The 230,686-nt window shown below is 59.8% G+C and carries 206 protein-coding genes, 5 pseudogenes and 2 riboswitches (2 of these 213 only partly in view); of the genes and pseudogenes, 98 read left to right on the top strand and 113 right to left on the bottom strand.

Annotation, left to right across the window (positions count from 1 at the left end):
• A protein-coding gene (locus tag FHT92_RS16750) for an SAM-dependent methyltransferase (protein ID WP_183827222.1) crosses the window boundary here: on the top strand, positions 1–399 show its final stretch. Its footprint begins 624 nt before the window's first position; 399 of the gene's 1,023 nt are visible here — the last part of the coding sequence; its start codon lies beyond the left edge, outside the window; its stop codon occupies positions 397–399.
• Between the two features lie 140 nt (positions 400–539).
• Here FHT92_RS16750 and FHT92_RS16745 read toward each other — a convergent pair whose 3' ends face one another.
• From FHT92_RS16745 to FHT92_RS16730, 4 genes are all read right to left on the bottom strand, one after another.
• Complete coding sequence (locus FHT92_RS16745) at positions 540–1,295, bottom strand: SDR family oxidoreductase (protein WP_409527158.1); 756 nt, start codon at positions 1,293–1,295, stop codon at positions 540–542.
• Entirely contained in the window at positions 1,292–2,614 is a 1,323-nt protein-coding gene (locus FHT92_RS16740; RefSeq protein WP_183827220.1) for an FAD-binding oxidoreductase, read from the bottom strand. Before FHT92_RS16740 ends, FHT92_RS16745 begins: the two co-directional genes overlap by 4 nt.
• A 3-nt stretch (positions 2,615–2,617) precedes the next feature.
• Positions 2,618–3,028 carry a GtrA family protein gene (locus tag FHT92_RS16735; protein ID WP_183827218.1) on the bottom strand — a complete coding sequence of 137 codons (411 nt, stop codon included), beginning with the start codon at positions 3,026–3,028 and terminating at the stop codon, positions 2,618–2,620.
• 192 nt (positions 3,029–3,220) lie between these two features.
• Positions 3,221–4,645, bottom strand: coding sequence for a UbiA family prenyltransferase (locus FHT92_RS16730; protein ID WP_183827216.1), 1,425 nt, complete (start codon positions 4,643–4,645; stop codon positions 3,221–3,223).
• A 427-nt stretch (positions 4,646–5,072) separates the two neighbouring features.
• On the opposite strand from FHT92_RS16730, the gene FHT92_RS16725 reads away from it, so the two are divergent.
• The gene (locus FHT92_RS16725) at positions 5,073–7,217 is read left to right on the top strand and encodes a nitrous oxide reductase family maturation protein NosD (protein WP_183827488.1); all 2,145 of its coding nucleotides are present in this window, start codon (positions 5,073–5,075) and stop codon (positions 7,215–7,217) included.
• 111 nt (positions 7,218–7,328) lie between these two features.
• Here FHT92_RS16725 and FHT92_RS16720 read toward each other — a convergent pair.
• From FHT92_RS16720 to FHT92_RS16705, 4 genes and pseudogenes are all read right to left on the bottom strand, one after another.
• Positions 7,329–7,516 (bottom strand): annotated as a pseudogene (locus FHT92_RS16720) (IS256 family transposase); the annotation flags it as partial.
• 205 nt (positions 7,517–7,721) lie between these two features.
• Complete coding sequence (locus FHT92_RS16715; protein ID WP_183827214.1) at positions 7,722–8,981, bottom strand: hypothetical protein; 1,260 nt, start codon at positions 8,979–8,981, stop codon at positions 7,722–7,724.
• Entirely contained in the window at positions 8,978–9,736 is a 759-nt protein-coding gene (locus tag FHT92_RS16710; RefSeq protein ID WP_210278498.1) for a formylglycine-generating enzyme family protein, read from the bottom strand. Before FHT92_RS16710 ends, FHT92_RS16715 begins: the two co-directional genes overlap by 4 nt.
• 400 nt (positions 9,737–10,136) lie before the next feature.
• Positions 10,137–11,204, bottom strand: coding sequence for a cyclic nucleotide-gated ion channel (locus FHT92_RS16705; RefSeq protein WP_183827485.1), 1,068 nt, complete (start codon positions 11,202–11,204; stop codon positions 10,137–10,139).
• Positions 11,205–11,302: 98 nt separating this feature from the next.
• On the opposite strand from FHT92_RS16705, the pseudogene FHT92_RS29310 reads away from it, so the two are divergent.
• Positions 11,303–11,501: pseudogene (locus tag FHT92_RS29310) on the top strand (transcriptional regulator); the annotation flags it as partial.
• Here the strand turns inward: FHT92_RS29310 and FHT92_RS16700 are convergent.
• Positions 11,498–12,067, bottom strand: a complete 570-nt coding sequence (locus tag FHT92_RS16700) for a nucleoside 2-deoxyribosyltransferase (RefSeq protein WP_183827200.1) — start codon at positions 12,065–12,067, stop codon at positions 11,498–11,500. The pseudogene FHT92_RS29310 and the gene FHT92_RS16700 sit on opposite strands and share 4 nt — an antisense overlap.
• Before the next feature lie 510 nt (positions 12,068–12,577).
• Between FHT92_RS16700 and FHT92_RS16695 the strand changes: the two genes are divergently transcribed.
• Positions 12,578–14,539: an elongation factor G gene (locus FHT92_RS16695; protein WP_183827197.1), complete on the top strand. Its 1,962-nt coding sequence runs from the start codon at positions 12,578–12,580 to the stop codon at positions 14,537–14,539.
• A 243-nt stretch (positions 14,540–14,782) separates the two neighbouring features.
• On the opposite strand, the gene FHT92_RS16690 is transcribed toward FHT92_RS16695, so the two are convergent.
• Positions 14,783–15,721 carry a sugar-binding transcriptional regulator gene (locus FHT92_RS16690; RefSeq protein WP_183827194.1) on the bottom strand — a complete coding sequence of 313 codons (939 nt, stop codon included), beginning with the start codon at positions 15,719–15,721 and terminating at the stop codon, positions 14,783–14,785.
• 72 nt (positions 15,722–15,793) lie between these two features.
• On the opposite strand from FHT92_RS16690, the gene FHT92_RS16685 reads away from it, so the two are divergent.
• The 16 genes from FHT92_RS16685 (at position 15,794) to FHT92_RS16610 (ending at position 33,594) form a co-directional block, all read left to right on the top strand.
• Positions 15,794–16,492, top strand: coding sequence for an HAD family hydrolase (locus FHT92_RS16685; protein WP_183827191.1), 699 nt, complete (start codon positions 15,794–15,796; stop codon positions 16,490–16,492).
• A 166-nt stretch (positions 16,493–16,658) separates the two neighbouring features.
• The gene (locus tag FHT92_RS16680) at positions 16,659–18,293 is read left to right on the top strand and encodes an ABC transporter substrate-binding protein (RefSeq protein WP_183827188.1); all 1,635 of its coding nucleotides are present in this window, start codon (positions 16,659–16,661) and stop codon (positions 18,291–18,293) included.
• A gap of 82 nt (positions 18,294–18,375) precedes the next feature.
• Positions 18,376–19,392: an ABC transporter ATP-binding protein gene (locus FHT92_RS16675; RefSeq protein ID WP_183827185.1), complete on the top strand. Its 1,017-nt coding sequence runs from the start codon at positions 18,376–18,378 to the stop codon at positions 19,390–19,392.
• Positions 19,389–20,372 (top strand): ABC transporter ATP-binding protein, encoded by a 984-nt coding sequence (locus FHT92_RS16670; RefSeq protein WP_183827182.1) that lies wholly within the window; start codon positions 19,389–19,391, stop codon positions 20,370–20,372. Before FHT92_RS16675 ends, FHT92_RS16670 begins: the two co-directional genes overlap by 4 nt.
• Positions 20,373–20,381: 9 nt before the next feature.
• Positions 20,382–21,311: an ABC transporter permease gene (locus tag FHT92_RS16665; protein WP_183827180.1), complete on the top strand. Its 930-nt coding sequence runs from the start codon at positions 20,382–20,384 to the stop codon at positions 21,309–21,311.
• A gap of 11 nt (positions 21,312–21,322) precedes the next feature.
• Positions 21,323–22,201 (top strand): ABC transporter permease, encoded by an 879-nt coding sequence (locus FHT92_RS16660; RefSeq protein ID WP_183827176.1) that lies wholly within the window; start codon positions 21,323–21,325, stop codon positions 22,199–22,201.
• A gap of 30 nt (positions 22,202–22,231) precedes the next feature.
• Positions 22,232–22,972 carry a glycerophosphodiester phosphodiesterase family protein gene (locus FHT92_RS16655; protein WP_183827173.1) on the top strand — a complete coding sequence of 247 codons (741 nt, stop codon included), beginning with the start codon at positions 22,232–22,234 and terminating at the stop codon, positions 22,970–22,972.
• Between the two features lie 607 nt (positions 22,973–23,579).
• Positions 23,580–24,002, top strand: coding sequence for a ParB N-terminal domain-containing protein (locus tag FHT92_RS16650; protein ID WP_183827169.1), 423 nt, complete (start codon positions 23,580–23,582; stop codon positions 24,000–24,002).
• Entirely contained in the window at positions 23,999–25,360 is a 1,362-nt protein-coding gene (locus FHT92_RS16645; RefSeq protein ID WP_183827166.1) for a Y4yA family PLP-dependent enzyme, read from the top strand. Before FHT92_RS16650 ends, FHT92_RS16645 begins: the two co-directional genes overlap by 4 nt.
• Positions 25,361–25,371: 11 nt before the next feature.
• Complete coding sequence (locus tag FHT92_RS16640) at positions 25,372–26,382, top strand: cysteine synthase family protein (protein ID WP_183827163.1); 1,011 nt, start codon at positions 25,372–25,374, stop codon at positions 26,380–26,382.
• Positions 26,379–27,521, top strand: coding sequence for an NAD/NADP octopine/nopaline dehydrogenase family protein (locus FHT92_RS16635; RefSeq protein WP_183827482.1), 1,143 nt, complete (start codon positions 26,379–26,381; stop codon positions 27,519–27,521). Before FHT92_RS16640 ends, FHT92_RS16635 begins: the two co-directional genes overlap by 4 nt.
• A complete protein-coding gene (locus FHT92_RS16630) occupies positions 27,518–29,398 on the top strand; it encodes an IucA/IucC family protein (protein WP_183827160.1) in 1,881 nt (626 codons plus the stop codon). The genes FHT92_RS16635 and FHT92_RS16630 overlap by 4 nt, the downstream gene beginning before the upstream one ends.
• On the top strand, positions 29,395–30,627 hold the full coding sequence (locus tag FHT92_RS16625) for an MFS transporter (protein ID WP_183827157.1): 1,233 nt from the start codon (positions 29,395–29,397) through the stop codon (positions 30,625–30,627). Before FHT92_RS16630 ends, FHT92_RS16625 begins: the two co-directional genes overlap by 4 nt.
• The gene (locus tag FHT92_RS16620; protein ID WP_183827154.1) at positions 30,624–31,784 is read left to right on the top strand and encodes an ABC transporter substrate-binding protein; all 1,161 of its coding nucleotides are present in this window, start codon (positions 30,624–30,626) and stop codon (positions 31,782–31,784) included. The genes FHT92_RS16625 and FHT92_RS16620 overlap by 4 nt, the downstream gene beginning before the upstream one ends.
• On the top strand, positions 31,781–32,848 hold the full coding sequence (locus tag FHT92_RS16615; RefSeq protein ID WP_210278497.1) for an iron ABC transporter permease: 1,068 nt from the start codon (positions 31,781–31,783) through the stop codon (positions 32,846–32,848). Before FHT92_RS16620 ends, FHT92_RS16615 begins: the two co-directional genes overlap by 4 nt.
• Positions 32,842–33,594 carry an ABC transporter ATP-binding protein gene (locus FHT92_RS16610; RefSeq protein ID WP_183827151.1) on the top strand — a complete coding sequence of 251 codons (753 nt, stop codon included), beginning with the start codon at positions 32,842–32,844 and terminating at the stop codon, positions 33,592–33,594. Before FHT92_RS16615 ends, FHT92_RS16610 begins: the two co-directional genes overlap by 7 nt.
• 27 nt (positions 33,595–33,621) lie before the next feature.
• On the opposite strand, the gene FHT92_RS16605 is transcribed toward FHT92_RS16610, so the two are convergent.
• The 7 genes from FHT92_RS16605 to FHT92_RS16575 all read right to left on the bottom strand — a co-directional run bounded on the left by FHT92_RS16605 (position 33,622) and on the right by FHT92_RS16575 (position 42,447).
• Positions 33,622–35,766, bottom strand: a complete 2,145-nt coding sequence (locus tag FHT92_RS16605; protein ID WP_183827148.1) for a TonB-dependent receptor — start codon at positions 35,764–35,766, stop codon at positions 33,622–33,624.
• Between the two features lie 204 nt (positions 35,767–35,970).
• Positions 35,971–37,251, bottom strand: coding sequence for an MGH1-like glycoside hydrolase domain-containing protein (locus tag FHT92_RS16600; RefSeq protein WP_183827145.1), 1,281 nt, complete (start codon positions 37,249–37,251; stop codon positions 35,971–35,973).
• Positions 37,252–37,270: 19 nt separating this feature from the next.
• Complete coding sequence (locus FHT92_RS16595; protein WP_183827141.1) at positions 37,271–38,329, bottom strand: ABC transporter ATP-binding protein; 1,059 nt, start codon at positions 38,327–38,329, stop codon at positions 37,271–37,273.
• A 13-nt stretch (positions 38,330–38,342) separates the two neighbouring features.
• Entirely contained in the window at positions 38,343–39,200 is an 858-nt protein-coding gene (locus FHT92_RS16590) for a carbohydrate ABC transporter permease (RefSeq protein ID WP_183827137.1), read from the bottom strand.
• A complete protein-coding gene (locus FHT92_RS16585) occupies positions 39,197–40,048 on the bottom strand; it encodes a carbohydrate ABC transporter permease (protein WP_183827134.1) in 852 nt (283 codons plus the stop codon). The genes FHT92_RS16590 and FHT92_RS16585 overlap by 4 nt, the downstream gene beginning before the upstream one ends.
• A 71-nt stretch (positions 40,049–40,119) precedes the next feature.
• Positions 40,120–41,394: an ABC transporter substrate-binding protein gene (locus tag FHT92_RS16580; protein WP_183827131.1), complete on the bottom strand. Its 1,275-nt coding sequence runs from the start codon at positions 41,392–41,394 to the stop codon at positions 40,120–40,122.
• 42 nt (positions 41,395–41,436) lie between these two features.
• Positions 41,437–42,447, bottom strand: coding sequence for a LacI family DNA-binding transcriptional regulator (locus tag FHT92_RS16575; protein WP_183827128.1), 1,011 nt, complete (start codon positions 42,445–42,447; stop codon positions 41,437–41,439).
• Positions 42,448–43,010: 563 nt separating this feature from the next.
• Between FHT92_RS16575 and FHT92_RS16570 the strand changes: the two genes are divergently transcribed.
• Both FHT92_RS16570 and FHT92_RS29305 read left to right on the top strand, forming a co-directional pair.
• Positions 43,011–43,433, top strand: a complete 423-nt coding sequence (locus tag FHT92_RS16570) for an HD domain-containing protein (protein WP_183827125.1) — start codon at positions 43,011–43,013, stop codon at positions 43,431–43,433.
• Between the two features lie 415 nt (positions 43,434–43,848).
• Positions 43,849–44,196, top strand: coding sequence for a hypothetical protein (locus FHT92_RS29305; protein WP_312858769.1), 348 nt, complete (start codon positions 43,849–43,851; stop codon positions 44,194–44,196).
• A gap of 295 nt (positions 44,197–44,491) precedes the next feature.
• Here the strand turns inward: FHT92_RS29305 and FHT92_RS16560 are convergent, their stop codons facing one another.
• The 9 genes from FHT92_RS16560 to FHT92_RS16520 form a co-directional block, all read right to left on the bottom strand.
• The gene (locus FHT92_RS16560; protein WP_183827119.1) at positions 44,492–44,905 is read right to left on the bottom strand and encodes a curlin; all 414 of its coding nucleotides are present in this window, start codon (positions 44,903–44,905) and stop codon (positions 44,492–44,494) included.
• A gap of 167 nt (positions 44,906–45,072) precedes the next feature.
• Positions 45,073–45,471, bottom strand: coding sequence for a curli-like amyloid fiber formation chaperone CsgH (gene csgH / locus FHT92_RS16555; protein ID WP_183827116.1), 399 nt, complete (start codon positions 45,469–45,471; stop codon positions 45,073–45,075).
• A 61-nt stretch (positions 45,472–45,532) separates the two neighbouring features.
• Complete coding sequence (locus tag FHT92_RS16550; RefSeq protein ID WP_183827113.1) at positions 45,533–45,970, bottom strand: curlin; 438 nt, start codon at positions 45,968–45,970, stop codon at positions 45,533–45,535.
• Between the two features lie 471 nt (positions 45,971–46,441).
• Positions 46,442–47,188, bottom strand: coding sequence for a ribonuclease activity regulator RraA (locus tag FHT92_RS16545; protein ID WP_183827110.1), 747 nt, complete (start codon positions 47,186–47,188; stop codon positions 46,442–46,444).
• A 21-nt stretch (positions 47,189–47,209) separates the two neighbouring features.
• On the bottom strand, positions 47,210–48,373 hold the full coding sequence (locus tag FHT92_RS16540; RefSeq protein WP_183827107.1) for a mandelate racemase/muconate lactonizing enzyme family protein: 1,164 nt from the start codon (positions 48,371–48,373) through the stop codon (positions 47,210–47,212).
• Between the two features lie 33 nt (positions 48,374–48,406).
• The gene (locus tag FHT92_RS16535) at positions 48,407–49,504 is read right to left on the bottom strand and encodes an ABC transporter ATP-binding protein (RefSeq protein ID WP_183827104.1); all 1,098 of its coding nucleotides are present in this window, start codon (positions 49,502–49,504) and stop codon (positions 48,407–48,409) included.
• Positions 49,505–49,515: 11 nt separating this feature from the next.
• A complete protein-coding gene (locus tag FHT92_RS16530; RefSeq protein WP_183742266.1) occupies positions 49,516–50,406 on the bottom strand; it encodes a carbohydrate ABC transporter permease in 891 nt (296 codons plus the stop codon).
• Positions 50,403–51,362, bottom strand: a complete 960-nt coding sequence (locus FHT92_RS16525; RefSeq protein WP_183742269.1) for a carbohydrate ABC transporter permease — start codon at positions 51,360–51,362, stop codon at positions 50,403–50,405. Before FHT92_RS16525 ends, FHT92_RS16530 begins: the two co-directional genes overlap by 4 nt.
• Positions 51,363–51,437: 75 nt before the next feature.
• Positions 51,438–52,916, bottom strand: a complete 1,479-nt coding sequence (locus tag FHT92_RS16520) for an ABC transporter substrate-binding protein (RefSeq protein ID WP_183742271.1) — start codon at positions 52,914–52,916, stop codon at positions 51,438–51,440.
• 201 nt (positions 52,917–53,117) lie between these two features.
• Between FHT92_RS16520 and FHT92_RS16515 the strand changes: the two genes are divergently transcribed.
• The 4 genes from FHT92_RS16515 to FHT92_RS16500 are packed head-to-tail and all read left to right on the top strand — an operon-like array spanning position 53,118 to position 57,681.
• Positions 53,118–53,828 carry a GntR family transcriptional regulator gene (locus FHT92_RS16515; RefSeq protein ID WP_183827476.1) on the top strand — a complete coding sequence of 237 codons (711 nt, stop codon included), beginning with the start codon at positions 53,118–53,120 and terminating at the stop codon, positions 53,826–53,828.
• Between the two features lie 54 nt (positions 53,829–53,882).
• Entirely contained in the window at positions 53,883–55,049 is a 1,167-nt protein-coding gene (locus tag FHT92_RS16510) for a mandelate racemase/muconate lactonizing enzyme family protein (RefSeq protein ID WP_183827102.1), read from the top strand.
• 53 nt (positions 55,050–55,102) lie between these two features.
• Positions 55,103–56,464 (top strand): mandelate racemase/muconate lactonizing enzyme family protein, encoded by a 1,362-nt coding sequence (locus tag FHT92_RS16505; RefSeq protein WP_183827099.1) that lies wholly within the window; start codon positions 55,103–55,105, stop codon positions 56,462–56,464.
• A gap of 17 nt (positions 56,465–56,481) precedes the next feature.
• A complete protein-coding gene (locus FHT92_RS16500) occupies positions 56,482–57,681 on the top strand; it encodes a mandelate racemase/muconate lactonizing enzyme family protein (RefSeq protein ID WP_183827097.1) in 1,200 nt (399 codons plus the stop codon).
• Positions 57,682–57,849: 168 nt separating this feature from the next.
• Here the strand turns inward: FHT92_RS16500 and FHT92_RS16495 are convergent, their stop codons facing one another.
• Entirely contained in the window at positions 57,850–58,308 is a 459-nt protein-coding gene (locus FHT92_RS16495; RefSeq protein WP_183827095.1) for a DUF305 domain-containing protein, read from the bottom strand.
• A gap of 542 nt (positions 58,309–58,850) precedes the next feature.
• Between FHT92_RS16495 and FHT92_RS16490 the strand changes: the two genes are divergently transcribed.
• Positions 58,851–59,261: a hypothetical protein gene (locus tag FHT92_RS16490; protein WP_183742283.1), complete on the top strand. Its 411-nt coding sequence runs from the start codon at positions 58,851–58,853 to the stop codon at positions 59,259–59,261.
• Positions 59,262–59,328: 67 nt separating this feature from the next.
• Here FHT92_RS16490 and FHT92_RS16485 read toward each other — a convergent pair whose 3' ends face one another.
• Together FHT92_RS16485 and FHT92_RS16480 are read right to left on the bottom strand one after the other, a co-directional pair.
• The gene (locus tag FHT92_RS16485; RefSeq protein WP_183827092.1) at positions 59,329–59,964 is read right to left on the bottom strand and encodes a pyridoxamine 5'-phosphate oxidase family protein; all 636 of its coding nucleotides are present in this window, start codon (positions 59,962–59,964) and stop codon (positions 59,329–59,331) included.
• A gap of 58 nt (positions 59,965–60,022) precedes the next feature.
• A complete protein-coding gene (locus FHT92_RS16480) occupies positions 60,023–60,568 on the bottom strand; it encodes a carboxymuconolactone decarboxylase family protein (protein ID WP_183827089.1) in 546 nt (181 codons plus the stop codon).
• A gap of 123 nt (positions 60,569–60,691) precedes the next feature.
• Here FHT92_RS16480 and FHT92_RS16475 point away from each other — a divergent pair, with 123 nt between their 5' ends.
• Positions 60,692–61,609 carry a LysR family transcriptional regulator gene (locus FHT92_RS16475; protein WP_183827087.1) on the top strand — a complete coding sequence of 306 codons (918 nt, stop codon included), beginning with the start codon at positions 60,692–60,694 and terminating at the stop codon, positions 61,607–61,609.
• Between the two features lie 115 nt (positions 61,610–61,724).
• Complete coding sequence (locus tag FHT92_RS16470) at positions 61,725–61,895, top strand: hypothetical protein (RefSeq protein WP_183827084.1); 171 nt, start codon at positions 61,725–61,727, stop codon at positions 61,893–61,895.
• Between the two features lie 135 nt (positions 61,896–62,030).
• Here the strand turns inward: FHT92_RS16470 and FHT92_RS16465 are convergent, their stop codons facing one another.
• From FHT92_RS16465 to FHT92_RS16435, 7 genes are all read right to left on the bottom strand, one after another.
• Positions 62,031–63,803, bottom strand: a complete 1,773-nt coding sequence (locus FHT92_RS16465; RefSeq protein ID WP_183827081.1) for an SLC13 family permease — start codon at positions 63,801–63,803, stop codon at positions 62,031–62,033.
• Positions 63,804–64,063: 260 nt separating this feature from the next.
• Complete coding sequence (locus tag FHT92_RS16460) at positions 64,064–65,359, bottom strand: amidohydrolase family protein (RefSeq protein WP_183827078.1); 1,296 nt, start codon at positions 65,357–65,359, stop codon at positions 64,064–64,066.
• Positions 65,360–65,395: 36 nt separating this feature from the next.
• Positions 65,396–66,340, bottom strand: coding sequence for an ABC transporter permease (locus FHT92_RS16455; RefSeq protein ID WP_183827075.1), 945 nt, complete (start codon positions 66,338–66,340; stop codon positions 65,396–65,398).
• A complete protein-coding gene (locus FHT92_RS16450) occupies positions 66,337–67,386 on the bottom strand; it encodes an ABC transporter permease (protein ID WP_183827072.1) in 1,050 nt (349 codons plus the stop codon). The genes FHT92_RS16455 and FHT92_RS16450 overlap by 4 nt, the downstream gene beginning before the upstream one ends.
• On the bottom strand, positions 67,376–68,902 hold the full coding sequence (locus FHT92_RS16445) for an ABC transporter ATP-binding protein (RefSeq protein WP_183827473.1): 1,527 nt from the start codon (positions 68,900–68,902) through the stop codon (positions 67,376–67,378). Before FHT92_RS16445 ends, FHT92_RS16450 begins: the two co-directional genes overlap by 11 nt.
• Positions 68,902–70,350 carry an amidase gene (locus FHT92_RS16440; protein ID WP_183742299.1) on the bottom strand — a complete coding sequence of 483 codons (1,449 nt, stop codon included), beginning with the start codon at positions 70,348–70,350 and terminating at the stop codon, positions 68,902–68,904. The genes FHT92_RS16445 and FHT92_RS16440 overlap by 1 nt, the downstream gene beginning before the upstream one ends.
• 12 nt (positions 70,351–70,362) lie before the next feature.
• Positions 70,363–71,349 (bottom strand): BMP family protein, encoded by a 987-nt coding sequence (locus FHT92_RS16435; protein WP_183827070.1) that lies wholly within the window; start codon positions 71,347–71,349, stop codon positions 70,363–70,365.
• Positions 71,350–71,653: 304 nt separating this feature from the next.
• On the opposite strand from FHT92_RS16435, the gene FHT92_RS16430 reads away from it, so the two are divergent.
• The 12 genes from FHT92_RS16430 (at position 71,654) to FHT92_RS16375 (ending at position 84,223) form a co-directional block, all read left to right on the top strand.
• Entirely contained in the window at positions 71,654–72,358 is a 705-nt protein-coding gene (locus FHT92_RS16430; RefSeq protein WP_183827067.1) for a GntR family transcriptional regulator, read from the top strand.
• A 155-nt stretch (positions 72,359–72,513) separates the two neighbouring features.
• A complete protein-coding gene (locus FHT92_RS16425) occupies positions 72,514–73,455 on the top strand; it encodes a dihydrodipicolinate synthase family protein (RefSeq protein WP_183827065.1) in 942 nt (313 codons plus the stop codon).
• Positions 73,456–74,054: 599 nt separating this feature from the next.
• Positions 74,055–74,771 (top strand): GntR family transcriptional regulator, encoded by a 717-nt coding sequence (locus FHT92_RS16420; protein WP_183742317.1) that lies wholly within the window; start codon positions 74,055–74,057, stop codon positions 74,769–74,771.
• Positions 74,768–75,682: a dihydrodipicolinate synthase family protein gene (locus FHT92_RS16415; protein ID WP_183827062.1), complete on the top strand. Its 915-nt coding sequence runs from the start codon at positions 74,768–74,770 to the stop codon at positions 75,680–75,682. The genes FHT92_RS16420 and FHT92_RS16415 overlap by 4 nt, the downstream gene beginning before the upstream one ends.
• Positions 75,675–77,192, top strand: a complete 1,518-nt coding sequence (locus FHT92_RS16410; protein WP_183742321.1) for an aldehyde dehydrogenase — start codon at positions 75,675–75,677, stop codon at positions 77,190–77,192. The genes FHT92_RS16415 and FHT92_RS16410 overlap by 8 nt, the downstream gene beginning before the upstream one ends.
• Positions 77,189–78,535: an FAD-binding oxidoreductase gene (locus FHT92_RS16405; protein ID WP_183827059.1), complete on the top strand. Its 1,347-nt coding sequence runs from the start codon at positions 77,189–77,191 to the stop codon at positions 78,533–78,535. The genes FHT92_RS16410 and FHT92_RS16405 overlap by 4 nt, the downstream gene beginning before the upstream one ends.
• A 78-nt stretch (positions 78,536–78,613) precedes the next feature.
• On the top strand, positions 78,614–79,465 hold the full coding sequence (locus tag FHT92_RS16400; protein ID WP_183827056.1) for a glycine betaine ABC transporter substrate-binding protein: 852 nt from the start codon (positions 78,614–78,616) through the stop codon (positions 79,463–79,465).
• A gap of 85 nt (positions 79,466–79,550) precedes the next feature.
• The gene (locus tag FHT92_RS16395) at positions 79,551–80,642 is read left to right on the top strand and encodes a glycine betaine/L-proline ABC transporter ATP-binding protein (RefSeq protein ID WP_183827053.1); all 1,092 of its coding nucleotides are present in this window, start codon (positions 79,551–79,553) and stop codon (positions 80,640–80,642) included.
• Positions 80,643–80,664: 22 nt separating this feature from the next.
• Positions 80,665–81,513 (top strand): ABC transporter permease, encoded by an 849-nt coding sequence (locus FHT92_RS16390; RefSeq protein WP_183827051.1) that lies wholly within the window; start codon positions 80,665–80,667, stop codon positions 81,511–81,513.
• Positions 81,510–82,361 carry an ABC transporter permease gene (locus tag FHT92_RS16385; RefSeq protein ID WP_183742331.1) on the top strand — a complete coding sequence of 284 codons (852 nt, stop codon included), beginning with the start codon at positions 81,510–81,512 and terminating at the stop codon, positions 82,359–82,361. The genes FHT92_RS16390 and FHT92_RS16385 overlap by 4 nt, the downstream gene beginning before the upstream one ends.
• A gap of 108 nt (positions 82,362–82,469) precedes the next feature.
• A complete protein-coding gene (locus FHT92_RS16380; RefSeq protein WP_183827048.1) occupies positions 82,470–83,480 on the top strand; it encodes a GlxA family transcriptional regulator in 1,011 nt (336 codons plus the stop codon).
• A gap of 2 nt (positions 83,481–83,482) precedes the next feature.
• Positions 83,483–84,223, top strand: a complete 741-nt coding sequence (locus FHT92_RS16375) for an MOSC domain-containing protein (protein ID WP_183827045.1) — start codon at positions 83,483–83,485, stop codon at positions 84,221–84,223.
• A gap of 308 nt (positions 84,224–84,531) precedes the next feature.
• On the opposite strand, the gene FHT92_RS16370 is transcribed toward FHT92_RS16375, so the two are convergent.
• A complete protein-coding gene (locus FHT92_RS16370; protein ID WP_312858768.1) occupies positions 84,532–84,969 on the bottom strand; it encodes a helix-turn-helix transcriptional regulator in 438 nt (145 codons plus the stop codon).
• Positions 84,944–85,123 carry a hypothetical protein gene (locus tag FHT92_RS16365; protein WP_246735495.1) on the bottom strand — a complete coding sequence of 60 codons (180 nt, stop codon included), beginning with the start codon at positions 85,121–85,123 and terminating at the stop codon, positions 84,944–84,946. The genes FHT92_RS16370 and FHT92_RS16365 overlap by 26 nt, the downstream gene beginning before the upstream one ends.
• 107 nt (positions 85,124–85,230) lie before the next feature.
• On the opposite strand from FHT92_RS16365, the gene FHT92_RS16360 reads away from it, so the two are divergent.
• Both FHT92_RS16360 and FHT92_RS16355 read left to right on the top strand, forming a co-directional pair.
• On the top strand, positions 85,231–85,782 hold the full coding sequence (locus FHT92_RS16360; protein ID WP_183827039.1) for a hypothetical protein: 552 nt from the start codon (positions 85,231–85,233) through the stop codon (positions 85,780–85,782).
• Between the two features lie 29 nt (positions 85,783–85,811).
• The gene (locus FHT92_RS16355) at positions 85,812–86,003 is read left to right on the top strand and encodes a hypothetical protein (protein ID WP_246715191.1); all 192 of its coding nucleotides are present in this window, start codon (positions 85,812–85,814) and stop codon (positions 86,001–86,003) included.
• On the opposite strand, the gene FHT92_RS16350 is transcribed toward FHT92_RS16355, so the two are convergent.
• Positions 85,972–87,027 carry a LysR family transcriptional regulator gene (locus tag FHT92_RS16350; RefSeq protein WP_183742345.1) on the bottom strand — a complete coding sequence of 352 codons (1,056 nt, stop codon included), beginning with the start codon at positions 87,025–87,027 and terminating at the stop codon, positions 85,972–85,974. The genes FHT92_RS16355 and FHT92_RS16350 overlap by 32 nt on opposite strands.
• Before the next feature lie 353 nt (positions 87,028–87,380).
• Here FHT92_RS16350 and FHT92_RS16345 point away from each other — a divergent pair, with 353 nt between their 5' ends.
• Positions 87,381–87,653: a hypothetical protein gene (locus FHT92_RS16345; protein WP_246735494.1), complete on the top strand. Its 273-nt coding sequence runs from the start codon at positions 87,381–87,383 to the stop codon at positions 87,651–87,653.
• 34 nt (positions 87,654–87,687) lie between these two features.
• On the opposite strand, the gene solA is transcribed toward FHT92_RS16345, so the two are convergent.
• The 6 genes from solA to FHT92_RS16315 all read right to left on the bottom strand — a co-directional run bounded on the left by solA (position 87,688) and on the right by FHT92_RS16315 (position 93,509).
• Complete coding sequence (gene solA, locus FHT92_RS16340) at positions 87,688–88,818, bottom strand: N-methyl-L-tryptophan oxidase (protein ID WP_183827036.1); 1,131 nt, start codon at positions 88,816–88,818, stop codon at positions 87,688–87,690.
• 10 nt (positions 88,819–88,828) lie between these two features.
• Complete coding sequence (hutH, locus tag FHT92_RS16335; RefSeq protein WP_183827033.1) at positions 88,829–90,322, bottom strand: histidine ammonia-lyase; 1,494 nt, start codon at positions 90,320–90,322, stop codon at positions 88,829–88,831.
• Positions 90,319–91,095 (bottom strand): ABC transporter ATP-binding protein, encoded by a 777-nt coding sequence (locus FHT92_RS16330; protein WP_183827030.1) that lies wholly within the window; start codon positions 91,093–91,095, stop codon positions 90,319–90,321. Before FHT92_RS16330 ends, hutH (FHT92_RS16335) begins: the two co-directional genes overlap by 4 nt.
• Before the next feature lie 27 nt (positions 91,096–91,122).
• Complete coding sequence (locus tag FHT92_RS16325; RefSeq protein WP_183742355.1) at positions 91,123–91,827, bottom strand: ABC transporter permease; 705 nt, start codon at positions 91,825–91,827, stop codon at positions 91,123–91,125.
• A gap of 9 nt (positions 91,828–91,836) precedes the next feature.
• The gene (locus FHT92_RS16320) at positions 91,837–92,562 is read right to left on the bottom strand and encodes an ABC transporter permease (RefSeq protein WP_183827028.1); all 726 of its coding nucleotides are present in this window, start codon (positions 92,560–92,562) and stop codon (positions 91,837–91,839) included.
• 104 nt (positions 92,563–92,666) lie between these two features.
• Entirely contained in the window at positions 92,667–93,509 is an 843-nt protein-coding gene (locus FHT92_RS16315; protein ID WP_183827025.1) for a transporter substrate-binding domain-containing protein, read from the bottom strand.
• Between the two features lie 190 nt (positions 93,510–93,699).
• Here FHT92_RS16315 and hutC (FHT92_RS16310) point away from each other — a divergent pair, with 190 nt between their 5' ends.
• Entirely contained in the window at positions 93,700–94,455 is a 756-nt protein-coding gene (gene hutC, locus FHT92_RS16310; protein WP_183827022.1) for a histidine utilization repressor, read from the top strand.
• A 25-nt stretch (positions 94,456–94,480) separates the two neighbouring features.
• Here the strand turns inward: hutC (FHT92_RS16310) and FHT92_RS16305 are convergent, their stop codons facing one another.
• The 8 genes from FHT92_RS16305 to hutI all read right to left on the bottom strand — a co-directional run bounded on the left by FHT92_RS16305 (position 94,481) and on the right by hutI (position 103,042).
• Entirely contained in the window at positions 94,481–95,266 is a 786-nt protein-coding gene (locus FHT92_RS16305) for an ABC transporter ATP-binding protein (protein WP_183827019.1), read from the bottom strand.
• The gene (locus FHT92_RS16300) at positions 95,263–96,036 is read right to left on the bottom strand and encodes an ABC transporter permease (RefSeq protein WP_183827016.1); all 774 of its coding nucleotides are present in this window, start codon (positions 96,034–96,036) and stop codon (positions 95,263–95,265) included. The genes FHT92_RS16305 and FHT92_RS16300 overlap by 4 nt, the downstream gene beginning before the upstream one ends.
• A gap of 59 nt (positions 96,037–96,095) precedes the next feature.
• A complete protein-coding gene (locus FHT92_RS16295; protein ID WP_183827013.1) occupies positions 96,096–97,043 on the bottom strand; it encodes an ABC transporter substrate-binding protein in 948 nt (315 codons plus the stop codon).
• A 122-nt stretch (positions 97,044–97,165) separates the two neighbouring features.
• Positions 97,166–97,741 carry a HutD family protein gene (locus FHT92_RS16290; protein WP_183827010.1) on the bottom strand — a complete coding sequence of 192 codons (576 nt, stop codon included), beginning with the start codon at positions 97,739–97,741 and terminating at the stop codon, positions 97,166–97,168.
• Between the two features lie 3 nt (positions 97,742–97,744).
• Complete coding sequence (gene hutU / locus FHT92_RS16285; protein WP_183742371.1) at positions 97,745–99,433, bottom strand: urocanate hydratase; 1,689 nt, start codon at positions 99,431–99,433, stop codon at positions 97,745–97,747.
• A gap of 15 nt (positions 99,434–99,448) precedes the next feature.
• Positions 99,449–100,249: an N-formylglutamate deformylase gene (gene hutG, locus FHT92_RS16280; protein WP_183742373.1), complete on the bottom strand. Its 801-nt coding sequence runs from the start codon at positions 100,247–100,249 to the stop codon at positions 99,449–99,451.
• A gap of 1 nt (position 100,250) precedes the next feature.
• On the bottom strand, positions 100,251–101,786 hold the full coding sequence (gene hutH / locus FHT92_RS16275) for a histidine ammonia-lyase (protein ID WP_183827007.1): 1,536 nt from the start codon (positions 101,784–101,786) through the stop codon (positions 100,251–100,253).
• Entirely contained in the window at positions 101,783–103,042 is a 1,260-nt protein-coding gene (gene hutI, locus FHT92_RS16270; protein WP_183827004.1) for an imidazolonepropionase, read from the bottom strand. Before hutI ends, hutH (FHT92_RS16275) begins: the two co-directional genes overlap by 4 nt.
• A gap of 124 nt (positions 103,043–103,166) precedes the next feature.
• Here hutI and FHT92_RS16265 point away from each other — a divergent pair, with 124 nt between their 5' ends.
• Together FHT92_RS16265 and hutC (FHT92_RS16260) are read left to right on the top strand one after the other, a co-directional pair.
• Entirely contained in the window at positions 103,167–104,513 is a 1,347-nt protein-coding gene (locus FHT92_RS16265) for a formimidoylglutamate deiminase (protein ID WP_183827001.1), read from the top strand.
• 57 nt (positions 104,514–104,570) lie between these two features.
• Positions 104,571–105,296: a histidine utilization repressor gene (gene hutC, locus FHT92_RS16260; protein ID WP_183743436.1), complete on the top strand. Its 726-nt coding sequence runs from the start codon at positions 104,571–104,573 to the stop codon at positions 105,294–105,296.
• A 289-nt stretch (positions 105,297–105,585) separates the two neighbouring features.
• Here the strand turns inward: hutC (FHT92_RS16260) and FHT92_RS16255 are convergent, their stop codons facing one another.
• Positions 105,586–106,611, bottom strand: coding sequence for a substrate-binding domain-containing protein (locus FHT92_RS16255; protein WP_183742381.1), 1,026 nt, complete (start codon positions 106,609–106,611; stop codon positions 105,586–105,588).
• Positions 106,612–106,881: 270 nt separating this feature from the next.
• On the opposite strand from FHT92_RS16255, the gene FHT92_RS16250 reads away from it, so the two are divergent.
• The 5 genes from FHT92_RS16250 to FHT92_RS16230 all read left to right on the top strand — a co-directional run bounded on the left by FHT92_RS16250 (position 106,882) and on the right by FHT92_RS16230 (position 112,525).
• The gene (locus FHT92_RS16250) at positions 106,882–107,928 is read left to right on the top strand and encodes a sugar ABC transporter substrate-binding protein (protein ID WP_183826998.1); all 1,047 of its coding nucleotides are present in this window, start codon (positions 106,882–106,884) and stop codon (positions 107,926–107,928) included.
• A gap of 68 nt (positions 107,929–107,996) precedes the next feature.
• Complete coding sequence (locus FHT92_RS16245) at positions 107,997–108,818, top strand: ATP-binding cassette domain-containing protein (RefSeq protein ID WP_210278494.1); 822 nt, start codon at positions 107,997–107,999, stop codon at positions 108,816–108,818.
• Positions 108,815–110,074, top strand: coding sequence for a sugar ABC transporter permease (locus FHT92_RS16240; protein WP_183742385.1), 1,260 nt, complete (start codon positions 108,815–108,817; stop codon positions 110,072–110,074). Before FHT92_RS16245 ends, FHT92_RS16240 begins: the two co-directional genes overlap by 4 nt.
• Positions 110,075–110,098: 24 nt before the next feature.
• Entirely contained in the window at positions 110,099–110,827 is a 729-nt protein-coding gene (locus FHT92_RS16235; protein WP_183826994.1) for an SDR family oxidoreductase, read from the top strand.
• Between the two features lie 63 nt (positions 110,828–110,890).
• Positions 110,891–112,525: an FGGY-family carbohydrate kinase gene (locus FHT92_RS16230; RefSeq protein ID WP_183826991.1), complete on the top strand. Its 1,635-nt coding sequence runs from the start codon at positions 110,891–110,893 to the stop codon at positions 112,523–112,525.
• 90 nt (positions 112,526–112,615) lie between these two features.
• Here FHT92_RS16230 and FHT92_RS16225 read toward each other — a convergent pair.
• From FHT92_RS16225 to FHT92_RS16215, 3 genes and pseudogenes are all read right to left on the bottom strand, one after another.
• Positions 112,616–112,816 (bottom strand): annotated as a pseudogene (locus tag FHT92_RS16225) (helix-turn-helix domain-containing protein); the annotation flags it as partial.
• Between the two features lie 94 nt (positions 112,817–112,910).
• Positions 112,911–113,147, bottom strand: a complete 237-nt coding sequence (locus FHT92_RS16220; protein ID WP_183742390.1) for a hypothetical protein — start codon at positions 113,145–113,147, stop codon at positions 112,911–112,913.
• Positions 113,148–113,211: 64 nt separating this feature from the next.
• On the bottom strand, positions 113,212–113,454 hold the full coding sequence (locus tag FHT92_RS16215; RefSeq protein ID WP_183742392.1) for a DUF982 domain-containing protein: 243 nt from the start codon (positions 113,452–113,454) through the stop codon (positions 113,212–113,214).
• Between the two features lie 257 nt (positions 113,455–113,711).
• Here FHT92_RS16215 and FHT92_RS16210 point away from each other — a divergent pair, with 257 nt between their 5' ends.
• From FHT92_RS16210 to FHT92_RS16170, 9 genes are all read left to right on the top strand, one after another.
• A complete protein-coding gene (locus tag FHT92_RS16210; protein WP_183826989.1) occupies positions 113,712–115,232 on the top strand; it encodes an alpha-N-arabinofuranosidase in 1,521 nt (506 codons plus the stop codon).
• 61 nt (positions 115,233–115,293) lie between these two features.
• Complete coding sequence (locus tag FHT92_RS16205; RefSeq protein ID WP_183826986.1) at positions 115,294–116,379, top strand: ABC transporter ATP-binding protein; 1,086 nt, start codon at positions 115,294–115,296, stop codon at positions 116,377–116,379.
• A 131-nt stretch (positions 116,380–116,510) separates the two neighbouring features.
• Complete coding sequence (locus FHT92_RS16200; protein ID WP_183742398.1) at positions 116,511–117,779, top strand: ABC transporter substrate-binding protein; 1,269 nt, start codon at positions 116,511–116,513, stop codon at positions 117,777–117,779.
• A 100-nt stretch (positions 117,780–117,879) separates the two neighbouring features.
• Entirely contained in the window at positions 117,880–118,713 is an 834-nt protein-coding gene (locus FHT92_RS16195) for a carbohydrate ABC transporter permease (RefSeq protein WP_183743440.1), read from the top strand.
• A 1-nt stretch (position 118,714) separates the two neighbouring features.
• Positions 118,715–119,539, top strand: coding sequence for a carbohydrate ABC transporter permease (locus tag FHT92_RS16190; protein WP_183742400.1), 825 nt, complete (start codon positions 118,715–118,717; stop codon positions 119,537–119,539).
• A gap of 165 nt (positions 119,540–119,704) precedes the next feature.
• Positions 119,705–120,628, top strand: a complete 924-nt coding sequence (locus FHT92_RS16185; RefSeq protein ID WP_183826983.1) for a transcriptional regulator — start codon at positions 119,705–119,707, stop codon at positions 120,626–120,628.
• 263 nt (positions 120,629–120,891) lie between these two features.
• Positions 120,892–121,656: a GNAT family N-acetyltransferase gene (locus FHT92_RS16180; RefSeq protein ID WP_312858767.1), complete on the top strand. Its 765-nt coding sequence runs from the start codon at positions 120,892–120,894 to the stop codon at positions 121,654–121,656.
• 94 nt (positions 121,657–121,750) lie between these two features.
• Positions 121,751–122,218, top strand: a complete 468-nt coding sequence (locus FHT92_RS16175; RefSeq protein ID WP_183826978.1) for an MEKHLA domain-containing protein — start codon at positions 121,751–121,753, stop codon at positions 122,216–122,218.
• Between the two features lie 78 nt (positions 122,219–122,296).
• Positions 122,297–123,211, top strand: coding sequence for a phosphotriesterase (locus FHT92_RS16170; RefSeq protein WP_183826975.1), 915 nt, complete (start codon positions 122,297–122,299; stop codon positions 123,209–123,211).
• A gap of 95 nt (positions 123,212–123,306) precedes the next feature.
• Here the strand turns inward: FHT92_RS16170 and FHT92_RS16165 are convergent, their stop codons facing one another.
• The 11 genes and pseudogenes from FHT92_RS16165 to FHT92_RS16115 all read right to left on the bottom strand — a co-directional run bounded on the left by FHT92_RS16165 (position 123,307) and on the right by FHT92_RS16115 (position 134,439).
• On the bottom strand, positions 123,307–124,200 hold the full coding sequence (locus FHT92_RS16165) for a Hint domain-containing protein (RefSeq protein WP_183742410.1): 894 nt from the start codon (positions 124,198–124,200) through the stop codon (positions 123,307–123,309).
• 578 nt (positions 124,201–124,778) lie between these two features.
• Positions 124,779–125,126, bottom strand: coding sequence for a YciI family protein (locus tag FHT92_RS16160; protein WP_183743442.1), 348 nt, complete (start codon positions 125,124–125,126; stop codon positions 124,779–124,781).
• A gap of 346 nt (positions 125,127–125,472) precedes the next feature.
• On the bottom strand, positions 125,473–125,766 hold the full coding sequence (locus tag FHT92_RS29855; RefSeq protein ID WP_183826972.1) for a DUF1127 domain-containing protein: 294 nt from the start codon (positions 125,764–125,766) through the stop codon (positions 125,473–125,475).
• 467 nt (positions 125,767–126,233) lie between these two features.
• Positions 126,234–126,383, bottom strand: a pseudogene (locus FHT92_RS16150) (IS110 family transposase); the annotation flags it as partial.
• Positions 126,384–126,732: 349 nt separating this feature from the next.
• On the bottom strand, positions 126,733–127,071 hold the full coding sequence (locus FHT92_RS16145) for a slr1659 superfamily regulator (RefSeq protein WP_183826969.1): 339 nt from the start codon (positions 127,069–127,071) through the stop codon (positions 126,733–126,735).
• A 7-nt stretch (positions 127,072–127,078) separates the two neighbouring features.
• Positions 127,079–127,639, bottom strand: coding sequence for a slr1658 superfamily regulator (locus FHT92_RS16140; protein ID WP_183826966.1), 561 nt, complete (start codon positions 127,637–127,639; stop codon positions 127,079–127,081).
• A 3-nt stretch (positions 127,640–127,642) separates the two neighbouring features.
• Entirely contained in the window at positions 127,643–130,000 is a 2,358-nt protein-coding gene (locus FHT92_RS16135) for a SpoIIE family protein phosphatase (protein WP_183826962.1), read from the bottom strand.
• On the bottom strand, positions 130,000–131,172 hold the full coding sequence (locus tag FHT92_RS16130; protein ID WP_183826959.1) for a class I SAM-dependent methyltransferase: 1,173 nt from the start codon (positions 131,170–131,172) through the stop codon (positions 130,000–130,002). The genes FHT92_RS16135 and FHT92_RS16130 overlap by 1 nt, the downstream gene beginning before the upstream one ends.
• A complete protein-coding gene (locus FHT92_RS16125; RefSeq protein WP_183827465.1) occupies positions 131,169–131,669 on the bottom strand; it encodes a hypothetical protein in 501 nt (166 codons plus the stop codon). Before FHT92_RS16125 ends, FHT92_RS16130 begins: the two co-directional genes overlap by 4 nt.
• Before the next feature lie 79 nt (positions 131,670–131,748).
• On the bottom strand, positions 131,749–133,401 hold the full coding sequence (locus tag FHT92_RS16120; protein WP_183743446.1) for a bifunctional diguanylate cyclase/phosphodiesterase: 1,653 nt from the start codon (positions 133,399–133,401) through the stop codon (positions 131,749–131,751).
• 162 nt (positions 133,402–133,563) lie between these two features.
• A complete protein-coding gene (locus tag FHT92_RS16115; protein ID WP_183742422.1) occupies positions 133,564–134,439 on the bottom strand; it encodes an AraC family transcriptional regulator in 876 nt (291 codons plus the stop codon).
• Between the two features lie 214 nt (positions 134,440–134,653).
• On the opposite strand from FHT92_RS16115, the gene FHT92_RS16110 reads away from it, so the two are divergent.
• The 6 genes from FHT92_RS16110 (at position 134,654) to FHT92_RS16085 (ending at position 143,659) form a co-directional block, all read left to right on the top strand.
• Positions 134,654–136,120 (top strand): alpha-glucosidase/alpha-galactosidase, encoded by a 1,467-nt coding sequence (locus FHT92_RS16110; protein ID WP_183742424.1) that lies wholly within the window; start codon positions 134,654–134,656, stop codon positions 136,118–136,120.
• A gap of 125 nt (positions 136,121–136,245) precedes the next feature.
• Complete coding sequence (locus FHT92_RS16105; protein WP_183742426.1) at positions 136,246–138,333, top strand: ABC transporter substrate-binding protein; 2,088 nt, start codon at positions 136,246–136,248, stop codon at positions 138,331–138,333.
• A 118-nt stretch (positions 138,334–138,451) separates the two neighbouring features.
• Complete coding sequence (locus tag FHT92_RS16100) at positions 138,452–139,459, top strand: ABC transporter permease (protein WP_183742428.1); 1,008 nt, start codon at positions 138,452–138,454, stop codon at positions 139,457–139,459.
• Position 139,460: 1 nt separating this feature from the next.
• On the top strand, positions 139,461–140,594 hold the full coding sequence (locus FHT92_RS16095; RefSeq protein WP_183742430.1) for an ABC transporter permease: 1,134 nt from the start codon (positions 139,461–139,463) through the stop codon (positions 140,592–140,594).
• Between the two features lie 10 nt (positions 140,595–140,604).
• A complete protein-coding gene (locus tag FHT92_RS16090; RefSeq protein WP_183826956.1) occupies positions 140,605–142,272 on the top strand; it encodes an ABC transporter ATP-binding protein in 1,668 nt (555 codons plus the stop codon).
• Between the two features lie 22 nt (positions 142,273–142,294).
• Complete coding sequence (locus FHT92_RS16085) at positions 142,295–143,659, top strand: alpha-glucosidase/alpha-galactosidase (RefSeq protein ID WP_183826953.1); 1,365 nt, start codon at positions 142,295–142,297, stop codon at positions 143,657–143,659.
• Between the two features lie 54 nt (positions 143,660–143,713).
• Here FHT92_RS16085 and FHT92_RS16080 read toward each other — a convergent pair whose 3' ends face one another.
• The 8 genes from FHT92_RS16080 to FHT92_RS16045 all read right to left on the bottom strand — a co-directional run bounded on the left by FHT92_RS16080 (position 143,714) and on the right by FHT92_RS16045 (position 151,091).
• Positions 143,714–144,208, bottom strand: coding sequence for an RES family NAD+ phosphorylase (locus FHT92_RS16080; RefSeq protein ID WP_183826950.1), 495 nt, complete (start codon positions 144,206–144,208; stop codon positions 143,714–143,716).
• Between the two features lie 8 nt (positions 144,209–144,216).
• Entirely contained in the window at positions 144,217–144,567 is a 351-nt protein-coding gene (locus tag FHT92_RS16075) for an MbcA/ParS/Xre antitoxin family protein (RefSeq protein WP_183742438.1), read from the bottom strand.
• A gap of 156 nt (positions 144,568–144,723) precedes the next feature.
• Positions 144,724–145,875 carry an alpha-hydroxy acid oxidase gene (locus FHT92_RS16070; protein WP_183826947.1) on the bottom strand — a complete coding sequence of 384 codons (1,152 nt, stop codon included), beginning with the start codon at positions 145,873–145,875 and terminating at the stop codon, positions 144,724–144,726.
• A gap of 210 nt (positions 145,876–146,085) precedes the next feature.
• Entirely contained in the window at positions 146,086–146,766 is a 681-nt protein-coding gene (locus FHT92_RS16065) for a spermidine synthase (RefSeq protein WP_183826945.1), read from the bottom strand.
• Between the two features lie 254 nt (positions 146,767–147,020).
• Positions 147,021–147,833: a bifunctional hydroxymethylpyrimidine kinase/phosphomethylpyrimidine kinase gene (gene thiD / locus FHT92_RS16060; protein ID WP_183826942.1), complete on the bottom strand. Its 813-nt coding sequence runs from the start codon at positions 147,831–147,833 to the stop codon at positions 147,021–147,023.
• Positions 147,830–148,465, bottom strand: coding sequence for a thiamine phosphate synthase (thiE, locus tag FHT92_RS16055; RefSeq protein ID WP_183826939.1), 636 nt, complete (start codon positions 148,463–148,465; stop codon positions 147,830–147,832). The genes thiD and thiE overlap by 4 nt, the downstream gene beginning before the upstream one ends.
• Entirely contained in the window at positions 148,462–149,262 is an 801-nt protein-coding gene (thiM, locus tag FHT92_RS16050) for a hydroxyethylthiazole kinase (RefSeq protein ID WP_183826936.1), read from the bottom strand. Before thiM ends, thiE begins: the two co-directional genes overlap by 4 nt.
• Before the next feature lie 51 nt (positions 149,263–149,313).
• Positions 149,314–149,412, bottom strand: a riboswitch (TPP riboswitch).
• Between the two features lie 155 nt (positions 149,413–149,567).
• Entirely contained in the window at positions 149,568–151,091 is a 1,524-nt protein-coding gene (locus FHT92_RS16045) for an aldehyde dehydrogenase (NADP(+)) (RefSeq protein ID WP_183826933.1), read from the bottom strand.
• 225 nt (positions 151,092–151,316) lie between these two features.
• Between FHT92_RS16045 and FHT92_RS16040 the strand changes: the two genes are divergently transcribed.
• Positions 151,317–153,194 carry a DUF4139 domain-containing protein gene (locus tag FHT92_RS16040; protein ID WP_183826931.1) on the top strand — a complete coding sequence of 626 codons (1,878 nt, stop codon included), beginning with the start codon at positions 151,317–151,319 and terminating at the stop codon, positions 153,192–153,194.
• 81 nt (positions 153,195–153,275) lie between these two features.
• On the opposite strand, the gene FHT92_RS16035 is transcribed toward FHT92_RS16040, so the two are convergent.
• The 13 genes from FHT92_RS16035 to FHT92_RS15975 form a co-directional block, all read right to left on the bottom strand.
• On the bottom strand, positions 153,276–153,710 hold the full coding sequence (locus FHT92_RS16035; RefSeq protein ID WP_183826929.1) for a pyridoxamine 5'-phosphate oxidase family protein: 435 nt from the start codon (positions 153,708–153,710) through the stop codon (positions 153,276–153,278).
• Positions 153,711–153,966: 256 nt separating this feature from the next.
• Positions 153,967–154,419, bottom strand: a complete 453-nt coding sequence (locus FHT92_RS16030) for a hypothetical protein (protein WP_246715193.1) — start codon at positions 154,417–154,419, stop codon at positions 153,967–153,969.
• 448 nt (positions 154,420–154,867) lie between these two features.
• Complete coding sequence (locus FHT92_RS16025) at positions 154,868–155,905, bottom strand: endonuclease/exonuclease/phosphatase family protein (protein WP_183826925.1); 1,038 nt, start codon at positions 155,903–155,905, stop codon at positions 154,868–154,870.
• A gap of 11 nt (positions 155,906–155,916) precedes the next feature.
• Complete coding sequence (gene ugpC, locus FHT92_RS16020) at positions 155,917–157,026, bottom strand: sn-glycerol-3-phosphate ABC transporter ATP-binding protein UgpC (protein WP_183826922.1); 1,110 nt, start codon at positions 157,024–157,026, stop codon at positions 155,917–155,919.
• A 13-nt stretch (positions 157,027–157,039) separates the two neighbouring features.
• Positions 157,040–157,954: an ABC transporter permease subunit gene (locus tag FHT92_RS16015; RefSeq protein WP_183742460.1), complete on the bottom strand. Its 915-nt coding sequence runs from the start codon at positions 157,952–157,954 to the stop codon at positions 157,040–157,042.
• 10 nt (positions 157,955–157,964) lie between these two features.
• Positions 157,965–158,849 (bottom strand): carbohydrate ABC transporter permease, encoded by an 885-nt coding sequence (locus FHT92_RS16010; protein ID WP_183742462.1) that lies wholly within the window; start codon positions 158,847–158,849, stop codon positions 157,965–157,967.
• A 127-nt stretch (positions 158,850–158,976) separates the two neighbouring features.
• A complete protein-coding gene (locus FHT92_RS16005; RefSeq protein ID WP_183826919.1) occupies positions 158,977–160,335 on the bottom strand; it encodes an extracellular solute-binding protein in 1,359 nt (452 codons plus the stop codon).
• Positions 160,336–160,858: 523 nt separating this feature from the next.
• Entirely contained in the window at positions 160,859–161,707 is an 849-nt protein-coding gene (locus FHT92_RS16000; protein ID WP_183826916.1) for an HpcH/HpaI aldolase/citrate lyase family protein, read from the bottom strand.
• On the bottom strand, positions 161,704–162,156 hold the full coding sequence (locus FHT92_RS15995; protein WP_183826913.1) for a MaoC family dehydratase: 453 nt from the start codon (positions 162,154–162,156) through the stop codon (positions 161,704–161,706). The genes FHT92_RS16000 and FHT92_RS15995 overlap by 4 nt, the downstream gene beginning before the upstream one ends.
• Positions 162,156–164,021, bottom strand: coding sequence for a biotin carboxylase N-terminal domain-containing protein (locus FHT92_RS15990; RefSeq protein WP_183826910.1), 1,866 nt, complete (start codon positions 164,019–164,021; stop codon positions 162,156–162,158). Before FHT92_RS15990 ends, FHT92_RS15995 begins: the two co-directional genes overlap by 1 nt.
• 9 nt (positions 164,022–164,030) lie before the next feature.
• Positions 164,031–165,641 carry a carboxyl transferase domain-containing protein gene (locus FHT92_RS15985; protein ID WP_183826907.1) on the bottom strand — a complete coding sequence of 537 codons (1,611 nt, stop codon included), beginning with the start codon at positions 165,639–165,641 and terminating at the stop codon, positions 164,031–164,033.
• Positions 165,638–166,783, bottom strand: a complete 1,146-nt coding sequence (locus FHT92_RS15980; RefSeq protein WP_183826905.1) for an isovaleryl-CoA dehydrogenase — start codon at positions 166,781–166,783, stop codon at positions 165,638–165,640. The genes FHT92_RS15985 and FHT92_RS15980 overlap by 4 nt, the downstream gene beginning before the upstream one ends.
• Before the next feature lie 66 nt (positions 166,784–166,849).
• The gene (locus FHT92_RS15975) at positions 166,850–167,926 is read right to left on the bottom strand and encodes an AraC family transcriptional regulator (protein ID WP_183742475.1); all 1,077 of its coding nucleotides are present in this window, start codon (positions 167,924–167,926) and stop codon (positions 166,850–166,852) included.
• Positions 167,927–168,008: 82 nt separating this feature from the next.
• On the opposite strand from FHT92_RS15975, the gene FHT92_RS15970 reads away from it, so the two are divergent.
• Genes FHT92_RS15970 through lpdA form a run of 7 tightly spaced genes read left to right on the top strand, consistent with a single transcriptional unit; the run spans position 168,009 to position 176,070 of the window.
• Entirely contained in the window at positions 168,009–168,776 is a 768-nt protein-coding gene (locus tag FHT92_RS15970; protein WP_183826902.1) for a 3-hydroxyacyl-CoA dehydrogenase, read from the top strand.
• Between the two features lie 23 nt (positions 168,777–168,799).
• Positions 168,800–169,987: an acetyl-CoA C-acyltransferase gene (locus tag FHT92_RS15965; protein ID WP_183742479.1), complete on the top strand. Its 1,188-nt coding sequence runs from the start codon at positions 168,800–168,802 to the stop codon at positions 169,985–169,987.
• A gap of 13 nt (positions 169,988–170,000) precedes the next feature.
• Complete coding sequence (locus FHT92_RS15960) at positions 170,001–171,128, top strand: acyl-CoA dehydrogenase family protein (protein ID WP_183826900.1); 1,128 nt, start codon at positions 170,001–170,003, stop codon at positions 171,126–171,128.
• 60 nt (positions 171,129–171,188) lie between these two features.
• Positions 171,189–172,421 (top strand): thiamine pyrophosphate-dependent enzyme, encoded by a 1,233-nt coding sequence (locus FHT92_RS15955; protein ID WP_183742483.1) that lies wholly within the window; start codon positions 171,189–171,191, stop codon positions 172,419–172,421.
• A 1-nt stretch (position 172,422) separates the two neighbouring features.
• Positions 172,423–173,436 carry an alpha-ketoacid dehydrogenase subunit beta gene (locus FHT92_RS15950; RefSeq protein WP_183826897.1) on the top strand — a complete coding sequence of 338 codons (1,014 nt, stop codon included), beginning with the start codon at positions 172,423–172,425 and terminating at the stop codon, positions 173,434–173,436.
• A 3-nt stretch (positions 173,437–173,439) separates the two neighbouring features.
• The gene (locus FHT92_RS15945) at positions 173,440–174,669 is read left to right on the top strand and encodes a dihydrolipoamide acetyltransferase family protein (RefSeq protein ID WP_183742487.1); all 1,230 of its coding nucleotides are present in this window, start codon (positions 173,440–173,442) and stop codon (positions 174,667–174,669) included.
• Positions 174,670–174,672: 3 nt separating this feature from the next.
• The gene (lpdA, locus tag FHT92_RS15940; RefSeq protein WP_183826894.1) at positions 174,673–176,070 is read left to right on the top strand and encodes a dihydrolipoyl dehydrogenase; all 1,398 of its coding nucleotides are present in this window, start codon (positions 174,673–174,675) and stop codon (positions 176,068–176,070) included.
• A gap of 26 nt (positions 176,071–176,096) precedes the next feature.
• On the opposite strand, the gene FHT92_RS15935 is transcribed toward lpdA, so the two are convergent.
• From FHT92_RS15935 to FHT92_RS15920, 4 genes are all read right to left on the bottom strand, one after another.
• A complete protein-coding gene (locus tag FHT92_RS15935) occupies positions 176,097–176,555 on the bottom strand; it encodes a helix-turn-helix domain-containing protein (protein WP_183826891.1) in 459 nt (152 codons plus the stop codon).
• Between the two features lie 226 nt (positions 176,556–176,781).
• The gene (locus FHT92_RS15930; RefSeq protein WP_246735493.1) at positions 176,782–177,921 is read right to left on the bottom strand and encodes a glycosyltransferase; all 1,140 of its coding nucleotides are present in this window, start codon (positions 177,919–177,921) and stop codon (positions 176,782–176,784) included.
• 742 nt (positions 177,922–178,663) lie between these two features.
• The gene (locus FHT92_RS15925) at positions 178,664–180,001 is read right to left on the bottom strand and encodes an ATP-binding protein (protein WP_183826888.1); all 1,338 of its coding nucleotides are present in this window, start codon (positions 179,999–180,001) and stop codon (positions 178,664–178,666) included.
• A gap of 266 nt (positions 180,002–180,267) precedes the next feature.
• On the bottom strand, positions 180,268–180,651 hold the full coding sequence (locus tag FHT92_RS15920; RefSeq protein WP_183826885.1) for a hypothetical protein: 384 nt from the start codon (positions 180,649–180,651) through the stop codon (positions 180,268–180,270).
• 880 nt (positions 180,652–181,531) lie between these two features.
• Between FHT92_RS15920 and FHT92_RS15915 the strand changes: the two genes are divergently transcribed.
• The 6 genes from FHT92_RS15915 (at position 181,532) to FHT92_RS15890 (ending at position 189,465) form a co-directional block, all read left to right on the top strand.
• Positions 181,532–182,278: a response regulator gene (locus tag FHT92_RS15915; RefSeq protein ID WP_183742497.1), complete on the top strand. Its 747-nt coding sequence runs from the start codon at positions 181,532–181,534 to the stop codon at positions 182,276–182,278.
• A 472-nt stretch (positions 182,279–182,750) separates the two neighbouring features.
• Complete coding sequence (locus FHT92_RS15910) at positions 182,751–184,538, top strand: PAS domain-containing methyl-accepting chemotaxis protein (RefSeq protein WP_183826882.1); 1,788 nt, start codon at positions 182,751–182,753, stop codon at positions 184,536–184,538.
• A gap of 174 nt (positions 184,539–184,712) precedes the next feature.
• Complete coding sequence (locus FHT92_RS15905; RefSeq protein ID WP_183826880.1) at positions 184,713–186,932, top strand: EAL domain-containing protein; 2,220 nt, start codon at positions 184,713–184,715, stop codon at positions 186,930–186,932.
• A 251-nt stretch (positions 186,933–187,183) separates the two neighbouring features.
• Positions 187,184–187,384: a hypothetical protein gene (locus FHT92_RS15900; protein WP_183826877.1), complete on the top strand. Its 201-nt coding sequence runs from the start codon at positions 187,184–187,186 to the stop codon at positions 187,382–187,384.
• On the top strand, positions 187,381–188,541 hold the full coding sequence (locus FHT92_RS15895) for a patatin-like phospholipase family protein (protein ID WP_312858766.1): 1,161 nt from the start codon (positions 187,381–187,383) through the stop codon (positions 188,539–188,541). Before FHT92_RS15900 ends, FHT92_RS15895 begins: the two co-directional genes overlap by 4 nt.
• 42 nt (positions 188,542–188,583) lie before the next feature.
• A complete protein-coding gene (locus FHT92_RS15890; RefSeq protein ID WP_183826874.1) occupies positions 188,584–189,465 on the top strand; it encodes a DUF3313 domain-containing protein in 882 nt (293 codons plus the stop codon).
• Positions 189,466–189,614: 149 nt separating this feature from the next.
• Here FHT92_RS15890 and FHT92_RS15885 read toward each other — a convergent pair whose 3' ends face one another.
• The 4 genes from FHT92_RS15885 to FHT92_RS15870 all read right to left on the bottom strand — a co-directional run bounded on the left by FHT92_RS15885 (position 189,615) and on the right by FHT92_RS15870 (position 193,892).
• Positions 189,615–190,574, bottom strand: a complete 960-nt coding sequence (locus tag FHT92_RS15885) for a sugar-binding transcriptional regulator (RefSeq protein ID WP_183826871.1) — start codon at positions 190,572–190,574, stop codon at positions 189,615–189,617.
• 21 nt (positions 190,575–190,595) lie between these two features.
• Positions 190,596–192,062, bottom strand: a complete 1,467-nt coding sequence (locus FHT92_RS15880; RefSeq protein WP_183826868.1) for an FGGY family carbohydrate kinase — start codon at positions 192,060–192,062, stop codon at positions 190,596–190,598.
• A 64-nt stretch (positions 192,063–192,126) separates the two neighbouring features.
• Entirely contained in the window at positions 192,127–193,083 is a 957-nt protein-coding gene (locus FHT92_RS15875; RefSeq protein WP_183826865.1) for a transketolase family protein, read from the bottom strand.
• A complete protein-coding gene (locus tag FHT92_RS15870; protein WP_183826862.1) occupies positions 193,083–193,892 on the bottom strand; it encodes a transketolase in 810 nt (269 codons plus the stop codon). Before FHT92_RS15870 ends, FHT92_RS15875 begins: the two co-directional genes overlap by 1 nt.
• Positions 193,893–194,104: 212 nt before the next feature.
• On the opposite strand from FHT92_RS15870, the gene FHT92_RS15865 reads away from it, so the two are divergent.
• From FHT92_RS15865 to ribB, 7 genes are all read left to right on the top strand, one after another.
• Positions 194,105–195,088 (top strand): ABC transporter permease, encoded by a 984-nt coding sequence (locus tag FHT92_RS15865; protein WP_183826859.1) that lies wholly within the window; start codon positions 194,105–194,107, stop codon positions 195,086–195,088.
• 114 nt (positions 195,089–195,202) lie between these two features.
• Positions 195,203–196,132 (top strand): sugar ABC transporter substrate-binding protein, encoded by a 930-nt coding sequence (locus FHT92_RS15860; protein WP_183826856.1) that lies wholly within the window; start codon positions 195,203–195,205, stop codon positions 196,130–196,132.
• Positions 196,133–196,159: 27 nt separating this feature from the next.
• Positions 196,160–197,638: a sugar ABC transporter ATP-binding protein gene (locus tag FHT92_RS15855; protein WP_183826853.1), complete on the top strand. Its 1,479-nt coding sequence runs from the start codon at positions 196,160–196,162 to the stop codon at positions 197,636–197,638.
• A 22-nt stretch (positions 197,639–197,660) separates the two neighbouring features.
• Positions 197,661–198,449 carry an SDR family oxidoreductase gene (locus FHT92_RS15850; RefSeq protein WP_183826850.1) on the top strand — a complete coding sequence of 263 codons (789 nt, stop codon included), beginning with the start codon at positions 197,661–197,663 and terminating at the stop codon, positions 198,447–198,449.
• A gap of 4 nt (positions 198,450–198,453) precedes the next feature.
• Positions 198,454–199,191, top strand: coding sequence for a triose-phosphate isomerase (gene tpiA, locus FHT92_RS15845; RefSeq protein WP_183826847.1), 738 nt, complete (start codon positions 198,454–198,456; stop codon positions 199,189–199,191).
• A 76-nt stretch (positions 199,192–199,267) separates the two neighbouring features.
• Positions 199,268–200,050, top strand: coding sequence for a glucose 1-dehydrogenase (locus FHT92_RS15840; RefSeq protein ID WP_183826844.1), 783 nt, complete (start codon positions 199,268–199,270; stop codon positions 200,048–200,050).
• Between the two features lie 106 nt (positions 200,051–200,156).
• Positions 200,157–200,301, top strand: a riboswitch (FMN riboswitch).
• Between the two features lie 117 nt (positions 200,302–200,418).
• Positions 200,419–201,045: a 3,4-dihydroxy-2-butanone-4-phosphate synthase gene (ribB, locus tag FHT92_RS15835; protein ID WP_183826841.1), complete on the top strand. Its 627-nt coding sequence runs from the start codon at positions 200,419–200,421 to the stop codon at positions 201,043–201,045.
• 116 nt (positions 201,046–201,161) lie between these two features.
• Here the strand turns inward: ribB and FHT92_RS15830 are convergent, their stop codons facing one another.
• The 6 genes from FHT92_RS15830 to FHT92_RS15805 form a co-directional block, all read right to left on the bottom strand.
• Complete coding sequence (locus tag FHT92_RS15830) at positions 201,162–202,292, bottom strand: Gfo/Idh/MocA family protein (protein WP_183826838.1); 1,131 nt, start codon at positions 202,290–202,292, stop codon at positions 201,162–201,164.
• Between the two features lie 11 nt (positions 202,293–202,303).
• Positions 202,304–203,089 carry a ThuA domain-containing protein gene (locus FHT92_RS15825; RefSeq protein WP_183826835.1) on the bottom strand — a complete coding sequence of 262 codons (786 nt, stop codon included), beginning with the start codon at positions 203,087–203,089 and terminating at the stop codon, positions 202,304–202,306.
• Positions 203,090–203,165: 76 nt separating this feature from the next.
• A complete protein-coding gene (locus tag FHT92_RS15820) occupies positions 203,166–204,194 on the bottom strand; it encodes an ABC transporter ATP-binding protein (protein WP_183826832.1) in 1,029 nt (342 codons plus the stop codon).
• A 12-nt stretch (positions 204,195–204,206) separates the two neighbouring features.
• Positions 204,207–205,037 (bottom strand): carbohydrate ABC transporter permease, encoded by an 831-nt coding sequence (locus tag FHT92_RS15815; RefSeq protein WP_183826829.1) that lies wholly within the window; start codon positions 205,035–205,037, stop codon positions 204,207–204,209.
• Entirely contained in the window at positions 205,037–206,023 is a 987-nt protein-coding gene (locus FHT92_RS15810) for a carbohydrate ABC transporter permease (RefSeq protein WP_183826826.1), read from the bottom strand. Before FHT92_RS15810 ends, FHT92_RS15815 begins: the two co-directional genes overlap by 1 nt.
• Positions 206,024–206,107: 84 nt before the next feature.
• Positions 206,108–207,376, bottom strand: coding sequence for an ABC transporter substrate-binding protein (locus FHT92_RS15805; RefSeq protein WP_183826822.1), 1,269 nt, complete (start codon positions 207,374–207,376; stop codon positions 206,108–206,110).
• A 300-nt stretch (positions 207,377–207,676) separates the two neighbouring features.
• On the opposite strand from FHT92_RS15805, the gene FHT92_RS15800 reads away from it, so the two are divergent.
• Positions 207,677–208,702, top strand: a complete 1,026-nt coding sequence (locus FHT92_RS15800; RefSeq protein ID WP_183742536.1) for a substrate-binding domain-containing protein — start codon at positions 207,677–207,679, stop codon at positions 208,700–208,702.
• Positions 208,703–208,807: 105 nt separating this feature from the next.
• Here FHT92_RS15800 and FHT92_RS15795 read toward each other — a convergent pair whose 3' ends face one another.
• On the bottom strand, positions 208,808–209,599 hold the full coding sequence (locus tag FHT92_RS15795; RefSeq protein WP_183826819.1) for a phenylalanine 4-monooxygenase: 792 nt from the start codon (positions 209,597–209,599) through the stop codon (positions 208,808–208,810).
• A gap of 119 nt (positions 209,600–209,718) precedes the next feature.
• Here FHT92_RS15795 and FHT92_RS15790 point away from each other — a divergent pair, with 119 nt between their 5' ends.
• Entirely contained in the window at positions 209,719–210,180 is a 462-nt protein-coding gene (locus FHT92_RS15790; RefSeq protein WP_183742541.1) for an Lrp/AsnC family transcriptional regulator, read from the top strand.
• A 14-nt stretch (positions 210,181–210,194) separates the two neighbouring features.
• On the opposite strand, the gene FHT92_RS15785 is transcribed toward FHT92_RS15790, so the two are convergent.
• Complete coding sequence (locus tag FHT92_RS15785) at positions 210,195–210,695, bottom strand: Lrp/AsnC family transcriptional regulator (RefSeq protein ID WP_183733751.1); 501 nt, start codon at positions 210,693–210,695, stop codon at positions 210,195–210,197.
• A gap of 128 nt (positions 210,696–210,823) precedes the next feature.
• Here FHT92_RS15785 and hppD point away from each other — a divergent pair, with 128 nt between their 5' ends.
• The 4 genes from hppD (at position 210,824) to maiA (ending at position 215,071) form a co-directional block, all read left to right on the top strand.
• The gene (hppD, locus tag FHT92_RS15780; RefSeq protein WP_183826816.1) at positions 210,824–211,933 is read left to right on the top strand and encodes a 4-hydroxyphenylpyruvate dioxygenase; all 1,110 of its coding nucleotides are present in this window, start codon (positions 210,824–210,826) and stop codon (positions 211,931–211,933) included.
• Between the two features lie 72 nt (positions 211,934–212,005).
• Entirely contained in the window at positions 212,006–213,367 is a 1,362-nt protein-coding gene (hmgA, locus tag FHT92_RS15775; protein ID WP_183826814.1) for a homogentisate 1,2-dioxygenase, read from the top strand.
• A gap of 49 nt (positions 213,368–213,416) precedes the next feature.
• A complete protein-coding gene (locus FHT92_RS15770; RefSeq protein ID WP_183742547.1) occupies positions 213,417–214,442 on the top strand; it encodes a fumarylacetoacetate hydrolase family protein in 1,026 nt (341 codons plus the stop codon).
• Positions 214,439–215,071 carry a maleylacetoacetate isomerase gene (gene maiA / locus FHT92_RS15765; RefSeq protein WP_183826812.1) on the top strand — a complete coding sequence of 211 codons (633 nt, stop codon included), beginning with the start codon at positions 214,439–214,441 and terminating at the stop codon, positions 215,069–215,071. Before FHT92_RS15770 ends, maiA begins: the two co-directional genes overlap by 4 nt.
• A 79-nt stretch (positions 215,072–215,150) precedes the next feature.
• Here maiA and FHT92_RS15760 read toward each other — a convergent pair whose 3' ends face one another.
• Entirely contained in the window at positions 215,151–218,174 is a 3,024-nt protein-coding gene (locus tag FHT92_RS15760) for a CHAT domain-containing protein (protein ID WP_183826810.1), read from the bottom strand.
• Between the two features lie 332 nt (positions 218,175–218,506).
• On the opposite strand from FHT92_RS15760, the gene gfa reads away from it, so the two are divergent.
• Positions 218,507–219,079 (top strand): S-(hydroxymethyl)glutathione synthase, encoded by a 573-nt coding sequence (gene gfa / locus FHT92_RS15755; protein ID WP_183742554.1) that lies wholly within the window; start codon positions 218,507–218,509, stop codon positions 219,077–219,079.
• A 169-nt stretch (positions 219,080–219,248) separates the two neighbouring features.
• On the opposite strand, the gene FHT92_RS15750 is transcribed toward gfa, so the two are convergent.
• Positions 219,249–219,896, bottom strand: coding sequence for a TetR/AcrR family transcriptional regulator (locus FHT92_RS15750; protein ID WP_183826807.1), 648 nt, complete (start codon positions 219,894–219,896; stop codon positions 219,249–219,251).
• 137 nt (positions 219,897–220,033) lie between these two features.
• On the opposite strand from FHT92_RS15750, the gene FHT92_RS15745 reads away from it, so the two are divergent.
• Both FHT92_RS15745 and FHT92_RS15740 read left to right on the top strand, forming a co-directional pair.
• Complete coding sequence (locus FHT92_RS15745) at positions 220,034–221,245, top strand: HlyD family secretion protein (RefSeq protein WP_183826804.1); 1,212 nt, start codon at positions 220,034–220,036, stop codon at positions 221,243–221,245.
• A 23-nt stretch (positions 221,246–221,268) separates the two neighbouring features.
• Positions 221,269–222,864: a DHA2 family efflux MFS transporter permease subunit gene (locus FHT92_RS15740; protein WP_183826801.1), complete on the top strand. Its 1,596-nt coding sequence runs from the start codon at positions 221,269–221,271 to the stop codon at positions 222,862–222,864.
• 143 nt (positions 222,865–223,007) lie between these two features.
• On the opposite strand, the pseudogene FHT92_RS15735 reads toward FHT92_RS15740, so the two are convergent.
• The 5 genes and pseudogenes from FHT92_RS15735 to FHT92_RS15715 form a co-directional block, all read right to left on the bottom strand.
• Positions 223,008–224,072 (bottom strand): annotated as a pseudogene (locus FHT92_RS15735) (LLM class flavin-dependent oxidoreductase); the annotation flags it as partial.
• A gap of 90 nt (positions 224,073–224,162) precedes the next feature.
• Complete coding sequence (locus tag FHT92_RS15730; RefSeq protein ID WP_183826798.1) at positions 224,163–225,539, bottom strand: LLM class flavin-dependent oxidoreductase; 1,377 nt, start codon at positions 225,537–225,539, stop codon at positions 224,163–224,165.
• 20 nt (positions 225,540–225,559) lie between these two features.
• On the bottom strand, positions 225,560–226,300 hold the full coding sequence (locus tag FHT92_RS15725) for an ABC transporter ATP-binding protein (RefSeq protein WP_183826795.1): 741 nt from the start codon (positions 226,298–226,300) through the stop codon (positions 225,560–225,562).
• On the bottom strand, positions 226,276–227,154 hold the full coding sequence (locus FHT92_RS15720) for an ABC transporter permease (protein ID WP_183826792.1): 879 nt from the start codon (positions 227,152–227,154) through the stop codon (positions 226,276–226,278). The genes FHT92_RS15725 and FHT92_RS15720 overlap by 25 nt, the downstream gene beginning before the upstream one ends.
• A 39-nt stretch (positions 227,155–227,193) precedes the next feature.
• The gene (locus tag FHT92_RS15715; protein ID WP_183742568.1) at positions 227,194–228,219 is read right to left on the bottom strand and encodes an ABC transporter substrate-binding protein; all 1,026 of its coding nucleotides are present in this window, start codon (positions 228,217–228,219) and stop codon (positions 227,194–227,196) included.
• Positions 228,220–228,642: 423 nt separating this feature from the next.
• On the opposite strand from FHT92_RS15715, the gene FHT92_RS15710 reads away from it, so the two are divergent.
• The gene (locus FHT92_RS15710; RefSeq protein WP_246735492.1) at positions 228,643–230,211 is read left to right on the top strand and encodes a diguanylate cyclase domain-containing protein; all 1,569 of its coding nucleotides are present in this window, start codon (positions 228,643–228,645) and stop codon (positions 230,209–230,211) included.
• A gap of 7 nt (positions 230,212–230,218) precedes the next feature.
• Here the strand turns inward: FHT92_RS15710 and FHT92_RS15705 are convergent, their stop codons facing one another.
• A protein-coding gene (locus FHT92_RS15705; RefSeq protein WP_183826789.1) for a LysR substrate-binding domain-containing protein crosses the window boundary here: on the bottom strand, positions 230,219–230,686 show its 3' portion. The gene runs 402 nt beyond the window's last position; 468 of the gene's 870 nt are visible here — the last part of the coding sequence; the start codon falls outside the window, past its right edge — the gene reads right to left on this strand; the stop codon is at positions 230,219–230,221.

Here is a 230,686-nt window from a genome sequence, read left to right as displayed (position 1 = left end):
TTGTCACGTCAGAATGCGGAAAAGGCCGGCGTGGCTGATCGGTACCGGACGATTGCGGGCAGCGCCTTCGATGTGAACTGGGACACAGGGTATGATCTCGTCCTGCTCCCGAATTTTCTGCACCATTTCGATTTGCCGACATGTGCCCAATTGTTACGAAAGATCATTGCGAGCCTTGCGAAGGATGGTCGCGTCGTCGCCGTCGATTTCGTGCCGAACGAAGACGGCATCTCGCCGCCTTTTCCGGCGGCCTTCTCCTGGGAGATGCTCGCCGGTACGCCGGCAGGCCAAGCTTATACGCAAAGTGAGTTGTCTGAGATGGCAAGACTTGCAGGTCTTAAGAGCGTCAAGGTCAAACCAATGCCGCCAACGCCAGCAAGCCTTATTCTCTTTGAATAGCCGCTTGACCGTCGCCCGTGTCGCTTGGCCGACAAATGCTTAGTCGCTCCAATCCATGCCATGATCGTTGATGCGCAACCAAAATGGCTCCGCAATCTGTCGCTGGCCGATTCCCCCACGACTGCCTCGGGACAGAAGCGCTACAGACGAAGCTTTTTGAACAAGCCTTCCGGGATCGACCTGATGATCATCATAACCAGCCACCAAGCCGGCCGCACGTAGATGACATTTCTGCGCTTTTCCACGGCGGCGTAGATTGCTAAGGCGAGTTCTCGCGGCTCGGCGGTCAGAGCAGCCGGAAGCGCCATGCCCGCCGTCATTTTAGTCCTCACGAAGCCCGGTTTGACCGTCAAAACATGAACGCCCCTTGCGGCCAACCGGTTGCGCAGCCCGGAAAGAAAGGCGCTCAAACCAGCTTTGGCAGCGCCATAGACATAGTTGGAGGCGCGCCCGCGATCGCCCGCCACCGACGAGATACCGATGATCGTGCCCGAGCCGCGATCCTGAAATCGCGACGCCATCAATCCCAGCAGAAGACAAGGTCCTTCGAAGTTCGAGCGCATAACGAGCGTGGCATGATCGATGTGACGCTCCGCCAATGCTTGGTCACCCAGCAAACCGACCGCTAACAAGACGGCGTCTGGCAGCACAGGCAGACTATCGAGAAAAGGCGCAAAGCTTGCGGTGTCGAGAATGTCCAGCGCGACAGCGGTGATAACGCTACCCGGCACGCGTAACTCGAGATTGGCTGCTTCCGCTCGGGCAACAGGCAACTCTCTTCCGCTGATCGTAACGTTCCAACCCTTTTCAGCGAAAGTAAGCGCCGTCGCTTTAGCAATGTCGGACGTGCCGCCGACTACCAGCAGGGACTTTCTTTCAGGCAGCGCAAGGTTCAAAGTGATAGCCTTTGGGATTGAAGCGAAGAGAAGCTGGTTGCGGCACCCGAGCTGCGGCGCATTTCCCGAAAGGCGGCAAGACGCGGGTCGGCCGCCTCCAGCGTGGCACTGCTCATGCGTGCGTCCTTCGCGAGATAAAAACGGCCACCATAAGCGACAGTGATCGCGTCAAGCTGTTCCATCAGTGCAAGACTTGCCGCACTGACGGGGAAGTCGAGCGCCAGCGTGTATCCTTCCATCGGGAATGAAAAGCGGCTCTCCTGCGCGCCCATGCGCTTCAGCACGGCGAGAAATGATCCCTGGCCGGCGGCGGAAATCGCTCTCAGCAGTTCTGCGGTCCCTTCGCTGGCGGCCGAAAGCGGCAGCACGCATTGAAATTGTGCAAAGCCGCGCCGTCCGTAAATCCGGTTCCATCCGAGAATGGCATCCAGCGGGTAGAAATAACTGTCCCAGTCGGTCACGCTGTCGCCGGCGCTGCGCCGGCCTTTTGCGTAATAGACCGCATTGAAGGCGCGCACCGAAAAGCGGTTAAGGGTCAACTGGGGAGCGTCGAATGATATATGTCGTTGGCGCTTGATCTTCACCTGATAAGGATTAAGCCTCTGCCGATCGCTGAGCTCGTCGCGCCTGGCATGTTCGCCCAGGACAATGCACGAGCGGCCAAGCATATTCTTTGGTGCGAAGCAGTCGATCCAGGCCACGGAATAAGTCCAATCGGCAGACCGCTCGAATATATCGATCGCTTCGTCAAGGCAACGGGCGGGGATTGTGCGCTGTCTTATCCAGCCGCTTTCCACCGAGGTCAGCCGGATGGCCGCGCGCAGTATGACGCCTGTCAGACCCATACCGCCGATCGTGAAGGCAAAGAGATCGGGATTTTCAGTTCGCGAGCAACGCAGGACGCTGCCGTCAGCAACCATGAGGTCTATCCACTCAACGAAAGTCCCGAACGAGCCGTGCTTGTGGTGGTTCTTGCCGTGAACGTCGGCGGCAATCATGCCCCCTATCGTTACAAACTTCGTGCCAGGTGTCACCGATGGAAACCATCCGCGCGGCAGGAAGGCCAGGATGATATCGCCGAGAACAACGCCGGCCTCAACTGTCAGTACCCCGGTTGCAGGGTCGAACGCGATCATGCGGTTGAAGCCGGTCAGGTCGATTGTGTGCGCCTGATTGAGAGCGCTGTCGCCATATGCGCGCCCATTGCCGCGAGCGATACTCGGCCCGGAAAGAACGAGATTTCGCAACGACGGCTCATCGCGCGGAAAGCTGATACGGCAATCAGCCTTTGGAAAACGTCCCCAGCCAGAGATTTCCATCGATCACGCCTCCATACTGCGCGAGGCGAACACAAACTTGCGATCGAGATTGTACTTGATGCAATAACCTATTACGAGGCCGAGGACGGCGCCAAGTTCACGCGCCTCGGCGGTGCTCCATGTGAGCCAGAACGTGGTTTCGGTTGCCCAAAAGATTAGCGTAGTGGCGACACCTGTAAGTGTGTAGAGGCCGAATTTACGGCTTCCGTTCGCGACACCCGCCGTGTTGTCGAAGAAGATCCATCTCTTGTCCAAAACGTACTTGATGATCAGGCCCGTTGCGGTGCCGGCAAATATTGCCAGTGCGAAACCCAAGCCATCGCTCAAAACGGCAAGGACCGCGCGCTGCATCAATAGATTAGCCAGCGTGGCGGTAACGGCAAACAAAACGTAGCGGACGATCAGTTGGAACATCGGCCTAGGTCATCCAGAAAAGAGATCGTATTTTCGCCGACGGCGAATAGCTCGGTCCCGCGCATGGTGTTTTGGCCAGAGTTTCGGTCAACAATCAATCGCAACACCCTCGAACCTTTCAGCACGCCTTCTTTTTGAGGGACATTCTCCAGGACAACAGGGAAAAACTGGGCAGAGGTTTCAAGCATCGATCTACATAATGCCAGCAATAATCACGATCAGGATGAGTACGCCGCAATAGCGACTGACCCGATCCCTGACCGCAAAAACGATTGGATCGTCGTCCATAATACCGCGATGGGCCATCATGACCATGCGGCTGACCCAATAAAGCAGGATGAGGCAGATGCCCCAAAGACGGATCGGATGAGTGTAAAGCTCTCGGACCTCGGGGGAGTCCAAGTAAAGCGCCATAACCAATGCGGCGATATATCCGGAACTGAGAGCCATCATCGACACGATGAGCTGGTCATCGCCTTGGTAGCCTCGGCCGTTGGCCTTGCCTCGCCCGGAATTGACGACATCGACCAGTTCGCCCTGACGTTTGACCGCAGCGAGCGAAAAAAAGAGGAAGATCGAGAATGCCAGCAGCCATTCCGAGATCGGCAACCCGGTGGCAGCACTCCCAGCGAAAATGCGCAGCGAATAGAGGCCAGCCAACGCGCAGATATCCACGATCAGTTTGCGCTTCAGGTAAATCGAATAGAGCATGGTGGTGGCGTAGTATAGCGCCATGACCAACAAGAATTCCGCCCTCTGAACCAGTAGGCCGAACAGCAACCCAGACAACAGCAAACCGGGCACCATAAATGTTCCGTGCTGCAATGGGATCATGCCTGAGGCGAAGGGCCGGTTCCGCTTTCGCGGATGAAGCCGGTCAGAGGCAAGATCCAGCAGATCGTTCAGCACATAGACGCTGGACGCAACCAGGCTGAAGCAGATAAATGCAAAAAACGCATCCAGCCAACTATCGATTGATGCCTCATGGGCTGCAATCAGCGGCAGAAAGACCAGTATGTTCTTCGACCATTGATGCGGTCGAATGGCCTTGAGGTAGGCTCGGCTGCTGTGCTCTTGATCACAAAGATGCATGACCTCGCCGCTAAGCGAATGGACCCGGCCTCTTTCCTTCTGTGAGAGCCCTACAGTGATAGCTCGCCGCGCCGAATTCCATACCGGTATGTCGGCATGCGCATCGCCGATATAGTCGTAGTTGCCGGCACCATAGCGCTCCACGAGAAAGCCCGCCTTCGTGCTGCCTTTCAGATTGCGCATGCCGTCTGAGCCATAGACTTCATCGAAAAGCCCCAGATGATCGGCCGTTGCATTGGCGATGGACTGATCCGTGGCAGTCACAAGGACTGCCTTTCCACCTTGCTGACGCCAGTTTCTTATGTAGTCGACAACGTTGTCGTTATAGGCGAGCGCAGCCGGATCAATAGCGTTGTTTCGCGCCAAGCTTGCTTTGAATTGCGCTTTGCCGGCTGCGAGAGATCCGAGCACATGCAAGAGCTTCCAAAGATCCTTTGATGCGCAATCCCAGAAGGATTCGTAGAGAAGATCGCTTCTTATCAGGGTTTTGTCGAGATCTACGGCAAGTACAGGTAGATCATCCATTGTTGCGCTCTCCCCTGCGGAGCTGATCCCGAATAGTATCTTCGGGCATTCCGAAGAGATTCCGAGGCCAGTGTCTTGTGTTCAGCTTAGGGAGCCGCAGATTTAAGGGTAGATCGTTTATGGTTGGTGGCCCTAATCCCTTCGGCGAAGGGCGAACGGAAAGGGTTGAGCAAGACGACACGAATTTACGCTGCCGACGCGTGCGGCACGTTCGCAATGCTCCATTTGGATTACTTGCAATCCGGATGTCCCCGGATGAATCTCATTGAACCGTCAAGCACAACCAAAGATAGGGTTTCCCGGCGACTACCCTGCCTGTTTTTTTTGGTCAAGAACGTCGACGGAATTATTCAAAGAACAGCGAGCGGGTTGGCCAACAGTTGGCGAGCCAACGAATGATGAGCACGAGGACGGAGCTGCTAATCTCATGAAGCTGGGCGTTGCGCTGATCTCAGGTATTTTTATTGTTACCTTCTTTCCGCAATCGGGCAATACGAGCTCCGTATGGCCGGACGCCGATGCGCCTGACCGGTTGCAACAGACGATCAGAGAGGCGACTTGCGCGGAAGCTTCTGCGGCGACCATGTCGGCCAAACTGGACGGGACCTCCTTGAGCGGCCTCTTGACCAGCCCATCCGCACCTCGAACAACATTCCACGTATCTCCGGATGGCAACGACAATTGGAGCGGCCTCCTTCCCGCAGCTAACACACAGCGCAACGACGGTCCTTTCGCCAGCATCGAGCACGCTCGTGATGCAGCGCGTGAGAAGGGCGGCCCAAGCGTAATTGCAATGAGCAGTGGCGACTATTATCTCGCTCAACCAGTCGTCTTCGACGCTCGCGATGCGGGCTTGATCATAACGGCGAGATGCAACGGGACTCCGGTTTTACATGGCGGTCCGCTTGTGCAGAACTGGGCGTCACAAGCCAACGGGCGCTGGACGGCACCTCTGAAGTTGCCTTCAGGAGATGGAGTTGGAGACCTTTTCGTCGACGGCGCCCGCCAGACGAGTGCCCGCTTTCCCAACGTTCCCGTTGACGGAGATCCGCGCAAGGGATGGTTGTTCGCCGCCGAATGCGATCCGCCTATCGGCCCCTGGGCAGGCAACACACGCTTTTGCTTCCATCCGGGGGATCTTCCGGCTTTGGGAGATGTGACATCGCTGACCGTCGATATTGTCGGAGGATTTCAGCCCGGAAGCCAATGGGGGAACGATACGCTTCCGGTGGTCTCAATCGACGCCGAGAAGAGGACCATTGATACCAAGGGCACCAGTTATTTCTTTACCGCAGAAGGCAGCCGCTATTTCTTGAGCGGCACGGAAGCCTTGCTCGATGCCCCCGGGGAATGGTTGTACGATCCCACTATGGGTCAGCTCCGCTATATTACAGCGGATCGATCTTTCCCTGGCGCGGTCGTCGTTGCAGGTATCTTGCCGACTTTCTTCCGGCTTGCGGGAGCCGACGGGATGACTATCTCGGGGCTGGAGTTTCGTGATGGAGCTCCGCAGGGAAGCGGCAAACTGGGCACAGACACCAGAGGCTTTGGTGCCATCCGGCTCGAGGGAGCTAACCGTGTCAGGCTGCTAGGCAACGTCATCGAAAATATCGGCGTTGGTATTCACGTATCAGAAAGTCAGGATGTTTTGATTGCCGGCAATGCGATCGGCAATGTGGCCGGCAATGGAATTTACGTTGGCACGACCTATGGGAGTTTCGGCAAATCAAACGGTGCCAGAATCCTGTCGAACCATATCCATGATGTCGGGCAGGTATATTATGATACAGCCGGGGTATCTTTCCAAGCCACAGACAACATCCGGATCGCTAACAATCTGATCGAAAACGTTGCGCAGTTCGGGATCGGCGGTGGCTCTACCTGGGGTCCACAAGATGCCGTTCATGACGCGGTCATCGAACATAACGTCGTCCGCAATGCCAATCAGCGTACGTCAGATGGTGGTGCCATCAAGCTGATGGGCGAGCAGGGCGACCCACTGAATAGCATCATCCGCGAGAATCTTGTGACCGGAACAGGGCATCTGATGAACCGGGCCGACGGAACGTTTTGGCCGGCCGGATACGACAATATCGATGAATGGCCTACTCCTATCAGCTGGGCGATCTATACCGACGGTAAGGCCAGTGGGGTGCGCATCGAAGGAAATACTCTTTCAGGCAACGTATCAGCGATCGGGATCAATGGCGGCTGGAGCAATCTGGTGACAGGAAATGTCATCTCACATGGATCAGGCGTAGTTTTTCGTGTTGATGATGCGACGGGCCGAGGGTGGCACCCGCAATGGGCGCGCCCTAACCGCATCGAGGAGAATGTTGTATCGGTTGACAGTGACAGCGGCATCGTAGCAAGCGTCAACGCTCCCGATCATGGGCTTGGGTTTGTGCACTTCGCACGCAATCGTTACAGCGGCAACTTGAACGACAAGAGTTTCCGATTGAATTGGCGAATGACGCTGTGGGGGAATTCTGGCAACCTGAGCGATTTCCAGAACGCTGGGGTCGACACAGACAGCGTCGTCGTTCCCGCCGACAAGAAAGAGGACGAATGACGCCTCCGGCTGGCGTGTCGCCGTGATGGTTTTGAGCGCCAGTTCTGAACAAGCTCCCGTGGTGTAACTGGCCGCCGATTGTCGTGCTTGCCGGCATCGGCCGGAGGGATATCAGCGTGCCAGAGCGGGCAGGCTGATTTGAGGATCATCTTTCATTCGCGCCATGGTCTCAAGCGTCATGTACCTTGCGCGTTGAACTGGCCACTCGCCACTGTGTTCGAGCAGCAGTGCGCCAACGAGACGACCGATCGCTTCGTCGTTCACAGGATGCCGACAACCTCGGTGCGGCGCTTGATTTCGCGATACCGCGGCCTTGATGCCTTCATGAGCATCGAAGCGCCGCTTGAGCCGCAAAGTATCAGACAAATAAGCAGAGTTTCGAGCTAAGCCGGAATCCCTCTCCCCGTCTACGCAGCCAATAGGAAACATGCCCAGGGTCAGAAGCGCGGGCAACTGGTTGGCGGTTGCCGCAAGTGTTTCGCCGCCTGGCTTTTGAATGCCCCCCTACACAAACTCCGTCATATGCCTGACGGTCAGCGCGAAATAGCCCATGAAGACTATGAGCATAAGAGCATCGTGACGGAGGCTTTTTTGCTGCGTTCGCGCCATTCCGAGGCACAAGAAAAGCAAAACGGCAACCTCCGAGTAACGTTGCCAACTGAACCTTTGCGCCGCTTGACCTGCAAAATAGCAGGCAAACAAGGATAGTTCCGGGCTGAGCCGGAATCCATCTCTCCGTCCACGCCGCCAATAGGCAAATGCAACGACCATACCCAAGGTCAGGAGCGGAAGGGTCAAAAGGGGGCGACCATAGATCGTCGGCAGGTGCGCTGCCACGGTCCACACGACCGAATACGGCCTGGAGCCACCATCTTCCGGGATAAGGAGCCACAGCGCGAGAGAAATCACTGCGATGGCAATGATCTCACGTGTCCGGGCGGGCACGTCGCCGGCGAGGTCCTCTTTGCGCAGAAAAAGCCAGCCGAAGACGCCGAGAAGCGCCAACCCATGCAAGAGCGGTCCAAACGAGAATCCGGTGTGCATCTCTCGCCACTCCGGAGGCGTCGGTCCACCCCAATGTATCACAAGGCTCGCGGCAACCAGCAAGGACGGCGCCAGCGTCAGTATAGCTAAACCAACCATCCGCCATGTGACGATGCGAGGCCATTGTTCGGCGACAGCCATGAGTCCGAAGGCACCGGCTGCACTGAGGAAGTTTTGCCGTGCGATTGTGGATATTGCGCCCGCGATGCCAAACGCAATTGGCCGGCGCGGGTAAAGGGCGAGCGAATAAGCCATTGCGAAGAAACCAGCCATCGAAAGGCTTTCACTTACGGGATGCAGGGCGGGCGTCCAGAAATAGCTCGACGAAACGAGCGGGAAGCCGATCACTAAGGCCCGAAGCGGAGAAGCACCACTGGATCGCAATGCCGCATAGAAGAAGAGAAGTGAGATTGTCGTCAAGATGGCGGGCCCGAATGTGGACTGCCAGCTGGTCTGATCAAGTGCTTCTGCCCCGGTTAGCCATGCAAGGATAGCCATGAGCCAATGAAATCCAGGACCGGTCGCCGACCACGCGGGGTAAGTCCACTGGATGCCCCATTCTATGAACCAATTGATCTGCGGTAAATGATATAGTTCGGCATCGAGCGCACCCCAATGTGTCGGATCGAGATCTGAAGAAAACGCGGCGACAGCTATCGCATAGGCGAAGAGAAGAGTTGGAACGACATATCTGTCACGGTTCAGGCCGAGGGTTCTCATGGCGTATCCGGATCTAGCGCTACACGGAAGCCGACATCAGGCCTGCGGGCGCCGGGGGTCAGCTTGTAACGTGCGCTCGCTCGGGCAAAACCTGAAGGAAGCAAATAAGAGCCACCTCGCACCACGCGCACCCTGCAATCCGCCGGGTCTTGCGCCGAGCCGTCCCGCGGCGCGCGATCATAGGCGCCATAGCAATCCTGCACCCACTCCCATACATTGCCGTAGAGGTCGTAAAAGCCTTCCGGTGTTGGTTTGAACCTGCTCACTGGCGCGGCGGATTCGAAAGTATCTGCGCCCCCGACCGCCGGGCGGCAGCAGGACTCGTCGCCGAAGTTGCCGAAAGCCGGATCGGCATCATCGCCCCACCAGAAACGTGATTGTGTACCTGCGCGGGCGATCAGTTCCCACTCTGCTTCGGACATGAGACGATAGCGGTCGCCGGTCTGCGCGCTCAACCACGCGGTATAGGACTGCGCATCGCGCCAGGACACACCAGTTACCGGATAGTCGTCGCCTTGCGCTTTGAAAAGCGGTGCCCGACAGACCCCGGCGCGAACACATGCGTCATACTGTCGGGACGTGATCTCGCTTTGCGAGGCCGAGAAGGCTCTGATGTCAACGACGCGGTTGCCGTGCTCGTCGGGGGCCGACCAATTATCGTGATCGCCGCCCATCTCGAATTTGCCGGCCGGCACGAGCACCATATCCGGTGCCGGCTCGAACGAACCAGCCGACGAACTGCCGGATGCAAGCATCGAAAGCGCTAAAACAAGCCAACCCACTGAGCGCAAAACTATACCACCGCCAGCCAAACCAACGTTACGCTGCAAAATTGTAGAACATTCCGCTTTTGTTAGGCGAGGGCCATATGTTGGGATCCGGGTTCGCCTCTTATGACGAGGGGCTAATTCTAAAGGACGGTTTGACACAAGCGAATTGAGCGACGTTTTGAAGGCGCGTGCTTTTCCGAGGGCTGCGTAAAGCGTCGAGCCTGATTGGAAGGCCAGGACCGCCGATGGATGCGAAGATGTGCAGCCATTCCAAGCTGACCCGGCAAGGCTCGGCCGACCGCGACTATCTCCCAGCACGACGACCGCGGCGGGCGCAGTTATCCTGCGCTATGAGCCGGTCAAGGAGTACCCTCGCCGGCTAGGATTATTCCTTCGGCGGCCCGCCCCGCCGCTCCAGCGCCGTCTTGCGGATGGTCTCGGCGATCTCCGGACTACTGCTCGACAACATCTGGAAATCCACGGCGTAGAGCGACAGCAGCGATACCTCGGTTGCTGCGCTGACCGTCGCTGAGCGCGGTTCGCCGCTGATCAGCGCCATCTCGCCGAAGAAGTTTCCGGCACCGAGTTCCACTGGATGATCGGGTGTCGCCACGGTGACCCGTCCCTCGACGATGAAGAACATCTGATCGCCAGCATCACCCTTGCGGCAGATCACGCCACCTGCGGGAACAATGCGCGGTCGCAACGCCCGTACGATCTCGACCAGTGCAGCGGAACCAAGCTTCTGGAACAGAGGTACGGCAGCGACCAATTGCCAGTTGCGAACGAAGTCTCGGCGGCGAACCTCTTCGTAGAAGCCGGTGGCGAGGATGCCGGCCCAAAGTGCAAAAATACCGATCCCGCTCATCATCACCAATCCGGCTAGAACTCGGCCTGCAAGGCTCTGCGGAATCTCGTCACCGTAGCCGGTCGTCGACAGCGTCACGACCGCCCACCACATCGCCTGCGGAATGCTGCCGAACTTATCGGGCTGGACGTCTCGCTCGAGGATATAACCGGCCAACGCAGCGCCAAAAAGAACGATGCCGAACACCGATGTCACCCCAAGCAGATTGCGCGATTCATTCGCGACCACCCTTGCCAGCAGCCTGAAAAAGGTCGAGTCGCGCAACGGCTTGAGAAGCCAAATGGCGCAATAGAGGTTTCGATCACGGGAGCCAACGAACAAGAACGCAGCAGCCGGAACCAGAACCGCCAGCAAATCAATCACGAGGGCCGGCATCCCGCCCGACAAGCCATGTCGCCGTGAAAGCAATGTGCCCGTCAATTGGAGGACATAGGCCAGCCAAATTGCCGCAAGGAGCAGCTCAAAGACAAGCCTCTCCTGTCCAGTAAGGCCCTCGGTCGTCAGCGCGGCAACGACCAAGAGACCAATTGTAACCAATAGCGCGTTGAGCGGCGTCGAAATCTTTGAGAAAGGCACTGCCGACATTACAGACTCCCAACCGCCTGGCATTCGTCGACAATAGATACCTTCGGGCCACACGCAAGGGAACGGGAACTGACGCAATGTGTCTTCGCGTCAAAGATTTGGGCTTTGCGCCAAAATGGGTCGAGGGGTCCGCCGAACCGGCCCTCGAGCTAAAGGCGGTGCGGGGCATCGATTTCCGGATCGGGCTTGGGCGTTGCCTGGAAAAAGAAAGACCCGATCGCCCCGCGTGATGACGTCGTCGACATTTGCCTTATCCCTCGCATGATCGGGAGGGTGAGGGACGCGGTACCTCCCTAGCGCAGCTTCTCAACGGCGACCGCAAGACACGTCTTGAACGCGGCAAGGTCCGTATAGAGCGCATCCCGCGGCGCGTCTCCGATGATGAGGACGCCACCGCGCCGCTCAATCCCGGCGTGCAGCATGAGATTGTCAGCAAGGCCAAAATCCTCGACCGCAATTCCGTTCGGGTCTCGCAGTCGACCTTCAGCATCATACGCGACAGTCCCGCCATAGAGATCGCTCACTCGCCCGCTGTGATCGCGGGCCACATTCGTGTAGGCGAATACAGGCTTACCACTTGCGCACATAAAACCGAGTTCGAAGGCCGTCCCCGTATCGGCGGCAATGCCGCGAAACGGCGTCAGATTGGCGATGATCGCATCAGCCTCGATCATCATCTTCTCGTCCACTGCGTTTATCGCCGCGGCCCGCTCGCGCTTCGAGTTTGTATGCGGGATTTCCAGATCGCCGGGCGAAAGCGGGAAAAGTCCCGCCTCACGGGCAAGCGCTGCTTTCTGGTCGAGGATCTCACGGGCGTTCGGAAGGAAGACCTCGGGACCGGCCAGATAAACTTTTTTTGTCATAAATTGCACCTGAAACGAATGGGTTCGACAACCAAAATACCTTCCTCGCTGTACAGCGAAGAGGGATCACAATCCAGTGGGCGAAAGCCGCCCACCCAGCGCGGCCACCTATTAGCGCAACGCCGCGCGGCTGGCCATCATGTGGCGTAGGCAGCGCAGTCGTGACGTTAAGCTTGCGCTGCTTCCGGATGCCGATCCTTCTCCTCCTGCTTAGCGGCGACCGGGAGGTTCGTTGTTATCAGCCGTCTCTTGCGTGGTATCGATAAACGCAACGCGCTTGCCGTCAAGCTGGCGCGGCAGCGCGCAAGTTCACGCCTAATTACCTGTGGAAGTAGCTTCAGAGTCTCTGGATGGATCGTTTTGGATGCGTCTGCAGCCCTGCTGGCAATTCGAGAAGAGCTCCTGTCGCAGTCAAAGCGTTGTGAAACCGAACACCTCTGGCGCCTTGCAGCGGTTCAGGGCATCCTATGATGGCTGAAAATTGTGTTTATGGCAGTTGGAGGAATGCCGATGCGCTGCTTTACCGTGCTTGGACCCTCGCAGACCGGAAAATCGACAGTCGTCGAAAAGCTCGGCTCCCTGGAGGGGGCGCCGAGAAAATCCATGTCCCCTTATGGATTGACCCTCACAGAATTCACCTTTGGAAACGAGGCGTGGTGTGCGCTGGATGCGCCAGGACCCAACGAAGCATTGGTGCATGCACAGCACGCGCTTCTTGCCAGCGACGCCTGTATCCTGTGCGTTTCATCGGCACCCGACGAGGCTGTGCTCGCCGCGCCCTATCTGCGAATAGTCGAAGCCTCCGGGACGCCGTGCATCCTCTTCGTCAACCGAATGGACGAACCGGGAGGGCGGCTGAGGGACGTGATCGCCGCGCTTCAAGACTACGCCAACCATACGCTTTTGCTTCGCCAGATCCCGATCCGCGAGGGAGAAAGGATCATAGGCAGTTGCGATCTGATTTCGGAACGGGCGTGGCGCTACCGGGAAGGCCAGACTTCGGCGCTGATCGCAATCCCCGAAAACACCGCCGAGCGCGAGCACGAAGCGCGCAACGAACTCCTGGAACACCTGTCCGAATTCGATGATTGGCTTCTCGAGGAACTGGTCGAAGATCGCGAGCCCCCCAGCGACGCGCTCTATGCCATTTCATCGCGGGTTCTCAGGGAAAACAGGATTGTTCCGGTTCTGATCGGTGCCGCAAGTCACGGCAACGGCATGATGAGGCTGATGAAGGCGCTGCGCCACGAGGCGCCGGCGGTAGGCTTTCTTCGACAGCGCCTGGCTCGTGCGGGCAACGTCGATGAAAACAAGCTGACCGCCGTGGCCTTCCATGCCTATCATCGTCAGAATATCGGCAAGACGGTGTTGGTGCGTGCGTTTGGTGAGGGACTGCGGCAAGGCGCATTACTGGGCGGCTCCAACCTCGGCGCCGTCCAGGATCCCGCAAACGGACGGCCGAACTCGGCGATCGTGCCTGCACCGGGGGATGTCTTAGCAACGGTCAAGTCCGACCACTTGCCCGTCCCGGCGCTATTGACATCAAACGCGACGGTCGCCCCGCCCGAATGGACCGAGCCACCTACGCCGATGCTTGAAAGGATCCTGGTCCCGGGCAGCGAACGCGATGAAAACAAGCTCTCCGAAACGCTGGCAAAACTTGCCGAGACGGATCGCGGTCTTGTCGTCTCGCAGGAGGAAGGCACTGGCGCCCAGCTCGTCCGCGCCCAGGGTCCGGTACATCTGCGCGATCTCTGCCGAACCCTGTCCGACGTCTTCCACATCGACGTAACCGATCGAACGCCCAGCCCGATCTACCGCGAGACAATCGCGAAGCCCTCCGAGGTTCACTATCGGCATCGCAAACAGACCGGCGGTGCCGGACAATTCGCGGATGTGAAGCTGAGCATTCGCCCCAACGAGCGCGGCCGGGGCTTTACCTTCAACGAAACCGTCAAGGGTGGCGTCGTCCCGCGCAACTACATCCCTGCCGTCGAAGCAGGCGCGCGCGAAGCGATGGAGAAAGGGCCGCTCGGCTTCCAGGTCATCGATGTCGGCGTAACTCTGTTCGATGGTCAGCACCATGCCGTCGACAGTTCGGAACACGCCTTCAGGACTGCGTCGAAAATGGGAGTGCGACAGGCGCTTTCCGAAGGGTCGGCCGTTTTGATGCAGCCGGTCTTCCGCAGCGAAATTCACATTCCGTCGATCTATTCCGGCAGCCTCGTCCAGATCGTCTCCGCTCTCAAGGGTCAGGTTCTCGGCTTCGACCGGGATGAAACCGCTAAGGGATGGGACATCTTCCGGGCACTTGTTCCCGGCAGCGCACTTGACGATCTGGCGCGGGCGCTACGCTCGGCGACGCAGGGCATTGGTTACTTCTCCAAGACCTTCGATCACTTCGAGGAGCTGTACGGCAAGGAAGCGGACGCCGTCGTGAGGGCACACGGGGAACCAGCCGTCGCACACTGAAACGTTCGCGCCACGTCATGCTGGTTCGCAGAATGGGGCTCATGTCGTTTGGCAGTTGACCGAGTTCTTCCTCACTTTGTGGGGCGGTGGTAACATTCGTGGCCTCAGCAGTCCCGCACCTGCCCGACCATATATTGCGCGCTTGAGGGTCTTGAGGCGGGTGATCTGGCATTCGGCCTATCGAGCCGCTATTTGTCTGCCACCCCCAAGCCAGTTGCTATCCTCCTGCGGGCGCACCTCGCGTCATCCGCCCGCCAGCAACACCCTGGCGCTCTCCTCATCCGTCACCAGCGCGGTCGCTAGGCCGGCCCGCATGGTCGCGCTGAGGATGGCGTGTTTGTGGGGGCCGCCGGAGGCGATGATGCGGCAGGGGATCTTGCGGTAGTCGGTAAGATCGGGGGCCAGCACCTGGGCGTTCAGCGGATGGGCGACGGGGCGGCCCTCGGCGTCGATATAGCGGCCGAGCAGGTCGCCGACGGCGCCGACGGCGATGAGATCGCTGACATTGGTTCCGGCCGGCAGGCCGTAGCGTACCTGCAGGGATTGCCGTGTCACGTCGCCGACGCTCAGGAAGGAAATATCCACCTCGCAGGTCTGCCGGAAGATCCGCTCGAAAACCGATTGCGAGATGATGGCCTCGCGCGAATGCGGGCTCTCGGCATAGATCGGTGCCGCGAAGTAATGGCATTGCGCCTTCAGGACTTGCGCGAAGGCGCGCACGATCTCGAATGTGTTGATCTCCGAACCGCGCGTCAGCCCGCCCATCATCGAGCGCACCTCGATGTCAGGCTCGCTTGCCGGCGTCATGTGGGTGACGGTTTCCTTCAGCGTCGCGCCCCAGCCGACGCCGATCGAGCGGGGCCTGCGGGCCTGGATCAGCCGGTCCAGATAGGCGGCCGCACCACGGCCGAGCGCCTGATGCAGCAGGTGCGGATCGGCAGGGGTCGGAACGACGATCGCCGCTTCCAGGCCGAAACGCTCCTGCAGGCGCGATTCGAGTTCCATGCCGCCGGCAAGCGGCGAGGCGAAGCTCACCCTGACGATGCCTTCCTCCAGGGCGGCGGCCAGAAATTCGTTCACCCTGCGACGGGTCAGGTGCATGCGCTCGGCGATCTGCGCCTGGGTCAATCCCTCCACGTGGTAGAGCCAGGCCGCCCGGATTTTCAGTTCATGTGATTCCATAAATCCCCGTCAAAATATGTTGGCGTTACAAATTTCACATTGGTGTAACATATGTAACGTAATGCGCTTGGCATGACGATAGAACTTCTGATCTTCGATTGCGATGGCGTATTGATCGACAGCGAGCCGGCCGCCAGCGGCACGCTGGCGCAGGCCCTGCAGCGCGCCGGTATTCCCTTGAGCGATGCCGAAGTTCACCGCCGCTTCACCGGTCTTTCGGGGGAGGCGGGCCGTCGCCTCTGCAGGGAGGAACTCGGCCTTGCCGATCCGGAGCCGATCTTTGCCGATGCCAAAAGTGCGCTCTACGAGGAGTTTTCCCGTTCGCTGCAGCCGATGGCCGGCATGGAAAAGCTGGTACGGGATCTCAAGCAGCGCAAATGCGTCGCCTCCAACAGCGACATGGAGAGGCTGCGCCGCAGCCTCGGTCTTTTCGACCTCTGGGCGGAATTTTCCCCGCATATCTACAGCGCCGAGATGGTGGCGAGGCCGAAGCCCGCGCCGGATCTCTTCCTGCTCTGCGCCGAAAATCTCGATGTGGCGCCGCACCGTTGCCTGGTGATCGATGACAGCGCGCTCGGGATCGCGGGTGCGGTTGCGGCCGGCATGGCGGTGATCGGCTTCGTCGATCCGGCCGATCCGCGCAGCGGACGGCACGAGGCGCTGAAGGCGGCCGGGGCTCTCCAAACAGTCGAGGGGGCAGGGGAACTAGCGAAAGCGCTCGAAACTTTGCTGACGCCTGCAAGGAATCCGGCGGTGGAGATCGCTGGCTAATCTCGCGCGGGGGATGCCTTCGCGCGCTGGAATGGCTCTTCGCGGCACCCGCGAAGGGCGGCTGTAACTGAAACTTCATGAAGCCGTCAATCGGGCGACATGGAGATGATCCTAAGAACCAGGGCCGCGAGCCGGGGGCCGTCGGCCAAGACACAAGGAGTTTCCGATGCTTTCGATCAATCGACGCGACGCGCTCGGCCTTCTCGGCGCCACCGCCGGCACGCTCATTCTGCCGCGCATGGCCTTCAGCCAGGCCAAGCGTCCGTCCATCACCATCGCGGTGCAGAAGATCACCAACAACAATTCGCTCGATGTCTATCACGAGCAGTCCAACGTCGGCGAGCGCATCTTCTATCCCAACCTCTGGGAAGGTCTGATCCTGCGCGACTGGATGGGCAACCAGGGCCCGGTTCCGGGTCTTGCGACCGAATGGAAGCGCATCGACGACAAGACGCTCGAACTGAAGCTGCGCCAGGGCGTCAAGTTCCACAACGGCGATGAAATGACTGCCGAAGATGTCGCTTTCTCCTTCTCCAAGGAGCGCGTGTTCGGCAACACGGAGCCTGCCGGCGGCAAGACCATCTTCGAATCCGATCACAAGCCTGCCACCGCCAAGGAACTGCCGGCGACCGTGCCCGGCGTCGGCCGCCGCCTGTGGCCGGCGCTCGCCGGTATCGAAATCGTCGACAAGTACACCGTGCGTCTGCACAACACGACGCCTGACGTGACGCTGGAAGGCCGCCTCTATTCCGGCGGCAGCCAGATCACCAACCGCCGCGCCTGGGACGAGGCCGCAAGCTTCACCGAATGGTCGCGCAAGCCGATCACGACCGGCCCCTATATGGTCGGCGAATACAAGCCGGACGTTTCGCTGACGCTCGTCGCCTTCGACGAATATTGGGGCGGCCGCCCGCCGCTCGAGCAGATCCGCTTCGTGGAAGTTCCTGAGGTCGCCTCGCGCGTCAACGGCCTCTTGTCCGGCGAATACGACTTCGCCTGCGACCTGCCGCCGGATCAGATCGCCGCCGTCCAGGCCGCTCCCGGCTATGAAGTCCAGAACTCGACGATCTGGAACCACCGCGTCTCGGTCTTCAACACGCAGAACCCGATCCTTGCCAACCCGCTCGTGCGCCGCGCCATGACGCATGCCATCGACCGCCAGGCGATCGTCGATGCGCTGTGGGCCGGCAAGACGGTCATCCCGGCCGGCCTGCAATTCGAATCCTTCCGCAACAGCGACATGTTCATCGATGGCTGGGCGCCCCCGGCCTTCGACCAGAAGCTCGCCAAGGATCTTCTGAAGCAGGCCAATTACAAGGGCGATGCGATCCCCTACCGCCTGCTCAACAATTACTACACGAACCAGACGGCCAACGGCCAGATCATGGTCGAGATGTGGAAGCAGGTCGGCCTCAATGTCAAGATCGAGATGAAGGAGAACTGGGCGCAGATCCACGATCCCCAGGGCATCAAGGGCGTGCGCGACTGGTCGGCTGGCAACTCGATCAACGACCCGATCACGCCGATGGTCGTGCAGTTCGGTCCGAACGGCGAAGTGCAGCAGAAGAAGGACTGGACGAACGCGGAGATGAACAAGCTCGCCGTCGTCATGGAAACCTCCACCGACCGGGCGCAGCGCAAGAAGGCCATCGCCCGCATGCTGGAAATCGCCGAGCGCGAAGACCCGGTCTATCAGGTCCTGCACCAGAACGCCGTCTTCACCGGCATGAAGTCGTCGCTGAAGTGGAAGGCCGCGCCGGCTTTTGCCATGGACTTCCGCGCCACCAACTGGTCGATCTGATCGGCCCGTCACTCCGGTCTCCGGCGGCTGAAGGCCTGCCGGAGATCCTCTTTTTAGTGCAAGCAAAGAGCGGGGATGAAAGATGGGCGCGACCGACTCCAATCTCGTGGAACTGCGTAACCTCAAGGTCGCCTTCGACGGCGTGCAGGTTCTCCACGGCATCGATCTCGACGTCGCCAGAGGCGAGGCGCTCGGCCTCGTCGGCGAATCCGGCTGCGGCAAGTCGGTCACCTGGCTTGCGGCGCTCGGCCTGCTGCCGGGCAAGGCCAGCGTTACCGGCTCGGTGCGGCTGGAAGGCAACGAGCTCGTCGGCGGATCGCGCACAGCGCTCGAAAGCGTGCGCGGCAGCCGCATCGCCATGATCTTTCAGGATCCGTCCAGCTCGCTCAATCCGGTGCTGCGCATCGGCCGGCAGATATCCGAGGCGCTGTCGGTCCACCGCGGCCTGCGCGGCGAGGCGGCAAAGGCCGAGGCGCTACGGCTGATCGACATGGTCGGCATTCCCGATGCGCGCCGCCGCTTCGATCTCTACCCGCATGAGTTTTCCGGCGGCCAGTGCCAGCGCCTGATGATTGCCATGGCGCTTGCCGGCCAGCCCGATCTGCTGATTGCCGACGAACCGACCACCGCGCTCGATGCGACGATCCAGGCGCAGATCCTCGATCTCTTGATCCGCCTGCGCGCCGAAACCGGCATGGCGACCGTCTTCATCAGCCACGATCTCGGCGCCGTCAGCCAGGTCTGCGAGCGCGTCTGCGTCATGTATGCCGGGCGCATCGTCGAGGAGGGCAGTGTCGAACAGCTCTTCTCCGAGCCGCGCCACCCCTATACGCGCGGCCTGTTCGACGCCATTCCGCGCCTTGACGGCGGTCGCGAACGGCTGATCCCCATTCCCGGCACCGTTCCCAATCCGAAGGATCTGCTGGAGGGCTGTTCGTTTTCGCCGCGCTGTTCGCGCGCGGTGGAAGCCTGCCGCAACGAGCGCCCGCCGCTCGTTTCCCTCGATGGCGGCCGCAAGCTCGCCTGCACGCGGCCGGTACCGGTCGCTGCCGCCGCCGAGACCCTGACGTCCCGTATTGCCGAAGGCCTGCTGCAATGACGCCGCTCATCGAAGCCCGTGATCTTGTCCGCATCTATCAGATCCGTCGCGGCCTCTTCGGCCGCCCGACACCGGTGCGCGCCGTCAACGGCGTTTCGCTCCAGGTCATGCCGGGCGAAACGCTTGGCATCGTCGGCGAATCCGGTTCCGGCAAATCGACGCTCGGGCGCATGCTGCTCGGCATCGACGACGCGCAGGAAGGCAGCATCCGCTTCCAGGGGCAGCCGATGCCGGCGCGCCATACCGCGGAATGGCGGGCATTGCGCGCCAGGATGCAGCTCGTCTTCCAGGACCCGCTCGCAGCGCTCGACCGCCGCGTGACGATTGGAAACCAGATCGCCGAACCGCTGGATATTCACAGGCTCATCCCGAGAGAGCACCAGGGCGCGCGCGTCACGGAGCTGATGAGGGCCGTCGGCCTGCGCCCCGACCAAGCTGATCGTTATCCTCACGAGCTTTCGGGCGGCCAGCGCCAGCGTGTGGTGATCGCCCGGGCGCTTGCGTCCCGGCCGAAGCTTATCGTCTGCGACGAGCCGGTTTCGGCGCTCGATGTCTCCATCCAGGCGCAGGTCGTCAACATGATGCGCGACCTGCAGGAGCAAAATGGCATCGCCATGGTCTTCATCAGCCATGACCTGAAGGTGGTGCGCAACATCGCCGACCGCGTCGCGGTCATGTATCTCGGCCGCATCGTCGAGGAGGCCTCCTCCGACGCGATCTTCCGCGCGCCGCAACATCCCTACTCGAAAGCGCTGGTGTCCAGCGTGCCGGTTCCCGGCAAGCCGCTCGAAGGCCGCGTCATCCTGCAGGGCGAGCCGCCGAACCCGGCGAGCCGCCCCTCCGGCTGCGCCTTCCACCCGCGCTGTCCGTTGGCGCGGAACGTCTGCCGTTCCGTCGTGCCGGATCTCCTCGATATCGGCGAGGGCCGCACCGCCGCCTGCCATGTCGTGGCGGGCGAAACCACGCCGGTCGCGGCATAGGAGGCTTCCATGATCCGTTTCGTACTCGTGCGCCTGTTCCGTGCTGTCCTGACCATCATGGCGGTGGTCACCTTCGCCTTCGTCGTGCTGCGCATGTCGGGCGATCCTGCGATGGTGATGCTCGGGCCCGATGTGCCGCAGGAGGCGGTCGATGCCTTCCGCAAGGCATGGGGCCTCGACCAGCCGCTCTGGATTCAATATCTCGCCTATCTCAAGTCGATCTTCACGGGCGATTTCGGCGTCTCGATGCGCGATAAGGCGTCCGCACTCAACCTGGTGCTGGAACGCGTGCCGGCGACGCTGCAATTGACCATCCCGGCGCTCATACTCAAGCTCATCTTCGGCATTCCCTCCGGCGTCTATGCGGCGCTGCACCGGCAGAGTTTCTCCGACCGCGGCGTCATCCTGCTTGCCGTCCTCGGCTTCACCATTCCCTCCTTCGTCATGGGTCTGCTGCTCGTGCTGATCTTCTCGGTCATCCTTGGCTGGCTGCCCTCGGGTGGGCAGGATACCTGGATGCACGGCATATTGCCGACGCTGACCATGAGCATCGGCGGCATCGGCATCCTCGCCCGTTTCTCGCGCAGCGCCATGATCGAGGTGATGGGCCAGCCCTATATCCGCACCGCCTCGGCCAAGGGGCTGGCATGGCGCGACGTGGTCTGGAATCATGCATTGCCCAATGCGGCGGTGCCGATCGTCACCATCGTCGGCTTCATGGTCGGCTCGCTGATAGCAGGCGCCGTCGTGGTCGAATCGATCTTTTCCTGGCCCGGCATTGGCCGCCTGCTGGTGGTCTCTGTCACCAATCGCGACCTCGCGGTCGTGCAATGCATCCTGTTGATCATCGCCGTCGCCATGGTCGTGTCGAACTTCGTGGTCGACCTGCTCTACGGCTGGCTCGATCCGCGCCTTCGCTCGCATGCGGCCGGACATTGAGGAGAAAGCCGATGGCAACTGTCGATCTCGCTGGTACGCCGGCTTCCGGAAAGCCGAACCGCCTCGTCTCCTTCCTGCGCCGCAATGTACCGCTGTCGGTGGCGTTCGGCCTGCTGTGGCTTGCGGTCATGGTGCTGACCGCGGTTTTTGCCGATTACCTCCGCCCGTTCAACATCACCGCCATGGACTTAAGCAGCCGGCTTTCGGTGCCGGGCGGGCTCAAGCATCTGCTCGGCACCGACGAACTCGGCCGCGACGTGCTTTCGCGCCTCATCCAGTCGATCCGCGTGTCGCTCGTCATCGCCTTCGGTGCGACGATCCTCTCGGCCGTCTTCGGCACGCTGCTCGGGTTCCTGGCGGCGCGGTTCCGCGGCTTCGTGGAGCATCTGGTGCTAATGCTTGCCGATTTCCAGGCCGCACTTCCCTTCCTCATCATGTCGCTGGCGGTGCTGGCCTTCTTCGGTTCCTCCATGCTGCTGCTCGTCTGCCTCATGGGTTTCTACGGCTGGGAACGTTATGCGCGCATTGCCCGCGGCCTTGCGATTTCCGCCGGCGCCCAGGGCTATGCGGCGGCGGTGGTGCAGCTCGGTGCGACACCTTCGCGCGTCTACCTGCATCATATCTTGCCGAACGTCGCCTCGACGCTGATCGTTTCCATGACCCTCACTTTCCCCGAAATCATCCTGATGGAAAGCGGGCTCTCCTTCCTTGGTCTCGGCGTGCAGCCGCCGGAAACCAGCCTCGGCAACATGGTGGGCTTCGGGCGCGAATATCTGACGCGCGCGCCCTGGATCATGCTGGCGCCCGCCGCCGTCATCATGCTGACGACGCTTTCGATCTCGCTTGTCGGCGATTGGCTGCGCGACAAGCTCGACCCGACGATCCGCTAATACCGTGAAGCAATTGTTGAAGGATATTTCATGACGCTTATCACCGGCCACCGCGGCGCCCGCAACCTTTGGCCCGAAAACTCGCTCACCGGCTTCCGCAACGCCATCACCCTCGACCTCGACGCCATCGAATTCGACGTCCACCTGACGCGCTCGGGCGAACTCGTCGTCATCCACGACGCGACGCTGGAACGCACCGCCGAGGGCTCTGGCCCGGTACAGGACCTGTCGGCCGAAGCTCGCAAGGGGATCCTGCTGAAAGGCACGGACGAGGTCATTCCGACGCTTGGCGAAGTGCTCGAAGTTCTCGCCCCGAGGGGCATCGACCTCCATGTCGAGATCAAGATCGACGAGACCGGCAAGCCCTATCCCGACATCGCCGCGCGCGTCGCAGCAGAGCTTTCCCGCTTTGGTGTCGGGGAACGCTCCTATCTGACCTCCTTCGATACATCGGTGCTGGAGGAGTGCCGCCGTCATGTGCCCGAGGTTTCGCGCCTCGTCTCCGTCAATGCCGCCTGGGCCGAGAAACAGGGCGGGCTTGCCGCCTTCCTCGACCGCGTGGATGGACTGGTGGAGATCGTCGCCATCCATCACGAGCTGATGGAGGCGGAATGGGACCTGATCCGCAGCCGGCTGCCGATGGAGCGGCTCTGCGTCTGGACCCTCAACGACGAGCTCGGCATCCGCCACTGGCTGGAGCGCGGCATCGGCAGCCTGACTTCGGACAGTCCGGATCTCGCCCTGAAACTGCGCGCCGGCCTCGCCGCCTGAGCTGTCGCCTTGCCAGGCGTCGGCAGGATCATCCAGATCGACGATCAGCGCAGTGAAGTCTCCGATCCGCTGCGCCAGCGGGAAGTGATATCGCTGAATTTTGCGAGAGGCTGGTCGCCACAGAGGAGAGCTGCAGCGACATCGACTGCGTTGGCAAAGTAAATAACAGGGGCGGCGGTTCGTATCCCTTCAACTGCAAAGGGACGAGGGACGAGTCCCACGCCATACTCCGTCCTGCCATGGATCCTCGAGCGGTCTGCTTGTTGCGCGAGCAGCGTTCCTGGCGAAGGCGGCCTGATGAGCGCTCTCCGGACACCGTGGGATCAAGCCATCGGCTCAGGCGCTGTTCCAGGATGACGACCTAAGGTCGTGACATGGCGCGGTGTCCCGCACTGGCTTCCATCGTAAGGCAACCGAAAAAGCCGGTGCAGTCCGCGCGTTGATGCCTCGTAGGGCTCCGCTCTCAGAAGAAATTGGCAGGCAAAATAAAAACCCCTCGTTGACAGGTTTGTCACGATCGCGTTAAGGGTGCGATATAACATGAGTACAAACATCAAGTTTTCGACACAATTTTGGTCAAATGAGACAACGAAAGGTGGCTGAAAGCATGAAAATCCGTTTTCTATCCCCGCATAAGTTGATTCCAACCGAGGAGACCGACGCACGGAGGGTCGATGAACTTCATGGCCTCATTTCCGCGGCCGGTTGCTGGACAGTGCCGATCACGGTGGAGAAGGACGCGCTTTTCGTGATGGACGGACATCACCGTTTGGAGGTGGCGTTCCGGCTTGGACTGCATGCTGTTCCAACCGTTCTCCTCGACTATAGGAGCGTACGCGTCGAAGCCTGGAGGGCCGGTGAGACGATCACGCCAGCCGACATTTACGACATGGCCCGCAACCGACAAAAATTTCCGATCAAAACCACCCGCCACATTTTTCTGGATGATCTCCCGGCGTGCGATGTGAAGCTTGACGATCTTCGACAGTGGTACGAGCCACTCGATAATCCGGAGAGGCTCGCTGGATGACCTCCCACATCATCCCGGTCACGGGGACGGAACTGTCTCCAATTCTCTCTCCTCTTGCTGCCGACATTCTGACCGCGAGCGTGTCTCTGCTCCGATGGGTCGAAGAATACGGGTCTCCGCTTCACCTCGTGCTTCCGCCGGAGCTCAACGCGAATGTCGAAGCTCTGCGCCGCGTTCTCGACGATCGGGAAGTTGCACACGCGATCTACTATGGTTCGAAAGTCAACAAATCCTCAGGCCTGATGCAGGCCGCACTCGGGGCAGGCGCAGGCATCGACGTGTCGAGTGTTTACGAGCTTCGTGATGCCGTAAAACTCGGGGCTCAGGGCAGCGACATTGTGGCGACCGGTCCCGCGAAGACGGCGCAGTTTCACGACGAACTCGTCCGCATCGGGGCTCTGATCTGCGTGGACAGTCCGGAGGAACTGACCGACATATCGATGCGCCTACCAAACGATGGGGTCAAGCAGCCTGTCCTTTTGCGACTGCAGCCGAAAGGGCATGAGAAAAGCCGTTTTGGCATGGCAGCCGACAAGGTGCGAGCGTGCCTGTCGCGCGTCGCCGCCGATGATCGTTTTCGATTCGACGGCATACATTTCCATTTGAGCGGATACCGCTGGCAAGATCGGGCGGTTGCGTTTGAGGAGGCTGTCAAGCTGGTGGAGGAAGCACGCGCGATCGGACTTTCTCCCAAAATGATCGATATCGGCGGCGGCCTGCCGGTTCAATATGTGTCTGAGGCGGCATGGGAAGAACATCTGCAGCGACAAAGCGCCGATGATTTCCGGACGGGCAATGTTCCGGCTTCCTTCTATCCCTACGGCGGTCCGCAATCTGCGGCGGCGTGGCTTGCCTGCTTTTTGGGCGCGCCGCTGTCGTCGGGCCAGACGATCGATGACTATCTCAGGCGGCACGAACTGACGCTCGCGATGGAGCCGGGACGGTCCCTCGTCGACCAGGCGGCGATTTCAGCTTTCCGTATCACGCGCGTGAAGGATCTCGGCAACGGAAATGGTGTGATTTTCGTCGAAGGCAGCAGTTTCAGCGCCTGCGAGACCTGGTTTGCTTCCGAATTCATGGTGGATCCGATCCTGCTGCGCCAGAACGACCGGGCGCGCGCGGGCGAGCCCTTCCGGGCCTACATAGCGGGACATAGCTGCCTCGATGAAGACGTCCTGAGCAATCGCTGGCTTGGCTTTCCCCAGGTTCCCGAGGCCGGAGACCTTCTCGTCTGGGCCAATACCGGCGGCTATCAGATGGATCTCCTCGAAAACGAGTTTCATCGCCACCCGATGCCCAAGCGGTTGTGCGTAACAAAGAGCGCAGCCGGTGACCTGTCGATCTATCCCGATAACTAGGAGAGGACATCATGCTTCCTACGAATGTGACCCAGTTGATTGGGCGCACCCCCGTCATGTCCATCGAGATCCCCAGCCGAGATTCCATGCTGGTGTTGAAAATAGAAAAGAATAACCCGGGCGGTTCCATGAAGGATCGCATGGCGCGCAGCATGGTCGTGGCCGCCTTGCAGGACGGCCGGCTTGCCCCGGGAGGCACGATTGTCGAATCGTCCTCGGGAAACACCGGTATCGGCCTGGCATTGGCGGCGATTGAGTTCGGGTTGAATTTCATTGCCGTCGTCGACCATCATGCCGCGCCCGACAAGATCCGCATGATGCGCGCGATCGGCGCTGAAATCCGCTACGTCGAAGGGGACTTCAGGGAAGATGAAGTTGCCGTCGTCGCCCGGCAGAGACTGGCAGCGCAGCTCGGCGCGCAACTGCCAGGCGCCATGTTCATGAACCAGTCCGACAATCCTGCCAATCCGGAAGGTTATGCTGACTATGTTGACGAACTGATGGAGCAGCTTCCCGATGGCATCGATGCATTCGTGGGATGCGTCGGTACCGGCGGATCGATGACGGGCATTTCGCAGCGGCTCAAGCAGCGCTTGCCGGCGATCCGCACCATCGCCGTGGAACCCGAGGGCTCCATCGTGTTCGGACAACCGGGACGTCCCTATTATCAGTCTGGAACCGGCACGCCGGCCGGCGACGAAGTCGGGAAGGTCCTGGACTATAGCTGCATTGACGAAGGCGTACAGGTTACTGATCAGCAGGCATTCGAAACGGCACGCTATATTGCGCGTCGCAAGGCATTGCTCGTTGGCGGATCGACAGGTGGGGCGATCTATAAGGCCCTCGAATTCATCGCTTCCGGCAAATTGCAGGGGACTGTCGTAACGACCGTCGCCGATGGAGGGGAGAAATATCTCGGTTCGGTCTTCGACGACGAATGGATGGCAAAGCGCGGCCTGTTCGACCCGTCGATCGCCGCTGAGCTCGATGCGTGGCTTTCCGGACAGGCACGCGCGGCATGAAGGTCACGATCTGCGGGGCCGGGCGAACCGGCCATCTGAACGCCGTCCTGTTCAAACAACGCGACGGCGTAGACGTATCTGTTCTGACATCGTCGGCCGAGCTTGCCGACAAATGGTCCAGCGGAGAACAGGTCTGGCGGGCGAATTTGCCCGAAGGCGGTGTTCTGGAGGGACGGATCGACCATGTTGGTACCGATCCGCAGACGGCACTTGCCGATGCGGATCTGGTCGTCGTGACGCAACCTGCCCAGGCGCGCCCCGCGCTCCTGAAGCAGATTGCGCCCCGTCTGCCTGACAACAAAAGGGTCTTCGTCGGAGCCATTCCGGGATTTTGCGGATTCGACTGGCTCGCCGAGGCCGCATTCGGCGATCGCGAGAATATCGTGATCTGGGGGATGAAGGACGTTCCCCATACCGCCTACAATCTCGTTGCGGGCAGCGAGGTGCGCATGGGTGGCGCAAAGGCTCAGCTCTATGCCGCGCTTCATCGTCGCGAGGCTGCAGCTGCGAAGAAGGAGTTGTCGGATCTGCTCGGCCGGCTCTACGAAGCGCCGGTCGCCATCCTCGACGATTATCTCGAGATTACGCTGACGCCAGGCAATGCATTGATGCATCCGGCTGTCCTCTATGCGCTGGTCGGCCCTGGTGCTCCCTGGGAGGAACAGCCCTTCGATGAGCCGATCTGCTGGTGGAGCGACTGCCCGCGCGCCGGCGCGGAAATGCTGGAAGCCTGCGATGCCGAAAATCAGGCGCTCAAACATGCCACCGAAAAGCGGCTCAAAGTCGATCTGGCAAGCGTAAAGCCGCTTCGGCAAGAGTTGATCGAGGCCTATGGCGATCAGATCGGCGATGACAGCACCATGTATTCGCTGCTGAGAACCAACAGCGCCTATGCCGGAATCCGTGCACCGCTCGTTTCCAACCCGGACGGACCGGGATTTGTCATCGATCGGGAAAGCCGCGCCTTTCATGAAGATATTGCTTTCGGTCAGGCGCTCCTCCTGGAAATGGCCAAGCGCCTCTATGTGCCGGTACCCGCTATCGAAACGACCTACCGTTGGGCGCGGGCCTATCACGGCAATCTGCCGCAGCCGCCTCTGAATTTTGTTCCCGTGAGATGGGCGGAGGCAATCGGATGAATGAAACTATCGTCACATCTCATGCGGGGGCGAGAGGTGCGATCGACCCGCAATTCTACCAGCAGGCATCGCACAACGCCTTGACGCGCCTTGTGCGATGCCTGCTCGCCGAACGCATCCTCAATCCCGACGCCCTGCTGTGGTCCGAAGACGGGACACAGGCATGGCTTCCACTATGGGCTGCGAGAAAGGTTCTCCATTTCGAAGACCTACGACGGCTGCCGGCGAATACGATGCTCAACCGGGGCGCGATCGAAATCATCGATGACGGGGGCAGGCGACGGCGACTGGAGGGACCAGCCGATCTCGTCGCCGAAATCTCATCGGATTGGGCGATTGAACCGGCTGCAGACGGGATTGCGCGCCTGCTCGCCGATATCGACAGCAGCATCGAGAACGACGCGCTGATCCGTCGTCACCGCCGCGACTGGATAGCATCGCTGAGCCGGGAAATAGCGGCCGATGGCGACACTGGCCTCATTGCCCATCTTCGCCATACGCGTCCGGTGCATCAGGCAGCCATGATGCTCGACCAGTGGGGTTCCCTCGAGGGACATCCCTTCTATCCGACCTGGAAGTCGAAGCCCGGTCTCTCGGCGCAGGAGGTCGAGGCCCTGTCGCCGGAGTTCGGTGCGCGCGTCAATCTGCGGATCGCTGCGTTGCGGCAGGATTGGGCCTATGTGGAAATGATGCCCCATGTCGGCAGCTATAACGGCTGGTTCCGCCAAAACTATCCGGAGCTGTGGGACGCCTGGGTGAAGGCTTTGACGGAAAAGGGGCGCACGCCTTCGGACTGGCTGCCTCTGCCAATCCATGCCTGGCATCTTGATCACTTTGTCCGCCGGGAATTTGCTGATGAGATCGCTTCCGGCGCGCTTGTGGTCGACGGACCGGACATTGCGACAATCCCCTCCATGTCCTTTCGCACGATGCTGCCCGACCTGGAAGAAGCAAGGCCGTTTGTCAAATTGCCGGTCGCGATCTGGATGACGAGCGAGATGCGGACCCTGCAGGCGAAGTCCATCCATATGGGCCCGAGGCTCAGTACCTTGATGTCCGACATTCTCGCTGCCGATGAAGCCATTGGAGGCGAACTGGAATTCTTCCGCGAAGAGCTGGGCGCGATCCTTCATCATCCCGAAACGGGCGACGAACATCCGGGCCGCTTCCTCTCCGTTGTCTATCGCGAGGCTGGCGGGATCGAACGAAAAGACGGTCTGATGCCCGTCACCGTGGCCGCGCTGCTCGCCGCAAGTCCCGTCGATGGTCGGCCGCTGATCTGCGAATTGATCGCGCGCATAGGCAATGATCGGCCATCGGCCGCAGAGTTCTTTCGCAATTATGCCGAGATCGTTCTCAGGCCAACGATCGCCATGTACCTTTTGTATGGTATCGCCTTTGAAGCTCACCAGCAGAATAGTACCGTACTCTTCGATCCGTCTGGGCGCCCGCAACGGCTGCTCATTCGCGACTTCGGTGACGGCCGCAGCTTCGCCCCGCTGTTCGAGGCGAGGGGATATCAGCTGAAGCCATTCAGCCGCCCCGGCATCCTGCCGACCACCTTCAACGACGATATCTCCCTTGTTCGCTCGTTCGTCATCGATGCCTGCTTCGTCTGCCATCTTCATGAAGTGGCGCTTTGCCTGAACGAACACTTCGGGCTCAGCGAAGCATGGTCGATCCTGAGGCAGAAGACGCAAGAAGCGTTTGACCGGGTACGACCGCGCATGCTGTCCGACGAATTTTGGCTGGAGGAGCGGGATGCGTTTCTCAATCACCCTTGGCCGACCCGTTCCGTCTTGCGTATGCATCTCGAGCGATATCGCGACTATCGTCTGGAACATCAACTGCCAAACCCGCTGACAGAGACGCTATGACGGGGATGGTTGCGGTTATCCGAGGCTTCGGGCCGGTCTTTGCTATTCTCTTCGGCCTGCAGTTCATCTCCATGGGAGCCATGGAGATGAGCGGTCCATTCTGGCCGCTGCGCATCGAGGAATTGTCGTCGTCAGGCGGAATCTTCGCATTGGCTGGAATCGGCGTCTATGTGTGCCCCATGGTCGGTGTCTCTCTGACCAGCGCCATGTGGGGACGGATGGGGGACCGGTACGGCAACCGCCTGATGATGGTCAGAGCGCTTACCGGGCTCGCGGTCACCCAAATCCTCGTTTCCTTCGCTCAGGATGTGTGGCTGATCCTGCTCCTGCGGTTTCTGCAGGGATGTTGCGCTGGCTATATCGCGCCGGCCCAGGCCTATGGCATCCAGATTACTGGCGGCCGCAACCGAGGCGTGCTTCTGACCTGGCTTCAGGTCGCGACCAATGTCGGTTCGCTCGGTGGCGCCTTCCTCGGCGGTCTCATCCTCGACGCATCCTCCTTCACGACGATCAACCTGACGGCGGGTCTCATCTGCGGCGTCTGCGCCGTCGCTGCCTGGGTGGTCTTACCTCGGCCTGCGGCAGCAACGAGCGGAGCCGGTCGAGGCCAGGCTCGTCAAAATCAAGCATTCACAGGGCAGGCTACGGCACCTGTCTGGGGCCTAATGGCGCTGACGGGAATGATGCTTGCCAGCCGAATGGTTTTGCAGGTGCCTTTCGCGTTGTACACGGCTGAGGTGTTTCACGCGCCCCACTGGGTCACCGGCTTCAGCTACGGCCTTCTGGCGCTCGGCTTTGTCGTGGCAGCACCGCTCTGGGCGCAATTTTTCAACAACCGTCCGGCAAGCTTCGTCCTTGGTTGGATGGTCCTGATTGCCGGTGGATGTGCTTTGCTTACCAGTCTTGCCGGCCTGACCCGCTCTGTTGAATATTTTGCCGTGATCTATCTGTTCTGGGGCGGCCTGCTGGGCGGAACGACGCCCATCCTCGTGGCCCTCATGTCCGCAGCTACGGCCGACGGTCGTCAGGGCTCGGTGCTCGGCACCGCCCAGTCCTGGCAGCAGATCGCATCCGTGGCGGGGATAGCCATCGGCGCCGGCGCCACCCAGATATTCGGGCTTTTAAGCGTTTACCCTCTCGTGTCGCTGCTTTACGCGGCATCCCTCTTTACTGCCCTCGGCCTTTGGTTTTCCGCCCGCCCGCGCCTACCTGTTGGAGATCCCCAGTGACCCGCCTTCGCCTCTACGCGTTTACGATCATCCTGTTTTTGACGTCGCTTGCTGCTCTATCTGCCCGCGCCGAAACTGACGCGGTCCCGCAAACCACTGTTACCGTCAAGGATATCGCCGGGCGAGACGTGCAGGTTAAGGTGCCAGTCTCTCGGATGCTCCTTGGGGAAGGCAGACAACTCTATCTGGTCGCATCGCTCGACCGAGAGAATCCGCTGGAGCGCATCGTCGCGTGGCGTAACGATCTGATCGAAGCCGATCCTGCGACCTACAGGCAATATCTCGACAAATTCCCCGAGCTTGCGAAATTGCCGACCTTCAAGGGAAATGAAGGGAGTCTGATCGATATCGAATCGGCGATCGTGAAGAAACCCGACGTGGTTCTCCTCAACCTCGAAGCCAAACAGGCAAACGAAGACGCTCAGTATATCGAGAAGCTCGCATCGCTCGACATACCGGTCCTCTATATCGATTTCAGGCACTATCCGCTTCAGAATACCGACCCGACAATCCGGCTGCTCGGCAAGATCATGGGACGCGAGGCGCGGGCAGAAGACGTGATCGCGTTCCGCAAACAGGCGATGGCTCGGGTCGAGGATGTGCTTGCCAGGACGAAGCCGGAGCGCCCGAAGGTTTTTATCGAGCGCATTGGCGGATATACGGAGGACTGCTGCCTGTCATTCGGCGCCGAGAATTTCGGCAAATATGTCGATCTGGCCGGCGGACACAATATCGGCAGCGATTTTCTGCCCTCGACATTCGGACAGCTGAGCCCCGAACAGGTGGTTGTCTCCAATCCCGATCATGTCATTGTTACCAGCGCCGACTGGCAGGCCTACGTGCCCGGCGGCCGCTGGATTCCGGTCGGTCCGAATGCAGACCCGGATGCCTCGAGGAAGAAATTGGAATGGTTCACGATGCGGGACGCCTATGCCGGGACCACGGCGCAGACGAAGCGTAATTTCCACGCCATCTGGCATCAGTTCTACAACAGCCCCTACGAATTTATTGCGGTCCAATGGATTGCAAAGTGGCTCCACCCGGATCTCTTCGCCGATCTCGACCCGGATAAGACGTTTGCTGAATATCACAAGCGCTTTCTGCCGATCGCCTATCAACCCGGCTACGCCGTCAGCCTCAATACTCAAGCACCATGACCGAAACCATGATAACCATCGGCCACGGTAATACGGTCGGCCGCTATCGCCTCGCAAATCTCAGAAAACACGTTGTGCTTTGTCTGCTGCTTGCAGCCGTCGTTCTTGTGTTTCTCGCCGATATCGCGACCGGGCCCGCCTGGTACGGACTGGATGATGTGCTGAAAACCGTGCTGATGCCTGCGGATGCGCAGCCCCAGATGCGCGTCGTGATCTGGTCCATCCGGATGCCGTCAGCCCTCATGGCTATCGTCGTCGGAATGGCGTTGGCAACCGCCGGCGTTCAGATGCAGACGGTGCTCAACAATCCGCTCGCGAGCCCGTTCACTCTTGGGATTTCGTCGGCAGCAAGCTTCGGTGCGGCGCTCGCTCTCGCCTTCGGTCTGTCCTTCATTCCGGTCGCCGGCGACTATATCGTTGCGGTCAATGCTTTTATCATGGCGCTTGGATCCGCCCTCATCATCCATTCCGTGGGATTGCGGCGGGGAAGCTCGGTCCAAACGATCGTGTTGCTTGGCATCGCGCTTGTGTTCAGCTTCAATACCGCGTTGGCTATGGTCCAGTATTTTGCAAACGATCAGGCTGTTGCTGCCATCGTGTTCTGGACGATGGGCAGCTTGACCAAGGCAACCTGGCCGAAGCTTGCCGTGACTGTCGCTGTCCTGGTCCTCACCATCCCCATTTTCGTCTATCGACGCTGGCAGTTGACAGCACTTCGGCTCGGAGAAGCTCGCGCAGCATCCTTCGGAATACCGGTTCGTCGCCTTCGGCTTGAAACGCTCGTGCTGATATCGCTCCTGTCCTCCATCCCGGTAGCATTTGTCGGAACGATCGGCTTTGTCGGGCTTGTCGCGCCACACATCGCGCGGATGCTTGTCGGTGAGGATCAGCGGCACTTGCTTCCTGCCAGTGCCATGATCGGAGCCCTGATCATGTCATCCAGTTCCACGGTGGCGAAAGTTCTCGTGCCGGGCGCGGTTTTACCGATCGGCGTTATCACCGCCGTCATCGGCCTGCCGGTCTTCTTTTATCTTATCCTTAGGGGAGGGCGGGAAACTTGGTAGTCCTCAGCACTAAAGCGCTTGGAGCGGTCTACGGCGCGCGACCCGTCCTCAGCGACGTATCATTGCCTCCGTGCCATGGAGGGGAAATCATCGCGCTGATCGGAGCCAATGCAGCCGGCAAGTCAACGCTTCTGCGCCGTATAGCCGGCATCCTTCCGGGTGTTGGAGAATGTCGCCTGGCGGGTGTTGACGATCGCGAAACTGCGATCGCCTACATGCCGCAGGATCAGGTGAGCGGAGCGGCGCTGACCGTCTTCGAAGCAGTGCTTTTAGCGCGCAAGCAGACCAGCGGCTGGAAGCTTGTCGACGCCGATCTCCAGGAGGTCGAGCAGGCATTGGCCGCCCTGCAAATCGCCGATCTTGGCTCCGAATATGTTTCGGAACTGAGCGGTGGTCAGCGCCAGCTCGTTGCGCTTGCACAATGCGTCGTCCGCGCTCCAACGGTGCTGCTTCTCGACGAGCCGACGAGTGCCCTTGATCTCCATCGTCAGTTCGACGTCATGAGGCATGTCAGGTCGCTGGCAAAGGAGAAAGGACTGCTCGTCGTCATCGCGGTCCATGACCTGAATCTGGCGATGAAATTCGCCGACAAGATCGCTATTCTTGCGCATGGAACGCTGCATGCGTTCGGCTCGGTTGCCGAAGTGCTGACACCCGGAAATCTCGAGACGGCATTTCGTGTGAAAAGCCGTCTCGAGACATGTTCTCAAGGCAAGCTTCACCTGATCGTCGATGACGCAGTGTGAGGCCTGCCTTGACTACTTTCAACCGCCTCAGAAGTCTGTGGTCATCGACACCTTGAAGGTCCGCGGCGCACCTTGGGCGATGGTGCTGAAGCTTGCGACTCCAGACCAGTAATCCTTATCGAAGACGTTTTCGACGGAGGCCCGGAAGGTGACGGGCCTTTTTTCGATCTCCGTCTTGTAACGCGCGCCCAGGTCAAACCGTGTCCAGGAAGGGATCTTCAGCGTGTTCGTCGTGTTGATGTACTGTTCGCCGGTGTGAATGACATTGGCCGTCAGCGTCAGGCCTTCCAGGAAAGACGCGTCCCATTCGGCCCCGATATTGGCCTGGATCTTGGGTACGCCGATCGGGCGCTTGCCACGGGTCGAAGCGCTCGACGTATTCGTCAGTTCGCCATCCATCAGCACCAAGCCGCCAAGCAGGCGCAGATCATCCGTCACCTCGCCAAACACGTTGAATTCAACGCCGCGGTTGCGCTGCTCCCCGCCAGCGGTGAAGATCTGGCCGATGCCGCTTGGCTCCAATTGGCCGAAGGGCTTCTCGATCTGGAAGGCACTGACGGTCATGGCAATCTGCCCGAGGTCGATCTTCGTACCGATCTCGTATTGGGTCGTCTTGTACGGAGCGAGCGTTTCGCCCGCATTGATGGCAGTGGTGGGAGCCGTATCGCCTATGCTTAGCCCCTGCGCGTAATTGGCATAGAAGGAAACCTCGTCCCAGGGGCGGACAACAAGGCCAACGAGCGGCGTGACGGCGTCTTCGTCCGAAGACGACGAGATAGCACCTGTTGCTGCGTTGAAGTTCTTCGAATCGATCTGCTGGAAGCGCCCGCCAAGCGTCAATTGCACGCGCTCGTCCAGCATCGACAAAGTATCCGAAAGGCCGATGCCGGACAGGCTGGCTTCCGAAACCTTCGGCACTGAGCTGGGATCAGCGACGAACTGCTCGATACGACGGACAGGGTCGTACATATTGCTGAGTTGGGCAGTGCCTGAAATGATCGCACGATCGAGGCTCTGGTGGAGATAACTCGCCTGGAGGGTCATTGTGTGGGAGATCGGCCCGGTGTCAAACTTGGCACGGATACCCGTTTCTGCCGTCAGTCTGTCGACGTCGAACACCGCATTCTGTGGCGTGATGGTGACGTCGCCGGCCGAATTCAGGATGGTGGGCAGGCCAAAAAGGCGATGCACGTGAGAGTTTCCGCCACCTACAGCGCCAAACCAGGTGATATCTTCACTCAGGTCGTATTCGACCCTGCCTAGGACCGAGCGGTCCGCGCTCTTCGACCACTCCCACGGCTCCTGAACATTGAGCGATCCGTCAGGTGCATCCGGCACGATCAGGCCGGAGGTTTGAAGGAAAGGACGCTGAGGCGCGTCGAACGTCTCGCGCTGTCCGATCACGTCGAATGTGGCCCGGAGATTTTCCCCTTGATAATCAAGAGCCAGGGCTCCGACGTAAAAGTCGCGCGTCTGATCGTCTATCGGTGTGTCACCACCGTGGACACTGCCGTTCAAGCGAATGCCAAATTGCCGTTCATCACCAAACCGGCGCGACATGTCGACGTGCACCCCGCCCTGGAAGTCGGAAGCGTAATCTGTCGTTAGCCGCGTCAGATCCTCCTCGAGTGCTCGCTTCGGAACGATGTTGATCGTGCCGCCGACGGCGCTGTTGGGAGAGATGCCGTAAAGGAAAGCTGTCGGACCCTTTAGCACCTCGACCCGCTCGGCATAGTCGGTGAAGACCCGGTAGGTGGGAGCGATCCCATAAATCCCATCGAAGGCGATTTCGCCGGCGTTCCCTTCGCCGACCGGAAAGCCTCTGATGTAGAAGGAATCCAACATACCTCCGGACGAGTGGGTGTTTCTGACCGAAGGATCGTTGTCCATCACCTCACCTACGGTCTGCGCACCCTGGTTTTCGATTGTCTGGGATGTATACCCGGTCACATTAAAGGGGGTCTCCATAAAACCCCGATTCGCCAAAGCTCCCAGGCGTGCGCCCTTGGCGACCTGTCCGCCTGCATAGTCTTCCGGCAAGGTTCCGATTGTCGAAGTGGCGTCTTTCTTCGTGCTGATCACTATCGGTGCCAACTCGCTGACACTTTGCCCGTACGCGGAACCGCTTGCCACAGCGGTCATAACTACTGTGCACCCCAATATGAATTTCATGCAAAAATCCCCTAACCAATCGTCGCCTGACCTCGCGAGCCGAGACCGTCAGCACAAAACCGCTAAATAACATGATAATACAAGTCAAGATTTATAAGGCGTATATGTGTTTGAAGCGACAAGGCAATCGCTCCAGAGATCCAGCAGGTCGCTGGCAGGCGCATGCACTTCGATATGAATCTGTTTCTGCGTTTATCGCCATGTTCAAGAAAGCACTCGGCGCATCGCCGCCGGTCGCTCAAGCCACAGATACGCGGCCGCCGTCCAGGAAAATCCGAGGCCGCCGCAGCCTTCGCCGGTGACGGGGTCGAAATATTCGGCGAAACCTTCCGCTTCGATCGCCGCAATCGTCGATTTCCGCAGCACTTCGGCAGTATCCGCGTAGCCATTGCGCTCCAGTCCGTCGATCAGCAGCCAGTTGATGATCGCCCAGGCGGGACCGCGCCAGTAGCGTTTCGGCTCCCAGCTCGGGATCCCCGGCTTGGTGGTCGGGAAGGCGACCTTGAGGTTCTTGGACCATGCCTTCATCTCATCGACCAATGCATCCGCGACTGGTTTTTCGAGGTCGACCGAGAGGAGCGGTATGAAGCCGGCCTGAGTTGCTGCCTCGATATCTTGGCCAGAAAGGAGATCGCGCGAAACAAACTGTGACAGGGCAGGACGCCACTGGGCGAGAATCCCGTTCCGGGTCAACATATTCAACGCTGCGATCTCGGCCACGTCATCCATCCGGCCAAACGCGCGGGCAAGGACTTCCAAGTCTTCGCCGGCCTTGAGGAGGATCGCGCTCGTCTGGATTTCGGCGACCTTGAATGGCGCTTTTTCCCATTGCCTTGCCGGATCCCAGCCGCAGGCGGCATAGGTATCGACGAGATGGATGAAACGGCGATAATCCTCGTCGCGCGGGCGCATGTCAGCATCCACATGGCTGGTATCCTTACGCTCGACAGGCGTATCGGTAGTGGTCGGTACCCGGGCGAGTGCGATGTCCCAGGCGGGAGAATTGTCGCTGCCGCTTTCCCACGGATGCAGTAGCGCGACGAGACCGGTGCCCTCGGGATCGCGGGCGGAATACCACCAGCGATGCCATTTCAGCGCCGCATCGTAGAGGCGAAGGGTGCGTGAATCGGCATCCTTGCCTGCGGCTTCATGCAGCCTGCGCAGTGCGATCGCGAAGACCGGGGGCTGGGTTATGCCGGAGGTCGGGATCCGGTGCTTCGTGCGCCAGATATTCGGCCCCGGGAAATAGGTATCGCTTGGCGCGTGGAAGACGATATGCGGAATCATCCCGTCCGCCCACTGGCCTTCGACCAGCCGCTCGAGCTCAAGATAGGCGCGGTCCACATCGTAGAGCGCGAACCCCATGGCGACGAAGGCCGAATCCCAGTTCCACTGGAAGGGGTAGAGCCGGTCGGTCGGCACGGTATAGCCGCCGCGATCGTTCGCGGCGAGGATACGCTTCGCCTGGTCGATATGCACGTTCATTTCTGATACTCCGGTATTCTCATGTCAAAACGGCGGGGAAGGACTTGCCGCTTTCGGGCGAAAGCCAGGTAATGCGCTTTTGGTCGAGCTTCAGACCGATCGAGTCGCCGCTCTTTACGGTTTCAGACGCCGGCAGAATGACGCGCACCGGCTGGTCGTGGATCGAGCCGGTCAAGAGCAGGTGCGATCCCATCGGCTCGGCAACGCGCACTCTCATTTCCAGGCCCTGTGGCAGCGGCGCGAGTTCGACGGCCTCGCCGCGAAGGCCAAGGATGATTTGATCGCTGGCTTCCTGTGGCGCGGCAAGCTGTTCGGCGCCTGCCGCAACCTGACCGTTCGAAACCGGGACCTTGATGAAGTTCATCGGCGGGTTGCCGATGAAGCCGCCGACAAAACGTGTTGCCGGGTGATTGTAGATATCGACCGGATGGCCGACCTGCTCGACGACGCCACCATGCATGACGGCGATGCGGTCCGAAAGGCCCATGGCTTCCGTCTGGTCGTGGGTGACATAGATCGTTGTGGTCCCCGCCGCGTGCAGTACGGTCTTGAGTTCGGTGCGCATTTCGAGGCGGAGCAGCGCGTCGAGGTTCGAAAGCGGCTCGTCCATCAACAGAACCTTTGGTTCAACGGCAAGGGCACGGGCGACCGCGACGCGTTGGCGCTGGCCGCCTGAAAGCCTGTTGGGGTAGCGGTCGAGATATTGCTCGATATGCAACAGGCCTGCGGCCTTCTCGACTTGCGCCTTCACGCGTGCGTCGTCGGCCTTCTGCATCCGCAGCCCGAAGGCGACATTCTCATAGACCGTCATATGCGGAAAGACCGCATAGTTCTGGAAGACCATCGCAAGGCCGCGATCCTTGGGTGGCAAGCCGATCACCGACCTATCGCCGATACGGACATCTCCCGATGTTGCGGTCTCAAGGCCGGCGATGATGCGCAGCAGCGTGGTCTTGCCGCAGCCGGACGGACCGAGCAGCGACACGAATTCGCCGTCGTTGATCGTCAGCGAGACCTCTTTCAGCGCCTGGAAGGCTCCGAAGCTCTTGCGGATGCGGTCGATGACAATATTGGCCATATCTCTGGTCCCGTTATTTGGAGGAAATGCCCCAGATCGCGAAGAGGTAGCGTCTGACCGCGAAGATGAAGACAACCGAGGGAAGGATGAGCATCAGTCCCCCGGCAAAGCGATAGTGCATCGGGCTCTCCGACAGCACCGTTAGCAGGTAGGCGGTCAGCGTGCGGTTGCGCACAGTCAGCACCGAGGCGGCAAAGACCTCGTTCCACGAGATGACAAAGGCAAAGACTGCGGTTGCGACGATGCCGGGAAGCGCTAAGGGTGCCACCACCTTGAAGAAGGCCTGGATGCGGGTGCAGCCGAACACCCAGGCGGCTTCCTCCAACTCCTTCGGCACGCCGAGGAAAATGCCTTGCGTGACGAGTGCCGCAAAAGGCAGCGCCAGGACCGTATGAATGAGGCCGACGCCGAGGATCGTATCGTAGAGACCGAGCCGAATGAAGGAGACTGTCAGCGGCAATGCCAGGATCGCCAGCGGAAAGGCGCGGGTCAGCAGCACCAGAAGCCGGTAGCTGTCCTTGCCGCGAAACTCGTAGCGGGCGAGTGCATAACCGGCAGGCGCGCCGAGCAGGATGGACAAGCCGACTGTGATACCTGCTGCACCCAGCGAATTGAGAAAGGAATGAACGACGCCTTCGCTCTTCAAGAAGAGAAGGAAGGGCTCGAGCGAAATGCCCGTGGGCAGGCCGGTCTTCGGCCAGATATAGACGCCTTGGCGACCGCCGAGTGCGCCGAGCGCGACCAGATAAATCGGCACCAGAACCCAGGCGCAGAGCGCCACGATGCCACTCCAGAGAAGCCAGCGCCGTGAGGAAACGAAGCCGGCAGCGCTGGGGATGTCGTTGGTCCTACTGACGATATCCGTGGTCATGGCAGGCGCTCCGGATCAACCTTCAAGGCCTTCAAATAGATGAGCGTGGCGGCAAGCGAGATGATCATGATCAGCACCGCGTAGGCGGCAGCGACGCTGTAGTTCTGGTTCTGGTTCTGCCAGTTGTAGGCCTCACCAACGAGGACCGGGAAATTGCGTCCGCCGAGCGCATAGACTACCGCGAAGACCTCGAAGGCGAGCACGGTGCGCAGGATCAGAGCCGATTGCAGAGCCGGACGGATCAGCGGCAGGGTGATGCGCCAGAAGCGTGTCCATGAACCGGCACCGAAGATTTCGGCAGCTTCTCTGAATTCCTTCGGAACCTGGTTGAGACCGGCGACGATGATGACCATGACGATGGCCGTGCCGCGCCAGATTTCGGCAACTGCAATCGCGATGAAGAGCGCGACCGGCGTCTGGTAGGAGAGCCAGCTTGTTTGCCTGCCGATGACGCCGAGGCCGAAGAGCAGCGAATTCAAATAGCCGGTATTCTGCAGGATCGATAGCCAGACGAGACCGGCGGCAAGATCGGAGATGCCGAGCGGGATTGTCCAGATCCACAGGATCGTCTCGCGCCCGCGGTCGACTTTGGCGACCATTGTGCCCATGGCAAGCGCAATGGCGATCTGCACCGGCACGACCGCGATCGTCAGCAGGAAGGTGTTTTTCACCGAGCGAGTGAAATTGATGTCGGTTACCATGCGCTCGGCATTCGCTAGCGACGGCGCGCCGTTGTCCGAAACCGCCAGCCAGATTGTCTGCACCAGCGGCACGACGAACAGCAGCGCCAGAAAGGCGACGGATGGCAGGATCAGCAGATAGGGGATCCAGGGTCGGCTATTGGTCATCGGCATGCGCCTCGACGAGCAGAGGGTTGAGCGGCCGGGCATTTCGCCCGGACGTGTCTCTCAGGGCGGATTTATTCGACCGGGCAGGGGCCGTCGCTCTTGGCATCAGGCGCCCAGCAGGCAGCTTTCGTGTCGGTCATCAGCTTGGCCAACGTGGCGGCCTGGATCTTCAGCACGTCTGCAACGGGCTCGTTCTGCAGCACGATGCGCTGGAAACTATCCATGTAGACCTTGTTGAACTCACCGCCCTTGTCGCCGAGGCCGACCGGAAGCAGCGAGATGACAGCGTCCTTGGAAGCCTGGGTGGCGGTGACCGCACCAGCGAGAAGGGCGACGCCGGCGTCGAGATCCGGCGGCAGCTTGACATTCAGGGTCGGGAAGAAGCCGACCTTGGAGGCGGTCAGGAGCTGGGTATTCGGCATGGAAAGGTGTTCGATGATTTTTTCTGCGCCGGCCTTGTCGGGCGCGCCCTTCGGAATGGCGAGACCAGCAACGACTGGCATGTAGCCACGACCTTTGGGACCGGCAGGAGCGGGAAAGACCACATAATCATCCGGTGCAGCTGAAATGGCATTCTTCAGCCGGGCGATGTGGTCCCAGGCGACCATAACTTCGCCGGCAGCGAGCGGCTCCTGCATGAAATCGTAGCTGGTGGAGTTCGGTGTCACATAGGCCCACAGCGTCTTCAGCTTCTCCCAGCCGGCCGTCGCATCGGCACTCTTGAAGGTGCGCACGACACCGCCCGTGAAGGACGGATAGAAATAACCCTGGAAATAACGCGCCATCAGCCCCTTCGGGCCGGCCGGGAAACCGATCTGCGGCTGGCCCGTCGCCTCCTGCATATTCTTGCCCCACTCGATCAACTGATCGTAGTTCAGCGCGTTCACGTCGGCGCCAGGCGGCAGGTATTGCAGCGCTTCCTTCTTGGCAGCCATCACATAGGTCGCCTGCATCCACGGGATGTACTGCTGGGTCGGTTTGCCGAGTTTGCCAAGGTCGAGCAACGACTGCGGCATGCCGCTCGCTGCCAGCTTCTTGGCGAGATCGTCGAGCGGTTCCAACGTGTCCTTGTCGGCTAGCGGCGAGAGCTCCCCATGCAGCGCACCGACGAGACTGACGGTGCGCTTACCGGCTTGACGTTCGGCCTCCATGCGAACAGCAAACTGCGGCGGCTCCTCGACCACGTAATCAACCGAGCCGACATCCTTTAACAGCTCCTCGCGGACGACGGTCGCCTCCTCGATCGGACGAAGCTGGGTGGACACGAAAACCGTCTGGGCAAGCGTAGGCGAAGCGAAGGCCAGCACGGTGGAAGCCAGAATTCCCAATGACATGATATGTTTCATCTTCTCCTCCTTCATTGTTCTTTGTTTGAGATGCACTTCTGTCTATGCCGCCTGGGCGGGACGGCGATGGCTGTCGCGATCGACGAACTCGATCGGGTGAAGCTCCTGGAGTTCTGTGGCGGGCTCCCCGGCAATGGCGCGGAGCAGCAGCGAGGCGAAGCTCGCGCCGAGGTTTTCGCCAGTCATGCGCATGGTCGAGAGTGGCGGACTGGTGAAGGCGCCCATCGGCAGGTCATCATGGCCGACGATGCTGATCTGGTTGTCGCCACCGGCCTCGCGCAGCGCTCTCAGTGCCCCGATCGCCATTTCGTCCGTGGCACAGACGAGTGCTGTCGGACGGGATGGTTGGCGCAAAAGTTCCAGTGCCGCGAGATACCCGCCCTGTTCCAACGGCGCGCCTTCGGCGCAGAGGTCGGTGGCAAGGCCGCATTCCTCCATCGCCGTCCGCCAGCCACGACAGCGGTCATGTGCGAAGTAGTATTCCTGCGGGCCGGCGATATGGCCGATGCGGCGGTGGCCGGCAGCATGGAAGCGTAGCGTCGCGGCCCGAAAGCCGGCAAAGCCGTCGCCGTCGACATAAGGATGGGGCAGCAGGCTTTCGGTGCGGCCGTTGGTGACGAAGGGAATGCCGCGCGACTGCAGGAATTCGACGCGTTCGTCCCTGCGCTTGGTGCGGACGAGGAGCATGGCGTCGACTCGGCGGCCATCGACGAAGCGGCGACAGATGTCGAGTTCGCTCTCGCCGCGCGGCACCGGTGCAATCACCAGATTAAGGCCCGCAGCAGCAAGGTGTTCGGCGCAGCCGGACAACATATCGAGGAAATGCGGAGGGCCGATATGGCCCGGATCGCTCGGCAGCGTGACGGCAACGAGTTCGGCGCGCTGCCTGCGGAGGCGACGAGCGGAAGCATTCGGCCGATAGCCTACCTTCTCCGCAGCCTCGCAAACACGCTCGCGCGTGGCGGCGGACACATCTGCATAACCATCGAGCGCGCGGGACACGGTCGTGATCGACAGTCCAAGCGAGTGCGCGAGCTGTTTGAGGTTGGCCAAGATCTTTCTCCAAATCGGCAAGAGAATTTTCCAAAACGTTTTGGGAGTCAAGCCAAAACGTTTTGGATTCTTCACCCCATGAGCGCCGACGGCCATTGCGGATGTTGAAACAGACGGCGGTCCGTTCGTTCCGATCTCTCGACGAGCTGAACGCGTAGGACCGCTTCCGGCCTATTACGTTGAAAAGTCGGAGTGATCCCCGGATTGTTCAGATGGCGGAGTCAACACGGCGCTTGCGATTGGCATCTGTCCTGGAAAGCGCCCGCCACTGGCAAAGCCTTCTTTCAAGCGGCGCGACGCCTGAGAACTGCTGACCAGATTGCCGTATAAGAAGATATATCAGTCGAGCAGATGAGACGGCAGGTACGTTGAGCAGTGCGCTGCCTATGGGCGTAGCACCTATTCTGCAGGTCGTCGGAGAAGTCGCCGCGCCGCGCGAGGTATACTGAGTTCCGATTTCCCGAGTTTCAGAAGTGAAGAGAATGGTGGTCGCTCGCGCATACCGGAAACCTCTGGGCCAGACAGCGTGTTATACATCGTAATCGAGAAAGGCAGGCTGGACCATGCAGACAGCACGACATCTGGATCATGCAAGACAAGTCGCCATGGATGCGCACGAAGGACAGCAGGACAAGATTGGAAACCCTTATTTTCAGCATTGCGAGCGCGTCGCCGGGAAGGTGATGAGCGAGTCTGAAAAAGTCGTCGCCTATCTCCACGATATTCCGGAGAAAGCCCCGGGCTGGACCATCGATCGCCTTCGAGAGGAAGGATTTTCTGCTAGCGTCATTGCTGCGGTCGATGCCCTGACCCGCAGGTCCGGCGAGAATGATGTTTCTTTTATCCGAAGAGCCGCATCCAACGCGCTGGCCAGGGCCGTCAAACGGGCCGATCTGGAGGACAATCGCTTTCAGGCCGAGCGAGCCGGTCTTGATCCTGAAAAGTTCGAGAAGGGGCTCGCCGCCCTAACCGCGTTAGGTGGATGACGATTGTCGAAGGGCGGTCGCGTGATCTTTCCGTCGGTTCATCCGAGCGGCGGCGGCTCACATCCACGTCGCTGCAATATAACTAAGCCCAGTCGATCCCGTTGCGATGGGCCGACCGGCCTGTCGAAACGAGCGAGGCGTGATCATAAGCGCCACCCGCCTGTTGATCTGCGTTTCCCGTCAATCGATCTTGACAAGCGTGTCCAGGTAGAGACGCTCTTGGGCTCGCACGTCACAGAAAAACGAGGATCGGATGAGGTTTCACGGACCAGTAGTTGCAGGCATGGTTGGCGTGGCAGCCTGTGTGTTTGGCGTGTGCCTTGCGGCATCGCCTGCGCTTGCACAGGAAGTCGAACCACCCGCTCCATGGGTCCGGCTTAGGGGTTCGCATGCTGGAGCGGTTGGAACATGCTCTGTGGTTGATGCGACCGACAACGAGGCTTGTTACATGGTGCGTTGCGACGCCAAGAACCGTCTCATTTTCGAGATTGGCGATGCCACTGTTGGCGACATGGGCCTGCGATCGGCGCGCTTCGAGATTGGGAAGTACAAAGAGACGATCCGCCTTGATGGGCACAGTCCCGATCGACGAACGACTGTTCTCTCGAAGCATCCGAAGCTGCTTGCCGCCCTCACATCTGGCATTGATTTCGCGACCATGTATGCCGTCGAGGCCGATGTGGAATACAGCACTGGCTTTGAACTCACGGGGGCGCGAGACCAAATATCTCGCCTGGCAAAGGGCTGCCCAACCAAGCCGTGACGAGGGGCAAAGGTTCTTGACCAACCATGACGTCCGATTACCCAAAGCTATCGACGACCGAACCGAGGCACAGACAACACGTTTTGAAGGAAAGCCGCATTCAACAGGCCGCGCCCGGAGTCCTCGTCGGGACAGTGGGCCTTTCTGCGTCTGGTCTGCGTGAGCCAGCAGCCAAAAGATGCCGGCTGGTCGGAGCGATTCTCTAGGTGATGGGCATTGCGTTTGCCTGCGAAAAAAGCGGCGAATAGTTGTTGCTGAAACAATGTAACGTCGTCTTTAGACTGTTGGATCTGCCTTACCAGCCGTAGCTGAAGGTGGCACCGCTGCCATTATCCCCATCCTGCACCACGTCGGTTTCGGTATTTCGCCCATACTGGAAAATCCCGTAGGCATTGTTGTTGCCGTTCTGCCGCAAGGTCGCGGAATGACCACTGCCCCGCTGCTGGATGAAGCCGAGGTTGCGATGGCCAGCCTGAGCGATACCAGCCGCGTTACCTCTGCCCAGCTGCCGGATGTCGGCGTCTTTCAGGCCGCGATAGAGCGAATAGACGCGCAGCCCTGTTGAAAAAAGATCCGCATCCTCGGCATTATCAGGCGCGAGGTTGAACGAGATCCGGCCGCCGGCATGGGCTGGTGCAGACAAGGCTACTTGGCCGAGGCTCCCGGCAAGAAGAGTGACGGTAAGGATCTTAAATACGTTGCTGGTCATCCTGATCTCCATGTTCGGCTGCCTGAGCCGATGATCAACCTTGGCATCTTGCAGCTGAACCCAGTCGGAATTTCCCGTTCAGTTGTCGTTCAGTCGTTTCGACCCGAAAGCAAAAGGACGCCGGAAACCGGCGCCCCTTTAGGAAAATTACAGCGTGCGGAGGCCGATTAGTCGCCGCCGATCTGCTTCGTGCAACTGAAACTCCTATCCTGAATGACAACGTCCAGTGTGGCTTTGTATTTTGCTCCTTTCGAGTCGAGCGAGACTGAACCAAGGATTGCCGTATGTCCCTTGATGGCATCAAAATCGCCACTCTGGTTGATCGTGGAGCTTCCGCCTTCTCCCAATTTTTCGACATGGAAGGTGTACGCCCCCCCGACACGCTTGTCGGCGTGGAGGAGCGCATCCAGTCTCACCATACCTGCGCCAGGCGTTGCTTTGATTTCGCAAAGCTGCGCCCCGTCAGATTGGTTGGCAGTCGTCGTGGCGGCAACCGCGCCGACGGGAAGCAGGACCAGCGCGAGGATCGTCATCGCGCAGCGCGGATGTTTGATGCTATTTGGCATGGTCGTTTCCCTTGATGGTCTGCTGTTGCGATACTGACCTCTTTCACGTCATCGCAGTCGCTTACGGGCAGGCCTGGACGAAGGCCGCGACATTGCCGTTGCCGCCCTGGCTGACATTGGCGTTGCAGCCATGGCCGACTTGGACGCCAGCGGCGATGTTGCCATTGCCGTCCTGCGTAAGGATGGTCGTATGGCTGGAGCCAAATTGGCCGATGCCCGCTACGTTGCGGTTGCCGTTCTGATAGGTGGCGCCATAGTTGTCGTTGCCTTCCTGGCCGATAGCTGAAAGATTGTGACGACCATATTGATGGCCAAGAACGCGATTGTAGTCACCGTTCTGGTAGGTTCTGATCCGGTTTCCGTATCCTTCTTGCGCCCCACCGGCAGAGTTCGACCAGCCATATTGTTCGATACGAACATCATTGGCCATGGCGGGGGCTACGGCGGTGATGCCCACAAGTGCGACGAGGGTGGTTGCCATCATAGATGTACGGATCATGACTATGTCTCCTCAGGCGGATAAGACCGCGGTTGAACGGCTTTCTTCTAGTCGCTCCCTTCGGAACGGAAGCTGAAAGCATCATTCAGTCGGGGTTCATTCGCGGAGGTCGGCGTCCCATCTTGCGGCCAGATCGGCCCCGTTCAAATTCAATGCCCATCGTCGTTTTCGGTTGGCCATTTTCACATGCCGCAGCAAATGCGCCGGCCGGCGATTGCAACCCGCTGCGTCGCGAGTGCGAAACAACCCGAACAGCCACAGGCCCTGACTGAGGAACCACGAGATCTTCCGCCCGCTGCGAGCACGCCACCGATCTGGTTTCAAGTGGACGCCATGTAAATTTCAAATCGGCACACATCGATTTTCAATCAGTCAATGCAATAGCCGGCGGCGAAATTCGACTCCGTGTTTTTTATGTAGACGCCGGCGATACATCAGAAAGATCGCCGCCCGCCCAGGGTAATCCGTCGGCTAAGTTATTCCCGGGCGTTTTGTTTTGCGCCACTCTTCGTATTCTGCGCGGGCATCCTCATGCAGCGGATAGTAGCGCTGCAACGACCCACCCTCCATAAGCTTCAGCCGAGAGAACTCCTCCCAATCGTGATGCTTTTGCGATTCTTCGATAACTTTTGCGGCCATGGCGACCGGAAGAACCACCACCCCGTCGTCGTCGGCGACGATGATGTCGCCGGGGATGACCGTGACACCGCCGCAGGCAATCGGAACGTTGACGGCGTTGGGATAAATGCTGGTCTGCACATGGTAGTTGGGTGTCCAGCCACGCAGCCAGAGGGCGAGATCGAGCTTTTCGACATTGGGCCGATCGCGCATGCAGCCATCGATCACGATACCGGCGCCGCCTCTGCCTTTGAAATAGGTCGACATCATATCGCCGAAGACGCCAGAGCTCATGTCGCCGCGCGCGTCGACCACGACAACATCGCCCTCCTGCGCGTGATAGAGCACGTGCCGGTGCAACTGCGTCTCCGGATCGGCATATTCTCCCTCATTGAAAAGGTCCGGCCGCTGCGGCAGGAATTGAAGGGTGAGCGCCGGGCCGACGATCGACTTCCCACGGCTCTGGGCCACTGGACCGACCATGTGCGGATTGCGGAAACCCATGTGGCCGAGCGTACCGGCAATGGTCGCGGCGCCGATCTCCTTCAGCGCATCGATCAGCTCTTTGGGCGGTCGCGTGATATCGGGCGTATGCGTCATTTTAGGCTCCGGTGGATGAAACTACCAGTTTGTGACAGAACCGTCGCGGCGCTTCAGGTGAGGCGCTTCCCAGAAGCGAAAGCTCTGCGCCTTGACCGCTTCTTCGTTGACCTCGACGCCGAGCCCCGGCAGGTCGCTCACCGGATAATCGGGGCCGTCGAGCCGTGGTTGCACAGGGAAGAAGTCGGAATTATCGAAGCCGAGCTTCGCCTCGGGCGCCCTGGTCTCGAGCCAAGCGAAATTCGGCACCGCGGCGGCGAGATGGATAGTCGCAGCCGTGCAGACTGGACCAAGGGGATTGTGCGGCATCAGGTCCACATAGTGCGCCTCGCTCCAGCCAGCGACCTTCATCGCCTCAGTGAGCCCGCCAACGTTGCAGACATCGAGCCGATTGAACTGATGGATGCCACGCTCGATATAGGGCAGGAACTGCCACTTGCTGGCAAATTCCTCGCCGATGGCGAACGGGATGTCCGTCATCTTGCGCAGGGATTCGTAGGCCTCGGGTGTCTCGTCTCGTATCGGCTCCTCGAGGAAATCAAGCACACCGCGGCCGAGCTTGTTGCAGAAGCTCGCCGCCTCCGCCGCCGACAGCCGATGATGATAGTCGATGCCGAGGACGACGTCGTCGCCGAGCACCTCGCGTGCCTTGTTCAGCATACGTGCGGTAGGCCCGATCGACTCGCGCGGCTCAAAGATGTCGCTGCTGCTTTGCCCGATGGGGAAGAAGCGGATGGCCTGCCACCCTTCTGCACGGAGTTCGCGAGCTCGTTCGATGGCAACATCGCCCTCGGCCTCGTCGCCGGTGGAGGCAAAGGTCGGAATGCGGTCGCGCTGCTTGCCGCCAAGCAGTTCGTAGGCAGGCACGCCCAGCGCCTTGCCCTTGATGTCGTGGAGGGCAATATCGATGGCGGAAATCGCCGCCTGCAGAACGCGGCCGCCTTCGAAATATTGGCTGCGATAAACTTCCTGCCAGATCCGTCCGATCTGCATCGGGTCGCGGCCGATAAGGAACTCGCGATAGTGCTCGATCGCGCCGGTCACGGCCTTCTCGCGACCGCTCAAGCCACTCTCGCCCCAGCCGAAGATGCCGTTGTCGGTCTCCACCTTGACCAGCATCTGGTTGCGCGTTCCTACCCATACCGGATAGGGCTTGATCGCCGTGATTTTAAGCTTCGCAGTCATAGACGCCCTCGTTTCACGCGCATCCGCCTGGTCTTAGTTGGCCTTGAGGGCCATTTCCGTTTCGCCGTCGAACAGATGCATCCGCTCCTGATCGAACTCGAGCCAGATCTGTTCGTCGGGCGCGACGGCAATGGTCGGCGGGACGCTGACATTGACGATGGCGCCGGAGAGAAACGCCTGTACGAAAGTCACGTCTCCGGTCGGCTCCACCGTGTAGGCCTTGGCAGGGACGGTCCCAGGCATCGCACTCTTGTGCAGCCTGATCGTCGAGTGGCGTGCGCCGAGCACGATTTTCCTGCTGGTTGCCCTCGTGACCTTCTGGGCGTTTTTTTGCGAAAGCTCGAGGCGCCAGCCCTCCGCGCTGGTCAACACCGTCTCGCCGCCTGCCGTTGATGCCTCCAGTGGGACAAGGCTCATCGCCGGGCTGCCGACGAAGCTGGCGACGAACATGTTCACCGGATGGGCAAAGACCTGCGCCGGAGTATCGTATTGCTGCAGATAGCCGCCGTTCATCACCGCCATCCTGTCGGCCATGGTCACGGCTTCGAGCTGGTCATGCGTCACATAGATGATCGTCGCCTTGAGGTCCTGGTGAAAACGCTTGATCTCCGAGCGCATCTGCACGCGCAGCTTTGCGTCGAGGTTGGAAAGTGGTTCATCCATCAGAAATACTGCCGGATCGCGAACGAGGGCACGGCCGAGCGCTACGCGCTGCTGTTGCCCGCCGGAAAGTTCGCGTGGCTTGCGCTCGAGCAACTGCGTCATGTCGAGCACGCGCGCTGCTTCCCTGACCTTCTTGTCGATCTCGTCCCGCGGCAGTTTGCGCATCTGCAGCGGGAACGCCAGATTTTTGTAGACCGATTTCTGGGGATAGAGCGCGTAGTTCTGGAACACCATTGCGATGTCCCGGTCCTTGGGGTCAAGGTCGTTGACCACTCGGTCGCCGATGACGATGTCGCCCGATGTGACCGGGATGAGCCCTGCGACAAGATTGAGCGTGGTTGTCTTGCCGCAGCCTGAAGGGCCGACGAGCGCAACGAATTCGCCGTCATTGACCGTCAGCGAAACATCGTTGACAGCTTTGAAGGCGCCATAGGTCTTGACCAGATCTTTGAGGACCACGTGGGCCACCGGCAACTCCTCTAGTGCTTGACCGCGCCTTCCGTGAGGGCGCGTACGAAGTATCGTTGAAGAACGAGGAACAGGACCACGACGGGCACGCTCATCATGAAGCTTGCCGCCATCAGGCCCGGAAAGTCCGTCGTGTTTTCCGAGAAGAAGCGCTGGATGCCGACCGGGAGCGTCAGTTGCTCGTTCTTGGACAGGAACGTGTAGGCGTAGATGTACTCGTTCCACGCGCCGATGAAGGAATAGATCGCCGTGGCGATGATGCCTGGCGCCGATAGCGGCATCACGATCAGGACAAAGGCCTGGAACCGCGTTGCCCCGTCGATGCGTGCGGCCTGCTCGAGCTGTACCGGAATGTTGTCGTAGAAGCCCTTGAGGAGCCAGATTGCCAGCGGCAGGCCGAATGTGAGGTAGGTAAGGACGAGCGACCCATGCGTGTTTACCAGCCCGATCGCGCGCATCAGGATGAAGAGCGGCACGAGAAAGATCACTGCCGGGAACATGTTGCGGAGCAAGACGGCGAAGAACAGAAAGTTCCGGCCCGGGAAGGTGAAGCGCGAAAAGGCGTAGGCCGCAGGAACCGCCACAATCACCGAGAGGATGGTCGTGGCAGTGGAGACGAAAAGGCTATTCCAGAAGAAGCGCAGGAAGTCCTGGCCGACGCTGTTTTGGGGATCGAGCAGCTTCTGATAGCTCGCGAGGGTCGGTTGGTCCGGCCACCATTGCGGCGGGAATTGCATGGCCGCGAAGCCGGATTTGATCGAGGTGATCAGCATCCAGATCATCGGTAGCGCGGTGTAAAGGAGCATGAACACCAGGAAGATGCGTCCACCCCACCGCCACCCATCGATGCGCGCGAGGCGCCGCGCCTGACTTCGATGAGCAGTCTCGGCAATCGCGCTCATTCGCTTCCGTCCTTCCGTTCGTTACCGCTCAGCGCACGGACGTAGAAGTAGCCGAGCGACATCAGGATCAGGAACAGCAGCACCGAATAGGCCGATGCCACCCCCCAGCGCTGGCGGCCGAAGGCGAGTTCATAAATGTGGGTGATCCAGATATGCGATGCGTTCGATGGCCCGCCGCCGGTCATGATCCAGGGTATGATGAAGGAATTGAAGTTGGCCACTGCGAGCAGAAGGATCGTCACCGTCGAGACGTTTCTCAAGTGCGGAAAGGTGACGTGCCAGAACCGCTGCCAAGCATTGGCTCCGTCGACTTTTGCGGCGCGCAGCAACTGGTCGGGAACTGTCTGCAGGCCAGCCATCATCATGATCATGGCAAACGGAAACTCTCGCCAGATATTGACGACGATCAACGAGGGCAGCACCGTGCTGACGCTGTCGATGAAATTCGGCGGCCGATCCGCCAATCCGAGGCCGACGAGCACCGCGCCGATGATCCCGAAGTCCGAATGGTAGATCCACTTCCAGATATAGGACGCGGCGACCGCGCTGATGACCCAGGGAATGATCAGGATGGCGCGCAGGATGCCGCGGCCAACAAAGTCGCGGTGGAGCGCCAGGGCACAGGCAAATCCCAGGACAAATGAGATGAAAGTGGATCCCAGCGTCCAGATAAGAGTATTCGAGGTGACCTTCCAGAACACTGGACTTGTGAGGATGGCGATGTAGTTGTCGAGGCCGACAAAAATCTTGTCTCGAAGCTGCAGGCCAGGCGGAGTATTGAAGAATGACAGCTCGATCGTATAGTAGATAGGGTAGGCGATGACGATGAGCATCACCGCGATCGAAGGAAGCACATACGCGTAGTCCGCGCGATGCTCCCAGATCTTTCGCAGCACGCCGAACCTGTCGGGTTGCAGTCTTCGGCGCGCCTCGGCCTTGCCAGTCAAGATCGTCACTATGCCTGCCCTCGTTCTTCGGAAGAAACCGGCTGCGGTGTCGGCGCAGCCGGTCAGATCGTGGTCAGGCTTGGACTAGAGACCGCCGTCCATCAGGTCTTTGACCTTCTTGGCCGCGTCGTCCGCTGCTTGGTCGACGGTCATGGCTCCTGTCAGGGCATTCTGCAGCATGTCCGGGACGATGATATTCATGATCTCAGGCGACTGTGGCAGCGCCGGGAAGGGGATGCCGTATGGCAGCATCGAGGTCGTGACATCAAGGAACTTGATGCTATCAAGACGTTCCTTCATCCATTTGGTCTTGAAGCCGTTAAGGTTTCCCGGGTTAGAGCCGGCATAGGCCATCTTCAGCGACCATTCCGGGCTCGTCCACATGCAGATGATAGCCTTTGCCGCCGGCTCGTCTACCTTGCCTCCCTCGACATATTCGGGCTTCAGGATGTGAATGTTGGAGCCGCCGAACACGACGGCACGCTTGCCGTCGGGGCCTGTCGGAATCAGGCCGTAACGCATGTTGTCGATGACGGTCTGCGCCTTTTCCTTGTCGCTTCCTGTCGTCTTCTTCTGCAGGTCGAGCATGACGTTATAGTCTGACGGGTGCGAGATCATCATGCCGAGCTGGCCAGCCAGGAAGAGGGGCTGGTTATCGGCCTGCTGGTTTGTGAGCGCCGAAACCGGAACCGACTTGTCGCGAACATACATGTCGTAGGAGGCTTGCAATGCCGCCTTGCTTTGCGGGCTATTGAGCTCGACTTCCTTATAGGTCGGGTTGGCAGCAGCTTCGTCGAAGACGCCGCCGCCATAGGCCCACAGCTGTGGCATGAAACGGTACGGCGTATTGCCTGCATTCTTGCGTGCCACGAGGCCGTAACCTGCAACGCCGAGCTTGTCGTGGATCTGCTTGGAATATTTGACGACATCGTCCCAGGTTGCCGGAGCCTTGTCCGGATCGAGGCCCGCACGCTTGAAGATGTCGGCGTTCCAGATGAACGCCATCGTTTCATTATTAGTCGGAATGCCGTAGGTTACCCCCTCCCAGGTCACGGCCTTCATCGCACCGGGCCAGAAGTCCTCGGTCGAATAGCCTACATCCTCGGGTTTGAGCGGCTGCAGATAGCCCTTTGAGGCGAACTCGGTGCCACCCAGGATTTGCAGACGGACCGCCATGGGCGCTGCATTGCCAAGGAGCGCGGTCCGGAACTTGTCCAGCAGGTCATTATAAGTGAGGGCTTGTTCCTCAAGCTGGATGTTTGGATAGGTTTTGCGGAAGGTCTCGAAGAAGTCCTTGTAATACTGCCGCAGGAGGTCGGGATCGCCCTCGAACACGCCTTGGTACCAGAAAGTCAGTCGCCCCTTGTAGTCGAGCGGAGTGACCTTGCCGCAATCGCCGGCCGTGTCAAAATCCTGTGTGCCGGCGATGGAGCGAACGTATTCCGGCGACCATTTGCTTAAATCGACCGGCGCACCCAGCGCAGACGCGGACATCAACGATACCATTAAAGCAGTCGAAATGGTGCCGCGCAGGACGGCACGGCCGAGTGAAATCCTCGTCATAGGCAACCTCCCAGGTTCTCTCCCATGCCGCTCTGCGTCGAGCGGTCTTTGCTCCCGGCCGTGGGACTTTCCCCAATGTATCCCTTCGACCTGATCATACGTTTTCAGATCGAAGATTGTCTGTCAATGAGAGAAATCGTACATTGTTTCCGGAAAATTTGCATGATATCCGAACATTGTGTGTATTTACTGGGGGCAGTCTTGGCCGAAACAAGTGATTTTAAAGCGCAACCACCCGAAGGCATCGACGCTATGGGGGCCTCCAGCGAGGGCGCCTCGCTTTATCAACTGATCAGGGACGACATCATCGAGGGGCGGCTCGCTGCTAACGAGCGGCTTGTTGTCACCGATCTCGCCCGACGCCACGGCACCTCAACCAATCCTGTACGCGAGGCTCTGCAACTGCTGCGCGGGGAGGGCTTTGTCACCTTCGTTCCCAATCGCGGAGCGCGTGTGAGGCCCATAGATCAGGATTTTGTCCGGGACATCTACGAGATCGGGGTCTTGATCGAGCCGGCACTGACGAAATGGTTCGTGAATATGGCCACCGTCGAGGACATTGCTGAACTCGAACGCATCCAAGGCCTGATTGAAGAGAACAACTTCGCCGATCCGTTCAGGCACAGCGAGCTGGACACCGCCTTTCACACCGTCATGTACCAAAAGCACTACAACCGCCATGCCGCCGAACTTTGGTGGAAGCATCGCGAAGTGCTGCGAGCTGTGAGCCGGCGTTTCGACTTCACGCTCGCCCGGCGTGCCGCGATCCTGAGCGAGCATCGCGAGCTCATCGCGCATGTAAAAGCAGGACATGCGAACGAGGCAGCCGACCTCATTGCACGCCATGTCGAGGGCTCCGGCCGGCACATCCTCGAACACATGCGTGCGCGTAATGCCGCTCGAGCAGGATAGAATCCAGAACCCTCAGTATCGTTATCCCCACCAGTTCAGTTAAAGGCAGTTGAGATGAAAATCACCAGCGTTCGGCCGTGGCTTATCAAATCCGATGCTTCTTATTGGGGAGAGTTTTTGTTCGTCGAAGTGACGACAGACGAGGGGGTGAGCGGCTGGGGCGAGATCACCACCACGACAAGGCTCGCCAATCGTGCCCTCTGCACGATCCTGCGGCAGATCGGTGCCGCTATTGCCGGCGAAGACCCTGCGCGGATCGAGTATCTGTGGCACAAGATATTTCGCAGCTTCACCTACATGGGCAGTCGCGGTGCGGCAGTCGAATGCATAAGCGCCATCGACATCGCTCTCTGGGACATCCGCGGCAAAGTTCTTGGCAAGCCGATTTATGAACTCTTGGGCGGACCGGTACGCGATGAGGTTTCGCTCTACACCCATCCCGATCAGCGCAAGTTTACCAGCAAGGAGGCTGTGGTCCGGGAAATCAGAGACATCGTCGAGTCTGGCCACACTGCGCTCAAGTTCGATCCTTTCCCCCACCAGGGCCGCACCGCTGGCGGACAGGCTCGCGAGCAGCGGGATGGCTATCTCGATGGCAGCATGACCCGCAAGGATGAGCGCGAAGCCGCCGAGCTTACCGCCCTGATCCGCGAAACGGCAGGCCCCGATATCGACATCCTCATCGATGCCCATGGTCGCTTTGACGTCCCGACCGCCATCCGCCTTTGCCGGAGCCTCGAGGAGGCCGGTCAGATCGACTGGTTTGAGGAGCCCTGTCCACCAGAGAGCCTCAACGCGCTCAAGCAAATCCGTGAAAAGGTCAGCGCCGCTATCTCATGGGGCGAGCGTGGCCACACGAAGTGGGATTTCGTGCCTGTGCTCGAAAACAAGCTTGCCGACTACATCATGCCTGACGTCACCTGGACCGGTGGCATTACCGAACTCAAGAAGATTTCTGCCCTATGCGAAGCCTACTATATCCCGGTTTCGCCCCATGACGCCGCAGGCCCGATCAACGTGGTTGCGGGAGCGCAGGTGATGAAGACCGTTCCCAACTTCTACAAGCTCGAAACGTCGGAGTGGAACCTGGGCAAATATGATCACCTCATCGACAGACCACTCGATGTCTCGAACGGCAGCCTTAAGCTTACGCCCAAGCCCGGTCTCGGCGTTGAAATGAACCGCGACTACCTTCGAGATCACGAGATAGAGCTGGATTAGTCAGCGGCGCTCAACGCCACCCCAAATGCCCCCGACCAGAACGAGGATATATCATGCTAGAGGCAGATGGAGCCGACGAAGCGCTCAATCGGGTGAACACGCATTCCAAGCCGTCCGATCTTCGCATCACCGATATGCGGGTTGCCGAAATCGTCGGCGCGCCGTTCACCTCAGCGCTGCTGAAGATTTACACCAACCAGGGCATCGTCGGGCTTGGAGAGGTGCGCGACGGTGCCAGCGCCACCTACGCGCTGATGCTGAAGAGCCGGTTGCTTGGCGAAAACCCTTGCGACATCGACCGCCTGTTTCGCCGCATCAAGCAGTTCGGCGGGCACGGCCGGCAAGGCGGCGGCGTATCGGCGGTCGAAATCGCGTTGTGGGATCTTGCCGGCAAGGCCTATGGCGTTCCCATCTACCAGATGCTCGGCGGCCGTTTTCGGGAGAAAGTGCGCGTCTACTGCGATACCGACGCGACGGTGCCGAGCGGCATCGAGACCGGGAGACGTCTCAAGCAGCGCATGGAGCTCGGCTTTACCTTCCTCAAGATGGATCTGGGGCTGATGCAGATCGCCGATGTGCCCGGTGCGGTCGTGTTTCCGGCCGGCTCGCTGGAAGGATACCGCGACGACCCCCGTCGCGGACCGCTGAAAACCATTGAAGAGCGGCGCGCCCGCAACGCTAAGTACGATTTGCATAACATTCCGCACCCGTTTACCGGCCTGCACTTTTCCGACAAGGGCCTCGACCTGCTTGAGCAATACATCGCCGAGGTTCGTGAGGTCATCGGTATGGATGTGCCGCTGGCGATTGACCATATCGGCCATATCTCGATGCAGAACGGCATTCGCCTTGCCAGGCGCATTGAAAAATATGTCCCAGCCTGGCTCGAGGATGTGATCCCATGGCAATATACCGAGCAATACCGACAACTGCAGGACGCCACCACGGTGCCGATCTGCACCGGCGAGGATATATACCTCAAGGAAGGCTTCGAGCCTCTGCTCAGGAGCGGCGGCGTCTCCGTTATCCACCCTGATCTGCTCACCAGCGGCGGCATCCTCGAGACTAAAAAGATCGGCGACATGGCGCAGGACCGTGGTGTCGCCATGGCTATCCACATGGCAGAAAGTCCAATAGCGGCAATGGCCGCGGCACATGTCGCGACCGCGACCGACAATTTCATGGCGCTCGAATACCACTCGGCCGATGTCGACTGGTGGGACGACATCGTCACCGGCCTTCCGAAGCCGCTGGTGAAGGATGGCTTCATTACCGTTTCGGACAAGCCGGGCCTGGGGATCGACGATGTTGTCGATGAAGTGATCTCGCAGCATCTGCAGCCGGGCGCCAGCGGCATTTGGCTGCCTACCGATCACTGGGACGATGAATATTCCTGGGACCGCACCTGGAGCTGAGGCAAGAGGGACCGAAGATGAAGATTACCGATCTCCGCTGTGCTGTCATCGGCAGACACCCGATCGTCCGCATCGTAACCGACGAGGGCCTCTATGGCTTGGGTGAAGTCGAATTCACCAAATCCTACCTCAAGCCCTTTGTGCTGCATTTCCGCGAGGCGTTGATCGGCGAGGATCCGACCGATGTCGAAAGAATCATGCTGAAGATCCGCCAACGCGGCTCTTTCAAGCCGTACGGCGCGGCAGTGAGCGCTATCGAGCATGCGCTGTGGGATATTGCCGGCAAGGCCGCGGGCGTGCCCGTCTATAAGCTGCTCGGCGGCAAGGTGCGGGACAAGGTGCGCGTCTACAACGGCTCGATCCGCCAGAAACGCACGGGAGACCGGCCGGAAGATTACGCCGCAGACGTCAAATGGATGATGGAGCAGCCACAGAACTTCTTCATGATCAAGCAAGGAATCTCGTTCCACTCCAACATGAAGGATACGGTTGAGGACTTCCACTACGGCGTGACGCAGAAGAAGGCCGGCTATCACGGCGCCATGGATCAGGGCGTGATCAGCGAGCGTGGGTTCAATCACATGCTCGACTGCGTGATCGCGATGAAGGAGGTGCTGGGGGACAAAGTCAGCCTGGCGCTCGACTGCGGTCCGGGCTGGATGCTGCCCGATGCGATCAAGTTCGCTCGCGCGGTTGAGAAGTACAATTTGATGTGGCTCGAGGACATGCTGACGGGCGACTACGTGCCGTGGGTCAATCCGCAGGCTTATCGGGAACTGACGATTTCCACCTCGACGCCGATCCACACTGGCGAGCAGATCTACCTGCGGCACAATTTCAAGGAGCTGATCGAGACGCAGGCGGTACGCGTCATCGGCCCCGATCCAGCCGATATTGGCGGTATTGCCGAGCTCAAATGGGTCGCCGAGCACGCCTACATGCACTCGATCCTGATGGCACCGCACGGCACGGCCAACGGCCTGCTAGGCCTCGGCGCGCTGATCAATGTCTGCGCCACCTTGCCTGCAAATTACGTCGCATTCGAATATCCGAGCGCTTCCGACCCTTGGTGGGAGGATCTGGTCATCGGTTTGCCGCCTCAGATCGTGAAGGACAGCATGGTGGACCTGCTGGAAGCGCCGGGGCTCGGCCTCGATATCGACGCTGAAGGGGCCAGGAGATATCTCAGCGAAGAGGATGCGGGCTTTTTCGACTGAACCCTCCTCCGCCCGCCGCGCGCATCTGATCTGCTCAAGGGCAACGATCCGTTCAAGGGAATGCCGGCGATACCATCGATGCAAAGACTGCGGACCTCGCTCGGTGGCGATCCGAAATACGACACCTGCAAGGCGTTCGCGCGGCGGCCTCCGACATGATGAACCCGCCTATTTGAAACCGCCAAGACGAGTTTGGATCGCATTCATCTGCTCGATTTCCTGGCGCTGGCCTCGAGAGATTTCGGAACAGAGCGTGACTAGTTCCGGATCATTTAGAGATGCCTCCCTGCACATGAGGATAGCGCCCGAGTGGTGCGGGACCATCGAGGCGATGAACTGGCGGTCACCTATAAGAGCCTGGGCGCGCGTGCCAGCAAAGGCGGCCACGAACAGAACCGCAAGGGCGACATGAATTCCGATGTTCAGCCTCTTGTTGCCGTACATGCCGGCCATGGTTGCGAGCATGATGATGCCCATCGGAGCCACCATCGTCAGCGCCATATAGAACATATTGAAATTGTTTCGGAAATCGCTTCGAACGTCGATCATCGAGAACATGACGAAATACATGACGATTAGGCTGAGAATCATGTTGAGGGCGAACATGGCGTAGGGATGCTTATTCATCTCTTGGTGTCCCATATGGTCGTGATCTTGGATATTTGCCTTCCGTCGGGCACCAGGCAGCATGATGGTGAAATTCGTGGTCGGCAGCGCCAGCCGTCGGGAGAACATCTCGCCTTAACTTTGCTTGACCTGCTTGGTTCCTGACATCGCGGCTTTCATCGGATGCTGCGGCATTGACGGCCCTTGTCGCACCCGATGAGAGACCAGCTGCTGCACCACGCCGACACGGATTGGGGTAAAGTCCGGATCGTCTGGCGCCGTGCCCGAGTCGCCTATGAGCGGGAGTAACAAGTCTGGCGGGATTGTTGAGGATCTGTCGGCGGCGAGAGCCGCGCTGCTCAGTCGTGGTTGACAGCGCCAGCCCCGAAGCTTTGCCTTGGATTGATGACGAGTGGCGACAGACGGTCAGAGCGCCGATCAGCTCAAGGGCATGCATCTGCGGCGGGTGACGAGCCCAAAACGTTCGCCACATTAACCATTCCCGGCCTTGACCCTGGCAAACATCTTCAAGTCTCAATATTGATGTCCTGAAGAGGAGCGCCATGAAAAAAATCGTTTCGATCGTCGTCAGTGTGCTGTTTGCCGGCCACCCTGCGCTTGCCCAGTCGAACGTGACGGCCACCCATGCAAACCGCCTGGTGGAGCACTACCGTGCCTATATCGGTGAGGCCGATCTCTTCAATTCAAGCGGAACGCGGCTCACGCAGCCTTGGCAGATTATCCGGCAGGATCGAGCCAACTTCCACCGGTACGGTATTCGCGACAGTGATGACCAATCGGACTCGTTCTTTGCCGATCCCGCCAATCGGCAATCGCTCGAAGCCATGCTCCGTAGTGGCTCCATGACCCGGGAAGCTGCAGCAATGATCGTCCACGGCAATGTCTGGGTTGATGTTGATATCTATGGCAACCAAGGGACCGGCCGCTGGATTGACGTGACTGTTTCCGACTGACGCCAAGCGGCTCGGCCGAAACAGATGAGCCATGGCGGCGATTTCCCAGGCATGGGGCTCTTGCCAATCAGCTACTAGTATCGGCAGAGCTTACGACCTGCGCCCGCAAGGCTGCATTCTCTGCCTCTAGTTCAGCCAGGCGCTGACGAAGCGGCTGGACGGCGACGGCAATCTCCGCCTCGTTATAACGCGGCGTGATATGCTGCGGGCAGTTCCAGTCGAAGGCTTCGAGCCGCAGGCGGAAGAGGCGTTCCGGTTTGGCACGATAGGACGGCGTAATAAGCAGCTCCGTCAGTGCCGGATCGGCATCGAGCGCTAGCTTTTCGGCATGCGCATAGATCTTCAGCCGTGCCCGGCGGGGATAGTCCATCAGGAACAGACAGACCCTGTCATTGGCGGCGAGATTGCCCGTGCTGATGTACTGGCGGTTGCCGCGATAGTCCGCAAAGGCGAGCGTGCGATCGTCAAGCACTTTCAGGAAACCCTGCGGCCCGCCTCGATGCTGGACATAGGGCCAGCCGGTTTCGGAAACGGAGGCCATGTAGAAGCTGTCGCGCGATGCAATGAAGGCGCTCTCGTTTTCCGTGAAGCGGTCGAAGCTGCGCTCGCTCGGCAGGTCGGTCCAGAAGTTCTGAACACCCATTTCCGCCTGTGCGGCGCGCACGCTGGGGGTCGAGGCGATGTCGAGAAATCCGTAAGTCATGATCCGTCTCCTCAAAGTGTCGGGGAGGGAGCAGGGCGTCAACCCTGCTCCTCATCCATCAGGCCGCATTGGCGGCCGATACCGCAGGGAAGTCGATATCTGTTCTGGCGACTTCGTTCAGATAATTCGTGAAGGTATTCTCGGCGACGAGCGCGACGATTTCGACGATCTGCGCATCAGAGAAGCCGGCTGCGCGCACGGTTGCGAGATCGGCATCGGAGACGTGGCCGCGTGCCTCGGCGATCCTGGCCGCAAAGCTGACCGCAGCGTTCGCCTTGGCATCAGCGGACGTACCCTTGCGGTTCAGCGCAATTTCCTCAGGGCTGATCTTTGCCAGGTTGAGGCCGAGATAGGTATGGGCGGACAGGCAGTAGCCGCAACCGTTCACCTCCGCGACGGCAAGCGCAATCCGTTCACGCGTCTTGACGTCGAGCGTCTTCGACAATGCGACTTGAAAACCGGTAAAAGCGCTCAGCACTGCCGGGCTGTTGGCAACCAGGCGAGACATGTTCGGGACGAACCCAAGCGACTTCTGGATGCCGTCAAGTGTGGGCTTTGTCGCTTCCGGTGCTTCGTCTTTGGTTGGGATGGAAATGCGGGACATGGACGATCTCCTTTGGAACAGGACAAGTCGCGATTGGCTTGTTGATGGGAATTTGGCGATTTCCACCCACAAAGAGAATATGCTTTTAGTGGAAGTGATTTTACCAATAAGCGGAAGAATGATTTGGACCGGTTCGAAGCGATGTCAATGCTGCTGGAAGTGGTGAACAGGGGAAGCCTGTCCGCAGCCAGCCGATCGCTGAAAATTCCGCTGCCGACACTGAGCCGCAAGATCACCGAGCTTGAGGCGCTGCTCGCAACCAAGCTCCTGACCCGAACCACACGAAAGATCGCTCTTACCGATGCGGGTTCTACCTATGTAGAAGCGGTGAAGCGCATTCTTGAGCAGGTTGAGGAGGCCGAACGCCAGGCATCCGGCGAGTTCGCGATGCCGAAGGGCGATCTGGTGTTAACGGCCCCGGTCCAATTTGGGCGCCTTCATGTCCTGCCCGTCGTAACCGACTTTCTGGCTGCTTTTCCGGCAATCAACGTGCGGCTGATGCTGGCGGACCGGAATATCGACCTCGTCGAGGAGCATGTCGACATGGCGGTACGGATCGGCAATCTGCCCGACAGCGCCATGGTCGCCACGCGCGTCGGTTCGGTTCGCAGGGTGGTCTGCGGCAGCCCCGCTCTGTTTGCAGGTCGCGGAGTTCCGAAGGAGCCGGCCGATCTCCGGGATCTGCCCTGCATCAGCGTTGAAGTGCTGAGCCCGTTCGCAGGCTGGCAGTTTCGCAAGCCTGGCGCCAGCAAACCAGTCGAGGTGGCAATTACACCGCGGCTTTCCATAACCACGACGGAAGCGGCTGTCGAGGCCGCCATCCGCGGCGCCGGCGTCACCAGGCTGCTTTACTATCAGGTCGCAGAGGCGGTCGCGGCCGGCGTGCTCAAAATCGTGCTCGAGGACTTCGAACCGGAGCCCGCTCCCATCCACCTGGTTCATCTCGCCCGTGGGCAGATGCCGCTCAAGATGCGCCACTTTCTGGATTTCGCAGCCCCCCGGCTGCGGGCGAGCGTCGCCGCTCTGCAATCCTTGTCGTAGCGCGGAACGAGCGTTCCGAAAACTATCACTTTGTATCGTTTTGCCCTGGGGTGACCGCCTCGCGGGGAACACTGCCAAGTCCTCGGCGTTCATCGTGGTGACAGAGGAGCATTCCATGGCAAAGACTCCACGCATCGCAATTCGCGGCATGATTTTCTACGTGCTCGCGCTCCTGGTGCTCGGTATTATCATAGGCGCAGTCTACACGCGCTTCGGGAGCCCTTCGAATCCAGCGGAACGATCAGCATCGGAAACCCTCCCGCAGGCCGACAAGCCGCGGCCGTAGATCCCATGATTCCTACCGGCCGGCCGGTGAAACAGAAGCGAGTTTATCTTTGGCTTGAGGAACTGTGGTTTGCTGATCTCTGGCGTGACGGGCCGGTGCGGTTGGCGCTTGAGCGAGTCCGTCTTAAACCGGCAATCAGCTGACTGGCCAGACATAGAGCAACACCGGCACGCTGACGAGGATGATCAGAAACGACAATGGCAGGCCAAGGCGCGGGTAGTCGGAGAACTTGTATCCCCCCGGCCCGAAGACCAGTGTGTTACATTGGTGGCCGACCGGCGTCAGGAAATCGCAGCCGGCGCCGATCGCGACCGCCATCAGGAAGGCTTCCGGCTTGAAGCCGAGATCGGTTGCGAAACCGGCGGCAATGGGAGCCATGACGAGGACCGTGGCCGCGTTGTTGAGGAAGGGTGTCACCGCCATCGCGACGATCAGGATCAATCCGAGCGCACTCCAAGCCGGCAAGCCCTTTGCAACCTCGCCCAGTCCATGCGCGATGAGATCGCTGCCGCCTGACGTGCGCAGTGAATCCGAGACTGGAATCAGGGCCGCCAGCATGATGAGGATTGGCCCGTCTACCGATTTGTAGATATCGGCAAGCGGGATCGCCCGGAAGACGACCATGGCAAGTGCCGCAGCAAAGAAGGCCACAGGCACCGGCGCAAGGCCGATTGCCGTCGTCCCCATGGCAAGCGCCAGGATGACCAGCGGAATGAAGGCCCGCCTGCGCGTGCCGAGCAGGATCTCGCGCTGGGCAAGCGGTAGCAGGGCCAGATCCTGAATAACGACAGGCAGATTTTCCCGGCTGCCCTGCAGCACCAGCACGTCGCCGGCAGCAAGCGTCAGATTGGCAAGGCGCTCCTGCAGCCGTTGACCATGTCGGCTGACGGCCAGCAGATTGACACCGCGCGTATAGGCGAGCGCAATTTCTTTGGCAGAGCGACCTTTCAATGGCGATTCCTGGCTGATGATCGTTTCGATGGAAATGAGCTCCGTCTGCGTTTGGCCATTCTCCCTTATCGGTTTGCCGGAGAGCTGCAGCTTACCCGCCGAAACGATGCGGTCGATCGCGGCAGACGGACCTTCAAGCAGGACGATATCGCTTTCCCGCAAGGTCAGATCGGGAAAGGGGGACATGCGCGTTGCACCGCGCAAGACGGACGTGACAATCGCCTCGCCGTCACCGGGCCTGACGAGGTCGCTGACCGGTTTTCCCACGATCGGCGATTCGGCCGTCACCATTGCTTCGGACGTATAATTCGTGATCTCGACCGCTTCCTCGATCGAGCGGCCCTGTTTCGTGCGGCTTGGCACCAGCCAATGAAAGAAGATGAGGAAGATCACGCCGGCAATCGTCAGCACTCCTCCAACCGGGGTGAAATCGAACATGGTGAAGGAGCTGCCGGTCATCTCTTCTCTCAGCCGCGAGACGACGATATTGGGCGACGTACCGATCTGCGTCATCAGCCCACCGAGCAGGGCGGCGAACGACATAGGCATCAGATATTTGGACGGCGATGCGCCCGACTTCCTGGCGAACTGAAAGGCGACCGGCATCATGATCGCCAAGGCGCCGATATTCTTAATGAAGGCGGAAAGCAGCGCCACGACGATCATCAGAGTGGCCAGCTGGCTATGCAGTGTATTGAGGTTCGGAAAGAAGCGCTTGATCGCCATATCCACGACGCCCGATCGTGCCACGCCGGCCGAAACGATCAACGCACTGCCGACGATGATGACGATATCATCGGAAAAACCGGAAAAGGCCTTGTCCTTCGGCACGATACCGACAGCAACGGACAGAACGAGAGCGCAGCATGCGACGACGTCATATCTGAACCGATCCCAGATGAAGACACCCATCATGACAGCAATGACGGAGAAGGCGAGGATCTGCTGTGTTGTCATCCGGATCCGTGAGTCTGCGAATTGTTGATGAATTTCGAGACGAGGCAGACGGATTGAAAACGTCTTCCTGCGCAGAAGGGTTCCAAGCTTACCGCGGGTTCGGAGCGTATGGTTCAAAGCAGGATAGTGCCCGGCAATCGCGGCCCCGTCCGGGTCCATCGAGGTGGAACACCTCCGGCACCTGCCCGCCGCGCCCTCCTGACGCCGCCTTATCTCATCCAGGTCTAAGGCGAGCACTGAGGGCGCACCCAAGAAGAGGTTTAGGTGCCGGGGACGATCGGGGCATAGGCGGCGCCGTCAACCGTTGCCGGACGTCCGTCGAGAAGCAATTCGCTGATGCGCGGAGCCGAACGCGCGATGACCTTGCCGCGGCGGATAACGGTCAGCCGGGTTGCTTTCAGCCTGAGCGCCTCCACCGGATCGCGCGCCTGCAGGATGACAAGATCGGCATTCCTGCCCTTTTCAAGGCCGTAGCCTTCAAGTCCCATGGTTTTGGCGGAGTTGACGGTCAGCGCGTCGAAGATCTTCTTTTTGTCGTCGATGCCGGCCATCTGCGCCACGTGGATCGCCATATGGCCGACCTCCAGCATGTCGCCGGAGCCCATGGAATACCAAGGGTCCATCACGCAATCGTGGCCGAAGGAGACGTTGAGGCCGGCGTCCATCAGTTCGCGCACCTGTGTCATGCCGCGCCGCTTCGGGTAGGTGTCGTGGCGTCCCTGCAGCATGATGTTGATGAGCGGATTGGGGATGACGTTGATCTGAGCCTCCGCCATCAGCGGAATGAGCTTGGAGACGTAATAATTATCCATCGAATGCATGGAGGTCAGGTGCGAGCCGGCGACCCTTCCCTGCAGGCCGAAGCGCACCGTCTCTGCGGCAAGCGTCTCGATATGGCGCGACATCGGATCGTCGGTCTCGTCGCAATGCATGTCGACGGGCAGGCCGCGATCGGCGGCGATGCGGCAGAGGGCTGCGACCGAGGCTGCGCCATCGGCCATGGTGCGCTCGAAATGCGGAATGCCACCAACGATATCGAGACCCATGTCGAGCGCACGGTTCAGGGCGTCAACGCCGCCGGGCGAACGATAGTAGCCATCCTGCGGGAAGGCGACGAGCTGCAGGTCGATATAGGGAGCGACCTTCTCGCGTACCTCGATCAACGCCTCGGCGGTGACCAGCCTGGGATCGCTGGTATCGACATGGCTGCGGATGGCGAGAAGCCCCTGCGAGACGGCGAGATCGCAGTAGCGCAACGCCCGCTCCACCAGGGCTTCGCGGGTGAGGATCGGCCGCAGTTCCCCCCAGAGCGCAATGCCTTCGAGAAGCGTGCCGGAGCGGTTCATGCGCGGCAGGCCGAGCGAGAGCGTTGCGTCCATGTGGAAATGCGGATCGACGAAGGGCGGACTGACGAGTCGGCCGGTCGCATCGATTTCCTCGCCGGCATTGGCCTCGATCCTGGCCGCCACCTCGACGATTTTGCCCTTCTCTATGGCGATGTCGATGCCCATGCGGCCATCGGGAAGATTTGCGTTTCTGATGATCAGGTCAAACATGGCGGCACCGGTCTGTTGTGGTTCTGAAGGATGGGATCACCGCTCGCCGCGGCGATAGGGCTGCATCAACGCCTGCGGCACGCGGGCGCGTCGCGCCATCACGGCAAGAGCTGCGATCGATACGAGATAGGGCGTCATCAGGAAAAGCTGATAGGGCACGACCCCGCCGAACACCGTCTGCAGCCGCAGCTGGAAGGCGTCGAAGAAGGCAAAGAGCAGGGCGCCGAAGAGCGCCCGACCGGGCCGCCACGAGGCGAAGACGACGAGCGCGATGGAAATCCAGCCGCGCCCCTGGACCATGGTCGGGAAGAAGCTGTTAAAGGCCGAGAGCGTCAGGAAAGCGCCGCCGACGGCCATCAAGGCGCTTCCGGCAATGATCGCACCATAACGGATCCGGATCGGGTCTATGCCCTGCGCCTCGGCGGCATGCGGGTTTTCGCCGGTCATGCGGATCGTCAGGCCAAGTGGCGTTCGGAAGATCAGATAGCCCATCGCGAGTGCCAGGAAGATCGCCAGATAGGTCGGCGCCGTCTGTGCAAAGAGGGCCGAGCCAAGGAAGGGCAGATCGGAGAGAATGGGAATATCGAGCGGCTGGAAAGGCACGATCGTCGGCGGTGTACCGGCAAGCGGCACGACCAGGCGAAAGATGAAGTAGCTGAGGCTGGAGGCAAAGAGCGTGATGCCGAGGCCGGTGACGTGCTGCGACAGGCCGAGCGTGACGGTCAGAAGCGCATGCAGCAGGCCAAAGATCACGCCGGCAAAGGCTGCGACCAGAAGGCCGGTCCAGAGATCGGCGCCATGAAAGACCGCGAGCCAGCCGATCATCGCCCCGAAGGTCATGATGCCTTCGATGCCGAGATTGAGCACGCCCGCCCGCTCGCAGAGCAGCGCGCCGAGCGTGCCGAAGATCAGCGGTGTCGCGATACGCAGCACGGCGGCCCAGAGGCCCGCAGAGGAGACAATGTCGATCAGAGCCATCATCTGCGGATCCTGTATTGGGTGAAGAACAGGGCAATGAGCATGGTGAGCAGCGAGACGGCGACGGTCACGTCGGCAATATAGGTCGGTATGCCGAGCGACCGGCTCATGCCGTCGGCGCCGACGAACATCGTGGCCGTGAAGAGGGCCGCGGCAATCACTCCGATAGGGTGCAGGTTGGCAAGCATGGCGACAATGATGCCGGAATAACCGAAGCCGGGCGACAGATCGGTCGTCACATACCCCTTCACGCCCATCACCTCGATCGCACCGGCGAGACCCGCCAGACCGCCGGAAAGGCAGGCGACCTTGACCAGCGTCATGCCGAGCGGCACGCCGGCAAAGACCGCACCGGCTGGGTTGAGACCGGCTGCGCGCGAGCGCAGACCAAAGACGGTGCGCGACTGGAGGAGATGCACGGCAAGCGCGATGACGATGGCGATGATGAAGCCGACATGCAGTCGCGAGCGCGCCACCAGTTTCGGCAGCAGGGCGTGATCGCTAACCGGCATGGATTGGGGCCAGCCGAAGGCGAGCGGATCCTTCAGCACACCATCGATCAGCATGGAAACGAAGAGCAGGGCGACGAAATTCAAAAGCAGGCTGGTCACCACTTCATCAACTGAAAAACGAAGCCGCAGCCAGAGCGGCACGAGGATCAGCACCATGCCAGCGACGGCGCCCGCAATCAGCAAGGCGGGGATGAGCAACGCAGCGGGCAGTCCGGTCAAAAGCTTGGAGCCGAGTGCGGCAACGGTGATGGCGCCGAGATAAAACTGGCCTTCGGCGCCGATATTCCAGAGCCGGGCGCGAAAGGCGACAGCAGCGGCAAGGCCGGTCAGCATCAGCGGTGTCGCCCGTGTCAGAGTCTCGGTCGCCGAAAGCCGCGTGCCGAAGGCGCCGGTGAGAATGCGCCAATAGGCTTCGAAGACAGGGGCGCCGGCAAGCGCAATCAGGATGCCGGCAATGGCGAGTGCGGTGATGACGGCGGCGATGGGTGCCGCTATGACCAGATAGAGCGGGCGATGATCGCGGCGTTCAAGACGCATGCTGGGCCTCGGACGTCCATTCGCCTGACATCATTAGGCCGAGTTTTCTTGGATCGGCAGTCTCGGCATCCACGGGCGGCGACAGGCGCCCCTTGACGATCGCCTGGATGCGGTCGGCAAGGCCAATTACCTCGTCCAGATCCTCCGATATCAGAAGCACGGCCGTGCCCTCCTTGCGTGCCTGCAATATCCTTGCATGGACGGCGGCGACGGCGCCTTCGTCGAGACCGCGGGTCGGTTGCGCCGCAATCAGGATCTTCGGCCTGTCACGCAGGTTGCGGCCGAGGATCAGCTTTTGCATGTTGCCGCCAGACAGCCGCCGCGTGCGCGTCGCCGGTCCGCCGCCGCGAATATCGAACTCCGCGATGATCTCCTGGGCGAAGGCAATGCCGGCCTTTCGGTCGACCAGTCCGCGGCGAGAGAAGCGCGGCGCGGCGATGCGCTCCAGCACGGCATTTTCCCAGACGGCGAGTTCGCCGATCGCGCCTTCCTTATTGCGATCCTCCGGAATGCGGCCGATACCGGCTTCGATGAGACTTTCGACACTGAGTTCGGTGACCGGCTGCCCGAAGAGAATGATATCGCCGCGGCTCCAGCCCACCAGTCCGCTGACGAGATGGCTGAGCGTCGTCTGGCCATTGCCGGAGACGCCGATGATGCCGAGTGTCTCGCCGGCATGGAGCTGAAAACTGATATCTCTCAGCCGCTCCTGGCCGCCGTCAGAGACGGTGATACCGACAGCCTCGAAAACGACTGCGCCCGGCGTAGACGCTTCACGCACCGGGCGCGTCACCCGGCGGCCAACCATGAGTTCGGCGAGCTCTGCCTTGCTGGTCTCGCCGGTCCGCCGCTCGGCGACCACCTTTCCGCCGCGCAGCACGACGACGCGGTCGGCTGCACTGATCACCTCGTCAAGCTTGTGAGAAATAAAGATCAGCGACAGGCCCTGCCGGGCCATTTCCCGAAGCGTCTGGAAAAGGCGTTCCGCCTCGATATTGGTCAGCACCGCCGTCGGCTCGTCGAGAATGAGAATTCGGGCATCGTTATAGAGCGCCTTGAGAATTTCGACGCGCTGCTGCTCGCCGACCGAGAGGTCGCCGAGCCGGGCATCGGGGTTGACGCCGAGGCCGAAGCGGGCGGCAATGGAGAGAAGCTTGGCGCGGCCGGCGGCTTTCTCCGACTTCCAGGACCAGAGCCTTTCCGTTCCCGTCATGACATTTTCGAGCACCGTCAGGTTCGGCGCCAGGGAAAAATGCTGGTGCACCATTCCGATGCCGGCACGGATCGCCGCCCGCGGCCGGCCGGCCGGCAATTCGGCGCCCTCGATATGGATCGTTCCCGCATCCGGTACATAATGGCCGAAGAGGATGCTCATCAATGTCGTCTTGCCGGCGCCGTTTTCGCCGAGCAAGGCCAGCACTTCTCCCCTGGCAAGACTCAGCGAAATATCCTCATTGGCCTGGATTGCGCCAAAGCGCTTGCTGATGTCGGCAAGCTGAAGCACGGGAGCTGATATCATGTGGCAAGTCCCGCAATGGCATGGGGGTGGATCCAACGTTGCTCTGCTTCCAGCCGCGAGGCAAGGGCAAGCAGCAGCGGTTCCCGGCCCATTGGCGCCAGCAATTGCACAGGCAGCGGCATTCCGTCCGCATCGCTTCCAAAAGGCAGTGTCAGCGCCGGAAAGCCGGAAATATTGGCAAGGCAGGCAAGTGGCGCAAAGCGCGCCATGCGGTTCAGATGCAGGTCGGTATCCTGATGATCGGTCGGGAAGGAGCCGATCGGCAGAGGGGCTGTCGCAAGCATCGGCGTCAATAGGCAGCTGATATCGTCGAACAGGTGCCAGAGGTCATGGCTGACATGCGGCATGGTGCTGAGGCTCTGCCAGAGCGCAGTTGGGGCAAGTCTGGCCCCGCGCACCGCAAAGGCTGCCGTCAGAGGCTCGGCCTTCGAGAGGTCAAGATGAAAGCTATCGACGAGCCATGCCAGATTGATTGCGATGATATCGGCGAAAATGGCGGCACTCGTGATGACGTTTGCTTCAAGCCGCTGCCATTCCACGATGACGATCTCATGTCCGTCCCCCTCGAGGCTGCGGGCCGCGGCCTCTCCGGCTTGCTGCCGTGCAGCCTCGGTCGGAAAGTCGCTGCCGGTATCCGTTAGCAGGCCGATGCGCAGGCGGGATTTTTCGCTCCCGTCGAGCGCCGGCTCCGGGTAAGGTCCGGCGGGGTTTCCATGAAGCGTGTCGAATATTGCGCCGGCATCGCGGACCGAGCGGCAGACTGCCAGCTCGCTGGCGATGCCGCCAAGATGATTGCCGAAGCCCGGGCCGCCTGGAATGGCGCCGCGGCTGGGCTTCAGGCCGACGAGACCACAACAGGCGGCGGGCACGCGAATGGAACCACCGGCATCCGTTGCGTGGGCAATCGCCACGATGCCGGCCGCGACCGCAGCGGCCGCACCACCGGAAGAACCGCCCGCCGTGCGGGAGGGATCGAGCGGATTGCGGCAGACAGGCCCGCGCACCGGCTCGCTTGCAAGGGAGAGGCCGACTTCCGGGCTGGTGGTGAGACCGAAGAGGCTGAAACCGGCCTGACGAAAACGATCTGCGAGATCGGAATCGGCAGACGGATCGAGCATGCCGTCGAAGAGCCGTGAGCCAGCGCGAACCGGAAGACCCTTGAACGGGCCGCCGAGATCCTTGGCAAGCGTCGGCACGCCGGCAAACGGCCGGAGGGAGAATATGGCGGGATTGTCCCGATATTCGCGATCAAGCGCGGCGGCATTCGCTAGGCCCAGGTCTTCGTCGAGATGACAGATCGCGCCCAGCGCATCCTTCGCCCTGGCAGCGGAAATCGCAGCCTTCATTGCTTCGGTGCAATCAAATGCACCGGTTCCGATCCGGGCGGCGAGCGCTATCGCGTCGCCGCCCGGTATCGAGCTCTTGCTTTTCTCAATCCCGTTCATGCAGATGCCGGCTTACTTCGGCTCCTCAGGCATGATCGGAACCTCAAAGGCGCCGGACTTGATGGCGGCGCGCTTGGCCTCCATCGCCGCTTCGGCTTCAGCCGGTGCGACACCCTTGACGTAGACGATATCGCTGCCGCCTTCCTTCATCAGCCCGAAGCGGGTGTAGTTGTTGCCGGTCGGCTTGCCTGCCTTCACATCGGCGATTGCCGCGTTCAGGATAGGGCGGAAACCCCAGATGGCATTGGCAAAGACGGTGTCGGGATAGCGCGGTGTATAGTCGATCAGCGAACCGACCGATTTGATGCCGCGCTCCTTGGCAGCGTCTGCCGTACCGATGCGCTCGCCGAACAGGATGTCGGCGCCGGCATCGATCTGGGCAAGGCCGGCCTCGCGCGCCTTCGGCGGATCGAAGAAGGTGCCGATGAAGGCGACGAGGTGCTTGGCATCCGGGCGGACTTCCTTCACGCCGGCAGCAAAGGCATTCATCAGCATGTTGACTTCCGGGATCGGCAGCGCGCCGACCGAGCCGACAATGCCTGACTTCGTCATCTTGCCGGCCAGCATGCCGGCGAGATAAGCGCCGTCATGGTTCCAGGTGCCGAAGACGCCGAAATTGTCGCCTGATGCTTCCCCGCTCGAACCCAGCATGAAGGCAGTCTTCGGATAATCGGCGGCAACCTGGCGGGCTTCGCGTTCGACGGCATAGGCTTCGCCGACGATGAGGGCGCAGCCCTGTTCGGCATATTCGCGCATCGCGCGCGGATAGTCTGTACCGGAAACGCCTTCGGAAAAGACGTATTCGATCACGCCTTCCGAAGCGGCATCCTGAAGCGCCTTGTGCAGACAGGAGTTCCAGGCATTTTCTACAGGCGAGGCGTGAATGCCGGCAACTTTGAGCTTTTCCTGCGCCCAGAGCCTGGGTGCGAAGGCGGTCACGCCGAGTGCCATGCCGGAGGCGAGCATCGTACGACGGGAGATAGCGATCTGATTTTTCATGAGTTCCCCTCTTTTTTACCAGATGGATAAAACTCTATGGATCGCCCAAAATTGTGTCAAGTAATGCTGCTGCGCAAAAACTAGACAATCACAATGAGCGCTTGTGACTGGGACTTCCGTGAGTTCAAGACAGCCATCCCCGTTGCCTCCTAATTAGCTTTCGCCTGACCGACCGGGCGAGCCGGAGCGATAGGGAACGTTCAAAATTCCACCTGCCGACAGAAAGTATATTCAATTTGAAGTCCCTTTCCGGATTCGCTAGTAGACGGTCATGAGCTCTGCTGCTTGAAAGGACGATGGGCGCGTGGACGAGACCGAAAAACTGCAAACGCACAGGCGCGGTTCCGGTGTCTCGACGGTCTACGAGACGCTTCGAAACGAGATCATCGAGCTGAAATTGCCGCCGGGCAGCCCGATCGACGAGCAGCAGCTGTCCGATCGTTTTGCGCTGTCGCGCACGCCGATCCGCGAAGCCTTGGTGCGGCTTGCCGCCGAAGGCCTGATCACCACGCTCACCAACCGCGCGACGATCGTCTCGAACATCGACTTTCTCGGCCTGCCGGAGTTTTTCGACGCGCTGACGCTGATGTATCGCGTCACGACGCGGCTTGCGGCAGCCAGTCACGCCGAAGGCGATATCGCCGCCATCCTTGTGCAGCAAAAGGCTTTCGAGGCGGCCGTCGAAAACCGCGACGTGCTCGGCATGATTTCGACCAATCGCGACTTCCATATCGCGATCGCCCAAGCCGGCCGGAACAGATATTACGTCGAGCTTTTCACCCGGCTGCTGGATGAAGGCCGCCGCATTCTGAGGCTCTACTATTCTTCCTTCAACGATGTGCTGCCGCGCCAATATGTCGGCGAGCACGAGGAGATGATCCAGGCGATCATCAATCGCGACGTGACGCTGGCCGACAGCCTGGCATCTGCTCACGCTGATCAGATCGTCGGCCAAATCCGCTCCTACATCACCGCCGATTCCCGCCAGAACGCGACGCTGGCGCTTTAGTCACCGCAAAACACCCGCACCATTATAGCAGTGCTTAGCTCAGCGTTGAGGAGAAGTCGTTCTGTATTTTTATTGTCGACAAGAAGTCGGCAAGATGCTAAATGCCCCCTCAACCCCACTGTCCGGGGAGTTTTCAAGAGAACGAGAGATAGGCGATGACTGGTTCCGTATTCCAAGGCTGCATTCCGGCGCTCATGACGCCCTGCCACGATGATCGTAGCCCCGACTTCGATGCGCTTGCCCGCAAGGGCAAAGAACTGATCAGCCTCGGCATGTCCGCCGTCGTCTATTGCGGCTCGATGGGCGACTGGCCGCTCCTGACCGACGAACAGCGCCAGGAAGGCGTCAAGGGCCTGGTCGAGGCGGGTGTTCCCGTCATCGTCGGCACCGGTGCCGTCAACACCAAGTCGGCCGTCGCACATGCCGCTCATGCGGCGGCTGTGGGTGCCAAGGGGTTGATGGTCATTCCCCGCGTTCTGTCGCGCGGTTCGTCCGTTTCGGCCCAGCGGGACCATTTCTCGGCGATCCTCGAAGCGGCCAAAGGCCTGCCGGCGGTCATCTACAATAGCCCCTATTACGGCTTTGCGACGCGCGCCGATCTGTTCTTCGATCTGCGTTCGCGCTTTCCGAACCTCGTCGGCTTCAAGGAATTCGGCGGCAAGAACGACATGACCTATGCGGCCGAGAACATCACGTCGGGCGATGATGCGCTGACGCTGATGGTCGGCGTCGACACCGGCGTCTATCACGGCTTTGTCAATTGCGGCGCAGGCGGCGCCATCACCGGCATCGGCAACGCGCTGCCGAAGGAAGTGCTGCATCTCGTTTCGCTCTGCGAACAGGCAGCCAAGGGCGATGCGGCTGCCCGCAGCGCCGCCCGCGAGCTCGAAGAGGCGCTGATGGTTCTGTCGACCTATGACGAAGGTCCAGATCTCGTGCTGCACTACAAGTATCTGATGGTGCTGAACGGCGAGAAGGAATACACGCTGCATTTCAACGAGACCGACAAGCTCAGCAATTCGCAGCGCCGTCACCTCGAAAACCAGTATCGCCTGTTCAAGACCTGGTACGCTGCGCGTTATCCGAACGCCGCCTGAGGCTATCAAAGCGCTACTGGCCTCGCAGTCCTGTTGCGAGGCCGTTCAAGGCAGGCGCCGCCCCATCACCTATTCGCCGCGCCCGAAGCAAACGAATTGCTTCCAAGCTTCAGACACCGAAGACTTTAGCGATCTGCGCATCTGATGAAGGGCGCAATGACGGTGAAACTGGCTCGATTCAAGAACTACCTTTGAATGTCTCATGGCGGAAGCGTCCACGGTAGCCTCTCGCGGAGAGAGCGAGCCGACCGGAGGCGATGATCCTCAGACCATCACGACAGTCCGTTCGGAAACCTCCTCGCGAACGCGATCGCCTCCATTGCCAGGAGATCCTGGCATTTTCACGCGGAACCAGCGTTTCAGTTCTGGAGCGAGCCTGGCCGGTAGCACGTGCGAAACGCCAATTCCTGAACACCGATTACTTCTCCCTTAACGCTCGTTTGCTGCCGAGATCTCGAAAGCCGCGTTGGCCGCCGCCGCGACGGCTTCAAAGATTGTATAATTATTGATCTAATTAATGTGTACGCAAAGTACACAATTTATTGACTCCTGACGCAACCGGTGTATCGTCTGCCGCAAGGAACGAGGAGCGAGCCCGAATGGCCAAGGCGACCAAGAGCAACCTGTACGAAGATTTGAAACGACAGATTCTGACGATGGAACTCGATCCCGACGCCGATCTCGACGAGGTCAGCCTAAGTGAGCGCTACGGCCTGTCGCGAACGCCGGTTCGGGATATTTTCCGCCGGCTGGCCGGGGAGGGCTATATAGACATTCGCGAAAATCGAGGCGCGCGGGTCATTCCGATGAACCATGCGACGCTGCGCAACTTCTTCCTCGTCGCTCCGATGATCTATGCCGCGATCGGAAGACTGGCCGTGCAGAATTTCAAGCCAGCCCAGCTCGCCGACCTCAAGCAGACGCAGGAACGCTTTCGCACTGCCAGCAGCAATATGGACGCGCTGGCAATGGTTCTGGAAAACAATCGCTTTCATGAGATTTTCGGCGAGATGTCGGCGAATGCTTATCTGCAGCCGAGCCTAGGTCGCCTCCTCATCGATCACGCCCGGATCGGGCACACCTTCTTTCGTCCGCGCAACGAAGACATGAAGAGGCGTTTACAGCTGGCTGTCGATCATCACGACGGCTTCATCGAAGCGTTGGGCGCACACGACGAGGACACTGTCGTCGATCTTGTTTTCGAACATTGGGAACTCTCGCGCGAGAACATGGAGATGTTCATTGCTCCGCAGGGGCTGAAGGCGGATTCCCCGGTTGGCGGTCCCGTCACGCAATCATTGGAGAAGTCATCGTGAAGTTCGAGGGGATATATACGCCGGCCGTGACGCCGCTCGACGACAGCGGGCAGATCGACCGGAAAGCTTTTGCGGCCGTGCTGGAATCTCTCATCGAGGCGGGCGTTCATGGCATCATCGTCGGCGGGTCGACAGGAGAATACTATGCTCAGACCAGTCAAGAGCGTTTTGACCTCGCGTCTTACGCAAAGGACGTCCTCGGCGGCCGGACCCCTCTCATCGTCGGCACCGGCGCTACCCGCACCGAGGATTCTGTCGAGTACGCCAAGGCTGCCAGGCAGATTGGTGCAGATGCCATCCTTGTTTCATCGCCACCTTACGCGCTGCCCACCGAGCGGGAAAATGCAATTCATGCACTGACCGTCGACCGCGCAGCGAACTTGCCCATCATGCTCTACAACTACCCGGCGCGGATGGGCGTCATGATGGGTGAGGAATATTTCTCGCGCGTCGGCAAATCGAAGAACGTCATCGCCATCAAGGAAAGCTCCGGCGACATGGGCAATCTGCATCTTCTTGCCCGGAAGTTTCCGCACATCTCGCTTTCCTGCGGCTGGGACGATCAGGCGCTCGAATTCTTCGCATGGGGTGCAAGGAGCTGGGTCTGTGCGGGTTCGAACTTCCTGCCCCGCGAGCACGTCGCTCTCTATGAGGCCTGTGTCATCGAGAAGAACTTCGACAAGGGCAGGGCGATCATGGCCGCGATGCTGCCGCTCATGGATTTCCTCGAATGCGGCAAGTTCGTCCAATCGATCAAGCACGGATGCGAGATTATCGGGCTGAGGACCGGCTCTGTGCGCGCTCCGCTCCGTCCTCTCAACTCTGAAGAAAAACGAACATTGCAGACCGTCGTCTCCACCTTGAAGCGCACGGTCGGCCAGATAACGTCGGGAGCCAATCGCCATGCATGAACCGTTGACTGCCGCTGAATACAAGGCGATCGCCGCCGACCTCAGATTTCCGGCAAATGCCTTCATCGACGGCTCTTTCTGCCCGGCGAAGTCGGGGCGTGTTTTCCGCTCCACGAACCCCGCGACCGGCGAAGTGCTCGCCGACATTGCGGCATGTGATGCGACCGACGTCGATCACGCTGTGCTCAAGGCCCGTCAATCCTTCGAGGACGGACGCTGGCGGCTGCGCTCACCCGGCGAGCGCAAGGAAATACTGCTCAAGCTCGCCAAGCTCATCGAGCGCAATCGTCATGAGCTTGCCGTCATGGAGAGCCTCGACAGCGGCAAGCCGATCCGGGAGTGCCAGACCGTCGATATACCGGATACGATCCATACGCTTCGCTGGCATGCCGAACTGATCGACAAGCTCTACGACAACGCGGCGCCGGTTGGAGCGAATGCGCTGGCCATGATCGTGCGCGAACCGATCGGCGTGGTCGGATGCGTTCTGCCGTGGAACTTTCCGCTGCTGATGCTTGCCTGGAAGATCGGCCCGGCGCTCGCCGCCGGATGTTCCATCATCGTCAAGCCTGCCGAAGACACGACGCTGACCACGCTGCGTATCGCCGAACTCGCCCACGAGGCCGGCGTGCCTGCGGGCGTTTTCAATGTGGTGACGGGAAGCGGCAAGGAGGTTGGCGAGCCGCTCGGCATGCATATGGACGTCGACATGATCGCCTTCACCGGATCGACGCCGACGGGCCGGCGGTTTCTGCGGTATGCCGCGGATTCCAACCTCAAGAAGGTGGTGCTCGAATGCGGCGGCAAGAACCCGGCGGTCGTCCTCGACGATGTGGAGGATCTCGATCTCGTCGCCGAACAGGTCGTCAATGGCGCCTTCTGGAATATGGGCGAGAACTGCTCGGCCACGTCGCGTCTGATCGTTGACGCCAAGGTGAAGGACGAATTGCTGCAGCGGATCGGCGCCTATATGCGGGAGTGGCGGACCGGCGATCCGCTCGATCCGGAAAACCGGATCGGCGCGCTCGTGAGCAAGGCCCATTTCGAGAAGGTTACGTCCTTCCTCGACGATGCAAGGAAGGAAAAGCTCTCGCTCGCCCATGGCGGCCAAACGCGCGACGGCGTCTTTGTTGAACCGACGGTCGTTGACGGCGTGACACGTTCTAGCCGGCTGTTCCAGGAAGAAATCTTCGGGCCGGTTCTTTCGGTCACGACCTTCAACACGATTGCCGAGGCAGTCTCCCTTGCCAACGACACGAATTATGGACTAGCGGCGTCGGTCTATACCGGAAGCCTTCGCAGCGCGATCAAGCTCTCGCGCGAAATCAGGGCGGGCGTCGTGACGGTAAACTGCTTCGGCGAGGGCGACGCGACCACGCCGTTCGGCGGTTATAAGGAATCCGGCTTCGGCGGCCGCGACAAGTCGGCATTCGCCCACGACAATTACTGCGAGCTGAAGACCATCTGGATCGACGTGTCGGATCGGTCCGTCGACGAGACAGTCAGATGACACGGCACGTCGTCAAACGGCTGCCGGTCGACACCGGCGTTTCAGGTTGGGAAGCGATCAGCCAACGCGGCTTCCCAACCAAGGCACTCGACAGTGATATCACCGCCGACTGGCTGATTATCGGTGGCGGCTTTGCCGGGTTGTCGGCGGCACGCCGCCTCTTACAGCACCGCCCAGAGGACAAGATCGTCGTCCTCGACGCGCGGGAGTTAGCCAAAGGGCCGGCAGGTCGCAATTCCGGTTTCATGATCGACGTGCCGCACAATCTGTCGTCGGGCGAATATTCGGTTACGGACGAAACCTCCACGAAGGCGGAGATCGCACTGAACCGGCTGGCGATTGCCTTCGCAGCCGGTGTCGCAGCCGAATTCGGGCTATCCAAGGAAACGTTCGATCCATCCGGAAAGGTCAACGCCGCCGCTTCGGACAGGGGGCTGGCGCTGAACGACAATTACCGGCGTTCGCTGGAAAGGATCGGCGAGGATCACCGTGTTCTCGACGCCGACGACATGCGTCGAATGACCGGGACGACCTATTATCGTGGCGGCCTTTATACGCCGGGCGCGGTGATGATCCAGCCAGCCGACTATATCCGTGGCTTGGCGCGCGGATTGCACGAGAGGGTCTCCATTTTCGAACATTCACCGGTCCTGGAACTCTCGCGGGAAGGTCGCCACTGGAAGGCCCGCTCCAACCGCGGATCGGTCTCAGCACCCAAGGTCATACTCGGCGTAAACGGCCATATCGAAAGCTTCGGCCACTTTCGCGGCCGGCTGATGCACATCTTCACCTATGCATCGATGACATCAGCCTTTTCTCAAAACGAATTCGGCACCGCGGTCACCGGCATCGATCGCTGGGCCCTGCTGCCTGCCGACCCGATGGGCGCAACTGTCCGAAAGATCACATCGAATGGCCGCTCCCGCATCGTGATCCGCACGCGCTTCACCTATGATCCGGGGCTCAGGGTTTCCGACCGGCGCGTTGCCGGGATTGCCGCCGAGCAGCGCCGCTCTTTCGATGCACGTTTTCCGCAGATGGAAAGCCTGCCCCTGGAGTTCAGCTGGGCGGGCGCACTGTGTCTCAGCCGCAATCATGTTCCGGCCTTCGGCGAAGTGGAGGAGGGGCTTTATTCGGCCTGCTGCGAGAATGGCCTTGGAACTGTCAAGAGTACGCTTGCCGGCATGATGGCCGCCGATCTCGCGGCAGGCGTCGGCAGCCCGCAGCTCGACCAATACAGAAACCAGCCGGAGCCGACCAGGCTGCCGCCCGAGCCTTTCGCATGGCTCGGCGTCAATTCGGTCATTCGATTTCAGGAATTGCGTGCAGGCCGCGAGGGTTGATCCATCGCCGCGCAATGTGAGGCTCAGCGGTTCGCAGGGCTTCACCAAAAATGGGAACAGGAACTAGGAGTAATAACAATGAAGACTTTGTGGAAAGCGCTCTGCGCGGCCGCCATTGTCGGGATCAGTATGCTTCCCGCCCGTGCGGAAGAAAAGACCATCAACATGGGCACGCTGTCCTGGGAGGACCTGACACCCATTACCGGCATTACCAAGAAAGTACTGGAAGACGCCGGCTATAACGTCAAGGTCACGGAATTCTCCGAATGGGGGATCGCCTATGCTGCCCTTTCCAAGGGCGACATCCAGGTGCTTGCTTCGCAGACCGACTACGTGGCGCAGGACTACTGGAACAAAAACAAGAACCGGCTTGAAAAGATCTCGCCGGTCTCGCATGGCCTCTATCAGGGTATCGCGGTCCCGAAATACGTGCCGATCGACACGATCGAGCAGCTTAATGAAAACGCCGATAAGTTCGGCGGCAAGATCATCGGGATCGAGCCGGGCTCGGGCCTGATGCGGGACGCTTCCAACGCCGTCAAGGATTACGGCCTGAAGCTGCAGCTCGTCGAAGGCAGTACCGCGGCCATGACCGCCGCGCTCAAGTCAGCCTATGACCGACAGGAATGGACGGCCGTGACGATCTGGGAGCCGTCATGGATGGTGCAGAAATATCCGATCAAATACCTCAAGGATTCCAAGGGTATCTTCCCGCCGCCCCAGAGCTATTACTGGATCGGCCACAAGGGTTTTTCCGAAGAAAACCCGCATGCCCGTGAAGTCATGGCAAGCGTCTATGTACCGCTGGCCGACATCACGGCGATCAACGGTGCCGTCAACGAAGGAAAGACGATGGACCAGGCGGTTCAGGATTGGGTCGGCGCGCACGCGGACCTGATCAAGCGCTGGGAAAACATCAAGAAAGATTGATGTGACATGGCCGTTCGGTATGCCGGACGGCCACTTCTAAACCCAATGACAGAAGCCAGCTCGAATTGGCTCAAAGGGGATCGCTATGAAAGCAGCAAATGCCGATGCCAATGACATCCTGATCGACTGCCAATCCCTATGGAAGGTCTTCGGGGACAAGTCAGCTGCCGCAATGAAATCCATTACCGATCGCGGGCTGGGCAAGAAAGAGGTGCTCAAGGAATTCAACTGCGTCGTCGGCGTTTCCGACGCGAGCCTGCAGGTGAGGCGCGGTGAGATCTTCTGCATCATGGGCCTTTCGGGAAGCGGAAAATCAACGCTGATCCGCCTGCTCAACAAGCTCATCACCCCGAGTTCCGGAAAAGTTTTCGTGAAGGGCCGGGACATTGCGGCCCTGTCGACGACAGAGCTCCGGCATATGCGCGCAAAGAACATCGGCATGGTGTTTCAAAGCGTAGCGCTTCTGCCGCATCGAACCGTCCTCGACAACGCCGCCTTCGGGTTGGAGGTCCAGGGCATTTCCAGGTCCGAGCGTCACAAGACGGCAAGGGCCGCCCTCGAAACCGTGGGTCTTGCAGATTGGGTCGATCGCTATCCGACGGAGCTGTCGGGCGGCATGCAGCAACGCGTCGGGCTTGCCCGCGCGCTCGCTTCGGATCCGGAAATCATCCTGATGGACGAACCCTTCAGTGCTCTCGATCCTCTGATCCGCCGGCAGCTGCAGGACGAGTTTCGGCAACTCACCAAGTCGCTTGGCAAGTCCGCCGTCTTCATCACCCATGATCTCGATGAGGCAATCCGCATCGGCGACCGCATTGCCATCATGAAGGATGGCGTCATCATCCAGACCGGAACGGCCGAAGAGATTATTCTCAATCCTGCCGATGATTACGTCGCCGAGTTCGTGGCGGGTATCTCGCGGCTCCACCTGATCAAGGCGCATTCCGTGATGCACAGCGTTACCGAATTCCAGCGCAGCACGCCAAATTCCGATATTTCCGCCTTGGTGCGCACCACTCCCGATGCGGACATCGATGAACTGATCACCCTCACCATGCAGTCGGACCGCGATGCCATCGCAGTCGTCGATAACGGCCAAGTGGTCGGTGTCGTGACACCCCGCAGCCTCCTGATGGGAGTCAAGGGAACATCGATCAACGATCGCGCGGCCGCCTGACGGCCAACGGGAGCTGAGTGACATGGACGTTTCAAGCTTTACAGACATGTTCGACGAATGGACGGACGCCGCGCTCGAATGGGTGAGCGACAATGGCGAGACACTTTTCGACAATATCCGATGGGTGCTCGAAAGCCTCTATGACGGCATACTTTGGCTGCTCCAGTTTCCGCCGTTCTACGTAGTGGCAATTGCGATTGCCCTCATTGGCTGGCGGCTCGTAAACGTCTGGTTCGCTGCCTTGAGCGGCGTTGCGCTTGCTCTCTGCTTCTCGATGGGATTGTGGCCCGAAACGATGAGCACCCTGGCGCTCGTCCTCACCGCAACCGTGCTTGCGCTTGCTCTCGGCATCCCGATCGGCATCGCGGCAGGCTTCTTCACCGCGCTCGATCGCTTCATGGAACCTGGTCTTGATCTGATCCAGACGCTTCCGCCTTACATCTACCTTTTGCCGGCCATCGCTTTGCTGGGTTACGGACCGGCAACGGCTCTCATTGCGACGATCGTGGTGGCTATGCCGCCGGCAATCCGGCTGACCTCGCTCGGCATTCGCATGACGCCGAAGGCCTTCATCGAACTGGGCGAGGCGAACGGCATCACGCCCTTGCAGATGTTCTTCAAGATCCGGCTGCCATTTGCACTTCCGAGCATTATGGCTGGTATCAATCAGAGCCTGATGATGGCGTTCGGCATGGTCGTGATTGCGGGGATCGTCGGCTCAGGCGGGCTCGGAGAAACCATCTATGGCGCGATCCGGACACTCGATATCGCTACTTCGATCAACGGCGCGATCGCAATCGTCGTCCTGACCATGGTACTTGACCGTATAACCCAGAGCGCGGCCCGGCTTGGGACGGGGAGACAGTCATGAATCCTCCGCTTCTTCAATTTTCGCCAGGCGCATTTTTGGCCCCAGCAGTCGATTGGCTCAATACCAATCTTCACCCGTTGTTCTTTGCGATCAGCTATATAGTCGAATCTGTTCTTTCGGGAATCGAGGCGGCACTTCTCTTCGTGCCACCCTATGCGCTGATAGCCGCCGTCGTGATCATCGCTTTCTTTGCCGTCAGCATCCGAACAGCCATCCTTGCAGGGCTTTGCCTTGGCTTCTGCCTGATCGTCGGATTTTGGACCGCATCGATGCAAACAGTTGCCCTTGTAACGGTCGCCGTGCTGATTTCGGTGCTGATTGCCTTTCCGCTCGGTGTCCTCTGCTCTCGATACAAAACTCTGGCAGCCGTCGTCCGACCTATCCTCGACGTGATGCAGACCGTTCCACCCTGGGTCTATCTGATCCCTGCGGTCATGATCTTCAGTCTTGGACGCGTGCCGGCGATCATCGCGACCATTGTCTACGGCATTCCACCGATGCTGCGTCTGACAACATTGGCATTCAACCAGGTGCCAAACGAATTCCGTGAACTCGGCAGCGCGATCGGTGCGGACGCACGCTCGGTGCTGTGGAAGATCGAAATCCCGTTGGCGAAGCAGACACTGCTGGTCGGACTCAATCAGTGCATCCTCCTTTCTCTGGCGATGGTTGTTCTGGCGGGTCTTGTCGGGGCAGGGGGGCTTGGCGCCGAGGTTACGCGTGGCCTGACGCGCATGGAGATGGGATTGGGCTTGCGGGCGGGACTTGCAATCGTAGCGGTTGCGCTCCTGCTCGACCGGTTGAGCCGCGGCCTGCTCGACAAAACTCCAGCGCCTGCCAGCCACTGAGGGGTGTCCATGAAAAACAGCATCTACTGCATCGACGCCCTGCCCGCGAGAATCCGGTGCACCTCGCAAGATCCAGTAAAAAATGCTGCAGCGACAGGAGGCATGACGATGAGACCAGATGACTTTCGCTCGGGAGAAGGAGCCTCCGTTCCCAAACAGCTCAAGGTCGGCTTCGTATTGGCGAGGTCCTTCACGCTATCGGCCTTGGCGCTCTTCGTCGACACGCTGCGGCTTGCGAGCGACGAATTGGATCGCTCGGGGAGGGTCCTTGCCGACTGGCAGGTGCTCGGCAGCACGCGTCATCTGATCACCTCGAGTTGCGGCGTGCAGGTTGCGCCGACATCGGACTTCGTAGATCCTGGCCGCTTCGACTATCTCGTGGTGGTCGGCGGCTTGTTGACCGTGGACCGGCCGGTTGATCAGGAAACAATCGCATTCCTGAAGCGCGCTTCCGCTCAACGTGTGCCGTTGATCGGGCTGTGCACCGGTACATTCATTCTTGCCGAAGCAGGCCTGATGGAAAACCACCAGAGCTGCGTAAGCTGGCTGCATGCCAATGCATTCAAGGAACGGTTTCCGCACTTGCCGGTTCGTTCAGACCGGCTGTTCAATCTGGACCGCAATCGCGGATCGTGCGCGGGCGGAAGCAGTGCGGCCGACATGGCCGCGCTTCTGGTACGGCGGGCCATCAGCCCGGAGGCAGAGCGTAACGCGCTGGAGGTCCTGCAGATCGAAAAGGCCCGCTCGCCGGCTGATGTTCAGCCGCACAGGCCGCTCTACGAAAATTACGAGGATGACCGTGTGAGAGCTGCGATGATCATGATGGAGCAGAACATGGAGTTCGGCATATCGATCCCTGCCTTGGCTTCTTCCGTCGGGCTCTCGCGCCGCCAGCTCGAACGCGTCTTCCTGGATAAGGCAGGCATGTCGCCGGCCCAGGCTTACAAGCGCGTGCGTCTGGAGCGGGCCAAGGTTCTGCTCGCGCATTCGAAGCGCTCGATGATCGAAATTGCGCTGGACGTCGGTTTCGAGAACGCCTCGCATTTCACTCGGGCCTTCAAGCGGACTTTCGGAGCGACGCCATCGCAAGTCCGCGCGAACCTGGTCGAAAGCCACTGAATATGAGCTCTGTCGGCGTGATCAAGGAATTATGGCGCTATCCGGTCAGCTCTGTAACCGGTGAGATGCTCGATAAGGCAAGCATCTCCGACAAGGGGATGGACGGCGATCGGCGCTACGCGCTCGTCGAGGTCTCGACTGGCATCGTTGCTCATCCCGAACGCGACAAGCGGTGGCAAAAGGCGGTTTATGTGCGCTCGCGGACGGCCGCAAACGGCGCGGTCGAGGTGCAGGTGCCGGACCACTCGTGGCTCGGGGTCGCGCAGGCGGAGCTGTCCGTCGCTCTGACTGAATTTTTCGAATTCGAGGTAGAGGTCAGGCCCTACGAGCGTTCGGTGCGCGAAGATGACAAGCAGATATTCGCAGTCGATCGGTACGATGTGTCGCCTGTCCATCTCTTGACAACAGCATCGGTAGACCATCTCCGACAGCTTCATCCGGCCGGCAATCCCGACCGGCGCAGATTCCGGCCCAACATCTATGTGCAGGCAGATGCTGACATCACCGGTTTTGCCGAGCTCAATTGGATTGATCGTCCGATCCTCATGGGATCGATCGCAGGAAAGGTGATCGCACCGACGAAGCGATGCGGCTTTGCAATCATTGCTCAGGAGGGGCTTGATAATGACCCTGAAATTCTTCGCAATGTGATGAGGTTCGGAGGCCGGCATATGGGCGTTTACTGCCGTCCTCACCATGGCGGGATGGTGCAGATCGGAGATGTGATCTCACTTGCCGATTGAGGCAGTCAACCAAGGTTGCCGGTCGCTGCAAGGCGCGCGATCGCTACGGTCTATCTCACCGGCCGGTCGCATCGATCCTTGCTTTCAGGCTCAGGTCAGCACATGCCAGGCGCACTGGATTGGGCACGCCGCAGGCGGACGATACGACAGTCGCGCATGTGAAGGAACCTGGCACAGGTGTCGGCTTAGGGCACCCGTCGCGGGCGATGTGCGTGCGTCGGAAAAGACGATCACGGTGTCGCGGTCGAAACTACTCTGCAATCAATCTGCTATCGACCCAGATGGCCTTGCGCCTTCGACCAGGCTGTTCAGGCGTTCTCAACTTGCTGGGTTGATGAAGCCAGGGAGTGGATCAGCATCGTCAGATTGCGTCGGATCTTCAGATCCGAGATGCGCTCGATTTCCCTGGCAAGATAGCCTGCCTCGTCCTCGACGCCAGCGCCCGCCTCGGTTTCGATGCCGTTGACGAACCAGCCGGCATCCACTTTCATGAAGCCGCATAACCGCAGCATGACTGCGACCGACAGGCGGTTTGTCCCATTCTCGTATTTCTGGATCTGCTGAAACGCGACGCCGATGTGCGCAGCGAGCTCGCTCTGGGTGAAGCCGCGAGCGGCGCGCACGGAGCGTAATCTCTGGCCGATTGCCAAATTCAGTTCCTGATCTTTCATACCTATCCTTGAGAATACTTTCGTCGACTGCAGATCTTGCAGGTTCTCTTTACATGATCGGCTTTTGAGATCCACCTACATCCGTCAAAAGCGTCAGTTGTTCTTTGAGTTGCCGCTGCTCTCTCTCCGACAGACGCGCAATTTCATTTTCGACGAAGCTCGCAATGGCGCGCGGATCGTCGCCAAACCGGCGTGCCCCTTCCGCGCAGAGAGCGATGATGGTTGCCATCGGATTGGCAGGGTCCGTCATTTTTGAAATCCCCCCTGAAATCTTCGTCCTTCGCGCAGCACGCGTTCTGGAGTTGAAGTGGGTTGTACAGACAAAGAGGCCGACCGATGGTGAACAAATATCCCAATCTTCGATGCCAAGTCGCAACGACCCCGGATCATGTTCGGGATGCGATGATCTTGCGAAGTATCTGCTTTGTCCATGAGCACGGTATCTCGCCCTCCTTCATCTTCGACGGTAATGATCACCAGGCCACGCATTTCGTCTTTTATGATGGCGAAGAGCCGGTTGGTTCCCTTCGCATTCGCTGGTTCGCCGACTTTGCCAAGTATGAACGAACCTGCTTCCGCGAAAAGTACCAACACCCTTTTACGGTTAAGCGTTGCATTCAGATGACCTTCGATCACGTGGCGCGCAAGGGCTATACGAAGGTTCTGACCCAGGCCGAGCAGCGCCTTGCGCGATTGTGGACCATCCTGTTCGATCTGGAGATCGTAGACAGCCCGCCAGTGGAGATCGCCGGTCATCCGGAGCCGTACCTGACCGTGGTCGGCACGATCCCCGCATCATCGGACCCGATTACCATGGAAAGCAGCAGTGCCATGCTGTTGCGCGTCGAAGGTCAGTGGGACGCGCCGAGTTCGTTTGAGACAGCATGACAATGGCAGGTTTGAGGAACGCGGGCAACATGTCCGCAACGGCTGCGCTGCAGGAGGAAATTCTCACGCGCACGAAACTGCACACCGAAATGGTGCGGCGTCTCATCAACGATCCAACAGTGCAGCCGGTCGAGCTCGCCGGTTTCCTCGAGGACGTCGCAAACATCTATCTTTCGATTTCGGAAGAGCTCAGCGAAATTGTGAAGGCGGAGGAGCGATAGTTTCGAGCATCTTGCGCAAGCTCTCTTCCTGTTCGTGTCGGCCGGACGGAAAGGTCAATCTGCTGCTGAAAGACGGGTTGGTCCTGAAAGTATCGACGATCCAGTCATAGACGGCGGCCACAGGTCTCGATTGCCGGCGATTGGCAACCGAGGTCAGATAGATCGGCAGGGCGACATGCACGCCAAGGTCAAGCGGCACGAGTTCGGGATCTGCGAGCACGTAATTGCCGAGCAAGCCCACGCCTGCGCCATTGCGAACGAGGGCAAAGTAAGCGAGCGAATTCTCGCAGTTGTGGGTTTGGTGGCCGGCTTCCACGAGGCCGCGCCAGCCGTTCCAGGTCTCTCGATCGGAGTCATAATAACTGCACTGCACATAGACATGCTGGGAACTGAACTGCAGCTGCGGAACGCCCGATTTCTTCAGATAATCACGGCTGGCAACCGGGATAAGATGAAGAGTGCCGATCTCGACGCACTCGACATCTGCTCTGGAAATCGGAGAGAGCGAGATCATCAGATCAGCCTGGTTCTTCTCGAAGTTGACGAGCGACACCTGTTCCCGAATGTCGAGATTGAGGCGCGGATAATTTTCGTTCAGCCGGGGTACGGCGGGAGCGACGATGGCAACGGCAAGGCCGGAGGTCACGCTGACGGCAACCCGACCGGTGACGGCATCCATCTCATCCTTCAGGTCGTTGGAAAGGGCAAACAGCTGGAAATCGAGCTCTGCAACCTGGATGGCGAGCTTGCGGCCGGTTTCCGTCAGCGTGACGCCGGAAAAAGTCGAGATGACGAGTTGCGAACCGATCTGGTCCTGAAGGCGCTTCACATCGCGACTCACAGTTGGCGCACTGGTGCCGAGCAGCTCGGCGGCTTGAGCAAAGGAGGGACTTTTGGCCACCGCCAGAAACGTCCTGAGCTCGCGCCAGATCGGCCGCGAAAGAAGTCCTCTGATTTCAAGTGGCGATTTATCCAGATCGGCGCGTTCACTGCCGAACGGAAGAGGAGGGAAGGGTTTGTTCAAGACCGCCTCGCGTATTAGTGGAGGCGCAACAATATACTTAATCTGGGATTACGAGCAATTGTTGAGGATTGGCAGTTTATCGATGCACTGAAGTCGCCGTTTAACAATCGCGACCGTCAATTTTTAGCGGCAGCTTATAGAATGCTATCTGTAAGATGTATTGGTATATTTCGGAACCGAAAAAATCGCAATTTTGTCGTATCTTAAATCGTGTTACTCGATCGTTTACGCAACCCATAGGCTGTGCTAGCGTTTGTGGCGGGCAAGATCCGATTCAATTCCGTTTATAGATCGATGCAGGCGGACCTGCTCGATCGCGAAACTTTCGCCAGGCTCGGAGGCAAATCAAGGCGATGGCCGATGGAATTTCTGATATGATTGATAGCAATGGGCCGGTGGGATTCCTGCGGCTCTTCCGTCTTATTTCTGCAGCGAGAGAGAGCGCCTCGTCATTGGAGCTCATGGATCTCGTGCGTCTGATGGATATGGCGCTCATGCAGACAGCGCTCGACTGGGAAGGACTTGATGCCGAAAACCTCGATGAGCGCGCTTTCCTGAACCTTATCCGCGAGAAGCGGGAGATTGCGGATAGGCTGCATATTCACGCGGTCCCGAACTGGCGATAATCATCGCCAGCTTCTGACGGCTGCGGGAGCCGATTCAGATCCTGGCAAAGGAAAAGGCGTCGATGGGTAAGTTGGTCTGTCCATCGATGGCAAGATCCGCCAGGATTTCGCCGATGACGCTCGTGAACTTGAAGCCGTGGCCGGAGCAGGGCGAGGCGACGACAACGTTCTTTTCGCCAGGCATGTGGTCGAGAAGAAAATCCTCGCTCGGCAGCATCGTATAACGGCAGGTCGTTTCCTTCATGCGAAGACCGGCCGCAGCGGGAACACGCTTGCTGATGAAGCTGTCAAGCAAGTCTCGGTCGGCATCGTTGACGGGCGGGTTCGGTTGATTGGGATCGATCGGTTCGCGGAAATGGGCGTGTTTGCCAATCTTCACGCCATCGACGCCGATGGCCGGGAAACCGAAATAGGAGCCCTCCGCACCTTCATCCCGCAGGAAGCAGGGCATCCTTTGCGGCTGAGTGGCAAAGCCATCCTGCGGCTGATACCAGGCGACCACCTGACGGATCGGGACGGCTGCCCGCCTGAGCTGGGGCACGAGTTCGGCAATCCACGATCCGGTCGCCACCACGATCTTTCCTGCCCGATACCGCCCGGTTTCGGAGACGATTGTCACACCGGCATCGTCGGGCTCGATCGCCGTGACCTTCTCACCAAAATGCAAAACCGCGCCATCCTCGGCGGCGAGCTTCAGATAACCCATGACTGCGGCTTCGGGGCGAAGGTAGCCGCCTTGCGGATCGAGCAGGCCGATCTCATGCTCGTCGAGTTGAAACGCCGGAAATCGGCGGGCCATCTCGGCCTTGTCCAGTGCCTCATGGGCAAGCCCATGCAGTTCGCAGGAGGCACGCGTACCGCCGACGACTTTGCCGTCGGGTGCGCCAATCTGCAGCACGCCGGTTATCGTCAGGATATCTGTGCGCAAGCGCGCTTCCAGCGATCGCCAGTTCTGATAGGCGCGCTTGAGCAGCGGAACATAGGAAGGGTCCTCGAAATAGCCGAGCCGGATAAGGCGGCTGTCACCACGCGACGAACTGAGCGGATGGGCGGGAAAATAGGCATCGAAGCCTATCGCCTTGACGCCGCGGGCCGCAAGAAAGGCGAGCGCAGCACTCCCCATGGCACCGAGACCGATGACGGCGACGTCGAAGTTGGGGGTCATGGAAGCCTCCTCACGGAATTGCTGGTGCCGCGGCCTCTCGGACCAGTCCGCGCAGAACCTCGATGTCGCGCGAAAGCGGCCGATCATCGGCATAGGCAGGCACGATCTTGCGAACGGCGTTGTAGACGGCATCCGTACCGGCCGCTCTCCTAGCGGTACCGACAAGGAATTCGTGAGCCTGCGCAGCGCCCATCAATTCGATTGCCAGAATGTATTCGGCATTATCGATCACCGCGAGAAGCTTGTTTGCGGCCGCCGTCGGATGCGCGAGGAAATCCTCCTGCAGACCGGACGTGATGCCACCATCGATAGAAGCCGGTGCGGCAAGCCGCCGGTTCTCGTTGGCAAGGGCTGCTGCCGTATATTGCGCGATCATGAAGCCGGAATTGCTGCCGGCATCGCTTGCCAGGAACGGCGGCAGGCCGCTCACGAGCGGATTGACGAGGCGGTCCATGCGCCGTTCGCTCATGGCGGAAATCTGAGCGAGAGTCGTCGCAAGACTATCGGCCGCCTGTGCAAGAGCGGGAGCAACCGCATGCGCTTCGGAGGAGACGATCGGCTCCTCGGGCGTGCCGGATACGGCGGGATTGTCGGTGACGGAGGCAAGCTCCTGATCGACGACGAGGGCCGAGACATCAAAGACATCGCGCGCAGCGCCATGGGCATGCGGGATCGCGCGCAGGCTCAGCGCATCCTGTGTCCGTTTACCGAGCGCAGCCGAAATCAGCCCGCTGCCGGCAAGCCGGGCACGCAGCGAAACGCCGACGCTGGCAATGCCCTTGGAGGGGCGCAGGGAAAGAACAGTCGCATCGAAGGCCGCCATCTGGCAGCCGGCCGCTTCAAGCGTCAGTGCTGCGATCGCGTCGGCCCAGTCGAGCAGCCGCTCGGCACGTGCGAGCGCAACGCTTGCAAGCCCGGTTGCGCAGGCCGTACCGTTGACGAGGCTGAGACCCTCCTTGGCACCGAGTACCAAAGGCTCGAGGCCGATGGCGGTAAGCGCATCGCGGCCGTTCATAGGGCTGCCCTTGACGCGGGCGCTGCCTTCGCCGATCAGGACCAGCGCATTGTGGGCATTATGGGTGAGGTAGCCTGCCGAACCCTTGGAGGGGACGTCCGGAATGCAATTCCTTTCGAGGAACGTAGCGAGATGGCGGACGATTTCGGGGCGCACGCCGGAATGGCCATGGGCAAAATTGGCAATCTGAGCGGCGATGATCGCACGCACCTCTCGCGGCGCCAGAAATTCGCCGACGCCAACGGCATGACTGAGGATGATGTTGCGCGACAGCCGGTTTTGAGACGCTCTGTCGACCACCGTATCTGAGAGCGCGCCGACGCCGGTATTGATGCCATAGGCCCTGACACCGGTTTCGACGATCCGCTCGACGATGTGGCTTGCATTGATAACGCGGTCCCAAGCCGCTGGCGACAGGGCAAGCGTTTCGCCCTCGGCCACGCGTGCGATATCGCGCCATCGAGCAACCTTGTCGATGGTGATGGTCATTGGCCGCTTCCAAAATGACCGATGAACTGGCGGAAGGCCGGTGATGCGCCGCCCCCGAACATTTCGTCCGGCGTACCGCTGCTTTCGACCAGCCCTTCGCGCATGAAGACCACGCGGTTGGAGACGTTGCGGGCAAAGCTCATTTCGTGGGTGACGACTAGCATCGTCATGCCCTCTTCGGCAAGCGCGCGCATGACGCGCAGCACTTCACCGACCAGCTCCGGATCGAGCGCTGAGGTTGGCTCGTCGAAGAGCATGACCTTCGGCTTCATGGCGAGCGCGCGGGCAATCGCTGCACGCTGCTGCTGACCGCCGGAAAGATGGGCGGGATAGGCGTGGCGCTTATCCGCGATGCCGACCTTTTCGAGCAGCGCTTCGGCCTCGGCGATGCATTCGGCCCGCGGCCGCTTCAAGACATGGACCGGTCCTTCGATGACATTCTGCAGGATCGTCATATGGGACCAGAGATTGAAAGACTGGAAGACCATGCCGAGCTCAGAGCGGATGTGATCGACCTGCTTCTGGCTCGCCGGCTTCGTCTTGCCGTTCTTATGGGTCATCTCGATATGTTCGCCGTCGACCCAGATCTCGCCATCGGATGCGATCTCCAGCAGGTTGATGCAGCGCAAGAAGGTGGATTTGCCGGAGCCGGAGGCGCCGAGCAGCGAAATCACATCGCCGTCCTCTGCATCGAGCGATATGCCGCGCAGCACTTCATGGGTGCCGAAGCTCTTTCTGATATTGCGGACCGAAAGTCGGGTTACGCCGGGCATGGAAGCTCCAATCATGTTCAGGCAGGTTCACGCCTTCAGCGCCGCTGGAATGGCGCGGCGATGTCGGGATAGCCAGTATTCCAGGAGGGACATGGCCTGCAGGATGATGAAATTCAAAACGAGGTAGATGATGGCCGCACAGAGGAAGACCTCCATCGTACGGTAGGTCTGCGAGATCAACCGCTGCGCGACACCCGTCACTTCCCAGACCGTTACGAGGCTGGCGAGTGCTGTCGATTTCATCATCAGGACGATCTCGGTCGAATAGGCCGGCAGCGCATGCCGAAAGGCAATCGGTGCCAGGATGCGGCGCACCATCAGAAAGCCCGACATGCCAATCGCGCGAGCTGCCTCGATTTCTTTCGGCGAGACGGCGCGAATGCCGCCGCGGAAGATCTCGGCCGAGTATCCGGCAGTACAGAGTGCGAGCGAGAGAACCGCGCAGACCATTGGCTCGCGCAGGAAGGGCCAGAGGAAGGAATAGCGGATGACGCCGAACTGGCCGAGCCCGTAAAAAACCAGGAACATCTGGATCAAGAGCGGCGAGCCGCGGAAGACGAAGATATAGCCCTTGGCGAAGCCGGAGAGGATCGGATTGCCGCTGACGCGCATGGCGACGATGACGAGCGCCAGCAAACCGCCGAAGGAGATCGACAGGAAGAACAGGATCAGCGTCGTCGGCACGGCTTTCAAGAGCGTGACCATGGTGCTGAAAAGGAAGGCGATATCCATCTGCCCCTCCTATGCCTGGCCCATGGCCGAAGCCGGCATGCTGCGATTGGCCTTGCGCTCGGCGCCATTGAAGACGCGGTCCGACAGGCTGGTGAGGATCAGGTAGAGCGCGCCGCCGACGATATAGAAGAGGAAATATTGCCGGGTCGAACCCGCAGCGACTTGGCTCGAGCGCATCAACTCGGCAAGGCCGGTGACCGAAATCAGCGCAGAATCCTTCAGGCTCAACTGCCAGACATTGCCGAGGCCGGGAATGGCAAGGCGCAGGACCTGAGGAATGATGATGCGGCGAAATCGCAGGCCGCGATGCATGCCAATTGCCGAAGCTGCCTCGAGCTCACCCTTGGAAATAGCGTTGTAGGCGCCACGATAGACCTCCGCCTGATAGGCGCCCGAGATGATGCCAACGGCAAGCGCGCCGGCGGCAAAGGACGGCAGGCCGAGAAAACCCTCATAGCCCATGGACCGGCCGATCGCGGTCACCGCCGAAGAGCCGCCGAAATAGATGAGATAGATGATCAGCAGCTCCGGCACACCGCGGAAGACGGTGGTATAGACATGGCCGATCGTGGTGAGCACGACGTTACCGGAGAGTTTCGCGGCCGCGATGATCGCGCCAAGCACCGCGCCGATCGCCAGCGCCGTGGCGGTGACGCAGAGCGTCAGCAGGGCACCGAGGAGGAGGAAAGCCCCCCATCCGGTTGAACCGAAACCTATGAGTTCGAGTGTCGCCATGGGCCTTCCCAGCGCTGTCTTCGTCGTGATGACGGGCGGTCAGAATAGCACGTGGTCTCCGATCACAAAGCGGAGACCACGGCACGCGGCTTTCTGTCGAAAGCTCAGTTCTGCGGGCTGACGTCGACCTTGAACCATTTCATGGACAGGTTCTTGACCGTACCGTCGGCAAGCGCCGACTTGATCGCTTCGTTGAATTTGTCGCGCAGGTCCGTATCGGCCTTGCGGATGCCGAGGCCTTCGCCTTCGCCCCAGATCGAGCCGACGATTTCAGGGCCGGTGAAGGCGAGCGTGTCGTTGGCGGATGCAAAGGCGTTGGCGAAATAGACGGCGTCGTCGAAACCGAGATCGATACGGCCGTTCTGCAGGTCGAGGTCGCGATCGGCGCCTGTCTTGTATTCGCGGATTTCGGCGATGCTGCCGAAATTGTCATAGACGAATTTGGCATAGACGGTTGCCGCCTGGATGCCGATCGTCTTGCCCTTGAACACTTCCTTGAGCGCGTCGATTTCCTTCACGCCGGTCTGACCGGGCGTCATCTTGATCGTGGCACCGGTGCCGGCGGCATTGGCGAGCGGACTATCCTTGGCGGTCGCAAAGGCGGCCGGTGTCGCGGCATAGGGAACAGTGAAGTCGATGACCTGCTTGCGCTCGTCTGTGATCGACAGCGCATCCATGATGACGTCGAACTTGCCGGCGTTCAGCGCCGGGATCATGCCGTCCCAGTCGGAGGCGACCAGCGTGCACTCGATCTTGGCGCGTTCGCACAGGACCTTGGCGAGTTCCGGTTCGAAGCCGCCGAGCGTGCCGTCGGCATTGGTGAGGTTCCAGGGAGCGTAGGCGCCTTCGAGCGTGATGGTCGCCTTCGTCCAGTCCTTGGCGGAAGCGGGAGCCGCAAAGGCTGCTGCCGTCATCGCGCAGGAAAGAAGAATCGTGCTGAGCTTCATTGATGTGATCTCCTCTGAGATTGGACAGACCTTGCGGCATGAACGCCGATCTTCGCCGGCTTGCCCACCTTGATCCTCTGTTCATTTTCAGATCGGTAGGTTGTATAGGGTACCATATGAGATATTTTGTGATATGCAAGAGGAAAGTCGGAATAAGAGGCAGATTCCATTCTTGCAAAGGGAATAGGCAATGAAGCGTCCCAACGAGATGAAGCGCGAGCTCGCGGAGAATGATAGTGCGCCGCTTTATGCCGGCGTCAAGCAGGTTATTCTCGACCGGATCCGCAGCGGTGAATGGCCGCCGCGCCACCGCGTGCCCTCTGAAAACGAGCTGGTGGTGGAGCTCGGCGTCTCCAAAATGACCGCCAACCGGGCGCTGCGGGAACTGGCAAATGAAGGCGAGCTCGTGCGCATCCAGGGCGTCGGCTCCTTCGTTGCCGAACCCAAGGGGCATTCCGCCCTTTTCGAGGTGCGCAACATCGCCGACGAGATCGCCGAGCGCGGTCATACACATGAGGCGACAGTTATCGTTCTCGCCGAGGAGACGGCTTCTCCCGACATTGCCGATGCGCTCGAACTCGACATCGGTGCGCCGGTTTTCCACTCGCTGATCGTCCATAGTGAGAACGGTGTTCCCGTCCAGATCGAGGACCGTTTCGTCAATCCGGGAGCCGCCCCCGACTACCTGGCGCAGGATTTTTCGACGCTGACGCCGAATGCTTACCTGACGGCTGCGGCCCCCTTGAGCGGCTCGGAACACATCGTCGAAGCGGTGACGCCGCGGGCCTGGGAATGCAAGCTCCTGACCATCCTGCAGAACGAACCGTGCCTTGCCATTCGCCGCCGCACCTGGTCAGCGCGCCAGGTCGTCTCCATGGCGCGTCTTGTCTATCCCGGAAACCGCTACCGGCTGGAAACGCGCAGCGGCAAGGTCTTCGAGGAATAAATTGGTTGTATATGGAAGTTTGTGGTTATCCGTGCTCGGCAGCCGCAATCGCTTCGCTGCGGATATCTTCCGTCAGCTTGAGGCGCAGTTCTGAAAATTCCGGGCTCGCCTTGATCGTGTAATGGCGCGGATGCGGAAGATTGACCGGCGTGATCGATTTGATCTTTCCAGGTCGCGCCGTCATGGTGACGACGCGTGATGCCATGAAAACGGCTTCCTCGATGTCGTGTGTGACGAAGATCACGGTCTTCTGCTCCCGTTCCCAGATGCCGAGCAGCAGTTCCTGCATGAGGCCGCGCGTCTGGTTGTCGAGCGCGCCGAAAGGTTCGTCGAGCAGCAGGATCTTTGGATTGTTGGCAAGCGCCCGGGCAATCGCGGTTCTTTGCTGCATGCCGCCGGACAGCTGTTTAGGCCAATGGTTCTCAAAGCCGCGCAAGCCGACCTTGGCGACATAGCTTGCGACGATCTCGTTCTTTTCCTTCTCCGCCATGCCTTTTTCGCGCAGGCCGAAGGCGATGTTGTCGCGCACCGTCAGCCAGGGAAAAAGCGTATAGGACTGGAAGACCATGCCGCGGTCGGCTCCCGGTCCCTTCACCTCGCGCCCTTCCAGCGTGACCGTGCCTGTCGAGGGGAAGTCGAGGCCGGCGATAATGCGCAACAGCGTCGATTTTCCACAGCCGGAAGGGCCAAGCACGGTGACGAAATCGTTCTTGGCGATATCGAGATCGGTCGGCTGCAGGGCAAGCGTTGGGGAGCCACCCCGCACGCCGGGAAAAGTGCGGCTGACCCCCTTGATGACGAGTTCGCTCATGCGAGCCTCCAGGCAAACAGCCAGCGGTTCAGCCATTTGAAGGCGAAGTCGGAAATGAGCCCGATCAGACCGATGACGATGATGCCGAAAATGATCTGACCGGTGGCGAGCAGCGCCTGGCTGTTGATGATCATGTAGCCGATGCCGGAGGATGCGCCGATCAGCTCGGCGACGATGACATAGGTCCACGCCCATCCGAGCACGAGACGCAGGATTTCGGCAATATCGGGCGCATTTGCCGGAATGAGCACGCGGCGGACGACGCCGCTATCCCCGGCGCCGAGCGTATAGGCGGCCTCGACGAGATCGCGGCGCGTGCCGGAAACGGCAACCGCGACCATGAGGACGATGTGGAAAACCGCGCCGATGAAGATGACGAGCAGCTTCTGCGTCTCGCCGATGCCGGCCCACAGGATCAAGAGGGGCACGAAGGCGGAGGCCGGCAGATAGCGTGCGAAGGAGACGAAGGGTTCGAGCAATGCTTCGATCGGCTTATAGGCGCCCATCAGGATGCCGAGCGGCACGGCGACCAGCGCCGAGAGGATGAAGCCGCCAACGACGCGCCAGACCGTCATGCCGATATCGAAGAGAAAACCCTGGTTGACGAGCAGGTCATAGCCGTCCTGCACCATGGTGATCGGATCGGCGAGAAAGGTTTTCGACACGTAGCCGCCAAGCGTCGCATAGCCCCAGGCGGCGAAGAAGAGAATGAAAAACAGCAGGCCGAAGAGCAGCCGGCTGCCCGAGCCGATAGGTTGAAGTGGACGCATGCGGTGCCTTGCCGGAAAACAGGGAGCGCTCTGGCGGCGCTCCCCGGCATCTGTGCCTGTTACTGAATGAAGGAGGGGTCTGCGAGCGTCGAAAGGTCGGGTTTTGCCTTGATGACGCCGGCTTGCAGCAGAAGATCGGCGGCCTCTTCATTGAAGCTCTTGAAGGTGGTCTTGAAGAAATTCTGAGCCGCGGCCTTGTCCTGCCATTCGAGGTAGGCGGCCGACTCGCCGAATTCCTTGCCGGACTGCTTCACATCCTTGCCCATGATCTCGAAGGACTTGTCCTTGTCCGTCTTGATCATCTCGAGCGCGTCATAATAGCTCGCGGCAAGCGCCTTGGCGGCTTCCGGATTGTCCTTCAGGAAGGCCGTAGTGCAGCCGAATGTATCCATGACGGCCGGATAATCGAGGGTCGTGGCAATGATCTTGCCCTTGTCGGGCGCATTTCGAACGCTGGAAAGATAGGGCTCATAGGTCACGGCCGCATCATTCTGACCGGCAAGCAGCGCCTGCGCCGCGGGACCCGGCTCCATGTTGACGACTTTCACGTCCTTCATGCTGAGGCCGTTCTTGGCGAGGATGAAGGCGAGCAGGAAATAGGGAGACGTGCCCGGCGCTGATGCGGCGACCGACTTGCCCTTGAGATCGGCGATCTTTTCGATGCCGGGCTTTGCCGCAATGCCGTCGGCGCCATGCGAAACATCGAGCTGGAAGATCTGCGTGGTCGCAACGCCGGCCGCATTCCAGACGATCCAGGTTTCCACCGTGGTGGCGGCGCACTGGATGTCGCCGGAGGCAAGCGCCAGATGCCGGCTTGCCTGCGGAACCTTGGTGATGGTGACGTCAAGCCCGTGCCTCTTGAAGATGCCGGCTTCCTTGGCAAGTGTGAGCGGTGCAAAACCGGTCCAGCCAGAAATGCCGATCGCGACTTTGGTATCTGCGGCGTGAGCGGCTGTTGCGGCGAGGACCGCTGCAAAAGCGGCGGCAAACATCCCAGTTTTTTTCATGATCCGAATTTCCCTGCTCTTATTTTAGGCGCCCTTGCTGGGTGCCCATTAAATGTATTTAACGCATGCCCGAATTGTTTTGTCTAGACATTATGATGGCGCTGCGGCGGGATAAAACGCCATCAGATTGCCGCGATGGTGATCGCGTAGAGCAGGGCATTGCCGTGCAATTGCAGGGATCCACCGACGGCCTCTTCGAGGAGCATCGCATCGCCCGCGACGAGAGCGATCTTGTCTTTCGCAAGATTAACGTCCGTATGGCCGCGATGGCAAAAGAGAAGCGACTGCTCGCCAGTCAGGGGCAGTTCTTGCCGCCCGTCGACTGCGAGGCGAAGCACGTTATGCCGGAGCCTGTCCCGACGGGTCATCACGTTGAGATCGGTGATTGTGCCATCCGTCAATTCGGCGCTAACGGAAACATCTGCCGGAAAGAAAAATGGATCGCTTTCCTGCGTCAGAAGAACCGGCGCGCGACCTTCTATGAAGAGGTGCATGCCATCGCCTTCCAGGATCGACAGTGTGCGGTCGATCCCGGGAAAGACGGAGAAGGGGCCGTCGGCGGCAACGGTTGCCATGCTGACCCGCCAGTCAAAGCCGGCAAGCCCCGCGTCCGGCGGCGAAACGGCGATTTCCACCGTTTCTCCGCCGCCGTTCTTCCACGGCATGCGTTTGTGATCGGCGGCGCGCAGGATCTTCATGGCTCAGTTTCCGAGGATGCCGGGCAGGCGCAGGCCCTTGTCCTTGGCGCAATCGATCGCGATGTCGTAGCCGGCATCGGCATGGCGCATGACACCGGTCGCCGGATCGTTCCAGAGAACATTTCCAAGACGGCGGGCCGCATCGTCAGTACCGTCGGCGCAAATGACCATGCCGGAATGCTGCGAGAAGCCCATGCCGACGCCGCCACCGTGATGCAGCGATACCCAGGTGGCGCCCGACGCGGTGTTGAGCAGCGCGTTCAGGAGCGGCCAGTCGGAGACAGCATCCGAGCCGTCCTTCATTGCTTCCGTCTCGCGGTTCGGCGAAGCGACGGAACCGGAATCGAGGTGGTCGCGGCCGATGACGACGGGCGCTTTCAGCTCGCCGTTCTTGACCATCTCGTTGAAAGCAAGGCCGAGCTTGTGGCGGTCGCCGAGACCGACCCAGCAGATGCGGGCGGGCAGACCCTGGAAGGCGATGCGCTCCCTGGCCATGTCGAGCCAGTTGTGCAGATGCTTGTTGTCGGGCAAGAGCTCCTTCACCTTGGCGTCGGTCTTGTAGATATCCTCGGGATCACCCGAGAGGGCCGCCCAGCGGAACGGGCCAATGCCGCGGCAGAAGAGCGGGCGGATATAGGCCGGTACGAAGCCCGGGAAGGCGAAGGCGTTTTCCAGACCCTCGTCCTTGGCGACCTGGCGGATATTGTTGCCATAGTCGAGTGTGGGAACGCCGGCATCCCAGAAGGCGACCATCGCCTCGACATGCGCCTTCATCGAGGCGCGGGCAGCTGCTTCCACGGCCTTCGGATCGGTTTCGCGCTTGGCCTTGGCTTCGGCGACGCTCCAGCCGACCGGCAGATAACCGTTGCGCGGATCATGGGCCGAGGTCTGGTCGGTGACGATATCGGGGCGTGGACCGCCGGCCTGCATGCGGGCCACCAGTTCCGGGAAGATTTCGGCGGCATTGCCGAGAAGACCGACCGACTTTGCTTCGCCGGCCCTGGTCCAGCGCTCGATCTTTTCCAGCGCCTCGTCCAGCGTATGGGCCTTTTCATCGACATAGCGGGTGCGCAGGCGGAAATCGATGCGGGTCTCATCGCATTCGACGGCCAGGCAGCAAGCGCCGGCCATGACGGCTGCGAGCGGCTGGGCGCCGCCCATGCCGCCAAGGCCGCCGGTCAGGATCCACTTGCCCTTGAGGTCGCCATTATAGTGCTGGCGCCCCGCTTCGACGAAGGTTTCGTAAGTGCCCTGAACGATGCCCTGCGTGCCGATATAGATCCATGAGCCGGCCGTCATCTGGCCGTACATGGCAAGGCCCTTTTTATCGAGCTCGTTGAAATGGTCCCAGGTCGCCCAGTGCGGTACGAGGTTGGAATTGGCGATGAGCACGCGCGGCGCATCCTTGTGGGTGCGGAAGACGCCGACCGGCTTGCCGGACTGCACCAGCAGCGTCTCGTCCTCGTTCAGCGTCTTCAGCGTGGCGGCGATGCGGTCGAAATCATCCCAGGTGCGGGCGGCGCGGCCAATGCCGCCATAGACGACGAGCTCATGCGGGTTTTCGGCAACGTCAGGGTCGAGATTGTTCATGAGCATGCGCAACGGCGCTTCGGTCATCCAGCTCTTCGCATTGAGCTCTGGCCCGCGGGGCGCACGGATTTCGCGGATATTGTGGCGCGGGTTTACGGTCATGATGATGTTCCCTTTTTAGCGTTTCAGACCAAGCGCGATCTCTTCGATCCGCGTCAGAATGGATTTGAGATGAATGCGCAGATTGTCCGCCTCCTCACCGTCATAGGCGAAGGGAGGCTCTTCGGTTGCAAGATGCGTGGATTGGGCCAGTTCCATCTGGATGGCGTGGACGCCGGTTGCCGGCTTGCCGTAATGGCGCGTCGTCCAGCCGCCCTTGAAGCGGCCGTTGAGGATGCTGTCATAACCTGCCGCAGCGGATGCAATGGCGATGGCCGCCTGCTCGATCGCCGGATCGCAAGTCTTGCCCATATCCGTGCCGATGTTGAAATCCGGCAACTTGCCCTCGAAGAGGAAAGGAATGTGGGAGCGGATGGAGTGGCAGTCGTAGAGAATGGCGATGCCATGAATGGATTTCACGCGTTCAATCTCGGCTGCAAGGGCGGCATGGTAGGGTGCATGAAAATCGCGCAGCCTGACGGCGATATCGGCCTCGTTCGGCGCTGCCCCATCCTTCCAGATCGCCTTGCCGTCGAAATCCGTCTCCGGGATCAGCCCGGTCGTGTTCTGGCCGGGATAGAGGCTGGTGCCGGAAGGGTCCCTGTTGGCATCGATCACATAGCGATGGAAAGTCGCGCGCACCGTCGTCGGATTGTCGAGCAACCCGTCATAGAGCCGGTGGATGTGCCAGTCGGTATCGGCAAGCAGCCGGCCGTTATCATCAAGGCGCTCCCAGATATCGGAAGGGACTTCGGTACCGGTATGGGGAAAGCCGAGAATGACGGGGGAAGTGCCTTGCTTGACCTCGAAAACAGGCATGTCAAACCTCCAGAGCGGGCAAGATACCGCTTGAAACGGATGCGTTGAGACCACCGCCGGCAACGAGCACCGTTGCCGCCCTTAGATCGTTCGCCATGTAGCGGTCTTCCTCCAGCGACGGCACGGCGGCGCGAATGGCGGCGATCGCCTTCTTGAGCTCGGGGCTGGTCGCAAGCGGGGCGCGAAGCTCCACCCCTTGCGCGGCGGTGAGCGCCTCGATGCCGACGATCGCAAAGAGATTTTCGGTCATTGGCAGAAGCCGGCGCGCGCCATGGCAGGCCATCGACACATGGTCTTCCTGGTTGGCCGAAGTCGGTGTCGAATCGACGGAGGCCGGGTGCGACATCTGCTTGTTCTCGCTCATCAGCGCGGCGGAGGTGACTTCGGCGATCATCAGGCCGGAATTCAGGCCCGGCTTCTTTGCGAGGAAGGCCGGCAGGCCGTAGGAAAGGGCCGGATCGACGAGCAGCGCGATGCGGCGCTGGGCGATCGCGCCGATCTCGCAGATCGCAAGGGCGATCTGATCGGCGGCGAAGGCAACGGGCTCGGCGTGGAAATTGCCGCCGGAGACGACCGAATTGTCAGAGAGCACCAGCGGATTGTCGGTCACCGCATTGGCTTCGATCTCCAGCGTGCGGGCAACCGAGCGCAACAGATCAAGGCAGGCGCCGTCGACCTGTGGCTGGCAACGGATGCAATAGGGATCCTGTACGCGCTCGTCGCCTTCGATATGGCTCTGGCGGATCGGCGAATTTTCGAGCAGCGCGCGCAGGGCAGCCGCCGTATCGATCTGGCCGCGATGGCCGCGGAGCGTATGGATATCGGGATGGAACGGCGCCGATGAACCCATGGCCGCATCCGTCGACATGGCGCCGGTAATCAGCGCCGATTGTGCGGCCCGGTGCGCACGGAAGAGACCGGCGAGCGCGAGGGCCGTCGAGGTTTGCGTGCCGTTGATCATCGCCAGGCCTTCCTTGGCGGCAAGCACGATCGGTTGCAGCCCGGCTTTGACAAGCGCCGTTGCGCCATGCAGCCTTTCGCCTCCGAAGAAGGCCTCGCCGTGGCCCATCATCACGGCCGTCATATGGGCAAGCGGGGCAAGATCGCCGGAGGCGCCGACCGAGCCTTTTTCCGGGATGACCGGAATGACGCCGCGCGCCATCATCGCTTCGATCAGCCGCACGATGTCGAGCCGCACGCCGGAGGCGCCGCGGCCGAGCGAAACGAGCTTCAGCGCCATGATGAGGCGCACGACATTTTCCGGCAGCGGCTCGCCGACGCCGCAGCAATGGGAAAGGATGAGATTGCGCTGCAGCGTTGCCACATCGGCGCTATCGATCTTGATCGAGGCAAGTTTACCGAAGCCGGTATTGATGCCGTAGACCGGCGCATTGCCGGCGGCGATCTCGGCAATACGTTTCGCCGCCTTGAGGATCCCCGCATCAAAGGACGGGTCGAGTTTTGCCGGAACGCCCGTCCAGTAGATGGTTGCGAGATTCTGAAGTGAAACGGAGCCTGGATGCAGGGTAATGGTCATCGGTCGATCCTCTGGCCCTTGAAGATATGTGTGTGAAGCGGGTTGAAGCCGATGCGATAGACGAGCTCGGCGGGGCTCTCGATATCCCAGATCGCCAGATCAGCGGACTTGCCGGCCTCGATCGTGCCGGTCTCGCTAAGCAGGCCGAGGGCGCGGGCGCCTTCGCGGGTCGCGCCGGCGATGCATTCTTCCACCGTCAGTCTGAACAGCGTCGCCGACATGTTCATGGTGAGCAGCATGGACGTGAGCGGCGAGGTACCGGGATTGCAGTCCGTGGCAATTGCGATGTGCACGCCGGCCTGCCTCAAGGCCTGAACCGGCGGTTTCTGTTTCTCGTTGATGGCGTAGAAGGCGCCCGGGAGCAGAACCGCAACCGTGCCGGCCGCCGCCATTGCCTGCGTGCCATCTTCATCCAGATATTCCAGATGATCGGCCGAAAGCGCACCATAGGAGGCTGCAAGTTTCGCGCCGCCGAGATTGGAGAGCTGTTCGGCATGGAGCTTGACGGGAATCCCGAGCGAACGGGCCTTGTCGAAGACCCGTGCGATCTCATCGACCGAGAAGGCGATGCCTTCGCAGAAGCCGTCGACGGCGTCGACGAGGCCTTCGGCACGTGCCCTCTCCAGGCCCGGCAGGACGACATCGGAAATGTAATCCTGGTTCCGTCCCTTGTATTCGACGGGAGTTGCATGGGCGCCGAGATAGGAGGTGATGACCCGCACCGGCCGGTGGTCTGCGAGTGCGCGGGCGGCGCGCAGCATCTTCAGTTCTGCCTCGATATTAAGCCCGTAACCGGACTTGACCTCGATGGTGGTCAGACCTTCCGAGATCAGCGTGTCGAGCCGCGGCAGCGCGGCCCCGACGAGGCCTTCGACGGACAGCGCGTTGGTTGCCTTCACGGAGGAGACGATGCCGCCGCCGGCGCGTGCGATTTCTTCATAGGTCGCGCCTTCGAGCCGCATCTCGAATTCCCGCGCGCGGTTGCCGCCATAGACGATGTGGGTATGGCAGTCGACGAGGCCGGGTGTGACCCAGCGGCCTTCAAGGTCGGTAATGTCGGCCGCCTCGATCAGCCAGGACGGCAGTTCGGCTTCCGGGCCGGCATAGAGGATGCGCCCACCTTCACAGACGACGGCGCCTTTCTCGATAATGCCAAGTCCCGGCAGATCCTCCCGCAGGGTCGCAAGGCGTGCATTGCGCCATAGCGAGCGAGCGCTCGACTTGTGGCCCGATCCGGAAAATTTGTTCCCACTCATCAGCTTTACGCCTTTCCTTATGGCTGAATATGTATATACATAATAAAAGGGGTGACAAGTAGAAATTTATGGCCTTTCGCATAAAGGCAAGCGAAGCGGTCAATTGCGAAACGGGAGAGCGATCATGACGAAACTTCATGCGGCGGCTGCCTTGCTGGCCGAAGGCTGGCGCAAGGATGTGCGCCTGACGCTTGCGGACGGACGCATTGCCGCAATCGAAACGGATGTTGCGTCTGACGCGGATGACGAGCGTCATTCTGTCCTGCTGCCGGCAATGCCGAACCTCCATAGCCATGCCTTTCAGCGGGCGATGGCAGGGCTTGCGGAAGTGCGCGGCCCCGCCAATGATAGTTTCTGGAGCTGGCGCACAGTCATGTACAAATTTGCGCTCTCGATGACGCCGGACCATGTCGAAGCTGTAGCGGCGAAACTTTATATGGAAATGCTGGAAGCCGGCTTCTGCCGCGTCGGCGAGTTCCACTATCTGCATCACGACAAGGATGGCAGCCCCTATGCAAATATCGCCGAAATGGCGGAAAGGATTGGTGCTGCGAGTGCCGAAACCGGCATCGGATTGACGTTGTTGCCGGTTCTCTACGCCCATTCCGGCTTTGGCGGTGCGGCACCCATTGAAGGACAGCGCCGCTTCATCAATTCCGCCGAAAGTTTTGCGCGGCTGATGGAGGGCTGCCGGAAGATCACTGGCAGGCTTCCTGGTTCAGAGATTGGTGTCGCGCCGCACAGCCTGCGCGCCGTCACGCCGGACGAACTGTCTGTTGCCATTGCGCTTGCCGATAAGGGCCCCATCCACATTCATGTCGCCGAGCAGGTCAAGGAGGTTGAGGATTGCCTCGCCTGGTCCGGCGCAAGACCTGTCCAATGGCTGCTCGACAATGCGCCGGTTGATCAGCGCTGGTGCCTCATCCACGCAACCCACATGACGGCGGACGAAACCCGGGGGGCGGCAAGGAGCGGCGCCATTGCCGGCCTCTGCCCGATTACCGAAGCCAATCTCGGCGACGGGGCATTTTCGGCGCCGCTATTCTTGTCCGAAGCCGGGCGCTTCGGCATCGGGTCCGATTCCAATATTCTGATTTCCGTTGCCGGGGAACTTCGCCAGCTCGAATATTCCGAGCGTCTGGCGCTGCGCGCCCGCAATGTCATCGCCACCACTGGCGGCTCCACCGGCCAGGCCCTCTTTGAAGACGCGCTAGCCGGTGGTGGTGCGGCATTGAAGGCACCGGCGGGTCTTGCTGCAGGCAATTATGCCGACATCGTCTCGCTTGATACCACAGCGGTCCCCTATCTTTCCGAAGGCCAGATTCTCGATCAGTGGATCTTTGCCGGTGATGTGGCAGTCGACAGTGTCTGGGCGCTCGGACGCAAGCAGGTGGAAAATGGCCGGCATCTGCGCCGCGACCTGATCGACCGGCGCTTCACCGCCACGATGACCGAGTTGTTGGCGGCATGACGACCTTTCCTCCGCGCTTCCCAGGCGCTACAGCGGGAGGGAAGCCGGAGCGCAATGATGAATGAACCCAAGGAAACGACCTTACACCAGCGTATCCTCAGTGATATCGAGGGCCGTATCGTTTCGGGCGAATGGCCGCCGGGCTACCGCATTCCCTTCGAAGTGGAGCTGACCAAGCAATACGATTGCTCCCGCATGACGGTAAACAAGGCCCTGACCCAGCTGGTGAAGGCCGGTCTCATCGAACGCCGCAAGAAATCCGGCAGCTTCGTTATGCAGCCGCAAGCCCAGGCCGCGGTGCTCGAAATCCACGATATCAAGGCGGAAGTTCAATCCCTCAATCTCGCCTATTCCTACAAAGTCGCAAAGCGCGTCCGCAGGAAGGCGCAGGCGCAGGACCGCCAGATGCTGGACCTGCAGCAGAATTCCAGCCTCGTCGAAATCATCTGCACCCACTACGCGGGGACACAACCGTTTTGCCTTGAAAAGAGGTTGATCAATCTTCAAACCGTGCCGGAAGCCGCACACGAGGCGTTTGAGGAGACTGCACCCGGCCCGTGGCTCTTAAGCCAGGTTCCCTGGAGCGCTGCCGAGCACAAGATCTTCGCAATCGGCGTCGATGAGGAGGAGGGGGCCATGCTTTCCATCCCCGCATCGACCGCATGCCTTGTCGTCGAACGACGTACCTGGAACAAGTCAGGCCCCGTCACGCATGTGCGCTTCGTCTATCCCGGCAATCGCCACGCCCTTTATGCCCGCTTCACGCCGGAGGCCGTGAAATAGGCACAACTCCCAAACGAAAAGCGCCCGGCCACCTCGTATGACCGGACGCCTGTTGCTGCCGCCGCACTGGGTCGGCGACTTCCCATAGAAAGCGATTTTCTGAACGTCAATATCCCAGAAACAGGAGTATTGCGAAAGTCGACGCTTACCTTAAGGCATCGGATTAATCCGGATTCCTGCCGGCATGCTCCAAAGCGGGCCGTGCCTAGCGCCTTTCTTGGCCCTGCGACGGGGCCTGCCTCGGTACTATCGAATGCACCGTGGCATCTGTCCGCCCGGGCCTGGACAATCAAGGGCCTTGCACTTCCGGAATAAGCGGCGGCACTTGGATGACGAGGGGTTTATTTGCTCCGGATTCGATAAGCTCGAATACCTTCGTCAGCATGCCCGGCACGTCCTGGCGTACCATCTCGATTCCGTTGCCGAGCAGGGTGACGAAGGGATCCCAGTCGAAGCAGCCGAGCACAAGGCTGCGGTCGTCGAGGTGACCGGAGCGGCGGATCCAGCGCATGACGCCCTCGAGTGAAATCGTCGAGTTGACGAACATGCCCTTGGGTAGGATCTTGCCGACAAGGGCGCGCTCGTCCAACGCCTTTTCAGCTTTTTCCGGTGCATACCCGCAGGCAAGAATATTTTCCTCATGCACTGCAACGCCGAGATCCGCATGGGCCTCGCGAAAACCCCTTATACGTTCGGCTGTGTTGTGGTCGCTGCCGCGCCCGCCAATGAAAAGCAACGGCTCCATCTTGCCGAGCCTCTGCTCACTGTTTTTCAAGATCCGGCGCGTCAGTTCACGCGCACCGGCAAAATTGTCCGAGATGACCGAGGGGGCAAGGGCGCCGGGCAGATCGAGATTGAGGCTGCGCACACCTGCTGCCGCACACATTTCAGTGATCCGGTCAGGATCAGTCGCACCTGTCGCGATCAGGCATTCGACCTGATAGGAAAGCATGGTGCGCGCCGCCTCGACCTCCAGCTGCGGGTCACGGCGCGTGCAGGTAATGATTGGGAAGAGGCCGCGCGCTCGCGCCATGTCTTCGAAGGTTTCGACGATGGAGCCGAAGTAGCGGTTATCGTATTTCGGCACGATCATGCCGATGATGTGGGACTTTTCGCGCCTCAGAAGGCTCGCCTGCATGTTGAGTGCATAACCCTGTTCGTCGGCGATGCGCATGATCTTTTCGGCAAGCTGGACACTGATCCTGCGCTTCTTCCAGTTGCCGTTGAGCACGGCGCTGACGGCGCTCGCCGATGTGCCGGCAAGCTCTGCCAGATCGTAAATCGTCGTCCGCTTGGTCTGCTTCACCTGATTCAAATGCGCGTCTCCGTTTGCGGTAACTTGACATCAAACGACAGAAGTGGCAATTCTTGCTTCATCGATTGAGCAAGATTGCGCAATCGATGATACAAGCCGGTTCGAAAAGCCGGTACAGGGAGGTATTCTAAGAAGCTGCGGGAAGGCTGTGCTTTTGCAGGGGCGCTTTGCTCGTCGTTTTCGTGGCGACGAAGGCGGCGGCGAGCGGGCGAACCGTAGTGACTTCCAGCAATGCCTGGGCCTGTCTTCGATCACACCAAGGAGGAGAAAATGAATTATCGCAATTTGCTTATGGCATCAGTGACCGTTTTCATGGGTCTTGCCGGCGCCGCCTCGGCTCAGGAAGCCGCGACTGTCGCCTTTCTGATGCCTGACCAGGCATCCACACGCTATGAGCAGCACGATTTTCCCGGCTTCAAGGCCGAGATGGAGAAGTTGTGCCCGAAGTGCACTGTGATCTATCAGAACGCCAATGCCGATGCTGCGCTGCAGCAGCAGCAGTTCAACTCGGTCATCGCCCAGGGCGCCAAGGTGGTCGTTCTCGATCCTGTCGATTCCGCCGCTGCCGCCGGCCTTGTCGAAATCGCCCAATCCCAGGACGTCAAGGTCATTGCCTATGACCGCCCGATCCCGGACAAGCCGGCGGACTATTACGTCTCCTTCGACAATGAAGGCATCGGCTACGCGATCGCCAAGTCGCTCGTCGAGCATCTGAAAGCTTCAGGCGTTGCCGATGGTGCTGGCGTACTCGAGATCAACGGCTCGCCGACCGATGCGGCCGCCGGCCTGATCCGCGACGGTATCCATCGCGGCCTCAAGGAATCCGCTTACAAGACGCTTGCCGAATTTGACACGCCGGAATGGGCGCCGCCGAAGGCACAGGAATGGGCTGCCGGCCAGATCACCCGCTTCGGCGCCGATATCAAGGGCGTTGTCGCCGCCAACGACGGCACGGCCGGTGGTGCGATTGCCGCTTTCAAGGCTGCCGGCGTGAAGCCGGTTCCGCCGGTTACCGGCAATGATGCGACGATCGCAGCCCTTCAGCTCATCATTTCCGGCGACCAGTACAACACGATTTCCAAGCCGTCCGAAATCGTCGCCGCCGCCGCTGCCAATGTGGCGGTAAAGATGATCAAGGGAGAAAAGCCCGAGGCCAAGACGACGCTCTACAAGACGCCTTCGGAGCTGTTCATCCCTGCCGTCGTGACCGCCAAGAACATCAAGGCTGAAATCTTCGACAAGAAGATCCAGACGCCCGAGCAGATCTGCACCGGCGAATATGCCGAAGGTTGCAAGAAGCTTGGCATCACCAACTAAACGCGCTTGAGTGAACTCCGGCCGCGCTCGCCGCGGCCGGATGACCCATGGCAGGAAAGGCAGCACCCATGAGCAGGGTCGTGAAGGATATGCCGGAGAAGGGTCAAACGATCCTCCGGTTGAACAATATTTCCAAAAATTTCGGCGCGGTGTCGGCGCTGACCGATATCGAGCTGGACGTGAAGGCCGGCGAAGTCGTGGCGCTGGTCGGTGACAATGGCGCCGGCAAGTCGACTCTGATCAAGGTCCTGGCGGGCGTGCACCAGCCCTCTTCCGGAACGATCGAGTTCTGCGGCCAGAACGTCACGCTCGACAGCCCCGGCAAGGCGCTGGAACTCGGCATAGCCACCGTCTTCCAGGATCTCGCGCTCTGCGAAAACCTCGACGTCGTTGCCAATCTTTTCCTCGGCCATGAAATCTCTCCATGGGGCCTCGACGAGGTTGCCATGGAAGTGCGCGCCTGGACTTTGCTCCGGGAACTTGCCGCCCGCATCCCCTCGGTGCGCGAGCCGATCGCCTCGCTTTCCGGCGGCCAACGGCAGACGGTTGCCATCGCCCGTTCGCTGTTGCTCGATCCGAAGATCATCATGCTGGACGAACCGACCGCCGCACTCGGCGTCGCCCAGACTGCGGAGGTGCTGAACCTGATCGAGCGCGTCCGTGAGCGCGGCCTTGGGGTCATCATCATCAGCCACAATATGGAGGACGTGCGCGCCGTGGCGGACCGCATCGTCGTGCTGCGCCTGGGGCGCAACAATGGCGTCTTCACGCCCGATTCGTCGAACCAGGAGCTCGTTGCCGCGATTACCGGCGCCACCGAAAACGCCGTCTCTCGGCGCATCGAGCGCAAGACGGGTGCTGCCCACGAAACCAGCGGGAGGCCCGCATGAGCCAGAAAATGTCCGATACAGTCAGTCAGCCGGCAGCTCTCGATCGCAGCGACGAGCGCGTCCGCCACGACGATAACATCATGGGCATGGTCAAGGCCTTCTTCGACCGCGTACGCTCGGGCGATCTCGGCATGCTTCCGGTTTTCGTCGGCCTGATCGTCATCTCGACGGTCTTCTCGCTGCTCAATCCGGTGTTTCTGGCGCCGAACAACCTCGTCAACCTGCTGTTTGACTGTGCCACCGTCGGCGTCATCTCGCTCGGCATCGTCTGCGTGCTGATGCTCGGCGAAATCGACCTTTCCGTCGGCTCGATGAGCGGCCTTTCCTCTGCCATCCTCGGCGTGCTTTGGGTCAACATGGGCTGGCCGATTCCTCTGGCGATCCTTGTCGCGATCGTTGCCGGCATTATCGTCGGCGCGCTCTACGCGGTTCTCTATAACAGGCTCGGCATGCCAAGCTTCGTCGCCACACTGGCCGGCTTGCTCGCGCTCCTCGGCATGCAGCTTTATATCCTCGGACCAACTGGCAGCATCAATCTGCCTTACGCTTCGCCGCTTGTCCGTTTCGGTCAGATCCTCGTCATGCCCGACTGGCTATCCTACGTTCTGGCTCTATTGCCGGGCGTAATTCTCGTCGTCAACGAGATGCGCAAGCGCCGCCAGCGGCAGGCTTCGAACCTCTCCTCCCCACCGGTCGGCGCTCTCGCGGTCAAGGCTATCGTGCTCACCGCCGCGCTGGAATTTGCCGTCTACTATCTCAATCTCGGCCGTGGCGTGCCGTGGATGTTCGGCCTCTTCGTCGCCATCGCCGTCATCCTGAACTATGCGCTGACCCGAACGAAGTGGGGACGCTCGATGTTTGCCGTCGGCGGCAATCGCGAGGCGGCTCGCCGCGCCGGCATCAATGTGCGCCGCATCTATCTCAGCGCCTTCGTGCTCTGTTCGACGCTTGCCACGATCGGCGGCATCCTGTCGGCCTCGCGGCTTGCCTCTTCCAGCCAGCAGGCAGGCACGGGGGACGTGAACCTCAACGCGATCGCGGCGGCGGTCATCGGCGGCACCAGCCTGTTCGGCGGCCGCGGCAGCGCCTATTCAGCCCTGCTTGGAATCATCGTCATCCAGGCGATTTCCAACGGGCTTACGCTGCTCAATCTCAGCTCGTCGCTGCGCTACATGATCACGGGTGCCGTTCTGGCAATTGCCGTCATCGTCGATTCGCTTGCTCGCCGGTCCCGTGTCAGCCACGGCCGCGCCTGATTACGCATCTCAAGGAGTATTTGCATGACTGATCTCATGAAAGGCAAGGTTGCCGCCATCACCGGTGCGGCGTCGGGCATCGGGCTGGAATGCGCTCGCACGCTGCATGCCGAAGGCGCAACCGTCGTCCTCGTCGATCGTGCCAAGGACAAGCTCGAGTCTCTCTGCAGCGAGATTGGTGAGGGCGCTCTGCCGCTCGTCGTCGATCTTCTCGACGGCCCGCAGGTCTCCGGCATGCTGCCGCGCATTCTGGAATTGGCCGGCCGGCTCGACATCTTCCACGCCAATGCCGGCGCCTATATCGGCGGCCCGGTTGCCGAGGGCGATCCCGATGCCTGGGATCGGATGCTCAACCTCAATATCAATGCGGCCTTTCGCTCGGTCCACGCGGTGCTGCCGCATATGATTGCGCAGCAGTCCGGCGATATCCTGTTCACGAGTTCGATCGCCGGTGTCGTGCCCGTCGTCTGGGAGCCGATCTATACGGCGTCGAAATTTGCCGTCCAGGCCTTCGTCCACTCGACCCGCCGGCAGGTCGCCCCGCATGGCGTGCGTGTCGGCGCAGTGCTGCCGGGACCAGTCGTAACCGCGCTGTTGGATGACTGGCCGAAAGCCAAGATGGAAGAGGCGCTGGCCAATGGCAGCCTGATGCAGCCGAAGGAAGTGGCCGAGGCGGTGCTCTTCATGCTGTCACGGCCGCGCAATGTCACCGTCCGCGATCTGGTGATCCTGCCGAACAGTGTCGACCTCTGAGGTTGACAGGTCCGGTTCCGGATTGTTCTAGAACTTGAAACTGCCGATTTGAAACGAGAGATCATGAGCGACACTTCACGCGCGCCATCAGCGGGTGCCAAACATGTTATCGGCGTCGACGTCGGCACAGGCAGCGCCCGTGCGGGCCTCTTCGACCTTAATGGGCTGATGCTCGCATCCGCCAAGCGGGATATCACGCTCTTTCACGAGACCGGTTCGATCGTCGAGCAGTCGAGCACCGAAATCTGGGCAGCGGTCTGCGCCGTCGTTCGCGAGATCGTCGCCACAAGTGGTATCGATCCGGCTTCGGTTGCGGGCCTGGGTTTCGACGCCACCTGCTCGCTGGTTGTGCTCGGCAAGGGCGGCGGGTCGCTGCCCGTTGGTCCCTCGGAGGATCCGAACCGGGACATCATTGTCTGGATGGATCATCGTGCCGTCCCGCAGGCAGAGCGTATCAACGCGCTCGGCCACGAGGTGCTACATTATGTCGGTGGTCGTATCTCACCCGAGATGGAAACGCCGAAGCTGCTTTGGCTGAAGGAAAACCGGCCGCAGGTTTTCGATGCCGCCTGGCAGTTCTTCGACCTCGCGGATTTCCTGACCTGGCGGGCAAGCGGCGACCTGTCGCGCTCGACCTGTACGGTCACCTGCAAATGGACCTATCTCGCCCACGAGAAACGCTGGGATGCGACCTACTTTCATGAGATCGGCCTCGGCGTATTGGCCGACGAAGGTTTTACCCGCATCGGCCAGTCGATCGCCGAGCCCGGCTCGCCGCTCGGGCAGGGCCTGACAGCGGCTGCCGCCGGTGAACTCGGCCTCGTTCCGGGAACGGCTGTCGCTGCGGGGCTGATCGATGCCCATGCTGGTGGCATCGGAACGGTTGGCATCGGCACCGGTCCGCAGGCAAATCTCGGTTATGTTTTCGGCACATCGTCCTGCACGATGACATCGACATCGAAACCGGCTTTTGTGCCCGGCGTCTGGGGTCCCTATTATTCAGCCATGGTGCCGGGCATGTGGTTGAATGAGGGCGGCCAGAGTGCTGCAGGTGCGGCGATCGATCAGCTGCTTTCCTTCCATCCGGCTGCCGCCGAGGCCAGGGAATTGTCGAAGCGCAACGGCATTCCGCTGCCGGTCCTTCTGGCTGACATGGCCGCGCAAAAGGCGCAGCACTCTTCCGATGTCGTCAAACTCGTCGCAGGCCTGCATGTCGTTCCCGAATTCCTCGGCAATCGCGCGCCGTTTGCCGATCCGCACGCCCGCGCAGTGATTGCCGGTCTCGACATGGAGAGGGATATCGACAGTCTGGTCGCACTCTACATCGCCGGTCTTTGCGGCATCGGTTATGGCCTGAGACAAATCATCAACACGCAAGCCGATGCCGGCGTTACCATCGAGAACGTCGTGATCAGCGGCGGCGCCGGCCAGCATGACTTCGTCCGTCAGATGCTTGCCGATGCGAGCGGCAAGCCGGTGATCGCGACGAAGGCCGAGGAACCTGTCCTTTTGGGCGCGGCCATCCTCGGCGCCGTCGCGGACGGGCTGTTTAGCGATATGCGCGCGGCGATGACGAAACTCTCGGCCGTTGAAAAGACCTATGAGCCGGCGCAAGGTGCGATCGCTGATCTTCACGCAAAGCGCTACGAGGGCTTCAAGCAACTCCAGACGCTGACGCGTGAGTTGCGGACGTTCTGAATGGCCGTCGCCTCAATTGCGAGTGCCTCACGGCCAAGCGGCAAAGGATGAAGCGAGGTCTTTCTGCGACTGTGCTGCGATGTTGCGCCGCTAGGCGCCGGGCGGTTCGCCGAAGTGGCTGTTGAAGAAGCGGCTGAAATAGCCGGCATCGCGAAAGCCGAGTCCGAAGCCGATCTGCTCGACGGATTGCTCCAATTGTCCAAGTCGCAGCTTTGCTTCGGCGCTCAGCCTCACATGGATCAGTCCAATCGGGCTTCGTCCGGTGCCGGAGATGCAGGTCCGATGCAGATGGTTATAAGCGACGCCCCGACCTGCGGTGGATTACAGTGGCATCGCAGCCAGGGCACCATCCGATCTGGCCTAGCCTTGGTCGGTCCGGCAGGCCTTAGATATGATGGCATACCGTCACGAAATCCGTGCGCGGAATGTATCGGTATTCGACAATCATATCCGTGCAATCGAGATGTCGGCGCTGTACATAGCGTGCCCGAACGACCGGCTTCGGTCGATGCTTGGCGACATGGGGTCGTTCATAACCCTGGATCATGTCCGCAGATACGGCAGGGCCTGTCGAACCGGCGGCCACGGCCAGGGTCAGCAACGATACCAGCAAGGCGCGCATGCCGCCTCCTTTCTCAGAAATATGATATGAGCGGACGCCGCATGTGCACGTCCGCCCCTCGGGCTCAATGTGTGTTCAGTCTCGCTTCTGCTGCCGCTGCGAGAAAATCTTCCCTTGCCGTTTCCAGACTAACGCGTCCTTCAACGGCGCCCTTGCAGGCATTGCTTGCTTTGACGAATTTCGCTCCCGTTCGCCGCGGCCACATGTCGTGGAGATAGATGAGTGCGTCGAACGGGCCTTTGACGGTCCGGGATCCGGCGTTGTCGAACTCGATTTCGACCGGCTCGCTCCATTGGCCATTTGGCATCTGTTTTTCCTCCTCCTGTCGCGAGCCCCAAAACGTTACGGAGCGGAATTTGTTCCCGCGCAAGAGATTGGTTGGTTAATCGTCGCTTTCACGACCCGGCGGAGACCGGCGACTAGGCCCGAATCCCCGGTTTGCATAGATTTCGGTCGCCTTGCGTCATAATAAAACTGATTTTTTGATACAAAACAAAATGCTTGATTAATAAAAATTCCCATAATAGCTTGCCCGAAAATCAGATCAATAAACGAGGAACATCAATGCGGGCTAAAGCGACCCTGAACAGGGAATTCACCATCTCGACCGTCGACAAGCGCGTCTACGGCTCCTTCCTGGAGCATATGGGTCGCGCTGTTTATACCGGTATTTATGAGCCGGGTCACGAAAAAGCTGATAAGGACGGCTTTCGTACCGACGTTCTTGATATGGTGCGCGATCTGGATATGCCGATCGTGCGGTATCCGGGCGGCAATTTCGTTTCGGCCTATCATTGGGAAGACGGCATCGGCCCACGCGACCAGCGGCCGACGCGTCTCGATCTCGCCTGGCGGACCCGCGAGACCAACCAGATGGGCGTCAACGAATTCGCCGACTGGTCGAAACTCGCCAAGACCGAGATGATGCTCGCCATGAACCTCGGTTCGCGTGGCCTGAACGACGCCCGCAATTTCCTCGAATATTGCAACCATCCGGGCGGCACCTACTGGAGCGACCTGCGCGCCAAGCACGGCTACAAGGACCCGCACAATGTCCGCATCTGGTGCCTCGGCAACGAGATGGACGGCCCTTGGCAGGTCGGTCACAAGACCGCGACGGAATATGGTCTGCTTGCCAATGAAGTCAGCAAGGCCTTCAAATATTTCGACAAGACGCTCGAAACAGTGGTCTGCGGCTCGTCGAACGACAAGATGAAGACCTATCCCGAATGGGAGGCACAGGTTCTCGACGCGAGCTATGACAGCGTCGATTACATCTCGCTGCACAAATATTTTGGCAACGAGGAAAACGACACGCTGAATTACTATGCCAAGGCGATCGAACTCGACCGCTACATCGTCACGATCGGCGGCGTCATCGATTACATCAAGGCGAAGAAGCGCTCGAAGCGTGACGTGAAAATCTGCTTCGACGAATGGAACGTCTGGTATCACGACCGCAAGGAAGACGATCAGCGCTATAAGAACTGGGACTGGCCGGAAGCGCCGCCGCTGCTCGAAGAGCTCTATAATCTCGAGGATGCGATCTTCGTCGCCTCGCTGATCAACGTCTTCATCCGCCGCTCCGACCGCGTCAAGATCGCCTGCATGGCGCAGCTCGTCAACGTCATCGCTCCGATCCTGACCAAGGCGGGTGGACCAGCCTGGCGCCAGTCGATCTACTATCCGCTGCAATTCGCTTCGAAATACGGCCGCGGCACGGCACTGACGGTTTCGGCCTCCGGCCCGACCTATGATTGCGATGTGGCGCAGGACGTTCCCTATCTCGATCTCTCGGCGGTGCTGCAGGAGGATGGCAAGAGCATCGCGCTCTTTGCGATCAACCGAAGCCTTGATGAGGCGATCGATCTCGATGTCGCCCTGCAGGGCTTCAAGGGCGCGAAGATCGTCCAGCATCACACGATGGCGGGTGACGATCTGAAGGCGCGCAACTCCGTCGAGGATCAGAACCGTATCGTGCCGACGGCAGGATCCGGCCTCCAGGTCACCGACGAAGGCAGGCTCACCGGTTCGCTGCCGGCGAAATCCTATCACTTCATCCTGCTTTCCGTCGCTTCGGCGTGAGCTGATCGCCACCGGGCAGCGGAGGAGGCTGCCCCGTCTGGAGTGCCTATCGGGAGGATATATGTCTGGAATAAAACTGACTGACGTCAGGAAGTCGTTTGGGTCCTTTTCGGTCATTCACGGCGTCGATATCGAGATCAAGCAGGGCGAGTTTGCCGTTTTCGTCGGCCCTTCCGGCTGCGGAAAATCGACCCTGTTGAGGATGATTGCGGGGCTCGAGGAAACGAGCGGCGGACAGATCAGCATTGAGAATGAAGATGTCACGCACAGGGAGGCGTCGAAGCGCGGCGTCGCCATGGTTTTCCAATCCTACGCGCTCTACCCCCATCTTTCCGTCTTCGAAAACATGGCCTTCAGCCTGTCGATCGCCAAGCGTCCAAAGGCGGAGATCCAGCAGAAGGTAAAGGCTGCCGCCGATATCCTTCGCCTTGGCGATTATCTCCAGCATAAGCCGAGCCAGCTTTCGGGCGGCCAGCGTCAGCGCGTGGCGATCGGCCGCGCCATCGTGCGCGAACCGCGGGTCTTCCTGTTCGACGAACCGCTCTCCAATCTCGACGCCGAATTGCGCGTGAAAATGCGAATGGAAATCGCCCGCCTGCACCGCCAGATCGGGGCGACGATGATCTACGTCACCCATGACCAGGTCGAAGCGATGACGCTTGCCGACAAGATCGTCGTCTTGAAGGAGGGCATCGTCCAGCAGGTCGGCGCACCCTTGGAGCTCTATCGCAATCCGCAAAACATGTTCGTCGCCGGCTTCATCGGATCGCCAGGCATGAACTTTCTGAAGGGCAAGGTCGTTGCCACTGGCCGAGGCTCCGCCCGCATTGAGCTCGATGACGCGCCCGGTCAGGCTTTCGAGCTGCCGACGCGCACGCCAGTTGCTCAAGGCTCAGCCATCAATGTCGGCGTCCGGCCCGAGCATATCGGGCTTAGCGCTGGCGACGGAGGCTTGACGCTGCCTGTCACCGCTGAGTTTACGGAGGAGCTTGGCGGCACCGGATATCTTCACGTGCTGACCGCAACCAATGCGGAGATGACGGTCGAGTGCCGCGAAAGCAGGCCTCAGCCGAAGGAGAAGATCAGCCTCTCTCTGAGAGTGCCTGAAATGCTGGCTTTCGATGCCGAAGGCAGAAGGCTCAGCTGATTGAACGGGGTCCGGAGCTGAAATCCGGAAACCGGAAAGGAATGCAGGAGACGTGATCGTGCGCCTTTGGAGGAGGTCCGCGACAGAAGCCACCGGGGTGGCCCAACCCATGCTTTAGAGGAGGAACAAACGTGAGAAAGCTTGTAAAACTCGCCGTTTCGGCGGCCATCGCATTGCTGCCCTCGGCAGCCGCATTCGCACAGACTGACATTACCTGGTGGGATTTTTTGAGCGGCGGCGACGGCGTTCGCATGAAGGCGCTCATCAAGGAATTCAACGATACCCATCCCGATATCAAGATCAATGCCACGACGCTCGAATGGGGCGTGCCCTTTTACACCAAGGTGCAAACCTCAGCTGCCGTCGGCCAGCAGCCCGACATCATGACCTATCACATGTCGCGCTATCCGCTGGCTGTTCCAACCGGCATCCTGCGCCCCTTTACCGATGAAGAACTGGCCTCCGCCGGCATCAAGAAGGAAAATTATGTCGATGCGGCCTGGAAGCAGGCGACCTTCGACAACAAGGTCTACGGCATTCCCTTCGATGTCCATTCGATCGTTCTCTATTACAACAAGACCATCCTTAAGGAAGCCGGTCTGCTCGGCGACGATGGTCTGCCGAAGGGTCTCGACGGTCTCGACAATTTCAATGCCGCGCTCGACAAGATCAAGGCGACCGGCAAGGTGGAATATCCGCTGTCGCTGCACACGGATGAAGGCGGCTCCATGTGGCGCGTCTTCTATACGCTGCTCTCCCAGCAGGGCGCTAAGTTCATCGATGGTGACCAGATCCTGCCCGGCGATGCCGGCGTAAAGGCGCTGAAGACCATGGCGAACTGGGTCTCTTCGGGCTACTCGCCGAAGCTGATCTCCTATGAAGCCTCGATTGCGCTTTTCACCTCGGGCAAGGCTGCGATGCACATCAACGGCGTATGGGAAGTGCCGACGATGACTGATCTCGCCAAGAAGGGCGAGCTTGGCTTCGAATGGGGCGCTATCGAAATCCCCAACCTTATGGGAACGCAGGCCACATGGGCGGATTCGCATTCCTTTGCTGTTCCCAACAGCGAGAGCAAGCCGATCACGCCGGAAAAGCTGAAGGCCGTGCTGCAGATCATCGCCTGGATGAACGAGCACTCGATCTCCTGGGCAAGTGCGGGCCACATCCCTGCCTACAAGCCGGTGACGGACAGCAAGGAATTTAAGGAAATGCAGCCGAACGCCACCTATGCGAAGCTTGCCAATACGGCCGTCTTCGACCCGGTTTCCAAGCTCGCAGGCGTCGCCGGCCCGATTTACGAGGCCACCCAGAACTTCGTGGTTCCCGCACTCAACGGTCAGCTCGATCCGGAAGATGCGATTGACCAGATGCGCGAAGAGCTGGAAAGCCAGAAGTAAGAAGACACTGGCCGGAGCACGCCTCCGGCCAGCCCTTCGTCCAGGGAGATGATCTGTGGTCAACACTGAAAAGCGACGCAAGACGCTGACGGCGATCGTCATGATCGCACCGTTCCTGATCGCCTATGCGATCGTCTTTGCCTATCCGGTCTACAAGATGTTCGCCTTGAGCTTTACCGATGCCCCCCTCGTCGGCGAGGGCCAGTGGGTGGGCTTCGACAATTATGTGAGGCTCTTCCACCAGAAGCTCTTCTATACCTCGGTCTGGAACACCGGCTATTTCGTCGTGTTGACGGTCATTCCGAACACGCTGATCGGCCTCGGGCTGGCGCTGATGGTCGTGCGCCTGAAAGGCTGGATGCAGAGCCTGGTGCTCGTGCTCTTTTTCATCCCCTATATTCTTCCGGTTTCCGTTGTCACCCAGATCTGGAAATGGGTTCTCGACCAGCAGTTCGGAATCGCGCAGTTCATCATCGAGGCCTTCACCGGCTCACGGGTCAGTGTCTTCCGCGATCCGGTCTGGGCCATGCCCATGGTGGCGCTCGTGACGGTCTGGTGGACCAACGGCTTCAACCTGCTGCTCTTCATCGCCGGCTTGCGCAACATTCCCCATGACTATTACGAGGCGGCGATGCTTGATGGCGCGACGCGCTGGCAATGCTTCAAGCGCATCACCTGGCCGCTGATCTGGCCGGTGACCGCGCTGGTGCTGACACTACAGCTCATCCTGCAGCTCAAGATCTTTGATCAGGTCTATCTCCTGACCGAGGGTGGGCCGTTCAATTCCACCTATGTTCTCTTGCAGCTCGTCTATCGCGAGGCCTTCCGATCGAACCATGGCGGTCTCGGCTCCGCAGTCGCGGTGATCCTGTTCGTCATCATCGTCGTCGTCTCGGTGCTGCAATATCAGCTGTTGCGTGTGAGGGAGCGCTGAGATGCCCGGCAAGACAATCGGCAACGCGCTGCTTCTGATCCTCACGTTGGTGATCGCCTGCACCTGGGCCTTCCCGATCTATTGGGCGATCGTCACATCCATTAAGCCGGAACAGGACGTCGTCAACAAGACGACCCTCATTCCTGACGTCCTGAATTTTTCTGGCTATTATTACGCGCTCTTCGAGACGAAGCTGTCGACCTGGTATCTGAATTCCGTCGTCACCTCGGTGACGGTGACTGTGGTCGTCATCCTGATCAGCGTCATGTGCGCCTATGCGCTGTCGCAGATCGTCTTTCCCGGCCGCAAACTTCTCTACGGCATCATCCTGGCGAGCTTCATGGTGCCCTCACAGGCGCTCGTCATTTCGCAATTCGTGCTGATGCACAAGCTGAACCTGATCAATACCTGGGGCGGCATCATCCTGCCGCAGCTGATCGTTCCCGTCATCGTCATCGTCTACAAGCAGTTCTTCGATTCCGTGCCGAAGGAACTGCGCGAGGCGGCCAAGCTCGATGGCTGCGGCGAATTCCAGATCCTGTTCAAGCTCTATCTGCCGCTGAACTGGGGCATTACCACCGCACTTGCCATCATCACCTACATCATGGCGTGGAATGCCTTCCTCTGGCCGTTCCTCGTGACCAACTCCGACGATATGATGACGATCACCGTCGGCATTACTCAGACGAGGGACGCATTCGGCGTCAAATACGCGCGCGACATGGCGGTCGCCATCCTTGCGGCGATGCCGGTCGCAGTCGCCTATCTCCTGTTCCAAAAGCGCGTCACCCAGGCCCTGATGCTCTCATCGGGCATCAAGGGATGAGTGCATGAGGGATTGCTTCCGGGCCGAGGTGAGAAGGCCCAGCCGGTCCGCGAGAGCTCTCCCGAGGCGCGGACCGGCGCTTAGGAAAAAGAGCGGCGACATTGCATATGACGCCGTGATATCAGCTGAAACGAGCAAGAAAGACTGGAGAACCAGTATTAAAGTATGGAGACGAAACTTCTAACCGTCGATCCGATGCGGGACGTTGACGTCGTCCAGGCTCTCGGTTCCCCGACGCGCATCGAAATCCTCAACCTGCTGCGCCAGAAAGGGCCGCTGAATGTCAACGACATTGCGGCGCAGATGCGTTTGCCGCAATCGACGACGGCGACCAATCTGAAATCACTCGAGCAGGCGGGCCTCATCCAGACCCAGACGATGAAGGCGACGAAGGGCAATCAGAAGGTCTGCTCCAGCATCTATGACGAAATCCTGATCCGCTTCGATACCAACGGCACCAAGGCGAGCGAGGACGTGGTCACTGTCAGCATGCCGATCGGCCTCTTTACCGAATTCGACGTGGGGGCGCCCTGCGGCCTCTGTTCGGTCAACAACGTCATCGGCATGCTCGATGTGCAGGAGGTCTTCCTCGATCCGCAGCGCATGCAGGCGGGATTGCTCTGGTTCACCCGCGGTTATGTCGAATACAAGTTTCCCAACAATGCCAAGGTTTCCGGCAAGAAAATCCGCAAGGTGGAATTCTCGGCCGAGCTGAGTTCCGAGACGCCGGCCACGAATGCCAATTGGCCGTCCGACATTTCGATCTGGGTTAATGGCATCAAGGCAGGGCACTGGACCTCGCCCGGTGATTACGGCGATCGCCGCGGCATGTATTCACCGTCTTGGTGGAAGCTGTCGGGCTCGCAATATGGCAAGCTTAAGACCTGGACGATCGACGAGACCGGCACCTGGATCGACGGCGCCATGGTCTCGACCCAGACCATCACCTCGCTCGGTATCCCCGACCATCACTCGATCCGCTTCCGCATCGGCATCGACGAAAAGGCCGACAATCCAGGTGGTATGAACCTCTTCGGCAAGGGCTTTGGTGATTTCGACCAGGATCTGGTCATGTCGATCTATTTCTGACGGACGACGAGCGCGCGACGATTGCCGCAACCGTCTGCAGCGCAATCGAACAGGCCGGCTACACTCTCCATGGTTGCTCTTAACCTCTTTTAACCAGCCGCAGACTATATTGATGGGTGCGATGCGGGCTATCTCGACGCCTGCGATAGCGCTCCTGAAGGGGACGGGAAAATCCGCCAGGGCTGCGCAGCGGCTGGCGCGGCCCGTCATTTGAAAGAGGAAACAAATTGAGCATTTCAGAGGACAGAATTGCCTGGGAGGAAGTGATCGAGGCCAAGGCTTTCGTTGATATGGCTAGGATTACTCCGCAGCCCTTTAAAGACAGCGTCGAATTTACCTGCATGCCGGTGGGCACCGGCTGCGCCATTTCGCTGCCCACGGCTCCTGCCGTCGGGCTCAATCGCATTCTTGCTTTGAATGAAAGAGACGAACTCAATCTCGCATTTGAATGGATGAAGACCAAAACAGGCAGGCGGCATGTCCAGATCCGCGAAACCTCTGCCGCCAATGAGCTGCGTGGCTGGATACAGGATCAGGGGCTGGTCGAAAACGGTGCCTGGGTAAAACTCACACGGCCTGCCCCATCCGCTCCGCTTGCAATCGAAGGACCTGTACGCGCCCGCCTGGCCGGTATCGATGACGCGCCGATTTTCGGCAAGCTGACATGTGCAGGCTTTGGTTTCCCGGCGGAGCTTGAGCCCCTGTGGTCATGCCTGATCGGCAAGAAAGGCTGGGCCTGCTTCATTGCGGAATTGGAAGGGACGGCGATCGGTACCGGGGCGATGTTCATAGAAGACGGACGCGCCTGGCTAGGCGGCGGAACGACATCTGCTGAGTACCGGAACCGCGGCGCGCAAAAGGCGCTGATCAATGCTCGGTTGAACGAGGGCCTCGCGCAGGGCGTCTCTCTCTTTGCGGTGGAAACGGTCCAACCTCAGGAAGATCAACCGAATATCTCCTTCGCCAACCTGACGAAGGCGGGCTTCAAGCCATCTTATGTCCGCAAGAACTACCTGCTGCCGGATTAAGCTGTTGGCATCGGTGCGGATTGCCGCACCGATGCCATATCCCGCGACTAGATCGGAACAAGCCCGTGAAGCGGCCGCTGGAGAAGGAAACGAGATGCAGTTGAACGGCGAATTGAACCCGAACGACCCCGAATTCTTTGAACTTCTCACTGGGAGTTTCCGGCGCCTTGTCGGCAGAGACCTTCTCGCAAGGGATCGGGGGCCAGAATGGCTCTACGGCGATGCCCCGTTTGTGGTCCTTGCACACAATACCGCGCCCGATCCCGTCTTTGTCTATGCCAATGGCGCAGCACAAAGGCGGTTCGGCTATAGCTGGAGCGAATTCGTAAAGCTGCAGTCCCGGTTGTCCGCTGGCCCTGGTGAACGGTCAGAACGTCAAGCGTTGCTTGATGCGGTGGCGCAAAACGGCTTCATGATCGGCTATCGCGGCTTGCGGGTTACGAAATCAGGGAGCCGCTTTTGGATGGAAGACGGAATAGTCTGGCAGTTGCGAAACGGAGAAGGGCAGGATTTCGGTCAGGCGGCGACATTCTCCAAATGGGTTGACGTATCCACTCCGTAAAGAGCCGATGCGATCAGATGGATCGATAGATGCATTTAACGCCCTGCCGTTCTGCAGTTGCGAGAGGAGGCCTTCACGATGAAGTATATCTATACAACTCTTGGACCGAAGGGCCGCGACGAACTCGGCATGATTCTCCCGCACGAACATGTCTTCGTTGATCTGAGAACGCCTGACCAGCCCGGCTATGCCGAGGCGGAGATAGACGCAGTTGTGGCAGTGATGCTCCCGCAGATTGAGGCGATCAAAAGACAAGGCATTACGCTGCTCGTCGAGTGTACGACGGGTGGCGTTGGAAGACGTGCTGACATAGACCTCGCTGTGTCGAAAGCAGCCGACTTTCCGATCGTCGTCCCGACCGGCAACTATCGCGAACCCTGGATACCCGCTTGGGTAGCCGAGGCTGATGAGAGCGATCTTGAACGATGGATGGTAAGTGAGCTTACTGAAGGAATCGAGGATACCGGTGTGCTGGCGGGATGGATCAAGCTCAGCGCCGGCGACGATGGGATTACGCCGCTTGAAGCTCGTATCCTCCGCGCAGCGGCAAGAGCATCCGTTCGGACCAATGCGGTGATCGGCTCGCATACGATCCGGGGAAGGGTTGTGATGGAGCAGCTGGACATCCTTCAGTCAGAGGGATGCGCACCAGAGCGGTTCATATCCATTCACACGCAGGAGGAAAGGGACTTCGGGCTTCACCGGGCACTGGCGGAGCGCGGTGCGTGGATCGAATACGACCATGTCGGAAGGGCGCCTGACGAGGAGTTGGTCTCGATGGTAATGCGCGCCCTCGAAAGCGGGCTGGGCGAGAAATTACTCATAAGCCATGACCTTGGCTGGTATGATCCGGCACAACCCAGTGGTGGAATCCCGAGACCTTACACGCATCTTGTCGAGAGCCTTCTGCCATCGCTCAGAGCCGCAGGCGCGGGCGAGAATCTGGTCCGACAACTCACAGAATTTAACCCTTTCGAGGCATTCGCACGCTGAAGCAAAAGCGCGAATGTCGCTTCGCAAGCCACGACGCCTCAAAAGCGGCGTCGTCGCGCATGACCCACAAGAACAGCGCACCCTGCTATGGCAGATCAGCGTCTTGTCAGAGCGAGCTCCTTGGCTTGCGCGTCTATCCTTTCACAGGCATCCCCGAAGGGATCGCGCATCGGCACCAATGGCGAAGCGCCAAGCAGGAGAAGCGCTTTCAAATGCTTCCATCCCCCTTCCTCGCCTAGCACCGGCGCAAAGGATGTCATCACTGTGGGTTCATCGGGATAGAGACGCTTGTACTCCGCAAAATTGGAGAAGTTCTCGTGATTGCCCTGCAAGAGATGGAAGGTTTCAGCCGCAGCGCCCTCGGCAAGAATGATCTCATGCGTATTGAGCAGGACGGCATAATATTCGATCGACATGTCGTTGGTTGGAATGACAGGGGCGATTGTCGTGCCGTTGACGAGGTCCTTCACGCGGATGAGAACGCCATTCAGAAACAGCGCGTGGCCGGGCGACAGGTAGAGATCGGAATGTGGCGTGCGGCTATCCAGCGCGTGGCGGGAAATCCGGATCGGTACGACACCCTCGTGCCAGCGCGCGCCGGTCTTCTTGAAGACTTGGCGGCCGACCCACTTGATCGGACGGGCGCTTCCGTCGGGAAGGACAACGTGATCGCCGGCGCGCAGATCCTCGACGGGCTTTTCACCACAATCCGTGAGAATCGCCGTTCCGCGCAGGAAGCACTGCGCGCTACCTCCTCCACCACCAGGGCCGCCGTGTCCACCGGGACCTCCGTGTCCACCGGAGCCATTCTTGCCTCCACCGGAGTTGCCCCGCCCCCAGCGCCGCCCCATCGCGCTTGCGGGAGACTTGGAAACTGCCGTCGCCAAGGCCGCCACGACGGCAAGCCGAGCACTGGCGGCAGCGGCAACACCTAGGAAATGTCTGCGCGCCGTATTGCGTGGCAGTTTCGGATCTTCCATGGATGGCATGATGGTGCCCTTTGAAACGAGTGACAGGGGTTTATGTTGCCATAAGTTGCATCGCGTTCAACTTCACAGAATAGGCTTCGACTTACCAAAAAAGGGGTAGGCCGATTGCTTGCAATAATCCCCTTGTGAAGGGACCGGGGACCGTCGGCTGTTCTCGTGGCAGGTCAGGCGAAGAATAGATGCCGCGGCCCACCAGATGGGATAGAGGCGGCGTCGATAGGCATCAATGAAACTAAGATCGATCAGCTTCGCGCCGAGTCAGGCCCGGAAACTCCAGTCTCCCCACCGATCCGAACCGTAAGTCCGCGCACACCGCCTCAAGGTCGTCCTCGGGAAGCGCTGGAGCCTGATCGTCATCCGCGCTCGATGTTCGGCATCGTCACTTCCGCAAGCTGCTGACCCAGTCCAGGGAGAGCATATCTTGAACATTCTAGCTGACCGGCTGAAGCGCCTGGGGGAGCCGGACTGGTATCCGGCCGCGACGATCCAGCCACACCGCAGCGGCGTCTCTTCGCATGACCTAATCAGCACGCCGAGCGATATGGCCGGGCCGGCGGAGGTGGCCCGGCACTTCAAATCTAAAAGCCGGCGGTCTCCCGTATCTCGATCGCCCCCATCCGGGCGAGCGAGTCCCGCTCCGCGATCTCCATTGCCTCCGCAAGGTCCTTCGCTTCGATGAGCAGGAAGCCACCCAGATGCTCCTTAGTCTCTGCGAAGGGGCCGTCGCTCCAACTTGTCTTGCCGGCGCGAACGCGCAATGTCTTTGCGGTCTTTGGATCCGCAAGAGCATTGGAGGCGAGATAGTGGCCTGAGCGTTTGAGCTCTTCATTGGAAGCTAGGGACTCGCGGTCAATCTCGGCCCATTCCTCCTTGCTAGCGGCATCGGCAAGAGTTTGATCGATGTAGAAGAGACAAAGGTAGCGCATCAGGTTCTCCATGGTGTTGTCGATGTTAGTCGCATTTGAAGATCGCGATTCGACAAAGAGCAAAAAGATTCTGACGGTTCTGCTTATCTGGTGAGAGCTGCAACTGCGCTGGGTGACCAGTCCTTCGGAGTGCCTCTTGTTCGCTTCGCTTTGCTTGTTCGTCATTCTTGGATCTCCAGCGGCGCTTGAGCGAGCGGATAGAGGTGACCTCCTACCTATCAAACCTTGAGACGCATGTTCCGATGAGGATACGTCAGTACGACTGCATTCCGTATGGCCGGCGCCGTCATGCGCCGACTACGGAAAGAGGGGCGGATGAAGCAGCGCAGCTGAAGGCAAATACAACTCATGCCGGCGGGTCAGTCGTCGCCGCCACCTGCCGCATGGGAGGGCGGCTTCCGGCTCCTGCCCTCTGATTGTTTGCGCCGAGAGGAAGCCATTCTCCGACTTCGGTGGAGATCTCTGGTGGCTCCAGGCCGATGTCACGGAGCAGGCGAGAGTCAAGCCGCGAAAGTTCGCTCAGGCTTCTGCGGTACCTTCGCTGAAGTTTCAGCAGCCTCCAGACGGCTTGCAAGGTGCGTACGACACTAAGGTGCTGCGACTGTAGTTCGACGTGTTCGCAATGCTCAATGGCGGCCATCCTTGTCTTCCTTTGACTGGCTTACGGCGCTCCGTCTTAGTCGAAGGGGATCGGCCGAAATCGACACGGCGGCTTCAGGTGCTTTAATACAACGATCCCAAAAATCGTTACAAAGCTCCCAAAGAGAACGCGATACGGCGCATCGAGGTCGACCGACGCCCGGCGGCCGTTACCTCTCGGATTCATTTGTTTGCGATGCTGGCCACCAATGACCGCTTCTCTAATCGGGCATTGGGGTCAAGCTCATTTCTGATCTTCGGTGGCCTGATCGTTCACGCGGGTCACGCTTCTCTTCGCAGTCTGTTGGCTCCCTTGCGTTTGGAGCCGCTGCACGCATGCATGGGATCAGGGTCTGGAGAGCCTCGCTTTTGGACGCGCTCGAAGCGCAGCAGTCATTAACGGCTTCTTCCATCCCGTCGTCCGCATGGGACGATCCGGCCAGGATCAAATTCGAAGGCTATATCAGTTCATACTGAGGCCTCCGATCCGAACCGGAACTCTGTGCCGTTGATCCACATGCGGTGCAGCACGACGGCAATCTTGCGAGCGACAGCGACGATAGCTCTCCGGCGGCCCTTGGTCTTCATCAGCCGCACGCCCCAGGCCTTCAGATGGGACGGATCGCTCAAATCGAACCTTTCCATCCTGGTCAATGATGCAGATCGCCACTGAGCGCAGCGACACGTCCAAAGCAGCATAAAACATCGTCGTCTCCCTTCATCTCGGCTAAGCCGAGATAGTAGTGGGAGCTCGCCCCTGGTGGGACTCCCCGATTACACATGCTGTTGGCGCGAAGCGGACGTCCCCCTCACTGCGGCAGTCCTCAAAACGGTAGAAAGCATCATGGTCAAGGTGTGAGCAGTACCGCCTGCAACTGACCAGGGCCGGAAGCAGTAATAAAGCTCTTGAGGATGAAGCGGCCGATGCTTGCCGACCTCCCGAAGCATTTGGAACGATCAAAGGCGATCACGCCAATCGCAAATCGAGAAGCGGATGTAACTTTTTTAGATTCGGAAGAGATTTGGCCTGCCACGGATATTGATGCGTGCCTTTGATAACAAGCAGAAGGTCGTTCATCTTCCTGGCTTCGATTGTCAGCTTTGCCAGGAGATTTATGCCGGAGGAATTGAGAAATTCCAGACCGGTCAGGTTGAACGTCACCTGCTTGTGCTCCTCATGGAGGACGCTTGATATCAATGAGTGGATCGGCGCATAGGCGTCCGGACCTGCCAGCCGGAACACGCCATCGAAATACACCTCGTTTTGTTCCGTCCACACGCGGAAGTTTTCGTCGCTGATTTCCATTCTTCGCTCACAAATTGGAGGAGGGCGGCATCGCCACGGCCGCAGTCGTCGTCAGTATGATATGCTGGTCATCATCCTCATCGAATGCCCATGCCATTTTTGCACTATAGTCGCTGAGAAGGGTAAGCAAACCCAGACCCGAACCGCTTCCCGCCGACATTGCATTGATTTCGATCTGCTCGAGAAGCAGTTCTTCTGCGTTTTTCGATTGGATGTGATCCAGCAGCTGCTCAAAGCGCATCGAGGCGGCGCCATCGATCAGGTTCTTCACTCTTATGAAAAAAAGTTCGTCGAATATGCTGGCTTCGACAAGGATTTCACCGGCCTGTCGAAACTTGATGGCATTTTCTATGAGTTCATTGCTGAGATATCCAATGTCGTGATGCGCCAGCACATAGTCTTTTCTTGACCGGGAGTATGGAAGAGACATGACTTCCGCTATGAAGTCAGAGGTCATTCCTGAATGCTTCCATCCGAGCTGAAGCGGTCCGTCTGTTAAAGTAAGACGAGTACCAGCATCCAGGCTGATGCCCGCCAAGGATTCGATACCATAGACCGTCGATCTCATGTCTCACCTATGTCGCACTGCGAGAAGCGTGATGTCGTCGTGTATCTTCTGGGCCCCGATAAAGAGCATTAATGCTGCCACAATTTCCGACACCACTTTGTCAGCGCTCTGATCCTTCAAACGACGCGCTTCCCGGCAAAGTCGTTCCATGCCGAACAATTCTCCATCGTCGTTTTCGGCTTCCGTTACGCCGTCCGTATGCAAGAGGATGATGTCGCCCTTCTCGAAGGCTATTGCATGGGTTTTAACGAACGAGGAAATATCGGCTTCCAGCCCGATCGGTATCCCCAGATCCATCGTGTCGATAAGCTCGATCTCGCCGTTCGCCCGCACGACGACAACTTCCTCGTGTTGTCCCGACAGGATCATTTCTTTCCCGTCGTAGTCGAGAAACGCCAAAGTCAGATGCTTGTCGATTTTGGTTCGCTCGATGTTCTTAAACAGGGCGCTGTTCAGGTCTGTGAGAAATTTGACGGCATCGGTGTTGCCTGCTTCGTGCAGAGCACGGGCGACGGACTGAACCATCAACATCAGCACGCCGCTTTCGAGTCCGTGTCCGGTGACGTCGCCGATGCCGATTTTCAGCCGGCTCCCGCTCGTCAACACGTCATAATAATCGCCACCGACTTCTTCGGCAGGTCTCATATAGGCCGCTATCTCGAGGGTCTGAAACGCCTCGAGCTCCTGATGCAGCGGAAGGACCATGAGTTGGATTCGTTCGGCGACAGCCAGCTCTGTTCCAAGGCGTCGGTTTTCTCGCTGGAGCTGTGCATTGAGTGTCGAAATCTCTTCCTTTGCATCTTCGATCTGAGCGGTGCGCTCCTCGACGAGTTGCTCGAGATTTTCCGTGTGATAGCTGATCTGTTCGGCCATGCGGTTGAATGCTTCGCCGGCCTGGCCGACTTCGTCCTTGGTTGCGATGGCCACCCTGACCGAATAATCTTTCGCCTGTATCCGTTTGGCGGCATCGGCAAGTGCACTGATTCCGCTCGTTATTCGTTTCGATGCCGCAAAGACCGCAATGGTCACCACAAGCAGCGACATTAAGATCGCCAGAATTTGGTAGATTACAATCCGGTTCGTCGCGTCGGAAATCTTCGCCTGGGCTGCATAAAGGGAGGCGTCAATTTCGCGTTCGGGCACAACCACTCCGAGCGACATCGCCTCTTGCCGAACGGGCCCAGTCGACCAGAGGTTGGTCGCGGGGAGTTTCTTGACGATAACGATATATGGGACTTCGTGACCGTCCTGCTGCAACGTCAAATGTTGGATGCCTTGTTCGCGGTCGAGAGCCAGGCTTGCTATTGCAGGTTGAGAGCTTCGCTTCAGCGAGCGCTCCAGTCCGGTCACTCCGGTTCCGCCGGTATCGCTCGCAGAACGAAGACCGAGAGTTTTCTCGCCGGTGCTGTTGATCGCCACCACGTTCCCGTCCGACATTGCGAGAAATCCGAAGCCGGATTGAGCCACTTTCACATTTTCGACGGTCTGTGCGAGCTGGTCGAGCGTGATATCCGCGCCTGCGGTCCCCGCGACATCCTTCCTGTCGGCTGTCCACAGCGGATGAAAGAAGCTTACGATCAGCTTACCGGTGATCGCATCCGTATATGGCGCTGTCTGAGTTATATCGTCCGCGACTGGTCGCGTTTTGCTGTCCTGAGCCCACCCCTGCCAGGACTCGTAAAGTCCGGGAAAAAAGAAGTCCCAGAAGTCCGCCTCGTTATGACCTGGATAGAGGCGATCGAAGGTCTGAGCTTGGTCGGTGTATGGCGCCGTCCGAAAGATTGGTCGTTCTTTCGGTCCGATGTAATACATCTGCAGTTTTGAAGCACCGTGCTGCAGCAAGCTTGGCGCAACTAGATCGAGAACCGCGCTTGTCTTGATATCGCTCTCGACGTCTGGTCTTGGTTTGTGATCCTGTTCGAGCAAGTAACCCCAGACGCTGACAACCGACACGGCGCCTGGAGCGTTCTGAGACCAATGTCCCTTTTCATCGTAAGAGAGGCTGACGCTGTCGGGGGATGTGCGGGAAATCGCCGCGCCGACGTCGATATTCCGCTCTGGGTCGTCGATCTGCGCTTGGAGCACGCCTGCTAGGGCGCTGACATCGTTATGGACCTGCCGTAGGAGTAAACTTACTTGTGCAGCGGTAGAATCAGCATATGTGCGGACGTATTCCTGGCTCGCAGCTTCAAGACCCTGCCCGACCTCAAGCGTCGCGTCGCGCGACAGCCTCTGAACGTTCCAAAGTGCCAGTCCACCGCTTACCAGCAAGTCAAAGAGAACAGCGCCACCGACGACCAGGATGAACTTTGCCCGAAACGAGCCTAGCCTAACCGGTCTTATCGAGGATATTCCTTCCATTACAGTGGCTTTCGGCCGGAAGCGGCCCAGATCGGCCAGCCGGCGTAACCCTTAGGGTGAAGAGCGGCAAAGACGTGGTCTTTGAATCCTTGCCGGAACCTGCGAATGAAATCCAATGAATCGCCCCGTCGCACGGCCATCTCACCCGCGTAAACATTTTCCCATGCTTCTATCATATCTGCGAAGTCCTGGGGATCTCCGTCAAGGTTCGTTACCATAAAGGAATCGACCTTGATGTCATCGAATCCGGCGTCGGCGAGGAGATGCCGGCTTTTTGGCCCCATCTCAACATCCATGTCGAAGTGCTTGAACAGTTTGGCGACTTCCTCGTAGGTCCATTTTATTGTTTCCGCATGCGGCTCGCCCAGACAATGGGAATTTTTTTCGTTGGTGATGTAGACGCGGCCACCGGGTTTGCAGATACGGTGCAGCTCCCGCAGGAGCATCTCGGGACGGTCGAAAATCTGTAGCGAATGTCGGCAGGTCACAAAGTCGAATTGATTGTCTCGAAGGAGCATTTGCGAGGCATCGCCATAAGTATATTCGATTGCCTGCAGGTTGAAGTCAGCAGCGACCCGGCGAGCATATTCGAGGCTGCGCACGGAATGGTCCAGCGCGACGAGGCGCGCCGGCGCGAATTCCCGCTGAACCAAGGCCGCGAAATCACCAATTCCGCAGCAGATATCCGCGATGACAAGGCCGTTGCGCATACCGTGGCGAGGCAACAGTTCCCGTTCATGCCTCCATGTCAATTTTGTCTGGGTGCGCAGAATGGGAATGAAAGTCTCGTCCTCCACAAAAGTCTGGCCGGGATAGAATGCCGAATCGTAGACTTCGACAGACAGGTTCGGTTCTGCCGCCGCCAGCGTTTGGAATAACGAGGTCGACCATGCCACGACACTCGACGTAATGATGACGATCTTCCGTTCCGGCTTTTTGCGGCAGCTTGCCTTGAGAACGTCGGATAGGGCGGCGAAAGCAGTCATGTTGATGTGTGTCAGGCGTTTGGCGTTGAGGTAAACGACGCCGCTGTATTTTTCCAAACTTTGCCGCACCAGCTCGAGGGCATCGGCAATCGCAGCGGCGCTTTCGGGCCGCATCTTGCCAGAGAGCACCAGCTCCTGATTTGTCGGGTCAAAATGAACAGCGAAGGGTAGGGGGAGCAGGCTCATCGGAAGTCCTCGTTCAAGGGAAAATCCGCGATGATTCGCACCCCGAGTGCGCCGTCTGTCTCAATTCGGATGGCGGCGCGGAATATTGCCGCTAAATCGTTGAGCAAAACCGCCCCATCGGACTTTAGCAAGAATTCAGACCCGGCACCAGGAACCGGCTGGTCTTTGCTTGCTCTCTCACTCGTGTCCTCGTCCGCTTTCTCGCAGGGGAAAGCAATCCTCAGCCGGTTGAATGTCGGGCTCCGGCAGAGATCGAAACTTATCTTGCCCGACGCGCTCGTCGAACGGAAGGCGAGTTCAACGAGCTCGTTCGTTGCAACGGAAAGAAAATTGGAGTAGCGGGCGGGATCGCTGCGACCTTGGCCGAGAATGTCTGAGAGATATTCAGTGATCCTGTCGCAAAACTGCCATTGGGATCTGAACATCCCGACGTCCATTTCCAGCGATACCATAGGCGCAAATGCATGGTCATCGAAGCTGCATGCTTCCTCCTCCAATAGATCCTCCATTTGTTTTGCCTCAGGCGCCAAGTTAATGCATGCCATAGATAAAACACGACGAAAAATCGGTTCTTCGCTATGGCAGCATCTGGCCTAAGGATGTCTCTGCCTGGGTGACGAACTCGCCAATCGCCTCAACCGAAAGCGGCCTGCTGATCAAATAGCCCTGAAGCCTGTCGCAGCCGATGCTGCGCAACCATTTCGCCTGACCAGAGGTCTCGACCCCTTCGGCTGTTACCCGCATCCGGAGGTCATGTGCGAGATTAACGACGCAGCGGACGATTGCTTGGCTTTTCAGGTCGCTTTCGAGATCAGTAATAAAATACCTGTCGATCTTGATCGTGTCGAAGGGGAATGTCTTCAGATAGCTGAGGGAGGAATAATCGGTTCCGAAGTCATCAAGCGAGATCCGTATCCCGAGCACATTTAGAGTATTCAGCGTGTCGATGTTGTTGACGGTTCGCTCGAGCAGTACGCTTTCCGTTATTTCAAGTTCCAGACGGTCGGGGGGCAATCCGACTAAATCGAGCGTATGGGATACTCGGTCGGTGAGGCCGCTTGTCAAGAATTCGGCGGCCGATAAATTGACAGCGACGGTGTAGTTCTGTGGCCACTTCATCGCCTCGCGACATGCCTGCTCCAAAACCCAGGCCCCTATTTCCGGCATTAATCCATCAGCTTCGGCCATTGGAATGAAGGCCGCCGGAGTAATCGTTCCAAGCAGAGGATGGCGCCATCTCAGCAACGCTTCGAAGCCGAAAATGCGACCACTTTCGACGATGGGTTGGTACTCGATGAAGAATTGCTGTTGGGCGAGGGCCATGCGTAGGCTGCGGCGCAGAAGTTCACGTTGCTCCAGCGATTCGAGCATTGAGGGATCGAAGGATTTTGCGCGGCCGCGTCCTTCTTTCTTCGCCGCGTAAAGCGCGACGTCAGACGCCTTCATGAGCTGCTCTGGACTTATTCCGTCCAGCGGAGCAGCAGATGTACCGATGCTTGCACCGACAAATAGCGCAATGCCGTCTATCGTGAACGGCTTTTTGAACGCATCTACCAAAGCCTCTGCCAGCCGGTGTCCTTTGGCAGGATGCCCCGAACCCATGGAAATAACCATGAATTCGTCACCTGCCAGCCGGTAGGCTCTGTCGTCGCTGGTAAGACACCCCTGAATGCGGCTGGAGGCAAGCTGAAGAAGCTTGTCGCCGGCCGGATGCCCAAGCGTGTCGTTTACAGGCTTGAAATCGTCAAGGTCGAGCTGCATCAGAGAGAGAGCTTCGTTGGAAGTCGTCGTCTCGTGCAGTGAGGTGGCGAGATCGTCACTGAACTGGCGTCGGTTCGGAAGCCCGGTCAGCGGATCGTGAGTGGCCAAATGCAACAGGGTTGCAAGATCATCCTCGCTTCGTTCCTCAGACCGAACGACAGCAAAGAAATCTCCAATCCGGTAGATCGTGATGCCGTCCGACCCGGGCCTGTGCGGATCCCGCAAAATTCGTAAAGTTAGGGCAGTGTCGCCGATCGAATGAACGGCAGGCATGATTTCAGACTTGTCTAGCTCTGGGAACTGCTCCCAAAAGGACATCGCCGGTTTGACGGAAGCAGGCAGCGCATTGCCCAGCAAATCCTCGACCGGATTAAAGTCGCGATCGAAGAACAAAAGCCTGTCCACGGGGTGCAGAGCTTTTGCCTCTGTATCTTCGAGGGGCGAGCGAGCCGCACGATTCCTTCGCATATCCAAGGCTTTCTCCAGTTGAATCCTAAAAGGTCGAACCCAACTATAGTGCAACTTCGGCGCGCCGGGATCCTATATTAGGCACCTCTGATTAACAATCCCCAAATGCTTTGCCGAAATCGGCTTTTACCGCTCGCGCGAGACGCTTCGTTCCCATCAAACCTACCGACTGCGGCCGATGCTCGCATACATGCCGGTCGTACGAAATTCGGTCGGCGTGATGCCATAAACGCGCCGGAAGACCTTGGCAAAATAGTTTGCGTCTTCGAAGCCGCACATGATCGAGACTTCCTTGACCGGCAGGAAATCTGCCTTGGTCAATAGCTTTGCGGCGCGCTGCAAACGCTGCTGCAGCACATATTCGGCCGGCGGGATACCTTCGCTTTCGGCAAAGCTGCGGGAGAAGTGTGCGCGGCTAAGGCCGACGATCGCTGCGAGTTCGCTGACCGGCAGCGATTTTTCCAGATTGGCATTGATATGATCGATCACCGGCTGCATGGCGCTCTGCTCGGCCGCGAATGCGGAAGAGCCGAAAATATCGTCGTAAAGCGCCATCGCTGCCTCATAGGCAATCGCTGAGGCCGCGCCCGGCGTATTTGCGCCTTTGACGAGACGCAGGCTGCAATCGGCCAGATGGTCGATGGTTGATTGCTGCAGTTTGAGGACCGGACCGGCGAGCGCCAGCACCATCTTGTGGATGCGCAGCGTCTCCTCGCCATTCATGGAAATCCAGAAATATTCCCAGCGCTCGCCTTTTTCCAGCCAGTAGCGATGATTGTGCGGCACGAGCACCATCATCGTGTCGCCGCTCTGGAGCTTGTAATTGCGATTCTGATAGCGCAAGCGGCCGGTGCCGCTGATCGTATGCTGCAGCACCGTGAAGGGCGTCAGACCGCGCTTTCTGCCGTCCCAATCATAGGTCTCGTTTTCACGAACCTCGTAACCAGCGCTTGTGGGCATGGCATGCAGACGCTGGCGTCCGCGCGGCAGCGAAACGGTTCTCATCGATTGGCCGTTGGCGATCAAATCATGCAGCACAAAATTACCCTCGAAAGCATAATCCTTCTCTGGCTGCTCCTGCGAATATGCGCATAATCCCCTCTCACAAGAGGAAGAGATCGCGGTCGAAAGAACGGCCGGGAGGAATACAGGCACTATTTCCCGGTATTTTCAGACGATGTGCGAAAGCATGCCGCCTGATCCTCCTATGCCGTCTTTTTACCTAGCATTTGATCGGATCGAGGTGAAGGATATGAGTTTCAAAATCGCTATTATCGGTGCGGGCAGCGTCGGCTTCACCAAGAAGCTGTTCACGGACATTCTCTGCGTGCCGGAATTCAAAGACATCGAATTCGCTCTGACCGACATCAGCGAACATAACCTCCAGATGATCAAGGCGATCCTCGACAAGATCGTCGAGGCAAACAAGCTGCCGACCAAGGTGACGGCCACGACAGATCGTCGCAAGGCGTTGGAAGGCGCACGGTATGTCATCAGCTGCGTGCGCGTCGGTGGTCTGGAAGCCTATGCGGACGACATCAGAATTCCCCTGAAATACGGCATCGACCAGTGCGTCGGCGATACGATCTGCGCCGGCGGCATTCTCTACGGCCAGCGCAATATTCCGGTCATTCTCGATTTCTGCAAGGACATCCGCGAGGTTGCGGCACCGGGCGCGAAGTTCCTGAATTATGCCAACCCGATGGCGATGAACACCTGGGCGGCCATCGAATATGGCAAGGTCGATACGGTCGGCCTCTGCCACGGGGTCCAGCACGGCGCCGAACAGATCGCCGAAGTGCTCGGAGCCAACTCACCGGGCGAACTGGACTACATCTGCTCCGGCATCAACCACCAGACCTGGTTTGTCGATCTGCGCCTTAACGGCCGAAAGATCGGCAAGGATGAGCTGGTCGCTGCCTTCGAGGCGCACCCGGTCTATTCGCAGCAGGAGAAACTGCGCATCGATGTCTTGAAGCGCTTCGGCGTCTATTCGACGGAAAGCAACGGTCATCTCTCCGAATACCTGCCCTGGTATCGCAAGCGACCGGACGAAATCACCCGCTGGATCGATATGTCGGACTGGATCCATGGCGAAACCGGCGGTTATCTGCGTCACTCGACGGAGACCCGCAACTGGTTCGAAACGGAATTCCCGCAATTCCTCGCCTCGGCCGAAAAGCCGATCGATCCGGCCAAGCGCTCCAATGAACATGCGAGCCATATCCTGGAGGCGCTGGAGACTGGCCGGGTCTATCGGGGTCATTTCAACGTCAAGAACACCGGCGTCATCACCAACCTGCCGTCCGATGCCATCATCGAGTCGCCCGGCTTCGTCGATCGCTTCGGCATCAACATGGTCTCTGGCATTACCATTCCGGAAGCCTGTGCTGCGACTTGCATCTCGTCGATCAATGTCCAGCGCATGTCTGTGCATGCGGCTGTTACCGGCGATATCGATCTCCTGAAGCTCGCCGTCCTGCACGATCCGCTGGTCGGTGCCGTCTCGACGCCGGAAGAGGTCTGGCAGATGGTCGACGAAATGGTCGTTGCCCAGGCCCGTTGGCTGCCGCAATATGCTGATGCCGTCCCTGCCGCCAAGGAGAGGCTGGCAAATTCCAAGGTAAAGACGCGGGAGTGGGAAGGGGCTGCGCGCCGCCATGTCCGCTCGATCGAGGAGCTTCGCGTCGAAAAGGCGGCGCTGAAGCAGGCCGTCTAAATCAGGGTGAGGGAGGCTGCGGCGGCTCTTCGGGAGGAAGGCCACCGGTATACAGGCTTCCTTCATCGTCGTTTGAGGAGAAGCGGAGACGCATGCAAGCGCTCCGGAACAAAGAGGGAGAGACGATGAGGAATTTCCGTAAGATCGGCATCCTGGCCGGACTGGCGCTTGGCGTTTCAGTCGCGGCCCTGAATGCCTACGCGTCCGAGCCGACGGTACCGCCGGCACCGCCGGCTTTCCCGGCGGAAGGCAAGATCAAATATGTGTCGCGTGACTCCATCCTGGAGTTCAAGGCGCTGCCCGAATATCACGAGCCGGACTGGGTGACGAAGAATTTCGTCGATAGCGGCAAGCTGCCGGCGGTCAAGGATCGCCTGCCCAAGGAACCAATGGTCTTCAAGACCGAGAACATGCCTGACGGTCCCGGCGTCTATGGCGACGTGATGCGCCATGTCATTGGCGGCCGGCCGGAAGGCTGGAACTACGGCGCCGGCCAGACGCAGGGCTGGGGCGGCATCGATATCGGCCTCTCCGAATGCCTGACGCGCACGGCACCGCTCTTCCAGGTGGAGGCTAAGGATACCGAGCCGTTGCCGAACCTTGCCAAGGGCTGGGAGTGGTCGCAGGATGGTCACAAGCTGACCATGCACCTGATCGAGGGTGCGAAGTGGTCCGACGGCGCGCCCTTCAATGCCGATGACCTCATGTTCTATTGGGAAGACGAAGTCATCGATCCGAACGTTTCGCCGCTCGGCGGCGGTGCGTCGCCGGAAGCCTTCGGCGAGGGAACGACACTCACAAAGATCGACGACTACACGGTCGAATGGACCTTCAAGGAGGCCTTCCCGAAGCAGTACCTCTATACGATGGCCTACCCGAACTTCTGCCCGGGTCCGTCGCATATTCTCAAACCCCAGCATCCGAAATATTCGAAGAACACCTACGACCAGTTCAAGAACGCCTTCCCGCCGGAATTCATGAACATGCCGGTCATGGGCGCCTGGGTGCCGGTCGAATACCGGCCTGACGATATCATCGTCATGCGCCGCAACCCCTATTATTGGAAGGTCGACGAGAAGGGCAATCAGCTGCCTTATCTGAACGAACTGCACTACAAGCTCTCGACCTGGGCCGACCGTGACGTGCAGGCCGTTGCCGGTTCTGCCGACTTCTCGAACCTCGAGCAGCCGGAAAACTTCGTGGCCTCGCTAAAGCGTGCGGCCGAAAAGACCGCTCCGGCGCGTCTCGCCTTCGGCCCGCGCCTCATCGGCTATAATCTGCGCATGAACCTGTCGGGCAATGGCTGGGGTGATCCCGACGCCCGCAGTCAGGCGATCCGCGAACTCGACCGCAACGAGGACTTCCGCAAGGCTATAACCATGGCGGTCGACCGCAAGGCGATCGGCGACTCCCTCGTCAAGGGACCGTTCACGGCAATTTATGCAGGCGGCCTTTCCTCCGGCACGAGCTTCTATGATCGCAACTCGACCGTCTACTATCCCTTCGATCTAAAGGGTGCCAAGGCGCTGCTCGCCAAGGTCGGCCTGAAGGATACTGACGGCGATGGCTTCGTGAACTTCCCGGCCGGAACAGCTGGCGGCAAGAATGTCGAGATCGTACTTCTCGTCAACAATGACTACACTACCGACAAGAGCCTTGCCGAAGGTGTCGTCGGCCAGATGGAGAAGCTCGGCATCAAGATCATCATCAATGCTCTTGATGGCCCCAAGCGGGATAACGCGCACTATGCCGGCCAGTTCGACTGGCTGATTCAGCGCAACACAACCGAGCTCGCCTCCGTGGTGCAGAACACCGAACAGCTTGCCGCTGTCGGCCCGCGTACCAGCTGGCACCACCGCGCCGGCAAGGATAATCAGCTCGACCTCCTGCCTTACGAAAAGGAGCTTGCCGACATCGTCAACAAGTTCCGCACGAGCCAGGACAATGACGAACGCGTGGCACTCATGAAGCAGTATCAGAAAACGGCGACCGAACACGTCGATACCGTCGGCCTGACCGAATATCCGGGCGCGCTGATCATCAACAAGCGTTTCTCGAACATTCCCGAGGGTACTCCGATCATGATGTTCAACTGGGCAGAGGATTCCATCATCCGCGAGCGTGTGTGGGTGGCCGCCGACAAGCAGGGCAAATACGAACTCTTCCCTCAACAGCTTCCCGGTAAGCCCGGGGACAAGGGCCCGATAAACTAAGAGCTCCCTCCCGAACGACAAGAGCTTCCGGTCGCGCGTGCTGCGCGCGGCCGGTCAGAATCAACAAGCCGGCCGCGCTGAGACGAGCGACTGGCGGCAAGGAGAAGCGAACCGTCTGATGTTACGATTCCTGCTCATGCGTATCGCCTCGGCGATCCCCGTCCTCTTCATCCTCAGCGTGGTGACCTTCGCCATCATCCAGGCGCCGCCAGGAGATTATGCCGATTACATCCGTTCGCAGTTGATCAATCAGGGCGGAGCTTCCTTCGCGCAGGCCGATGCCCAGGCTCAAGCCTATCGCGTCGAACATGGCCTCGATCAGCCGCTGGTCATCCAGTACGTCAACTGGATCACGGGAATCGTGACCAAAGGCGATTTCGGCTACAGCATGTTCTACAACAAGCCGGTTGCCGACGTGGTCGGCGAGCGTCTGCCGCGCACGCTGGCGCTGGCGCTGGTCTGCCACATTTTCGCGTCCATCCTCGGTATCAGCTTCGGCATTTGGGCGGCGACCCGCCAATATAGCTGGATCGACAGCCTGCTCTCCGGCATCTCTTTCCTTGGGATGACGGTGCCGCGCTTTCTTATGGCGCTGATCATCGTCTATCTGCTCGTCTTCCAGTTCAACGTGACTGAAATCGGCAGCTTCTTCTCGCCGCAATATGGCGGAGCGCCGTGGTCCTGGGCGAAATTTATGGATCTTGTGAGCCACGTCTGGCCGGTCGTCGCGATCGCCACTTTCGGCGGGCTCGCCTACAATATGCGCGTCATGCGCGGCAACTTGCTCGACACGCTGAATGCCCAATATGTCGAGACGGCGCGCGCCAAAGGGCTTTCGGGCGGCGCGGTTGTCATGCGCCACGCCGTTCCAAACGCGCTGCATCCGCTCGTCATGTATCAGGGCGTCGTGCTTCCCTACATGCTGACCGGCGAGATCGAGACGGCGATCATCTTCGCCCTGCCGACCGTCGGTCCGGCGATCGTCGGCTCGATGGCGATCGGTGACGTCTATGTCACCGCGACTTTCATGCTGGTGCTGTCGGCCACGCTCATCGTCGGCAATATCATCGCCGACATGCTGCTTGCCATGCTCGATCCACGGGTCCGTCAATATGGAGGAGCCTGATATGTTTGCCTTCGACTCTTCCACACCGCCGCCGCCGCACGAGGAAACTGTCAAGAATACCGGCCATGGCAATGAGAGCTATATGGCGCTGGTCTGGCGCCGGCTGCGGCGCTCCTGGACCGGCATGATCGGCCTCATCCTCGTCGGGCTCCTGATCATCATGGCAATCTTTGCCGATTTCTTCGCGCCGATGGATCCGAAGGCGACCGATGTCGGCTTTGCGCCGCCGCAGCTGATCAGCATTCACGACAAGGAAGGCAACCTCGTCTGGCCGCGCGTCTACGCGCTGGCGGATTCCGAAGAGCTTGATCCAGTCACTTTCCAGCCCGTGGTCGGCCTGGATTACGACAATCCGCGTCTGCTCGGCTTCTTCGTCAAGGGTTCGGACTATAATCTGCTCGGTCTCATCCCGGCCAATCGTCATTTCTTCGGCACGGTCGATGGCGAGCCGGTGCATTTCCTCGGTACCGACAAATTCGGCCGTGACGTGCTGTCACGCGCCATTATCGGCTCTCGCATCTCGCTGATGATTGCGCTGACGGTGGTCTTCATCGTCACGGTCGTCGGCACCACCGTCGGTATGGTGTCGGGTTATTATGGCGGCGCCTTCGATGTCTGGGTGCAGCGCTTCGTCGAGCTGGTGCTCGCCTTCCCGCAGCTGCCGCTTTATCTCGCGCTGACATCACTGATCCCGATCACAGCACCGACCAATGTCTTCCTCGCCTTTGTGATCTTCGTCATGTCGGCGCTTGGCTGGGCGCAAATGTCGCGCGAGGTGCGCGGCAAGACGCTGGCGCTGGCGCGTATCGAATATGTGCGGGCAGCAATGGCCGTTGGTGCCACCGACCGTCGCATCATCTTCCAGCATATTTTTCCGAATGTGATGAGCCACGTGATTGTCGCCGTCACCATCCACATTCCGAGCGTCGTGCTGCTCGAATCCTTCCTCGGCTTCCTCGGCTTTGCCGTAAAGCCGCCGCTGATCTCCTGGGGGCTGATGCTGCAGGATACGGCGAATTATTCCGTCATCGGAACCTATCCCTGGATTCTCTCGCCCGTCGCCTTCGTGCTGATCACCGTCTTCGCCTTCAATGCGCTGGGTGACGGTCTGCGCGATGCGGTCGACCCCTATTGAGGTGATGAAGATGGCTCTTGCTCTCGTTAGTTCCTTTGCCCCGCCCGTCCGTCACGATCACGACGGCCGCAAGGAAAGCCCTATCATCGACGCGCGCAATATCGGCGTCAATTTTAAGGTCGAGCATGGCACCGTCGAAGCCGTGAAGGATATTTCCTTCCAGCTCTATCGCGGCGAAACGATCGCGATCGTCGGTGAATCCGGCTCCGGCAAATCGGTGACGGCACGCACCGTCATGGGACTTCTTTCCAAGCGCGCGGTCATCTCGCCGCGTTCGAGCGTCGAATATGACGGCAACAATATCCTGAAATTCTCCGAGAAGGCCCGCCGCAGGCTGCGCGGCGACCGCATCTCGATGATTTTCCAGGAGCCGATGAGTTCGCTGAACCCGATCTACACGATCGGCAGCCAGATCGTCGAAGCGATCCGCGTCCACCGCAAAATGAGCCGCAAACAGGCCAATGCCAAAGCGTTGGAGCTTTTGAAGCAGGTACAGATCCCCGATCCGGAGGCGCGCCTGCTGCAGTATCCGCACCAGCTTTCGGGTGGCCAGCGCCAGCGCGTGATGATCGCGATGGCGCTTGCCAATGATCCCGATGTCCTGATTGCCGACGAACCGACGACGGCACTCGACGTGACCGTTCAGGCGCAGATCCTCAATCTCCTCCGCAATCTGCAGACGGAATTGCGGATGGCAGTGATCCTGATCACCCATGACCTGACGGTCGTGCGCAAGTTCTCCGACTATGTCTATGTGATGCAGCATGGCGAGATGCGTGAGCACAATGTGACCGAGCAGCTTTTCGCCAATCCGCAGCATCCCTATACCAAGCATCTCCTGGCCTCCGAGCCGCGCGGCCAGGCCAACCCGCTGCCGGAAGGGTCGGATATCATTCTCGACGCCCGTGGCGTGCGCGTCTCCTTTATGCTGCGCCATGGTGGCTTCTTCAGGCCGGAACTGCGCGAATTGGTCGCCGTCGACAGTCTCAATCTGACACTGCGGCGACACGAAACGCTGGGGCTCGTCGGTGAATCCGGTTCGGGAAAAACCACCTTCGGCCAGGCTATTCTCAGGCTCAACGACACCAATAATGGGGAGATTTATTTCGACCGGCAGCCGATCCACGGCAAGTCACGGGCAGAGATGCGCCCCTTGCGCTCACGCATGCAGATTGTCTTCCAGGATCCGTTCTCCTCCCTCAATCCGCGCATGACGATCGGTCAGATCATCGAGGAGGGGCTAGTCGTCAACAAGCTCGGCGCCACCAAGGGCGAACGTCTGGACAGGGTCCGCGAGGCGTTGATTGCCGCCGGCATGCCGGGCAATATCCTGTCGCGCTTTCCGCATGAATTCTCCGGCGGCCAGCGCCAGCGCATCGCCATTGCAAGGGCGATAGCGCTGGAGCCGGAATTCATATTGCTTGACGAGCCGACCTCGGCTCTCGACCTGTCGGTCCAGGCGCAGATCATCGAATTGTTGCGCAAGCTGCAGGATGAGCGAGGCCTGAGCTACCTGTTCATTTCGCATGACCTCAAGGTCGTGCGCGCCCTCTGCCACCGTGTCATCGTCATGCAGCATGGCAAGATCATGGAAGAGGGACCCGTCAACGAAGTCCTTTCCAATCCCAAGACACCCTACACCGAACGGCTCGTCAAAGCCGCTTTCGAGGTAGCCTGATTTCAGAATGCCGGAGGTTCATATGGCAAATCCCAGAATAACGTTCATCGGAGCTGGCTCCACCGTTTTCATGAAGAATATCGTCGGCGATATCCTGCAGCGTCCGGCGCTGTCGGGGGCCACGATTGCGCTCATGGACATCAACCCGCAGCGGCTGGAAGAAAGCGCCATTGTCGTCAACAAGCTGATTTCGACGCTCGGCGTGAAGGCGAAGGCGGAAACCTATTCCGATCAGCGCAAGGCACTATCCGGCGCCGATTTCGTCGTCGTCGCCTTCCAGATCGGCGGCTACGAACCCTGCACCGTCACGGATTTCGAAGTGCCGAAGAAATATGGCCTGCGTCAGACGATTGCCGACACGCTCGGCGTCGGCGGCATCATGCGTGGCCTCAGAACCGTGCCGCATCTCTGGAAGATCTGCGAGGATATGCGCGCCGTCTGCCCCAATGCCATCATGCTGCAATATGTCAACCCGATGGCGATCAACACCTGGGCGATCGCGGAGAAATACCCTGACATCAAGCAGGTCGGCCTCTGCCATTCCGTGCAGGGCACGGCGATGGAACTCGCTCACGATCTCGACATTCCCTATGACGAAATCCGCTACCGTTCGGCCGGCATCAACCACATGGCCTTCTATCTGAAATTCGAGCATCGCCAGCCGGATGGTTCCTACAAGAACCTCTATCCCGATCTCGTGCGCGCCTATCGCGAAGGCCGTGCGCCGAAGCCCGGCTGGAACCCGCGCTGCCCCAACAGGGTGCGTTATGAGATGCTGACACGGCTTGGCTATTTCGTCACCGAAAGCTCGGAGCATTTCGCCGAATACACGCCTTACTTCATCAAGGAAGGCCGCGAAGACCTGATCGAGAAATTCGGCATTCCGCTCGACGAATATCCGAAGCGCTGCATCGAGCAGATCGCCCGTTGGAAGGGCCAGGCGGAAGCCTATCGTTCGGCCGACAAGATCGAGGTCAATGAATCGAAGGAATATGCTTCCTCGATCATCAATTCGGTCTGGACCGGAGAGCCCTCGGTCATATACGGCAATGTCCGCAACAATGGCTGCATTACTTCTCTGCCGGCAAATTGTGCTGCGGAGGTACCCTGCCTCGTCGATGCCTCCGGCATCCAGCCGACCTATATTGGCGACCTGCCGCCGCAGCTGACCGCACTGATCCGCACCAACATCAATGTCCAGGAACTGACGGTCCAGGCGCTGATGACGGAAAATCCGGAACATATCTATCATGCTGCGATGATGGACCCGCACACAGCGGCCGAGCTCGATCTCGACCAGATCTGGTCGCTGGTCGACGACCTGCTTGCCAGCCACGGCGACTGGCTGCCGGAATGGGCGCGGCCGAACAAGGCGCGCGCCGCCTGAGGCACCGCTATGATCAGCGCCGGCGGATATGCTGGCGCTGATCGTGCCTGGTGGTCAGGACAATCTGCCTTCGTCATCAATCAGCGTTAGGCGGCAAGGAGCTGTGTCGCTCCATCGCCAGAGTACCAGGTTGAGATCATCATTTCTGGCGGCCGGAGCAAAACTTCTGACCAGGAGGCCGTGATAGCCGTCGGACGCAAGCTTGCGCGCAAAGGCCTGTGTTCTGGCTTCTCCACGTGCCTTCATTTCATCACGCCAGCTGGCCGCGGCTATCGCAGCGCCATCTATTCCCTGCTCCTCAAGAGCGATTTCATCCCTGCTGTCGAAGATGCACTCGACATCAGCTTCGTAACCGACGAGCGTTGTCGGCTGCAGGCTGCCGACCTGGTTGGCTTCCCGGAGCGCGGTCAGAACGGACAGGGACGTATAGAGCGCCGGCATTCCCTTGGGATTGAACCGACCGCCATAAAGTTCGGCACCGCGCCCAGAGAGCGGCTCGCGCGCGTAAACAGGGTTCAGCGCTCGATAGAGCTTTCCTTTGTAGTGCATGGCCGGGGTTAGGCGTGAACGCCGGCATCGATCGCGTCGATATAGTCAAGAACGTCGTCCGCCCGCCCGTCGCGAACCAGCTGCATGGCGGTCTGGCCCGAAAAGCCTGACAGAGGCTCGGAGCGATACCAAGCATAGGCCATCAACGTCGAGCCGAAGCGAGGTTCGACCTTGTTGACGACTTCGATCATTTCGCGGAGGCGCCGTTGCGTCTTGTCGGAGCGGAGCCGGTCCTTGCGCTGGATTGCGTCTTTGCCAAGCCCGGCGGTGCGGGCGATCTCTTCGCTGGTCGTGCGGAAGGCATCGGCAATTTTGCGCGGCGCAAACAGACCGTCATCTGCATATTGTGCGAGGCCCATCTTTCATCTCCATGCCGTATATACTGACGTTATATAGCGTCAGAACGAGCGGCATTCAATGGCGAAGTTTACCGGTGGTCGCCACTGATTATCTTGGCCGCCTTGAGCGGTCGCCATGGCGGCCAAGGAACGGCACCGCGTCATTCTCGATGAAGATCAAGAGGCGCGGAAACGCAGATTGCCGGCCGAAAGCTCGCTGACCGAGGCGCAGCCCATCAACTTCATGCCGCGCTCGATTTCGGTTCGCATTTGCAGCAGCGCCCGTTCGACGCCTGCCTGGCCAGCTGCCGCAAGCGGGAACAGATAGTAGCGCCCGACGCCGACGGCCTTGGCGCCAAGCGATAGGGCCTTCAGCACATGGGTACCGCGCTGGATGCCGCCATCGACCATCACATCGATCCGATCGCCGACAGCCTCGACGATTTCCGCAAGCTGGTCGAAGCCGCTGCGCGAACCGTCGAGCTGACGCCCGCCGTGGTTGGAAAGCACGATGCCGGTACAGCCGATATCGATGGCGCGCTTGGCATCCTCGACCGTCATGACGCCCTTTAGGCAGAACTGCCCGCCCCAGGTCTTCACCATGTCGGCAACGTCGTCCCAGTTCATGGCGGGATCAAGCATTTCAGTGAAATAGCGGCTGATCGACATCGTGCCGCTGCCCATGTCGACGTGGCTGTCGAGCTGCGGCAGGCGGAATTTCTCGTGCGTGAAATAATTGATGGCCCACGCGGGTTTGACGGCAAACTGGGCCATGCCCGACAGATTGAGCTTGAAGGGAATGGCAAAGCCGGTGCGCTTGTCGCGCTCGCGGTTGCCGCCCGTAATGCTGTCGACGGTCAGCATCATCACCTGCACGCCAGCCTGCTTGGCTCTCGCCATCATTTCGTTGTTGAGGCCGCGATCCCGGTGGAAATAGAACTGATAGACCTGTGGTCCGCTGCTGATCTTACGCGCCTCTTCCAGGCTGATCGTGCCGAGCGACGACACGCCGAACATCGTGCCGAATTTACCGGCGGCATGCGCGACCGCGCGTTCCCCCTCATGATGAAAGAGCCGCTGCAGGGCCGTCGGCGAGCAATAGACCGGCATGGCGAGTTTCTGGCCCATGACGGTGACCGACATGTCGACTTCGCTGACGCCGCGCAGCACGCTCGGCAGAAGATCGCAACTCTCGAAAGCAGATGTATTGCGCCTGTAGGTAACCTCATCGTCCGCCGCGCCGTCGATATAATTGAAGATCGGCCCGGGAAGGCGTTGCTTGGCAAGACGGCGGAAGTCATGGAAATTATGGCAGTCTGAAAGGCGCATACTCGTATCCAATCGAGGGCTGGCATGAAATGCCTCCAGCCGATGAGCGGCCGCGAGACCTCCTCGTCTTCGCGATCCATGACCTATGGGATACGATTATTATCGCATCAATCTCAAGCTCTCTTGAGTGCGCTTCCGTCGCCTTGTGAGAGAAAGGCGCAATTTATTGCCCAGCGGCCACGCGAGATGACGTGCCTTCCGGAGGTCGGATCAGCGGGTGGGCTTCATAGCGAGCCAGATGACATGCCGTGCACCGCCGCGCTTGCCGTTGGCGCGGGTGTTGATCGCCTCGACAGCAAAGCCGCTCTCCTTCAGCCGGCGGGTGAAGGATGGATCAGGCCCCGAGGACCAGACGGCAAGCACGCCGCCGGGGCGGAGCGCCTCGCGAGCGGATTTCAGCCCGGCATAGTCATAGAGCCGGTCATTGGACTTGCGGGTGAGGCCGTCGGGGCCATTATCAACGTCGAGAAGGATCGCATCGTAAGCGGCCTTTCCGGCGCGGATCGCCTCGCCGACATCACCCTGATGGATCGACACGCGCGGATCGTCGAGACAGCCCTTGAACACCTCCGTCATCGGTCCGCGTGCCCAGACAACAACTTGCGGGATCAGTTCGGCGACGACAACACCGGCATCCTCGGGCAAGACCGCAAGGGCAGCCCGCAGGGTGAAACCCATGCCAAGCCCGCCGATCAGGATCTTCGGCTTCGGGTGCGATTTGATCCGCTCGAAGGACAGGGTGGCGAGTGCTTCTTCCGAGCCGCTGAGGCGGCTGTTCATCAGCTCATTGGTGCCGAGCATGATCGAAAATTCGGATCCGCGCTGCTTCAGCCGCAATTGCCCGCCTTCGCCGGGAATGGTCGCGGAATCGAGCTGGATCCAGGGAAGCATGGCAGTTTCGTCTCGCTGAAGGGGACCGTCCCCTAGCATAGGGCGACGGTCGAAGCCAGCAAGGCTTAGATCATGCGCATGAAATGGTCGCGCTCGTATTTCGTGACACCCTCCTGCGACACGATGGAGCAGTGGGGGATATCTTCGACTGCGGCTGCAGGCGCATTCGCGAATCGTTCAAGCACACATCGGATCCGCACTGCACCGGCCCGGTTTGACCAGGCCGTCTCACAATGCTCGAAATGTGATCCGGCTTAGATACTGGCGTCTTTCCACAGGCTATGAAAATGATGGACAGGTCCATGGCCGGAACCGACTGTCAGTTCGCCTGCGGCAGCGACTGCCTGCGCAAGATAGGCTTTGGCGGTTGCCACGGCCATTTGCGGCAATGCGCCTTTTGCAAGCTCGGCGGCCAACGCGCTGGAGAGGGTGCAGCCCGTGCCGTGTGTATTTTTGGTCGGGATGCGTTTCGCCTCGAACCAGTGCAGGCCAGAGGCCGTCGACAGCACGTCGGGGCTTTCGACACTGCCGAGATGGCCGCCCTTGACCAGCACCGCGGCGGGTCCGAGGGTACGCAGGCGTTCGGCTTGCGACGCCATCTGCTCGCGGCTTTCGGCAACCTCTTCGTGCAGCAACGCGGCGGCTTCCGGCAGGTTTGGGGTCAGCAGCGTGGCGAGCGGCAACAGCTGCCGCGTCAGCGCATCGACGGCCTGCGGGTCGAGGAGCGCCGCCCCACCCTTGGCGATCATGACAGGATCGACGACAATGGGAATTCCGCGGTGAGGCGTCAGCGCCTCGGCAACCGCTTCGGCAATGCCGGCATTGGCGATCATGCCGATCTTGACCGCATCGACGCGTACATCGCCGAAGACCGCTTTTATCTGCTGGGCGACGAAGTGCGGCGGCACGAGATGCACGCCGGTCACACCCTGCGTGTTCTGCGCCGTCAGTGCCGTCAGCGCCGCCATGCCATAGACGCCGCGCGCCGAGAAAGCCTTGAGATCGGCCTGGATGCCGGCCCCTCCGGAGGGATCGGAACCGGCGATGGACAGGACGTTACGGATCATTGGCGGACCTTTCGGATTTCCTCGGCAATGCGAACTGTCGCGACCTTCGGGTCGGGTGTGCCGCAGATCGCCGAGACGACAGCAAGCCCATCTGCTCCTGCCGCAAAGACGGAACCGGCGTGTTCGCTCTTCAGACCTCCGATCGCAACCGTTGGAACAGGCGCAGCCTTTACAAGTCTCGCCAACCCATCGAAACCGATCGGCTGCTTATGGTCGGTCTTTGTAGGCGTCGCAAATACCGGCCCGATCCCGGCATAATCGACAATTCCAGCGTCGATTGCCGCAGCCAGCGCCTCAGTCTCAACAGAGAGACCCAGGATCATGTCCGGGCCGATCATCGCACGTGCGGCGGCAGGTACCATATCGTCCTGACCGATATGCAGCCCATCGGCGCTGATTGCAATGGCCGCTTCCACGTCATCGTTGATAACAAGCAGGGCGCCCGTATCCTTCAGGATCTCCTTGAGCGCCAGGCCGGTCTCGATCATCCTTGCCGTTCCGCCACGCTTGTCGCGAAGCTGCACCATTGTTGCACCGCCGGCGACGGCGAGCCGCGCCGTCTCGATCATGCCGATTCCGGCGCAGAGATCGGGGTCGAGAACCAGATAGAGCGAAAGATCGAAGCGTTTCATGCAGCGATGATCCTGATTTTTGCATCGAGCTTTGCTTCATCAAGCGCGGCAAGCTGATCGAGGAAACGCCAGGAGAAAGAGCCGGGGCCATCCGCATTTTTCGCGGCTTCTTCGCCGGCGACCGCAAACGTGGCAAGTGCGGCGACAGCAGCCGCGAAGGGGTCGGCGGGAACGGTGGCGGCGAAGGCGCCCGTCAGGCAGGTCAGAGAGCAGCCGAGCGCAGTCACCTGTGGCATCAGTGCCGATCCGCCCTCGATGCGCAGCGCTTGTGCGCCATCCGTCACGAAATCCACCACACCGGTGACTGCGACGACCGCGCCATGCCGTTCGGAAAGGAGCCGCGCGGAAGCTTCAGCCTGCTCAACCGGGTCACGGCTGTCGACACCTTGGCCACGGCTCTCACCACCGGCAAGCGCGATGATCTCTGAAGCATTGCCGCGGATGATCGTCGGACGGAGCGCCAGCAGATCGGCGACTGCCTTACGGCGGAAGGACGTCGCATAATGGGCGACCGGATCGAGCACCCAAGGTTTGCCGCTCGCGTTTGCAGCCCTTGCCGCCGCATGCATGCCGTCGATCCATTGGGTGGAGAGCGTGCCGATATTGACGGTCAAAGCGCCGGCGATTGCGGCAAACTCGCCCGCTTCCTCGGCGGCGTGGACCATGGCAGGCGATGCACCCGCCGCAAGCACCACATTGGCAGCGATGTTCATGGCCACATAATTGGTGATGCACTGCACGAGCGGCGGCTTGGTGCGCATCGCCGTCAACAAAGCTCCGGGTGTCTTGTTCTCCATAGTACCCCTTTCGGGCGGGGCAGGCGCGGGAACGATCGTGCAACGAAGCAGACTGCGACCCGAGCGACTCCCTCCGCCGGCATTATCCGGTTCAGGTTCGAAGGGTGCTTCTCAGCCAGTTCTTGCGAACGGGCGCCCCTGTCTCTCAACGGCACTCTTTCTTGCAGAGAATGGTGCCGATGTCACCGGCAAAATGACGATTTTGAGACTGAGGTTTTGCAAATGCGCACCACGGGCCGCCCGAGCGCCCGTGGTGCAACTTCAAATGCCGGTTTTTCGGATTAGGGTCCGGCTGCTCTACTCGATCAACGCAGCGGCGCCGGAAGCAGGTTTGTCGTAAAGTCCTGATACGAGACCGGACGCAGGAACCTGTAGATGGCGAGCGTTCCGACGGAGGTCGATCTGCCATCGGCCGTTGCCGGGTAGGGGCCGCCGTGCACCATGGCGGGCGATACTTCCACGCCGGTTCCGAAGCCGTTCACGAGCAGGCGTCCGGCAAGCATTTCCAGATTGGGAACGAGGCGCTTTGCGTCCTGTTCGTCTTCGCTCGTAATGTGCAGGGCAACGGTCAGCTGGCCTTCGAGACCGTCGAGGACGCGCTCGAGTTCGGCGAGATCACGGCAGCGCACGATAAGGCCGGCTGCACCGAAGACCTCGTCCTGCAGCTCATGATGTGCAAGGAATGCCGCGGCCGTCGTTTCGAAGAGAGCGGCCGTGCCTTCGAATTCGCTGCCGGGCTTGCCATTGGCGACGAGCCGGACTTCGGGATGCTTTTCCAGCCGAGCAACGCCATTACAGAATGCCTTGGCGATGGAGCCTGTCAGCATCGTCTGGGCTCCGACATCGGGCAGAAGCTCCCGCGCCTTGGCAATGAAAGTGTCCAGGCCTTCGCTATCGATGGCGAGAATGAGGCCGGGATTGGTGCAGAACTGCCCGGCACCGAGGACAAGCGAGCTCACGAATGCCGTTGCGATCTCAGCTGCGCGGGTTTTCAGCGCGTTCGGGAAGAAGATGACCGGGTTGATGCTGCTCATCTCGGCATAGACCGGGATCGGTTGCTTGCGCTCGGAAGAGATCTTCATCAGCGCGGTTCCGCCGCGGCGCGAACCGGTGAAGCCGACGGCGCGGATTCTCGCATCGGCCACCAGCTTCTGTCCGACCTCGAAGCCGGTATCGAAGAGAAGCGCAAACGTGCCGGCATGCAGGCCAGCCTTGGCAACCGCGCGCTGTACGGCGCGGCCGACCAGTTCCGACGTGCCCGGATGAGCGGAATGCGCCTTGACGACGACAGGGCATCCTGCCGCGAGAGCAGACGCCGTATCACCGCCGGCGACCGAGAAGGCGAGCGGAAAGTTCGATGCGCCGAAAACCGCGACCGGGCCGAGGGGAACGTTGCGCAGGCGAAGATCGGGCTTCGGAACCGGCTTGCGGGAAGGATCGGCGCCATCGAAACGAAGCTCCTGGAACCGGCCTTCGCGAACCTCTTTCGCAAATAGCCGTAGCTGTCCTGTCGTGCGAGCGCGTTCGCCCTCGAGGCGCCCGCGGGGAAGTCCGGTTTCCGCCATTGCCCGCACGATCAGCTCGTCGCCGATAGCCTCGATCTCGCTGGCAATGGTTTCAAGAAAGGCAGCCCGTGTTTCCAGATCGGTTTCCCGATAGGAGGCGAAGGCCTCCCATGCAAGCCTCGTCGCCTCTTCGACGTCTTCGGCGGAGGCGCCACCGAAAGAGACGGGCAGCGCCATCCCCGTGGCTGCTTCGACACCGTAGAGCTCGCCACGCGTGCCGCGCTTTTCCGATCCCGCGACGAGCAGGCTTCCATTGATAGTCATGACGGATTTCCTTTCAAACAGACTCGAGTGACGTATATAGGCGTTCGTCTTCTCAATTTCACGACATCTTTCCCGATATCGCATCGAATACGGACACCTCCGACGGAGACCCGGTGGCGCCGCCGAACAGGTCAGCCGATAGCGGCCGTAAAAGCATTGCATGCCGAAATGCCGCCCCTTTTTTACGCTCATTCTCGTGCAGGATTGAACGCCGAGGGGGGCCATATGAAATACACATCCGCTGTCTGCGCGGCACTTACCGCCGTACTGCTGTCAACAACCGCATTCGCGCAAACCGGAACGATCAAGTCGATCCGGCTGTCTTCCGGCGGCGTCGCCGAGTATGTTCGTACTCTTGATGTCCGGGACGACGGCAACGCTATCGTCGAGGTGCCGACAGACCAGATGGATGACTTCCTGAAGACCCTCGTCGTATCGGGACCGGCGCCCGTGAAGGGCCTTTCGACCACCGGGCCGGGCATGGTGGACGAGACGTTCAAGGTATTACCGATCAAGCCACAGGATCTGGATTCCGCGGCCGGGGTGTTGCGGGCTCTCAGAGGCGCACCTGTCTCTGCGAACGGGGTAAAGGGCCGCATCGTCGGCGTGGAGCCCGCTACCGAAAAGCAGCGTGCGCGGTTGATCGTGATGCTTGACAGCGGTGCCTTTGACGTTGCCGAGATCGGTGGCGCCATGGCCTACAAACTCGACGATCCCAAAGACGCCGAAATGATTGCCCGGGCGGCGGAATTGCTGTCGAGCGATGGGTTGCAGGGGACGCGTGCGGTCACCATCGCGCTTGATGGCAAGGCGTCGTCGGCCGTGGACATCTCCTACGTTGTCGCAGCGCCGCTCTGGAAACCGTCCTACAGGATTATTGTCGGCGCCAAGGGCAAAGCGCGGTTGCAGGCGTGGGCCGTCCTGGAGAATGCATCCGGCGAAGACTGGCGCGGGGTTTCCATATCCTTGACATCGGGAAAGCCCGTGACGCTTCGCCAGAGATTGTACGCAAGAACATGGCCGTCGCGCGTGGACGTATCGAGCGCCTATCTGGATGTAGCAGGTGCCAAACGTGCCGTGGTTGGTGGAGCGTTGCTGAACAAGCCGGAGGCCGAGGCCTCTGCTCCCGTTATGGCTGCTCCGGCCGCTACCATCGCTGCGACTGCCGACGAGGGTGACGTGGTGGCAAATTTCGATCTTCCAGGCGCATACGACCTGAAGAACGGCGAGACGATTTCGGTGCCGATCTTGGATCGCGAGATCAAGGCGGAGTTCGTTGCTCTCTATCGCGATGGAGCGCAACATCCGGATGCAGCCCTCGTGCTCACCAACGACACGGGGACCTCGCTGCCGCCGGCGGTGGCTGCAGTCTATGATGAAAAAGGGCGTTATGTCGGCGACGCACGCATAGGCAATGTGAAGCCGGGCGGCGTGGAAAAGGCGACGTTTGCCGCCGATCAGAAGATCGAGCAGGAGGTGGCAAGCGCCATATCCAGTTCCTTTCGAACTGTCATCGTAAAAGACGGTTATCTCGAGGCCACGCTGGAGCGACGGCTGCGAAAGACCTTCTCCGTCTGGGGCGCTGATGCCGACAGGACGTTTGTCGCGGAAGACCCGGGCATGGCAGGATGGGAACTGGTTAAGTCCGAAGGCGTGGAAGAGACACCGCAAGGTGCGCGGGCAACTGTGATCGTCCCTGCGGGCAAGAGGGTTTCGACGACCATCGAATGGCGCATGGCCGAGAGCGAGACGCAGGCGATCGCCGATATCGACGACACTGTGATCCTGCAATGGCTCGATGAAGGGCCGTCTCCGGAAATCGCCTCGAAACTTCAGGGTCTTGTGACGGCAAGGAAGGCACAAAAGGAAGCGGAGAGGGACCTGTCCAGGGTTATGCAGGCAATTGAAGACGCAACGTCGGAATCCTCACGGATTTCAGGCTTGCTTTCCTCTGTAGGCGACACGCCGCTCAAGCAGCAGTTCCTTCAGGACCTGACGGAACAGGAGAAGTCGATCAAGGCGTTGCGGGCGCAAAGGGACGAGGCGCGAGATCGGCTTGAAAAGCTTCGCAAGGAGCTCGGGGAAGCAATAGCTCGTCTGTAGATAGGCCTGGCACGAATTGGGCGCCAATTCCTGCTGCCACCGACGGCACTATCAGCGTCGGTGAGGCATTGCTTGCGGATCTCAGACCTCGACTTTGCCGTTTTCTTCACCGTTCCAATATTGGATCGAACGTGCCGCAACCTTGATCAAGGCAAGCCCAGGCGTCTGGGTGCCCTCGGGAAACCATCGTTCCAGTCCCTTGACCCAATGTTGCTCGAATTCCGAGACGTCCTCGATGATCGAAGCGTTACCATCGATCGCGATGAATATGCCCGGTTTGCTGAGCAGATGCGGCGGCGCGGTGAAGGTCAGCTGCACCGCGTTGTCTTTCCGAATGTCAGATATCTTGCGGGTATCCGTATAGGAAAAGAACCAGGAATCCCCGTCATATTCGACGTCGCCATTGTTGCTCATCGGCCGAGTGCTGATCCGGTTCGAGGCTCCACGTGTCGAAAACATGCAGAAATCCAGCTTCTTCAGATGCTTCGACAGTTCTTCTCTCGTCATCGATGCCATGGTGGTTCTCCAATCCAGGTGAAAACAACCGGCGATAATCGAAGTTCCGTGGAATATACGGCCTGCACGCCGACCCCTGCCCATCAGCCCATGGCGCCAGCCGCGAATGAACGTGGAAGGCCATGGCTTGCGCAAAGCCGCTGGTCGGCCGATGCACCGAATGAAATAGCGGAACCATTGGGAGCCATGGAAAACTAAGCTTGCTCATGGAAGCGAGCCTTAGAGCCAGCATCGCGAGATACCCGGGTTACTTTGCTCAATCGGGCTGCACAGGCCTGATCGTATCAACCGAGATATCGCCTTCAATTACACCTCGCACGACATCCGTGCGATTCCGATCGATCTCGACGACTGTGTAAAGCTTGTCGTCGCGAAACGCGCTCGCATGTGTCGTGGTCACATCGTCGGCGGGCGCCGCGTCGACCTCCATGAAGTCGAGCTCGCGCCCAGCCGCTACGATCCGGGCATCACCCGCCGTTCTTGCTGCGACCACCACGACGCCATGGCCCGGCGAGTTTTCCCATCTCGGATCGTCTGCCGCTGCGATCGGTTCAAGTCGATAGATACCGAGGGGCTCGCCTGCCGGGAGCGTTGAACTTTCCATCGCCGCGTCTTCTATTTGCGCCTTGCTCTCAACCGAACGCCCAAACGTGTTCGGATTTGTCGCGTTGTTGATCTTGTCGTTTCCTGTTCGTGACACGTTAGACATGTCGTCCTCCATTTGCTGTGAACATAACGATGGTGCGATCCGACTGTTCCGCGATTGGCAAAAGGAACCGCGCCGCCACGAGTTTCCCGTGTCGGATCATGATCGACCGACAAGCGAACCAATTTGCAAAAAAGCCGCCTGCAGGTTTCGCCAGGAGTGTGATTTGTTTTGGGAGGTCCTCATCGGGCCTGCATTGCCCAATGCGATGGGCTTTTCGGCTGAGCGAGTATGGGATGGCTGCAGTCCGCAACGCGCAGCCATCCCATTTGAGCAAGCGACCCCTCGTCGAACGCTTGCAGCCGGCCCCCGCCAGTCCTCGAAATGTTAGCAACGCCTAAAGCGTCCCCGCTAGTGCGTGAATGCAACACTTCATGAAAGGTTTCCACAGAAGTGACTGCGGACCACCGTCACCATTGATCCGCCGCTGGATTCCTTTGCCTCGGGCGGCTCAGAGCGCGGAAAAATGGGCCTTGATCAATTCGTGATCGGAGATTGCTGCTCCGTCTGCGTCGACGGCAGCAACAGTCATGGCGTCGCTTGCCGAAAGGCTGCGGGTAAACAGCCAGTCGAGGCGGGCGAAAGGCGGCTGCGGCGTCCCGTCGGGGCGGGTGCGCTGCGTGAGCGCGAAGTCATTGGCAGCGTCCCAGTGATAACCGGCTTCTGCGAGGAGACCGAAAAGCGGTTCGTGCGCTTCAGGTTCACGCGATCCCTCGGGAAGAATATTGGTGTTGAAATCGCCACCCAAAACGACAGGCAAGCCATCGGCGAGCTTTTCGACTGCGGCGATCAGCCTTTTTGTCTGCCTTGCCCGATCCGCGATGTCAGTCTTACTTTCCAGATGCACGCTAACTGCAAGAATCGGCCCGAATGCGGTTTCTATTTTGGCCGCGATTGCCATGCGGCCGCCGATCCGACCCTGCCCGTCCTTCGCATCCGTCCACCATGTGCCGCCGTCATCGAGACGGATCAATGCTGCATCCAGCAACGGCAAGCGGGAGAGCAGCGCATTGCCGTGGAAGCCGGCGGCGTTCGTCTCGCCCTTATGCCATTCACGCTCACGAGAATCTCCGAGACCAAGTTCCACGAATTCCACGCCAAAAGCATAGGACATGCCGAGATCGCGGGCGAGGTCGGCAACAGTGTGCCGGTTGCCGGCGCGCGCCGTGCCGAGATCAGCCTCCGTGAGCAACAGGATATCGGCGTCGCTCTTGCGGATGAGCTCCACGGAAGGAGCATGATATTTCAGGCGTTCGGCGTTCCAAGCAGCGATGACAAGACCGTCACCGATGCTGGCGTCATTGGCAGTCCTTACGACTTCGATCGTCGACAGCGCCGGCAGGGTCGCCGCAAGCCTGTCGTGCTCGGTCTGTGTCGGTTCGGCAGCACGCGCCTCATCGAAGAAAGTCGCTGAGGGCACGGCAAGCGCCTGTACGGCGGCCGCAAGCAGGTTACGATCGCCCCTGGCGAGATCAAGAAAGCTCTTCATCTGCATCAGGCTCAGGCGTTGATGGTCACGGCGTTGTTGCGTGCCGGCGCGACGAGAACTTTGCCAGTATCGGCCGAATAGAGATGGATCGTATCCTGGTCGATTGCGATGCCGATCCGGTCGCCAGTCTTCAGCGAGACCGATCCGGTCATGGCGACGGCAAAGGGCAAGCCATCGAAATCGGCATGCACGACGCGGCTGGCGCCGAGTTCTTCGATGAAGTCGGCGGTCGCAACGAGTGCCCCCGGTGCATCCGGAGAGACGAGGCGAGCGGATTCGGCGCGCACGCCGAGAACGATGCGCTGGCCGGCAAGCTGCTTGCCGCGCTCGGCGGGGAGCGTCACGGTGCGGCCTTCGTCATAGATGAAGACGCCGTTTTCATTGACGCGGCCTTCCAGCAGGTTCATTGCCGGCGTACCGACGAAGCCGGCGACGAAGCGGCTTGCCGGATAGTGATAGACTTCTTCCGGTGTGCCGACCTGTTCGACATTGCCGGCATTCATGACGATGATGCGGTCGGCCAGCGTCATGGCCTCGTTCTGGTCGTGTGTCACGAAAATCGAGGTGGCGCCGAGGCGGCGATGCAGGCGGCGGATTTCCGCGCGCATGGCGATACGCAGCTTGGCATCGAGGTTCGACAGCGGTTCGTCGAAGAGGAAGACCTTCGGCTCTCGGATCATGGCGCGGCCCATGGCGACGCGCTGGCGCTGGCCGCCGGAAAGGGCGGCCGGCCGGCGCTCGAGGAAGGGCTCGAGGCTCAGTGCCTTGGCGACGTCGGCGATGCGACGATCGCGTTCGGCCTTCGGCACACCGGCGACCTTCAGGGCATAGCCGATATTCTCGGCAACGCTCATGTGCGGATAGAGCGCATAGTTCTGGAACACCATTGCGCAGCCGCGTTCACGCGGCTCGAGCTGGTTGACCACACGTCCGTCGATGGCGATTTCGCCACCGGTAATTTCTTCGAGACCCGCGACCATGCGCAGCAGCGTAGACTTGCCGCAGCCGGACGGACCGAGGATGACGATGAATTCGCCCGACTGGATTTCGAGATCAACGCCGTGAACGACGGCGTTCTTGCCATAGTTCTTTTTCACGCCTCGGATGGAGATCGGTGCCAAGGGTCTGTTCCTTTCACTTCTCGGTGGAGATAAGGCCGCGCACGAACCAACGCTGCATCAGGATGACGAGGATCAGCGGCGGCGACATGATGATCAGTGTTCCGGCCATGGCGACGTTCCAGTCGGGCAGGCCGAATTCGGAGGGAATGAGTGTCTTGAGCTGGGTAACGGCGATGCCGAAATTCGGGTCGGTCGTGATCAGCAGCGGCCAGAGGTACTGGTTCCAGGCCCAGACGAACATGATGGTGAAAAGTGCAATCATGTTCGGGCGAGACAAAGGCAGCAGTACGTCCCAGAAGAAGCGGATCGCGCCTGAGCCATCCATCTTCGATGCCTCGGCGAGTTCGTCCGGAACCGTCAGGTAGAACTGGCGATAGAGGAAGGTACCCGTCGCAGTGGCGACCATCGGCAACACGAGGCCCGGATAGGAGTTCAGGAGACCCCATTCAAGCTTGATCTGGATGCCTGTGACCTGCGCGATCAGCCACGTAATACCGGTGACATCGAGAATTGCCTGAAAGGGCTGAAGCGCATTGGCGGCGATCGAATAGGTCGGCACGATGCGCACTTCGAGCGGCAGCATCAGCGTGATGAAGATGATCCAGAAGATCAGATAGCGGCCGCGGAAGCGAAAATAGACGATCGAGAAAGCTGCCATCGCGGAAAGGATGACCTTGCCTGCGCCGACCGTGGCAGCGAAAATGACGCTGTGAAACAACTTGTTGCCGAGATCGGCGCGAACCCAGGCGGTCTGCACGTTCTCCCAGAAATGGCTGCTTGGAACCAGCGGTAGCGGCACGCGGTTGACGGTCTCGAGATCGAGCGTCGATGCAATGATGACGATCAGGAAAGGCAGAAGCGCAATCACCAGGCCGAGTGCGAGCAAGGTGTAACAGACAAAATTGAATATTGGCGTGCGTTCGATCATGTCCGCGACCTCACTTGTAGTGCACGCGCCGCTCGATGAAGCGGAACTGGAAAATGGTGAGCAGGATGACGAGCCCCATGAGGATCATGGATTGGGCTGCGGCACCCGAATAATCGAGGCCTCTGAAGCCGTCGAAATAGATCTTGTAGACCATGAGTTCCGTGGCGCGCGCCGGACCGCCCTGGGTCATCACGTCGACGATGCCGAAGGAATCCTGGAAACTCTCGGTGATGTTGATGACGAGCAGGAAGAACAGCGTCGGTGTGAGCAGCGGTAGCTGGATATCCCGCATGCGGCGCAGCGGCCCCGAGCCGTCCATGGCGGCCGCCTCGATCAGCGAACGCGGAATGCCCTGCAACGCTGAAAGGAAGAAGATGAAATTGTAGCCGATATACTTCCAGGAAAAGGCGACGATCACCGCGATCATGGCATCCTTACCGTCGAGAGCGGGGTTCCAGAGGCCGGGCCAGACATGGTTGATGACCGATAGGAGACCGGCCTCCGGCGCCAGGATGAAGCGGAAGGCAAGACCGAGGGCGGGAGCGGCAATCGCATAAGGCCAGATGAAGACTGACCGGTAGATTTTGTGGCCGCGCAGTTCACGATCCGTCAGAAGCGCCAGGATGAGCGCCAGCCCCATGGCGATAATGGTCGAACTGAAGCCGAAAATCATGCTGCGGGTAACGGAGTCCCAATAGATAGGATCGCTCAGCAGCTGCTTGAAATTGTCGAAACCGACCCAGGCGTTGCCGCCGCCCCATGGCTGCTCGAGCGTGAACGCCCAGTAAAGCGCCTGCGCGCTCGGCCAGTAGAAGAAAACGAAGATCAGCAGCAGCATGGGAAATGCGAAGAGAAGGCCGATCGTCGTCGAGGAGAAAGTGACGCGCTTTTCCATGAGTGGTCGTTTTCGTCCTGGTTTGGTTCTGGCGTGGGCGGCGATATCGCTTCCGCAGCCTGTAGGGAATGTACAAAGACGCACCCGGCGCGCGAGAAGCGGGCCGGGTGCGGCTCGTATCAGTCGATTAGGGGAGCTGAACGCCCTTGTAGGTCTGCTGGAAGCGACGCAGGAGCTGGTTGCCGCGGTCAGCAGCAGAGTCGAGCGAAGCCTGTACATCGGCATTGTTGACGAAGATTGCCTGCAGGCCGTTCGCGATTTCGGTGCGGACCTGGAGCAGGCCACCGAGACGGATACCCTTGGCAGACGTGTCGCCAGCCGGGGAAGCGGTCAGGCTCTGAATGGCGAGTTCGCGACCGGCATAGGGAGCCTTGTCGTAGAAGCCCTGCTTCTTCAGGTATTCGAAGCCCGAGTTGCGAACCGGGATGTAGCCGGTAACGGTCGACCAGGTGAGGGCTTCTTCCGGCTTTGCGATGAAGTTGAAGAAGGCTGCGGCAGCCTTGTATTCCGCGTCCGAATGACCCTTCAGAACCCAGAGCGAAGCGCCGCCGACGTAGGAGCTGTGACGGGTCGCGTCGCTATAGGTCGGGAGCATCGAAACGCCCCAGTTCATGCCCTGCTTGGCGGTACGGCCGATGTTGCCGTGGTCGCCAACGGAGGTCAGGATGACTTGGCAGTCGCCAGCAGCGAAGGCTTCGACGAAGGTCTGGCCAACGGCCTTGTTCTTGATGACGGCTTCCTTGGCGTCGTACCAGCCCTTAAGGTCCTTGACGAAGTTCACGAGCATCGGGTTCTTGTTGAACACCAGTTCGGCGTCGAGGCCTTCAAAGCCGTTCTTCTTGGTAGCGATCGGTTCGCCGTTGACGGCTTCGAACTGCTCGATGTACTGCCAGACTTCGTTGTTGGAGATGTCGAAGCCGAGCGGGCAAGCATAGCCTGCGTCCTTCAGAGCCTTGAAATCTTCGCCAGCTTCCTTCCAGGTCGCCGGAGCATGGTCCTTGCCGATCTTGGCGAAGGCGTCCTTGTTCCAGTAGAGCAGAGCCGTCGAGGAGTTGAAGGGGAACGAGTACATCTCGCCCTTCGACGTCGCATAGTAGCCGGCGATACCGGAGAAGTAGTCGTTCCAGTCAACATTGTAGCCCATGTCCTTCATGAGCTTATTGGCCGGGTAGTAGGCGCCCGAAAGCATGATGTCGAGCGTGCCGGCATCCGAAACCTGAGCGATGGTTGGCTGCTTGCCGGCGCGGAAGGCAGCGATCGTGTTCTGCAGCGAGGCGTCGTAGGAGCCCTGGCTGGTGCAGACGACTTCGTAGTCGCCCTGGGACTGGTTGAAACGGTCGCACTGTTCCTGAACGCGTTTTGCGATGTCGCCCGAGTTGCCGAACCAGAAGTCGATCTTGGTCTTTTCGGCAGCAGCGGCGGGACCAGCAGCAACGAAAGCTGAAGCGAGAAGGGCGCCTACGGCGCCGAGAAGCTTGGCTTGCATGAGAACCCTCGAAAAATAGGACGCGCCCCCTCTTGAGCGCACGCCCTATTAACTGGTTCAATTTGCGGTAACCAATGAAGTTTCTATGACATGAACAGAGTAGAAATTTTCTGTCATAAAATATTCATCGTCCAATTTTTTTCAATTTTCACTGAACATCGATGCCTTCAGTTTCCGCGGCCTGCTGAAGGCAATTGCCTATATTCCATTTACATCCGAAATATAGATCAAACAGGAAAAGCCGAGGTGCCTATTAAATTCTAATGATAGCCGTTATTATTAGAGCGATTTTAAAAATCTCTCGAAACCTCGAGCAGAAACAACCTGCTGTCACAAGAATTCGACCTCCGAATTAGCTTTGCACAGCTGTGCGTTGAATTGCAAGAATACGACCTATAATATTCATTTTACGACATCTCGATCGATTTGCCTATTTCTTGGGCGCTTCGTGTTGTCAACGAACCGCCTGTCCGGTTCTTGCGCTTGCTAGTTCCTCAGGTCGCCCGACTGGGCCTAATGCCAGTCACCCTACATTCGATAGTTTTCCAGCCTCAAGAATGCGTTTTGCAAGTTTCAGATGCGGCAGATCGAGCATGCGCCCGTCGATCTGAATGACGCCGGTATCCGGCGAAGTGGCGAAGGCGGCCACGACTTTTTCTGCCCAGGCGATCTCCGCCGCGTCCGGTGTAAAAGCTCGGTTGATCGGTTCGACCTGGCTCGGATGGATCGCCATCATCCCCGAGAAACCGTCGCGCCGGGCGCGGCCAGCATAGGCTGCGAGACCGTCGAGATCGCGGAAGTCGGGGTAGACAGTCTCGATGGCAGGAACCGCGGCGGCGTGCGCGCCAAACAGCACCAGAGAGCGGGCGAGCTCATAGGGGGTGGTATAACGCCCATCTGGCTCGCGGGCGGTGGCAGCGCCGATGGCAGCAGGCAGATCTTCCGCACCCCAGGTCAGCCCGAGGAGATGGGAGGCAACACCCCTGTAGCTGCCGATTTCGAAGATGGCCGCGGGCGTCTCTGTTGCGATCGGCAGGATGAGGACAGCGGATGACAGGCGGCCTGCGAGCTGGAGCACAGAAGCTGCGCCTTCGGCCTTCGGCAACATGATCGCAAAGAGATTGATATCGCCGAGCGCAACGAGATCGTCTTCGCAGGCTGACGTGGTGAGGGGATTGATGCGAATAACAAGCGTCGCATCGGTTGCGCGGCGCGTGACGAAGTCATGCACGGCGTCACGTGCCAGCGGCTTATTGTTCTCGGAAACGGAATCTTCCAGATCGAGGATGACGGCATCGGCGCCGCAGGCGAGTGCCTTGTCGAAACGTTCCGGCCTGTCGCCGGGCACGAAGAGCAGCGAGCGCAGCCTCATGACGGCTTCACCTGCAGCATGGCCGTGCGCAGGCACTGGCAAACGATCTCGTTTCGCTGATTCAGCGTGATATGCTTGAACGTGACGATCCCGGCATCGGGACGCGAGTTGGAACGCCGGAGATCCGTCACTTCCGTTTCTACACGAAGCGTATCGCCGATGAACACCGGCTTCGGCATCACCACCTTGTCGTAGCCGAGATTGGCGATCAGCGTGCCGAGTGTGGTGTCGCCGACCGAGAGGCCGATGGTGAGCGCGAAGGTGAAGGTGCCGTTGACGACGATGCGGCCGAATTCCGTACCCGCCGCATAATCGGCATCGAGATGCAGTGGTTGCGGATTATGAGAGAGCGTCGTGAAGAGCAGGTTGTCGGTTTCCGTGACCGTGCGGCGGATTTCGTGGGTAACTCGGTCGCCGACCGTCCATTCATCGAAGTAGCGGCCGGCCATCAGCGATCTTCCTTCATGACGCTGACGACGAGCTGGTTTTCCGAGACCCGGGCGCCCATGGAGATCGGCAATTTGCCGACAATGCCGTCAAAGGGTGCGCGCAGTGTATGTTCCATCTTCATCGCCTCAACCGTCAGCAGCCTGTCGCCTTTGGCAACGCGATCACCCTCCGCGACATCAACGGAAATGACGAGGCCCGGCATTGGCGAAAGGATCGCACCATCGCCGGCGCCCTGATACGCTTCGACTTCGCTGGCAACGGGAACGCTGATCGGCCAGGCATTGCCGCTATCGAAGAGGACAATGATATCGCCGGACCTGACGGCATTGGCGTGGAGCTCTGGGCGGACATGCCCCCAATAGAGATGTTCGCCGATGCGCACGCGCGCGCGGCTATCGCTTGTGCCCGCAATTCGCAGGCCGGCAAGGGACGACCAGGGATCGGTCCCGTCTTTTGCTGCCAAGACTGTCGCCGCTCTGTCGACAGTCTTCTCGTCGGGTCCCTTCGGCAGCAGGGTTTCGCCGTGACGGTCGAGAAAGCCCGTATCGAGCTTTGCCGCGCGGAAATCCGCGTCGGCGGCAATGCGGGCGAGCAGGCCGGCATTGGACTTCACCGGCCAGATTTCGATGCTTTCGCAGGCGCTTGCGAGCCTGGTGAGGGCTGCGTCACGATTTCGGTCGTGAGCGATGATCTTGGCGATCATCGGATCGTAGAAGGCGGTGATCTCGTTGCCTTCCTCGACGCCGCTGTCGACCCGGACATTTTGCGGCAAGCGCAAATGATCCAGGCGGCCGATCGAAGGCAGATAGCCGGCGGCAGGGTTCTCGGCGTAAAGGCGAGCCTCGAAAGCCCAGCCATTCATGTGGATATCAGCTTGCCCCTTCGGCAGCGGCTCGCCGGCGGCGACCTTCAACTGCCAGAGGACCAGATCCTCACCAGTGATGGTTTCGGTGACGGGGTGCTCCACCTGCAGCCTGGTGTTCATCTCCATGAACCAGATGCGATCCGGGCGCAGGCCCTCCGAAGCATCGGCAATGAATTCGATGGTGCCGGCTCCGATATAGTTCACCGCCTTCGCGGCCTTGACCGCCGCCTCACAGATTGAGGCGCGGGTGGCGGCGTCGAGGCCCGGGGCGGGTGCCTCCTCGATCACTTTCTGGTGCCGGCGCTGCAGCGAGCAGTCGCGTTCGAAGAGGTGGACGCAATTGCCGAAGCGGTCAGCAAAGACCTGCACCTCGATATGGCGCGGATTGGCGATATAGCGCTCGATCAGCACGCGGTCGTCGCCGAAAGACGAGGCCGCTTCGCGCCGGCAGGAGGCAAGCAGTTCTGCAAAATCCTTCGGCCGGTCGATGCGGCGCATACCTTTGCCGCCGCCGCCTGCGACAGCTTTGATAAGCACGGGATAGCCCGTCGCATCGGCCTCGGCAGCAAGCCTTTCTCCGCTCTGATCCGCGCCCATATAGCCCGGCGTAACCGGCACGCCGGCGGCCTGCATCAGTTGCTTGGCAGCATCCTTCAATCCCATGGCGCGGATGGCGGCAGCGGGTGCGCCGACCCAGATAATGCCGGCATTCTCGACGGCTTCGGCAAATTCGGCGTTTTCTGAAAGGAAGCCATAGCCGGGATGGATTGCGGCCGCGCCTGTTCTGCGGACAGCCTCCAGAATGCGCTCCTGCGAAAGATAACTCTCGCGAGCAGGCGCTGGGCCGATGGCAAGAGCCTCATCCGCCTCCGCCACAAAGGGCAGACTGGCATCGGCCTCCGAATAAACGGCAATGGTGCGGATGCCGAGGGCTTTCGCCGTGCGGATGATCCGGCCGGCAATCTCGCCCCTGTTGGCTATGAGCAAGCTTTCCATCATCGCGCCACCTCACATCCGGAAGATGCCGAAGCGAGGACCTTTGGGGATCGGCGCATTCAGGCAGGCGGAGAAGGCAAGGCCCAATACATCGCGCGTCTGGCGGGGATCGATGATGCCGTCGTCCCAGAGACGCGCGGTGGCGTAGTAGGGATTGCCCTCGGCCTCGTAGCCGGCGCGGATCGGCGTCTTGAAGGCTTCTTCATCTTCGACCGACCAGCTTTCGCCGCGCGCCTCCATCGCATCACGGCGGATGGTGGCAAGCACGGAGGCTGCCTGCTCGCCGCCCATCACGCTGATGCGACTGTTCGGCCAGGTAAAAAGGAAGCGTGGGCGATAGGCGCGGCCGCACATGCCGTAATTGCCGGCGCCGAAACTGCCACCGATGATGACGGTGACCTTGGGTACCGTGGCCGTGGCAACGGCGGTGACGAGCTTCGCCCCATCCTTCGCGATGCCGCCCGCCTCGTAACGGCCGCCGACCATGAAGCCCGATATGTTCTGCAGAAACAGCAGTGGCACGCGGCGCTGGCAGGCAAGCTCGATGAAATGCGCACCCTTCAGCGCGCTTTCGGAAAATAGCACGCCGTTATTGGCGATGATGGCAACCGGCATGCCCCAGATACGGGCAAAACCGCAAACCAGCGTCGTGCCATAGAGCGGCTTGAATTCATGCAGCTCGGAACCATCGACGATGCGGCCGATGACCTCACGAACGTCATAGGGCGAGCGGACGTCCTCGGGAATGAGGCCGTTGAGATCCTCCGGATCGAGTTTTGGCGGACGTGGTGCCTGAAGATCGATATCGACTGATTTCACGCTATTGAGGCTGGCGACGATGTCGCGCACGAGAAGAAGCGCATGCTCGTCGTTTTCGGCGACGTGATCGACGACGCCGGAACGGCGGCCATGGGTTTCGGCGCCTCCGAGCTCTTCGGCCGAAATGATCTCACCCGTCGCGGCCTTCACCAGAGGCGGGCCTGCGAGAAAGATCGTGCCCTGATTGCGCACGATGATCGTCTCGTCCGACATCGCGGGCACATAGGCGCCGCCCGCCGTGCAGCTTCCCATGACGCAGGCAATCTGCGGAATGCCTTCGGCCGACATCTGTGCCTGATTGTAGAAGATCGCTCCGAAATGATCGCGATCGGGAAAGACCTCGGCCTGATGCGGGAGATTGGCGCCGCCACTGTCGACAAGGTAGATGCAGGGCAGCCGGTTCTGCATAGCGATTTCCTGTGCCCGCAGATGTTTCTTGACCGTGAGAGGAAAATAGGCGCCACCCTTCACCGTCGCATCATTGGCGACGATCATCACTTCGCGGCCGCAAACGCGGCCGATCCCGGTGATGATGCCGGCACCCGGCGCCTCGTCATGGTACATGCCGTTCGCCGCCAGCGTTCCGATCTCCAGGAAGGGGCTGCTGGCGTCGAGCAGCAGCTGGATGCGGTCGCGCGGCAAGAGCTTACCCTTGCTCGTGTGGCGCTCGTGGGCCGCCTGCGAGCCGCCCTCGCGGGTCTTGGCCGAGCGGTCGTAGAGTTCGTCGATCAGTCCCTTGTTCTTGATCCTATTGGCTTTGAAGGTCTCGCTGTCGCGATCGATTGCCGAGGAAATCACCGTCATGATGCGATGAGCTCCCGGCCGATCAGATAACGGCGGATCTCGTTGGTCCCTGCGCCGATATCGTAAAGCTTGGCATCGCGCAGGAAGCGTTCGACCGGCCACTCCTTGGTATAGCCGGCGCCGCCGAGCGCCTGGATCGCCTCCAGCGACACTTTCACGGCATTTTCGCTGGCAAAGAGGATCGCGGCCGCCGCATCCGAGCGGGTCGTGCGACCGGCATCGCAGGCACGCGCAACGGAATAGACGTAGGCGCGCGATGAATTCAGCGCGACATACATATCGGCGATCTTGCCCTGCATCAGTTGGAAGTCGCCGATCGGCTTGCCGAACTGCTTGCGCTCCCGCACATAGGGCAGCACTACGTCGAGGCAGGCCTGCATGATGCCAAGCGGACCGGCCGCGAGCACGGCACGCTCATAGTCGAGGCCGGACATCAGGATCTTCACGCCGTCGCCTTCCCGGCCCATCAGTGCTTCTGTCGGCACCTCGCAATCCTGAAAGACAAGTTCCGCCGTATCGCTGCCGCGCATGCCGAGTTTGGAGAGCTTCTTCGAAACGCTGAAGCCTGGCATCCCCTTTTCGATGATGAAGGCGGAAATGCCTTTCGGTCCAGCCGTCGGATCGGTCTTGGCATAAACGATGAGCACATCGGCATGCGGCGCATTGGTGATCCAAAACTTCGTGCCGTTCAGGATGTAGCGATCACCCTTGCGCTCGCCCTTGAGCCGCATGGAAACGACATCCGAGCCGGCCCCTGCTTCGGACATGGCAAGCGACCCGACATGCTCGCCGGAAATCAGCTTCGGCAGATAGCGTTGCTTCTGCTCTGATGTCGCCCAGCGACGGATCTGGTTGACGCAGAGATTGGAATGCGCGCCGTAGCTCAAGCCCACGGAAGCCGAAGCACGCGAGATCTCCTCCATGGCAACGACATGATCGAGATAGCCGAGACCAGCACCGCCAAATTCTTCTTCCACGGTGATCCCGTGCAGACCAAGCGCGCCCATCTGTGGCCAGAGCTGGCGTGGAAACGTATTGCTTTCATCGATCTCCGCTGCGAGCGGAGCAATCGTATCGGCGGCAAATCGCGCCGTCGCCTCGCGGATCGCGTCCGCGGTTTCGCCCAGCGAAAAATCAAACATGGCATTCCTCCCGCTACAATATGTAGCGCGGGTTGCTGCCGCTTCAAAGCTCCCCTCGCACGAAGCCTATTCCCACCGTGCCGATTTCGCCTCCTCGCGGCGGAAGGCGTCGGGGCTCTTACCCATCCATTTCCGAAAAGCGCGAAAGAAGGCGCTCGGTTCGGAATAGCCGAGCTGCACGGCGATCTCGCCGATGGTCTTCGACGTATTCAAAAGCATGTTGACCGCGAGATCGCGGCGGATATCGTCCTTGATGCCGGCGTAGCTCTGGCCCTCGTCATGCAGGCGATGCCTGAGTGTCGAAGACGGCATGCGCATGTCCTTGGCGAGCGTTTCAAAGCTCGACCAGGCGGTGGGAGAGGTCTGCGAGAGACGACGGCGCACGGCGGCAGCGATCCCGGCATCATAGCGATAGCGCACGAGGATATTGGCGGGCGCCCCCCGGAGGAACTGCTTCAATGCCTGTTCGCTGCGCGAAATCGGCAGATCGAGCAGGACGCTGTCGAAGCCAAGCCGGCTGATCGGCTGCGAGAAGCGCACCGGCGCACCGAAAAAGAGCCGGTAATCGGCGCCCTGGTTCGGTTCTTCGCATCGGAAATCGACAAGACGAATCGGGATACGCCGGCCGACAAGCCAGCAGATGATGCCATGCAGGATGATCCAGTAGGTACGATAGGCGAAGGCGGAGCGCGGCTCGCCTGCGTCGCGAAGCTCGATCTGAGCTAACCCGTCGCGGGCGACGAGCGTGCCACGCGGATCGTCCAGCACCACGTCGAGGAAACGCAAGGCTCGCCGCAGGGCATGGCCGAGTGTCGGCGCATGCAACACGCAATGGCAGAGCAGGGTGAAACTGCCGCTGCGCATTGGTCGGGCGCCCATGCCGAAGAATTCGTCATCGAGTTCAGCGGCGATCGCCAGCCACAGCGCACCATAGGCCTCAGCCGAAACCGGTAGATCAATCCGCTGCGGCAGGCCGAGCTTGGTCAGAAGAGGCGCCGTCGGCTTCCCAAGACGGCGCAGGCTGTCGAGCGCTTCCTCGACGAATCCCGGTGCGATCATGCGTCGCTCGATTTCGGCCATCGCTGCTTCACTCCGGTAACCAATATGGCAAAACTGGCCGAAATAATGAGGCAATTCTGTCATCGCTTGCAATAGAGCGAGAGAATAGAATCCTTGTTCGGGCGGACTCTGGAGGAGATGTCTGCCGGGCAGGGAGGTGCGATCCGTGCAAATCCGCGGCGCAAGTTTCATCGTTACCGGTGGCGGCTCAGGGCTCGGGGCGGCGACTGCACGTATGCTTGTCGAAGCCGGGGGACGTGTGACGATCGCCGATCTCAATTTCGAAGCAGGCGAGGCGATCGCCCGTGAGCTGGGACAGGATGCGCGCTTCATCAAGGCCGACGTGACCGATGAAGAGGACGGTGCGGCGGTGATTGCCACGGCCGCGGATGCCTTCGGGCCGCTTCGTGGGCTTATCAACTGCGCCGGCGTGGCGCCGGCCGAAAAGGTGATCGGGCGTGACGGCCCGCACCGGCTGGAGAGCTTTGTCCGAACGATCGGCATCAATCTCATCGGCACCTTCAACATGATCCGGCTTGCCGCCGCCGCTATCCAGGCTGCGCAACCGGATGCGGAGGGCGAGCGGGGCGTGATCGTTAATACGGCTTCGGCCGCCGCTTTCGACGGACAGATCGGTCAGGCAGCCTACGCCGCCTCCAAGGGCGGTGTCGCCGCGATGACGCTGCCGATCGCCCGCGAGCTTGCGCGTCACGGCATCCGCGCTGTGTCGATCGCCCCCGGCATATTCGAAACGCCGATGATGGCCGGCATGCCGACGGAGGTCAGGGAGGCGCTCGGTAAGAGCGTGCCTTTCCCACCGCGTCTCGGGCATCCGACGGAGTTTGCCGCACTGGTGCGTCATATCCTGGAAAACAGCATGCTGAACGGCGAGGTCATCCGCCTCGACGGCGCACTGCGCATGGGTGCGCGCTGAGCGCCTGGCCCGAAGGAGGAAACATGGCCCTGCAGGACCCTATCGTCATCGTCGGTGCAGCCCGTACGCCGATCGGCAGTTTTCAGGGTGAACTCAAGGACGCCGCGGCCCCTGAGCTTGGCGCAACCGCAATCCGCGCAGCACTTGAGCGTAGCGGTGTCGCCGCTGACGCAATCGAGGAGGTCATTTTCGGCTGTGTATTGCCGGCAGGACAAGGTCAGGCGCCGGCCCGTCAGGCGGCGATCCATGCCGGGCTGCCCTTTGCGACAGGCGCGACCACGGTCAACAAGATGTGCGGCTCCGGCATGAAGGCGGTTATGATGGTCCATGACCTCATTGCGGCGGAAAGCGCTTCGGTGGCGGTCGCAGGTGGCATGGAAAGCATGACGAACGCGCCCTATCTCCTTGATCGTGCCCGTGCGGGTTACAGGCTCGGGCATGGGCGGGTTGTGGATCACATGTTCCTCGACGGGCTGGAGGATGCTTATGACAAGGGGCGCTTGATGGGCAGCTTCGCGGAGGATTGCGCCGAAGCCTATCAGTTCACGCGCGAGGCGCAGGACGCCTATGCGATGACCTCGCTGACACGGGCGCAAAGGGCGATTGCTGAAGGCTATTTTGACAGAGAAATCATGCCCGTGACGGTGAAGTCCGGCAAGGCCGAGCAGGTGGCGAGCCGTGACGAACAACCTGGCAAGGCAAAGCCCGACAAGATCCCGACCCTGAAGCCCGCTTTCCGCGACGGCGGCACGGTGACGGCTGCCAATTCCAGCTCTATTTCCGATGGTGCCGCTGCGCTCGTTCTGATGCGCCGCTCGGAGGCAGAGCGGCGTGGGCTGAAGCCGCTAGCCAGCATTCTCGGTCATGCCACGCATTCGCAGGCCCCAAATCTCTTCGCCACCGCGCCAATCGGCGCCTTGCAAAAGCTCTCCGATCGCACCGGCCTGCCGCTCTCCGAGGTCGATCTCTTCGAAATCAACGAGGCCTTCGCCGTCGTGGCCATGGCTGCGATGCGCGACCTCGACCTGCAGCACGATAGGGTCAATGTACATGGCGGCGCTTGCGCGCTCGGGCACCCGATCGGTGCGTCCGGTGCGCGTATTCTGGTGACCCTGCTGTCGGCGCTGGAACGCTATGACCTGAAGCGCGGCATGGCTGCACTTTGCATCGGTGGCGGCGAAGCAACCGCCGTCGCCATCGAGCGGCACTAGGGAAGGGGAGCCGATGATCCTTTCCGAACTTCAGCAGCAGATCCGCGATCTTGCCCGCGACTTCGCTCAGGAAAGGCTGGCGCCAGGGGCGGCGAAACGCGACCGGGAATCTCTCTTTCCCCGCGAAGAATTGAAAGAAATGGGCGAGCTTGGGCTGCTCGGCATGCTGGTGCCGGAGGCCTATGGCGGATCGGATACGGGCGTCATCGCTTATGCCGCAGCACTTGAGGAGATCGCCGCCGGCGACGGACCGTGCTCGACGATCATGAGCGTGCACAGTTCGGTCGGATGTGTGCCAATCCTGAAATTCGGCAATGAGGGGCAGCGCCAGCGCTTCCTGCCGAAGCTTGCCAGCGGCGAATGGATCGGCGGTTTTGCGCTGACCGAGCCGCAAGCCGGTTCCGATGCCTCGAACCTGAAGACACGAGCGCGGCGCGACGGCGATGACTATGTGCTTGATGGGGCCAAGCAGTTCATCACCTCGGGCAAGAACGGGCAGGTCATCATCGTCTTTGCCGTCACCGATCCGGATGCCGGCAAAAAGGGCATCACCGCCTTCATCGTGCCGACGGATACGCCTGGTTATGAGGTTATCCGCGTTGAGGAAAAACTCGGACTGCATTCCTCCGACACCTGCCAGATCGCCTTCACCGGCATGCGCATTCCGGCCGAACTCAGGCTAGGCGAGGAGGGTGAGGGCTACCGGATCGCGCTTGCCAATCTCGAAGGAGGACGGATCGGCATTGCGGCCCAGGCCGTCGGCATGGCGAAGGCGGCCTTCGAGGCGGCGCGCGACTACGCCCGCGAACGCAGCGCCTTCGGCAAGCCGATTGCCGAACATCAAGCCGTCGCCTTCCGGCTCGCCGACATGGCGACCAGGATCGAGGCGGCGCGCCAGCTCGTTTTCCATGCGGCCTCGCTGAGGGAGGACGGGCAACCTTGTCTGTCGGAAGCGTCGATGGCCAAGCTCTTCGCTTCGGAAATGGCTGAACGCGTCTGTTCCGACGCGATCCAGATCCACGGCGGCTATGGCTACATGGCCGATTATCCGGTCGAACGCATCTACCGCGATGTGCGCATCTGCCAGATCTATGAGGGAACAAGCGACGTGCAGCGCATGGTAATTGCCCGCAACCTATAACAATGAGGCCTGGCTTCTGGAGGAGAGGAGGGGCCGATAAAAGGGAGGAAAAAAGACCATATGGTGGAATCTGCGCGTTTGAGCCTGCACGTCCCCGAGCCCGCCGTCCGCCCGGGCGGCCGCCCCGATTTTTCCAACGTCAAGATCGCCAAGGCCGGATCCGTGCCACGGCCGGCGGTTGATGTCGCGTCTGAAGAGATCCGCGAGCTCGCGTATTCGATCATCCGCGTATTGAACCGCGACGGCGAGGCCGTCGGCCCGTGGGCTGGCTCATCGAGTGATGAGGAATTGCTGACCGGGCTTCGCAACATGATGAAGTTGCGGGCTTTCGATGCTCGCATGCTGATGGCGCAGCGGCAGGGTAAGACTTCCTTTTATATGCAGCATCTCGGCGAAGAGGCGGTCAGCTGCGCCTTCCGTAAAGCGCTGCAGAAGGGAGACATGAATTTCCCCACCTATCGCCAGGCCGGCCTCCTGATCGCCGACGACTATCCGATGGTCGAGATGATGAACCAGATCTACTCGAACGAAAGCGATCCGCTGCATGGGCGCCAGCTGCCCATCATGTATTCCTCCAAGGAGCACGGCTTCTTCACGATTTCGGGCAATCTCGCCACGCAATATGTGCAGGCGGTCGGCTGGGCCATGGCCTCGGCGATCAAAAACGACAGCCGCATTGCGGCTGCCTGGATCGGTGACGGCTCGACGGCGGAATCGGATTTTCATTCGGCTCTGGTTTTCGCCTCCACTTACAAGGCGCCCGTCATCCTCAATATCGTCAACAATCAGTGGGCGATTTCCACCTTCCAGGGCATCGCCCGCGGCGGATCCGGCACGTTCGCCGCCCGTGGCCTCGGCTTCGGCATTCCGGCGCTGCGGGTCGACGGCAATGACTATCTCGCCGTTCATGCCGTCGCCCGCTGGGCGGCGGAGCGGGCACGACTCAATCTCGGCCCCACACTGATCGAATATGTCACCTATCGCGTCGGCGCCCATTCGACCTCCGACGATCCGAGCGCCTATCGCCCTAAGACGGAATCGGAAGCCTGGCCGCTCGGCGATCCCGTCTTGCGGCTGAAGAAACATCTGATCGTCAGGGGCGTCTGGTCGGAGGAGCGCCACACACAGGCTGAGGCTGAGATCATGGACGAGGTGATCGAGGCACAGCGGCAGGCCGAACAGCACGGCACGTTGCACGATGGCGGCAAGCCCTCGGTGCGAGACATCTTCGAGGGCGTCTATGCCGAGATGCCGCCGCATATCCGTCGCCAGCGGCAGAAGGCGGGGTATTGATATGGCCCGGATGACGATGATCGAGGCCGTGCGCAGCGCCATGGACGTCTCGATGGCGCGCGACGACAATGTCGTGGTCTTCGGTGAAGACGTCGGCTACTTCGGCGGCGTCTTCCGCTGCACGCAAGGTCTGCAGGCAAAATACGGAAAGACGCGCTGCTTCGACACGCCGATCAGCGAATCCGGCATTGTCGGCACAGCGATCGGCATGGCGGCCTATGGGCTCAAGCCCTGCGTCGAAATCCAGTTCGCCGATTATATGTACCCGGCTTACGACCAGCTGACGCAGGAGGCGGCGCGTATCCGCTACCGCTCCAATGGCGATTTCACCTGCCCGATCGTCGTACGCATGCCGACCGGCGGCGGCATTTTCGGCGGCCAGACGCATAGCCAGAGCCCGGAAGCGCTGTTTACCCATGTCTGCGGCCTGAAAGTGGTGGTGCCGTCCAACCCCTATGACGCAAAGGGCCTGCTGATATCAGCGATCGAGGATCCCGATCCCGTCATGTTCCTGGAGCCGAAGCGGCTCTATAACGGACCTTTCGATGGCCATCACGAACGGCCGGTGACGCCCTGGTCGAAGCATGATCTCGGCGAGGTGCCGGAGGGGCATTTTACGATCCCGATCGGCAAGGCAGAAGTGCGGCGCACGGGCTCGGCCGTCACGGTCGTTGCCTATGGCACGATGGTGCATGTGGCGCTCGCCGCCGCCGAAGATGCCGGCATCGATGCGGAAGTAATCGATCTCCGGAGCCTTTTGCCGCTCGACCTCGATACGATCGTCAAATCCGTCACCAAGACCGGGCGCTGCGTCGTCGTGCATGAAGCAACTCTGACATCGGGTTTCGGCGCGGAGGTCGTGTCGCTGATTCAGGAACATTGCTTTTATCATCTGGAAGCCCCGGTCGTACGCGTCGCCGGCTGGGATACGCCCTATCCGCATGCGCAGGAGTGGGATTATTTCCCGGGACCCGGCCGCGTCGGACGAGCGCTTGCCGAAGTGATGGAGGCCTGAATCATGGGCGAGTTCATCATCAAGATGCCCGACGTCGGCGAAGGCGTCGCCGAGGCAGAGCTTGTCGAATGGCATGTGAAGACCGGCGATCCAGTACGCGAGGACATGGTGATCGCCGCCGTCATGACCGACAAGGCGACCGTCGAAATTCCCTCGCCAGTCAGCGGCACGGTCACCTGGCTTGCCGGTGAGATCGGCGATCGGATAGCCGTCAAGGCGCCGCTGGTGCGCATCGAGACGGCAAGCGGGGCCGGAGAGGTGGAGCCTGAGACCGCCCCTCAGCCGCAGCCGGCCGAGACTGTGAAGGCACAAGCTCCGAAACCTGTTGCAAAGGCGCCGGCGCCGGCAGCTCCGCCGGCTGAAAAGCCGCTCGCTGCGCCGTCGGTACGGCTGTTTGCCCGCGAGAGCGGTGTAGATCTGAGGCAGGTGCAGGGTACAGGTCCGGCCGGACGCATCCTGCGCGAAGATATCGAACAGTTCCTGAACCAGGGTTTGTCGCCCGCTCCGGCGCGTACCGGCCTGGCAAAGAAGACGACGACCGAGGAGATCAAGCTGACGGGTCTTCGGCGCCGCATTGCCGAAAAGATGGTGCTTTCGACCTCACGCATTCCCCACATCACCTATGTGGAGGAGGTGGATATGACGGCACTTGAGGAACTGCGCGCCACCATGAATGCCGACCGCAAGGCCGAGCATCCCAAGCTGACGGTGCTGCCCTTCCTGATGCGGGCGCTCGTCAAGGCGATTTCAGATCAGCCCGACGTCAACGCCACCTTCGACGACGACGCTGGCGTCATCACGCGTCATAGCGCTGTGCATATCGGCATTGCCACGCAGACGCCGGCGGGGCTCACCGTGCCCGTGGTGCGCCACGCCGAAGCGCGCGGCATTTTCGATTGTGCAGCTGAAATGAACCGGCTGGCGGAAGCGGCGCGCTCCGGTACGGCCACCCGCGACGAACTGTCAGGCTCCACCATCACCATCAGCTCGCTCGGCGCGCTCGGCGGCATCGTTTCCACGCCCGTCATCAATCACCCGGAAGTGGCGATCATCGGCGTCAACAAGATTGCCACGCGGCCGGTCTGGGACGGTGCGCAATTCGTGCCGCGCAAGATGATGAACCTCTCCTCCAGCTTCGATCACCGCATCATCGACGGCTGGGACGCGGCGACCTTCGTACAGCGCATCCGCACGCTGCTCGAAACGCCGGCGCTTATTTTCATCGAAGGCTGAGCCATGAAAGAGATTGTCTGCAAGCTCCTCGTCATCGGTGCCGGCCCCGGTGGTTATGTCTGCGCCATCCGCGCCGGCCAGCTCGGTATCGATACCGTTATCGTCGAGGCCGGTAAGCCCGGCGGCACCTGCCTGACCGTCGGCTGCATCCCCTCCAAGGCGCTGATCCATGCCGCAGAGGAATTCGACGCCACGCAGAAAATGCTGACGGGCAAGAGTCCAATGGGCATCCGCGTCGAAGGCGTCTCGATCGATCTGGGAAAAACGATCAGCTGGAAGGACGGTATCGTCGGCCGGCTGACGAGTGGCGTCTCCGGCCTGTTGCAGAAGGCGCGCGTGAAGATCGTCCACGGCCGCGCCCATTTCCGCGACGGCAAGACCGTCGAGGTAGAGACGGAAATCGGCCAGCAGATCATTCGTGCCGAGACCGTCGTCATTGCTACCGGCTCCGATCCCGTGGAGCTCCCGAACCTGCCTTTCGGCGGCCGCGTTATTTCTTCGACCGAGGCGCTGTCTTTGGGCGAATTGCCGAAGAATCTCGTCGTGGTCGGCGGCGGTTATATCGGGCTGGAACTTGGGACAGCTTTTGCGAAGATGGGGTCACAGGTGACGGTGGTCGAGGCGACGCAGCAGGTGCTGCCGCAATATGATGCCGATCTCGTGCGGCCCGTCATTCGCAAGATGACCGAGCGCGGCATCCGCGTCTTGACCGGGGCGAAGGCTGTCAGCCTCTCCGATGCTGGCGACGGACTTCTCGTCGAAACGCCTGACGGCCGGCAACAGGTGCTTGCCGCAGACCGTATTCTGGTGACAGTCGGCCGCCGTCCGAGAACGGCAGGCTCAGGCCTCGAAGAACTCGATCTCGACCGCGCCGGTCCTTTTCTCAGGATCGACGATCGCTGCCGCACATCCATGCGCGGCATCTATGCCATCGGTGATGTTACCGGCGAGCCTATGCTGGCGCATCGGGCCATGGCGCAGGGGGAAATGGTGGCGGAGATCGTTGCCGGAAAGAAGCGCGCCTGGGACAAGCGCTGCATTCCGGCGATCTGCTTTACCGATCCGGAGATCGTCAGCGCCGGCCTGTCCCCGTCAGAAGCACGCGCCCAGGGCTATGATATCAGGACCGGCCAGTTTCCCTTCAGCGCCAATGGACGGGCGATGACCATGCTCGCTGAGGAGGGATTCGTGCGGGTGGTGGCGCGGGCCGACACCAATCTGGTCCTCGGCCTGCAGGCGGTGGGCGCTGGGGTCTCCGAACTTTCGGCCGCCTTCGCGCTTGCGATCGAAATGGGCGCGCGGCTGGAGGATATCGCCGGCACGATCCATGCGCATCCGACGCGCAGCGAGGCGGTCATGGAAGCGGCGCTGAAAGCCCTCGGGAACGCTCTTCACATGTGAGGATCATCGGACAGTATCGCCCGCATTCACTCTGTGCGGGATTCCTGTTCGTCCATTCTCAACGCGTTCCGCGGAACGTCGTCGCTTTCGGCCTGCGCCATCGCCTTGACGAGTGAGATGACCGTCTCGCGAATGCGCCGGTCCTCGATCTTCATGAAGGCCCTGTTGAGGACGAGGCCTTCCTTCGACCGCAGAAATTCTGCGACCGGGTCGACAGGGGCAGACAAATCAAGGCCCGCAAGGCTCGGCGCTTCCCAATCATCCTGCTCGAAAAAAAAAGCTGGCGAGGTGCGCAGTACATCGGCGATCTTCTGCAGGCGGCTTGCGCCGATGCGATTGATGCCCTTTTCGTATTTCTGAACCTGCTGGAAGGTAACGCCGATCTGTTCGGCGAGCCGCTCCTGGCTCATGCCGAGAAGTTGTCTGCGCCTGCGCATGCGCATGCCGACATAGGTATCAATCGCGTTCGGTGTCTTGACGTTCATGGCTTACCTTCTGTCTCTTTCGCATTCATTCCACAGACTTGTAGACGGCATCGGATCGCTTTTCCACGATTTGTTTTTAATACCGCATGATGGCGGATGTTGGCCGGCTCTGCTTTCGATGAGCTCGACGCAGAATACAACGCGCGTTAAGAGCAGGACGCAGGCGGCCGGCCATTCCTCGATCACTACCCACGCACCAGCGTCATCATCGCCATCAACCTGAGCTTCACGCGATGTGGTGCGATTGTTCGGCATCGCGGCGATGTGTGACGCGTCGCGATGCCGCAACTTCGATGTAAAATTGCAGCACCTTGGCAACGCCTGCCGCTCGGGAGAAAGGCTCCATGTCGTAGTCCATGCGCGCCAAACGGCTATCGGCGTCGGACCCAAGCGCATCCGCCAGAGCTTCCGACAGATTTTCGACGGAGCCCGGCTCGACGAAGCGCACCGGATGTTCACGCAGATATTCCGACGGCCCCTCTGTCGCCGAGGCGATGATCGGCAGCCCCTCATGCATCGCCTCGAGAATGGCAAGCCCCGCCGATTCCTCGCGTGACGGCGAGACGAAGAGATCCAGATTGCGCAGGAACCCCGGCACATTGTCGCAATGGCCGAGCAGATGGACGCGGCTGTCGCCCTTGGCAAGCTTTTCCAGTGCTGGGCGTTGCGGTCCTTCACCTGCGATCACCAGGGCAGCGTCTGCAGGTGCGGCCCGCACAAAGGCCGATATCAGAACGTCGTTTCCTTTGCTGGGATGAAGGCGACCGACCGCACCGACGAGCCTGGTTCCAGGCGGAATGTTCAACTCCGAGCGCAGGTTGAGAACCTTTCCATGCTTGACCTCCGGCAACCAGTTCCAAACCAGACCCGCATGTCCGGTATAGGCGCCGAGGCGCGGCAACTGTGCCCGGTTCACACAAATCACCCCGTCGAGCCGCGCGTGCTGCTTGGCTTTGAACCCGACATGCAAAGTGGCAACTCTGGTGACGGTATCAGGAACAGTCGCAAGCGCCTTGCAGCCGGAGCTTAGATGACCATGCGCGATGTCGATGCCTGCCATGGCGATCAGCCGTCGCAGCCGCATGCGCCGCAGAAACGGTGTCGTAAACCGGTGAAGGATGACCTGCCGGTTGACAAGCTCGGCGACCGGGAGGCCGCGTGGCACGACAAGGTGAACCTCGTGCCCGAGGGCGGCTTGCCCGTTTGCGAGATCGATGCAGTATCGCTCCGATCCTGCAAGTTCGGATGCGAACAGCACATGCAGGATACGTTTTGTTGCGGGTGGCATGCAATCGGCTGAATAATCGCCGCCCGCCTGAAATTGCTGAATCTGCTTCACTTTCACGGTCGGCTCTTTATTGTCCATAATCGCTGTTCCCAATGACAGGACGCGACTACGGCACGCAGCCAGGTGAAAGTGGATAAAGTCTTGTTAAGAGATGTGGGCGATCTCTCGTCAGAACCGCGTCAGGCGTTGGACGCTCGATACAAGATGTTGCGGTGGACGCGGCGTTTACGAAGAGCCAATGCTTCGCAAGATCACGGTATGCGAACCGAAAACACTCCCCAGGGCCACGATCACAACGTAACACCATGGGGCAAGGAAGAGTGCCGTGGCCAAACAGGACGAGAGACAATCGTTGGCAGCCGCCCGCTGTTTTCGGCCGGTTCCCTGACGAGCCCAGCTGCCGAGCGACGCAAGACACGAGCCTGTGCAAAGTGTTGCAAGAAACACGAACTGGACACAGCTTGCCCCGACCAGGAAAAGCACGAGAGCGCATATTGCGAAGTTGATCGTCTCTCGACTGGCGATCGAAAAAGAAAACCGGGTGCGAAGCCAGTTCTTAGCGAGACGTATCGACGACCTATCCGAGGCCGGCTTTCTGGTCATCATCGGTGGTTCCAGGTGGACGAAACCAACTACGCCACAGATCTCCGCGAAGGTGGATGAAGTGATGTTAAGAGGCGTTTCGAGCATGTGCTTGTTCGATGCGAGGCTCTGTCCTTGAAGCGGATCGCCGGTCTTCAAAAGACCGCATGATGCCACGATCTCGGTCGCCAGCCAGGCACGGTTGATCTAGCTTGCTTGTTTCGGCGCTTGCGATCGCTCAAACGTTCACAGGCCTCGGCGAGCGCGTCTCTTCTCGGGAAGTGGCGACGATCGGTTCGACAGGCGGCAGCCCGATCTCCACGATCAGGCCATGGGGCACGGCGTTAGCCAGCGTGAGCGTGCCCGAATGAGCTTGAACAATATCCTGGACGATAGACAATCCCAGGCCAAATCCACCCCGGTCGTTCCGTGCCGAATCCAATTTATAGAATGGCTCCAGGACGTTGGCCTGAAACTCGGCAGGAATGCCGGGTCCGTCGTCGGTGACGCAGATGCTGACTGTACGATCTGGTTTGACGAGAAGCTCGACATCGACATGTCCGGCGAATTTCGTGCCGTTGTCGATAAGATTGGCGATCGCGCGCTTCAGCGCGTGAGGTTTGCACGGATAGGCGAAGCGCTCGGGTCCACGATATGCCACCGAGTACCCCATATCGCCAAAGTCATTGCAAGCCGTCACGATCATGCTCGGGAGATCCGCCCTGAGCTGGTTCTCTTTGGATATGTCTTTTCGCAGATAGACCAGCGTCTCTTCGACCATGAGTGTCAGAGCGTCGACGTCGGCCAGCAGCGCGTCTCGCAGCAACGGTTCGCTGGAGCGCTCTGCCCTCAGGCGCAGACGCGTTAGCGGAGTCCTGAGATCGTGGCTAATTGCATGCAGCATGCGCGTGCGCGCATCGATCATGGCACGTATGCGGCTTCGCATATCGTTCAACGACTTCGCAAGCGCCCTGACTTCGAGTGAGCCAATCTCCTCGAACGGACGCTCCGAGCCTTTGTCCGGATCGAGATCCTGCGCGGCGCGAGAAAATCGAAGAAGCGGCGAGGCGATCATCCGACTTCCGTAGAGCGACAGCAGAATGACCGGCACGATGAGTGCCATCGTTGCCAGAAGATCGCTGATTTCGCGATCGGTGATGCGCGAGTCATGCACGGCAGGCGGCGGTGAGAAAGCCAGGGCACGATCGTGATCAACCGCAACCACGAGCACCTGCGTCAGATGACCCGTCGTCGTCCCCGAACGAAGTATGACGTCTGTTGTCGGCGAGAGATTGTTTTTTATCTCCTGGCGGAAGTCATCCTCTTCTACCGGCTGTTCAGAGCCGTGCAGTTCGACGGCTGGCACTTCTTCGACCTGCAACCCCGTCTTCGTGACCGTGTCGAGGATAGTCGACGTCTGTCCCGTCGTTTCCGCTGCGCGTAACATGTCGACCACGAGTTCTATGCGCATTGCAACGGCCCGCGCCTGGGAGACACTTTCCGGTTCCTTGATCGTCAGATGCTCACTGACAGTGCCGAGGATCGCAAAAAGCACCACTGGCCCGATCGCAAGCAATGCAATCTGCCTGCGGATCGACCCCGCAAAAAATCGCGCCAGTATCATTCCGCGCTTTCCTGTTGTCACAATCAGTTATCCGCTGAGCCGTCGCGACTTTCTGCCTTATAACGTCACAAATGTCGCTGAACTGCTTGCATACAGCTCAATCACGTCAACTATGCGCGGCAAGGCCCAGCGATGTCACTCGGAGAGATGTTTTTATTTGTTAAGGCGTGGGTGCCAGTTGCTGAGCAAAGAGGCGGGGATGCAAGTCCTGCCCGCGTCTAGTTGAAGCGCGTCGTCGAGGAGGGCGGAAATGCCGCGTCAGGAGAGCCGAGATTCCTGCGAACCCTTTTGAGGAACGCCTCCCTGTCGAAGAGAGCCGATTGGTCTGCTGTCGCGGGGGCGTGGTTGGGCAGCACAAAGGCCTGGATGTTTACAACAGGAAGATTGCAGAGAGTTCGAACCTCCCCGATCGCCGACGTAACCGTCACGACGATCTTGCACGGGAGACGTTCCAGCGCGAGCTCCAGCTCCGTCCTGTTTGAGACATTGCTGACGTCGAAGCCACCGCTTCGCAAGACTTCGCTAGCGAAATATGATCCTCGTTGGCCCGGAATATAGACGAGAACCGATTGCAGGTTGGACGCTGGGCTTGTGCCGCTCATCGACGTTTCCTATTGGACATCGGCCTCGAAGCTAACAGACCGCGTTTCAAAAGTGGGTTACGTTATGTTAAGTCCTGTGTGCCGCGGTCTTTCGCGTTCACTCAGCAACCTTCGTGTCAACCGCACCGGCTGAGCGTTCCGGCATGGACGGCGCCCTCTCCGGGTGACGACGACGCAATTGCCTGGGACTATCTGTTCTGCCGACGGAGCGGCTTTAAGTGTTGTTAAAATATACGCCGAATTGTTGCGCGCGCAGTCTGCTCAGATTAAGTGCGCCGCGAATATCGCGTTGAAAGTGCCTGTTCAGGCACCTGAACATCTGCAGCGCGGCTCCTCATGCAGCGCGCTCGGAAATATTTCTTAACAACATAAAATCCATTCCAAAACGATTTCCCCGCACTTTCGCCGCGGCGGCAGCGTGACGCGCCACTGAAGCCGCGGGAGCAAACATTGTCATTCATAGTGAGAAATATTGCGCTGGTTATCGCCGCTTCGCTGGCTGTGCCCCTTTCAATGGGCGGCATGGCAGAAGCCGCAGATGCGAATTGCTTTGACGACGGCGATCCGGGTGCCGTCACACCCGGAGAACGTTTATGACGCCGGAGCGGGCCGTCTCGATCACGAAAGCCGGTCAGAACGAACATTGTCGAAGGCGCTTACTGAGGCAAGGTCACTCTCATTCGACAAGCCGCTGGCGCTATTCAATATGCTCGATTGGCCCTATCGTTCTTCAAGGCATCCGAAAGCGCTCCGGTGATCGTTGGGTCGGCGGTCTGTTGCGCTCGGCCAGGAACGGCAGCCTGGAAAAACGATGTGAGACATGCATTGGCTGACAAGCATCCATCTTCAGCAGGAAATTCTTTAAGTTCAGGCTCTGATCATGAATAACATCGCATTCAACGCTCCTTCACAGGCAACGACCCGGATCCTCATCGTCGAGGACGATCGTGATATTGCCGGCATGCTGATCGACCTCATGAAAGAGGCAGGTTATGGCGCCGAAGCGGTCGGATCGGCGGTCGAAATGGATCGTGCCCTGAAAAAGAAGGAGTTTCAGCTCATCGTCCTGGACGGCATGCTGCCCGGCGAGGACGGCTTCAGCATTTGTCGGCGGATCAGGTCGTCCAATACGGTGCCGATCCTGATGCTGACAGCGTTGACTAAGGAAGTGGACAGAGTCATCGGGCTGGAGTTGGGCGCTGACGACTACGTGACGAAACCCTTCAATTCCAGAGAGCTCCTGGCCAGGATAAGAGCACTTCTGCGCCGATCTTCTTATGCAATGCAGGTCAAACCAATCCTGGAAGCAATGACCTTCTCCGGCTGGCGGATCGATCCGGTCACGCGTGAATTAACCGATAGCGATGGCGTGCACGTGTCGCTGACGACTGCGGAATTCGACGTCCTGCTGGTGTTTTGCCAGAATCCGCGGCAGGTCATGAACCGCCAGGAGATCCTGGCCCGCACTCATGCCGGTTCTGCCGGCCCGGTCGAACGCAGCATCGATGTGCATGTTAGTCGCGTGCGGCAGAAAATCGAGCCCGATTACAAGGATCCCACCTTCATCAAGACCGTACGCCTGGGCGGCTATATATTCACGCCCGAAGTCAGCAGGGTTCAAGACTAGCCCGTAACCGGCTATCCAGTATCGTCACCGCACCAGGGCTAGGACCGCGCAAGTCGATGGAGCGTCAGGAAAAAGCGCTCGCGATACAGCGCGCGAGGGTCGTCCATCGGTCCGAAGCACTTTGCGACCTTCGCCAAATCTGTCCCGCCATGTCAATGCGTAGCACCGTGCCGCCTGGCCAGCGACTTCTGACTGTCTTGACTACAGTGCATCGCTCGACGGATTGCCTCCGTAGCCGTGGCGCTGACGTGTGGAACCTGAACCACAGCGCCTTTCGCTCTAAAGAAATATCGCACCGTCAAAGTTCGGGATCGAGCACCTCATGAAGAGCAGTTCTGACTATATGTTCTGCTGCAAATAATTCCGGCCCCACGAGCGGACCGTTAACCTTACAATTAAATCTACGTTAATGATCATAGGCGAATATTAGTGATATAGCTGGATTGCAGCGGGAAAAATCTGGGGATTTCGGATGAGTATTCTTGGTCGTGGTGGAAATGCTGTCGCGGTTCTTGCCGCTCTATCGAATTCGCAAGCCATGATCGAGTTTGACTTGTCGGGCAAGATTCTCACTGCGAACGAAAACTTTTGCAGGGCGCTCGGCTACGAACTCGGGGAGATTGTTGGAAAACATCATAGCATGTTTGTCGATCCATCCTTTGCATCTTCGGCGGAATACAAAGCTTTCTGGACGAAGCTGTCAGCCGGAAAATTCGATCAGCAGCAATACAAGCGGATCGGGAAGGGCGGACGCGAGGTCTGGATCGAAGCATCCTACAATCCCGTGTTCCGGCGCGGAAAACCGGTCAAAGTCGTCAAGATTGCAACCGATATTACCGTGCAGAAGCTGAAGTCGGCCGAGGATGCGGGTAAGATCGACGCGTTGTCCCGCGCCCAGGCGATCATTGAATTCACGCCTGCCGGCGAAGTTCTGACTGCGAACGACAACTTCCTCGGCGCCCTCGGGTATTCGCTCGCGGAGATCCAGGGCAAACATCATTCGATGTTTTGCGAAGCAGACTACGCAAGGTCGGACGCTTACAAGGAATTCTGGCGGAAGCTGTCGAGCGGCCAACTGGTCGCTGATGAATTCATGCGTGTCGGCAAGGGCGGACGGAAGGTTTTCATCCAAGCCTCCTATAATCCGATTTTCGACCTGAGCGGCAGAGTTTTCAAGGTCGTGAAATTCGCCACCGACGTCACGGCGCGCGTCGAGAATGTCGAACAACTTGCCCGTTGCCTGACCAATTTTGCCGACGGCGACCTGTCGCAGACGATCCAGAAACCTTTCATTCCTTCGCTGGAAAGGCTCCGTGTCGACTTTAACAGCGCGTCGGAGAAGCTGAAGGGCGCGATGGCAATGGTGGCCGAAAATGCCAAGGCGATTTCGGCTGGCTCCAACGAAATCCGCACGGCTGCCGACGATCTCGCAAAGCGCACGGAACAGCAGGCCGCATCCGTCGAACAGACCGCTGCGGCGCTTGAGGAAATCACGACGACGGTAAAGGATTCGAGCCGCCGTGCCGAGGAAGCCGGCAAACTCGTGGCGCGAACCAGAGACCATGCGCAGCACTCCGGCCAGGTCGTGCGTGACGCGATAGCTGCCATGGACCAGATCGAAACTTCCTCAAGCGAAATTTCCAATATCATCGGCGTCATCGATGAGATTGCCTTCCAGACGAACCTTTTAGCGCTCAATGCCGGTGTCGAGGCGGCACGGGCTGGGGAGGCCGGCAAGGGGTTTGCCGTCGTTGCCCAGGAAGTCCGTGAGCTGGCGCAGCGGTCGGCAAAGGCTGCGAAGGAGATAAAGAGCCTGATTACAGCGTCCGGTTCCTACGTCGCAAACGGGGTCGCTCTCGTGACGAATGCCGGATCCGCGCTCCAGGAAATCGCCGGTCAGGTCCACGAAATCAATACCAACGTCACGGCGATCGTAGAGGCGGCACGCGAGCAATCGACCGCGCTGAGCGAGATCAACCAGGCCGTTAATACCGTCGATCAGGGCACGCAGCAAAATGCCGCGATGGTTGAGGAGCAGACTGCTGCGAGCCATGGCCTCGCACGAGAGGCCGCAGCTCTCTTCGCGCTTCTTGAGCAATTCCGTTTCGAGGATGGACCGAAATCCGGGTCCATGCTCACGCAGGGGGATCGCCACGCTGCCACATCCACTTCTTTGAAAGTGGTTCGTAGCTCGCCCGCCGCATCGGTCCAACGCGGGTCGGCTGCTGTCGCGCTGAAGTCTGATTGGGACGAATTCTAAATCAGCGCAGGAAGTTGGATAGGAACGAGAAGCTCGTGACATGCCGCTTGCGAATGTCGCTGTGCGATATTCGGCCATGAGATATTGTCGTTTTTCACTGTCGGCGGCAAGTTCGTCCGCTTCTATGATCCATGAAGGGTCTCACTCACTCGGCACTGCGAGGAGTAAGGTCGCATGTCACTTACCGAAGACGAGAGGTTGAACCTTCTTTACGAGGCAAGCATTCTCGATACGCCGCCGACGACGGAGTTCGACGCTATCGTACGCCTGGCCTGCAGCATGTTCGATATGCCAATGGCTTTGATTTCTTTTGTCGATGAGCATCGGCAATGGTTCAAGGCTCGGCAAGGCTTCCCTTTGAAAGAGGCGCCACGTGAGCATTCCTTTTGCGGTCACGTCGTGGAAACAGGGGCGCCGCTCGTCGTTGAAGATGCCAGCAAAGACTCCCGTTTTTACGCAAACACGTTCGTCACAAGTTGTTCCGTCCAGTTTTATGCAGGGGTTCCACTTTCGGAAGGTAAGACGTGTTACGGCAGTTTTTGTGTCCTCGACACGAAGATCCGCCGTTTCGGCGATCGCGACATCGAACAGCTCCATAGTTTGGCGAGCGTCGTGGTAGCGCTTATCCGGGAACATCGTCAGCAAAGTTTGCTGAAAGAGCAGCAACGTGAACTCGAGCTCAAGCAGGCTCGGTTTGAACAGACCGAGCGCTCTGCCAAGGTCGGAGGCTTTGAGATGGACCTTAATACCGGTGCGGTCATCTGGTCGGATCAGATATACCGCACGGTTGGGCTGCCGATCGGCAAACACATGACCTCGGAGGAGGTGATTGCCTGTTACGCTCCCGAAGAACGTGAAAGTGTCCGGGGCAGGATCCGCGACATCCTGAACGGCTCCGGAACCGGCATTGACAAAGAGTATCGCATCATCACACCGGAAGGCCAGGAGCGATGGATTCGTGTCGTCAGTGATATCGAGCATCTGCAAGGCGAACCAAGACGTCTGTTCGGCATTGTTCAGGATGTTTCCGAAAAAGTGCGCTACGAGCAACGTCTGCTCCAGGCAGCAAATGCCGATCCGTTAACCGGACTAGCAAACCGCGCCGCCTACAATGCTCATATGGAGAGGCTTGCAGCGGCGGACGTTCAATCCATCGGTTTGTTGCTGATCGATGTCGATCGTCTCAAGCAGGTGAATGATATCCTTGGCCATGCAACAGGTGACCTGTTGCTGAAAGGCGTGGCGTCACGTCTGGACGAGCGCCTCGGACGGCGTGGAAAGGTGTTTCGTCTCGGCGGTGACGAGTTCTGCGTTGTTCTGGCGGAAACCGCAAGCGCGGGGCGCATGCGGTCACTCGCGCGACATCTGATAGAATATATCGGCCGCCCCCTGGAAGTCGGCGGGTCGACGATAAATCCGATGATAACCTTAGGCGGCGCGATTTCCGAATGTGAAATGGATGCGGCGACGCTTTCGCAAAACGCCGACTTTGCCCTTTACCACGCCAAGGAAACACGGCGCGGCAGCTACGTCCAATATAAGCCCAGCCTGCGTTCGACGATAGCCCATCGCATTCAGGTCGTTCGAGAGGTGGAACTGGCACTCAATGAGCATCGGATGGTGCCGCACTATCAACCACTCGTTCGCTGCGCTGACGGTCAAGTATGGGCATTTGAGGCGCTTGCGAGAATGCAGCGCCCGGATGGCTCAATCCTGCCGGCTGCGCAATTTCACGAGGCGTTTACGGACTCGAGCGTGTCCCATCACATCACGACCCGCATGCTCGAGCGTGTCGCGACCGATATCCGCACCTGGATGGACCGTGGGCTGGATTTCGGGCGGGTCGGACTGAATGTCTGTGCCTCCGATTTCATGAGAGGTGATTTGGAAAGCCGGATTGTTGCCGCGTTTACGTCGAGAGGCATCCCCTTCGACAAGCTGGTGCTTGAAGTGACGGAAACAGTATTCCTGCAGGGTTTGGAAGATACCGTTGCAACAACGCTCCAGCGTTTGCGAAAAAAAGGCCTGGCTGTTGCGCTCGATGACTTTGGGACGGGCTATGCGTCACTGACCCATTTACGGAGTTTGCCTGTCGATATCATCAAGATCGACAAAAGTTTTATCGACACCATGCTGGAGGACGACTCGAGCCTGGCAATCGTTGAACTGGTGCTCAATCTGGCGCGGAAACTTAACATGAAGGTCACTGCAGAAGGTGTGGAAACCCATCGCCAGGCAATGTGCTTGCTGGAAATGGGCTGCTCCACCCTCCAAGGTTATTTGTTCAGCAAGCCAATGGGCGGCGAACATATCGGTGGATACCTATCTGCGTTGAAACCGCCTTTCATCGGCAATTCCGAGCCCTGGCAGGAGGGTCTTCACCTTCTCGGATAGAAGTTCAAGGACGGATGTCGCAAGCTTACGCCGAAGTCGATCCGTGTCAAACGGGCTCGTGTAGCGTCAGGACGATCAAGACACGCCGCAATCCACCAGCCGTGCGATCCCGCAAGGCCCCGTACCATCCTTCGTCATTCTACGATTGCAACTTCTTTTGACCGATTCTCGATGAGCAGCCGGTGAGGCCCGTGCGCTTGAGCCTATACGCGAGCGCGGGCTCAATTGATCCAGAATCTGCCGCCCTTGACATGTCAGTGCTCGACGATGCCTTCGCTTTCGGCTCGGCCGCCGACTATGCAACGTATCTTAACATCATGAAACCCAAGGCAATCGCGAATCAGATTAATGCCAACAGACGCGATCCGAAAGGACGTGTCGACGCGGCTGGCGGCAATCTTGCCCGCACCGCTGGGCCGGGGCCGAATGAAGGACAGGGCTACAAAACGTGATTCGACTGATAGCCATCTTCACGCTGGCTCTTCTGGCCGGCTGTATGGCGCCGGACCGAGTTGCCTACACACCGAAGGCTGCGGCAAATGCCAATATCGAAGGATTCGATGACATCCGCATCTATGCGGATTCGACACGCTTTGACGGTTCTGCGTGGCTGACGATCCCGAGGCGCAAGGACGTCAATTACTTGGTGTTGTCGGGTGGCGGCGCTGCAGGCGCTTTCAGCGTCGGGGCGTTGAAAGCCTGGTCGGACAAGGGACGACCGGAATTCGACGTCGTCAGCGGCGTCAGCACGGGCGCGTTGATTGCGCCCTATGCCTTCCTCGGTCGGGCCTACGACGATACCCTCGTCGACCTCTACACGAGCGGCGTCGCCAAGACGCTGGTCGATGCCGATTTCCTGCCGAAGGGCCTGCTTGGAGCGAGCCTGCTGAAAGAGGCGCCGCTTCGCCGGATGGTCGAACGCCATCTGACGCCGGACATTTTGGCAAAAATTGCAAGCGAGTACCGGAGGGGACGGCGCCTTTTTGTCCTGACCACCAATCTCGATTCCCAAAGAGCGGTCATCTGGAACATGGGGGCCATCGCCAACAGTGGTCGGCCCGACGCGCTGAAGCTGTTCCAGGACGTCATCATCGCCTCGGCCAGCATACCCGGCATATTCCCGGCCGTGCTAATCAAGGCCACCGCCGGCGGACAGGCGTTTGAGGAAATGCACTCAGACGGGGGGGCATCGTCGCAGGTTCTGACGATCCCGGAGGGATGGATGGTCAATCCGCAGAATGACGCCTGGCCCAAGGATTTCAAGCTCAACATGTATGTCATCGTCAATAACGCGTTGATGCCTGAATTCTCGACGACGACGAACAATACTCTTGCTGTCATGGCGAGGGCGAGTACTGCTCTCATCAAGGCGCAGACACGCAGTGCGCTGGTGGCCACCTACGTCTACGCCCGGAAGAACGGCATTCGATTCCGCGTCGCCTCTATCGATGCGCAGATTCCCTACACGATGACCGACCCATTCAATACCGACTACATGCGCGCCGTCTACAACCTCGGATACGCGAAAATGGCGAGCGGCAGTCTATGGAAGGACAAGCCGATCTTTACGGATCTCGCCGCGGCGCAGTCCGCCCAAGCGACGCAATAGCCGTGCCAACCCTCCCTCCCTTATCAACCACAGGAGAACCAAATGTCGCATTCCGGAATTGGTCTGGCAGGCATTCGACCCCAATGGCGGCGGATCGCGCCGGCCCTGTTTGCCTGCCTGTTGTCAGCGGCTGTCACGGGTTGCGCCGCGGTGCCGCTCGAACAGGCGAACACGCTGACATCCTATGACGGCCTTACATCGAACAACGGTAAATTCACAAAGGCGAAATTCAAAGTCGATCCAGGCGATCTCGTGGCGAACAAGACGATATATATCGAACCAACCACGGTTTCGCCGACCGCTGCGCTTTCGATCAAGAAGCCTTCCGACCAGGCCCTTGTCGCCAATGTGATCAGCCGCGCCCTCTGCATTGGCGTCAGCGATCGTTTCCAGGTTGTCGACCAGAGGGAGAACGCCGATCTCGTCGTTCACGCCACCGTCACCCGTATCGTGGCGACCAGCGCCACGGCTGCCGGCCTGTCGACCGCGACGTCGCTCGGTGCATCGTTCGTCGTTCCTGTTCCGGTCCCGCGACTGCCAATAGGCCTCGGAGGCCTTGCGGTCGAAGCTGAAGCGACGACAAGGGACGGCAGGCAGGTGGGCGCCATGGTTTGGGCGAAGGGTGCCAACGCTATCACCACAAGTGCACGTGTTTCCCAGATCGGCGACGCCTACTCACTCGCGTCGAGTTTCGGAAGCGACTTCTCAAAAATGCTCGTCACTGGGAAGACACCCTATAAGGGGCTGCCGAAAATCCCTTCTGCCCAGAAAATCAAGTCGGGCCTCGGCGGAAGACCAAAATATCCGGCTTGCGAGCGGTTCGGTCGTTCGCCCGGCCTGAAGGACTTCGCGGGCTCGCAAATTGGCCTACCTCCGTCCTGGACGGACAAACGACCGACGGTCGTCGGCCAATGGTCGCCGTAACAAAGATGGCCGGCTACTGATGCATCGGCCGCTTAATGAGCGACGCGCCGTGGTTTGACCGGTGACTAGATTTGCGTCGCATAAGCCAAGAGTTCGTTAACCATCGTTGCCAGAAATGCCACCGTGCACCACAGCGTTCGACGGTCTCGTCAAGCCGTCGCCTCGATCAATCGCTGGGCGGTAAACTTGTCGGTTACCAGCATGTCGATGACGCCAACGCGGAGGGCACCTGAGATCGCTGCCGTCTTCTTCGCGCCGCCAGCCAGCGCGATGACCCGATCCACTCGCGCAAGGTCCTCGAGCGGAAGCCCGATGACCCGGTCATCCAGCGGCGTCTTCACCGGTTTGCCGTCCTTGTCGAAGAAGCGCAGTGAAATGTCGCCGACGGCGCCGGCTTCGGCGAGATCGGCGAGTTCCCGCGACGAGAAGATGTTGCCCGAGCGTGCAAGCAATTCGGACGGCTCCACCGCGCCGATGCCGACAATGGCGAGGGTGATGCTGCCGAACAGATCCATGGTCTCACGGACGAAGGGATCTGACTGCATCAGGAGCCTGGCTTCCCTCGATGTCGTCACGCCCTGGACGGGAAGCAGTTTGGGTTCAGCGCCGGTGAGGCGGGCAAGGCGGGTGGTGAGCTGCGTGGCATGCGTCTGCACCGAAGGGTCACCCATGCCCCCGAGGGTCTGGACGACGTATTTTACCTGGGCGCTTTTCTGCGGATGGATGTTTTCGACCATCTTGAAGATGGTCTGGCTCCAGCTCGACACTCCGACGATTTCGCCGGGTGCGAGTGTGATCTCCAGAAGATGGGCTGCGGCCTCACCGATTCTAGCCATGATGGCGCCGTCCCGGTCCTCGCTGCACTCGACGACGATTGCTTCGGGAAGGTCGAACTTTTGCCGCAGCGCTCCCTCGAGCTCACTGTAAGTGCCGACCGGCGGGATGACGCTGGTGCGAACGATGTCCTCGGCTTCGGCCCTCTTCAGCATTCGCGAGACCGTCGCCTGGGAAAGCCGCAGATGCTGCGCGATCTCCGCCTGCCGTCGCCCTTCGATGTGGTACATCTGGGCGACCCTGGAGATCAGGCGGAGTTCGTTGAGGCGGGACATGGGCAATACCGGCTTGAATTTTTATTCACATTTAACCGGTGTGGGTCGCGACGTCGAGCGGGCCAGCGCATCATTCCATGTATTGAGAAGGCCAGTGCGATCGATCTCTTCGGGGCGGATCACTTCGGTGCTTCTCGGGAGCGCCTCGATCGCGTCGAGGTCCTTCCACAGGCCGAGCGAAAGCCCGGCGAGATAGGCGGCACCGAGAGCGGAAGCCTCAGGCGCCTCGCACTGGATGACGTCATGCTCGATCAGGTTCGACACGCATTGCATCAGGAAGCGGTTCTGGCTCGGGCCGCCGTCGACATAGAGAGCGCCGAGTTTACCGCCGCTCTGGGCGCGCATGGCGGCGATCACGTCATGCACCTGGCAGGCGATCGAATCTGTCACCGACCGGGCCATCTGGGCGCGGGTCGTGGAAAAGTTGATCTGGGCGAAGAGCGCGCGGGCGTCGGAGTTCCAGTAGGGGGCGCCGAGGCCGACGAAGGCCGGCACGAATCCCGGTCCGCCCGGCTCAGCCGTCGCCGCAAGGTCAACGAGGGCGGCCACATTGGGAAGGCCCAGAATGCCGGCCATCCAGGGGAGGCTCGCGGCCGAAACGAGGATATTGCCTTCGAAGGCGAAGGTCGGCACGCCGGCGATCCGCCAGGCGACCGTCGTGGTGATGCCGTTTTGCGGCGCGATGAAGCGCGGCAATGTCGTCATGACCGACGAACCGGTTCCGAACGTCACCTTGCCGTCGCCGGGCTTGAAGGCGCCATGGCCGAAGAGCGCAGCATGGCTGTCGCCGATGGCGGATCGGATCGGCGTGCCATCGGGGATGCCGGGAAGCCCCCGTGTCGTGCCGAAATCGGCGGAGCTGTCGAGCACTTCAGGGAGAAGGGCGATATTGACGCCGAAGATTTCGCCGAGTTCTGCGCTCCAGGCCTGGCCATTCAGGTCGAACAACTGGCTGCGGGCGGCATTGGAGGCATCGCAGACGTGGCGGCTGCCGCCCGTCAGACAATGGATAAGCCAGCTATCGATCGTGCCGAGGCGCACCCGGCGCCCGGCTGGTACGCGATCGAGCAGCCAGCGGAATTTCGATCCGGGAAACATCGGGTCGAGGGGAAGGCCCGTCAGCGCCTCTACGCGGCCGAGATGACCTTCGGCGATTAGGCGCTCGCAGTCCGGCGCGGTACGGCGGCACTGCCAGCTCAGCACCGGACCCAGCGCTTCGCCGGTCTCTGCGTCCCAGACAGTGACGGATTCGCGCTGGTTGGACACCGCCACCGCCTCGACGGTGACGCCGGAAATTTTCTTCAGGCAGGCCTCGATCGCTTCGCAGACAGAGGCAAAGATTCGGCGGGGATCCTGCTCGACCCAGCCCGGTTGCGGATAGGAGATGCCGACGGCGGCTGAGCCTCTGGCAAGCACGTCTCCGGTTTCGGAAACCAGCACTGCCTTCGAATTGGTGGTGCCCTGGTCGATCGCCAGAATAGCCCGCATCATCTTCTCCTCAAACGAAGGGCCGGAGCGGATGCGCGCTCCGGCTTTAAGGACTGCTATCAGATTATTTGCGCTTGATCAGCGCCTGGGCCGCGTCCGCGACCGCTGTTGGCGCCATGCCGAATTCGTCGAGGAGGAATTCGGCCGAACCGGTCGGCGCGTAGATACCGGGAACGCCAAGGCGCTTCATCGGCACGGGCGCGTTGTCGACGACCACTTCGGCGACGGCGGAACCGAGGCCGCCGAAGATCGAATGCTCTTCCGCCGTCACGATCGCGCCGGTCTCTTTGGCCGCCGCGATGATGGCGGCCTCGTCGATCGGGCGAACGGTCGCCATGTTGACCACGCGCGCCTTGATGCCGCGCCCGGCGAGGATCTCAGCGGCCTTCATCATGCGGTGGGTCAGCGTGCCGTTGGCAATCAGCGTGACATCGGAGCCTTCACGCAGCAGGTTCGCTTTGCCGACTTCGAACGTGTGGCCGTCGGGCAGCAAATCCGGAACGCCGACGCGCGACAGGCGCAGGAAGCAGGGACCATTATAATTTGCGGCCCATTCGACGGCGGCGGCGGTCTCGATCCGGTCGCAGGGGGCGATGACGGGCAGATTCGGCAGCACGCGCGTCCAAGCGAAGTCTTCGATCGAATGATGGGTCGGGCCGAGTTCGCCGTAAGCCATCCCTGAGGAAATGCCGACGAGCTTGACGTTGGCATTAGAGTAGGAAATGTCGGCCTTGATTTGCTCAAGCGATCGGCCGGTCAGGAACGGCGAGGCGCCGCAGACATAGGGCAGGCGTCCGCCATTGGCGAGACCGGCGCCGACGCCGACCATGTTCTGCTCGGCGATGCCGACATTGACGAGGCGATCAGGAAATTTCGACTTGAAGCCGCCGAGCTTGGACGAGCCAACCGAGTCGTTGCAGACGGCGACGATGGTTTCATTCTCGGCGGCCAGGCGCTCAAGCGTCGCTGCAAAGGCATCGCGGCAGTCATAGAGCTTCGGTGGGTTTACGGGCGCGTTCATTAGAGTGCCTCCGACAGTTCTGCCAATGCGGTTTCATACTGTTCCTTGCTCGGAACCTTGTGGTGCCAGTCGACGCGATCCTGCATGAAAGAGATGCCATGGCCCTTGTTGGTGTGAGCCACGATGCAATGGGGGCGGTTGGAGCGATGCTCGAGAGCGGGCACGATCGCGTGCATGTCATTGCCGTTGATTTCGCTGACTTCCCAGCCGAAGGCCTCGAGCTTGGGGCGAAGCGGCGCGAGATCGTTGGTGTCCGAGAGCGAAGCGCCCTGCTGGAACCTGTTGTGGTCGATGATCAAGGTCAGGTTGTCCAGGCGGAACTGGTATGCCGCCATGATGGCCTCCCAGTTGGAGCCTTCCTGCATCTCGCCGTCGCCGGTTATGACATAGGTGTGGTATTTCGCGCCCGAGAGTTTCGCCGCCTTCGCCATCCCGACAGCGACCGGCAGCCCGTGTCCCAGAGGCCCAGTGTTGGTTTCGACACCCGGCACCTTGTTGCAATTCGGGTGGCCGTTTAGCCGGGAATGCGGCTTCAGGAAGGTCGAGATTTCTTCCTCCGGAATAAACCCTCGCCTGGCGAGCGCGACATAGAGCGCGCAGGCCGTATGGCCCTTCGACAGCACGAACCTGTCTCGATCGGGGTGTTTGGGCTGGTCGGGCCAGATACGCAGCACACGAAAGTAAAGTGCGGTGAGGAGATCAATCACCGACATCTCGCCACCAATATGGCCGGCGCCTGCCTCGTATACGGCCTGGAGGTCGCGCAGACGTATCTGGCGAGCAACACGTTCAAGTTCGGAAGGCTCCATCGTTTCCTCTTGTGCATAAATATTCATGTAATTATATTTTTGCACACAGGCAGCCTTAGTCAAGCCCTTTATTGGGTATCACGCTTAGCTCATCACCCAAAAAGCTGATTGACAGCATCTAGGCAAGTTGTTAATGAATTTTCCAGCAGGCATGAATAAATATTCTTGCTTGAAGAAATATTGGCCGCCGGCCTTAATCCCAGGGAGGAACGATGGTGGCGATCGACGTGAATGAACAGAGCCGTCCGTCCGGGACGTGGGTGAGCAAGCTCACGGGAGCAACCGGACCGCTCATTGGACTGCTTTTGCTCTGCCTGTTCCTGACCTTCAGCACTGATGCATTTCTCTCCGTCCGCAATGGTCTGAATATTCTCGACCAGATCACCGTGCTCGGGATCATGGCAGTCGGTATGACCTTCGTGATCCTGATCGGCGGCATCGACCTTTCGGTAGGTTCGGTCCTGGCTCTCGCGATGATGGTGATGGGCTGGACGGCGAACGTCGCCGGCCTGCCGCTAGGCCTCGGCATCGTGGTAGCGCTCGTTGCCTCTATGATCAGCGGCCTGATCGTCGGTATCATGGTGACCTGGTTCAGGGTGCCCGCGTTTATCGCGACGCTCGCGATGATGTCGGCCGCGCGCGGCGTGGCGAACATGATCACCGACGGCCAGCAGATCGTCGGCTTCCCCGACTGGTTCATGATGCTGGCCATTGACCGCCACTTCGGCATCCTGACCGCAACCGTCTTCCTGATGCTGGCAGTCGTCGCCGCTGCCTGGGTTTTTCTGCACTTCCGCGCAGAAGGCCGCATGCTCTACGCGGTTGGCGGCAATCCCGAAGTTGCCCGTCTTGCCGGCATCAACGTCCAGCTCGTGACTATTCTTGTGTACGTGGCGAGTGCCGCGCTCGCAGGTCTTGCCGGTATCGTTCTTGCCGCCCGTCTGGACTCGGTTCAGCCGTCCAGCGGTTTTGGCTACGAGCTAGACACGATCGCGGCCGTCGTCATCGGCGGAACGTCTCTGTCGGGCGGCGCAGGCGGCATTGGCGGGACGCTCATCGGCGTGCTGATCATCGGCGTTCTGCGTAACGGCCTCAATCTGCTCAACGTCTCGCCCTTCCTGCAGCAGGTCATCATCGGTGTCGTCATCGTTCTCGCTGTCGGTGCTGAAACGATCCGCAAGCGGCGGGCTGCCTGATCATTCGGCCCGCGGACGATGCGGGTCCAGAAATTCCTCTCCGAAAGGTTTGGAGCGGAGCTATTGCCCGAGGGGGAGGATACCCGAGGGTTCATTAACAACGGAGGAACTGACATGAAATTTGCGCGCACTCTGCTCGCGTCTGCCGCCTTGCTTGGCCTCAGCCTCGGATCCGTCCAGGCGGCCGAAGTCAAGAAGCTCGGCCTTGCGGTCGCCAATTTGCAGGCAAACTTCTTCAACCAGATCAAGCAGTCTGTCGAAGCTGAAGCCAAGAAGCGTGGCATCGAGGTCGTCACCGTAGACGCCAAGGGCGATGGCCCGACCCAGGTCAACCAGATCCAGGACCTGCTGACCCAGAATATCGACGCACTGATCTACATCCCGGCAGGCGCTGCTGCAGCCAGTGTGCCGGTCAAGCTCGCAAAGCAGGCCGGCATTCCCGTCGTCAACGTCGACCGGAATGCCGAAGGCGCTCCGGGCGATACCTTCCTGGCGACCGATTCCGTTGCCTCCGCCAAGGCGGTTTGCGACTACATCCTCAAGGAAGCCGGTGGCAAGGGCAAGATGGTCATCATCCATGGCCAGAAGGGCACCACGCCGGAACTCGACCGCACCAAGGGGTGCCTGGAATCACTGAAGGCCTATCCGGACGTGAGCGTCGTCGCCGAGCAATATTCCAACATGTGGAGCCAGGACGAGGGCTTCCAGATCATGCAGAACATGCTCCAGTCGAATTCGGATGTCTCGATCGTCTTCGCCCAGGCAGATGGACTGGCGCTCGGTGCGGCCCAGGCGATCAAGGTCGCCAATCCATCCCAAAAGATCGTGGTCGGTGGTTTTGACGGAGACACCGCTGCACTTGAAGCCCTCAGCAAGGGTGTGTTCGACGTGACCGCAACACAGCAGACGCAGAAGATGGGCCGCGATGCGGTGGAGAACGCGGTCAAGCTCGCTGCCAAGGAAAAGGTGCCGCCGGTCCAGTTGATGGATGCCACGCTGACGACCAAGGAAAACGTGGCAGGCTTCATCGCCAACCATCCGTAATCAGTCGAAATCTCGAGGAGGTGTGCTGTGACCGAGCCGGTTCTTTCCCTGAGGGGCATATCCAAGCGCTACGGACCGCTCCAGGTTCTGAAAAATGTGGACCTGGACGTTTATCCTGGCGAGGTTGTGGCTCTGCTCGGTGAAAATGGCGCCGGCAAGTCGACACTGTCAGGCATCATTGCCGGATCGCGCGCACCGTCCGAGGGCTCGATGACATGGCTGGGGCAGCCTTATGCCCCGGCCGCTCCGCGCGAGGCAATCGACAAGGGCGTCGTGCTGATCCATCAGGAACTGCAGCTTCTGCCGCATCTTTCCATCGCCGAAAATGTCTTCATCGGCCGATGGCCGATGAAGAACGGCGTGGTCGACCGCACCCACATGGTCCGCCGTGCCCAGGAACAGCTCGCACGGCTGAACCTGCACATTCCCGCGACTCGAAAGGTTGCCGGTCTCTCGACCGCCAACCAGCAGCTCATCGAAATCGCCAAGGCGCTGGCGCTCAATGCAAAACTCCTGATCCTCGATGAGCCGACGGCAGCCCTTGGCGGGGCGGAGACGGAAGCCCTGTTCGAGCAGGTGCGCAAGCTCCGCTCCGAGGGCGTGGGCATCATCTACATCTCCCACCGCATGGAAGAGATCAAAAAGATCACCGATCGTATCGTCGTACTGCGCGATGGAGAGCGCGTTCATGAATTTGCCGACAGCGCGACGCCGGTGCGCACGATCGTCGAAAGCATGGTCGGACGCTCGCTCGATCGCATGTTTCCGACCCTTCCCGAGCCGACGAGCAGGCCCGTGCTTGAGGTGTCAGGTCTGACGTCGCCGGACGGTTCCTTCCGCGATGTGAGTTTCGACGTTCATGCCGGCGAGATCCTCGGCATCGCCGGCCTCGTCGGCGCCGGTCGCACCGAGCTCGTGCGGGCGATTTCCGGTGCCGACCCGATAAGCGCCGGTTCGATCAGGCTGGAAGGCGAAGCGCTGAAGCTGCGCAGCCCTGCGGATGCGATCGCCAAGGGTATCGTGATGGTGCCCGAGGACCGCAAGGACCAGGGCCTCGTCGTTGCACACAAGATCAGCGAGAACATCATTTACGCCAATCTCGACAAGCTTGGCGGCCGCTGGCTCACCTCGGGCGTGAAACGCGTTTTCGCCGAAAAGGCGGTGACGAAATTCGGCGTGAAGGGGCGCGCAGAGCAGTTTGCCTCCGATCTCTCGGGCGGCAACCAGCAGAAGGTCGTCATCGCCAAATGGCTGATGCGCGATCCCAAGGTCGTGGTGCTGGACGAGCCCACCCGCGGCATCGATGTCGGAGCCCGCGCCGGCATCTACGATATCATCGTCAACCTGGCCAAGCAGGGTGTTGCGGTGATCGTCGTGAGTTCCGACCTCGAGGAGGTTCTCGGTGTATCGAACCGGATTCTCGTGCTCGCACAGGGCAAGCAGGCAGGCATTTTGAAGCGTGACGAGGCGAACGACGTCTCGGTCATGGAACTGGCGACAATCTAAGTAAAGACAGAAAGGAAGAGCGGTGTCCGACATCTCTCTGAACGCACCTAAACTATTTGATCTCAGCGGTCAGGTTGCCATCGTGACGGGCGCCGGCAGCGGCATCGGGCAAAGGATCGCGATCGGTCTTGCCCAGTGCGGCGCCGATGTAGCGCTTCTCGATCGCCGCACTGATGACGGCCTTGCCACCACTGCCAGCCATATCCGGGCTGCCGGCCGCCGCTCGATCGAGATTGCCGCCGATGTCACCAGCAAGTCGTCTCTGGCGGATGCGGTCGCCCGCGCTGAAGCCGATCTCGGGGCTCTCTCGCTTGCCGTCAATGCCGCCGGTATTGCCAATGCCAATCCCGCCGAGGAGATGGAAGAGGATCAGTATCAGACGCTGATGGACATCAACCTGAAGGGCATCTTCCTGTCTTGCCAGGCCGAAGCGCGGGCCATGTTGAAGAATGGACGCGGGTCGATCGTCAACATTGCCTCCATGTCGGGCGTTATCGTCAACCGCGGTTTGAGCCAAGCCCATTACAATGCTTCGAAAGCGGGCGTGATCCATATGTCGAAGTCGTTCGCCATGGAGTGGGTCGGGCGCGGCATCCGCGTCAACACGATTTCGCCGGGATATACCGCAACGCCGATGAACACCCGGCCGGAGATGGTACATCAGACCAAGCTCTTCGAAGAGCAGACGCCGATGCAGCGCATGGCCGGTGTCGATGAGATGGTTGGTCCGGCGGTCTTCCTGCTGTCGAATGCTGCAAGCTTCGTGACGGGCGTCGATCTGCTCGTCGACGGCGGCTTCTGCTGCTGGTGATACGATGCGCAAACTGATCGCAGGCAACTGGAAAATGAACGGTCTCATCTCCTCCCAAGCTGAGATCGAGGCGCTGAAGGGACTAACGGGCAGTGCGACGTGCGATATCGTTGTCTGCCCGCCCCTCACGCTGATTGATCGCGCAGTGGAGCGGGTCAAGGGGTCGAACCTGGCCATCGGCGCACAGGATTGCCATGCGCAGCAGTCAGGCGCCCATACGGGCGATGTCTCTGCTGAAATGCTCGCCGATATCGGCGCGCGCTATGTCATTCTCGGCCATTCGGAGCGCCGTGTGTCTCACGGCGAAGATGATGAAATCGTCCGTGCAAAGGCGGTCGCCGCGCATCGTGCGGGCTTGATCGCGATCGTCTGCGTCGGTGAAACGCGGCACGAGCGTGATGAAGGACGGGCGATCGAAGTTGTTGGCGGACAGCTGAGAGAATCCGTTTCCGAGGGAGCGACGAGCGCCAATCTCGTCATCGCCTACGAACCTGTATGGGCGATAGGAACCGGGCTGGTGCCGACCGACGAACAAATTGAGGAGGTCCATGCGGCGATCCGGCAGATGCTCGAAGAGAGGCTGGGCGGTGACGGCCATTCGGTCAGGATCCTCTATGGCGGTTCGGTCAAGCCATCCAATGCCGCGGCTATATTCGGGCTTCGCAATGTGGATGGGGCGCTGGTCGGCGGGGCTTCGCTGAAGGCATCGGAATTTGCCGGGATCATTTCTGCCGCCGTGTAAAGGCTGAGTGAGGAGGCAAGCGTCGCCGGTTTGCAAAAACGGCGTTCACGCGGGCTCCAGTGAAAGGATAAAGAGAATGCAGCGTTTCGAAAACAAGACTGTCGTCATTACCGGCGCAAGCCGCGGTATCGGTGCGGCGATTGCCAAACGCTTTGCACGCGAGGGCGCCAATCTCGTGGTCTCCGCCAATGAGGAGAGCGTGCATACCGTTGCCGAACAGATCAAGACCGATGGCGGCAAAGCGATCTCCTTTGTTGGCGACGTCACCGACAAGGCAAGCGTCAAAGCTCTCTATGACGCCGCTGAGGAGGCGTTCGGCGCTGTCGACGTCTCAATCCAGAATGCCGGTGTCATCACCATTGCTCGCATCGAGGATATGACCGAGGGCGAGTGGGACAAGGTCATGACGGTCAATACCAAGGGCGTGTTCCTCTGTGCCCAGGAAGCGATCGCCCGCATGCGCAAACATGGTCGCCGCGGACGTATCATCAACACGGCTTCCGGACAGGCGCGCGACGGCTTCATCTATACGCCGCATTATGCTGCCTCGAAGATGGGCGTCGTCGGCATCACCCAAAGCCTTGCCAAGGAAGTCGCAACCGACGGCATCACCGTCAACGCCTTCTGCCCAGGCATAATCGAAACCGACATGTGGGCCTATAACGATCAGGCATGGGGCAAGCTGCTCGGCAACTACGCACCCGGCGAGCTCATGAAAGAATGGGTCGAAGGCATCCCGATGAAGCGCGCCGGATCGGGCGAAGACGTCGCTGGTCTTGTCACCTTTCTTGCAAGTGACGACGCGGCCTATATCACTGGCCAGACCATCAATGTCGATGGCGGGCTGATCATGTCCTAGCGCTGTTCGACAATAGGAAACGGTGCTTTCATCACCGGGAGGCAATTCTCGCGAGGCGATCTGCACCCAACCTCTTGCAGAACAAGCCATTCGTCATTTACATAAGCAATGTTCTCAGGGCGGGGTGCAATTCCCCACCGGCGGTATCGAGGCAACTCGGAGCCCGCGAGCGCCTTCGTGAAAGCGAAGGGTCAGCAGATCCGGTGAGATGCCGGAGCCGACGGTCACAGTCCGGATGGAAGAGAGCAACGCAGAGGACGCCGCTCGGCACGCGGCGTTTCATATGCTTGTTCGCCCAAGGGAAAATGGTGGCTTTTGACAGGCCATGAATGCCGCGCACTGCGGCTAACCCTTGAAAGGCAGAGAAGATGGCAATTTCCAAAATCGAAGATGCAATCGCCGCGATTGCGCGTGGCGAGATCGTGGTGGTCGTCGACGACCGCGATCGGGAAAACGAGGGCGACCTCATCATCGCATCCGAAGCGATCACTCCCCAGGCGATCGCCTTCATGATGAATTATGCGCGCGGCCTCATCTGTGTGGCCATGGAAGGCGAGCGGCTGGACGAACTGCAGATCCCGCAGATGGTCCCCAACAATACCGAACTTCTGAAAACCGCTTTCACCGTGTCGGTTGACTATATTCCTGAAACGACGACCGGCATCTCGGCGGCTGACCGTGCCGCGACGGTTCGCGCACTCATTGCGGAGACTTCCCGCCCCGAGGATTTTGCGCGGCCCGGCCATATCTTCCCGTTACGTGCGCATCCGAACGGTGTGCTTTCTCGTCCCGGTCATACCGAGGCGGCTGTCGACCTCGCAAGGCTTGCCGGCCTGTCGCCCTCAGGTGTCATTTGCGAAGTGGCCAATGATGATGGCACGATGGCGCGCCTGCCCGAGCTTGAGCGGTTTGCCGAGCGGCATGGCCTCCACCTGATCACCATCGAGGATCTCATCGCCTATCGGGGTGTGAGTGCGACTGGTAAGGCCGCTTAGCTGCCGATTGTGTGATCGGCGTCGAGGCGTCCGCGCTTCTCATGAAATAAACAGAGCGAGCTCTGTCGATTCAAAGAAGGCCCGACCATTCGGGCCTTCGCTGTTTCACCAAGCCGTCAGACGACAAGTGCCAATGCCGGTCCCTGATCGTCCCCCTTGAGTTCCGGCTCCTGGCCGACCGTGCTCTCCGGGGTGTCAGCGGCCAGCAGATTGAACTCCCGACGTTCTTTCTCCGATACGATCGCGAGGTCGATGACCTTCTGCAGGTTGGCGGCATGGCGGAAGGTGGGATCGTCCTGCTTGCCGCTCTTCACCGCTTCGGCAAAGCGTTGATAGTTGGTCGGGACTGCCGGCACCTCGATGTCACGCCAGGTGGCGCTTTCAATGTCGTCGCCGAGGCAGCCGCGAAGATCCGAGCCGCTTGGGCGGTGGATGACTTCGAGACTGCCCTTCTCGCCGTAGATGCGCAGCTTCAGCTCGTTCAGATGCCCGGTCGCCCAGCGGCTGGCATGGATGACGCCCAGCGCGCCATTGGCGAAATCGACCGACATTGTGAAGCTGTCATTGGCATCGAGCATGTACTCGCCGATCTGCCCGCCCGGTGCCTTGTTGAAGGTCTTCAGCCGCGCAAAAACGTGATCGATGTCGGTCGCCGCCCCATAGGCGGCGAAATCGAGAATATGGATACCGACATCGCCGAGCACACCGTTCGAACCGTGACCCGTCGACAAACGCCACAGCCAGCGCGATTCCGTGCGCCAGTCGCCCCAGGCGCGCGATACCAGCCAGCTTTGGAGATAGGACGCCTCCACGTGGCGGATCGTGCCGAGTTCGCCGGCCAGCACCATCTCACGCGCCCGCTGCAAGGGAGCGACATTGCGATAGGTGAGATTGACCATGTTGATGACGCCGGCCGTCTCGGCCGCTTCGGTCATCTCCAGCGCGTGGGCATAGTTTTCCGCCAGCGGCTTTTCGCAAAAGACGTGTTTGCCGGCAGCGATCAGAGCCAGGCTGGTTGCGTGGTGGATACGGTCGGGCGTGACGTTTGTTGCGGCATCGAACTCGCCCCAGGCGATCGCCTCGTCGAGCGTGCTGAAGCGTTTTTCGATGTTGAAATGATCAGCGAACTCATCGAGCCTGTTCCGATCCGTATCGACGGCGCCGACCACTTCGACACCCTCGATGGCGAGGAAGCTGGCAACCTGGTTTTTCGCCATCATGCCTGTACCGAGAACGAGTAGACGCATTGCTATCCTCCTCAGCGGTAACCGGCTTCGCCGGCCTGATGCAGTCTCGGGCCGCGTTCGACGATCGGCTCCAGTGCTTTTTCTACCGGCACATTTGGAGCATCGGTGATGCTCTTCAATGCACCCTCGGGGTTATAGGCCCACTTCACGCCGTTGATCAGCACCTTCTGCACGTTGGCATCGTGATAGGTCGGGTAGGTTTCGTGACCTGGGCGGAAATAGAAGATGTTGCCGGCACCGCGGCGCCAGGTCAGGCCCGAGCGGAATACTTCACCGCCCTGGAACCAGGAGATGAACACCGTTTCCAACGGCTCCGGCACCGAGAACTGCTCGCCGTACATTTCCTCGTTTTCCAGCTCGAAATGCTCACCGATGCCGGCGGCGATGGGATGGCGCTGGTTGATCGTCCACAGACGCTCGCGCTCGCCCGCCTCACGCCATTTCAGCGCGCAGGGCGTACCCATCAGCCGCTTGAAGATCTTGGAGAAATGGCCGGAATGCAGCACCAAGAGGCCCATGCCTTCCCAGACCCGCTTGGCGACGCGCTCGACGACAACATCGGAAACCGCACCATGATCCTTGTGGCCCCACCAGGTCAGGACGTCGGTCTCGGCAAGCCGAGCTTCGGTGAGGCCATGCTCGGGCTCCTGCAGCGTCGCAGTGGTCGCCGAAATCGCCGGATCGGTGTTCAGCGCCTTGGCGATCGTGGTGTGCATGCCTTCAGGGTAGATGCCCCGGACGATCTCATTGGTTGTCTCATGGATGTTCTCTCCCCATACGACGGTGCGAATGGCCATGACTGTGCTCCTTTGCAGCAAGTAGCGGACCGGAACCGATGGGAGGCGGTCAGATCCTGTTTGTTTGATGGGTTGTTCAGGCGGCGCCCTTGAAAGGAACCCTTTCGAGCGCGCGTCCGGATTGATCGAAGCGGTGAATGCGGCCGTTGATCGGCGATACGCCCAATTGTTGGCCGGGCTGATGGCTGGACACGCCGGTCTCTCGAACGATGAGCGGCTCTGCGGAGCCGATGTCGAGATAGACGAAACTGTCCGAGCCGAGGATTTCGGAATGGATGACGGTACCGGTCCAAGCTGGGGCCTGATCGGCGAATTCGATATGTTCGGCCCTGACCCCGATCGTGTGGGCATTATAGGGTGCTGCAAACGGACCGGAGAGAAAGTTCATCTTGGGCGAGCCGATGAAACCGGCAACGAAGATCGAATTCGGGGTCTCGTAGAGTTCGATCGGCGTTCCCACCTGTTCGACAACACCATCGCGAAGAACGCAGATCCGGTCGGCCAAGGTCATGGCCTCGACCTGATCATGGGTGACGTAGATCATCGTCGTGTCATGCATGCCGCGGTGAAGCTTGGCGATCTCCAACCGTGTGGCAACGCGCAATGCAGCATCGAGGTTCGACAAGGGCTCATCGAACAGGAAGACCTTCGGGTCACGAACGATGGCGCGGCCGATGGCGACGCGCTGGCGCTGACCGCCCGAAAGCTGGCGCGGCAGCCGCTCCAGATAGGGTGAGAGCTGCAGCATGCCGGCCGCCTGTTCGACGCGCGCCTTGCATTCTTCCCTGGTCCGGCCGGAGAGTTTCATACCGAAGGCCATGTTCTCGTAGACCGACATATGCGGATAGAGCGCGTAGGACTGGAAGACCATCGCGATGCCGCGCTTCGACGGCGAAAGACGATTGACCGGCTGACCATCGAAGGAAAGCGTGCCTGATGTTATGTCCTCCAGTCCCGAGATCAGGCGCAGCAAGGTGGACTTGCCGCAGCCGGAGGGACCGACGAAGACCATGAACTCGCCCTTGCGGATGTCCATGCTGACGCCCTTGATGACTTCGAATGCGCCGAAGCTCTTGCGGATATTGTCGAGTCTAATCTGTGCCATGTCTCGCTTTCCTCAGCCTTTGACGCCGCCGGCCGTCAGCCCTGAAATGATCCGGCGTTGAAAAATAAGAACAAGGATGACGACGGGCACGGTGACGATGACCGATGCCGCCATGATATTGCCCCAGGGGATTTCGAACTGACTGCCGCCCGAAAGCAGAGCGATTGCCACCGGCACCGTCCGTTGCGCATCCGACGAGGTGAAAGTCAGGGCGAACAGAAATTCATTCCAGGCGGTGATGAAGGCAAGCAGGCCTGTGGTGACAAGGGCCGGCCACATCAGCGGCATGAACACCTGCGTGATGATGACCCAGGGCGAGGCACCATCGACGATGGCCGCTTCCTCGATCTCGACCGGCAGATCCCGCATGAAGGTCGTCAGCACCCAGACCGTGAAGGGCAGGGTGAAGATCATGTAGGAGAAGATCAGCGCGAAGGGCGTATTGAAGATGCCGATCCAGCGGATGAGCTCGAAAAGCCCCGCCAGGACGGCGATCTGCGGGAACATCGAGACAGACAGGATGGTCAGCATCAGGAGTGCCCGACCCCGGAAATGCACACGGGCAAGCGCGTAGGATGCAGTCACGGCAAGCAGCAGAGAGGCGGCGACCACGAGGCAGGCAATGAGCAGGGAATTGCCGAGGCTGCGAATAAAGCTGCCCGTCGTCAGCACGCCGGTATAGTTTTCCAGCGAGATCGAGGTTGGCCAGTAGGTGACCTCGAAGAGGGCGGTGCCTGCTTTGAAGCTCGTCAGGATCGCATAGTAGAACGGGAAGACCGCGATGACGACGATGACGGCGACCAGCAGATAGAACAGGGTATTCTTGGTGGCTGTGAGCAGCATCAGCGTTCGCTCCCCCCGAGCCTGACGCGGCCGAGCCATATGTAGAGCACCGTGACCGACGCGATGATGAGAAACAGAACGGTGGAGGCGGTCGCGCCATAGGCGAACTTGTCGAAATCGAAAAGGTTTTCGCGCGCCATCACCGACATGGTTTTGGTCTGGGCGTTGTTCGGCGTCAGCACGTAGATCAGATCGAAGATGCGCATGGCATCGAGCATGCGGAAGATTACCGCGACCATGATCGCCGGGCGTATCAGTGGCAGGGTCAGCCGCCAGAATACTTTGATGGGATTGATGCCGTCGATCTTGGCGGCTTCGTAGATGTCGGCCGGAACCATCTGCAGGGCGGCGAGGATCAGCAAGGCCATGAAGGGCGTCGTCTTCCAGACGTCGACGATCAACACGGCAATCAGCGCTGTCTGAGGATCAGCGGTCCAGGCGATCTTCTGGCTGATGAGCCCGAGGCCGAGAAGCATGTCGTTCAGGATGCCGAACTGGTCGTTGAGCATCCAGGCCCACATTTTCGCGGAGACGATGGTCGGGATCGCCCAGGGAATGAGGATGGCGGCGCGCACGATGCCGCGGCCAACGAACTGGGCATTCAATACGAGCGCGACGATGAGGCCGAGCGCGGTTTCGATCGTTACGGACAAGAGCGTGAACTTCGCCGTATTCCAGACGGCGCCCCACCAGGCGGGATCGGCCAGCAGTCCCTTATAGACGGTACGGCCACTCTTCAGAGTGATCCAGGACAGGTAGTTGTCGAAGCCGACGAACTGGGCATCGCCGAGGTTCGTCAGCGACGCGTTGGTGAAGCTGAAGTATATGGTGCGGAAAAGCGGCCAGCCGGCAACGATAGCCAAGATCAGCAGGGTCGGAGCTAGGAAAATCCAGGCGGATCGGACACGTTCCGAGCGCAGATCCGAAGAGATTGCCTTCGTGCGCGCGCCTGTGCTCAGATTTTGGGAGACTGCAACGTCACTCATGGAATATCCGCTTCATAAGACAATCGACGACGGCGTTATCGGAAGCGGCAGTGGCGGGAGATCCGACGCTGCCGCCTCGATCTGTTACCAGCCGCTGCCTTGCAGCGTCGTCAGATCGGCTTCGAGAAGCTCTAGGTTTTCTTCGGCTGTCCCGCTACCGGAGAGCGTATTGTGGACGGCAGTCCAGAATTTCGCGGAAACCTCGTTATACTTGACCTTGGCAACAGCCGACGGACGCGGCACCGCATTTTCGAAGATCGGCTTCCAGTTCGGCATGAACGGTTGCGCGGCGGCAATGTCCTTGTCGTCATAAAGCGCCGACAAGGTCGGCAGGTTGGAGAGCTCGATGGCGCGCTGCTTCTGGCTTTCCTTCGACGTCAGGAACTTGACGAGCTCGATCGCCGCATCCGGGTTCTTCGAATATTTCGAGACGGCGAGATTCCAACCGCCAAGCGTCGAGGAGGGCTTGTCGCCTTCTGCTGCAACGGGAAGCGTCGTCACGTCGAACTTGCTTTTGACAGGGCTGTCGGCGCCGTTGCCCAGCGCATAGGCGTAGGGCCAATTACGCATGAAGACGGCATTGCCCGTCTGCCAGACGCCGCGGGATTCTTCTTCCTGATAGGCGAGTACGCCGCTCGGCGAAATCGTGCCGATCCAGCCCTTGGCGCGATTGAGTGCTGCTGCAGCCTTCTCGTTGTTGATTGAAATCGTGCCGTCGGTCTCAATGATCTGGCCGCCGCCTGAGGACTTGACCCACTCCAGGGCATCGCAGGTCAGGCCTTCATAGGCATTGCCCTGGAAGACGTAACCCCAGAGATCCTTCTGACCGGCGGCGCGTTCCTTCTCCTGGATTTCCTTCGCGGTTGCCTCCATCTCGTCCCAGGTCTTCGGCGGTTGCTTGCCGTATTTCTCAAGCAGATCCTTGCGGTAGAAGAGGGCCGGCGCATCCGTATAAAGCGGCATTGCGACCAGGCGGCCGTTCACGGTTTGGGAGGCAACGATCGCCGGGAAAAAGTCGCCGACAACATCCTTGGTGGCATCCTTCAAGTCGACAAACTGGTCTGCCAACTGCGGAGCCCAGATAACATCCGTCTGGTAGACATCGACATCCGTGTTGCCGGCTGCGAGCCAGAGCCGATACTGCGAGAACTGTTCCGTGGACGAGGGCGGCATGGTGACGATCTTGACCGTATTGCCGGTGGCCTTCTCGAAGGCATCGAGCTGCTTGCGGAACAGATCGAGGTTCTTGCCGGTAGAACTCGCTGAAATGCTGATCTCGGCGGCATAGGACGGTACTGACGCGCCAATAAGCGCGGCCGCGATGGCGGCGGCGGCCGTGAAACGAAACTTCATTTTCTCCTCCCAAAGACCAAATTGAAATCGATTTGGTTGGGAAAAACTGGCAGAAGGCCAGTGTCATGTCAAGGGAGGTTCTTCGTTGCGGCTGGTGCTTGTTTATAACTGAAAAATATCATTTAAAATCAACAGGGATTCCGAATGGTGGCTTTCTTAAAATCTGTCGATATTCACCCCAGCGATAGGTAAATTGAAATCGATTTGAGAAAATATAATCGACGGCTTAGAATGTGGAATTTGCGAGGCCGAATGGTATAGATGCCCGGCAGCGCAAAGCGATGAAAGTCATTTCGGTCAATGAAGCTCAAAGAGTTCGCAAAACAACTTGGATTGTCTCCCACGACCGTCAGTCGTGCGCTCAGTGGCTATCCCGAGGTAAGCGAGGTGACGCGTGCCCGCGTCGTTCAGGAGGCGGTGCGGTTGGGCTACCGACCGAACGTCAACGCGGTCAGGCTGAAAACCGGTCGGGTTGGCGCCATCGGCGTTGTCATGGGGCGCGCCGGCGAGTTTCATTTCGCAGAATTCATGGCCGGCATGGCGGAGCGTCTTATCACCGAAGACACCGATATTCTGGTCATTCCGATGGCTGATCCCGAATATGATGCCGAGATGCAACTCTACAGGCGGCTGGCGGAAAGTCAGCGGGTGGACGCGATCATCGTGCATTCGCCTCGACCCAATGATCAGCGTATCGCGTTGCTGCACGAGTTAGGAATGCCGTTTCTCGTTCATGGCCGTTCAGACATAGACGTGCCCCATCCCTGGCTCGATATCGACAATGAGGGAGCGGTGCGCCGTGCGACCTCGCATCTGATTGCTCTCGGTCATACGAGGATCGCCATGATCAATGGCCGTCAGGGCGCAACGTATGCGCTGCATCGCGACATCGGCTATCGCAGTGCCCTGCAGAGCCATGGGATCGAAGTCGATCCGCAACTGATCGCCAACGGCAATTTCACCGACGAAATCGGCTTCCGCTTTGCACGATCGTTTCTCGAACAGCCGAAGCGGCCGACCGCTTTTGTCGCGGGATCCATGATGACGGCGCTCGGCATTTACCGCGCCGCGCGTTCGCTGGGGCTCCAGATCGGCAGCGATGTCTCGGTTATCGCTCACGATGACGTCTTTCCCTATTTGACGGCCGACAATATGGTCCCATCGCTGTCGGCGACCCGGTCGTCGATGCGCGCCGCCGGTACGCGATGCGCCGATCTTGTCCTGCAACTTCTGGCCGGGCGTTCACCCACGGAGATTCACGAATTATGGCCGGTTGAGCTGATCCTGCGCGAGTCAACCGGCCCGGTGCGGGAGCTCCAGACGTGAGCGATTACTGTTTGTCAGGCCCTGCGGAGGGCCGGATGGGCAGATCGGACAATCGGCGCGGGGAAGATTGGCGCTCGGTCCTCGCAGCTGCCTGACCCTAGCGATTCAGGAGGCTTTGGCCTCGAAAGTCGGGGCGAAATCACCCAGCGATTTTGCCTTGAGGATCGTGCCTTCGATATCCTGCTCCACGATCGCTTCCAGATCGGCGAAGCTGTCGATGACGTAGTAGATCGGCTGGAGGATATCGATCCGATAGGGCGTTCTCAGCACGCTCATGAGATCGAACGGTCGAAATTCGCAAGCCTTGCCTTCCATTGCTGCTTTCGCTTCGCTTGGCGACGAAACGATTCCTGCGCCGAAGCAGCGACGGCCTTCCGGTGTATTGATCAGGCCGAATTCTACAGTGAACCAGAAGATACGGAATAGATGCCATGAATAACCCTTGCCGAGGCGGACGGCAGTTTCGCCGAAATGCCGTACGAAATTGGCATAACTCCGATTGGTGAGCATTGGGCAGTGGCCGAAAACCTCGTGGAACAGGTCCGGCTCCTCGATATAGTCGATATGCTCGCGACGGCGTAGGAACGTTGCGAGCGGGAATTTGCCTTGTGACAGAAGTTCATAAAAGCGCGAGGGCGGAATGAGCGCGGGTACGCCTTCCACGCCGAAGCCGGTGGTTTCGTTCAGGCGTCTATTCACATCGAGAAGCTGAGGCACCTTGTCGGGCTTCAGCCCCAGCATTTTGACGCCATCAAGATATTCGCGGCAGGCCGTATCGGCGAGCAGCTTCATCTGACGCCGGTAGAGCTCACCCCAGATCGCATCTTCCTCAGGGGTATAGGCATATAAACCATCAGGGCCGGGCAATTTGGCGGTGTAGCTGCTTTCCTTGGTCATATTCTGATCCTCCCAAGATAGCGTTTCTGCCATTATCACCCGGATTTAGAGGATTTTCTTTTCTTTCCTGGTGCTTATCGCCATAGTGGTGGCAAATATTCCCGAGCGGGATGTGAAAAATGAAAGAATCTGGGAATTTTCGTCGCAAGCTTCTTCAACTCATCCAAGCCGACGGTAGCCTTTCGCTGGCAGACCTGGCGGAAAAGGCCGGCATGTCTCAGAGTTCGGCCTGGCGGAAGATCCAGGAACTGGAGGCCGATGGTGTCATCCGCAAGCGCGTGACGCTGCTCGATCCCGGAAAGCTCGATCTCAAGCTCTGCGTCATTGCGCATGTGACACTGGAGGATCATCACGAAGAGGCGGTAGCATCCTTCGCTTCGGTGGTGCTGGAGCGGCCAGAAATCATGGAGTGCTACGCCTTGTCAGGCGCCTTCGACTACATGCTGAAGATAAGGGCGAGGGACGTGGAAAGCTACGAAGCCTTCATGACGCGCTACCTCATGCGCAACCCGCATGTGCGCACGGTCGTATCGAGCTTCGTGTTGCGTGAGCTGAAATTCTCGACCGAACTGCCACTCTGAGGCTCGCTGCCGGATCATCGTGTGCTGTCGCCATGCCAACTGCCCGGCATATGTATCGGAAAGCCCTCGAATGTTTTCAGCGTGTCGAGCACGATCGAGGTCTTCACATGCTGCACAGACTCGTGGGGTAACAGAACGTCGTTGACGAATTTGGAAAGGTCGGCGAGCCCGCGGGTCGCTACCTTCAGGTGATAGTCCATTTCGCCGGTCAGCGCATAGGCTTCGAGAACTTCCGGCAATCCGTTGATCAGCTGCGAAAACCTGCGGGCATTGTCTCTGTTGTGGGTGGCAAGCGTCACGGAAATGACCACCAGCATATCCAGACCCAGCTTCTGTTGATCCAGATAGGCCCGGTAGCTGCGAATATATCCCTCAGACTCCAGTCTGGTGCGCCGGCGTGAGCATTGCGAGGGGGAAAGCGCGATCCGCTCCCCCAATTCGTTGTTCGTCAGGCGGCCGTCTTTTTGAAGCTCCTGGAGCAGGCGTAAATCCAATTTGTCTAGCTGTTCATCCATTGCGTAAAATCTCCAAAATCCTCACGAACCGTGCATAATCTCTTCCTCTGGCATGAAGAATGCAAGAACTTTGCATGCGTTTTGGGCGACACTTTGCATAGTCAAAATCCAGTCCTCAGGAGGAGAAAATGGGTCCTTTTCCGCATGATGCGCCGCCCTCCGAAATCACCGCCGAGAACCCGGCCGGCACCGATGGATTCGAATTCGTCGAATTCGCCCATCCCGAACCCGAGAAGCTGCGCGAACTCTTCACGCGCATGGGCTACATCCCAGTCGCAAAGCACAAGACGAAGGACATTACTGTCTGGCGCCAGGGTGACATCAACTATGTCCTGAATGCGGAAGTCGGCAGCCATGCTGCGCGTTTCGTCGCAGAGCATGGTCCGTGCGCTCCGTCGATGGCATGGCGCGTGGTCGACGCCAGACACGCATTCGATCACGCCGTTTCAAAAGGCGCCGTGCCCTATGACGGCGACGACAAGGCGCTCGACGTCCCGGCGATCGTCGGTATTGGCGGCTCGCTGCTCTATTTCGTCGAGACCTATGGCGTGAAGGGATCGGCATACGATGCCGAGTTCGACTGGCTTGGCGAGCCTAACCCGCATCCCGAAGGGATCGGTTTTTATTATCTCGACCACCTGACTCACAACGTCTTCCGCGGCAACATGGACAAGTGGTGGGATTTTTATCGAAACCTGTTCAATTTCAAGCAGATCCACTTCTTCGACATCGATGGGCGCATCACCGGTCTGGTGAGCCGCGCCATCACCTCGCCTTGCGGCAAGATCCGTATTCCGCTGAATGAATCGAAGGACGATACGAGCCAGATCGAGGAATATCTAAAGAAATACAGAGGTGAGGGCATCCAGCATATCGCCGTTGGAACGGAAGATATCTACGAGGCCACCGACAGGCTTGCCGACAATGGTCTGCGCTTCATGCCGGGGCCCCCGGAAACCTACTATGACATGTCCTATGAACGTGTGAACGGCCATAGTGAACCTGTCGAGCGCATGAAGAAGCATGGCATCCTCATCGACGGCGAAGGCGTGGTGAATGGCGGTATGACGAAAATCCTGCTGCAGATCTTCTCCAAGACCGTCATCGGCCCGATCTTCTTCGAATTCATCCAGCGCAAGGGCGACGAGGGCTTCGGCGAGGGGAATTTCCGCGCTCTCTTCGAGTCGATCGAGGCCGATCAGATCAAGCGTGGTGTCATTGGGACCGCGGCGGAGTAAACTCTCGGGGTCACGTCGCGCGTCTGAAAGGGCGCGCGGCGTTGCAAGAGTTTCCGGGGGAGGAGTTGAGCAATGGACCAGACATCGATCCAGGCTTCCGAGGGTGAAGCAGCTATTGCGAACAAGCTGAAATATATGCCGGGGTTCGGCAACGACTTCGAAACGGAGTCGCTTCCCGGCGCCTTGCCGCAGGGCCAGAACAGCCCTCAGAAATGCAATTACGGTCTTTATGCCGAGCAGCTTTCCGGCTCGCCGTTTACTGCGCCGCGCGGGACGAACGAAAGGTCCTGGCTTTATCGCATTCGCCCGAGTGTGCGTCACACAGGCCGCTTCTCGAATGCTTCCTACCCGCTCTGGAAAACCGCGCCTTGCCTGGACGAGCATTCGCTCCCCCTCGGACAGCTTCGCTGGAATCCCATTCCCGAGCCAACCGAGAAACTGACGTTTCTTCAGGGGGTGCGGACAATGACGACGGCGGGCGACGTCACGACCCAGGTTGGCATGTCGGCCCACGTCTATGTCTTCAATGAGGACATGGTGGACGATTACTTCTTCAACGCCGATGGTGAGCTGCTGATCGTGCCGCAGCTCGGCGCCATCAGGGTGTTCACCGAAATGGGCATCATGGATGTAGAGCCCCTGGAAATATGCCTTATCCCCCGCGGCATGATGTTCAAGGTCCTGTGCAGCGGTGAGCAGACCGTCTGGCGTGGATATATCTGCGAGAATTACGGCGCGAAATTCACCCTGCCGGACCGCGGTCCCATCGGCGCCAACTGCCTGGCGAACCCGCGCGACTTCAAGACACCCGTCGCCGCGTTCGAAGACAAGGAAAAGGCTTGCCGCGTCCATGTGAAGTGGTGCGGAAAATTCTATGTCACCGATATTGGTCATTCACCGCTCGACGTGGTGGCCTGGCACGGCAATTATGCCCCCTTCAAATACGATCTGCGGACATTTTCGCCTGTTGGCGCGATCAGCTTTGATCACCCTGATCCGTCGATTTTTTCGGTGTTGACCGCCCCGACCGAAGATGCCGGCACGGCCAATGTGGATTTTGTGATCTTTCCACCGCGCTGGCTGGTAGCCGAGCACACTTTCCGTCCGCCCTGGTATCACCGCAATATCATGAGCGAGTTCATGGGCCTGATCCATGGCCAATATGACGCGAAGGAGGAGGGTTTCGTCCCCGGCGGCATGAGCCTACACAACATGATGCTTGCCCACGGGCCGGATGCGCTCGCTTTCGAAAAGGCATCCAATGCCGAGCTCAAGCCTGTGAAGCTGGATGACACCATGGCCTTCATGTTCGAGACCCGCTATCCGCAGCAATTGACGAAATACGCAGCCGAGCTTGAAACGCTGCAGGATGATTACCTGGAATGCTGGAACGGCCTGGAACGCAAGTTCGACGGGACCCCCGGTATCAAGTGATGACATCAAGTGAAGATCGGCCAGGCATCCTCTGGCACGGGAATGGGACATGAAGCTTGCGACGTTGAAAGACTCCACGAGAGATGGCCGGCTCGTTGTCGTCTCCCGCGACCTTACCTGCTATTCCGAAGTCGGTCACATTGCCCGCACTTTGCAGGCGGCTCTCGATGACTGGGAGCACGTGGCCCCAAGACTCGAACTGATTGCCGAAGGCATCGAGACCGGAGGCCAGCCGACGACCCGGTTTCACGAACATGACGCCGCATCGCCCTTGCCGCGGGCCTACCAATGGGCCGACGGTTCGGCCTACGTCAACCATGTCGAATTGGTACGCAAGGCGAGGGGCGCCGAAATGCCGGCGAGTTTTTGGACCGATCCGCTGATGTATCAAGGTGGTTCGGACGGGTTCCTCGGGCCGCGCGATCCGATCGTGGTGGCTGACGAAGCTTATGGGATCGATATGGAGGGCGAGGTTGCCGTCATTACCGGCGACGTTGCCATGGGCTCCAGTCCGGAAACTGCGCGCGATGCCATCCTTCTGGTGATGCTCGTCAACGACGTGTCGCTGCGCGGTCTCATACCCGACGAGCTGGCAAAGGGATTTGGCTTCTTCCAGTCCAAGCCGGCATCAGCATTTTCCCCGGTCGCGGTGACGCCGGACGAGCTCGGAGAGGCGTGGGATGGCGGCAAGGTGTGTCTGCCGCTGCTTGTGAGCCTGAACGGCAAGCCATTCGGCAAGGCGAATGCCGGCATCGACATGACGTTTGATTTTGGCCAGCTCGTCGCCCATGCAGCCAAAACCCGCAATCTGGTGGCCGGAACGATCATCGGCTCGGGCACGGTTTCCAACAAGCTGGATGGCGGAGCGGGCAGGGCGGTCGAAGACGGAGGGGACGGTTACTCATGCATCGCTGAAGTACGGATGATTGAGACGATCGAGTCCGGGTCGCCGAAAACTCCATACATGAAGTTTGGGGACCATGTTCGCATCGAGATGAAGGATCATGCCGGCCACTCGATCTTCGGAGCGATTGAGCAGACGGTTGAGAAGTATCAGGGGGCTGGCCTGCAGTGAATAACGTCATTCTTTACGATTACTGGAGGTCATCGGCGAGCTATCGCGTCCGTATTGCGCTCAATCTCCTGGCGATCGACTACAAAACGGTACCCATCAACCTGTTGGAGGGAACGCACAGGAAGCCGGAATATCTGGCGCTCAACCCGCAGGGGTTTGTGCCGACATTGGTAATCGACGGGAAAACGCTGACCCAGTCGCTGGCAATCATCGAGTATCTGGCCGAGCTTCGGCCGGAATGCGGATTACTGCCGCCGGATATTGCCGATCGCCAGAAAGTGCGCGCCTTCGCATACGCGGTCGCCATGGACATCCATCCCATATGCAACACCCACGTCGTGGCGCATCTCATGACCGTAACGGACAAGGCCGATGCCCGCGAGGAATGGATGAAGCATTTCATCACCGACGGACTTCGTAAACTGGAAGCCATGATGGACGGAGCCCATGGAGAGTTCAGCTTCGGAGATACACCGACGATGGCGGACCTCTGTCTTGTTCCCCAGGTCTACAATGCCCGCCGCTGGGGAGTGGACATGACCGATTTCAAGCGCATCGCCGATATCGATGGCGGATGCGCCAGACTGCCGGCCTTCCAGGCGGCCCATCCTGACCGCGCGAAACCTTAACCCAAAACCAGCTCCGGCGGGATGATCCCGAGTCTTGCCGGTTGTTTGATCGAGCCACCGAGATACCTGCCTGAGCTGATCATCCCTCAAAGAGAACAAACGCTGCCCAGAGCGATGGATCGCTGGCCTTTTCGATTTTGCCGCTTATGGCCTCGATGCGGGTCCTTCGGAGTGCTGCGGCATAATCGAGCTTGTCTTCCGTCAATATCTGATAGTAGCGCGCCATGAAATTGGCGGTGCCTTCGTCATCGACCGACCACAGAGTGAGCAGTGAGCGCCTGACCCCTGCAATGGCAAGCGCCGTCGGCAGACCGCGAACATTGCCTATGCGGCTTGGATCGCCAAGTGCCGTCCGGCAGGCCGATAACACGACGAGATCGGTTGAGGAAAGATCCCAGTTCATCAGTTCGCGTGCATAAAGAATGCCGTCATCATCATTGGCATCCGGCTCTTGCGCTCCGACTTTGCCGGCAACGATGAGGCCGCTGCGCCATAATGCGTCGGTGGTTTCCTCATCGGCATCAGCTGCAAAGAAGCCGTGGGTCGCAAGATGGATGATGGAAGCGTCGGCTGAAGCCTTGCGGATCGGTGTTTCCATACCGGCGGTTCCACTCAACGAAACCACGTGGAGGCCGGCAGCTTTCAGCTTATTTCCCACCTTATGGATCTCACGGCGCGTAAAGGGCAGAGCGCGTTGATGCCGGTATTTCAAATCGCCGACGACGAGCGCCTTTTCGCCTGGTATCGGCCCGTCGCGCCTGGGCGCGAAGAGGATCGCATCCTCCCGCGTCAGTATGTGCACCTCGAATGCCTCGTCGAGATGTCTGCCATCGTCCGTCTTCATCATCGCGAATGGGATGCTATAGAGGGCTCCGTCCGGAACGATATAAAGCTGCGTCTTGTCTTCGAGCACATCCTTCAGCGGGCCGAAAAGCGACTGATAGAGCTTGCCGAAGCGCCTGTCCGGATCCTCTTCTGCTGCTGCCTGCTTGATGATCGCGCCAAGGGCGCCGAGATCGAAGATGACGGGTACCTCACCCTTGCGACGCACGATCGCTTGAAGCTTTGAATCCGCGCTGTCGGCATCGCCATTGCGCGCGCGCCGTGAACTGACGAAGAAGTCCACCATCGCCGCTTTTGTACCGAGGACGTCTTCCACGGATTGCGTGGCGATGTTTTGGCCGAGTGATTTCGGCAACCGATCGCGGGCCGCTTTCAGTTCGCTCAGAATCTGACGGACTTCGGTGTCCACATCGCCCGAAGAAAGCAATTCCTGCTGTTGACCCAAAAGCCTTACAACGGTTTCAAGGAGCCTATGCACATCGGGATCGGTGGTTGTTTCTGCCACCATGCGCAGGCGGGTGCGCTCGCCGCTCTCCATGGTTTTCCAGCGCGCCACCGCGCCGGCATAGGGCGTTGCGGCTTCCGGACTGGATTGCGCGAAATCGCCGAATGCGCGCAGCATATCATCGGCAAGGCGACGCGTCGTTTCCGCGACATAGCGGTTGCCTGACGACCCGACCTCGCGCAGCATCCAATCGAACATCTTCTCGTCAAGCTGTTGGAAACTTTGCAACGTCTCGGCATCCTTGCGACGCATGTGGGTGGTCGCGACCTCGAGCAATGCGTCGAAGGTCAGGGGGTGGAGCTCGCCAAAGGCTCCTTTCGAGATCTCGTAGGCTTCCTGGCGTAGAGTAAGGGCACGCCCGGTGTCGTCCCGCATTTCGAACTGCTCGGCTGCGAGCTGCGCTGTTTTGATCCGCATCAGGTCGGGCGCGCTGCGCCAGTCCTTTATTGCCGCCATCTCCTCCAGCGACTTGTTGTCCATCCGCGCGTGGCGAAGGAAATAAGCCTTTGTATATTCCTTCCACTTTTCGCCCTGCGCGGCATGTTCCGAGTGTGGGTCAGCGATTTCCGCACCGATCTTGCGCTGCTCTTCGAAGGCCTTTAGCGCTCCATCTCTGTCCCCGAGGGCGAGCAGATCGAGGCCAAGATTGGAGGCGCTGACCAGCGCCTGGATACTTGCATGTCCGTAATGGGCGATACGCAGTTTGAGGAGGTCTTCGTCAATACCACGGGCGACTTCAGGATGGTCGACCATGCGTAATGCTTCGGCATAATTGTTGGCGGTCCGCCAGGTCAGCGGCACCTGATCTCCAAGCGACGAAAGGGCCGTCTGATAGACTTCTTCCTGGATGTTGAGGCCGGATGCGACGGCGCCGTTGTTGACGAGGAACGAAGCCAGATTGTCACCGCCCGAGATCGCTTCTTCGGATGTTTCGCCGTATTGCCGTTGCAGCATCTCGCGAGCTGTTTGGGCCGTCCGGAGTGTCGCATCGATGTCGTCGCCGGACCTCTGCAGAAATCGCGAATATTCAAACCACAGCGTGGCGAGTTCGCGGCTTTCGATTTTTGCTGCATTGGTGCCGAGACCTTCCGTATAAAAGGCCTCGGCTGCCGCTATTTGCCCGCTATCCGCAAAGGACTGTGCAGCCGTCGTGTATTCCGAAAGCGTGAGGCCGTAATTTATGCCGGCGGCGGCATGGCGCAAGGCCGACTGCAAGCGGATGAAACCTTCCTGCGTGTCCCCGGTTTCCAGAAAACTATAGGCGCCGATGATGCGAGCCATGATCTCGGATTTGCTGTCCTCTCCCGACATGGCGACGGCTTTTTCGATATAGGCCTTGACTGATTTCTGCTGGCTATCACGATCGCCAAGCATGCCCTGAGCGTGCAGGAGCAGGTTGTAGAACAGGGCGATTCCATCGCTGTCCAGCTCGTTCGTCAGCTCGCCACGGACCGCGAGTGCGTCTCGTGCCAGACGCTGCCAAGCATTCACCTCTGCATCCAGCTTCAACGCCTGGAGGCCGAAACGCCCCGCCAAAATGCGCTCTCCCTCCTTGCGGAAGTCCTGACTTGCCGACCATGCAAGCGCACGGCCGGCGTTCGGGTCGCGATCGGATAGTTGGTTGACCTGCTGCCCAATTTCTGCTGCGCGCGCTTCGGCGGACCGATGTTGGCCGGTGGCAGCTGGAGGGGCGGTGAGGAGAAGCGCAAGCAGCGCGGCGCCGGCAACCGGCAGGGGATGTGTTTTTGCTACCATTATCCGGATCAACATAAATTACGAGAAACGCTAAAAGAGCTAGAGCGGGGCGACCATTCGTCGAGAGGCAGGAGGATCGTGATCCTCGGATGGCTCGCGACCTCTGTCCTTGCGGTCGTCGAGGTGACCGCTGGCTGAGCGTCCCTAAAGTCGGGGACGGATACCGTGCCTGATCCCGTGGCATGAACAGAAGAAGGGCGGACGATATCGACCGCGTGGTGATATACTCGGTCTAGGAGGAGGTCTCGCGCCGGCAGTCGCGGGGTTTGCGCGGTGACACAGGGCTTGGCCATGGCATTCCGCCTCGGCCCAGGAAGGGAAGGAGACAACGCATGAACAATGTAGCGATCCACCCAATCGTGGATTCAGGATACCGGGCGACCGATGCGTCCTTTGTCGGCGGCACGCTCGTGTGCAATTGCGCGAGCAATCCGGTGAAAGTCCGCGTCACGGGCGATATTGCCCATAACCATGCCTGTGGCTGCACGAAATGCTGGAAGCCGAAGGGTGCAGTCTTTTCCGTGGTTGCCGTGGCGCCGACCGCTAATGTCGAGGTTCTGGAGAACGGAAACAAGCTGGCGGTCGTCGATCCGTCTGCGCTGATCCAGCGCCATGCCTGCAAGGATTGCGGGGTCCACATGTACGGACCTGTCGAGCGCGACCATGCCTTTCAGGGCCTTTCCTTTGTTCATCCCGAACGGTTCGAGGAGAAGGGCTGGGCGGCACCCGGCTTTGCCGCTTTCGTATCGTCGATTATCGAAAGCGGATATGACCCTGGCAAAATGGGCGCCGTACGCTCGCGTCTCAAGGAAGTTGGGCTTGAGCCTTACGATTGCCTGTCGCCCGGGCTGATGGACTTGATCGCCACCTGGACGGCGAAAAAGATGGGAGTTCTCGCGGCCTGATGTAGCGCAGATTCGCCGGATGCCGTCGCGATCCCCGCGACGGTGTTCCGGCGCGACATAAATTTCATGATATTGCGCCGGACAATCCGGCGATTGGTATCTCTACCACTAGCTGAAGTTCCTCGGCATTTCAGCGGCCACGTCTTTCGCGTGGATGCTCCCTATTGCCCTAGGCTGTGCATCCCTTGAGGAAAATATCCGCACACATTTTCGCCCTCGCAGCGATCTCTTCGATATTCGGCGGCGGAAGCTGGCGTAGCATGGCGGCGCGCTGGGGTTCCATGATCATCATACCGCGCAGCATGCCGCAGGCAGCGTGCGGGTCTTCGAGCTTGATCAACCCGTGCTCCACCTGGCGGCGCAGCCAGTTTTCCATCGACGCGTTGGTGCGATTGATTGCCTTTTCGTAAAAGGAGGTGGCGAGTTCGGGAAAGCGATCGGATTCGCCGATGACGAGTCGGGTAATCGTGATCGTGTCCTGCGAAAGCGTCAGCATACCATAGGCCATCAGCATGCGCTCCAGACCCTGGTGAAGCCCGGCCGTCGCCAGTGTGCCGGGGTCGAGCGCCAGCAGGAAGCGTCCGGTGCGATCCGAGACCATTTCGGAAAACAGATCCGCCTTCGTTGGAAACAGGCGATAGAGCGTCTTGGTCGAAACGCCGGCTTCCTGGGCGATCGCGGCGATGCAGGCCGCGGCATAACCGTTCTCGTGAAACTGTTTATTGGCGGCCTCGATGAGCACGCTGCGCGTATCCTCGTCACAACGCACCTGCGGCCGGCCACGCGGCTTCTTCTCGATATTGTGATTTTGGACCATTGTTATTTTCCAAATTCCCGTTGACTTCTCTTTTCTAACTCATATTTTGGAAAACATCAAGTTTCCTAAATGAAGCTTGAGCCAAATTTCAAGGCCGCGGCCGAGACGACAGCGACCTTCCCCCAAGGAGAGAAACGATGTCCGCCAAGACGCTGCATGCCCTGAATAATAATGCCGCCCCGGCCGATATATCGGTAACAGAAGCGGCAGCCGCCGCCACGCCTGCAACGCTTGACGCAGGCAAGACGCCGCTTGTCAACAATCCCGCCGCCTCCGCTCCGGCTTCGGAAGCACCGGCCCGCAGACGCGGCCGCCGCTCGCTGCTAATTGGTGTGGCAACCATCGCCATCATCGCCGCTGCCGCCTATTACGGCCACAATTACTGGACGGTCGGGCGTTTCGAGGTCGCGACCGACGATGCCTATGTCAAAGCAGATAGCACGACGGTCGCGCCGAAGGTTTCCGGCTATCTTGCCGAGGTTCTTGTCAGCGACAATGAAACGGTAAAGGCCGGCCAGCCGCTAGCCCGCATCGATGACCGCGATTTCCGCACGGCGCTCGATCAGGCGAAAGCCGATGTCGCAGCCGCCGAAGCGACCGTCAATGCCAAGCAGGCTTCGCTCGATATCCAGCAGTCGACGATTGCCGCCGCCCGGGCCACACTCGATGTCGACAAGGCCAATGAGACCTTCGCCGAGCAGAACAATAAACGCTATACCAACCTTGCCACCAGCGGTTATGCGCCGGTCCAGACGGCCCAGCAGGCAGCTTCCGCAATTGCGGCCGCCCAGGCAACGATCGTTCGGGACACGGCGGCTCTCGACGCCGCAACCAAGCAGGTCGATCTTCTGAATGCCGAACTTGCCCAGGCCAAGGCGACGCTTGCCCGTGATCAGGCAGTCGCGCACCAGGCTGAGCTCAATCTCTCCTACGCAACGATCGTCGCGCCGGTAGACGGCGCGGTCGGCAACCGCACCCTGCGTGTCGGCCAATATGTCCAGGCCGGCACTCAGCTGATGGCTGTGGTGCCGACGACGGCTGCCTATATCGTCGCCAACTACAAGGAGACGCAGCTGACCGATGTCCATGCCGGTCAGCCGGTCGATATCGAGGTCGATATGTTCCCCGGCCGCACCTATCACGGCCATGTGGACAGCCTGTCGCCGGCAAGCGGCCAGGAGTTTGCCCTGCTGCCGCCCGATAACGCCACCGGCAACTTCACCAAGGTTGTCCAGCGCATTCCGGTCAAGATCGTGCTTGATGGCGATGCCGCAGAAAAGGGCGATCTCCGCCCCGGCATGTCCGTCCAGCCGAGCATCGACACCAAGGTCGATGCTGCCGGCAACTAAGCGAAGGGACAGGAGATCGTGTCATGTCCAGTATCGCAACAACATCAGGCGCTATCCCGCAGCCGCGCGCCAGCACAAAGGCCAGCGCAAGGGAGTGGATCGCCGTTCTCGCCGGCATGATCGGCGCCTTCATGGCTATCCTCAATATTCAGATCACCAATGCCTCGCTTCTTGATATCGAGGGCGGCATCGGTACGGGTGTCGACAACGGCGCCTGGATCTCTACCTCCTACCTGATCGGCGAGATCGTCGTCATTCCGCTGACGGCCTACTTCAGCAACGTTTTCTCGTTTCGCCGCTATATCCTCGTCAATTCCATCCTCTTTCCGCTCTTCTCTATGGCCTGTGCCTTCGCGCATGACCTCGGCACGATGATCCTGCTGCGCGGCCTGCAGGGCTTTGCCGGAGGCGTGTTGATCCCCATGGCCTTCACCATGGTGCTGACCAAGCTGCCGAAGAGCCAGCAGCCGCTCGGCCTTGCCGTCTTTGCCCTGTCGGTCACGTTTGCCCCAGCCATCGGTCCGACGATCGGTGGTTACCTGACGGAGAATTACGGCTGGCAGACGATCTTCTTCATCAACACCATCCCGAGCCTCATCATGGCGGCCGCTCTCGCTCTGACGCTGGAGAAGCAGCCGATGCAGCTTCATCTCCTGAAGGGGGGCGATTGGGCCGGCATCATCACCATGGCAATCGGCCTTTCGGCTCTGCAGACCGTGCTCGAAGAAGGCAACAAGGACGACTGGTTCTCCTCGCCCTTCATCGTCAAGCTCGGCATCGTGGCCTTCGTCTTCCTGGCCGCCTTCATCTGGATCGAGCTCACCGTCAAGAAGCCGCTGGTGAAGCTGCGCCTACTCACTCAGCGCAATTTCGGCATCGGTGTGCTGGTCAATGTGCTGGTTGGCGTCGCACTCTTCGGCACCGTCTACATCCTGCCGCAATATCTTGGCCAGGTTCAGCGCTACAATGCCGAACAGATCGGCAATGTGCTCGCCTGGACCGGCCTGCCTCAGCTGCTGCTCATCCCGCTGGTGCCTGTGCTGATGAAGCGGTTCGATGCCCGCTATATCGGCTTTCTCGGAATCTCGATCTTCGCGATCAGCTGCTTCATGAACATCACGCTCTCGGCCAACAATGGCGGCGACCAGTTCTGGATTCCGAATATCGTGCGCGCCATCGGCCAGGCCCTGGTGCTGACGCCGATCACGGCAATCACCACCGCCGGCATCGCACCCGCCGATGCCGCCGCCGCTTCGGGGCTGACCAATATGCTGCGCAATCTCGGCGGCGCGGTCGGCACGGCCTCGCTCGGCACGATCCTGACGAAGCGCGAGCAGTTCCATTCCAACATCATCGGTCAGTCGATTACGCTGACCCGTGATGAAGTCCGCGACCGCCTGACTCAGCTCACAGGTTATTTCACCCAGCATGGTGTCACCGATCCGGCCGTCGCATCGCAGAAGGCGATCGTCGCGCTTGGTCAGGTCGTCAAGCGCCAGGCGCTGATCATGGGCTTCAGCGACACGTTTGCTGTCATCGGCGTCGTGCTGGCTCTGGCGGCAATTGCTCTGCTTCTCACCAAAAAGCCGCAGGTCAGCGGGGGTGCAGGCGCCCATTGAGGCGCCTGTCCAGCACATACCAGCCACAGATTACCCGCAGCAACCAACACCCGGTCAGAGACGACCGGGTGTGCTCACGTGAGCGCTTGGGCGACGCCGGCTTGATGCCTTTCTTGTCGATAAGCAGCGGACGGTGCGGCACCTCTCAACAAAGGCAATAGCTGGTCCCCCTGGCGCTTGATCTCGGAGAGATAAGGCGTGTCGGAGAGCACGAAATGGCTGATACCGAGCGCCTGGTATTTGCGCAGCGAGCGGGCGACATCCGTGGCGGAGCCCACCAGCCAGGTGGTGCCCGCACCACCGCCGCCGAACTTGCCGGGCGCGGTGTAGAGATTGTCATCGAGCACTTCACCACGCTGATGCAGGTCGAGCAGGCGCTGCTGGCCGACGGCGACCGCGCGTTGGTGATCGTGCCAGCCGACACCGCTGTTTTTTGCCATTTCGGCGACCTTCGCTTCGGCATCGGCCCAGGCTTCTTCGGTCGTGTCGCGGACCAAGGTCGTGATCCTTAGTCCGAATTCGAGTGATGGCAGATCGCGGTCGAGATCGCGGCTAAGCTGCTTCAGACGCTCTATCCGCTCCCGCACGCCGTCGAGCGGTTCACCCCAGAACAGCTGGACATCTGCCTCTGTGGCCGAAACCCGCTCGGCTGCTTCCGATGCCCCACCGAAATAAAGCTTCGGGCGACGGCGTGGACCGCGGGCTTCGATGCGCGGCACGACGGTGGATTCGCTGACTCCGAAATGTTCGCCTGCATAGGTGACGTTTTCTTCGGTCCAGAGCCTTCGCACTAGGCGCATGAACTCCTTGGTGCGGGCGTAGCGATGCGCCTGATCGCCCTCAGTGTCGCCATAGGCGGCGAGATTGTCCTTACCCGAGACGATGTTGACACGCACGCGTCCGCCGGTGAGGTGATCCAGAGAGGCAGCCGCCGAGGCGAAATTGGCCGGCCGCCAATAGCCGGGGCGGATTGCGATCAGCGGTTCGAAAGTGGTCGTCCGGGCGGCAAGAGCCGTTGCGACCGTGAATGTGTCCGGACGGCCCCAGCCGGTGCCGATGAGCGCACCCTTCCAGCCATGCTCTTCAAGTGCCTTGGCGTGGTTCGTCAGCGTTTCCAGGCTGTTGTGGTTTTCGACCGGCGAATCGCCGCGGTGGCCGGCTTTGGCGGCATTGGGAATATACCAGAGGAATTCCGGGTTTCTGCTCATACGATTCGCCTGCGGTTATAAATAGGTTCGAAGGATGGGCGACCGGGCTGGCAATTCGAGCCCCGTCGCCTGCGTAACACAGACAGGAAATTATCCCGCTATCCGGGCTGCTTCGCCCTGCCGCGCTCTGAGTGCGAGCGCATTTGCCGGACGCCGCAGGCCGAGGTTCTCACGCAGCGTCGCACCCTCATATTCCTCGCGGAAAAGACCGCGCTTGCGCAGGATCGGCACGACCTGATCGACAAAGTCAGTCAGTCCTGTCGGCAGGATCGGCGGCATGATGTTGAAGGCGTCGGCCGCACCATTGTCGAACCATTCCTGCATCGCATCTGCAACCTGTTCCGGCGTACCGATCACCGTGCGGTGGCCGCGGGCGGTGGCGACCGCCAGATAGAACTCGCGGAGTGTCATATTGTTGCGGGAGACCAGATCGGTGACCAGCTTGAGGCGGCTCTTATTGAGCTCGGTGCTGTCAGGAAGCGGCGGAGCCGGATCGTCAAGCGAATAACCCGAGAGATCGACGCCCTTGTAGTGACGCGATAGGATATTCCAGGCGACCGAGGGGTGGACGAGCGACTGGATATAGTCGTAATTTGCCTTGGCCTCAGCCTCCGTCCCGCCGAGCACCGGGAAGATGCCGGGGCTGATCAGCAGCTCGTCCGGGCCGCGCCCGAAGCGGGAAAGACGTCCTTTGACGTCGGAGTAAAATTCCTGAGCGTCTTCCAGCGTCTGGTTGGCAGTAAAGATCATCTCGGCGGTGCGCGCTGCGAGCTCTCGGCCGGGCTCGGATGCACCGGCTTGCACGATGACGGGATAGCCTTGGACGGGGCGGCCGACATTCAATGGTCCGCTGACACTAAAGAACTGGCCCTGATGATCAAGCTGATGCACCTTGTCCGGATCAAGGTAGACGCCGCTTTCCTTGTCGCGGATGAAGGCATCGTCCTCGTAGGAATCCCATAGGCCCTTCACCAGATCGACGAATTCCTCGGCCCGTGCATAGCGGTCGGCATGGGCCGGGTGGCCGGGGATAGAGAAATTCTTGGAGACGTCAGCGCCCGTGGTGACGACATTCCAGGCCGCCCGACCCTTGGAGATATAATCCAGCGAGGCGAATTTGCGGGCGAGCAGATAGGGGTCTTCATAGGTGGTGGAGGCCGTCGCAACAAAGCCGATACGGCTTGTGACCTGCGAGAGCGCCGCCCACAGGGTGACCGGCTCGAAATGGGCGCCTTGCGCTGTACGGCGCAGCGCTTCCGGATCCTTGGCGCGCTCCCAGCCGGCGGGGCTGTCGGCAACGAAAACGAGATCGAACTTGCCGCGTTCCGCCGTCTGAACCAGATCGCGATAGTGATCGATATTCAAGCCAGCGTCGGCCTGCGCGTCCGGGTGGCGCCAGGCGGCGATATGATGGCCCGTTGCCATGATGAATGCGCCAAGCCGTATCTGTCTTTTCTGACTAGCCATGATGACGATCTCCGTTGATTTCAGGCGGCGCGGCGGCCGGGGACATCAACCCCGAGACGGCTCAGAAGCCGGGTTCGGATCTGTGCGAAGCGCGGGTCGCCGTGGTCGCGAGGTACGGCCAGGTCGATGCGCAGATCCTCCACCAAGCGGCCCTCATCGAGCACCAGGATTCGGTCGGCGAGTGAAATTGCCTCATCGACATCATGGGTGACGAGCAGGACGGCGGGGCGGTGTTTTGCGCAAAGCTCCCGCAAGAGATCATGCATCTTCAGCCGGGTCAGCGCATCGAGTGCGCCGAAGGGTTCGTCAGCCAGCAGCAGGGCCGGCTCGCGCACCAGCGAGCGGGCAAGTGCCACTCTCTGCTGTTCGCCGCCGGACAGTTGGTTCGGCCAGGCAGTTTCGCGTCCTTCGAGACCAACTTCGGCGAGCGCCTTGCGTCCTGCTTCCTGTCCGGTTTCACCCTGCAGGCCGAGCGTGACGTTCTGAATGACCGTGCGCCAGGGCAGCAGGCGGGCATCCTGAAAGACCACCGAAAGCCTTTCCGGGGTCTCGAGCGTACCCGTTCCCTCGACCTCATGATCGAGGCCGGCAAGGGCTCTGAGAAAAGTGCTCTTGCCTGATCCGCTTTTCCCGAGCAGGGCCACGAACTCGCCCTCACCGATATCGAGATCCACACTGTCGAGGATCGTCTTCGCCGCAAAACGTCGCACGAGATTTTCAACGCGGACGGCTGCCTTCAGTTGGCCAGAGTACGGCGCCATGACAGGACCCTCCGTTCGAGCAGGCGGACGAGACCGTCCGAGACGAGGCCGAGCAGCACATAGACCACGAGGCCGACGAGAATAACGTCGGTCTGCCCATAAGTGCGGGCAAGATCGATCATGTATCCGAGGCCGCTGGTGGAGTTGATCTGTTCGACCACCACGAGCGACACCCAGCAGAGCGTGACGGCAAAGCGCAGGCCGAGGAGGAAGCCGGGCAGGGCGCCGGGCAGCACGACCTGGAAGATGAAGTCCGTCTGGCTCATGCGCAGCGTTTCGGCGAGCTCGACATAGCGGCTGTCGATGCTGCGCAGTGCGTTATGGGTGTGGATGTAGATGGGGATGATGACGGCAAGCACGATGGTCGTGACCTTCATGCTTTCGCCAATCCCGAACCACAGAATGAAAAGCGGGATCAGCGCCAGCGTCGGGATCGCGCGCTTGATCTGGATTGGCCCGTCAATCAGCGCCTCGCCGACGCGGGATAGGCCGGCGATGACCGCGAGAGCCGTGCCAACGACGAGGCCTATGCTGAGGCCGAGCAGCGCGCGCGTCGCAGACGTCACGAAATTGTCCTGCAGACGGCCCTCGGCGATCAGCCGTCCGAACGCCTCGACGACTGTCCAGGGTGCCGAGAGAATGCGGGGGTCGATCCACCCCAACGCCGATCCGGCAACCCAGGCCAGCACCAGCAATGCCGGGCCGATCTGAAGTCCGAACGGTATCTCGCGTCCGGGACCGAGCCTGCGGCGGGTGCGGGAAGCTGCGTGTTTTGCTGTAGCTGTTACGCCGGCGCTTTCGCGCGGCGATCTCCGTGATGTCTTGATGTTATCTGCATCCCAGGTGGTTGCCATGCTTGCGATCTCCTCTCTTCGCTATGAAACGGCGCGCGGTCACTGGCTTCTTGGCAGGGCGTCAGCAGCGATTTTTTCGAAGCGGTTGTCGAAGATCTGTTCGACGTCGAAGGGCTTGTAGCCAAGTTCGTCAGCCAGGAGGTTGATGGTTTCCTGATGGCGCTTCTTCACGTCTGCCCAGCTATCCGGGATGACCTGGGTGCCCGAGAGCTTGACGAGAAACTCGGCGTCCTCGCGGCTGAGACCCTGTTGGCCGATGTAATATTCCTTGATCCAGATTTCGGGATTCTGATCGACCCATTCGGTTGCCCGTGCCCAGAGACGGACATATTCGGCAAGGGCGGCTGCCTTTGCGGGATCGTCCAGCACCCATTGCGGTGCATAGAGATGGGCGGGGTCGTCACGAAGTCCGTGCTCGATCAGGCTCGCACCATCGGAGCCATACTGGCTGACGTAGCGGCGGATATTGACGCCGCCGAGCGGCGCAATATCGACCTGTTTGCTGGCGAGCGCCTTCGGATAGACGTCGCCGGTGCTCGGCAGCTCGACCAGTGTCGCGTCTTTCTTCGTCAGGCCTGCGGCGTGTAGCGCGCGAAGCACGAGTGTACCCTGGGCTTGGCCCGGGCTGAAGGCGATGCGCTTGCCGCGGAAATCCGCGAGCGACTTGACGTCGACGCCAGGCGCGATGCCGAAACGGTAGATTGGATTGACAATCGGATCCTTCCGTTCGCGATAGGCGATGTTGCGGACCGGCAGATTGTTCCAGGTTGCAAAGATCGACGGGATTTCGGCTACGGAGCCGACATCAAGTGCATGCGCGCGGAAGGCTTCGGATGTCTGGGGGCCACCGCTGAGATTTGCCCATTTGACCTCGAAGGTAAGTTCCTTGACGAGGCCGGAAACCTCGAGAGCCTTCTGTGTCACGGGATCGCCGATCGTCAGAACCGTTCCTTGTGGCACCTTGTCGAGGAGCGGCGCGCTCGTCTCGGCCAATGCCGCGCTGCCGAAGATGCCGAGGAAGATGAGGCCCACGACAGCCGTTCCCAATGTTTTTGCCAATGTCATCGTCGATGTTTCCCGTTCGAGGTTGCAATATCAGGAGCGATGACGGACAGGGTGTCGAATTGTCTATAAAATCTATAGACTATTTATTTCGTTCGTTCACCGGTTCATGAAAAATCCTACCAATTATGCAGGCGTGACAGATGCGCGCGTTGCCGGCGAGCGCCAGCGATTTCCTGCTTATGCGAGAAGACACAGCCCTGCGATGTGATGAGATCGAGGTCAGAGCAGTGAAGCCAATGAAATGTCCAAGCCATTTCGTCGTGGAAAATGACATCAGGATCTTCTGTTAACTTTGCATAAACCTTGTCTTGCTTCAGAGTATGTGTGGAATTATTGCGCTGTGAGACTTGGTTACATTCCTTTACGTTCCGCTGTTAAAGTCACATCCGAAAGATCTGCTGATGCGACTTTACGGTTGGACCAATGGTGCTTGGCGCTGAAATCCTCGCATTCCTGGAAGCCTGTCCGATGGCGGTGCTTGTGCTCGACACCACCGGTCGCGTTATCTTTGCCAATACCGGAGCCGGGCATCTCCTCCATCTCGAAGACAGGCTCGCCGCCGTCGATATTGCCGACCTCATTCCGGAATGGCCGTTGCTCTCAGGTGTCTCCACTGTCTTCATCAGCGATCATTCCGGTCAGCGTCGACTATACAGCGTACAGGTCATGAACTGGCCGACAGGTATGGAGACGGTCACGGTTGCTTTCTTCGAGCCGGTGGATGACGAGCGCGCTGCAGGTTACGCGGCGCGGGAGGCCAATCTGCGTTTGCGCTATGTCATCGAGATGCTGCCGGAGGCGGTCTGCGTGTTCGATGCCAACGACCGCTATGTTCTCTGGAACCAGAAATATGCTGAGCTTTACGCTGATATAGCCGAACATCTTAGGCCCGGGGTCGCCTTTGAGGATATATTGAGGACCAGCCTCGCCGGCGACGGGATGCGCGAGCTCGTCGAGGACAAGGAGGCATGGTTCAGCGCCCGCATGCAGAAATTTCGTCAGCCGGTTTCGCAAGAAGAGCAGCAGTTGCGGGATGGCCGGTGGCTGCGCCACGATGACCGGCGCACGCCCGACGGCGGCGCGATCGGCATGCGCATCGATATTACCGGCCTCAAGCAGCGGGAAGACTGGCTTCGCCAATTGTTCAACGCCAATCCCATGCCCATGCTTTTGTGCGATGGCGATAGTCTCGCCATTCTTCAGGCCAACCAGGCAGCCGTTGATTTTTATGGTTTCCTACCAGCAACGCTACTGTCGAAGCGAGCTTGCGACATGCATGTCGACGGCGACCTCGAAGCATTCGAGAAAATCCTTCTCCATCTCGACCGTGACTGTGATGCCCGCACGATCTGGCGACAGACGACGCGGGACGGATCGGAGCGCCACGTGCTGATCTATATCCGTCAGCTCCAGGAGGGAGCCGAGCATCGGCTGCTGCTCACCGTGGCCGATGTCAGCGACAGAGTTCTTGCCGAGACCGAAGCCAATCGTTTGGCCCATCACGACATTCTCACTGGCCTGCCAAATAGGATGCAATTCTACAAGGCGCTTGAAAAAGCCCTTGCATCGGAGGACCGGGAAAAGGTCATCATCTGCTGTCTGGATCTGGATGGATTCAAGCCCGTCAATGACACGTTTGGCCATGCTGCCGGAGATGACGTGCTGAAAGATGTCGCCCATCGGCTGCAGATGCATGCGCGAGGTCATCTGCTCGCCCGCCTCGGGGGTGATGAATTTGCAATCCTGATGACGGGAGAAAGAGGCGAAGCGATTGATCTCGCCGAGCGCTGCATCGGCGCCTTCGAGCAGCCTTTTATTATCAATGGTCTTGCCATACGGCTCGGCATCAGCATCGGCATTGCTGCGGGAGTGGACCGCGAAACGCTCATGCAGGAGGCGGACCGGGCGCTCTATCGCGCCAAGGCGGACGGTCGCAACATCTGGCGAGTGACACCTCCGGATTTGCCTGTTCGGAAGCGCGCCAAGGCCTGATCGGCCGTCAGCTCTCGTCCTGCCTTGCTGCAAGCAGCCAATCGCGAAGCATTCTCGCCTCGCGCGAGAGGCCTCTTGCTTCGATGAGCCAGTAGGCCTTGTCCAAATCGGAAGCCCTCTCGAAGAGGGAGACGAGCGAACCCGCCGCGATCTCTTCTGCAATCAGCGCTGTCGGGCAAAGGCCGATACCCTGGCCGCTGATCAACGAGCCGATCATGAGATTGAAGTCGGCAAAAACAGGTCCGGCCTTCGGCGCGGAATGGATGCCGGCGCCCGACATCCAGCGCGCCCAGGCATCGGTCGTCTCGTCGTGCAGAATTTCGCAGCCAAGCAGGTCAGCTGGCGTGTGAAAGGGGCCATGCCGGGCGAGGAATTCTGCCGAACAGGTTGGTCTGGTTTCGGCATCCAGGAGCTTGATGGCACCGGATTCCGGCCGCACGCCGTGGCAGACGAGGAGATCGGCACCTGCCGCTTC

This window comes from Rhizobium sp. BK377 (genome assembly GCF_014193935.1).
Taxonomy (GTDB): Bacteria; Pseudomonadota; Alphaproteobacteria; order Rhizobiales; family Rhizobiaceae; genus Rhizobium.
Note: the sequence above shows the minus strand (reverse complement) of the source record. Positions and strands in the feature narration are given on the sequence as shown.

Excerpts from the sequence above, each read along its gene's own strand:
- FHT92_RS16505 (WP_183827099.1), top strand. The coding sequence starts at position 55,103 with ATGCTAGAGGCAGATGGAGCCGACGAAGCGCTCAATCGGGTGAACACG.
- FHT92_RS16120 (WP_183743446.1), bottom strand. The coding sequence starts at position 133,401 with ATGCGAAGGAATCGTGCGGCTCGCTCGCCCCTCGAAGATACAGAGGCA.
- FHT92_RS16530 (WP_183742266.1), bottom strand. The coding sequence starts at position 50,406 with ATGAGCGCGATTGCCGAGACTGCTCATCGAAGTCAGGCGCGGCGCCTC.
- FHT92_RS16405 (WP_183827059.1), top strand. The coding sequence starts at position 77,189 with ATGACACGGCACGTCGTCAAACGGCTGCCGGTCGACACCGGCGTTTCA.
- FHT92_RS16425 (WP_183827065.1), top strand. The coding sequence starts at position 72,514 with ATGACTGGTTCCGTATTCCAAGGCTGCATTCCGGCGCTCATGACGCCC.
- FHT92_RS16695 (WP_183827197.1), top strand. The coding sequence starts at position 12,578 with ATGCGCTGCTTTACCGTGCTTGGACCCTCGCAGACCGGAAAATCGACA.
- FHT92_RS16035 (WP_183826929.1), bottom strand. The coding sequence starts at position 153,710 with ATGGCATCGATGACGAGAGAAGAACTGTCGAAGCATCTGAAGAAGCTG.
- FHT92_RS15795 (WP_183826819.1), bottom strand. The coding sequence starts at position 209,599 with ATGACCAAGGAAAGCAGCTACACCGCCAAATTGCCCGGCCCTGATGGT.
- FHT92_RS16045 (WP_183826933.1), bottom strand. The coding sequence starts at position 151,091 with ATGACTATCAATGGAAGCCTGCTCGTCGCGGGATCGGAAAAGCGCGGC.
- FHT92_RS16175 (WP_183826978.1), top strand. The coding sequence starts at position 121,751 with ATGCAGTTGAACGGCGAATTGAACCCGAACGACCCCGAATTCTTTGAA.
- FHT92_RS16675 (WP_183827185.1), top strand. The coding sequence starts at position 18,376 with ATGGGCGCGACCGACTCCAATCTCGTGGAACTGCGTAACCTCAAGGTC.
- FHT92_RS15950 (WP_183826897.1), top strand. The coding sequence starts at position 172,423 with ATGGCCCGGATGACGATGATCGAGGCCGTGCGCAGCGCCATGGACGTC.
- FHT92_RS16005 (WP_183826919.1), bottom strand. The coding sequence starts at position 160,335 with ATGCAAGCCAAGCTTCTCGGCGCCGTAGGCGCCCTTCTCGCTTCAGCT.
- FHT92_RS16140 (WP_183826966.1), bottom strand. The coding sequence starts at position 127,639 with ATGAGATCGACGGTCTATGGTATCGAATCCTTGGCGGGCATCAGCCTG.
- FHT92_RS16460 (WP_183827078.1), bottom strand. The coding sequence starts at position 65,359 with ATGTTTGACCTGATCATCAGAAACGCAAATCTTCCCGATGGCCGCATG.
- FHT92_RS15955 (WP_183742483.1), top strand. The coding sequence starts at position 171,189 with ATGGTGGAATCTGCGCGTTTGAGCCTGCACGTCCCCGAGCCCGCCGTC.
- FHT92_RS16580 (WP_183827131.1), bottom strand. The coding sequence starts at position 41,394 with ATGAAACATATCATGTCATTGGGAATTCTGGCTTCCACCGTGCTGGCC.
- FHT92_RS16680 (WP_183827188.1), top strand. The coding sequence starts at position 16,659 with ATGCTTTCGATCAATCGACGCGACGCGCTCGGCCTTCTCGGCGCCACC.
- FHT92_RS15710 (WP_246735492.1), top strand. The coding sequence starts at position 228,643 with ATGGTGCTTGGCGCTGAAATCCTCGCATTCCTGGAAGCCTGTCCGATG.
- hutI (WP_183827004.1), bottom strand. The coding sequence starts at position 103,042 with ATGAGTGGGAACAAATTTTCCGGATCGGGCCACAAGTCGAGCGCTCGC.
- FHT92_RS16185 (WP_183826983.1), top strand. The coding sequence starts at position 119,705 with ATGGAGACGAAACTTCTAACCGTCGATCCGATGCGGGACGTTGACGTC.
- FHT92_RS16650 (WP_183827169.1), top strand. The coding sequence starts at position 23,580 with ATGAAAATCCGTTTTCTATCCCCGCATAAGTTGATTCCAACCGAGGAG.
- FHT92_RS16240 (WP_183742385.1), top strand. The coding sequence starts at position 108,815 with ATGAGCCAGAAAATGTCCGATACAGTCAGTCAGCCGGCAGCTCTCGAT.
- FHT92_RS15965 (WP_183742479.1), top strand. The coding sequence starts at position 168,800 with ATGGCCCTGCAGGACCCTATCGTCATCGTCGGTGCAGCCCGTACGCCG.
- FHT92_RS16660 (WP_183827176.1), top strand. The coding sequence starts at position 21,323 with ATGGCAACTGTCGATCTCGCTGGTACGCCGGCTTCCGGAAAGCCGAAC.
- FHT92_RS15975 (WP_183742475.1), bottom strand. The coding sequence starts at position 167,926 with ATGACAGAATTGCCTCATTATTTCGGCCAGTTTTGCCATATTGGTTAC.
- FHT92_RS16375 (WP_183827045.1), top strand. The coding sequence starts at position 83,483 with ATGAGCTCTGTCGGCGTGATCAAGGAATTATGGCGCTATCCGGTCAGC.
- FHT92_RS16100 (WP_183742428.1), top strand. The coding sequence starts at position 138,452 with ATGTTACGATTCCTGCTCATGCGTATCGCCTCGGCGATCCCCGTCCTC.
- csgH (WP_183827116.1), bottom strand. The coding sequence starts at position 45,471 with ATGCCAAATAGCATCAAACATCCGCGCTGCGCGATGACGATCCTCGCG.
- FHT92_RS16465 (WP_183827081.1), bottom strand. The coding sequence starts at position 63,803 with ATGACAACACAGCAGATCCTCGCCTTCTCCGTCATTGCTGTCATGATG.
- hutH (WP_183827033.1), bottom strand. The coding sequence starts at position 90,322 with ATGACCATCACCATCGACAAGGTTGCTCGATGGCGCGATATCGCACGC.
- FHT92_RS16040 (WP_183826931.1), top strand. The coding sequence starts at position 151,317 with ATGAAATACACATCCGCTGTCTGCGCGGCACTTACCGCCGTACTGCTG.
- FHT92_RS15825 (WP_183826835.1), bottom strand. The coding sequence starts at position 203,089 with ATGGCCATTCGCACCGTCGTATGGGGAGAGAACATCCATGAGACAACC.
- FHT92_RS16070 (WP_183826947.1), bottom strand. The coding sequence starts at position 145,875 with ATGCGCCTTTCAGACTGCCATAATTTCCATGACTTCCGCCGTCTTGCC.
- FHT92_RS15860 (WP_183826856.1), top strand. The coding sequence starts at position 195,203 with ATGAAATTTGCGCGCACTCTGCTCGCGTCTGCCGCCTTGCTTGGCCTC.
- FHT92_RS16160 (WP_183743442.1), bottom strand. The coding sequence starts at position 125,126 with ATGCGCTACCTTTGTCTCTTCTACATCGATCAAACTCTTGCCGATGCC.
- hppD (WP_183826816.1), top strand. The coding sequence starts at position 210,824 with ATGGGTCCTTTTCCGCATGATGCGCCGCCCTCCGAAATCACCGCCGAG.
- FHT92_RS15720 (WP_183826792.1), bottom strand. The coding sequence starts at position 227,154 with ATGGCAACCACCTGGGATGCAGATAACATCAAGACATCACGGAGATCG.
- FHT92_RS16135 (WP_183826962.1), bottom strand. The coding sequence starts at position 130,000 with ATGGAAGGAATATCCTCGATAAGACCGGTTAGGCTAGGCTCGTTTCGG.
- FHT92_RS16510 (WP_183827102.1), top strand. The coding sequence starts at position 53,883 with ATGAAAATCACCAGCGTTCGGCCGTGGCTTATCAAATCCGATGCTTCT.
- FHT92_RS15920 (WP_183826885.1), bottom strand. The coding sequence starts at position 180,651 with ATGAGCGGCACAAGCCCAGCGTCCAACCTGCAATCGGTTCTCGTCTAT.
- FHT92_RS16320 (WP_183827028.1), bottom strand. The coding sequence starts at position 92,562 with ATGGCGACACTCGAACTCATAGGTTTCGGTTCAACCGGATGGGGGGCT.
- FHT92_RS29855 (WP_183826972.1), bottom strand. The coding sequence starts at position 125,766 with ATGGCCGCCATTGAGCATTGCGAACACGTCGAACTACAGTCGCAGCAC.
- FHT92_RS16605 (WP_183827148.1), bottom strand. The coding sequence starts at position 35,766 with ATGAAATTCATATTGGGGTGCACAGTAGTTATGACCGCTGTGGCAAGC.
- FHT92_RS16395 (WP_183827053.1), top strand. The coding sequence starts at position 79,551 with ATGAAAGCAGCAAATGCCGATGCCAATGACATCCTGATCGACTGCCAA.
- FHT92_RS15935 (WP_183826891.1), bottom strand. The coding sequence starts at position 176,555 with ATGAACGTCAAGACACCGAACGCGATTGATACCTATGTCGGCATGCGC.
- FHT92_RS16435 (WP_183827070.1), bottom strand. The coding sequence starts at position 71,349 with ATGAAAAATCAGATCGCTATCTCCCGTCGTACGATGCTCGCCTCCGGC.
- FHT92_RS16030 (WP_246715193.1), bottom strand. The coding sequence starts at position 154,419 with ATGTCTAACGTGTCACGAACAGGAAACGACAAGATCAACAACGCGACA.
- FHT92_RS15730 (WP_183826798.1), bottom strand. The coding sequence starts at position 225,539 with ATGGCTAGTCAGAAAAGACAGATACGGCTTGGCGCATTCATCATGGCA.
- FHT92_RS16595 (WP_183827141.1), bottom strand. The coding sequence starts at position 38,329 with ATGGCCAATATTGTCATCGACCGCATCCGCAAGAGCTTCGGAGCCTTC.
- FHT92_RS16230 (WP_183826991.1), top strand. The coding sequence starts at position 110,891 with ATGAGCGACACTTCACGCGCGCCATCAGCGGGTGCCAAACATGTTATC.
- FHT92_RS16450 (WP_183827072.1), bottom strand. The coding sequence starts at position 67,386 with ATGCGTCTTGAACGCCGCGATCATCGCCCGCTCTATCTGGTCATAGCG.
- FHT92_RS15880 (WP_183826868.1), bottom strand. The coding sequence starts at position 192,062 with ATGCGGGCTATTCTGGCGATCGACCAGGGCACCACCAATTCGAAGGCA.
- FHT92_RS16410 (WP_183742321.1), top strand. The coding sequence starts at position 75,675 with ATGCATGAACCGTTGACTGCCGCTGAATACAAGGCGATCGCCGCCGAC.
- FHT92_RS15930 (WP_246735493.1), bottom strand. The coding sequence starts at position 177,921 with ATGGACAATAAAGAGCCGACCGTGAAAGTGAAGCAGATTCAGCAATTT.
- FHT92_RS16700 (WP_183827200.1), bottom strand. The coding sequence starts at position 12,067 with ATGACAAAAAAAGTTTATCTGGCCGGTCCCGAGGTCTTCCTTCCGAAC.
- FHT92_RS16665 (WP_183827180.1), top strand. The coding sequence starts at position 20,382 with ATGATCCGTTTCGTACTCGTGCGCCTGTTCCGTGCTGTCCTGACCATC.
- FHT92_RS16000 (WP_183826916.1), bottom strand. The coding sequence starts at position 161,707 with ATGAGGCTGCGCTCGCTGCTCTTCGTGCCCGGCGACAGGCCGGAACGT.
- thiE (WP_183826939.1), bottom strand. The coding sequence starts at position 148,465 with ATGAAACGCTTCGATCTTTCGCTCTATCTGGTTCTCGACCCCGATCTC.
- FHT92_RS15870 (WP_183826862.1), bottom strand. The coding sequence starts at position 193,892 with ATGGAGCCTTCCGAACTTGAACGTGTTGCTCGCCAGATACGTCTGCGC.
- tpiA (WP_183826847.1), top strand. The coding sequence starts at position 198,454 with ATGCGCAAACTGATCGCAGGCAACTGGAAAATGAACGGTCTCATCTCC.
- ribB (WP_183826841.1), top strand. The coding sequence starts at position 200,419 with ATGGCAATTTCCAAAATCGAAGATGCAATCGCCGCGATTGCGCGTGGC.
- FHT92_RS15800 (WP_183742536.1), top strand. The coding sequence starts at position 207,677 with ATGAAGCTCAAAGAGTTCGCAAAACAACTTGGATTGTCTCCCACGACC.
- gfa (WP_183742554.1), top strand. The coding sequence starts at position 218,507 with ATGAACAATGTAGCGATCCACCCAATCGTGGATTCAGGATACCGGGCG.
- hutH (WP_183827007.1), bottom strand. The coding sequence starts at position 101,786 with ATGACCATTACCCTGCATCCAGGCTCCGTTTCACTTCAGAATCTCGCA.
- hutC (WP_183827022.1), top strand. The coding sequence starts at position 93,700 with ATGAAGCGTCCCAACGAGATGAAGCGCGAGCTCGCGGAGAATGATAGT.
- FHT92_RS16080 (WP_183826950.1), bottom strand. The coding sequence starts at position 144,208 with ATGCACTACAAAGGAAAGCTCTATCGAGCGCTGAACCCTGTTTACGCG.
- FHT92_RS16540 (WP_183827107.1), bottom strand. The coding sequence starts at position 48,373 with ATGACTGCGAAGCTTAAAATCACGGCGATCAAGCCCTATCCGGTATGG.
- FHT92_RS16365 (WP_246735495.1), bottom strand. The coding sequence starts at position 85,123 with ATGGCAACCATCATCGCTCTCTGCGCGGAAGGGGCACGCCGGTTTGGC.
- lpdA (WP_183826894.1), top strand. The coding sequence starts at position 174,673 with ATGAAAGAGATTGTCTGCAAGCTCCTCGTCATCGGTGCCGGCCCCGGT.
- FHT92_RS16190 (WP_183742400.1), top strand. The coding sequence starts at position 118,715 with ATGCCCGGCAAGACAATCGGCAACGCGCTGCTTCTGATCCTCACGTTG.
- FHT92_RS16705 (WP_183827485.1), bottom strand. The coding sequence starts at position 11,204 with ATGTCGGCAGTGCCTTTCTCAAAGATTTCGACGCCGCTCAACGCGCTA.
- hutG (WP_183742373.1), bottom strand. The coding sequence starts at position 100,249 with ATGCCTGTTTTCGAGGTCAAGCAAGGCACTTCCCCCGTCATTCTCGGC.
- FHT92_RS15865 (WP_183826859.1), top strand. The coding sequence starts at position 194,105 with ATGGTGGCGATCGACGTGAATGAACAGAGCCGTCCGTCCGGGACGTGG.
- FHT92_RS16095 (WP_183742430.1), top strand. The coding sequence starts at position 139,461 with ATGTTTGCCTTCGACTCTTCCACACCGCCGCCGCCGCACGAGGAAACT.
- FHT92_RS16205 (WP_183826986.1), top strand. The coding sequence starts at position 115,294 with ATGTCTGGAATAAAACTGACTGACGTCAGGAAGTCGTTTGGGTCCTTT.
- FHT92_RS15745 (WP_183826804.1), top strand. The coding sequence starts at position 220,034 with ATGTCCGCCAAGACGCTGCATGCCCTGAATAATAATGCCGCCCCGGCC.
- hutU (WP_183742371.1), bottom strand. The coding sequence starts at position 99,433 with ATGACCGTAAACCCGCGCCACAATATCCGCGAAATCCGTGCGCCCCGC.
- FHT92_RS16355 (WP_246715191.1), top strand. The coding sequence starts at position 85,812 with ATGTCCGCAACGGCTGCGCTGCAGGAGGAAATTCTCACGCGCACGAAA.
- FHT92_RS16195 (WP_183743440.1), top strand. The coding sequence starts at position 117,880 with ATGATCGCACCGTTCCTGATCGCCTATGCGATCGTCTTTGCCTATCCG.
- FHT92_RS16470 (WP_183827084.1), top strand. The coding sequence starts at position 61,725 with ATGGCAAAGACTCCACGCATCGCAATTCGCGGCATGATTTTCTACGTG.
- thiM (WP_183826936.1), bottom strand. The coding sequence starts at position 149,262 with ATGGAGAACAAGACACCCGGAGCTTTGTTGACGGCGATGCGCACCAAG.
- FHT92_RS15790 (WP_183742541.1), top strand. The coding sequence starts at position 209,719 with ATGAAAGAATCTGGGAATTTTCGTCGCAAGCTTCTTCAACTCATCCAA.
- FHT92_RS15945 (WP_183742487.1), top strand. The coding sequence starts at position 173,440 with ATGGGCGAGTTCATCATCAAGATGCCCGACGTCGGCGAAGGCGTCGCC.
- FHT92_RS16560 (WP_183827119.1), bottom strand. The coding sequence starts at position 44,905 with ATGACCAGCAACGTATTTAAGATCCTTACCGTCACTCTTCTTGCCGGG.
- FHT92_RS15770 (WP_183742547.1), top strand. The coding sequence starts at position 213,417 with ATGAAGCTTGCGACGTTGAAAGACTCCACGAGAGATGGCCGGCTCGTT.
- FHT92_RS15980 (WP_183826905.1), bottom strand. The coding sequence starts at position 166,783 with ATGTTTGATTTTTCGCTGGGCGAAACCGCGGACGCGATCCGCGAGGCG.
- FHT92_RS16485 (WP_183827092.1), bottom strand. The coding sequence starts at position 59,964 with ATGACTTACGGATTTCTCGACATCGCCTCGACCCCCAGCGTGCGCGCC.
- FHT92_RS16075 (WP_183742438.1), bottom strand. The coding sequence starts at position 144,567 with ATGGGCCTCGCACAATATGCAGATGACGGTCTGTTTGCGCCGCGCAAA.
- FHT92_RS16520 (WP_183742271.1), bottom strand. The coding sequence starts at position 52,916 with ATGACGAGGATTTCACTCGGCCGTGCCGTCCTGCGCGGCACCATTTCG.
- FHT92_RS16130 (WP_183826959.1), bottom strand. The coding sequence starts at position 131,172 with ATGAGCCTGCTCCCCCTACCCTTCGCTGTTCATTTTGACCCGACAAAT.
- thiD (WP_183826942.1), bottom strand. The coding sequence starts at position 147,833 with ATGATCCGTAACGTCCTGTCCATCGCCGGTTCCGATCCCTCCGGAGGG.
- FHT92_RS16315 (WP_183827025.1), bottom strand. The coding sequence starts at position 93,509 with ATGAAGCTCAGCACGATTCTTCTTTCCTGCGCGATGACGGCAGCAGCC.
- FHT92_RS15900 (WP_183826877.1), top strand. The coding sequence starts at position 187,184 with ATGTCAGTGCTCGACGATGCCTTCGCTTTCGGCTCGGCCGCCGACTAT.
- FHT92_RS16550 (WP_183827113.1), bottom strand. The coding sequence starts at position 45,970 with ATGATCCGTACATCTATGATGGCAACCACCCTCGTCGCACTTGTGGGC.
- FHT92_RS15785 (WP_183733751.1), bottom strand. The coding sequence starts at position 210,695 with ATGGATGAACAGCTAGACAAATTGGATTTACGCCTGCTCCAGGAGCTT.
- FHT92_RS16645 (WP_183827166.1), top strand. The coding sequence starts at position 23,999 with ATGACCTCCCACATCATCCCGGTCACGGGGACGGAACTGTCTCCAATT.
- FHT92_RS16600 (WP_183827145.1), bottom strand. The coding sequence starts at position 37,251 with ATGAACGTGCATATCGACCAGGCGAAGCGTATCCTCGCCGCGAACGAT.
- FHT92_RS15840 (WP_183826844.1), top strand. The coding sequence starts at position 199,268 with ATGCAGCGTTTCGAAAACAAGACTGTCGTCATTACCGGCGCAAGCCGC.
- FHT92_RS16290 (WP_183827010.1), bottom strand. The coding sequence starts at position 97,741 with ATGAAGATCCTGCGCGCCGCCGATCACAAACGCATGCCGTGGAAGAAC.
- FHT92_RS16690 (WP_183827194.1), bottom strand. The coding sequence starts at position 15,721 with ATGGAATCACATGAACTGAAAATCCGGGCGGCCTGGCTCTACCACGTG.
- FHT92_RS16110 (WP_183742424.1), top strand. The coding sequence starts at position 134,654 with ATGAGTTTCAAAATCGCTATTATCGGTGCGGGCAGCGTCGGCTTCACC.
- FHT92_RS15815 (WP_183826829.1), bottom strand. The coding sequence starts at position 205,037 with ATGCTGCTCACAGCCACCAAGAATACCCTGTTCTATCTGCTGGTCGCC.
- FHT92_RS16305 (WP_183827019.1), bottom strand. The coding sequence starts at position 95,266 with ATGAGCGAACTCGTCATCAAGGGGGTCAGCCGCACTTTTCCCGGCGTG.
- FHT92_RS15750 (WP_183826807.1), bottom strand. The coding sequence starts at position 219,896 with ATGGTCCAAAATCACAATATCGAGAAGAAGCCGCGTGGCCGGCCGCAG.
- FHT92_RS15990 (WP_183826910.1), bottom strand. The coding sequence starts at position 164,021 with ATGATGGAAAGCTTGCTCATAGCCAACAGGGGCGAGATTGCCGGCCGG.
- FHT92_RS16455 (WP_183827075.1), bottom strand. The coding sequence starts at position 66,340 with ATGATGGCTCTGATCGACATTGTCTCCTCTGCGGGCCTCTGGGCCGCC.
- FHT92_RS16670 (WP_183827182.1), top strand. The coding sequence starts at position 19,389 with ATGACGCCGCTCATCGAAGCCCGTGATCTTGTCCGCATCTATCAGATC.
- FHT92_RS16325 (WP_183742355.1), bottom strand. The coding sequence starts at position 91,827 with ATGGATATCGCCTTCCTTTTCAGCACCATGGTCACGCTCTTGAAAGCC.
- FHT92_RS15725 (WP_183826795.1), bottom strand. The coding sequence starts at position 226,300 with ATGGCGCCGTACTCTGGCCAACTGAAGGCAGCCGTCCGCGTTGAAAAT.
- FHT92_RS16685 (WP_183827191.1), top strand. The coding sequence starts at position 15,794 with ATGACGATAGAACTTCTGATCTTCGATTGCGATGGCGTATTGATCGAC.
- FHT92_RS16400 (WP_183827056.1), top strand. The coding sequence starts at position 78,614 with ATGAAGACTTTGTGGAAAGCGCTCTGCGCGGCCGCCATTGTCGGGATC.
- FHT92_RS15810 (WP_183826826.1), bottom strand. The coding sequence starts at position 206,023 with ATGAGTGACGTTGCAGTCTCCCAAAATCTGAGCACAGGCGCGCGCACG.
- FHT92_RS16630 (WP_183827160.1), top strand. The coding sequence starts at position 27,518 with ATGAATGAAACTATCGTCACATCTCATGCGGGGGCGAGAGGTGCGATC.
- FHT92_RS15960 (WP_183826900.1), top strand. The coding sequence starts at position 170,001 with ATGATCCTTTCCGAACTTCAGCAGCAGATCCGCGATCTTGCCCGCGAC.
- FHT92_RS16250 (WP_183826998.1), top strand. The coding sequence starts at position 106,882 with ATGAATTATCGCAATTTGCTTATGGCATCAGTGACCGTTTTCATGGGT.
- FHT92_RS16295 (WP_183827013.1), bottom strand. The coding sequence starts at position 97,043 with ATGAAAAAAACTGGGATGTTTGCCGCCGCTTTTGCAGCGGTCCTCGCC.
- FHT92_RS16210 (WP_183826989.1), top strand. The coding sequence starts at position 113,712 with ATGCGGGCTAAAGCGACCCTGAACAGGGAATTCACCATCTCGACCGTC.
- FHT92_RS16570 (WP_183827125.1), top strand. The coding sequence starts at position 43,011 with ATGCAGACAGCACGACATCTGGATCATGCAAGACAAGTCGCCATGGAT.
- FHT92_RS16105 (WP_183742426.1), top strand. The coding sequence starts at position 136,246 with ATGAGGAATTTCCGTAAGATCGGCATCCTGGCCGGACTGGCGCTTGGC.
- FHT92_RS16725 (WP_183827488.1), top strand. The coding sequence starts at position 5,073 with ATGAAGCTGGGCGTTGCGCTGATCTCAGGTATTTTTATTGTTACCTTC.
- FHT92_RS15985 (WP_183826907.1), bottom strand. The coding sequence starts at position 165,641 with ATGACGGTGATTTCCTCGGCAATCGATCGCGACAGCGAGACCTTCAAA.
- FHT92_RS16170 (WP_183826975.1), top strand. The coding sequence starts at position 122,297 with ATGAAGTATATCTATACAACTCTTGGACCGAAGGGCCGCGACGAACTC.
- FHT92_RS15910 (WP_183826882.1), top strand. The coding sequence starts at position 182,751 with ATGAGTATTCTTGGTCGTGGTGGAAATGCTGTCGCGGTTCTTGCCGCT.
- FHT92_RS16440 (WP_183742299.1), bottom strand. The coding sequence starts at position 70,350 with ATGAACGGGATTGAGAAAAGCAAGAGCTCGATACCGGGCGGCGACGCG.
- FHT92_RS16145 (WP_183826969.1), bottom strand. The coding sequence starts at position 127,071 with ATGGAAATCAGCGACGAAAACTTCCGCGTGTGGACGGAACAAAACGAG.
- FHT92_RS16065 (WP_183826945.1), bottom strand. The coding sequence starts at position 146,766 with ATGCTTCCCTGGATCCAGCTCGATTCCGCGACCATTCCCGGCGAAGGC.
- FHT92_RS16015 (WP_183742460.1), bottom strand. The coding sequence starts at position 157,954 with ATGATCGAACGCACGCCAATATTCAATTTTGTCTGTTACACCTTGCTC.
- FHT92_RS16490 (WP_183742283.1), top strand. The coding sequence starts at position 58,851 with ATGAAAAAAATCGTTTCGATCGTCGTCAGTGTGCTGTTTGCCGGCCAC.
- FHT92_RS16390 (WP_183827051.1), top strand. The coding sequence starts at position 80,665 with ATGGACGTTTCAAGCTTTACAGACATGTTCGACGAATGGACGGACGCC.
- FHT92_RS16495 (WP_183827095.1), bottom strand. The coding sequence starts at position 58,308 with ATGAATAAGCATCCCTACGCCATGTTCGCCCTCAACATGATTCTCAGC.
- FHT92_RS16730 (WP_183827216.1), bottom strand. The coding sequence starts at position 4,645 with ATGGATGATCTACCTGTACTTGCCGTAGATCTCGACAAAACCCTGATA.
- FHT92_RS16545 (WP_183827110.1), bottom strand. The coding sequence starts at position 47,188 with ATGACGCATACGCCCGATATCACGCGACCGCCCAAAGAGCTGATCGAT.
- FHT92_RS16165 (WP_183742410.1), bottom strand. The coding sequence starts at position 124,200 with ATGCCATCCATGGAAGATCCGAAACTGCCACGCAATACGGCGCGCAGA.
- FHT92_RS16715 (WP_183827214.1), bottom strand. The coding sequence starts at position 8,981 with ATGAGAACCCTCGGCCTGAACCGTGACAGATATGTCGTTCCAACTCTT.
- FHT92_RS16735 (WP_183827218.1), bottom strand. The coding sequence starts at position 3,028 with ATGTTCCAACTGATCGTCCGCTACGTTTTGTTTGCCGTTACCGCCACG.
- FHT92_RS16090 (WP_183826956.1), top strand. The coding sequence starts at position 140,605 with ATGGCTCTTGCTCTCGTTAGTTCCTTTGCCCCGCCCGTCCGTCACGAT.
- hutC (WP_183743436.1), top strand. The coding sequence starts at position 104,571 with ATGAATGAACCCAAGGAAACGACCTTACACCAGCGTATCCTCAGTGAT.
- FHT92_RS16265 (WP_183827001.1), top strand. The coding sequence starts at position 103,167 with ATGACGAAACTTCATGCGGCGGCTGCCTTGCTGGCCGAAGGCTGGCGC.
- FHT92_RS16625 (WP_183827157.1), top strand. The coding sequence starts at position 29,395 with ATGACGGGGATGGTTGCGGTTATCCGAGGCTTCGGGCCGGTCTTTGCT.
- FHT92_RS15905 (WP_183826880.1), top strand. The coding sequence starts at position 184,713 with ATGTCACTTACCGAAGACGAGAGGTTGAACCTTCTTTACGAGGCAAGC.
- FHT92_RS15995 (WP_183826913.1), bottom strand. The coding sequence starts at position 162,156 with ATGGCCGGCCGCTACTTCGATGAATGGACGGTCGGCGACCGAGTTACC.
- FHT92_RS16500 (WP_183827097.1), top strand. The coding sequence starts at position 56,482 with ATGAAGATTACCGATCTCCGCTGTGCTGTCATCGGCAGACACCCGATC.
- FHT92_RS15830 (WP_183826838.1), bottom strand. The coding sequence starts at position 202,292 with ATGCGTCTACTCGTTCTCGGTACAGGCATGATGGCGAAAAACCAGGTT.
- FHT92_RS16635 (WP_183827482.1), top strand. The coding sequence starts at position 26,379 with ATGAAGGTCACGATCTGCGGGGCCGGGCGAACCGGCCATCTGAACGCC.
- FHT92_RS15805 (WP_183826822.1), bottom strand. The coding sequence starts at position 207,376 with ATGAAGTTTCGTTTCACGGCCGCCGCCGCCATCGCGGCCGCGCTTATT.
- FHT92_RS15820 (WP_183826832.1), bottom strand. The coding sequence starts at position 204,194 with ATGGCACAGATTAGACTCGACAATATCCGCAAGAGCTTCGGCGCATTC.
- FHT92_RS16235 (WP_183826994.1), top strand. The coding sequence starts at position 110,099 with ATGACTGATCTCATGAAAGGCAAGGTTGCCGCCATCACCGGTGCGGCG.
- FHT92_RS16010 (WP_183742462.1), bottom strand. The coding sequence starts at position 158,849 with ATGGAAAAGCGCGTCACTTTCTCCTCGACGACGATCGGCCTTCTCTTC.
- FHT92_RS16590 (WP_183827137.1), bottom strand. The coding sequence starts at position 39,200 with ATGACCACGGATATCGTCAGTAGGACCAACGACATCCCCAGCGCTGCC.
- FHT92_RS16480 (WP_183827089.1), bottom strand. The coding sequence starts at position 60,568 with ATGTCCCGCATTTCCATCCCAACCAAAGACGAAGCACCGGAAGCGACA.
- FHT92_RS15760 (WP_183826810.1), bottom strand. The coding sequence starts at position 218,174 with ATGGTAGCAAAAACACATCCCCTGCCGGTTGCCGGCGCCGCGCTGCTT.
- FHT92_RS16740 (WP_183827220.1), bottom strand. The coding sequence starts at position 2,614 with ATGGAAATCTCTGGCTGGGGACGTTTTCCAAAGGCTGATTGCCGTATC.
- FHT92_RS16330 (WP_183827030.1), bottom strand. The coding sequence starts at position 91,095 with ATGCCCGGCGTAACCCGACTTTCGGTCCGCAATATCAGAAAGAGCTTC.
- FHT92_RS15875 (WP_183826865.1), bottom strand. The coding sequence starts at position 193,083 with ATGAACGCGCCCGTAAACCCACCGAAGCTCTATGACTGCCGCGATGCC.
- FHT92_RS16655 (WP_183827173.1), top strand. The coding sequence starts at position 22,232 with ATGACGCTTATCACCGGCCACCGCGGCGCCCGCAACCTTTGGCCCGAA.
- FHT92_RS15715 (WP_183742568.1), bottom strand. The coding sequence starts at position 228,219 with ATGACATTGGCAAAAACATTGGGAACGGCTGTCGTGGGCCTCATCTTC.
- FHT92_RS16085 (WP_183826953.1), top strand. The coding sequence starts at position 142,295 with ATGGCAAATCCCAGAATAACGTTCATCGGAGCTGGCTCCACCGTTTTC.
- FHT92_RS16025 (WP_183826925.1), bottom strand. The coding sequence starts at position 155,905 with ATGAAGAGCTTTCTTGATCTCGCCAGGGGCGATCGTAACCTGCTTGCG.
- FHT92_RS16585 (WP_183827134.1), bottom strand. The coding sequence starts at position 40,048 with ATGACCAATAGCCGACCCTGGATCCCCTATCTGCTGATCCTGCCATCC.
- FHT92_RS16220 (WP_183742390.1), bottom strand. The coding sequence starts at position 113,147 with ATGCGCGCCTTGCTGGTATCGTTGCTGACCCTGGCCGTGGCCGCCGGT.
- FHT92_RS16640 (WP_183827163.1), top strand. The coding sequence starts at position 25,372 with ATGCTTCCTACGAATGTGACCCAGTTGATTGGGCGCACCCCCGTCATG.
- FHT92_RS16615 (WP_210278497.1), top strand. The coding sequence starts at position 31,781 with ATGACCGAAACCATGATAACCATCGGCCACGGTAATACGGTCGGCCGC.
- FHT92_RS16380 (WP_183827048.1), top strand. The coding sequence starts at position 82,470 with ATGAGACCAGATGACTTTCGCTCGGGAGAAGGAGCCTCCGTTCCCAAA.
- FHT92_RS16385 (WP_183742331.1), top strand. The coding sequence starts at position 81,510 with ATGAATCCTCCGCTTCTTCAATTTTCGCCAGGCGCATTTTTGGCCCCA.
- hmgA (WP_183826814.1), top strand. The coding sequence starts at position 212,006 with ATGGACCAGACATCGATCCAGGCTTCCGAGGGTGAAGCAGCTATTGCG.
- FHT92_RS15740 (WP_183826801.1), top strand. The coding sequence starts at position 221,269 with ATGTCCAGTATCGCAACAACATCAGGCGCTATCCCGCAGCCGCGCGCC.
- FHT92_RS15890 (WP_183826874.1), top strand. The coding sequence starts at position 188,584 with ATGTCGCATTCCGGAATTGGTCTGGCAGGCATTCGACCCCAATGGCGG.
- FHT92_RS16245 (WP_210278494.1), top strand. The coding sequence starts at position 107,997 with ATGAGCAGGGTCGTGAAGGATATGCCGGAGAAGGGTCAAACGATCCTC.
- solA (WP_183827036.1), bottom strand. The coding sequence starts at position 88,818 with ATGACCCCCAACTTCGACGTCGCCGTCATCGGTCTCGGTGCCATGGGG.
- FHT92_RS16215 (WP_183742392.1), bottom strand. The coding sequence starts at position 113,454 with ATGCCAAATGGCCAATGGAGCGAGCCGGTCGAAATCGAGTTCGACAAC.
- FHT92_RS16710 (WP_210278498.1), bottom strand. The coding sequence starts at position 9,736 with ATGCTTGCATCCGGCAGTTCGTCGGCTGGTTCGTTCGAGCCGGCACCG.
- FHT92_RS16360 (WP_183827039.1), top strand. The coding sequence starts at position 85,231 with ATGGTGAACAAATATCCCAATCTTCGATGCCAAGTCGCAACGACCCCG.
- FHT92_RS16345 (WP_246735494.1), top strand. The coding sequence starts at position 87,381 with ATGGCCGATGGAATTTCTGATATGATTGATAGCAATGGGCCGGTGGGA.
- FHT92_RS16420 (WP_183742317.1), top strand. The coding sequence starts at position 74,055 with ATGGCCAAGGCGACCAAGAGCAACCTGTACGAAGATTTGAAACGACAG.
- FHT92_RS15885 (WP_183826871.1), bottom strand. The coding sequence starts at position 190,574 with ATGTCCCGCCTCAACGAACTCCGCCTGATCTCCAGGGTCGCCCAGATG.
- FHT92_RS15915 (WP_183742497.1), top strand. The coding sequence starts at position 181,532 with ATGAATAACATCGCATTCAACGCTCCTTCACAGGCAACGACCCGGATC.
- FHT92_RS16300 (WP_183827016.1), bottom strand. The coding sequence starts at position 96,036 with ATGCGTCCACTTCAACCTATCGGCTCGGGCAGCCGGCTGCTCTTCGGC.